Genomic DNA, 230,686 nt, shown 5'->3' with positions numbered 1-230,686 from the left:
TGAGGCGGCTGACCAGTTTAGCCTGAACAACCTTGGGCGCTTTGCCAATAAGCTGCCGTCCGAGCCACGTGAAAATATTGTCTACCAGTGTTGGGAGCGATTCTGCCAGGAGCTGGGTAAAACCGTTCTGGTGGCGATGACGCTGGAAAAAAATATGCCGATTGGCTCCGGGTTAGGCTCCAGCGCCTGTTCCGTCGTGGCGGCGTTAGTCGCTATGAACGAACATTGCGGTAAGCCGCTCAACGATACGCGCCTGTTAGCGATAATGGGCGAACTTGAAGGACGTATCTCCGGCAGTATTCATTACGATAACGTCGCCCCGTGCTTTTTGGGCGGTATGCAGTTAATGATTGAAGAAAACGGCATTATTAGCCAGCAGGTGCCAGGCTTTGATGAGTGGCTGTGGGTACTGGCGTATCCAGGGATTAAAGTGTCGACGGCTGAAGCGCGGGCGATTCTCCCAGCGCAGTATCGCCGTCAGGACTGTATCGCTCACGGGCGGCATCTGGCGGGATTCATCCATGCCTGCTATTCCCGTCAGCCTCTTCTGGCCGCGAAGCTGATGAAAGATGTCATTGCTGAGCCGTATCGTACCCGCTTGCTGCCAGGCTTTAGCCAGGCGCGTCAGGCGGTAGCCGAAATTGGCGCACTGGCCAGCGGTATATCTGGGTCTGGGCCGACGCTGTTCGCCTTGTGCGATAAGCCGGATACGGCACAGCGCGTAGCAGATTGGCTGGGTAAAAATTACCTGCAAAATCAGGAAGGCTTTGTTCATATTTGCCGGCTGGACACGGCGGGCGCACGGGTACTGGGATAATCAATGAAACTGTATAATCTGAAAGATCACAACGAACAGGTCAGCTTTGCACAGGCTGTTACGCAAGGACTGGGCAAGAATCAGGGATTGTTTTTTCCGCACGATCTACCGGAATTCAATCTGACAGAAGTGGATGAGATGCTGAAGCAGGACTTCGTTAGCCGCAGTGCGAAGATCCTGTCCGCATTTATTGGTGATGAGATCCCTCAGGAAATTCTGGAAGAGCGCGTGCGTGCGGCATTTGCCTTTCCGGCACCGGTTGCTCAGGTTGCCGCGGATGTCGGCTGTCTGGAACTGTTCCACGGCCCAACGCTTGCATTTAAAGACTTTGGCGGGCGCTTTATGGCGCAGATGCTGACGCACATTAGTGGCGACAAACCGGTAACGATTCTGACGGCGACCTCCGGAGATACCGGGGCGGCCGTTGCGCATGCCTTTTATGGCCTGAAAAATGTGCGCGTGGTGATCCTTTACCCGAACGGCAAGATCAGCCCATTACAGGAAAAACTGTTCTGTACGCTGGGCGGTAACATTGAAACTGTGGCTATTGATGGCGATTTTGATGCCTGCCAGGCGCTGGTGAAACAGGCGTTTGATGACGAAGAGCTGAAGGTGGCTCTGGGACTGAACTCGGCTAACTCAATTAACATTAGCCGTCTGCTGGCGCAAATCTGTTACTACTTTGAGGCTGTGGCTCAACTGCCGCAAGAGGCGCGTAATCAACTGGTGATTTCCGTTCCCAGCGGTAACTTTGGCGATCTGACTGCCGGGCTGCTGGCGAAATCACTGGGCTTGCCGGTGAAGCGTTTTATCGCGGCGACTAACGTTAATGATACGGTTCCGCGCTTCCTTGCAGAAGGTGAGTGGGCACCGAAAGCGACTCAGGCGACGTTGTCGAATGCGATGGATGTCAGCCAGCCGAACAACTGGCCGCGCGTGGAAGAACTGTTCCGCCGTAAAATCTGGCGTCTGAATGAGTTGGGTTATGCCGCCGTTGACGATGCCACGACTCAGGACACGATGCGTGAGTTACATGAGATGGGCTACACCTCAGAACCGCATGCGGCGGTGGCTTTCCGCGCGCTGCGTGACCAGCTAAACCCTGGCGAGTATGGCTTGTTCCTTGGTACTGCGCATCCGGCGAAGTTTAAAGAAAGCGTTGAAGAGATTCTTGACCTGACGCTGGCGTTGCCAAAAGAACTGGCGGAACGCGCGGATCTGCCGCTGCTTTCTCATCACCTGCCTGCTGATTTTGCTGAACTGCGTAAGCTGATGATGACCCGCGGGTAATGGTTGTGCCCGCTGGCGCTTTGCTTAGCGGGCCGACAAAATCTGTAGGCCGGATAAGGCGTTAGCCGTCATCCGGCCTTTTTACTATTGCTCGTGGCGTTTAAATACCAGTTCGCCGTTTCCTGATGCTTCTTCATCAAAGAAATAGCCTTCGCTGTTAAATGCGGTCAATTGTTCCGGCTGCGTTAAGCGGTTCTCAATAATGTAGCGACTCATCAGGCCGCGCGCTTTTTTGGCATAGAAACTGATGACTTTGAACTTGCCGTTTTTCTCGTCGAGGAAGACTGGTTTGATAAGCTCAGCGTTGAGTTTTTTCGGCTTCACGGATTTAAAATACTCATCCGAGGCGAGGTTGATCACCACGCTGTCGCCTTGCGCTTCCAGCGCTTCGTTAAGTTTATCGGTGATGGTATCTCCCCAGAACTGGTAGAGATCTTTACCCTTCGCATTGGCCAGACGAATGCCCATCTCCAGACGGTAAGGCTGCATCAAATCCAACGGACGTAAAACGCCGTATAGCCCGGACAGCATCCGTAAATGCTGTTGAGCGAAGTCGAAATCCGCCTCGCTGAAGGTTTCAGCCTGCAACCCTGTATAGACGTCGCCTTTAAACGCCAGGATGGCCTGACGTGCATTGTCCGGCGTGAAGTCAGGCTGCCAGTCATGGAAACGGGTGGCGTTCAGATCCGCCAGCTTGTCGCTAATCCCCATCAGCTTGCCAATCTGCGGTGCAGAGAGCTGGCGTGCCACGTGAATAAGCTGCTGAGAGTGATCCAGCAACTCGGGCAGCGTATGACGTGTCGTTGCCAGCGGGCTTTGGTAGTCGAGCGTTTTTGCAGGTGAAATCAGAATCAGCATATCCAGTCCTTGCAGGAAATTTACTGCGACTTTAGCAAAAAAAACGACTGAATTGATCGATGGTTGCGATTGCCGCGCTATTCGCGCGGCGTTTCATCCCAGCTATCGGGCGCAAGCTGTTGTCTGATATCAGGATAACGGCGCGGATCGAATTCTGGGCGCACCCCGAGTTTACGCTGGCGCAGATAGTCGCTGGCGATGGTATGGACAACCGGAGAAAGCAGCAGAATCGCCGTCAGGTTAGTGATGGCCATACAAGCCATAATGATGTCGGCCAACTTCCAGACGAGTGGGAAGCTGACTAACGTTCCCCCAACAACGGTACTCACGGTAGCGATACGTAATAGCCAGATGACGCGGATGTTGTCCAGCTTCAGGAAAACGAGGTTGTTTTCCGCATAAATGTAGTTGGCGACGATAGAGCTAAAGGCAAACAGAATCACAATAAAAGCCACGAATCCGGCTCCCCATTCACCCGTCAGCGAGACCATGGCTCTTTGCAGCAACTGGATGCCTTCCATTGGCACATAAGTGGTGCCATTACCCGCCAGTAAAATAATCATTGCGCTGGCCGTACAAAGAATTAGCGTATCGCCCAATACACCAATCATTTGCACAATGCCTTGTGCTGCAGGGTGTGGCGGCCAGGATGCTGCCGAGGCAGCTGCGTTCGGGGTTGAGCCCATTCCGGCTTCATTAGAGAACATACCGCGTTGAAAGCCGCTGGCAATAGCCTGGCTCAGCGTATACCCGGCGGCACCGGCCGCGGCCTCCTGCCAGCCAAAGGCGCTTTTTATGATGGTCATGATAATGCCGGGGAGCTGTCCGAAATGCCAAAGGCAGATGACGAGGCTACAACCGATCCACAGCAGCGCCATCATCGGAACAAACCATTGCATCAGGCGTGCGACGCCTTTAATGCCGCCGACGATGACCACTAATGACGCGATTGCCAGTGCGATACCGGAGAAGAGGGGAGGGATATCAAAAGCAAAATCCAGCGCACGAGAGACTGAGTTCGCCTGAACGCTGTTAAAAATCAGGCCATAGGCAATGAGTAAAAAGATGGCAAACAGCACGCCCATCCAGCGCATGCCCAGCCCACGGGCCATATACCATGCAGGACCGCCGCGAAACTGTCCCTTGCTGTCGCGCTCTTTATACAGTTGGGCAAGTGAGCACTCAGCGAATGAGGTTGCCATACCAATGACCGCCGAGACCCACATCCAGAAAATGGCTCCCGCGCCGCCGGCGGCGATCGCCAACGCCACACCTGCCAGATTTCCGCTACCGACGCGCGCGGCAAGACTGGTGCACAATGCCTGAAAGGAAGTTAAACCGCCCGGCTGCGGGCTGATGCTGTTTTTAAGACTTTTGCCAAACTGGCGAATATAGCGGAACTGCACGAACCCTGTACGCCAGGTGAACCAACATCCTGCGCCAAGCAGGAGGTAGATCATCACCGATCCCCAGAGTATTTCATTAATAAATGAGAAAAAATCAGGCATTAACATCCCTCTTGTTGATGCCGGTAAGCGCGAATAATCCCGTGTAAGCGCTACCAATTATCGACCAGTATATACCTTATAAGGTGATTGATTGCGGGAGTTTACCATAACAATGGGTATATCTTTAATTGCGCATCACGGGCTGTGAGATGCGTAATCAGGGCTGAGCAGCGGGTCGGACAATCCAGGCGGTTGCGCTGAGAGTGCGTCGTGCTATCATCAGGGAAGATCGGTTACATCCCCCTAACAAGCTGTTTAAAGAGAATCGCTATCATGACGGACAAATTGACCTCCCTTCGTCAGTTCACCACAGTAGTGGCCGACACCGGAGACATCGCGGCAATGAAGCTGTATCAGCCTCAGGATGCCACAACTAACCCTTCTCTCATTCTTAACGCAGCGCAGATCCCAGAATACCGCAAGCTGATTGATGATGCTGTAGCCTGGGCTAAGCAGCAGAGCAACGATCGCGCACAGCAGATCGTCGACGCGACCGACAAACTGGCAGTAAATATCGGTCTGGAGATCCTGAAACTGGTCCCGGGTCGTATTTCTACTGAAGTTGACGCTCGTCTGTCCTACGACACCGACGCGTCCATCGCGAAAGCAAAACGTCTGATCAAAATGTACAACGATGCTGGCATCAGCAACGATCGCATTCTGATCAAACTGGCTTCAACCTGGCAGGGCATCCGTGCCGCTGAGCAGCTGGAAAAAGAAGGTATCAACTGTAACCTGACTCTGCTGTTCTCCTTCGCGCAGGCGCGCGCATGTGCAGAAGCTGGCGTATACCTGATTTCTCCGTTTGTTGGTCGTATTCTGGACTGGTACAAAGCCAACACTGACAAGAAAGAGTATGCACCGGCAGAAGATCCGGGTGTGGTTTCCGTAACGGAAATCTACGAGTACTACAAACAGCACGGTTACGAAACCGTGGTGATGGGTGCGAGCTTCCGTAACGTCGGCGAAATCATTGAGCTGGCAGGCTGCGATCGTCTGACGATTGCTCCGGCACTGCTGAAAGAGCTGGCGGAAAGCGAAGGCACTATCGAACGTAAACTGTCCTTCTCCGGCGAAGTGAAAGCGCGCCCTGCACGTATCACTGAAGCTGAGTTCCTGTGGCAGCACAACCAGGATCCGATGGCTGTAGACAAACTGGCGGACGGTATCCGTAAGTTTGCTGTAGACCAGGGTAAACTGGAAAAAATGATCGGCGATCTGCTGTAATCATTAACGCGTGGCCCTGACAGGGGTCACGCTACCTCTTCTGAAACCTGTCTGTCCTTCCCTTCGCAGTGTATCATTCTGTTTAACGAGACTGTTTAAACGGAATAATCATGAATACTTTACGCATTGGCCTGGTTTCCATTTCTGACCGTGCTTCCAGCGGCGTTTACCAGGATAAAGGCATCCCGGCCCTTGAAGAGTGGCTGGCATCTGCCCTTACCACCCCTTTTGAGCTGCAAACGCGACTGATCCCGGATGAACAGGCGATCATCGAACAGACCTTATGTGAGCTGGTGGATGAAATGAGCTGTCATCTGGTGCTGACTACCGGCGGAACGGGTCCGGCCCGCCGCGATGTAACGCCTGATGCCACGCTGGCCGTAGCCGACCGCCAGATGCCGGGCTTTGGCGAGCAGATGCGCCAGATAAGCCTGCACTTTGTGCCAACGGCTATTCTCTCCCGCCAGGTTGGTGTGATTCGCAAACAGGCGTTGATCCTGAATCTGCCAGGGCAGCCGAAATCGATCAAAGAAACGCTGGAAGGCGTGAAAGATGCCGACGGTAAGATTATCGTGCCGGGTATATTTGCAAGTGTACCGTATTGTATACAGTTGCTGGATGGACCGTATGTGGAAACCGCACAGGCTGTTGTAGCATCTTTTCGTCCTAAAAGCGCAATCCGCGATATAAACGCCTGAAAGTAGCCCGATCGTGACATAAGTGCCAATGACAGTGGAGTATTGAATTGTTTACGATATAGTAATTTTTGCTTTACATATATCGGCTGACAGATTCAATAACTCCACTGACTCATGGTTTGCTATGTCACAACACACTCGACCGCTGAATCGCCAGGATTATAAAACTCTTACGCTTGCTGCCCTCGGCGGTGCGCTTGAGTTTTATGATTTCATTATCTTCGTCTTCTTTGCCGCTGTTGTTGGCGAACTCTTCTTCCCGGCAGACATTCCTGAATGGCTACGTCAGGTGCAAACCTTCGGCATTTTTGCCGCCGGATATCTGGCGCGTCCGCTGGGTGGCATCATCATGGCGCACTTTGGCGATCTGGTCGGGCGTAAGAAAATGTTCACCCTGAGCATTTTGCTGATGGCGATACCGACGCTGGCGATTGGTCTTTTGCCTACCTACGCCTCAATGGGGATCCTCGCGCCGCTGCTGTTACTGCTGATGCGCATTTTGCAAGGCGCAGCCATCGGCGGAGAAGTGCCGGGCGCGTGGGTGTTCGTGGCGGAACACGTACCGGAGCGCCGCATCGGCATTGCCTGTGGCACGCTGACCGCCGGGCTGACGGTGGGGATTCTGCTGGGATCGGTGGTCGCAACTCTGGTGAATACCAGCCTGACGCAGCAGGCGGTGCATGACTACGGCTGGCGTATCCCGTTCCTGCTGGGGGGCGTGTTTGGGCTGGTGGCGATGTACCTGCGTCGTTGGTTGCAGGAAACGCCCATCTTCCTCGAAATGCAGCAGCGTAAAGCGCTGGCGCAAGAGCTACCGGTGAAGTCGGTGGTGAGCAAGCATAAAAAAGCGGTGGTTATTTCCATGCTGCTGACCTGGCTGTTATCGGCCGGGATTGTGGTGGTGATCCTGATGTCGCCAGTCTGGTTGCAGAAGCAGTATGGTTTTGCACCCGCGCTAACGTTACAGGCCAACAGTGTCGCCACCATTATGCTGTGCGTCGGCTGTCTGCTGGCCGGGTATATTGTCGACCGGGTCGGCGCCAGCAAAACCTTTATTGTCGGCAGCCTGTTGCTGGCCTGTTCAAGCTGGTTTTTCTATCATCTGACCGGCAGCCATCCTCAGCACTTGTTCTTGTTATACGGGCTGGTAGGGTTGTGCGTTGGTGTGGTGGGGGCTGTGCCTTATGTGATGGTGCGGGCGTTTCCGGCGGAGGTCCGCTTTACCGGAATTTCCTTTTCTTACAACGTGTCGTACGCCATTTTTGGTGGTCTGACGCCAATCGCCGTGACGATGTTAATGAGCGTGTCGCCAATGGCTCCGGCCTGGTATGTGCTGGCGTTATCGCTGGTGGGGTTAGGTCTGGGGATTTGGCTGCGACAGGATATTTATCATCGCGATACGAGCGTACAGGGAGAGTTACAGCGCTTGTAAGGAATATCCCCCCGTTCGGGGGGATAGCGTCAGTTTAGTGCGCTTCACCGATCGGCAGGATGGTACGGCCAAACTGTTCGTTCAGCACTTCACCCATCGCCAGGTAAATGGCGCTTGCGCCACACACTAAGCCAATCCAGCCAGCAACGTGAATGATCGCTTCGTTACCTGCAATGTTGCCAACCGCCAGCAGTGCGAACAGCACTGTCAGGCTCAGGAAGACAAACTGCAACGCGCGGTTAGCTTTCAGCGTGCCGAAGAACATGAACAGTGTGAACACGCCCCACAGACCCAGGTACACGCCCAGGAACTGACCATTGGTTGCATCCGCCAGGCCCATTTTCGGCATGATCAGGATTGCAACCAGCGTCAGCCAGAACGAACCGTAGGAGGTAAAGGCGGTTAAACCGAAGGTGTTGCCTTTTTTATATTCCAGCAGACCGGCAAATATTTGCGCGATACCGCCGTAGAAAATGCCCATCGCCAGAATAATAACGTCAAAGGCGAAGAAACCCGCGTTGTGCAGGTTAAGCAGAATGGTGGTCATGCCAAAGCCCATCAGGCCCAGCGGTGCCGGATTAGCCAACTTAGTGTTGCCCATAATTCCTCAAAATCATCATTGATTGAATGGTGAAATAGTTTCCCCAAATAACGATCACTGTCTTCGGGGCGCGGCATGATAATCAGGGGAGAGGGCACTGTCTATGATCTAACGAAGGGAAAATGAATTATTTTCCCTGTGATGGGCATCACGCTTACGCATGGTTGATCATTTTGCTAAGACAGACGATTTGAAGTACCACCGGGAACTGAGGGATTTGGTGGACGATCTGGTGAGAAATACCCATAGCCAGATGGCGCTGCTTCATGCGCGCGGCAGTGGTTATTCCAGTTCAAAGGCTTTCGCATCAACCGCGTGTCTGCCCCGCATGTTTTCTATGGCTTCTGAATCAAAATGTGCGGAATTAGTCGTCGCCAATAACTTTCAGCGTTGCCATGTCAGAGGTGTTTACTGACTGGCCTGAGAAGGTGATTTTAGACACGCAACGTTTATTGTCGTTGTCGCTATTAATAGTGATCCAGTTGGTCGTTTGTCCCTCTTTAATGGATGACGGGACGTTCAGGCTTTGGCTGGAAGTGCGTACTGCTTTGAAGTAGACGGATGCGCCGTTAAGTTTAATATCGCCGCGATCGGCGGTGAGCTGAATGCGCTTCACAACCCGGCAAACGGGAATTCTCAGCGTGAGGTCGTTGGTTGCGTTGCGGGGCATCGCAACCATACCCAGAACTTTATGATCGTTAGCGTGCGCGGCGCTGCTCAGCAGCAGGCCCATAAGCAGGCTGGTGGAAAGGGTTAACACGGATTTCATGGAATTTCTCTTTGACGGCTGTAAAAGTGTGTGACATCAGACCATCTTACCGCCGACGGGAAACCGTTTCATGGTCGTAATCTTTTCTTTTTATTACAATTTTCACATGAATAACCCTGCTGGTGTTGATTTGTTTTGTGAATTGATTTTGATTGGAAACTATTCGTTTTTTTGCCTTTCTGCCTTTTTACCTTAATTTTATCGCCACTGTGCTAAAAAAAATTTTCATGCCCCCCTTGATGACGTGGGTTACGACCCCATCTTGTAGACAACCGCAGTGGTGAGTCTGAAAAAAAACGATTCAGGGTAGTTGAAACCGCACGTTTCGCCCTTATTACAGATTCACAACCACATGATGACCGAATTTTTAGTGGAGACGTTTAGATGGGTAAAATTATTGGTATCGACCTGGGTACTACCAACTCTTGTGTAGCGATTATGGATGGCACTACTGCACGTGTGCTGGAGAACGCCGAGGGCGATCGCACCACGCCTTCTATCATTGCTTATACCCAGGATGGTGAAACTCTGGTTGGTCAGCCGGCTAAACGTCAGGCAGTGACAAACCCGCAAAACACCCTGTTTGCGATTAAACGCCTGATTGGCCGCCGCTTCCAGGACGAAGAAGTACAGCGTGATGAAGCCATCATGCCGTACAAAATCATCGGTGCTGACAACGGTGATGCATGGATTGACGTAAAAGGTCAGAAAATGGCACCGCCGCAGATTTCTGCTGAAGTGCTGAAAAAAATGAAGAAAACGGCTGAAGATTACCTGGGCGAACCGGTAACTGAAGCGGTTATCACCGTACCTGCATACTTCAACGATGCTCAGCGTCAGGCAACCAAAGATGCTGGCCGTATCGCAGGTCTGGAAGTAAAACGTATCATCAACGAACCGACCGCAGCGGCACTGGCTTACGGTCTGGATAAAGAAGTCGGCAACCGTACTATCGCGGTTTATGACCTCGGTGGTGGTACTTTCGATATCTCTATTATCGAAATCGACGAAGTTGACGGCGAAAAAACCTTCGAAGTTCTGGCAACCAACGGTGATACCCACCTGGGTGGTGAAGACTTCGACAGCCGTATGATCAACTACCTGGTTGACGAATTTAAGAAAGATCAGGGTATCGATCTGCGTAATGATCCGCTGGCGATGCAGCGTCTGAAAGAAGCCGCTGAGAAAGCGAAGATCGAACTGTCTTCCGCTCAGCAGACCGACGTGAACCTGCCGTACATTACTGCAGACGCGACTGGTCCGAAACACATGAACATCAAAGTGACCCGTGCGAAACTGGAAAGCCTGGTTGAAGACCTGGTTAACCGTTCTATCGAGCCGCTGAAAGTTGCTCTGCAGGATGCTGGTCTGTCTGTTTCCGACGTTCAGGACGTTATCCTGGTCGGTGGTCAGACTCGTATGCCGATGGTACAGAAGAAAGTTGCTGAGTTCTTCGGTAAAGAGCCGCGTAAAGACGTTAACCCGGACGAAGCAGTGGCAATCGGTGCTGCCGTTCAGGGTGGTGTATTGACCGGTGATGTGAAAGACGTGCTGCTGCTGGACGTTACCCCGCTGTCTCTGGGTATCGAAACCATGGGTGGCGTGATGACTCCACTGATCGCGAAAAACACCACTATCCCGACCAAGCACAGCCAGGTGTTCTCTACCGCTGAAGACAACCAGTCTGCGGTAACCATCCACGTGCTGCAGGGTGAACGTAAACGCGCCGCTGATAACAAAGATCTGGGTCAGTTTAACCTGGATGGTATCAGCCCGGCTCCGCGCGGTATGCCGCAGATCGAAGTTACTTTTGACATCGATGCCGACGGTATCCTGCACGTTTCCGCGAAAGACAAAAACAGCGGTAAAGAGCAGAAGATCACCATCAAGGCTTCTTCTGGTCTGAACGAAGAAGAAATTCAGAAAATGGTTCGCGAAGCAGAAGCGAACGCAGAATCTGACCGTAAGTTTGAAGAGCTGGTTCAGACTCGTAACCAGGGTGACCATCTGCTGCACAGCACTCGTAAGCAGGTTGAAGAAGCAGGCGACAAACTGCCAGCTGACGACAAAACTGCCATCGAGTCTGCACTGACCGCGCTGGAAACTTCTCTGAAAGGCGAAGACAAAGCGGATATCGAAGCGAAAATGCAGGCGCTGGCACAGGTTTCCCAGAAACTGATGGAAATCGCTCAGCAGCAGCACGCACAGCAGCAGGCTGGCGCAGCAGGCGCTGATGCTTCTGCAAACAACGCGAAAGATGACGACGTTGTCGACGCCGAGTTTGAAGAAGTGAAAGACAAAAAATAATCGCCCTTTGAACGGGTAATTACTGGCACGGGCGAAGAGGTTTCCTCTCCGCCCGTGCACGCATGTTAGGGGCAGATAAAAAGAGATGGCTAAGCAAGACTATTACGAGATTTTAGGCGTTTCCAAATCAGCGGAAGAGCGTGAAATCAAAAAGGCCTACAAGCGCCTGGCCATGAAATTTCACCCGGACCGCAACCAGGGTGATAAAGAGGCCGAAGCCAAGTTTAAAGAGATCAAAGAAGCGTACGAAATCCTGACCGATGCGCAAAAACGTGCGGCTTACGATCAGTACGGTCATGCTGCGTTTGAGCAAGGCGGCATGGGCGGTGGCGGCGGTTTTGGCGGCGGGGCTGACTTCAGCGATATCTTTGGTGACGTGTTTGGCGATATTTTTGGCGGCGGTCGTGGTCGTCAGCGCGCCTCACGTGGTGCTGATTTACGTTACAACATGGATCTCACTCTGGAAGAAGCCGTGCGTGGCGTCACCAAAGAGATCCGTATTCCGACTCTGGAAGAGTGTGACGTCTGCCACGGTAGCGGTGCGAAGGCAGGTACTCAGCCGCAGACCTGTCCAACCTGTCATGGTTCTGGTCAGGTACAGATGCGTCAGGGCTTTTTTGCCGTACAGCAGACCTGTCCACACTGCCAGGGTCGCGGTACGCTGATCAAAGATCCGTGCAACAAATGCCACGGTCATGGTCGTGTTGAGAAAAGCAAAACGCTGTCCGTTAAGATCCCGGCAGGGGTTGATACCGGCGACCGTATTCGTTTAGCGGGCGAAGGTGAAGCCGGTGAACATGGTGCACCAGCAGGTGATTTGTACGTTCAGGTGCAGGTAAAACAGCACCCAATTTTCGAACGTGAAGGCAATAACCTGTACTGCGAAGTACCGATTAACTTTGCGATGGCAGCGCTGGGCGGCGAGATTGAAGTCCCAACGCTGGACGGTCGCGTGAAGTTAAAAATTCCGGGCGAAACGCAAACTGGCAAACTTTTCCGCATGCGTGGAAAGGGCGTCAAGTCTGTACGCGGTGGCGCTCAGGGCGACCTGCTGTGCCGCGTGGTGGTTGAAACCCCTGTGGGCCTGAACGACAAGCAGAAACAACTGCTCAAAGATCTGCAGGACAGCTTTGGCGGCCCGACCGGCGAACAAAACAGTCCGCGCTCCAAAAGCTTCTTCGACGGTGTGAAGAAGTTCTTTGACGATCTGACGCGCTAAGCTTACTGCCGTATATTCTAAAAAGCCTGAAATTGGAAAATCTCAGGCTTTTATTTTTGGTTCTGTTCTCACTTCCACTCCAGGCTTACCTGTTCAACAACGATATTTGTCTCTGCTTTCTCCGGCAAGGTATGTGCGACACTTGCAAATCCGGGTAATGTCTTCCATACCAATGGGTCTCCAATAACAAAAATGTGTTTTTTAGCACGGGTAATGGCCACGTTCAGAAGATTAGGTTTGCTCGAAGCCCATTCTGCGCCGCCGCGATTGTGTACATCACATCCAAGAACAAAAATAACGATGTCGTTTTCTTTCCCCTGAAAAGTATGGACTGTACCAACACAGCTTTTTTGCCACTCTTTAATTTCTTTATGTTTTAGTCGCGGTGAGTATTGTTGCCAGCTGGCCAGCTCTCTTTGTTCAATCAGTTCCAACAAAGCATATTTAACAGCCTTGAATGGAGTAATAACGTAAATAGACCCCAGATCTATATTTTCCGTGAGTAGACGGTCCAGCAGTGTAATCAGGCTTTGACCGTGACTATCTCGGTACTGCTTGTCTCCCAAACCGCCTCTTGAAACCAACCAGTGGTTTTCAAGTTCGCCATTGACAAGACGGCTACAGATTTTGTCTGTATCAAGCCCGTGAATCATCCGGTTATTGTATGCCAGTTTATTAGCAATACTGAACATGGGTTCGATACAACGGCGATGTACCCATAATGGGATCCCAATCCAGATGTTATTGTTCATCATCTCTAATTTGCAGCCCCAATGATTGACGCGATCGGCAACCTGTTGGACTGAGAGCTTTTCTGGATTCCACTTTTCAGCATGCTCGTGTAGAAGGTCCTGACAAAGGTGCCTAACCAGTGATGGAGAGGTGGTGAATACAGGCTCAATCTGTAACGGATCGCCCACAACGAGTACGCGTTTGGCGCGCCATATAGCGCCGACGGCCTGTTGAGGTGATGCCTGGCCAGCTTCATCGATCATTACCCAGCCAAGCTCGCCGCCTTTTACTCCATGCAGCATACGTCCCACTGAGGCAAAGGTTGTAGAGAGTACCGGGACAAACATGCATAACGTTTGCCACCAGGGGAGTGGCGTGGGCTCAAGATGAGGGGAATTTAAAAAATTCCTCAGGCGGAGCAGGAACATTTCTCTAAAGCGATCAACGCTCCCCATTGCCTCGTAAAGCCAGGCTTGATGAAGATCCATCGCAGCCATAAACAACAGTGAGCGTTGGCGGTTGATCTGAGCGTTTTGCCAGAATGCGGTGCGCTGTAAGCCAGCATTATCGATGGGTTTATGGCTATCAGGTAGAGCTATTCCTGAAAACTTATCCTTCAGGCCCCGCAATTTTTGTTCTATTTCCTCGCGCTGCAGGGCAATCCTGTCTATTTCTTGCTGTAAGCGGCGTTTTTGGGCGTCTGCCTCCTTCAGTTGTTTACGCTGTTCAGAAATGAGCTGTGTTTTGTGTATTAATGATGCGCTAAGCGTTAAAAGATGCTGTTGTGTGTTACGTAATGATGTCTGGTAAGTCTGTACCTTTTTACGATTGAGCAAACGAGTCAGCAGGCCAGGTGCATCGGCTTCTTCTATTTTTTGCTGTTGCTTGGCATGCTGAATCTGTTTTTCAATTACGTCCTGCTCAGCTTCAAATTCCTTAAGTGCGCTAAGCCGCTCTTGACATCGCACTACCGCTTTTGCCATGTCCGAAGACAAAACATCAGATGAACAGTAAGGTTTTTTTGCAAGCAGTTCGGCTAATTCTGCTAACTGTTTTTGCAGCTCTTCTGTTGTTTTCAGGCAGTGAATGAAATGCTGCTTTGCTGCGGTAAAAGAGAGTTTATTGTGGCAAGACTTCCAGCGCCAAAGGCTGAGAAAGTTTTCGTTGTCCGGTCTAGCCATTTCGACTGATGTGTCGCGTAAAAAATGCTCATCAAACAGTAATCTTTGGGCGAATTTTGTACGATTTGTTTTTCTTCCAAGAGCTACTGAAATTAATCCCCAACACTGTTTTTCTGTCGCAAGAGGACGAAAGAGATGGTAATTACGCTCAGTTCCTTTTCCATCTTTATCTCTTTTATGCGCAGATTTGGGCAGGGATTTTGCTGCAACTTGATTTGCGGTCGGTGACAAATAGTCAAGAGAACGAAATTCTTCGGCCAGCGATTTCTTTTGCGGTAATTCGTTAGAGATATTTTCTACGGCTGCATTATTGGATGAGGCCACAATCATTTCGAAACCGGTCAGTTCCGGGACGATAAAGCCTTCATGGGTAAGCGTATCTTCCACATTGCTGAAGCCCGCAAGGACTCTCGCTCGTTCAACGACATTATGCGCAACTAAATCACGCAGCAACGTCGTTTTCCCCGTTCCCGGAGGCCCATTTACTGATAGTAACCCACCTTCAGCAAGCTCTTCTACCGCCGTATTTATTGCAAACTGCTGCATTAATGACATCGCGTGCTCTGGCTCTGAAGGCCAACGCCCCAGAGGCATTTTAGTCGGATGCAGCTTATCGATAATGGCTGTTAGTCCTTTCTGAGAATAGAGATCCGGGTTTCTGTGAACAAGGTGAGTGAGGTAAGTATTGAGTGTTCGGCATCGAGTGTCTTCCAATGATGACATTGCATCTTCAATATCCTCAAAAAAGAAGCTATTTAAGATGGGAAGTACTAATGCCTTTTCATTGTCGCTTATGAGGTCTTCCGTTTCGCTAGCTTCTTCTTGTTCCGTGTCCTGGCTCTCATTGTTGCCGTTAAACCAGTCAATTTGTATTGCATATTGCCATTCAGGTGCAAAGTCCGCCCATGATGTTAAATGAGTGTCGAGCAGCGTGAGAATATTGCTTGCGCGCAATACTCCCGGGCCTTTTTCCCTTACGGGCTCTAACGTAACGCAGAAATCATTGAATGTATCGGCAAGATGCATACAATCGACCGCGAAGACTGATGAGTCGAGTTTGTGGAATTGACGTTTTTTAAGATGGCCCAACGCCCAGGGTAGCGAACTTACCGACAGTTTATCTCTCGTGGGTACACCTTCTCCGTTCAACTGCATCTTAGCAAAACAGGTTGTCCCTTCCTGATCCAAGCGCTGTTCGCATTCGTCGTCATTTTCCTCATTTGTTCCAAGAACCTCCTGACTAATACGGCTGACGATATTTTTCTCAAATAGCCCTAAGTGAACAATAAATGATGCCTTCGGCGGAATGTCATATTGCTGGCGTAATTTCTCTGAATGCCACGGAAGTGAAGCATCACCTAATGTAATGAGTTTTTTTAGTGGGATCAGCAGGCTTTTATCTTTTCTTTCAAGCGTATAAGGCTGAAAAAATTCTATGCGTTGCCAGGTTCTCAATATTTCTTGCGGGAGAGGTGTCGAGTCCATCTTAGCTCTTTGATTATTATCCCAATATATCAATGAATACGAGAATACTCTGATCCAAGAATTTTTGAAGATCTGAGAGGAGGAATCATTCTCTCTGGCGGTAATGGCACAGGCAGAACATCTTGATGATTGCTGAAATTTTTACTCGTAAAATCCGATCTATCCATAATGAATAATCTAATTTTAACGAGCTTTTTGAGGGTGTAAGATAGTATTTACGAAGTATTCACCCAATAGAGAGAATAAAAGTGAAACATCTGCATCGTTTTTTTAGTAGTGACGCCTCGGGGGGCATCATTCTGATCATCGCAGCCGTGGTCGCTATGCTGATGGCAAATATCGGGGTTACCAGTGGATGGTACCACGCCTTTTTGGAAACGCCCGTTCAACTGCGGGTTGGCGCGCTTGAGATCAACAAAAATATGCTGCTGTGGATCAACGACGCGTTGATGGCGGTGTTCTTCCTGTTGATTGGTCTGGAAGTAAAGCGCGAGTTAATGCAAGGTTCGCTGGCCAGTCTGCGTCAGGCGGCGTTCCCGATCATTGCTGCTATCGGGGGCATGATTGTCCCGGCGCTGCTGTACCTGGCATTTAACTATGCCGATCCCATCACCCGTGAAGGGTGGGCGATCCCGGCGGCAACGGATATCGCTTTTGCGTTAGGTGTGCTGGCGTTGTTGGGCAGTCGTGTACCACTGGCGTTGAAAATCTTCCTGATGGCGCTGGCGATTATTGATGACCTCGGCGCTATCGTCATCATCGCACTGTTCTATACCAGCGATCTCTCGCTGCTGTCGCTGGGCGTTGCCGCGTGCGCGATCCTCGTTCTGGCGGCATTGAATCTGTGCGGAGTGAGACGCACCGGTATTTATATTCTGGTCGGCGTAGTGCTGTGGACTGCCGTACTGAAGTCTGGCGTGCATGCAACACTGGCGGGCGTGATCGTGGGCTTCTTCATTCCATTGAAGGAAAAACACGGACGTTCACCGGCGAAGCGACTGGAGCATGTTCTGCATCCATGGGTGGCATACCTGATCCTGCCACTGTTTGCCTTCGCTAACGCAGGCGTTTCACTGCAGGGCGTCACTATTGATGGACTGACCTCGATATTACCGCTGGGGATCATTGCCGGCCTGTTGATCGGCAAACCGTTGGGTATCAGTCTGTTTTGCTGCCTGGCGTTACGCCTCAAGGTGGCGCAATTGCCGGAAGGAACGAATTTCCAGCAGATTATGGCGGTCGGTATTCTTTGCGGCATTGGCTTTACGATGTCGATTTTTATTGCCAGCCTGGCGTTTGGCAACGTCGATCCTGAGCTGATTAACTGGGCAAAACTGGGGATCCTGATCGGCTCCTTGTTGTCGGCAGTGATAGGTTACTGCTGGTTACGTGCCCGGTTGAACGCATCAGCCTGACGGGATAACCCTTTCGTGACAATTTTCAGGGAGAGAGTATGTCTCATATAAATTACAACCATCTGTACTACTTTTGGCATGTCTATAAAGAAGGGTCAGTGGTTGGTGCAGCAGAAGCGCTTTATCTGACACCGCAGACCATTACCGGGCAGATTAAAGCGCTTGAGGAACGCTTACAGGGAAAATTGTTTAAGCGGAAGGGGCGTGGGCTGGAGCCCAGTGAGTTAGGCGAATTGGTTTTTCGTTACGCGGATAAGATGTTCACCTTAAGCCAGGAAATGCTGGATATCGTGAACTACCGCAAAGAGTCTAATTTGCTGTTCGATGTCGGCGTGGCGGATGCGCTATCGAAGCAGTTGGTCAGTAGCGTACTGGATGCCGCTGTGGTTGAAGATGAACAAATCCATCTGCGTTGTTTTGAATCAACGCATGAGATGCTGTTGGATCAACTCAGCCAACATAAGCTGGATATGATCATCTCCGACTGCCCGATCGATTCTACGCAGCAGGAAGGGTTGTTCTCAGTGCGGATAGGCGAGTGCAGCGTGAGTTTTTGGTGCACCAAACCGCTGCCTGAAAAACCATTCCCGGCCTGCCTTGAGGAGCGTCGGTTGCTGATCCCTGGGCGCCGTTCGATGCTCGGACGTAAGCTGCTGAACTGGATCAACTCACAAGGATTGAATGTCGAAATCCTCGGTGAGTTTGATGACGCCGCGCTGATGAAAGCGTTTGGGGCAACGCATAATGCTATTTTTGTTGCACCTACGCTGTATTCGCACAATTTCTATGCCGATGATTCTATTGTTGAAATTGGACGCGTAGAAAATGTGATGGAAGAGTATCACGCCATATTTGCGGAAAGGATGATCCAGCATCCGGCGGTGCAGCGTATCTGCAATGCGGACTACTCGGCGCTCTTTACGCCAACGAACAAATGACAGACATAAAAAAACCCGCTTGTGCGGGTTTTTTCACAAAGCGACAACAAGCAGGCGATTAAGCCAGTTTGTTGATCTGTGCAGTCAGGTTTGCTTTATGACGTGCAGCTTTGTTTTTGTGGATCAGACCTTTAGCAGCCTGACGGTCCACGATTGGTTGCATTTCGTTAAATGCTTTCAGTGCAGTAGCTTTGTCGCCAGCTTCGATAGCTGCGTATACTTTCTTGATGAAAGTACGCATCATAGAGCGACGGCTAGCGTTGTGCTTGCGGGCCTTTTCAGACTGAACGGCGCGCTTCTTAGCTGATTTGATATTAGCCAAGGTCCAACTCCCAAATGTGTTCTATATGGACAATTCAAAGGCCGAGGAATATGCCCTTTTAGCCTTCTTTTGTCAATGGATTTGTGCAAATAAGCGCCGTTTAAATTGCAGCACTCGTTGCGTAGTGATGGCGCAGGATTCTACCAGCTTGCGTGGCGTGAATACAGCTTTTCCACGAGAAAAATTGCATTGGCGTGCCCGTGAAGGTCTGCAATTTGTTTCATAACAATGAAAACAATCCTCTTTCTGTTTCGTAGAAACAATCGCCGGTTAACGTTGACCGCGGTACAGGGTATACTTTCACGATTTTCACTGTTTTGAGCCAGACATGAAGCTGATACGAGGCATACATAATCTCAGTCAGGCCCCGCATGGGTGTGTGCTGACTATTGGTAATTTCGACGGCGTGCACCGTGGTCACCGTGCGTTGCTGCAGGGTTTACGGGAAGAAGGGCGCAAACGCAATTTACCGGTGATGGTGATGATTTTCGAGCCGCAGCCGCTAGAGCTGTTTGCGACCGACAAGTCACCTGCGCGCCTCACTCGCCTGCGCGAAAAACTGCGTTATCTGGCGGAATGCGGCGTGGACTACGTGCTGTGCGTGCGTTTTGACAGGCGCTTTGCGGCATTAACGGCGCAGACCTTCATCAGCGATCTGCTGGTTAAGCGCCTTGGTGTACAATTTCTTGCCGTTGGTGATGATTTCCGCTTTGGCGCTAGCCGTGCGGGCGATTTCTTGTTATTACAGGAAGCGGGCGCTGAGTATGGTTTTGATATCACCAGCACCCAAACCTTCTGCGAAGGCGGTGTGCGCATTAGCAGCACCGCGGTACGTCAGGCGCTGGCAGAAGATAACCTGCAACTGGCCGAAAGCCTGCTTGGGCATCCTTTTACTATCTCAGGACGTGTCGTTCACGGTGATGAATTAGGGCGCACCATCGGTTTTCCGACGGCAAACTTACCGCTGCGTCGCCAGGTTTCCCCGGTGAAAGGGGTTTATGCAGTTGAAGTGATGGGACTGGGTGACAAACCTTTACCCGGCGTCGCCAACATCGGCACCCGCCCGACGGTAGCAGGCGTACGCCAACAGTTGGAAGTGCATCTATTGGACGTTGTAATGGACCTGTATGGTCGCCATATAGATGTAGTACTGCGTAAAAAAATACGCAGCGAACAGCGATTTGCCTCGCTGGATGAGCTAAAAGCGCAGATTGCGCGTGATGAGTTGACTGCCCGTGAATTTTTTGGGCTAACAAAACCGGCTTAATGCCTATACGAGTTTTAAATACGGAACCGAGAATCTGATGAGTGACTATAAATCAACCCTGAATTTGCCGGAAACAGGGTTCCCGATGCGCGGCGATCTCGCCAAGCGCGAACCGGGAATGCTGGCGCGTTGGACTGATGATGACCTGTACGGCATCATTCGTGCGGCCAAAAAAGGCAAAAAAACCTTCATTCTGCATGATGGCCCTCCTTATGCGAATGGCAGCATTCATATTGGTCACTCGGTTAACAAGATTCTGAAAGACATTATCGTGAAGTCCAAAGGACTCACGGGTTATGACTCGCCTTACGTTCCGGGCTGGGACTGCCACGGTCTGCCGATCGAGCTGAAAGTAGAGCAGGAATACGGCAAACCGGGCGAGAAGTTTACCGCCGCTGAGTTCCGTGCCAAGTGCCGCGAATACGCAGCGACCCAGGTTGACGGTCAGCGTAAAGACTTTATCCGTCTTGGCGTACTGGGCGACTGGTCGCATCCGTACCTGACCATGGACTTCAAAACCGAAGCCAACATCATTCGTGCGCTGGGTAAAATCATCGGTAACGGTCACCTGCACAAAGGTGCGAAGCCGGTGCACTGGTGCGTTGACTGCCGTTCCGCGCTGGCGGAAGCGGAAGTTGAGTATTATGACAAAACCTCCCCGTCCATCGACGTAGCGTTCCACGCTGCCGATCAGGATGCGGTGAAAGCGAAATTTGGCGTTTCTGACGTCAACGGCCCGATCTCTCTGGTTATCTGGACCACTACCCCGTGGACGTTACCGGCGAACCGCGCAATCTCTCTGGCACCTGATTTTGACTATGCGCTGGTGCAGATTGACGGCCAGGCTGTGATTCTGGCGAAAGATCTGGTTGAAAGCGTTATGCAGCGTATTGGCGCGGCTGAATACACCATTCTCGGCACCGTTAAAGGCGCTGAGCTGGAACTGCTGCGCTTTACCCATCCGTTTATGGGCTTCGATGTACCGGCTATCCTTGGCGATCACGTTACGCTGGATGCGGGTACCGGTGCGGTTCATACCGCTGGCGGTCACGGTCCGGATGACTACGTCATCAGCCAGAAATACGGCCTGGAAATCGCTAACCCGGTTGGCCCGGACGGCGCATACCTGGCGGGTACCTATCCGGATCTGGACGGCGTGAACGTCTTTAAAGCCAACGACAAAATCGTTGCGCTGCTGAGCGAAAAAGGTGCGCTGCTGCACGTTGAGAAGATGCAGCACAGCTACCCATGCTGCTGGCGTCACAAGTCACCGATCATCTTCCGCGCGACCCCACAGTGGTTCGTCAGCATGGATCAAAAAGGCCTGCGCGCACAGTCGCTGAAAGAGATCAAAGGCGTGCAGTGGATCCCGGACTGGGGCCAGGCGCGTATTGAATCGATGGTTGCCAACCGTCCTGACTGGTGTATCTCCCGTCAGCGTACGTGGGGTGTGCCGATGTCTCTGTTTGTTCACAAAGACACCGAAGAGCTGCACCCGCGCGCTATCGAACTGATGGAAGAAGTGGCTAAACGCGTTGAAGTTGACGGCATCCAGGCGTGGTGGGATCTCGATCCGAAAGATATCCTCGGCGACGAAGCTGACCAGTATGTCAAAGTCCCGGATACGCTGGACGTGTGGTTCGACTCTGGTTCAACCCACTCCTCCGTCGTGGACGTGCGTCCTGAGTTTGCGGGCCATGCGGCAGATATGTATCTGGAAGGCTCTGACCAGCATCGTGGCTGGTTCATGTCATCTCTGATGATCTCCACCGCCATGAAAGGCAAAGCACCTTATCGCCAGGTACTGACCCACGGTTTTACCGTTGATGGTCAGGGCCGTAAGATGTCCAAGTCTATCGGTAACACCGTTTCTCCGCAGGATGTGATGAACAAACTGGGCGCGGATATTCTGCGTCTGTGGGTGGCTTCAACCGACTATACCGGTGAAATGGCCGTTTCTGACGAAATCCTGAAACGTGCTGCCGACAGCTATCGTCGTATCCGTAACACCGCGCGCTTCCTGCTGGCGAACCTGAATGGGTTCGATCCGGTTAAAGACATGGTGAAACCGGAAGAGATGGTGGTTCTGGACAGGTGGGCGGTAGGTTGTGCGCAAGCGGCGCAGGACGAAATCCTGAAAGCCTATGAAGCCTATGACTTCCACGAGGTGGTACAGCGCCTGATGCGCTTCTGCTCCGTCGAAATGGGTTCGTTCTACCTCGACATCATCAAAGACCGTCAGTACACCGCGAAAGCGGACAGCGTGGCGCGTCGTAGCTGCCAGACTGCGCTGTTCCATATCGCTGAAGCGCTGGTTCGTTGGATGGCACCGATCATGTCCTTCACCGCCGATGAAATCTGGGGCTACCTGCCGGGCGATCGTGAGAAGTATGTCTTTACCGGTGAATGGTACGAAGGTCTGTTTGGCTTAGGCGAAACCGAGGCGATGAACGATGCCTTCTGGGACGAGCTGCTGAAAGTGCGTGGCGAAGTGAACAAAGTCATCGAACAGGCACGTGCGGATAAGAAAGTCGGTGGTTCTCTGGAAGCGGCAGTGACCCTGTACGCTGAACCTGAGCTGGCGGCGAAACTGACCGCGCTGGGCGAAGAGTTGCGTTTTGTACTGCTGACCTCTGGTGCGACGGTTGCGGATTATGCAGCGGCTCCTGCTGATGCTCAGCAGAGCGAACTGCTCAAAGGTCTGAAAATCGTACTGAGCAAAGCCGAAGGTGAGAAATGCCCGCGCTGCTGGCATTACACTACCGACGTCGGCCAGGTGGCGGAACATGCAGATATCTGCGGACGCTGTGTCAGCAACATCGCCGGTGATGGCGAACAACGTAAGTTTGCCTGATGAGTAAGCCTCTTTGTTCAACAGGACTACGCTGGCTGTGGCTGGTGGTAGTCGTGCTGATTATCGATTTAGGCAGCAAATACCTGATCCTCCAGAACTTTGCTCTGGGGGATACGGTGTCGCTGTTTCCGTCGCTTAATCTGCACTACGCGCGTAACTACGGTGCGGCGTTTAGCTTCTTAGCTGACAGCGGCGGCTGGCAACGTTGGTTCTTTGCCGGCATCGCCATCGGTATTTGCGTCATCCTGATGGTGATGATGTATCGCTCGAAGGCGACGCAGAAGCTGAACAACATCGCGTATGCGTTAATCATTGGCGGTGCGCTGGGCAACTTGTTCGACCGCCTGTGGCACGGCTTCGTGGTTGATATGATTGACTTTTACGTCGGCGACTGGCATTTCGCGACCTTCAATCTGGCCGATACTGCTATCTGTATCGGCGCGGCATTGATTGTGCTCGAAGGCTTCCTGCCGTCGAAAGAGAAAAAAGCCGCATAAAAAAATGCCGGATGGCGCTATGCTAATCCGGCCTACAATTTACTGCGATGCTTGTTTGCCCGGTAAGCGTAGCGCCACCGGGCAAACAGGCGGCAGCAATTTTAAAGAGCAACCTGCATGTCTAAATCAGTACAGAGTAACAGTGCGGTGCTGGTGCACTTCACCCTTAAGCTCGACGATGGCTCAACCGCAGAGTCAACCCGCAATAACGGCAAGCCTGCGCTGTTTCGCCTGGGTGACGGTTCTCTGTCTGAAGGACTGGAACAACACCTGCTGGGGCTAAAAGAAGGTGATAAAACCACTTTTGCTCTGGAACCGGATGCCGCCTTTGGCGTGTCAAGCCCGGACTTAATTCAGTATTTCTCGCGTCGGGAATTTATGGACGCGGGCGAGCCAGAAATTGGCGCTATCATGCTCTTTACCGCAATGGACGGCAGTGAGATGCCTGGTGTGATCCGCGAAATCAACGGTGACTCGATCACGGTTGATTTCAACCATCCGCTGGCCGGGCATACCGTTCATTTTGATATTGAAGTGCTGGAAATCGAACCGGCACTGGAGGCGTAAAATGCAGATCCTGTTGGCCAACCCGCGCGGTTTTTGCGCTGGCGTAGACCGCGCTATCAGCATTGTGGAAAACGCGCTGGCTATTTATGGCGCGCCGATTTATGTCCGTCACGAGGTGGTGCATAACCGCTATGTGGTGGATAGCCTGCGCGAGCGCGGCGCTATTTTTATTGAGCAAATCAGCGAAGTGCCGGATGGCGCGATCCTGATTTTTTCCGCTCACGGCGTGTCTCAGGCGGTGCGTAACGAAGCCAAAGGCCGCGACCTCACGGTTTTTGATGCAACCTGTCCGTTGGTAACGAAAGTGCATATGGAAGTTGCCCGCGCCAGCCGTCGTGGCGAAGAATCCATTCTGATTGGTCACGCCGGGCACCCGGAAGTTGAAGGCACAATGGGTCAGTACAGCAACCCGCAAGGGGGAATGTATCTGGTTGAATCACCGGATGATGTGCTGAAACTCAATGTGAAAAATGAAGGAAAATTATCCTTCATGACACAGACAACGCTTTCCGTTGACGACACTTCTGACGTTATTGATGCGCTGCGTCAACGCTTCCCGAAAATTGTCGGGCCGCGCAAAGACGATATCTGTTATGCCACCACCAACCGTCAGGAAGCGGTTCGCGCGCTGGCGGAACAGGCTGATGTTGTGCTGGTGGTCGGCTCGAAGAACTCCTCTAACTCCAACCGTCTGGCTGAACTGGCCCAGCGCATGGGGAAAGCTGCGTATTTGATTGACGATGCGACCGACATCCAGGAAGCGTGGGTGAAAGAAGCGAAGTGTGTGGGCGTGACGGCCGGAGCCTCGGCGCCGGATATCCTGGTGCAAAATGTGATTGCTCGCCTGCAAGAGCTTGGCGGTGGGGAAGCGATCCCACTGGAAGGCCGCGAAGAGAACATCGTTTTCGAAGTGCCGAAAGAGCTGCGTGTGGATGTTCGTGAAGTAGAGTAAGTCTTTTCGGTTACGATTATGAGAAGATGCCAGACTTAACGTCTGGCATTTTTTTATGGAGAAACCATGCGCTTACCGATCATTCTTGATACCGATCCCGGCATTGATGATGCCGCCGCCATTGCCGCCGCGCTGTTTGCCCCTGAGCTGGATCTGCAACTGATGACCACGGTAGCAGGCAATGTTTCGGTGGAAAAAACCACCCGTAATGCGTTGCAGTTGCTGCACTTCTGGAATGCGGATGTTCCGCTGGCGCAGGGGGCATCAATGCCGCTGGTGCGGCCGCTGCGTGATGCCGCTTCCGTGCACGGCGAGTCCGGTATGGAAGGGTATGAATTTGTCGAACACGACCGCCAGGCGATGGCAAAACCCGCTTTCCAGGCGATTCGCGATGCGTTGATGCATGCCCCGCAGCCCGTGACGCTTGTAGCGATTGGCCCGCTGACCAACATTGCGCTGCTGCTGACTCATTATCCTGAATGCGTATTCAACATTCAGCGTCTGGTGATTATGGGCGGCTCTGCCGGGCGCGGGAACTTCACACCCAACGCCGAGTTTAATATTGCTATCGATCCCGAGGCCGCAGCGAAAGTCTTCCAGAGTGGGCTGGAGATTGTGATGTGTGGGCTGGATGTCACTAATCAGGCTATGCTCGCCCCGGACTATCTGGCGACACTCCCCCAACTTAACCAGACGGGAAAAATGCTGCATGCACTGTTTAGCCATTACCGTAGCGGCAGTATGAATACGGGGCTGCGAATGCACGACCTGTGCGCTATTGCCTGGCTGGTGCGCCCGGAACTGTTTACCCTGCAGCCGTGCTTCGTGGCGGTTGAAACCCAGGGCGAATATACCTCGGGTACGACGGTAGTGGACATTGAAGGACGCTTGGGGCATCCGGCAAATGCGCAGGTTGCGCTGGGCCTGAACGTTGAGGGGTTCCAGCAGTGGGTGGCAGAGGTATTTGCCCGCGCGCTGTAATCAGGTGTTGTGCAACGGCACCTTCTCGCTGAGATAATCAATCATCGCCCGCATTCTGGCGGGCATATGTTGATTGCGCGTCCATAGCAGCCACAGTTCCCCGCTGTAGTCGCTGATAAATTCCCATTCTGGCAGTACCTGGACAATCTCGCCATTGGCGAGTGCCTCGCTGGCGGTGAACAGTGGCAGGCTGCCGATTCCCAGATCCTTTTTTACCGCGTCCAGACGTACACCGGTGTGGTTGGCGGCGTAGCGGCCATGAGTCTGAATGGTCTCCATGCGCTCACCGCGTCGAAACTTCCAGCGTGAATCCGCAGGTGTCTCGCCAAGACTGATACAGCTATGCTCTCGCAGTGCCTGCGGGTGCTCGGGCGTACCGTGCTTGCGTAAGTATTCGGGGGTTGCGCATATCACATGGCTGACCGGCATCAGCGGTTTCCCGTACAGGCCCGGGGAGGGCGACTGACTGATGCGCAGTGCAAGGTCGACGCCGTCGTCGATTAAATCCATATACCGGTCTTCCAGCCGAAGGCAGACGTCCACTTGCGGGTAGCGCGTAAAGAATTCGGCCATCAGTGGATGAATGACAAATCGCCCCACCGCTTTCGGCACGCTGAGGGTCAGTTGCCCTTGCGCGATGGTTTGTCGACTGCTGCCTGAGTCGACGGCCATTTGCGCCGCATGCAGCATTTCCTGCGCGTGTGCATACACAATTGTGCCCGTTTCGCTGAGCGCCAGCTTGCGCGTCGTACGGTGCAGCAGCTTACTGCCCAACGCCTTCTCGAGGCGTGAAGCGCTGCGGCTAATAGCGGAAGGCGTAGCACCCGAGGCTTTGGCGGCAGCGGAGAAGCTCCCCTGGTCGATAATCAACACAAAGGTGGCAAGGTCGGGAAGAAGGTTAGGATTCATTTGTGCGTACCAGGCAAAGATGCATTGAACCAGCGCAGGATTATCGCCGTCAGTAAAGTGAATATACTCTTCCCATCAAGAGGAGAGCAATCATGACTGAACGTCTTTATTACACCAGCGATAACACTGAAGGCCAGGCTAACTTACTGAGTTGCTCGGCTGAACCGGATGGACGGTACTCGGTGGTACTGGATAGAACCCTTTTTCACCCGCAGGGAGGCGGGCAGCCTGCGGATGCGGGCTGGATTGATGATGAGCGGGTTGAAACAGTCCTCGCGCGCGGTGACGATGTGGTGCACATCCTGGCAAAACCGCTCCTCCCCGGCATCGTGAACCTGCGTGTGGATGCCGCGCTGCGTCAACTGCACGCCCGCCTGCACTCGGCAGGACATCTTATCGGCCTGGCGGGTACAGCGTTCGGCTGGCTCCCGGTGAAAGCACACCATTGGCCCAATGAGGGACGCATTACTTTCGCCGCCGGTGAAAACGGTACGTTACCGGATACGCTATCGCTGCAGGAGAAAATCAACGCCTGGCAGGCAGACAATCTCTCCAGACAAGTGACATTCACCGACGGGTTGCGGCAGGTTGGATTTGGTCATCTCCTCGCTTATCCCTGCGGAGGGACGCATGTTGCCCATCTCTCTGAGATTGGACCGGTGACGATTACTCAGGTGAAGATGAAAAAAGGGCAAATGATCGTCAACTACACGCTCGTGCCATAAAACCACACTCGCGAAAATATCTACGCAGACTGGCTGGTTTGTGCTCGTATTTCCGTCGTTTTCCCATCATTTTGCGCCATACTGAGTAAGTTTGACTTCTTTCCTGTACTCCAGCAATGATTCATCCTGCGGGATGAATCATGTCTTTTACTGATATTCCCCTCTGTTTATCATTAAATTCTAATTATGGGTGTTTTCAGCTAGCGGCCTCCGGGCGCGCTGGTTACTCTGAAAACGGTTTACGCAATTTTTATAAAAGAGAATAGCTATGCATGAAGCACAAATCCGTGTCGCCATTGCCGGCGCCGGTGGCCGCATGGGACGGCAGTTAATCCAGGCCGCCATGGCGATGGAAGGTGTTCAATTGGGTGCCGCGTTAGAGCGCGAAGGCTCGTCCTTACTGGGAAGCGATGCCGGAGAATTAGCGGGGGCCGGAAAAACGGGCGTTACCGTGCAAAGCAGCCTTGACGCGGTGAAAGATGATTTCGATGTTTTCATCGATTTTACCCGCCCGGAAGGCACGCTGGCGCATCTGGCGTTTTGCCGCCAGCACGGTAAAGGGATGGTGATTGGCACCACCGGCTTTGACGATGCCGGCAAACAGGCTATTCGTGATGCCGCGCAGGAGATTGCGATCGTTTTCGCCGCGAACTTTAGCGTCGGCGTGAACGTTATGCTTAAGCTGCTGGAGAAGGCGGCGAAAGTGATGGGCGATTACACCGATATTGAGATTATTGAAGCTCACCACCGCCATAAAGTTGATGCGCCGTCAGGCACTGCGCTGGCGATGGGCGAGGCGATTGCCGGGGCGCTGGATAAAGATTTAAAAGAGTGTGCCGTCTATTCGCGTGAGGGTTACACCGGCGAGCGCGTACCGGGCACGATCGGTTTTGCCACGGTGCGGGCGGGGGATATCGTCGGTGAGCACACCGCGATGTTTGCTGATATTGGCGAGCGTATTGAGATCACGCATAAAGCGTCCAGCCGCATGACTTTTGCCAATGGCGCAGTGCGTTCGGCAATTTGGCTAAAATCAAAGTCAAATGGTCTTTTTGATATGAAAGATGTGCTTGATTTACGCAGTTTATAGCTTTAATTACCCTTCGTGATGTGGTTATTGTAATCATAATTGTTTGATTACATAGGGCAATATTTTATTGCCCTTTTATTTTTAGCTTCTGAATGTGTTTTTTCTTTTTATTGGTTATTTTTCCGTATTTTGTTGGGTGATCCTGTTATCTCAATGTAAATTTTGACCAAATGGTCCACTTTTTTCTCTCCCGCATTCTGTTTTTACACTCTTTGCCTGCCGCAAGCGTTTTCCACCCCGAGTTAGCTGATCTTTTTGCCTGTTAAATCGTGTGATTTATCCCAGTGGCGCAAAATAATAATAAAAATTGCCCTTTTGGGTAGACTTTTACGTGGGCTATCTCTAGAATGCCGCCGTTTGCCAGAAATCCATAGGTAAGCAAATTTGCATTGATTCATGAGGTGTTAATGAATTAATATGCAAATAAAGTGAGTGAATATTCTCTGGAGGGTGTTTTGATTAAGTCAGCGCTATTGGTTCTGGAAGACGGAACCCAGTTTCACGGTCGGGCCATAGGGGCAACAGGTTCGGCGGTTGGGGAAGTCGTTTTCAATACTTCAATGACCGGTTATCAAGAAATCCTCACTGATCCTTCCTATTCCCGCCAAATCGTCACTCTTACTTATCCTCATATCGGTAATGTCGGCACCAATGAAGCCGATGCAGAATCTTCTCAGGTACATGCGCAAGGCCTGGTCATCCGCGACCTGCCGCTGATTGCCAGCAACTTCCGCGATACTGAAGACCTCTCTTCTTACCTCAAGCGCCATAACATTGTGGCGATTGCTGATATCGATACCCGTAAGCTGACGCGTTTGCTGCGTGAAAAGGGCGCACAGAACGGCTGCATCATCGCGGGAGATAACCCGGATGCGGCGCTGGCACTGGAAAAAGCAAAAGCTTTCCCTGGCCTGAACGGTATGGATCTGGCGAAAGAGGTAACCACCGCGGAGCCTTATAGCTGGACGCAGGGGAGCTGGACGCTGGCCGGTGACCTGCCGGAAGCGAAATCTGCCGATGAACTGCCTTTCCACGTTGTGGCTTACGATTTCGGCGCCAAACGTAACATTCTGCGTATGTTAGCGGACCGCGGCTGCCGCCTGACGGTTGTACCGGCGAAAACCTCAGCAGAAGACGTTCTGAAGATGAATCCGGACGGTATCTTCCTGTCCAACGGCCCTGGCGACCCGGCGCCGTGCGACTACGCGATTACCGCGATTCAGAAATTCCTCGAAACCGATATTCCGGTATTTGGCATCTGCCTCGGCCATCAGCTGCTGGCGCTGGCGAGCGGCGCGAAGACCATTAAGATGAAGTTTGGCCACCACGGCGGCAACCATCCGGTAAAAGATATTGATAACAATACCGTGATGATCACCGCACAGAACCACGGTTTTGCTGTAGATGAAGCCTCCATGCCTGCCAACCTGCGCGTGACCCACAAGTCACTGTTCGACGGCACCTTGCAGGGGATTCATCGTACCGATAAACCGGCGTTTAGCTTCCAGGGGCACCCTGAAGCGAGTCCGGGTCCGCACGACGCTGCACCGTTGTTCGACCACTTTATCGAGTTAATTGAGCAATACCGTCAGTCCGCGAAATAATCAGGAGTAAAAGAGCCATGCCAAAACGTACAGACATAAAAAGTATCCTGATTCTGGGCGCGGGTCCGATTGTTATCGGTCAGGCGTGTGAGTTTGACTATTCCGGCGCGCAGGCGTGTAAAGCCCTGCGTGAAGAGGGTTACCGCGTTATTCTGGTGAACTCCAACCCGGCAACCATCATGACCGACCCGGAAATGGCCGATGCCACTTACATCGAGCCGATTCACTGGGAAGTGGTGCGCAAAATTATTGAGAAAGAACGCCCGGATGCGGTGCTGCCAACCATGGGCGGTCAGACAGCGCTGAACTGTGCGCTGGAACTGGAACGCCAGGGCGTACTGGCTGAGTTCGGCGTGACCATGATTGGCGCAACGGCGGATGCCATTGATAAAGCGGAAGACCGTCGTCGCTTCGATATCGCGATGAAGAAGATTGGTCTCGACACCGCACGTTCAGGCATCGCTCACACCATGGAAGAAGCGCTGGCGGTTGCCGCTGACGTTGGCTTCCCGTGCATTATCCGCCCTAGCTTCACCATGGGCGGCACCGGTGGCGGTATCGCCTACAACCGCGAAGAGTTCGAAGAAATCTGCGAACGCGGTCTGGATCTTTCCCCAACCAACGAGCTGCTGATTGATGAATCACTGATTGGCTGGAAAGAGTACGAGATGGAAGTGGTGCGTGATAAAAACGACAACTGCATCATCGTCTGCTCCATCGAAAACTTCGATGCGATGGGCATCCATACCGGTGACTCCATCACCGTAGCACCTGCCCAGACGCTGACCGACAAAGAATATCAAATCATGCGTAACGCCTCGATGGCGGTACTGCGTGAAATCGGCGTAGAAACCGGCGGCTCTAACGTCCAGTTTGCGGTAAACCCGAAAAACGGTCGCCTGATTGTCATCGAGATGAACCCGCGCGTATCCCGCTCCTCGGCGCTGGCGTCCAAAGCTACCGGCTTCCCGATTGCGAAAGTCGCCGCCAAGCTGGCCGTAGGTTACACCCTCGACGAACTGATGAACGACATCACCGGTGGCCGTACTCCGGCCTCGTTTGAACCGTCCATCGACTACGTTGTGACGAAAATACCACGCTTCAACTTCGAGAAATTCGTTGGTGCTAACGACCGCCTGACCACGCAGATGAAATCTGTCGGTGAAGTGATGGCGATTGGCCGTACCCAGCAGGAATCGCTGCAGAAAGCGCTGCGCGGTCTGGAAGTGGGCGCGACCGGCTTCGACCCGAAAGTAAGCCTGGACGACCCGGAAGCACTGACTAAAATCCGTCGTGAGCTGAAAGACGCTGGCGCTGAGCGTATCTGGTACATCGCCGATGCCTTCCGTGCTGGCCTGTCCGTCGATGGCGTGTTCAACCTGACCAACATCGACCGCTGGTTCCTGGTGCAGATTGAAGAGCTGGTACGTCTGGAAGAAAAAGTCACCGACCTTGGCATCAACGGCCTCGACGCTGACTTCCTGCGCGTACTGAAGCGTAAAGGCTTCGCCGATGCGCGTCTGGCGAAACTGGCCGGCGTTCGCGAAGCGGAAATCCGCAAACTGCGCGACCAGTACAATCTGCACCCGGTCTACAAACGCGTGGATACCTGTGCGGCAGAATTTGCCACCGACACCGCTTACATGTACTCCACATATGAAGATGAGTGCGAAGCGAACCCGTCCGTTGACCGCGATAAAATCATGGTGCTGGGCGGTGGTCCAAACCGTATCGGTCAGGGTATTGAGTTTGACTACTGCTGCGTACACGCCTCGCTGGCGCTGCGCGAAGACGGTTACGAGACCATCATGGTCAACTGTAACCCGGAAACCGTTTCAACTGATTACGACACCTCTGACCGCCTGTACTTCGAACCGGTCACGCTGGAAGACGTACTGGAAATCGTGCGTATCGAGAAGCCGAAAGGCGTCATCGTACAGTACGGCGGACAGACCCCGCTGAAGCTGGCGCGTGCGCTGGAAGCGGCAGGTGTACCGGTTATCGGTACCAGCCCGGATGCCATCGACCGCGCGGAAGACCGCGAGCGTTTCCAGCAGGCGGTTGACCGTCTGAAGCTGAAACAACCGGCGAACGCTACCGTAACGGCTATCGAACAGGCTGTTGAGAAGGCGAAAGAGATTGGCTACCCGCTGGTAGTGCGTCCGTCGTATGTTCTCGGTGGTCGCGCGATGGAAATCGTCTACGACGAAGCCGACCTGCGTCGCTACTTCCAGACCGCAGTCAGCGTTTCTAACGATGCGCCGGTACTGCTGGACCGTTTCCTTGATGACGCGGTTGAAGTGGACGTGGACGCTATCTGCGACGGTGAAATGGTGCTGATTGGCGGCATCATGGAGCATATCGAACAGGCGGGCGTACACTCCGGTGACTCCGCATGTTCTCTGCCTGCTTACACCCTGAGCCAGGAAATTCAGGATGTGATGCGCCAACAGGTGCAGAAACTGGCCTTCGAACTGCAGGTTCGCGGTCTGATGAACGTCCAGTTTGCGGTGAAGAATAACGAAGTTTACCTGATTGAAGTGAACCCGCGTGCGGCACGTACCGTTCCGTTCGTCTCCAAGGCAACTGGTGTACCGCTGGCGAAAGTCGCGGCGCGCGTGATGGCCGGGAAAACGCTGGCACAGCAGGGCGTAACCAAAGAAGTAATCCCTCCGTACTACTCGGTAAAAGAAGTGGTGCTGCCGTTCAACAAATTCCCGGGCGTTGACCCGCTGTTAGGGCCAGAAATGCGCTCTACCGGGGAAGTGATGGGCGTGGGCCGTACCTTCGCGGAAGCGTTCGCCAAGGCACAGCTGGGCAGCAGCTCCACCATGAAAAAACAGGGTCGTGCACTGCTCTCCGTTCGCGAAGGCGATAAAGAGCGCGTGGTTGACCTGGCAGCGAAACTGCTGAAGTTTGGCTTCGAGCTGGATGCGACGCACGGGACCGCGATTGTGCTGGGTGAAGCGGGTATCAATCCACGTCTGGTGAACAAGGTGCATGAAGGTCGTCCGCACATTCAGGACCGTATCAAGAATGGCGAGTACACCTATATCATCAACACCACCGAAGGTCGTCAGGCGATTGAAGACTCCAAGCTGATTCGCCGCAGCGCGCTGCAGTACAAAGTGCATTATGACACTACGCTGAACGGCGGTTTCGCCACAGCGATGGCGTTGAATGCCGATGCCACCGAGAAGGTAATCTCGGTGCAGGAAATGCACGCGCAGATCAAAAAGTAATAAACAAAAGGTCCGGTGAATATTGCTCTAAACGGATCTGTAATATAATTTTGAAAGGGTTTCTGTAAAGAAACCCTTTTTTTGTCTTGCGTAAGGTCATTCCTGGACAAGTCCGTTTCCGTAACCACATTTTCAATGTAATAAGCACGATATTGCTCACACTAATCAACATTCAAGTCGCATACTATTCTTTATATCCACAATTTTAATATGGCTTAGTTTTTATTAATTTGGACAGGCCGTAGCCAGATTTTTAATTTGTGAAAATGGTGTGCTTATGTGTGAAAAATATGTTGAAAGACCGCTTTATTTGTTAATTGCTGACTGGATGATGGCCGAGGATCGTTGGATCACCGCAAAGGAAATTTCCCGCCATTTTGATATCGAGCACTGCAAAGCAATTAATACGCTCTCTTATATTCTGTCGGAAGTGGGCGAAATTGTTTGTGAAGTTAAGATGATCCCTAATCAGATTGCCGGTCGGGGTTGTCAGTGCCAGCGTCTGGTGAAAGTCGTGAGTATTGACTCTCATCTCTACAGCCGACTGAATCACAATTTGCAGGAGAAAAAGGTGAGCATGGCGAAAACGCCACGCCTGTCTGCCGTTCCTCCAACAGAGCTCAACCGTGAGCAGAAATGGCAGATGATGCTCTCCAAGAGTATGCGTCGCTAATAATCAGTTTGCCTGATGGCGGCATAAACGGTGATTGACGCGTAGGCCGGATAAGCGTGAGCGCATCCGGCATCAATTACTGTGCTGATTTGGGTTTTACGTCCGTTGTGCCTTTCAGGCGTGGCCGGTTTTCTTCGACCCGCGTTAAGGGCAGTGTTTCGTGTAGACCTGTGTGGCAGCGGATTGCAAGATCCTGATACTCTTTGGTGTTTAGCCGTTTCCAGTGCAGTTCCTGGTCCGTGACTTCACGCAATACGCGAGCGGGTGAGCCAACCAGCATCTGCCTTGCCTCTCCCTGAAATCCGGCTTTGACAAAGCTCATGGCGGCGACAATGCTCTCTTCGCCAATCACTGCGCCGTCCATAATGACGCTGTTCATGCCGATCAGCGCATCTCTGCCCACCACGCAACCGTGCAGGATTGCGCCATGGCCGATGTGTCCGTTCTCATGCACAATGGTATCGGTGTCACAGTAGCCGTGCATGATGCAGCCATCCTGCAAATTAGAACCAGCCTCCAGGATCAAGCGACCATAGTCACCGCGCAATGACGCGTGGGGGCCAATATAAACTCCGGCACTCACTATGACATCGCCAATCAGCACGGCGCTGGGATGGACAAAGGCATCCGGATGTACCACCGGAATCAGGCCCTCAAAGGCGTAGTAGCTCATCGTTTTATCTCGGTTTTATTGCCGGATCAGCGAATCGCTATCCGGCATCGGCTCATTAACGACCTTTCCACACCGGGTCGCGTTTTTCGGCAAACGCCTGCGGACCTTCAAGCGCATCTTCCGAATGCAGTACAGATGGATAGTGCTTCAGCACGCCGCTGCGGATGTAGCGGTAGCCTTCTTCCACCGGCATTTCGCTGGTGGTGCGGTAAATCTCTTTCAGTGCGGAGATCGCGAGCGGGGCGCTATTCACCAACTGCTGCGCCAGTTCACGCGCGCTATCCATCAGTTCGCTCTGGCTGACAACGCGGTTGACGATGCCCCAGCGCAGCGCTTCTTCGGCGCTCATTCGTCTGCCGGTCATCACCATTTCGTTGACGATTGCCGGTGGCAGCAGCTTAGGCAGACGCAGTACGCCACCGCTGTCTGGCACGATCCCGAGCTTGGCTTCCGGTAGTGCGAAGCTGGCGTTATCCGCGCAGACGATAAAATCCGCTGCCAGCGCCAATTCAAAACCACCGCCAAACGCATAGCCGTTTACCGCAGCGATGACCGGTTTATCGAGGTCGAAAATTTCGGTTAAACCGGCAAAGCCACCTGGGCCAAAATCGGCATCCGGCGCTTCACCTTCAGCCGCCGCTTTTAAGTCCCAGCCCGCAGAAAAGAATTTCTCACCGCCGCCGGTGATAATCGCTACGCGTAATTCCGGGTCGTCACGAAAATTAAGAAACGCTTCACCCATGGCAAAGCTGGTTTTGGCGTCAATGGCATTGGCTTTAGGTCGGTCGAGGGTAATTTCCAGGATCGGGCCGTTACGGGTCAGATGTAATGATTCACTCATAGTTCATCTCCAGATAAATAGATTTCCCGGCAGGAGGAGTTCCTGTCGGAAGGGTTATTTCAGATTTTTTTTGATTATTTTTCCTGAACAATTGCGCGGCAGGTCGGCTCTTATCTCCATAAAAGAGGGAACCTTGAATTTCGCCATATTGTTTTCGCAGAAGCTGAAGAACTCGGCTTCGCTTAATGTTTCACCTTCATTAAGGACGATAAACGCTTTAATGGCTTCATCACGGATTGAATCTTTAATACCGACAACCACAATGTCCTGAATTTTCGGATGCGCAGAAATAATATTTTCCAACTCGACGCAGGAGACATTTTCCCCGCCGCGTTTAATCATGTTGCAGCGTCTGTCGACGAAATAAAAATAGCCATCCTCATCCTGATAGCCCGAATCACCGGTATGTAACCAGCCCCCGGGCTCCAGCGCTTTGGCGGTAGCCTCCGGCTGCGCGTAGTACTCTTTGAAGATGGTTTTGCCCGGCACGCCTTTAATACAGATTTCGCCAATTTCTCCGGCGGGCAGGGGACGGTTGTGATCGTCACGGATTTCGGCTTCATAGCTAAATCCCACGCGGCCAATGGAGGGCCAGCGTCGTTTGTCTCCGGGACGGTCGCCGATAATACCGACGATGGTTTCAGTCATACCGTAGGAGGTCAGCAGCCTGACGCCAAAGCGTTCGGTAAAATCGTCTTTTTCCTGCTCGGATAAATTGAGATAGAACATCACTTCGCGCAGGTGATGCTGTTTGTCGGTTGGTGCAGCGGGCTGCACCATTAGCGTTCTGATCATCATCGGAATGCATTCGGTAACCGTCGCCTTATATCTATGCACCTGATTCCAGAACGCCCTGGCACTGTATTTCTCTAGCAGCACAAAGGTGCTGCCAGCGGAGAATGCGGGCATTGCGGCGGTACACTGACAATCGATATGAAACGCGGGCATCACCGTCATGTAGACGTCATCATTACGCAGAGCAATTTGCCAGGCAGAGTAATAGCCCGCAAAACGCAGGTTGTAGTGGGTAATTACCACCCCTTTAGGTCGAGAGGTGGTGCCTGAGGTAAACAGAATTTCCGCCGTATCGTCAGTGGATAACGCAGGTGTATAGCACAGCGTGGCGGACTGGCGGGATTGCAGTTGGGTAAAGTGACTCACGCCGTCGTCAGCCGGAAGCTGTTCGCCAATCAGACAGATATGATTAAGCGGGGTGCTATTTTCCAGCCGTATCTGGCGGTACATAGGATAAAACTGGGCGCTGGTGACCAGCAGGCTTACCTGGCTGTTTTGCAGGATCCAGGCACTTTCTTCACCCAGCAAGCGGGCATTAATCGGTACCATGATGGCGCCAATTTTTGCCAGCCCAAACCAGCAAAAAATGAATTCCGGACAGTTATCCAGATGCAATGCGACCTTATCGCTCTTGCGGATCCCTAAGGAATGGAACAGGTTTGCGGTGCGGTTAATCTCTTCATTGAGCGAGGCATAGCTAAACTGCCGAACGACTCCTTCGCAGGATTCGAAAATTAACGCCGTTTTATCTCCGTACACCCCGGCCAGGTCGTCCCACATCTGACGTAAGTTTTGTCCGCCAACGATATCCATATTGCTTTATCCACTGAAATCAGGCGTGAGCGCTAACCATCGAGGGGTCAGCGCGTCGCGTTTATTCCTCAACTCTGGCCAGGCCTTTGCCGACCAGCTCATTTATGTCTGCTTCGCTATAACCAATATTTTTCAGAATGGCGGCAGTATCCATGCCATGAGACGGCATGCCGCGCCAGATTTTCCCCGGGTTGTTTTTAAATTTCGGCATGATGTTTGGCCCTTTGCAGGTGCGGCCATCCATTGTTTGCCACTGAGTAATAGATTCACGGGCAACGTACTGCGGGTTGCCTTCCAGTTCAGGAATAGTCAGCACCTTCGCGCAGGCGATGTTCAGCTCAGCAAAGCGCGTCTGGACTTCGGCGATGGTGTGCGTTGCCAGCCAGGCGTCCAGTTTCTCTTCCACAAGCGGGCCGTAAGGGCATTCCACACGATGGATAAGCTGGGTGCCTTCCGGGACTTCCGGTGTGCCAAGAATGTGGGCGAGGCCAATATCCTTGAAGCATTCGTTGATTTGCGTGATGCCGACCAGCTCCATGACGATATAGCCATCGGCGCATTTATACAGGCCGCAGCCAGCGTAATATGGGTCTTTGCCTTTGGACATGCGTGGGCAAATTTCGCCGCCGTTGAAGTAATCCATCATGAAATACTGACCCATGCGCAGCATCACTTCGTACATAGCGATATCGATGCTTTCACCTTTACCCGTTTCGCGCACTTTGTGCAGGGCTGCCAGCGCTGCTGTCGTTGCGGTCATCCCGGAGAAGTAATCGGCGGTGTACGGGAAGGCGGGCATTGGCTGATCCACGTCGCCGTTTTGGATCAGATAGCCGCTGAACGCCTGTGCGATGGTGTTATACGCCGGAAGATTGGTGTACTCCTCGGTTCCAAACTGGCCGAAGCCGGAAAGGTGGGCGATAACCAGTTTCGGGTTATGTTCCCACAGCACTTCATCGGTAATACCGCGGCGGGCAAAGGCTGGGCCTTTACTGGCTTCAATGAAAATATCGGTGGTTTCCATCAGCTTCAGAAACGCTTCCCGGCCTTCATCTTTGAAAATATTCAGCGACAGGGCGTGCAGGTTACGGCGTGAGAGCTGCGGGTAGTTAGGCTGCACGCGGATGGTATCGGCCCATGCGACGTTTTCAATCCAGATAACCTCGGCGCCCCATTCGGCGAACATCTGTCCGGCGAAAGGACCGGCAATTTCGATCCCTGAAAAGACAACGCGTACCCCGGAAAGCGGGCCGAAGGCTGGCATTGGTAAATGATTCATCATTTTTCTCCTGGCATTTATGGGTGTCCATGTAGGCCGGATAAGGCGCTCGCGCCGCCATCCGGCATTGAGTGCCTGATGGCGACGCTATGGCGTCTTATCAGGCCTACAGGTTGCGTCGTTCTATCGGTATTGCTTGAGTACCGCACGACCCAACGTCAGGATCTGCATTTCGTCAGAACCACCAGAAACACGGTCAACGCGCAGGTCACGCCAGAAACGCGTGATGCGGTGGTTGCCCGCGATACCAACACCTCCCAGTACCTGCATGGCGGTGTCTACCACCTCGAACGCGGCATTGGCGCAGAAGTATTTACACATTGCCGCGTCACCCGAAGTAATGGTGCCGTTATCCGCTTTCCATGCGGCTTCCAGCAGCATGTTTTTCATGGAATTCAGTTTGATCGCCATGTGTGCAAACTTCTCCTGGATCAGCTGGAAACGGCCGATCGTTTCGCCAAACTGTACGCGTTGGTTGGCGTAACGCGCGGCGTCTTCAAAAGCGCACATTGCCGTACCGTAGTTGGTCAGCGCGACGAGGAAGCGTTCATGGTCAAACTCTTCTTTCACACGGTTGAAACCATTCCCTTCCCGACCGAACATGTCTTTCTCGTCCAGTTCAACGTCGTCAAAGGTGATTTCACAGCAGCTATCCATGCGCAGACCGAGTTTCTCCAGTTTGTTGACCTTGATACCCGCCTTGCTCATGTCAACAAACCACTCGGTATAAACAGGTTTATCCGGCGATGCACCATCTCTCGCCATCACCACGATGTACGGGGTATAGGCGCTACTGGTGATAAAGCACTTACTGCCATTAAGATAAACCTTACCATCTTTGCGTGTATAAGTGGTTTTCAGACTGCCAACATCCGATCCCGCTCCCGGTTCGGTGATAGCAGAGTTCCACATCTGCTTACCGGTCCCCTGGAACGCCATGATTTTATCAATTTGCTCTTGGGTACCTTCACGCAGAAAAGTGTTAAAACCGCCTGGTAATTGGTACAACACGTAAGTCGGTGCACCAAGACGTCCGAGTTCCATCCAAACAGCGGCAACGGTGACAAAACCGGCTTCAAGTCCGCCATGTTCTTCCGGGATCAACAGGCTATCGATGCCCATATCCGCCAGCGCTTTTACAAAACGCTCAGGGTAGACGCTGTCGCGATCGCACTCGGCAAAATAAGCTTCCCAGTTCTCACTGGCCATCAGTTCACGAATACCGGCGACAAACAGTTCCTGCTCGTCATTTAAGTTGAAATCCATCTTTCAGCCTCTTGATCAATTGGGTTAATAAGAATTACTTGTCTTTCCAGTGCACTTTGGCGTCTTTAATAAAGGACAGCGTCACCATGATGTTGACGAAGAACAGCGGACATCCCCCGGCGATAATTGCGGTCTGAATGGGCTTCAGCCCACCCAGCGCCAGCAGAACGATGCCGATGACGCCGACCAGAACGGACCAACCGATACGCACCAACAGCGGCGGTTCTTCACCATCACGAACTTCGCGACAGGTGGACATCGCCAGGGTGTAGGAGCAGGCGTTAATCAGCGTGACGGTGGCAATAAAGCAGAGGATAAAGAATCCCCACATGGTGGCGGTGCTGAGCGGTAAAGCAGCCCAGGTTTCGATAATGGCGCGCGCCACGCCGTGTTGTTCAATTAGCTGCGGGATGTTGAGAATGTTTTTATCCATCAGCAGCAGCGTGTTGCTGCCAAGGACGGTCCACAGGATCCAGGTGGAAGCGGTCAGGCCCAGTACCATCCCGAAACACAGTTCACGTACGGTACGACCGCGAGAAATACGTGCCAGGAAGATACTCATCTGGATAGCGTAAATAACCCACCACGCCCAGTAGAAAACAGTCCAGCCCTGCGGGAAGCCGCCTTTGCCGATGGCATCGGTATAGAACAGCATGCGCGGCAGATGCATCAGCAGCATGCCGACCGAGTCGGTGAAGTAGTTCATGATGAAGCTGGCGCCACTGACGATAAACACCCAGCCGAGCATCAGGAAGCTTAGATAACTACGTACGTCGCTGGCGATCTTGACCCCTTTTTGCAGGCCGCAGGCCACGCAAATGGCATTCAATATGATCCAGCAGGTAATGATGATGGCGTCGAGTTGCAGCGTATGCGGAATACCGAACAGCCATTGCATACACTCGGTTACCAGCGGGGTAGCGAGACCGAGGCTGGTGCCCATCGCGAAGATCAGCGCCACCAGATAGAAGTTATCGACGATGGTGCCGAACAAGCCCTTAGCATGCTTCTCGCCAACTAACGGCACCAGTGTGGAACTGGGGCGGATAACGTCCATTTTGCGTACAAAGAAGAAGTAGGCGAACGCGACTGAAAGGAAGCTGTAGGTTGCCCACGGCAGCGGTCCCCAGTGGAACAAGCTGTACGCCAGAGCTATCTCTTTTGCGCCAACGGAGTTGGGGGCGAGAGCAAAAGGCGGGGTAGAGATATAATAGTAGATCTCGATGGAACCCCAGAACAGCACCGCGGCGGATGTACAGGAAGCGAACATCATAAAAATCCAGCTGGCGGTACTAAACTCGGGTTTTTCGTCGCCTAATTTCTTTTTCGAATATGGGCCAAAGACCAACCAGAACCAACCGAAGAGCATGACGACCATATACCATTCGAATGCCCAACCCCAGACGTTGGTGACATAACTGAATACCGCATTAATAACGACGTTAGCGGCATCAAGATCTCTTACTGTTAGCCAACAAAGTATCCCAACAATTATTAATGGCGGAAAAAAAACCTTCGGTTCAATTCCCGACTTTCTCTTTTCATTTTTCATAAGTGAATTCCAGTGTGAAAACGAAATTTATTTAGCGTGCCCGTATGTGATTGTTTGTTTATTTGTTATTAATGATTTGTTGATAACTTTTTAACCTCTGGGGCGCCTCAGTGAGTAACTCATAATGGGTATTCACTTCCGGCTATTCTGTTATCTGTGTCACACTTTTTTATGCTGGTTATTTTGTCTGAAAATCCAAATAATTCCTTTATTAATCATAATATTAATGTTGATTTTTTAACTTTTTTAAGTGACTGGCGTTCAATATTGTTGAACCAGCAAACAATATTGAAAATTTTCGTAATTGACATGTTTCTTTCAATATTGGTGAGGTGCATAACACTATTGAAAGTTACGAATATCAATGTGTGACATTTTCAATATTGGTGATTAATGTTTTATTTCCGAATTAAAGAGCGTGATATCTGTATTTAACACCGCCGATATAAATACGTTTCCTTCATGATTTCTGGAGATGCAATGAAGATAATTACTTGCTACAAATGCGTACCTGATGAGCAGGATATTGCGATTAATAATGCTGATGGAACACTCGATTTCAGCAAAGCGGATGGCAAAATCAGCCAATATGATCTGAATGCGATCGAAGCGGCTTGCCAGTTAAAACAGCAGGTGGGAGAGGCTCAGGTTGTGGCCATGAGCGTCGGCGGCAAAGCGCTGACCAATGCAAAAGGGCGCAAAGATGTGCTCTCCCGTGGCCCTGATGAACTGATTGTTGTCATTGACGATCAATTTGAACAGGCGCTGCCGCAACAAACCGCCACTGCGCTGGCTGCCGCCGCACAAAAATCAGGTTTTGATCTGCTTATTTGCGGCGACGGTTCTTCCGATCTTTATGCTCAGCAGGTTGGTCTGCTGGTGGGCGAAATGCTGAACGTGCCGGCGATTAACGGCGTGAGTAAAATCCTCTCTCTTACCGACAGCACGCTGACGGTAGAGCGTGAACTGGAAGATGAAGTTGAAACCCTGAGTATCCCGCTTCCTGCGGTGATCGCGGTCTCTACCGACATCAACACCCCTCAAATCCCTTCCATGAAAGCCATTCTTGGCGCGGCGAAAAAACCGGTTCAGGTCTGGTCGTCTGCGGACATTGGGATGAACGGCGCGCAAGCGTATTCCGAACAACAGGTGGCCGCACCGAAGCAGCGCGAGCGTCAGCGCGTTGTGATTGAAGGTGACGGTGAAGAACAGATTGCTGCGTTTGTCGAGAATCTTCGCAAAATCATTTAATTATCAGGGGATGTTATGAACAAATTTTCCAGTGTCTGGGTATTCAGCGATACCCCTTCTCGTCTGCCGGAACTGATGAATAGTGCGCAGGCTTTAGGTGAAAACGTTAACACGTTTGTGCTCAGTGATGAGGACAGCGCGGCGGCATGCCATTTAGGGGCGGATCATGTCTGGCTGCTCAGCGGCAAACCAGAAGACCGTATGGTTGAAGACTACGCCGATGCGATGGCCGAAACTATTCGTCAGCACAGCGAGGGCGGAGCGGTGCTGCTGCCGAATACGCGTCGGGGCAAGCTGTTAGCGGCGAAGCTGGGCTTTCGCTTGTCGGCTGCGGTTTCAAACGACGCCAGCGCAGTCGAAGTACAGGACGGAAAAGCAGCGGTCAAACATATGGTCTACGGCGGCCTGGCGATGGGAGCAGAAACAATCGCTTCACCGTTTGCTGTGATCACACTCAGCAGTGGAACGTTTGACGCGCAGCAACCGGATACCGCTCGCAGCGGCGAGGTGCACACCGTCCAGTGGCAGGCTCCGGCTATCGCCGTGACCCGTACGGCCACTCAGGCGCGTCAGAGCAATAGCATTGATCTCGACAAAGCCCGTCTGGTGGTCAGCGTGGGGCGCGGTATCGGTAGCAAAGAAAATATCTCGCTGGCCGAAGCGCTGTGCCAGGCGATTGGCGCTGAGCTGGCCTGTTCCCGTCCAGTGGCGGAAAACGAGAAGTGGATGGAGCACGAACGCTACGTCGGCATTTCCAACCTGATGCTCAAACCAGAACTGTACCTGGCCGTGGGGATCTCCGGACAGATCCAACATATGGTCGGCGCCAACGGCGCGCAGACGATTTTCGCCATCAACAAAGATAAAAATGCGCCGATCTTCCAGTACGCAGATTTTGGCATCGTTGGCGATGCGCTGAAGATCCTGCCTGCGCTGACGGCGGCTCTGGCGCGTTAAACCATTCGGGCAGGATGCGAAAGTATCCTGCCACTGACAGGAGTACGTATGTCCGAAGATATCTTTGATGCCATCATCGTGGGTGCAGGTCTGGCCGGTTCGGTTGCGGCGCTGGCGCTGGCTCGGGAAGGTGCACAGGTGCTGGTCATCGAGCGCGGCAATTCTGCTGGCGCGAAGAATGTCACCGGTGGGCGCATGTATGCCCATAGCCTGGAACGCATCATTCCCGGCTTTGCTGAGCAGGCCCCCATTGAACGCATCATCACCCACGAAAAACTCGCCTTTATGACCGACAAAGGGGCGATGACCATCGACTATTGCAATGGTGAAGAGGCCGCATCGTCGCAGGTTTCTTATTCCGTCTTACGCAGCAAATTTGACGCCTGGCTGATGGAGCAGGCCGAGGAGGCGGGAGCCCAGCTTATCACCGGTATTCGCGTGGATAACGTTGTGCAGCGAGAAGGCAAAGTCGTGGGCGTGGAAGCCGACGGCGATTTTCTGGAAGCCAAAGTGGTGATCCTCGCTGACGGGGTGAATTCTTTGTTGGCAGAAAAACTGGGCATGGCCAGGCGCGTTGAGGCATCACATGTTGCCGTTGGCGTAAAAGAGCTGATCGAATTGCCGAAATCGGTAATTGAAGATCGTTTCCAGTTACAGGGGAACGAAGGCGCAGCCTGCCTGTTTGCCGGTTCACCGACCGATGGTCTGATGGGCGGGGGCTTCCTCTATACGAATGAAACGACCCTTTCTCTGGGGCTGGTCTGCGGGCTTCATCATCTGAAAGATGCTAAAAAATCGGTCCCGCAAATGCTGGAAGATTTCAAACAGCATCCGGCGGTTGCCCCACTTATCGCCGGTGGCAAGCTGGTGGAATATGCCGCGCACGTCGTACCGGAGGCCGGTATGAATATGCAGCCTGAACTGGTGGGTGACGGAGTACTGATTGCCGGTGATGCTGCCGGAATGTGTATGAACCTCGGCTTTACTATCCGCGGTATGGATCTCGCCATATCCGCAGGCGAAGCGGCGGCGAAAACGGTGCTTTCCGCGATGAAGCGCGACGACTTCAGCAAGCAGTCGCTGGGCGAATACCGTCAGCATCTCGATGATGGTCCAATGCGCGATATGCGCATGTATCAGAAGCTTCCTGCTTTCCTTGATAACCCACGCATGTTTACCGCCTATCCCGAAATGGCGGTCGGTATCGCGCGCGACCTGTTCACCGTGGATGGTTCCGCTCCGGTGCCAATGCGCAAAAAAATCCTGCGCCATGCGAAGAAAGTGGGCTTCATCAACCTGATGAAAGATGGCCTGAAAGGAGTGACCGTATTATGACATCTCCCGTCAATGTGGACGTCAAACTGGGCGTCAATAAGTTCAATGTGGATGAAGACAGCCCGCATATCATTCTCAAAACCGATCCTGATAAACAGACGCTGGAAGTGCTGATTAAGGCTTGTCCAGCCGGACTGTATAAAAAGCAGGACGATGGCAGCGTCCGTTTTGATTATGCCGGATGCCTGGAGTGCGGAACGTGCCGCATTCTCGGACTTGATACAGCGCTGGAAAAGTGGGAATACCCGCGCGGGACATTTGGCGTTGAGTTTCGCTACGGCTAATAAGTACGAGGTTGTGCACCCGTAGGCCGGATAAGGCGTTTACGCCGCCATCCGGCAATCATGTGGCGCCAATGCCGGATGGCGGCGTAAACGCCTTATCCGGCTTACAGATGACGCTTTGCCCGTGTTGAAACAGGAAGTCGCTATGCAGCAGCCCAGGAACTTTGATGACATCAAATTTACCTCTATTCACCGCCGGATAATGCTGTGGGGAAGCGGTGGGCCATTTCTGGATGGTTATGTGCTGGTGATGATTGGCGTGGCGCTGGAACAGCTCACGCCAGCATTGAAACTGGACGCTCAGTGGATTGGTCTGCTGGGGGCCGGCACGCTCGCCGGTCTGTTTGTGGGGACGTCGCTGTTTGGCTACATTTCCGATAAGGTCGGGCGGCGAAAAATGTTTATCATCGATATTATTGCCATTGGCGTGATATCGGCGGCAACCATGTTTGTTTCCTCACCCATTGAGCTGTTGGTAATGCGTGTGCTGATCGGCATTGTGATTGGTGCCGATTATCCGATTGCTACATCGATGATTACCGAGTTCTCCAATACCCGCCAGCGCGCTTTCTCCATCGGTTTTATCGCCGCGATGTGGTATGTCGGCGCCACCTGTGCCGATCTGGTCGGTTACTGGCTGTATGATGTTGAGGGCGGATGGCGCTGGATGCTGGGCAGCGCGGTGATCCCCTGTATTTTGATCCTGATTGGGCGCTTCGATCTTCCTGAATCGCCGCGCTGGCTGCTGCGTAAAGGTCGGGTGAAAGAGTGTGAAGCGATGATGATCAAACTGTTCGGCGAACCGGTGGTGTTCGACGAAGAGGCGCCGCAGGAGACGCGCTTCCTGCAGCTGTTTAACCGCCGTCATTTCCCGTTTGTCCTGTTTGTTGCCGCTATCTGGACCTGTCAGGTGATCCCGATGTTCGCCATTTATACCTTTGGTCCGCAGATTGTTGGACTGTTGGGGCTTGGTGCCGGGAAAAGCGCGGCGTTGGGCAATGTGGTGATAAGCCTGTGCTTTATGCTGGGGTGCATTCCGCCCATGTTCTGGCTCAATAGCGCGGGCCGTCGGCCATTGTTAATTGGCAGCTTTATTATGATGACGCTGGCGCTGGCCGTGCTGGGGTTAATTCCTGATATGGGAGCGTGGCTGGTGGTGCTGGCGTTTGCCGTGTACGCCTTTTTCTCGGGGGGACCGGGAAATCTTCAGTGGCTGTACCCAAATGAACTGTTCCCTACCGACATTCGCGCATCTGCCGTCGGGGTGATTATGTCCTTAAGCCGCATTGGCACCATTGTTTCAACTTGGGCGCTGCCGGTGTTCATTACCAAATACGGGATCAGCAATGTCATGCTGATGGGCGCAGGAATTTCGCTGATTGGCCTGCTGGTGTCCATCGCTTTCGCCCCGGAAACGCGAGGTCTGACGCTGGCGCAAACCAGTCAAATGACGATTCGCAGTAAGCCCGTGACCAGGACGAGTTATTAGGAGTGTTCTGTATTTTCCCTGCAACTCAGTCAGTTAGCCTACAGTTAACTGGGTATATCACTGAAAACAACTGAAAAGCAGGGAGAACACCATGCAAAAACATATCCTGATCACCTCAATTTTTACCGCAGCAGCACTATTTACCGTAGCCGGTTGTTCCTCAAACCAGGCGGTTAAAACTACCGATGGCAAAACAATCGTCACTGACGGCAAACCGCAAGTCGATGATGATACTGGCCTGGTGTCGTATAAAAATGCGCAAACGGGTAAGACGGAACAGATTAACCGCGATCAGGTTAAGGATATGAGTGAGCTGGACAACTAATATACACTTCATCCTTCAAGTTGCCTCAGTGTTGGCTGCGCTCATTCACCCCAGTCACTTACTTTAGTAAGCTTCTGGGGATTCATTCCCTTGCCGCCTTGATGCAACATGAATGATTTTGTGTATAGGCCTCAATAATATTGGCTGTTAGCCTGTGGATTAACTGACTAAACTCACTGTTATTACAATAATGCAGTGAAACAGGCTAATCATGATCCTCATCATTTATGCGCATCCCTATCCGCAGCACTCGCATGCGAATAAGCGGATGCTTGAACAGGCAAGGACGCTGGAGGGCGTGGAGATCCGCTCGCTCTACCAGCTCTACCCCGACTTCAATATCGATATTGCCGCTGAACAGGATGCGCTGGCACGCGCTGATTTGATCATCTGGCAGCATCCGATGCAGTGGTACAGCACACCTCCATTACTCAAGCTGTGGATGGATAAAGTCCTTTCGCACGGCTGGGCGTATGGCCATGGCGGTACTGCGCTGCACGGTAAACATCTGCTGTGGGCGGTGACGACCGGCGGCGGTGAAAACCACTTCGATATTGGCTCCCATCCCGGATTTGATGTGCTTTCTCAACCCTTACAGGCGACGGCACTTTATTGTGGCCTCAAATGGCTACCGCCGTTTGCGATGCACTGTACGTTTATCTGTGATGATGAAACCCTGCAAGCGCAGGCGCGTCACTTCAAACAGCGTCTGATGGAATGGCAGGAGGCACACCATGGATAGCCATACGCTGATACAGGCGCTGATTTATCTTGGATCGGCGGCACTAATTGTCCCCATCGCCGTACGGCTGGGACTCGGGTCTGTACTGGGGTATCTTATCGCCGGGTGCATTATCGGCCCATGGGGCCTGAGGCTGGTAACGGACGCCGAATCCATCCTGCATTTTGCGGAGATCGGTGTGGTGCTGATGCTGTTTGTTATCGGCCTTGAACTGGATCCGCAACGTTTGTGGAAACTGCGAGCCTCGGTGTTCGGCGGCGGCGCATTGCAAATGGTGGTTTGCGGAGGCCTGATTGGTGTGTTCTGTATGTTCCTCGGTCTGCGCTGGCAGGTAGCGGAGCTGATCGGCATGACACTGGCGCTTTCCTCTACGGCTATCGCTATGCAGGCAATGAATGAACGCAACCTGATGGTTTCGCAAATGGGTCGCAGCGCCTTTGCCGTGCTGCTGTTCCAGGATATCGCTGCTATTCCACTGGTGGCGATGATCCCATTACTGGCAGCGAGTGGCGCATCAACAACGCTTGGGGCGTTTGCATTGTCTGCTCTTAAGGTAGCGGGCGCACTGGTGCTGGTGGTGCTGTTAGGTCGTTATGTCACACGTCCTGCCTTGCGTTTTGTCGCCCGTTCGGGCCTGCGGGAAGTGTTCAGTGCCGTTGCGCTGTTCCTCGTGTTTGGCTTCGGTCTGCTGTTGGAAGAGGTTGGATTGTCGATGGCGATGGGGGCATTCCTGGCTGGGGTGCTGCTGGCAAGCTCTGAGTATCGCCACGCGTTGGAAAGCGACATTGAACCATTTAAAGGACTGCTGCTGGGGCTGTTTTTCATCGGTGTAGGGATGTCTATCGACTTTGGTACGCTGATTGATAATCCCTTGCGCATTATCATTCTACTGTTCGGTTTCCTGGTTATCAAAACCGTCATGCTGTGGTTGATAGCGAAACCGTTGCAGGTGCCGAACAAGCAGCGTCGCTGGTTTGCCGTATTATTAGGGCAGGGCAGTGAGTTTGCCTTTGTGGTGTTTGGCGCGGCGCAAATGGCAAATGTGCTCGATCCTGACTGGGCGAAATCGCTGACGCTGGCGGTGGCGTTGTCGATGGCGGCTACGCCGATTTTGCTGGTGATTTTGACGCGTCTGGAAAAATCGGTGACTGAGGAAGAGCGGGAAGCCGATGAAATCGATGAGGAACAACCTAGGGTGATCATCGCCGGGTTTGGGCGATTTGGCCAGATAACCGGTCGTTTGCTGTTGTCGAGCGGGGTCAAAATGGTGGTTCTTGATCATGACCCGGACCATATCGAAACGCTGCGTAAATTCGGGATGAAGGTTTTCTATGGCGACGCGACCCGGATGGATCTGCTGGAGTCTGCCGGGGCGGCGAAAGCTGAAGTCATTATTAATGCCATTGACGATCCGCAAACCAGTCTGCAATTAACCGAAATGGTTAAAGAGCATTTCCCGCATCTGCAAATTATTGCTCGTGCGCGCGACGTGGATCATTACATCCGCCTGCGCCAGGCGGGCGTGGATATGCCGGAACGTGAAACCTTTGAAGGTGCATTGAAGACCGGACGTCTGGCGCTGGAAGGTCTCGGGCTTGGGCGCTATGAGGCACGTGAGCGGGCTGACGTATTCCGCCGATTCAATACCATGATGGTAGAGGAGATGGTGAAAGGGGAAAATGACGCGACTTCCCGCGCGGCCGTTTATAAACGCACCAGCGCAATGCTGAGTGAAATTATTGCGGAAGATCGTCAGCACTTATCGTTAATTCAACGCCATGGCTGGCAAGGCACGGATGAAGGTAAGCATACGGGCGACGTCGCCGATGAGCCGGAAGTGAAACCGTCAGCATAGGGTAAAAAATGTGATGTTCTGCAAACTTTACTGCTAATTGACTGTTTTTGAACTACTGTAATGCTGGCGTACCACCTTAAATAGGTCGGTTCGCCAGCAGAACGGAAAATTTTCCTGTTCATCCTCTTTCCGCCAGTCGACGAAAGATTGCGCTTTCCGTATAGTGGCGACAATTTTTTTGTATCCGGGAAATATTCAATGATCAGTCTGATTGCGGCGTTAGCGGTAGATCGCGTCATCGGTATGGAGAACGCCATGCCGTGGAACCTCCCTGCCGATCTCGCCTGGTTTAAACGTAATACCTTAAACAAGCCGGTTGTCATGGGACGCCACACCTGGGAATCCATCGGGCGACCGTTACCTGGGCGTAAAAATATCGTCATCAGCAGTAAGCCAGGCACCGACGATCGCGTGCAGTGGGTGAAGTCTGTGGATGAAGCAATTGCGGCCTGCGGCGATGAACCTGAAATTATGGTAATTGGCGGTGGGCGTGTGTATGAGCAGTTCCTGCCAAAAGCACAGAAACTGTATCTGACGCACATTGATGCGGAAGTGGAAGGGGATACGCATTTCCCGGACTACGAACCGGATGACTGGGAGTCGGTGTTCAGTGAATTCCACGATGCTGACGCGCAAAACTCTCACAGCTACTGCTTCGAGATTCTGGAACGTCGTTAATACTGTAAGTGCCGGATGGCGGCGAAACGCCTTATCCGGCCTACTTTTGTGCCAGATGTAGGCCTGATAAGCGTAGCGCCATCAGGCATAAACCTATCAGGCGTTGACCGCTTCGCCAGGATCCAGGTTCAGATGGCGATTTGACGGCTGCACGAAGTACTGTTTGTCTTCCCAGCGCAGACAGGTGAGATCGCCTCCCCAGCAACACCCCGTATCCAGCGCGTAAATGCCTTCTGGCGTGCCTTTACCCTCCAGCGATGCCCAGTGCCCGAATGCAATGCTGTACGCTTCACTGACAGGTCCAGGAATGGCAAACCACGGCTTCAGCGGGGCAGGTGCGTCTTCTGGTGACTCTTTGCTGTACATATCCAACTGACCGTTAGGGAAGCAGTAACGCATGCGGGTAAAGGCGTTGGTAATAAAACGCAGGCGCGCCAGCCCGGTCAGTTCCGGGGTCCAGTTATTGGGCATGTCGCCGTACATCGCATCAAGGAAGAAGGGATACGAGTCGCTCGACAGCACGGCTTCAACATCGCGAGCACAGTCTTTTGCCGTCTGCAGGTCCCACTGTGGGGTGATACCGGCATGCGCCATTACCAGCTTCTTCTCTTCGTCTACCTGCAACAGCGGTTGACGGCGGAGCCAGTTAAGTAATTCGTCGGCATCCGGTGCTTCGAGCAGCGATGTGACCCTGTCTTTAGGTTTATTACGACTGATACCGGCGAATACGGCCAGCAGGTGTAAATCGTGATTACCCAATACTAACCGCACGCTGTCGCCCAGTGATTTCACGTAGCGCAAAACGTCCAGCGAGCCCGGTCCACGAGCGACCAGATCGCCGGTGAGCCATAGGGTGTCTTTTTCGGAATTAAAGTCTACCTGATGCAGCAAGGCTACCAGTTCATCGTAACAACCGTGAACGTCGCCAATAAGGTATGTCGCCATAGTTATTGTTTTAATGAATGAGTGTTGGAACGGCGAGTCGGAATACGGGAATATCGATGGTAAAGGCGATGCCTTGTTCATCGATCATTTCGTAATGACCCTGCATGGTGCCCAGCGGTGTTTCAATCACCGCACCGCTGGTGTACTGGTACTCTTCGCCGGGTTCGATGTGGGGCTGGACGCCAACCACGCCTTCACCCTGAACTTCGGTTTCGCGGCCATGACCATTAGTGATCAACCAATAACGCCCCAACAGCTGCACAGGCGCTCGCCCCAAATTGCGGATAGTTACGGTGTAAGCAAAAACGTAACGTTCATCATCAGGTGAGGATTGCGCCTCAATGTAGACGCTTTGTACCTGAATGCACACTCGGGGCGAATTGATCATGTTTAACTCTCCTTCGATGGCGCGTTTTCTGACAGATAGTTAGCCATCCGGCAGTATTGCGCGACAGAGATATTTTCCGCTCGCATCGCCGGATCAATGCCCAGCTCTGTCAGTACTTCAACGCTAAATAGGTTGCCGAGACTGTTACGTACCGTTTTACGGCGCTGATTAAACGCTTCGGTGGTAATACGGCTCAGCACACGAACATCTTTAACCGGGTACGGCATCGTCGTATGAGGCACCAGACGCACAACGGCTGAATCAACTTTAGGCGCTGGCGTAAATGCGGAAGGCGGTACTTCAAGTACCGGGATCACATTGCAGTAATACTGCGCCATGACGCTTAATCGACCATACGCTTTACTGTTTGGCCCTGCAACCAGACGATTCACCACCTCTTTTTGCAACATGAAATGCATGTCGGCAATGGCATCAGTATAGGAAAAAAGATGGAACATGAGCGGAGTGGAGATGTTGTACGGCAGGTTGCCGAATACGCGCAGCGGCTGTCCCATCGTTTGTGCCAGTTCGCCGAAGTTCATGGTCATGGCATCTTGCTGATAAATCGTCAGCTTAGGCCCTAAAAACGGGTGTGTCTGTAGGCGTGCTGCCAGATCGCGGTCGAGTTCAATGACCGTGAGCTTGTCCAGACGTTCGCCTACTGGTTCGGTCAATGCCGCCAGGCCCGGGCCGATTTCGACCATAGCCTGACCTTTCTGCGGGTTGATAGCAGAGACAATACTTTCGATCACAAACTGATCGTTGAGGAAGTTCTGCCCGAAACGTTTACGGGCTAAATGGCCCTGATGGACTCGATTATTCATTGGTATTAACAATCATTTTGATGGCGAGATTAAGCGCCGTAATAAAACTGCCGACATCTGCTTGTCCACGGCCCGCGAGTTCAAGTGCGGTGCCGTGATCGACGGATGAGCGAATAAAGGGCAGGCCCAGCGTGATATTCACACCGCGACCAAATCCCTGGTATTTTAGCACGGGGAGACCCTGATCGTGGTACATTGCCAGCACGGCATCCGCGTGGTCGAGATATTTGGGCTGAAACAGCGTATCTGCGGGCAGCGGACCGTTTAATTTCATTCCCTGCGCACGCAGTTCATCGAGTACCGGAATGATGGTATCTATCTCTTCCGTTCCCATATGACCGCCTTCACCAGCATGCGGGTTAAGACCGCACACCAGAATATGCGGATCGGCAATGCCGAACTTGGTGCGTAAATCATGATGCAAAATGCCGATCACTTCCTGAAGCAGGGCGGGCGTAATGGCGTCGGCAACGGCTCTGAGCGGCAAATGCGTGGTTGCCAGGGCAACGCGCAGCTCTTCGGTCGCCAGCATCATAACAACTTTCTTTGCCTGTGAGCGCTCTTCAAAAAACTCGGTATGTCCGGTAAACGGGACGCCAGCGTCATTGATAACGCCCTTGTGAACCGGGCCGGTGATCAGCGCCGCAAACTCACCTTGCAGACAACCATCGCAGGCGCGAGCCAGCGTATCCACCACATATTGCCCGTTTTCTACCGCCAACTGACCCGCGACAACAGGTGCCCGCAGCGCAATCGGTAACAGCGTCAATGTGCCTGCTGATTGCGGTTTGGCTGGGGTATCTGGAGAGTATGGGAGGAGTGAAAGCGGTAAACCGAGCATCGCTGCCCGGTCATTGAGGAGTGCTGCATCCGCACAGACAACAAGTTCTACAGGCCACTCGCGCTGGGCGAGTTGAACCACCAGGTCCGGGCCAATCCCGGCGGGTTCGCCGGGAGTGATAACAACGCGTTGAGCACGAGTCATTAGTTGCTCAGAACTTTAACGTAAGCGCTGGCGCGCTGTTCCTGCATCCAGGTTGCTGCTTCCTCCGAGAATTTACGGTTCATCAGCATACGGTAAGCTCTGTCTTTCTGCGCCGCGTCAGTTTTATCAACGTTACGCGTGTCCAGCAGTTCGATCAGATGCCAACCGAAAGAGGAGTGCACCGGGGCGCTCATCTGGCCTTTATGAAGTTTGGTCAGCGCATCGCGGAAAGCTGGGTCGAAAATATCCGCTGCAGCCCAGCCCAGATCGCCGCCCTGGTTGGCAGAGCCTGGATCCTGAGAAAACTCTTTAGCGGCTGCCGCGAAGGTAGTTTTACCGCTCTTAATATCTGCCGCGATTTGTTCCAGCTTCAGACGCGCCTGCTGATCGGTCATGATCGGCGACGGCTTAAGCAGAATGTGGCGAGCATGAACTTCAGTCACGGAGATGCTCTGGCTTTGGCCACGCATATCGTTGACTTTCAGGATGTGGAAGCCGACACCGGAACGAATTGGGCCAATGATATCGCCTTTTTTCGCAGTGCTTAACGCCTGGGCAAAGATACCCGGCAGCTCCTGAATACGTCCCCAACCCATCTGACCGCCTTTCAGCGCCTGCTGGTCAGCGGAATAAGTAATAGCCAGTTTTCCGAAATCACTACCGTTACGCGCTTCATCAACAACAGAGCGCGCCTGGCTTTCAGCTGCGTTAACCTGGTCGGACGTTGGGTTTTCTGGTAATGGGATCAGAATGTGGCTCAGGTTCAGCTCGGTGCTGGCATCGTTTTGGTTGCCTACCTGCTGCGCCAGGGCATCCACTTCCTGAGGCAGGATAGTGACGCGACGGCGAACTTCGTTGTTACGCACTTCAGAGATGGTCATCTCTTTGCGGATCTGGCTACGATAGGTTGAATAGCTTAAGCCATCCTGTGCCAGACGGCTGCGCATCTGATCCAGCGTCATGTTGTTCTGCTTGGCGATGTTGGCAATAGCCTGATCCAACTGCTCGTCAGAGATTTTCACCCCCATCTTCTGACCCATTTGCAGGAGGATTTGATCCATGATCAAACGTTCCAGGATCTGATGACGCAGCGTGGCGTCATCCGGTAATTGCTGACCTGCCTGACCTGCATTCAGTTTTACTGACTGCATTAAGCCATCGACGTCGCTTTCCAGAACGACGCCGTTATTGACGACGGCTGCGACTTTATCGACTACCTGTGGGGCAGCGAAACTGGTATTCGCGATCATGGCGATACCGAGAAGCAGCGTTTTCCAGTTCTTCATACTTTTTCCATTTCAATTAACCGCAATGCGGATTACGTTGTAAATCAATCAGATCATAAAGCGCTTTGATACGGCAAAATGTTCGAACGTAACATTTGAGTCGTGCCGAGACCGTAGTTTGAGCTCAGGCCGCGGAGTTCGATATTAAAGCCGATCGTGTTGTCATAAATCGCGTGCTGCATTTTGTCATCCCAACCGTTCAGCTTACGCTCGTAGCCAAAGCGAATGGCGTAACAGCAGGAGTTGTACTGTAAGCCCAACATTGAATCTGCTTCTTTGTTCACGTTGGTATCGAAGTAGTAAGCACCAACAATCGACCAACGATCGGCGATCGGGAAGCTTGCCACTGCGCCCACCTGCGAAATCCCGTTTTCATACTGGGCGTTAGTTACATCACGTGAAGGTACAGCGGCCTTAATATACTCTGGGCTGGCATAACGGTAGTTCAACTGCAGCATACGGTTTTCGTCGCGTCGGTATTCGATACTGCTATTGCTGGTTGCGATGCTATCCAGACGCGTGTCGTACTGGATTCCACTGCGTAAACCCCAACGATCGGAGATACGCCAGTAGGTATCGCCCGCCCATACCAGTGAACCTGTTTTGTCGTCATTCTCCCATTCTGTATGGTCATCGCCAGTGCGTGACTCGGTGAAATAGTAGATTTGACCCACAGAAATATTAAAACGTTCAACGGCCGCGTCATCATAAACGCGAGATGTGACCCCGGTCGTTACCTGGTTGGCAGAAGCGATACGGTCCAGACCACTATAGGTGCGGTCACGGAACAGGCCGCTGTAGTCAGATTGCAGCAGGGAGGAGTCATAGTTATTGATATGACTTTGGTTGCGATACGGGACGTACAGGTACTGCGCGCGCGGCTCCAGCGTCTGGGTATAACCCGGCGCCAGCATTTGCATGTCACGCTCGAATACCATCTTGCCGTCGACTTTAAACTGCGGCATGACGCGGTTGGCGGAATCATCAAGCTTAGTGGCATTATTGGTGTTATACCAATCCAGGTTGGTCTGCTGGTAGTGCGTTGCCAGCAGCTTCGCTTCGGTATTGACACTGCCCCAGTTATTCGACAACGGCAGATTGATCGTCGGTTCCAGGTGAACACGCGTTGCTTCCGGCATGTAATCCTTGGTATTAACGAAATGCACCGCTTGCCCATAAATCCGGGTATCGAACGGACCGACGTCATTCTGATAGAAATTAACGTCTAGCTGTGGCTGAGCGGAGTAGCTACTGTTGTTCTGATCAGCAAAGACCTGGAACTGCTTGGTCGATACCGTGGCGTCAAAGTTCTGCACCGCGTATCCGACGCTGAATTTTTGCGTGGCGTAGCCATCGGTACTGGAACCGTACTTGTTGTCAAAGTCGTTAAAGTAGCTGGAGTCGCTGACCTTGGTGTAGTCGACGTTGAAACGCCACACCTGGTCCATCACCCCAGAGTGCTGCCAGTAGAACAGCCAGCGACGTGAATTGTCATCATTCGGATGTTCGTCCTCGTACACTTTATCGGAATTCAGATAGTCGAACTCCATCAAGCCCGCACCCGCCTGGGTGAGGTAGCGGAATTCGTTCTCCCACATGATCCCGCCGCGACGGTGCATATAGTGCGGCGTGATGGTGGCGTCCATATTGGGCGCAATGTTCCAGTAATACGGGAGGTAGAACTCAAAATAGTTATTGGTGGAATATTTTGCGTTCGGGATCAGGAAACCGGAACGGCGCTTATCGCCGACGGGTAACTGTAAATAAGGACTATAAAAGACTGGAACCGGACCCAGTTTAAAACGGGCGTTCCAGATCTCTGCGACCTGTTCTTCACGGTCGTGGATAACTTCGCTACCGACGACGCTCCAGGTATCGGAACCTGGCAGACAGGAGGTAAAGCTACCGTTTTCCAGAATGGTATAACGGTTTTCCCCACGTTGTTTCATCAGGTCAGCTTTCCCGCGCCCCTGACGGCCGACCATCTGGTAATCACCTTCCCAGATGTTGGTATCTTTGGTATTCAGATTGGACCAGCCCTTCGGCCCCTTCAGAATAACCTGATTGTCGTCATAATGGACATTGCCCAGCGCATCGACGGTACGAATTGGCTCCGGCTGGCCTTCAGCCTGCTTCTGATGAAGCTGCACTTCGTCGGCCTGCAGGCGGCTGTTACCCTGTGCGATATCCACGTTGCCGGTAAACACCGCGTCATCGGGATAATTCCCTTTTGCGTTGTCGGCATTGATGGTGACGGGTAACTCATTAGTCTCGCCCTGTACCAGAGGACGGTCATAGCTCGGCACGCCCAGCATACACTGTGAGGCGAGATCGGCTGCCAGGCCCTGATGGCTATAGAGGGCGCTGGCAATCATGGTGGCCAGAAGAGTGGGAATACGTTTTTTCATACGTTGTATTTATTGTTCCATCATCAGTAGCGTCGCGCGTGACAAACGGTCACAGCCTAACTTATCTCATCTTCACTTCGCTAGTATTAATCCTGCCCATTTTATACCTGCCACCTTTCAAGCTGCATCTTCGTTGTCTTCCTCGTTCACCCCAGTCACTTACATGGGTAAGCTCCAGGGGACTCACTACGTTGCGGCCTTGCTGCAACTCGAAATCCAACGGGTATAGCGTTTGTGGTGTTAGGCACGGCATTGAATGACAGGTATGATAATGCAAATTATAGGCGATGTCCCACAATTGACCGCAGCCGTAAATCGGTAAAAGCACCTTATATTGTGGGACATAGCCTGGCTGAGAGCGGAAAGATTTGGGGAGTCTATGCAGTATTGGGGAAAGATAATTGGTGTAGCCGTGGCCTTAATGATGGGCGGCGGCTTCTGGGGTGTGGTTCTGGGGCTGTTAGTTGGCCACATGTTCGACAAAGCCCGCATGCGCAAAATGGCGTGGTTTGCCAACCAACGTGAACGCCAGGCGCTGTTTTTTGCCACCACTTTTGAGGTGATGGGACATCTGACCAAATCCAAAGGTCGCGTCACGGAAGCCGATATTCATATCGCCAGCCAGTTGATGGATCGGATGAATTTGCACGGTGACTCGCGAACGGCAGCACAACATGCCTTCCGGGTAGGAAAATCGGATAATTACCCATTACGTGAAAAGATGCGTCAGTTTCGCAGCGTCTGTTTTGGTCGATTCGATCTGATCCGCATGTTTCTGGAGATTCAGATCCAGGCGGCATTTGCCGATGGGTCGTTGCATCCTAACGAACGTGAAGTGCTGTATGTGATTGCTGAAGAGTTGGGGATCTCACGCACCCAATTTGATCAGTTCCTGCGCATGATGCAGGGCGGCGCACAGTTTGGCGGCGGATATCAGCAGCAGTCTGGCGGCGGTGGCTGGCAGCAGGCGCAACGTGGCCCGACGCTGGAAGACGCCTGTAATGTACTGGGTGTGAAAACGACCGACGATGCGACTACCATAAAACGGGCTTACCGTAAGCTGATGAGCGAGCACCATCCGGACAAACTGGTTGCGAAAGGTCTGCCGCCAGAGATGATGGAAATGGCGAAGCAAAAAGCGCAGGAAATCCAAAAAGCTTACGAGCTGATTAAGGATCAAAAAGGATTCAAGTGATTGAATTGCCGGATGCGGCTAGTGCCTTATCCGGCCTACGTTAATGAATGTAGGCCGGGCAAGCGAAGCGCCCCCGGCATAAATTGGCTCAGAATTTAAAAATCCGCCGGGACTTTAAACGTCATACTGTTGCCGTATTCGGGATGCGTGATGGTTAACATCTCTGCATGCAGCAACAGGCGCGGCGCTAACGCCAGAGCTTCCGGCGGAGCATAGAAGCGGTCGCCCAGGATCGGATGCCCTAAAGCCAGCATATGCACACGCAGTTGGTGGGAGCGTCCGGTAATGGGTTTGAGCACCACCCGGGCGGTGTTATCCGCTGCGAACTCCACGACTTCATACTCTGTCTGCGCCGATTTCCCGGTCTCATAACACACTTTTTGCTTTGGCCTGTTTGGCCAGTCGCAAATCAGCGGCAAATCAACCAGACCCTCGGCCGGAGCGGGATGCCCCCAGACGCGTGCAACATACTGCTTTTTCGGTTCGCGCTCGCGAAACTGGCGTTTTAGCTCGCGCTCTGCCGCTTTGGTTAGCGCGACTACAATCACGCCGCTGGTGGCCATATCCAGACGATGCACGGATTCAGCCTGCGGATAATCGCGCTGAATACGCGTCATCACGCTGTCTTTGTGCTCATCCAGACGACCTGGCACAGACAACAAGCCGCTCGGCTTGTTGACCACCATAATGTGTTCATCCTGATACAGGATGACCAGCCAGGGTTCCTGCGGCGGATTGTAGTTTTCCATCCCCATGTATGGCTCCGTTACTGATGCGTCACGACGATCAAGCGCAGGGCATCGAGACGCCAGCCCGCCTGATCCAGGCTTTCCATCACCTGCTGACGGTTGCTTTCGATTGCGCTAAGTTCGTCATCACGGATGTTAGGGTTAACGGAACGCAGCGCTTCGAGACGGGAAAGTTCTGCCGTCAGCTTCTCGTCAGCTTCTTTACGCGCTGCGTCGATCAGCGCGCGGGCTGATTTTTCCACCTGCGCTTCACCGAGTTGCAGAATGGCATGAACATCCTGCTGCACGGCGTTGACCAGTTTGCTGCCGGTGTGGCGGTTAACGGCGCTGAGCTGACGGTTAAAGGTTTCGAACTCCACCTGTGCAGCAAGGTTATTGCCGTTTTTATCCAGCAGCATGCGTACCGGCGTTGGTGGCAGGAAGCGGTTTAGCTGCAGTTGTTTCGGTGCTTGCGCTTCAACAACATAGACCAGCTCAACCAGCAGTGTACCAACAGGTAATGCTTTGTTTTTCAACAACGAAATAGTGCTGCTTCCGGTGTCGCCGGAGAGGATCAGATCCAGACCATTGCGGATCAGCGGATGCTCCCAGGTAATAAATTGTGCATCTTCACGCGACAGGGCGACATCGCGCTCGAACGTAATGGTGCAGCCATCTTCCGGCAGCCCAGGGAAATCCGGCACCAGCATATGATCGGACGGCGTCAGCACGATCAAATTGTCGCCACGGTCATCCTGATTAATACCGACGATATCAAACAGGTTCATGGCGAAGGCGATCAGGCTGGTATCGTCGTCCTGTTCTTCAATACTCTCAGCCAGTGCCAGCGCTTTTTCGCCGCCGTTAGAGTGGATCTCCAGCAGGCGATCGCGACCTTGCTCCAGCTGTGCTTTCAGCGCGTCATGCTGTTCGCGGCAGGTTTTGATCAGATCGTCAAAGCCCGCGGTATTTTCTGGTTCAGCCAGGTAGCCGATCAGATTGTTATAGACCGTGTCATAGATGGTACGGCCGGTCGGGCAGGTGTGTTCGAACGCATCCAGACCTTCGTGGTACCAGCGCACCAGCACAGATTGCGCGGTTTTTTCCAGGTACGGAACGTGAATCTGAATATCATGCGCCTGACCAATACGGTCCAGACGGCCAATACGCTGTTCCAGCAGATCCGGGTTGAACGGCAGGTCAAACATCACCAGATTGCTGGCGAACTGGAAGTTACGCCCTTCGGAGCCGATTTCAGAGCACAGCATTACCTGGGCGCCGCTATCTTCTTCGCTAAACCATGCTGCGGCGCGGTCACGCTCAATGATCGACATCCCTTCATGGAATACGGCGGCGCGGATACCTTCGCGCTCGCGCAGAACCTGCTCCAGCTGAAGCGCGGTAGTGGCTTTCGCGCAGATAACCAGCACTTTTTGCGAGCGGTGGCTGGTCAGGTAGCCCATCAGCCATTCCACGCGCGGGTCAAAGTTCCACCAGGTGCCGGTGTCGCCTTCGAATTCCTGATAAATCTGTTCCGGGTAGAGCATGTCGCGCGCCCGGTCTTCTGCACTTTTACGCGCGCCCATAATGCCGGAGACTTTAATCGCCGTCTGGTATTGGGTCGGCAGCGGCAGCTTGATGGTATGCAGTTCGCGTTTCGGGAAGCCTTTCACGCCGTTACGGGTGTTACGGAACAGGACGCGGCTGGTGCCGTGGCGGTCCATCAGCATCGAAACCAGCTCCTGACGCGCGCTCTGTGCGTCTTCGCTGTCGCTGTTTGCCGCCTGCAATAGCGGCTCAATGTCCTGCTCGCCAATCATGTCGCCTAACATGTTCAGCTCATTGTTACTCAGCTTGTTGCCTGCCAGTAGCATCGCGACGGCGTCGGCGACCGGACGATAATTTTTTTGCTCTTCAACAAACTGGGCGAAATCGTGGAAACGGCTCGGGTCCAGCAGGCGCAGGCGCGCGAAGTGACTTTCCATGCCCAGCTGTTCCGGTGTAGCGGTTAGCAGCAGGATGCCCGGCACACGTTCTGCCAGTTGTTCAATGGCCATATATTCGCGGCTGGGCGCGTCTTCGCTCCATACCAGGTGATGGGCTTCATCGACAATCAGCAGATCCCACTCGGCGTCACACAGGTGCTCCAGACGCTGTTTATTACGACGGGCAAAGTCCAGCGAGCAGATGACCAGTTGTTCGGTTTCAAACGGGTTGTAGGCGTCGTGCTGCGCTTCTGCATAACGCTCATCATCAAACAGTGCAAAACGCAGGTTGAAGCGGCGCAGCATTTCGACCAGCCACTGGTGCTGTAATGTCTCTGGGACGATGATCAGCACGCGCTCTGCGGCGCCGGACAGCAGTTGTTGATGCAGGATCATCCCGGCTTCAATGGTTTTACCTAAACCCACTTCATCTGCCAGTAAAACGCGAGGGGCATGACGACGGCCAACATCATGGGCAATGTTCAGCTGGTGAGGAATCAGGCTGGTACGTTGACCACGCAAACCACTCCACGGCATACGGTATTGTTCGCTCTGAAATTTACGTGCGCGATAGCGCAGAGCAAAGCGATCCATACGGTCAATCTGGCCGGCAAACAGGCGATCTTGTGGTTTACTGAATACCAGTTTGCTGTCGAGCAGTACTTCACGCAGCGTGACACCGGTTTCTTCGGTATCCAGGCGGGTTCCGATATAGGCAAGCAGGCCGTTTTCTTCTTTTACTTCATCGACATGCAGTTGCCAGCCTTCATGGCTTGTTATCGTATCGCCAGGATTGAACATCACGCGGGTCACGGGGGAATCACTGCGCGCATACAGACGGTTTTCGCCCGTCGATGAGAAAAGTAAAGTGACGGTTCGCGCATCCATGGCGACAACAGTACCAAGTCCCAATTCGCTTTCTGTATCGCTGATCCAGCGTTGACCAAGTGTAAAAGGCATATATGTTCGGCTCTATATCTTTAATTGCAGGCAATACTCGTCATTTTCCGGGCTAGTCCCCGTTATTGAGAGCATACGACCCCGCTACCAGGCTAATAAATCAGTGGTAGTGGTGTTAAATGGGTCCAGGAATGGAAAGGGCGCTATGGTACTGGATGGCGGCGGTTTCGTCACGCGTCAAAATAACCCCAGTTGTCCTGTGAGTAGTGTAGCAAAATTATCGTCAATAAAGGGAAGAATTCCCTCGGCAACGGGTTGGATCTGGCGGGTCAGATAATGCTCGTAATCGAGCACAGATAGCTGATAATCAACAGGTTCTGGGCCATTGACCGTCCAGACATATTTTATGGTTCCGCGATTCTGATACTGTGGCGGACGCCCCAGCTTTACATTCTGCTCATCGGCTAACCGCGCAGCGCGAACGTGTGGTGGAACATTTCGCTGGTATTCACTTAACGGGCGACGCAGGCGCTTGCGGTACACCAGTTGTTCATCCATTTCACCGGCCATCAGACGGTCAATAGTCTCGCAAACAAACTCCTGATAAGGTTCGTTACGAAAAATTCGCAGGTATAGCTCCTGCTGAAACAGTTGGGCCAGCGGCGTCCAGTCGGTTCGTACCGTTTCCAGTCCCTTAAACACCATACGTTGCTCAGCACCGTCCTGAATCATCCCCGCATAGCGTTTTTTACTGCCGGTATCTGCACCGCGAATGGTCGGCATCAGAAAGCGACAAAAATGGGTTTCAAATTCCAGTTCCAGCGCGCTGGTCAGATTTTGTTGCTTCAGCGATTGCGCCCACCAGGTGTTGACATAGCTCACCAGTTCCCGACCAATTCGGGCTGCATCGTCTTCTAAGTGCGCCTTTTTCAGCCAGACAAAGGTCGAGTCGGTATCGCCATAAATGACATCGTAACCCTGAGCCTCAATTAACGCTTTGGTCTGGCGCATGATCGCATGGCCGCGCATGGTAATGGACGAGGCCAGTCTCGGGTCGAAAAAGCGACAGGCGGTGGTGCCCAGCACACCGTAAAATGCGTTCATGATGATTTTCAACGCCTGCGAGAGTGGCTTATTGCCACGGCGTTTTGCTTCTTCGCGCCCGTGCCAGATCTGAGTAACGATTTCAGGCAGGCAGTGCTTTTCGCGTGAAAACCAGGCGTCAAGGAAACCTTCGGTGCTGTGTTCCGGATCCGGCTGCGCCATCCCTTCGATAAGCCCCACCGGATCGATTAAAAAAGTACGAATTATTGAGGGATACAGGCTTTTGTAATCCAGCACCAGTACCGAGTCGTATAAGCCTGGGCGTGAGTCCATCACGTAGCCGCCGGGACTGGCGTGCGCGGGGACTTCACCCAGATTTGGCGCCACATAACCCGCCCGGTGCATTCGTGGCAGGTAGAGATGTCCGAAGGCGGCAACTGAACCACCGTGCCGGTCGACCGGCAGACCGTTGACCGTCGATCGTTCCAGCAGAAATGGCATGATCTCGGTTTTGTGAAAAATGCGCGTGACCAGTTCACAGTCTTTGAGATTGTAGGTGGCAAGCGCGGGCTTATCCTGGGCAAATCGACGGTCGATTTCGTCCATTCTGTCCCACGGATTATCAATCGACTTCCCTTCGCCCAGCAGCTCCTGTGACACCGTTTCCAGTGAAAATGACGAGAAATTCCAGAACGCGGATTTTAGCGCCTCAATACCGTCGATAATCAGGCGCCCCTTAGCCTGAGCGAAGAATATGCCGTTTTTGAAGCCATGCTCGCGCCACTCAAGCTCGCTGCTATCACGGCCAAAACGCAGGGGAATGCGGTAACGTTCGGCGTGCTGTTGCAGGACGCGTAAATCGAATTGCACGACGTTCCAGCCGATTATCACATCAGGATCGTGACGGGCAATCCAGTCATTGAGTTTTTCCAGCAACTGCGGGCGGCTTGCAACGTACTCAAGTTCAAAATCCAGCGTAGAGGCGTCGCCGTTTGCCGGGCCGAGCATGTAGACAATACGCTGCCCGCAGCCTTCCAGACCGATGCAATAGAGTTCGCCGTGGCGCGTGGTTTCGATATCCAGCGATACCCATTTTAGCGGTGGTCGATAGTCAGGGTTCGGCTTCAGGCGGGCATTGACCAGCATGTCATTATGTCTGTCGCCTTCGACCCAAACAGGGGAGGTGATAAAGCGCTCCATGAGATACCGCTCAGGTGGGCGTACGTCGCCCTCATAGACGGTGACTGCGTTTTCGCGCAGCAATTTTTCCAACCGCATGAGCTGGCGATGTGAGCGGCAATACAGTCCGGAAACGGGTTGGCGGTGGAAGTCTTGCAATTGCAGCGGCGTCAGGCGATAGCCGTTTTCAGTGCGTAATAATGACGTCACGCGAGGAACCTGACTGGTGGGAATAAACGCGACCGACTCCTGAGGCGCGAGCGTGACCTGCAGCGGCCCATTGTCTGTAGCCAGCCAGAATGAGACCTCAGTTCCCTGTGGGGTGTCCCGCCAGTGCCGGGTTAAAATAAAACCTGCTTGCGCCACGCTGCGTATCCATCAAAAAACCAGGCATTATTATAGCCTGGTTCTGATAGATTAGCTGTGATTTTATACAGTTGTCATGCTCAGAAGAGGTTACTGCCCGTAATACGCTTTAGCACCGTGTTTACGCAGATAATGTTTATCTAACAGGGTTTGCTGCATATTCGGCAATTGCGGCGCGAGCTGGCGACAGAAGATCCCCATATAGGCGACTTCTTCCAGCACGATGGCGTTATGCACCGCGTCTTCGGCATTTTTTCCCCAGGCAAACGGACCGTGAGAGTGCACCAGCACGCCAGGCATCTGCGCGGCGTCAATACCTTGTTTCTCAAAGGTTTCAACGATCACGTTGCCGGTTTCCCATTCATATTCGCCGTTGATTTCTTCGTCGATCATTTTCCGTGTGCAGGGAATCGAACCGTAGAAATAGTCCGCATGGGTGGTCCCCGTTGCCGGAATCGACTGACCCGCCTGCGCCCAGATGGTTGCATGACGCGAATGGGTGTGAACAATACCGCCAATGGTCGGGAATGCCTGATACAGCAAACGGTGTGTTGGGGTATCTGAGGAAGGTTTCTTCGTACCTTCTACAACTTCACCCGTGGCGATACTGACTACCACCATATCGTCGGCGGTCATTACGCTGTAATCGACTCCCGAAGGTTTAATCACAAACACGCCGCGCTCGCGATCGACGGCGCTGACATTCCCCCAGGTCAGGGTGACCAGATTGTGCTTAGGCAACGCCAGATTGGCTTCCAGTACCTGACGTTTGAGATCTTCTAACATGATGCTCTCCGATGAATCTTGCCGGATGGCGCTACGCTTATCCGGCCTACAAATCGCACATTCTTGTAGGCCGGATAAGGTGTTTACGCCGTCATCCGGCAGTTGTTAACGTTTGAAGCCGTAATACACTTCGTTCCAGCGCAGCGCGTCCTTAAAGGCCGGCAGGCGGGTATCGTTATCGATCACCGCGATCTCGATATCGTGCATTTCAGCAAACTGGCGCATATCGTTCAGATCCAGCGCGTGGCTGAACACGGTGTGGTGCGCGCCACCGGCCAGGATCCAAGCTTCAGAAGCGGTTGGCAGATCCGGTTGAGCTTTCCACAGCGCGTTAGCGACAGGCAGTTTTGGCAGGGAGTGCGGCGTTTGTACCGTGTCGATGCAGTTAACCAGCAGGCGATAGCGATCGCCGAGATCGATCAGGCTGGCAACCACTGCCGGGCCGGTTTTGGTGTTGAAGATCAGACGGGCAGGATCGTCTTTACCACCAATGCCGAGGTGCTGTACGTCGAGGATCGGTTTCTCTTCCACCGCGATGGACGGGCACACTTCCAGCATGTGCGAGCCGAGCACCAGATCGTTGCCTTTCTCGAAGTGGTAGGTGTAATCCTCCATAAATGAGGTGCCGCCCTGCAGACCGGTTGACATCACCTTCATGATGCGAAGCAGAGCGGCGGTTTTCCAGTCGCCTTCGCCCGCAAAGCCGTAGCCTTGCTGCATCAGACGCTGTACGGCCAGACCAGGGAGCTGTTTCAGGCCGTGTAAATCTTCAAATGTGGTAGTGAAGGCGTGGAATCCGCCCTGTTCCAGGAAGCGCTTCATCCCCAGTTCAATACGGGCCGCTTCCAGGACGTTCTGACGTTTTTCACCGTGGACTTGCGTCGCCGCAGTCATGGTGTAGGTGCTTTCGTACTCATCGATCAGCGCGTTGATTTCGCCGTCGCTAATTGCGTTCACTACCTGCACCAGATCGCCCACGGCCCAGGTGTTTACCGAGAAGCCGAACTTGATCTGCGCAGCGACTTTATCGCCATCGGTGACCGCAACTTCACGCATGTTGTCGCCAAAACGGCAGACTTTAAGGTGGCGGGTATCCTGTTTGGACACGGCCTGGCGCATCCAGGAGCCAATGCGTTCGTGCGCTTGTTTATCCTGCCAGTGACCGGTGACCACGGCATGCTGCTGACGCATACGCGCGCCGATGAAGCCGAACTCACGACCGCCGTGCGCAGTCTGGTTCAGGTTCATAAAGTCCATATCAATGCTGTCCCACGGCAGGGCGGCGTTGAACTGGGTGTGGAACTGCATCAGCGGCTTGTTGAGAATAGTCAGGCCGTTAATCCACATTTTTGCCGGGGAGAAGGTATGCAGCCAGACCACCATCCCTGCACAGCGATCGTCGTAATTCGCGTCACGACAGATAGCGGTAATCTCATCAGGGGAAGTGCCTAGCGGTTTTAATACCAGCTTGCAGGGCAGTTTGGCTTCAGTATTCAGTGCGTTAACGACGTGCTCGGCATGTTGGGTTACCTGACGCAGGGTTTCAGGGCCATACAGATGCTGGCTACCAATCACAAACCACACTTCATAGTTATCAAAAATCGTCATTGTCGTGTCCTTAATGTGTCAGGGTTGCCAGGTCTACCGGGGCTTGTTGCGCCGGAGCGGCAGTCGGAAGGTATTGCTGTTCAGCGCTTACTGCCCACTGCTGATAGCGGCGGTAAAGCTGTTCAAAACGTTGAGCCTGCTCTGGGCGAGGTTGCAGCGTATTTTCCACGGCGCTTGCCATCTGCTGTTGAGCGGCAGGGATATCGGCGTGTACTTTCGCGGCAACGGCGGCGAAGATAGCCGCACCGAGAGCGCAGCACTGGTCTGAAGCGACAATCTGTAGCGGGCGGTTCAGCACGTCACAGCAGGCCTGCATGATGACCGGGTTCTTGCGCGCGATACCGCCAAGCGCCATCACGTTGTTAACCGCAATACCTTGTTCGGTGAAGCATTCCATAATGGCGCGAGCGCCAAAGGCGGTGGCGGCAATCAGACCACCGAACAGCGCTGGCGCGTCGGTTGCCAGGTTCAGATCGGTAATCACCCCTTTCAAACGCTGGTTGGCATTGGGCGTACGGCGACCGTTGAACCAGTCGAGCACGACCGGCAGATGCTCCAGTGATGGATTTTTCGCCCATGCTTCGGTGAGTGCAGGCAGCAGCTGTTTTTGACTGGCTTTAATCTGGGTCTGCAGTTCCGGATGCTGTACGGCAAGCTGTTCCAGCGGCCAGCTCAGCACGCGGCTAAACCAGGCATAGATATCACCGAATGCAGACTGACCAGCTTCGAGGCCAATAAAATTCGGCACCACGCTGCCATCAACCTGGCCGCAAATGCCTTTCACCGCACGCTCGCCAACGCTTTGCTTATCGGCAATCAGAATGTCGCAGGTTGACGTGCCGATGACTTTCACCAGCGTGTTAGGCTGTGCACCTGCGCCGACCGCGCCCATATGGCAGTCAAAAGCACCGCCTGCAATCACCACACTTTCCGGTAGTCCAAGACGCTGTGCCCACTCGGCGCACAGGGTGCCAACCGGCAGATCCGCGGTGAAGGTATCGGTAAACATTGGGTATTGCAGATGGCGGTTGAGGATGGGGTCGAGTTCGTCAAAGAAACTGGCTGGCGGCAGACCACCCCAGCTTTCATGCCACAGAGATTTATGCCCGGCGCTGCAGCGACCGCGACGAATATCCTGTGGGCGTACGGTGTTGGAGAGCAGGGCCGGAACCCAGTCGCATAGCTCAATCCACGAAACCGCAGCTTCGGCAACTGCGTGGTCCTGACGAGTTACATGCAGGATTTTGGCCCAGAACCATTCGCTGGAATAAATGCCGCCGATATAGCGGGAGTAATCGATCTTGCCCGGTGTATGGCACAGGCGGGTGATTTCTTCGGCTTCTTCTACTGAGGTGTGATCTTTCCACAGGACAAACATCGCATTCGGGTTTTCCGCGAACTCCGGACGCAGCGCCAGTACATTACCGTCTGCATCGATGGGGGCCGGGGTTGAGCCGGTACTGTCAACGCCAATACCGACCACTTCCGTGCGCTGCTCAGCGCTCAGTTCGGCCAGTACGGTTTTCAGCGCCGCTTCCATGGATTCAATGTAGTCGCGCGGATGATGGCGAAACTGGTTGTTTGGGCCATCGCAATACTGCCCTTCCTGCCAACGTGGGTACCACTCAACGCTGGTGGCGATCTCTTCGCCGGTGGCACATTCCACCGCCAAAGCGCGTACTGAATCACTACCAAAATCGAGGCCAATTGCAATCGCCATCGTCTTACTCCATCCAAAAATACGGGTATGGATAAACAGTAGTGAGTAGCGATAAAAACCGTCAGGCAGGATCCGCTAATCTTATGGACTAAAATGCTGTGGCATCACAAAGTGTGACGCTGTGCAAATAATCAATGTGGACATTTCTGCCGTAGTTATAGACACTTTTGTTAGCCGATTTTGACGTTGGCGTAGTACATGTTTTTTACAAAGAGCTTTTCACAAGCGGGGTTGGTGGTCCATTGCCGCAAATACAGCGGCCCGCAGGGGCGACAGCGATGATGTCTGGCGTAATATGGACAAATTGTTTCTTGGCAGGACGTAGGGAGTATTGAAATTATGGCTGAAACGCAAAACGATCCCCTGTTGCCAGGTTATTCGTTTAACGCGCATTTGGTGGCCGGATTAACCCCCATCGAGGCGAACGGATACCTGGATTTTTTTATCGACAGGCCGCTGGGTATGAAGGGTTATATCCTCAATCTCACCATCCGTGGCGAAGGGGTTATCAATAATCAGGGCAAGCAGTTTGTCTGCCGGCCTGGCGATATTCTGTTGTTTCCACCTGGAGAAATTCACCACTACGGGCGCCATCCTGATGCCAGCGAGTGGTATCACCAGTGGGTTTACTTTCGCCCGCGCGCCTACTGGCAGGAGTGGCTGACCTGGCCGGCCATTTTTGGCCAGACCGGTTTTTTCCGCCCGGATGAAGCACATCAGCCGCATTTTAACGAGCTGTTTGGGCAAATAATTAACGCCGGGCAGGGAGAAGGCCGCTATTCCGAACTGCTGGCGATTAATTTACTGGAACAGTTGTTGCTCCGACGTATGGAAGCCATCAATGAATCGCTACACCCTCCCATGGACAACCGCGTCCGTGATGCCTGCCAGTACATCAGCGATCACCTGGCGGACAGCAATTTTGATATCGCCAGCGTCGCGCAGCACGTCTGCCTGTCGCCTTCCCGTTTGTCGCATCTGTTCCGTCAGCAGCTGGGCATCAGCGTATTAAGCTGGCGCGAGGACCAGCGCATCAGCCAGGCGAAGCTACTGCTGAGTACCACACGTATGCCTATCGCCACCGTAGGTCGCAATGTTGGCTTTGACGATCAGCTCTATTTCTCTCGTGTTTTCAAAAAATGTACCGGTGCCAGTCCGAGCGAGTTTCGTGCAGGATGTGAATAAAAAGTGAATGATGTATCCTGAAAGTTGTCATAACTCGCAATCTATTCAGACAATTGATGGCTTGACGAAGTTGAGAGGGGTTATCAAAATCCCTGCTTCGTAAATTTGACGGACACATTATGCAAGCATTGCTGGAACACTTTATTCTCCAGTCCGCCCTGTACTCTCTGATCGCCGTACTTCTGGTGGCTTTTTTGGAGTCGCTGGCGCTGGTTGGTCTGATTCTGCCCGGGACCGTGATGATGGCGGGGTTGGGCGCGCTGATTGGCAGCGGCGAACTGAACTTCTGGCATGCCTGGCTTGCGGGCATCGTCGGCTGTCTGTTGGGGGACTGGATCTCCTTCTGGTTGGGCTGGCGCTTTAAAAAGCCATTGCACCGTTGGTCGTTCATGAAAAAGAACAAGGCGTTGCTGGATAAAACCGAGCACGCCCTGCATCAACACAGCATGTTTACTATTCTGGTGGGGCGTTTTGTCGGACCGACGCGCCCGCTGGTGCCGATGGTAGCAGGCATGCTGGATCTGCCTGTCGCTAAATTTATCGTCCCGAATATTATTGGCTGCGTGCTGTGGCCACCGTTCTACTTCCTGCCGGGGATCCTGGCGGGAGCGGCAATTGATATCCCTTCTGATATGCAGAGCGGGGATTTTAAATGGTTGCTGCTGGCGACGGCGGTGTTGCTCTGGGTGGGCGGGTGGTTTTGCTGGCGGCTGTGGCGCAGTGGCAAAGCGGCTGTTGATCGCTTAACGGCGTATTTCCCCCGCAGCCGTTTGCTGTATCTGGCGCCGTTAACGCTCGGGATCGGCGTGGTCGCGCTGGTGGCGTTACTGCGCCATCCGCTGATGCCGGTGTATATCGATATTCTGCGCAAAGTGGTGGGTTACTGACGATACCTTTGCTTGCCTTATCCGGCCTACAAAATGTGCGACCTGCAGGCCGGATAAGGCGTTCACGCCGTCATCCGGCAACGCATTATGCTTTAATGCCCAATAGCGCCGAGGCGCTGGCGTTGCCGCTTAACAGATCGTCCGTTTTGCCCTGCCACGCGATGCGCCCATCGGCGACCACAATCGAGCGGGACGCAATTCGCGCCGCATCTTCTACGCTGTGAGAAACCATCAGTAACGTCAACTGCTTCTCACGACAGACCTCGGCGACCAGCGTTAGCATCTCCTGGCGCAGCGCAGGATCGAGCGCAGAGAATGGTTCATCAAGCAGTAAAATAGGTTGTTCCCGCACCAGGCAACGCGCCAGCGCCACGCGCTGTCTCTGCCCGCCGGAAAGCTCGCCGGGGAGTCGCTCCAGCAGTGAGTCGATCCCCATTTGTTGGGCGATGTGGTGCATTTTCTCCCGCTGCGATGCGTTCAGCTTCAATCCCGGATTCAGGCCCAGGCCAATATTTTGCTGTACGCTCAGGTGGCTGAACAGGTTATTTTCCTGAAACAACATGGAAACGGGACGGCGTGAGGGCGGCGTGGTGGTGTGATCTTCACCGTCAATCATCATGGTACCGCTGGCAGGCGTGAGGAAGCCGGCAATCAGATTCAAAAGCGTACTTTTCCCGGCGCCGCTGGGGCCGAGCACTGCAATCTGCTCGCCGCGCGCGACCGACAGCGTAAAGCGCATGGGCAGATGGTGATAAAGCCATGTGATATCAATCAGTTTTAACATTTCGACCCGGCAATTTCTCAATAACGGTAAACAGCGTAAAGCACAGGATCAGCAGTAATAACGCCGTAACCGCGCCATCCTGACTGCGATAAGAGCCAATCTGCTGATATAAATAAAATGGCAGGGTACGGAAATCCTCATTACCAAATAACGCCACTACGCCAAAATCGCCAATCGACAGGACGCAGGCAAACGCCATCGCCTGCGCCAGCGGGCGCTTCAGGGCGCGCAGTTCAACCACTTTCAGGCGCGACCATCCCTCAATGCCCAACGACTGGCACAACATACTATAGCGCGCAGTGACGTCACGCATTGGGTTTTCCAGCACTTTCAGCGCGTAAGGGATCGCCATCAACGCATTGGTAAAAATAACAATACCGTCGGCAGATTCGGGAAGCCCAATGGTGTTATTGAGCAGCAGAAAGAAGCCGGTAGCTAACACGATGCCCGGCATGGCGAGGATCATCATGCCGCTCAACTCCAGCATCTGACCTGCCAGCAGTTGCTGTCGGGCACGAAGTTCACGACTGCTCCATAACAGCATCATGGTGAGTACGACGCATAACGCTCCTGCTGCTAATGCGATGCGCAGCGAGGTTCCCAGCGCCTGCCACAGCACTGGCTGCATCAGTACATCCAGAACATGGCGGTTTAAGCCATCGATAATCACCGCCAGCAACGGCGGCAGTAACAGCAACAGGGCAAGAATAATCAGGATTGCGTCAGCCAGTCGGCTGTGCAGGCGATCGTCGGGATCGCGCCAGCCTTGTACCAGGGTAGCACCGGGAGCAATTGCCCGGCTCAGACGTTGACTGAGGAGCACCAGCGCCAAACAACAAACCATCTGGATCAACGCCAGCATGGCTGCGCGGGCAGGATCGTAATCAAAATTCAGCGCCTGGTAGATAGCCAGCTCGATGGTGGTGGCCTGTGGCCCGCCGCCAAGCGACAGAACGGTGGCGAAGCTGGCGAAGCACAGCATAAAGATGAGTGCCGCGACGGGCAGGATCTGACGACGCAGCCACGGCCATTCAACAAAACGGAAAAAATGCCAGCCACGCATACCCAACTGAGCGGCTAACTGCCGCTGTTCGCCGGGAATATTCTCCAGCGACTGTAACAGCAGGCGGCTGGCCATCGGTAGATTGAAAAAGACATGCGCCAGCAGAATGCCCTGCAAACCGTATGGCGAAAACGTCCACTCCAGCCCGAATGTATGCCAGAGCGAAGCCAGCCAACCCTGGCGGCCGTAGACGCTAAGAATACCGAATACCGCGACCAGCACCGGCAGGATTAACGTCATCGCGCACAGACGCAGTAGCGCCAGACGTCCTGGAAAACGACGACGATAGAGCGCTCTGGCGAGGAAAATCGCCGGGACAACCGACAGCACAGCGGATAAAAAAGCCTGCCAGAAAGAAAAGCGCACCACGTGCCACAGGTAGTCGTCTTGCCACAGCAAGAGCCACTCTCCCTGCGGGGCGTTAAACCACAGTGCCAGAAATGCGGCCAGGGCAACGGCCACCATCAGCGTGGCGGCGGTAAGCCCTGGAACCAACCAGCCGGGGATTAACGGCTGACGGCGCGTTGCCATTCGCTAATCCATGCCTGACGTTGAGTCGCAACCTGCTGCGGCGTAAATTCCAGCGCGGTGGCCGGTTTATTCAGTTGCTCGAATCCTGGCGGCAGGGCGACTTGCGTCACGGGATACATCCAGTTGCCGGTCGGAATCGCATTCTGGAATGCCGGGGACACCATAAACTTCAGGAATTTCTCGGCCAGTTCCGGCTGCTTGCTGGCCGCAGTACGGGCGGCGACTTCCACCTGCAAATAGTGGCCTTCGCTAAAGTCGGCTGCGGCGTAGTTGTCTTTTTTATCGGCGATGATGTGATAGGCCGGAGAGGTGGTGTAGCTGAGCACCAGATCGCTTTCACCTTTCAGGAACAGGCCGTAGGCTTCGCTCCAGCCCTTGGTGACGGTGACGGTTTTGGCTGCCAGTTTCTGCCACGCCTCTGGCGCTTTATCGCCATAGACTTTCTGCATCCATAGCAGCAGACCCAATCCAGGCGTGCTGGTGCGCGGATCCTGATAAATGACGCGCCATTTTTGGTCGCTCTCTACCAGTTCTTTCAGGCTTTTGGGCGGATTCTTCAGCTTGTTCTTATCATAAACGAAGGCGAAATAGCCGTAGTCAAACGGAACGAAGGTATCGTTTTTCCAGCCGCCGGGTACGTTAACAGCGTCGTTTGCAACACCACTTTTGGCAAACAGTTTGGTTTGTGTGGCGGCTTCCAGAAGGTTGTTATCCAGACCCAGCACGACGTCGGCTTTGCTGTTTTTTCCTTCCATGCGCAAGCGGTTAAGCAGCGAGACGCCATCTTCCAACGCGACCAGTTTTAGCTCGCAGTTGCAGTCAGCTTCAAAGGCTTTTTTGATTGTCGGGCCCGGGCCCCAGTCAGCTGCGAACGAGTCGTAGGTATAGACGGTCAGTACAGGTTTAGCGAAGGCAGGCGCTGCGCATAGCAGTAAAAGCGGAAGACATTTTTTAAACACTTTGCACCTCAAGAGTTGGGTGGCAAAGGACTTGAGATAAGCCTCAAATCCCTTCGCCGGCATTATCCGGATCAGGTTCGACGGGTATCTCTCAGCCAGCATATTGCATAGCACCCCGTTGAGAACGGCGTTAGTGTAGTGATTTTGTTGCCGGGCAGCAATTAAGAGCTGGCTCTTATGGATCCGGCGGCGCAAACCACGCCGATTTAAAATCAAACCAGCCGAGGGTATTCATGCGCAGCCCGCGCATACTGCGCTGTCCCTGAATGATCAGCCAGTGGTGGATTAATGGCACAATGGCCTTTGTGGCGAGCAGCTGTTGGCACCATGCTGCCAGGCTCATTTCGCCCGTTCGCCAGCGAGCCGCATCGTTTTCCCAGTCCCGCGAGATACAGTTTTGCAGCAAAGGGACTTCGCACAAATGGGCGAACAGTGAGAAGTCCAGCGGGAGGGTAAAGTTGGCGCTGTTGAGCCAGATATCGCTGACGATTTCACCTGCATGCCATTGATCGTAGTCGATCTCCTGAATATTCAACTGTACCTGATGCTGCGCCAGCAACGTTTTCATGATCTGCGCGATAATCCGGTGTTCGATATGATCGCGATAGTAGGTGATCGTCAGCGTTTCCAGCCCGGCGGGTTTTTCACCATGGCCAGGTTTGGCGTGGTGCCAGCGGGGAAGCAAACCGTAGGCGGGAAACCACAACCGCTGGTACTGTTCATCGGCGTGGCAGATTAAATTCGTTGGCGAGAGAACGCGGCTTGCCCACTCGCGAACCTCCTGATTAGCGCCACGGTGGCTACGCGCATCAAACAGCAGGTAGTAGCAGCCTTCTTCGAGGCGGCTTTCGATCGCCTTTTCATCCTCTGTGGGACCTTTTAGCGTCAACCCGCCGCCAGGCTCTTCTCCGATATCGGGTAATACCCAAACATTAACTTCGTCGATTAGCGCCCGGTAGCCAAAGTAATCATCAAATGCATGAATTTTCAGTTGGTTATTGGTGTTGCGCATTACCGCATACGGACCGGTACCAATCGGGTGGCTGGAAAAGTTGTTTAGCGTTTCCCATTCTCGCGGCAGGATCATGGCCGGGACCTGCCCCAATAGCCAGGGAAGCCAGCGGTCTGGCTGGGCCAGATGGATATCCAGCGTCCAGGCCGTGGGAGAAACTATTTGCGTGATGTGTGAGTACAGTGGCAGGGTGTTAATGCGCCTCAGCGAGGCGATAACATCTTCCATTTCCAGCTCGCGGCCATGATGAAAATGGATCCCCGGGCGCAGGAAGAATCGCCAATGCAAAGGTGAAATTTGCTGCCAGTGATGGGCAATGTCCGCTTCCAGTTCCCCATTTTCCTCATTTACCCGAATTAAGGCACTGAAGATTTGGCGGGCGATATGGGTTTCGGAGCGGCGTAATGCCGTACCGGGGAGCAGGTTGTGCATCGGGCGATAATAGAGAACGCGCATGATATGCCGACCCTGGCGAAAGCTGCGGCCAAGGTGGGAGACCAGCATTTGCCGGACGGCCGTTTTGTCACCGACAAGCTGCACCAGTTGATCGATACGATCCTGTTCCAGTAGGTCTTCCGCGCGCTGCTGCTGGAGCGCCAGCCCGGTATAGAGGAATGTCAGTCGCGAGCGTTTACCTCGTCCAACTTCAGCTTCCCACGTCAACCAGCCACGATCCTGCATGGTATTAAGCAGCGTACGCATATGGCGACGCGAGCAGCTCAGTAGATCCGCCAGCTCGTTGAGCGTCGTGTCTTGCGTCTTACCGTCACAGCATTGCCACAGACGGATGAACTGTTGTTGCAAACGACCAGAAGACATAAAAGGGGAACTCCTGCGGAAAACTCAGCAATTTTATAATCCCTATATTAAGCCAATAATAGATTCCGATGAAGCGATGAGACAACGAAGGGGTCATCTATGCGTCAGTTCTGGTTGAAGTACTTTACCGCGACAGAAAAATCGTCCTGGTTGGCTTGCCCGAGTGCCCCGCAGCGCTTAAAGATGCTCGAAGAGCTGATGCAGTGGGAGATGACATCTGACTCCTGAATTGGAAATTGCAGACATCATGTGTGACTGAGTATTGGTGTTAATCGCCGCGCCAGCAGGTATTATCTGCTGGCTTTTTTCGTTTCAGCTGCGCTTAAAAGGAAAGATATGCTCTGGATTATGACCATGGGACGGCGCCTCAACGGCGTTTACGCGGCATTTATGCTGGTCGCTTTTATGATGGGCGTGGCGGGGGCATTGCAGGCACCCACGCTGAGTCTGTTCCTGAGCCGTGAAGTCGGGGCGCAGCCATTTTGGGTCGGGCTGTTTTACACCGTCAATGCGATTGTCGGGATCGTCGTCAGCCTTGGCCTTGCGAAACGATCTGACAGCCAGGGCGATCGACGTAAGTTGATCATGTTCTGCTGCCTGATGGCAATTGGCAATGCGTTGCTGTTTGCCTTTAATCGTCACTATCTTACGCTGATCACCTGCGGTGTGCTGCTGGCCTCGCTGGCGAACACCGCCATGCCGCAGCTGTTTGCGCTGGCGCGGGAATATGCTGATAACTCCGCGCGTGAAGTGGTGATGTTTAGCTCGGTGATGCGTGCGCAGCTTTCACTGGCCTGGGTAATTGGCCCACCGCTGGCTTTTATGCTGGCGCTGAATTACGGCTTTACGGCGATGTTTTCCATTGCCGCAGGGATTTTTGCCATTAGCCTGGTGCTGATTGCGCTGATATTGCCGTCAGTCGCCCGGGTGGAGCAGCCTGTAGACGTGCCGCTGGAACAGACCGGCGGTTGGCAGGACAAAAATGTGCGCATGTTGTTTATTGCCTCCACGCTGATGTGGACCTGCAACACCATGTACATCATCGATATGCCGCTGTGGATAAGCCTTGAGCTGGGCTTGCCAGACAAGCTGGCCGGGATCCTGATGGGGACGGCAGCTGGACTGGAAATTCCGGCGATGATTCTTGCGGGCTATTACGTGAAGCGCTTTGGCAAACGGCGAATGATGATCGCGGCCGTAGCGGCAGGTGTGCTGTTTTATCTTGGTTTGATCTTCTTTCACAGCCGTACGGCGCTGCTGGTGCTGCAACTGTTTAACGCGGTATTTATCGGTATTATCGCCGGGATAGGCATGCTGTGGTTTCAGGATCTGATGCCCGGACGTGCGGGATCAGCGACCACATTATTTACCAACAGTATTTCAACGGGAGTCATTCTGGCAGGGGTGATTCAGGGGGCTGTTGCGCAAAGCTACGGTCACTATGCCGTCTATTGGGTAATTGCGGTGATTTCGGTGGTGACGCTGTGGATGACCGGGCGGGTGAAGGATGTTTAGTCCGGTGCAATCCCGGCGTCGCTGTGCTCGACCGGACGACATTTCGTATTCGCTTTTGTCGTTTTTGTAGGCCGGATAAGGCGTTTACGCCGCCATCCGGTAACCTCTCCTTACGGCCTGATCGCGTTACGCTTATCAGGTCTATCCCTCTTTTTTTCATCTTGCACGTAAATGTAATGTTGATCACATAACGATCATTTTCCTCTTCCTGGATCTTCTTTTTACTACTGTTACGCGTATACAGTTACGCGTAACAGTTATTAAAAAAGGAGTTTTTTATGAAAAACCTATTCGACCTGACCGGTAAACGCGCGCTGATTACCGGTTCCGCGCAGGGCATTGGTAACCTGCTGGCCAACGGTCTGGCGGCGCACGGTGCTGAGATTGTGATTAACGATATTACCCAGCAGCGTGCTCAGGCGGCGGCGGACAAACTGGTGGCCGAAGGCTATCGCGCCGTTGGCTATGGATTTGATGTCACCAACGGGGAAGAGGTGGCGCGCGCCATCGCGCAAATCGAAAAGGAAGTTGGGGCCATTGATATTTTAATTAACAACGCCGGAATTCAGCGTCGTTATCCCTTCACCGAATTCCCGGAGGCTGAATGGGACAAAGTGATTGATGTAAACCAGAAATCGGTCTTTCTGGTGTCGCAGCAGGTTTCCCGCTACATGGTGCAACGCCGCCGCGGGAAGATTATTAATATCTGCTCAATGCAAAGCGAATTAGGTCGTAAAACCATTACCCCATACGCGGCGTCAAAAGGCGCGGTCAAAATGTTAACCCGTGGCATGTGCGTGGAACTGGCGGAATACAATATTCAGGTCAACGGCATTGCTCCCGGCTATTTCGCAACCGACATGACCACCGCGCTGGTCAACGATGAAGCATTCTCCGCCTGGCTGTTCCAGCGCACGCCCGCCGCTCGCTGGGGTAACCCGGAGGAGCTGGTCGGCGCGGCGGTTTATCTTGCCGCGCCCGCTTCTGACTTTGTGAATGGGCATCTTCTGTTTGTGGACGGCGGCATGCTCGCCGCGGTCTGATAAATAATGGGCCGCAGTCGTGGCTTGCCAGCGAAAACAATAATCCAAGGAGTGAGTATGAATATGCTCGCAAAACTGCCAGCACGTCGCTGGTGGTATTTAATGCCGATTATTTTTATTACCTACAGCTTAGCTTATCTTGACCGCGCCAATTACGGCTTTGCCGCTGCCGCGGGTATTGAACATGACTTGGGGATTACTCAGGGAACTGCATCGTTAATTGGCGCGTTATTCTTCCTGGGCTACTTCTTTTTCCAGGTGCCGGGCGCGATGTACGCCGTTAAGCATAGCGTGCGCAAAATGATTTTTTACAGCCTGATCCTTTGGGGGCTTTGTGCCGCGGCGACCGGCTTTGTCAGCAATATCCCAACGCTGATGGCGATCCGCTTTATTCTCGGCATCGTCGAAGCGGCAGTGATGCCCGCGATGCTGATTTATATCAGCAACTGGTTTACCAAAACTGAACGCTCGCGCGCCAACACCTTTTTAATTCTCGGCAACCCGGTCACAGTGCTGTGGATGTCGATAGTCTCCGGCTACCTGATTGAAGCCTGGGGCTGGCGCGAAATGTTTATTATCGAAGGTATCCCGGCGGTGATCTGGGCGTTCTGCTGGGTGATTCTGGTACGCGACAAACCGGCGGATGCGGGCTGGTTGAGCGAGCAGGAGAAACAGGCATTACAGCAGGCGATGGATCGCGAGCAGCGCGACATCAAACCGATGCGTAACTACGGTGAAGCGATGCGTTCACGCAGCGTCATTATGCTTTGCGCGGTGCATGCGCTGTGGAGCATCGGGGTGTATGGCTTCATGATGTGGATGCCGTCAATCCTCAAAAATGCAGCTCAGATGGACATCGTGGCGGTGGGCTGGCTGGCAGCGGTGCCGTATCTGGCGGCGATTTGCCTGATGCTGACTGTCTCCTGGCTGTCCGATAAGTTCCAGAACCGTAAACTGTTTATCTGGCCGCTGCTGTTGATTGCCGCTATCGCGTTCTTTGCCTCGTGGCTGTTGGGCAACCAGTCCTTCTGGCTCTCCTACGCGCTGCTGGTTGTGGCCGCCGCCTGTATGTATGCGCCTTACGGGCCGTTCTTTGCGCTGATCCCCGAACTGCTGCCACGCAACGTCTCCGGCGTGTCGATGGGGATGATCAACAGTTTTGGCGCGTTAGGGGCATTCCTCGGCGCGTGGCTGGTGGGTTACCTCAACGGCGTGACCGGCGGGCCGGGCGTCTCCTACACCTTCATGGCGATTGCTCTGCTGGCGTCGGTGGTGCTGATGTACTGCGTTCGTGCGCAAAATGAAACCACGTCGCCGTCGGCTGAGATGGCTACGCGTTAAGGTTGAGCGAGGAGTGCAGTCGCTAACCGGCTGTGATAAGGTTCTCTGCGAGCATAATGGGCTGTTGGTCGTAGAGAACCTCATGAAAAACAATCGGATGACATTACAGGATATCGCTAATCTGGCCGGGCTGAATAAGATGACGGTCAGCCGTTATCTGCGTGACCCGAATCAGGTGTCGCAACGCAGCCGCGAATTGATTTCGAAAGTGATGGAAGAGAACAACTACATCCCCAACCGCGCCCCGGAAATTCTGCTCAACGCACGCAGCAAAACCATTGGTGTGCTGATCCCCTCGTTTCGTAATCAGATCTTTGCCGACGTGCTGGCGGGGATTGAATCCGTCACCTCGGCCTGCCAGTACCAGACGCTGATCGCCAACTACGAATATGATGCCGAGCGTGAAGAACGTGAGGTGCTGAACTTGCTCTCTTACAATATCGACGGCCTGATCCTCACGGGAAAGCTGCATACCGAGCGGATGATCCAGTACGTGCGCGCCAGCGGCGTACCGGTGGCGGAACTGATGGATATTAGCGGCCAGTATCTTGATATACAGGTTGGGTTTGATAACGAAAAAGCCGCGTTTGAAATGACGCAGGCTTTTATTGACAGCGGTAAACGCAGCATTGCTTTCTTTGGCTCGATGGATGACCCCCGAGACCTCAGCCGTTTTCGCGGCACCGAGAAAGCGCTGGCGGCGCAGGGACTGGAAGCGTACCACCTGGCGCCAAAAACTATTTCGTCGGTGGCGCTGGGACGCAAGATGTTCCAGCAGGCGATGGGGGAAAAGCCGGATATTGACGCTATTTTCTGTACCAACGATGACCTGGCGGTTGGCGCGCTGCTGGAGTGTCAGGCACAGCAGTACGATGTGCCGGGAAAAATGGCGATTGCCGGTTTCCACGGGCTGGAAATTGGCCGTGCGCGGCTGCAAAAAATCGCCAGCGTGATTACGCCACGCTTTGAGATTGGCAAAACGGCGGCGGATATTCTGATTAAGCGTTTGAACGGGAAAGATGCGCCGGGCAGCGTCAATCTTGGCTACCAAATCTATTACGGCGATACGCTTTAGGCGAAGAGAAAGGGCTGGCCACAGTGCGGTGACCAGCGGAAGAGATTACTGCATAAACGCTGGCTGCTTGTCTTCGTACTCGGTGATGGCCGCTTCATGCTGCAGCGTCAGCCCGATGCTGTCCAGACCGTTCAGCATGCAGTGGCGGCGGAAGTCGTCAATTTTAAAGCTGTAGGACTTATCGCCTGCTTTCACCACCTGCGCTTCCAGATCCACTTCAAATTTAATGCCCGGATTGGCTTTCACCAGCGCGAACATTTCATCTACCTGCGCGTCGCTCAGGGTCACCGGCAACAGTTGGTTATTGAAACTGTTGCCGTAGAAGATGTCGGCGAAGCTTGGTGCGATAACAACTTTAAAGCCGTAATCGGTCAGTGCCCACGGCGCATGTTCGCGTGAAGAGCCGCAGCCAAAGTTTTCCCGTGCGAGCAGAATTGATGCCCCTTTATATTCCGGGAAGTTTAAAACGAACTCAGGATTCGGCTGTTGGCCCTTTTCGTCCAGGAAACGCCAGTCGTTAAACAGATGGGCGCCAAAACCGGTGCGCGTAACCTTCTGCAAAAACTGTTTAGGGATAATTGCGTCGGTATCAACGTTAGCGGCATCCAGTGGGACAACCAGGCCGGTATGCTGGGTAAATTTCTCTGCCATGGTAGTTTCCTTATTTGATGCTGCGAATGTCGGCAAAATGACCGGTTACGGCGGCAGCGGCGGCCATGGCCGGGCTGACTAAATGCGTGCGACCACCGCGGCCCTGACGACCTTCAAAATTACGGTTGCTGGTGGATGCGCAGCGTTCGCCTGGGTTCAGGCGGTCATTGTTCATCGCCAGGCACATGGAACAGCCCGGTAAACGCCATTCAAAACCGGCTTCGATAAAGATCTTATCCAGACCTTCTGCTTCCGCCTGCGCTTTCACTGGACCAGAGCCCGGCACCACCAGTGCCTGCACACCCGGCGCAACTTTGCGCCCTTTGGCGATTTCTGCCGCGGCGCGTAAATCTTCAATACGCGAGTTGGTGCAGGAACCGATGAACACTTTATCGATAGTCACTTCCGTTAACGGAATACCCGGTATCAGCCCCATATACGCCAGCGCTTTTTCAGCTGATGCACGCTCAACGGGATCGGCAAATGACGCCGGGTCGGGAATATTATCGTTCACCGAGATGACCTGACCCGGGTTTGTTCCCCAGGTGACCTGCGGAGCGATCTCTTCTGCCTGCAGGGTAACGACGGTATCAAACGTCGCGTTGTCGTCGGTTTTCAGGGTTTTCCAGTATGTAACCGCGTGGTCAAAATCCTCGCCCTTCGGTGCGTGTAAACGACCCTGAACATAGTTAAATGTCGTTTCATCCGGTGCGACCAGACCCGCTTTGGCGCCCATTTCAATGGCCATATTGCACAGGGTCATCCGGCCTTCCATGCTCAATGCACGGATGGCTTCGCCACAAAACTCAACCACGTGTCCGGTACCGCCTGCGCTACCGGTTTTACCGATAATAGCCAGCACAATATCTTTGGCGGTAATGCCAGGGGCTGCTTTACCGTTGACTTCAATCTTCATGGTTTTGGCGCGCCCCTGTTTCAGGGTCTGCGTCGCCAGAACGTGTTCAACTTCAGAGGTGCCAATGCCAAACGCCAGTGCGCCGAACGCGCCGTGTGTAGCGGTGTGGGAATCGCCGCAGACGATGGTCATACCCGGCAACGTCACGCCTTGTTCTGGCCCCATCACGTGAACGATACCCTGATACGGATGGTTCAGGTCGTACAGCTCGACGCCAAATTCGTTACAGTTCTTAATCAGCTCCTGCATCTGGATGCGCGCCATCTCACCCGACGCGTTGATGTCTTTGGTCTGGGTAGAGACGTTGTGATCCATGGTGGCAAAGGTTTTACCTGGCTGGCGTACCTGACGGCCATGCGCGCGCAGTCCATCAAACGCCTGCGGAGAGGTCACTTCATGCACCAGATGCCTGTCGATGTACAACAGTGGGGTTTCGTTTTGCGCCTCAAAGACGACGTGCGCATCAAACAATTTTTCGTACAACGTTTTGGCCATGATTACACCCCTTCTGCGACGTAACGGGCAATGATGTCGCCCATTTCATCGGTACTGACTGCGGCAGCGCCGCGGGCTAAGTCACCGGTGCGAATGCCTTCTTCTAATGCGCGGTTGATGGCGCTCTCAATTGCGGTTGCCGCATCATTGGCATCCAGGCTGTAGCGCAGCAGCAGCGCCAGCGACAGGATCTGGGCGATAGGGTTGGCAATGTTTTTCCCGGCGATGTCCGGAGCTGAACCGCCAGCAGGCTCGTACAAACCAAAACCCTGCTCATTCAGGCTGGCGGACGGTAACATGCCCATCGAACCGGTGATCATGGCGCACTCATCGGACAGAATGTCACCAAACAGGTTAGAGCACAGCAACACGTCGAATTGGGATGGATCTTTAATCAACTGCATTGTCGCGTTGTCGATGTACATATGCGCCAGTTCAACGTCTGGGTATTCATTAGCAATTTCATTGACGATTTCGCGCCACAGAATAGACGTTTGCAGTACGTTAGCTTTATCAATCGACGTAACTTTACGGCGACGTTTGCGAGCGGATTCAAACGCGATACGTGCAATACGTTCGATCTCGAAACGGTGATAAACCTCGGTATCAAAGGCTTTTTCATGTTGTCCGCTGCCTTCGCGGCCTTTTGGTTGACCGAAGTAAATCCCGCCAGTCAGTTCGCGTACGCACAGGATGTCGAAACCGTTCGCGGCAATATCTGCGCGCAGAGGGCAAAACGCTTCCAGCCCCTGGTAGAGCTTAGCTGGGCGCAGATTGCTGAATAATTTGAAGTGCTTACGCAATGGCAGCAGCGCGCCACGCTCTGGCTGCTGGTTTGGCGGCAGGTTTTCCCATTTCGGGCCGCCAACGGAGCCAAACAGAATGGCGTCAGCTTGTTCACAGCCTTCAACCGTTGCAGGTGGCAGCGGCTGACCGTGGTTATCGATCGCGGCACCACCCACGTCGTAGTGGCTGGTGGTAATGCGCATGTTAAAACGGTTGCGGATTGCGTCCAGTACCTTCAGGGCTTGCGCCATCACTTCCGGGCCAATACCGTCACCCGGCAAAACAGCAATATGATAATTCTTCGACATCACACGGTTTCCTTGTTGTTCTCGTTGTTCTGAGCTTTGCGTTGCAATTCTTTTTCGACTTCTTCGGCGCGCCAGATGTTGTTCAGCACATGCACCATCGCTTTAGCAGAAGATTCGACGATATCTGTCGCCAGACCGACGCCGTGGAAACGACGACCGTTATAGTTGGCAACGATATCCACCTGACCCAGAGCATCTTTACCGTGCCCTTTGGCGGTCAGGCTGTATTTCACCAGTTCGATGTTGTACTCAGTTACACGGTTGATAGCCTGATAAATAGCATCGACTGGACCGTTACCGTTCGCCGCTTCGGCTTTAACTTCTTCACCGCAGGCCAGCTTGACGGAGGCGGTGGCGATGTCGTTTGAGCCGGACTGCACGCTGAAGTAATCCAGACGGAAATGCTCTGGCTCTTCCTGCTGTTTATTAATGAAGGCCAGCGCTTCCAGGTCGTAATCAAATACCTGACCTTTTTTATCCGCCAGTTTCAGGAATGCGTCATACAGGTTGTCCAGGCTGTATTCATTTTCTTTATATCCCATCTCGTCCATACGGTGTTTCACCGCGGCGCGTCCGGAACGGGAGGTCAGGTTCAGCTGTACCTGGTTCAGGCCGATGGATTCTGGCGTCATGATTTCGTAGTTTTCACGATTTTTCAGTACGCCGTCCTGATGGATGCCGGAAGAGTGGGCAAAGGCGCCGCTTCCGACAATGGCTTTGTTTGCCGGAATTGGCATGTTGCAGATTTGGCTGACTAACTGACTGGTGCGCCAGATCTCCTGGTGATTGATGCGGGTCTGTACATTCAGGATATCTTTACGCACCTTGATCGCCATGATCACTTCTTCCAGTGAGCAGTTACCGGCGCGTTCGCCGATACCGTTCATCGCGCCTTCCACCTGACGCGCTCCGGCGTGAACGGCTGCCAGCGCGTTGCCGACGCCCAAACCTAAATCATCATGGGTGTGTACGGAGATGATGGCTTTATCGATATTTGGTACGCGTTCATACAGGCCAGAAATGATTGCCCCAAATTCGAAAGGCATGGTGTAACCGACGGTATCGGGGATGTTAATGGTTTTGGCACCCGCGTTAATAGCAGCTTCAACAACGCGAGCCAGATCGGCGATAGGGGTACGGCCTGCATCTTCGCAGGAGAACTCCACGTCATCGGTATAATTACGCGCACGCTTAACCATGTAGACCGCGCGCTCAATGACCTCATCCAGCGTACTGCGTAATTTCGTCGCGATGTGCATCGGCGAGGTGGCGATAAAGGTATGAATACGGAAAGCTTCAGCAACTTTCAGCGATTCTGCGGCAACATCGATATCTTTTTCTACGCAGCGTGCTAAGGCGCAAACGCGGCTGTTTTTAACCTGACGAGCGATGGTCTGAACTGACTCAAAGTCGCCCGGTGAAGAAACGGGGAAACCCACTTCCATCACGTCAACGCCCATACGCTCAAGGGCCAGCGCAATCTGCAGTTTTTCTTTCACACTCAGGCTTGCCTGTAACGCTTGTTCACCATCGCGTAAGGTGGTATCGAAAATAATGACTTGCTGGCTCATGGTTTAGGTCCTTGGTTTCTTAGGGCGCCTTGCTTCGAGCATAAAAAAACCCGCGCAACGGCGCGGGTTTTTGTCTTAACTGGAGCTGACTTAATGCTGAATGTCGTCCACCAGTCTACCGCGCAATGAAGATGCGTTTAGTAGTAGTAGACCGTTGAAACGAGCAATGTAAGTCATCAATTAAGCTCCAGGCGAATGCGATATGCTTTTAGTGGTACTGGATATGAAGACTGATGTCAACCCTCACCCTAGCAAATGCCTCACTTGAGGGGGGAAGTTTCGGCAAAACTTAAGCGAATTGTGCTGAATTTTTTGGGGTACATAAAATTAATCAGTTGATGGTTGTACATGTTTTTCATGGTTTGACATATTTGAGCATAATTATTTGCATTTATTGTAACGGCGAACTGGAGAAAACTCCGCCTCTGGGATTTTTTATCCTCATGATTTATTTGTTTTTATAGTGACTATGAATGGGTTGGAACGGTGTGATACCACATAATTGATAAATTAATGTTAACTTTTAATGTATTAATAATATAAACATTTAATTAAAACTTAAATATACATTCACTGTATGTATGATTGTGTATTCGCCGCGCTTATGGTTATATTGTTTTTGAAATTTAAACATATGAATCACCGTGCAGTGACACCTGCCACACTGCGCTCGCATTGGTCTTTTGTTCATTTAGGTTTGTGCCTTTATGTTTTCCTAATTTTAATGTTTTTTCTTTTTCTCATCTTATATGTATGGTAAATCATATTAACGGAGATTATTTCTTCACTCCGTCTGGGAAAAGGGAGTTTAGAGTGACAGTGGAGTTAAATATGCCAGAAGTAAAAATAATAGATAAAACAAATATTATAGATATGGGGAAGCCACAGCTTCGCATGGTTGATCTTAATTTATTAACCGTCTTTGATGCGGTGATGCAAGAACAAAACATTACCCGTGCCGCGCATACTTTGGGGATGTCGCAACCCGCTGTCAGTAATGCGGTCGCGCGCCTGAAAGTGATGTTTAATGATGAGCTTTTTGTTCGTTATGGACGCGGTATCCAGCCGACAGCAAGAGCCTTCCAGCTATTTGGTTCTGTTCGCCAGGCATTGCAATTAGTGCAAAATGAACTGCCTGGATCGGGCTTTGAACCAGCCAGCAGCGAACGCGTATTCAATCTTTGCGTGTGCAGCCCATTGGATAATATCCTGACGTCATTGATTTATAATCGGGTTGAGCAAGTTGCACCAAACATTCATGTCGTATTTAAATCTTCACTCAATCAAAATACAGAGCATCAATTACGTTACCAGGAAACTGAATTCGTTATTAGCTATGAAGAGTTCCGACGTCCTGAATTTACTAGTATTCCGTTATTCAATGACGAAATGGTGTTAGTGGCAAGTAAAAAGCATCCGCGCATTAGCGGCCCTTTACTGGAAAGTGATGTCTATAATGAACAGCATGCGGTGGTGTCACTTGATCGCTTCGCATCATTCAGCCAACCGTGGTATGACACACCGGATAAACAATCCTGCGTGGCTTATCAGGGCATGGCATTAATTAGCGTTCTTAATATTGTGTCGCAAACGCATTTGGTCTCTATTGCGCCACGTTGGTTAGCAGAAGAATTTGCCGATTCTTTAGAACTACAGATCTTGCCTTTACCGTTAAAATTGAACAGCCGCACATGCTATCTTTCATGGCATGAAGCCGCAGGCCGGGATAAAGGGCATCAATGGATGGAAGAGCTGTTAGTCTCCGTTTGTAAGCAGTAGCATTTGGCAGAGTAAACCGGGCGGTACATCCTGTTTATTCTGCTTTTAAGTTTATAACTGAAATTTTATGCTGAACTCTATTTTTTACGTCTGTCCAAAAGTGTCAAAAAATAGAGTAATTGCTGTAAGCTCCCATTTTTAAGCGATTTTTTATCATACTGATTGCTTATGCTGGTTTAATTCTCCGTTTATTCGCGTCTTTCCTCCTTTTTATTCTTATTTACTCCAGTGCCACCCCTTCGGAGTCAATTGCCATGCGTCATCGTCAGCGGTTAATGTGTTGTTAAACCGTAATTCATTATAAGAGTGAGGCAAGCCATGGAGATGTTGTCTGGAGCCGAGATGGTCGTCCGATCGCTCATCGATCAGGGTGTGAAGCAGGTATTCGGTTATCCCGGGGGGGCCGTTCTCGATATTTATGATGCGCTGCATACGGTCGGCGGTATTGATCATGTGCTGGTTCGCCATGAACAAGCTGCGGTACATATGGCTGATGGCCTTGCGCGCGCCACGGGAGAAGTGGGTGTTGTATTAGTTACCTCCGGACCGGGGGCGACCAACGCGATTACCGGAATCGCAACGGCTTACATGGATTCCATTCCGCTGGTGATCCTCTCCGGACAGGTCGCAACGTCGCTGATTGGCTACGATGCCTTCCAGGAGTGCGACATGGTAGGTATATCCCGCCCGGTGGTAAAACACAGCTTCCTGGTCAAACAAACGGAAGATATCCCACAGGTGCTGAAAAAAGCCTTCTGGCTGGCAGCAAGCGGTCGCCCAGGACCGGTGGTGGTGGATTTGCCGAAGGATATTCTGAATCCGGCGAAGAAACTGCCTTATAGCTGGCCGGACTCTGTAAGTATGCGCTCGTATAATCCGACGACGACGGGACATAAGGGACAGATCAAACGGGCGCTACAGACGCTGGTCGCGGCGAAGAAACCGGTTGTCTATGTGGGCGGTGGAGCGGTCAATGCTGCTTGCCATGAGCAGTTAGCTCAGATTGCTGAAGCGCTGAATCTGCCGGTTGTCTCCTCGCTAATGGGGTTGGGCGCGTTTCCGGCCACGCATCGTCAGGCGCTGGGTATGTTAGGGATGCACGGTACCTACGAAGCGAATATGACCATGCATCATTCCGATGTGATCTTTGCTGTCGGCGTTCGCTTTGACGATCGAACGACGAATAACCTGGCAAAATATTGTCCGAATGCGACCGTGCTGCATATCGACATCGATCCGACCTCTATTTCTAAAACCGTTACTGCGGATATTCCGATTGTGGGTGATGCCCGTCTGGTGCTGGATCAAATGCTCGAACTGCTGGAGCAGGAGAAATCACAGCAGCCACTGGATGATAACCGTGACTGGTGGCAACAGATTGAGCACTGGCGCGCCCGTCAGTGTCTGAAATATGACACGCAAAGCGAAAGCATTAAGCCGCAGGCGGTGATTGAAGCCATCTGGCGTCTGACGAAAGGGGAGGCGTATGTGACCTCTGACGTTGGCCAGCATCAGATGTTTGCCGCACTTTATTATCCGTTCGATAAACCGCGTCGCTGGATTAACTCAGGCGGCCTCGGCACGATGGGATTCGGTTTACCCGCGGCGTTAGGGGTGAAAATGGCGTTGCCGGATGAAACGGTAGTGTGCGTCACCGGGGATGGCAGCATTCAGATGAATATCCAGGAGCTGTCGACGGCGCTGCAGTATGAACTGCCGGTGCTGGTGCTCAACCTTAACAACCGTTATCTCGGCATGGTCAAACAATGGCAGGACATGATCTACTCCGGGCGTCACTCCCAGTCTTACATGCAGTCGCTGCCCGATTTTGTGCGCCTTGCTGAGGCTTATGGGCATATCGGTATCCAGATTAATCATCCAGATGAACTGGAGAGCAAGCTGGGTGAAGCGCTGGAGCATGTGCGTAACCATCGCCTGGTGTTTGTCGACGTCACCGTCGACGGCAGTGAGCATGTCTACCCGATGCAGATTCGTGGGGGTGGGATGGATGAAATGTGGCTAAGCAAAACGGAGAGGACCTGATTATGCGCCGGATATTATCAGTATTGCTGGAAAACGAGTCGGGTGCATTATCGCGGGTGATTGGCCTCTTCGCCCAGCGTGGTTACAACATTGAAAGCCTGACCGTCGCGCCGACCGATGACCCGACCTTATCGCGGATGACGATTCAGACGGTAGGGGACGAGAAAGTCCTTGAGCAGATCGAAAAGCAGCTCCACAAACTGGTGGATGTTCTGCGCGTTAGCGAGCTGGGGCAGGGTGCCCACGTTGAACGAGAAATCATGCTGGTGAAAATCCAGGCCAGCGGTTATGGCCGGGAGGAGGTGAAACGCAACACGGAGATTTTCCGCGGGCAAATCATCGACGTGACGCCGTCTATCTACACAGTACAACTGGCGGGCACCAGCGACAAGCTGGATGCGTTTTTGGCAACCCTACGTGAAGTCGCCAAAATTGTGGAAGTTGCTCGTTCCGGTGTGGTGGGACTCTCCCGTGGCGATAAAATTATGCGCTAATCGTCAACCGTAGGCCTGGTAAGCACAGCGATATCAGACCTCATCGTGGAGGTCATGCCGGATAGCGGCATAAACGTCTTATCCGGCCTACATGTAACGTACCCGTTTGCGCTGATGCTACCTGCTGCGCTTTTTTTTGCGAAATCAGCAGTAACCAGAGACAAAAGCGGTTGCCGCAGTCATTATTCTGCGCTTAGATGTTAAGAAGTTTAACCCATGCCATCTAAAAGGTTATGGTTTGTACATTTTACGCAAGGGGCAATTGTGAAACTGGATGAAATCGCTCGGTTGGCCGGCGTTTCGCGAACGACTGCAAGCTACGTTATTAATGGCAAAGCAAAGCAATATCGCGTAAGCGACAAAACGGTTGAAAAAGTCATGGCGGTGGTGCGTGAGCATAATTACCACCCGAATGCCGTGGCGGCCGGGCTGCGTGCTGGACGCACACGTTCTATCGGGCTGGTGATCCCGGATCTTGAGAACACAAGCTATACCCGGATCGCAAACTATCTGGAACGCCAGGCGCGTCAGCGTGGGTATCAGCTATTGATTGCCTGCTCTGAAGATCAGCCGGATAACGAAATGCGCTGTATTGAGCATCTTTTACAGCGCCAGGTCGATGCCATTATTGTGTCGACTTCTTTGCCGCCTGAGCATCCGTTCTACCAACGCTGGGCAAACAGTTCATTCCCGATTGTGGCGCTGGACCGTGCACTGGACCGCGAACATTTTACCAGCGTTGTGGGTGCGGATCAGGATGATGCGGAAATGCTGGCAGAGGAGTTACGCAAATTCCCTGCTGAAACCGTCCTCTATCTGGGCGCGCTTCCTGAATTATCCGTCAGTTTCCTGCGCGAGCAGGGTTTTCGTACCGCGTGGAAGGACGATCCGCGTGAAGTCCATTTCCTGTACGCCAACAGCTATGAGCGGGAAGCAGCTGCGCAGTTGTTTGATAAATGGCTGGAAACGCACCCAATGCCTCAGGCGTTGTTTACCACGTCGTTTGCCCTGTTGCAGGGCGTGATGGATGTGACCCTGCGTCGTGATGGGCAACTGCCGTCTGATTTAGCGATTGCGACTTTTGGCGATCACGAACTGCTCGACTTCCTACAGTGCCCGGTACTGGCAGTGGCACAGCGCCATCGCGATGTCGCAGAACGCGTGCTGGAGATTGTACTGGCAAGTCTGGACGAACCGCGTAAACCAAAACCAGGTTTAACGCGTATACGGCGTAATCTGTACCGTCGTGGTATTCTCAGCCGTAACTAAGTTTCCTCAATTGATGACGTCGGCGGGATAAGCCTCTGACGTCTTCAATTTTTCTATTCTCAGAAATAACCGCATTATATTTAAGAATATTCTTTAGAATTATCTGAAATTCATTCTTGAAATACCCCGAATTAAAAATGCAACTATCCATTTTTGGGTTATTGATACGTAACGACGCGTTACGCTTGTATTATTTTGTTACATGCTTGTATGGATTTGCCGAATTAACAAACACTTTGCTCTCGTATTGCGGCCATCTGGTGCTTACCTCGACTCTGCGCGGCGTACAGACCGATTAACTGGTACTGTTAACTCGCTGCATATTGTCCTAAAATGCCGCTCGCGTCGCAAACTGACACTTTATATTTTCTTTGGATGATATTCAGTTGTTTTAAACAATGATGAGTTGTTGGATTTTTTTCTTACAAATATTCATGACGTTAATTTGCTTCGTTTGCTGTACGGAATTTGTTCAACGCTGATATTAGCCGTAAACAATGGGTTTTTTGCTCCGCTAAGCGCCGTGACTTGCTTGACAAGGTTTTCCTCCGCTCCGTAAACTCCTTTAAGTGGGAATTTGTGGGATAAAGTGGTAATTGGGGGTGAGACTGGCATGTTCCGGGGAGCAACGTTAGTTAATCTCGACAGTAAAGGGCGCTTATCCGTGCCTACCCGTTATCGGGATCAACTGCTTGAGAGCGCTACCGGTCAAATGGTTTGCACCATTGACATCCATCACCCGTGCCTGCTGCTGTACCCCCTGCCTGAATGGGAAATAATCGAGCAGAAGCTATCGCGTCTGTCGAGCATGAATCCAGTTGAGCGTCGCGTACAGCGCTTATTGTTGGGTCATGCCAGCGAATGTCAGATGGATAACGCTGGTCGATTACTGATAGCACCCATTCTGCGGCAACACGCAGGGCTAACGAAAGAAGTGATGCTGGTTGGGCAGTTCAATAAGTTTGAGCTGTGGGATGAAACGACCTGGTATCAACAGGTCAAGGAAGATATCGACGCTGAGCAGTCTGTTACTGGCGCGTTGTCGGAACGATTGCAGGATTTGTCTCTATAAAATGACGGAAAATTATAAACATACAACGGTGTTGCTGGATGAAGCCGTAAACGGCCTGAATATTCGTCCAGACGGCATCTACATTGACGGGACATTTGGTCGCGGTGGTCACTCACGTCTGATCCTCTCCCAGCTTGGCGAAGAGGGACGTTTACTGGCAATCGATCGCGATCCGCAGGCTATTGCCGTTGCAAAAACGATTACCGATCCCCGTTTCTCCATCGTACATGGACCTTTCTCTGCGCTGGCTGACTATGTCGCCGAGCGTGGACTGACCGGTAAGATCGACGGGATTCTACTCGATCTGGGCGTTTCTTCACCGCAGCTCGATGACGCAGAGCGCGGTTTCTCGTTTATGCGTGACGGTCCGTTAGACATGCGTATGGACCCAACACGCGGTCAGTCAGCGGCCGAATGGCTGCAAACCGCCGATGAAGCAGACATTGCCTGGGTGATTAAAACCTTTGGCGAAGAGCGCTTCGGCAAACGCATTGCGCGCGCCATCGTCGAGCGCAACCGCATCGAACCGATGACCCGCACCAAAGAACTGGCGGAAGTCATTGCGGCGGCAATGCCGGTGAAGGACAAATTCAAACATCCCGCGACCCGTACCTTCCAGGCGGTGCGCATTTGGGTGAACAGTGAACTGGAGGAGATAGAGCAGGCGCTAAAAAGCTCGCTCAGCGTGCTGGCTCCAGGTGGTCGCCTTTCGATCATCAGTTTCCATTCGCTTGAAGACCGCATTGTGAAACGCTTTATGCGTGAACAAAGCCGTGGTCCTCAGGTACCGGCTGGAATACCGATGACCGAAGCGCAGATCAAAAAGCTGGGCGGCCGTGAGTTAAGAGCACTAGGCAAGATGATGCCGGGTGAAGAAGAGGTAGCTGAGAATCCTCGTGCCCGTAGTTCAGTTCTGCGTATTGCAGAGAGGACGAACGCATGATCAGCAGAGTGACAGAAGCCCTAAGCAAAGTTAAAGGATCGATAGGAAGCAACGAGCGCCATGCCTTGCCTGGCGTGATCGGTGACGATCTTTTGCGGTTTGGGAAGCTGCCACTCTGCCTGTTCATTTGCATTATTTTGACGGCGGTTACCGTCGTGACAACAGCCCACCATACGCGGTTACTGACCGCGCAGCGTGAGCAGCTGGTTCTGGAGCGAGATGCGCTGGATATCGAATGGCGTAACTTGATCCTTGAGGAGAACGCGCTCGGCGACCATAGCCGTGTTGAACGGATCGCAACGGAAAAGCTGCAAATGCAGCATGTCGATCCCTCACAAGAAAATATCGTAGTACAAAAATAAGGATAAACGCGACGCATGAAAGCAGCGGCAAAAACGCACAAACCAAAACGCCAGGAAGAACAAGCCAACTTTATCAGTTGGCGTTTTGCGTTACTGTGCGGCTGTATTTTGCTGGCACTGGGTTTTCTGCTGGGTCGCGTTGCCTGGCTGCAAATCATCGCGCCAGACATGCTGGTGCGTCAGGGTGATATGCGCTCTCTACGCGTCCAGGAAGTGTCTACATCACGCGGAATGATTACCGACCGCTCTGGTCGCCCGCTGGCGGTGAGCGTTCCGGTTAAAGCTATATGGGCCGACCCGAAAGAAGTACATGATGCAGGCGGCGTGAGCGTTGGCGAACGCTGGAGAGCGCTGTCAACCGCGCTGAATCTCCCGCTCGATCAACTGGCTTCCCGCATTAACGCTAACCCGAAAGGGCGCTTTATCTATCTGGCGCGTCAGGTAAACCCTGACATGGCCGACTACATCAAGAAACTGAAGCTGCCGGGTATCCACCTGCGCGAAGAATCCCGCCGTTACTATCCTTCCGGAGAAGTGACTGCTCACCTCATAGGCTTTACTAACGTTGACAGCCAGGGGATTGAAGGCGTTGAGAAGAGCTTCGATAAGTGGCTCACCGGACAACCGGGTGAACGTATTGTACGTAAAGACCGTTATGGCCGCGTCATTGAAGATATCTCCTCTACCGACAGCCAGGCGGCGCATAACCTCGCGTTGAGCATTGATGAGCGTTTACAGGCACTGGTTTACCGCGAACTGAATAACGCCGTGGCGTTCAACAAGGCGGAGTCAGGCAGTGCGGTACTGGTGGATGTAAACACCGGTGAAGTGCTGGCCATGGCCAACAGTCCGTCCTACAACCCGAACAATCTCACCGGTACGCCAAAAGATGCGATGCGTAACCGTACCATCACCGACGTGTTTGAACCGGGTTCTACCGTTAAACCGATGGTGGTGATGACCGCGCTGCAGCGTGGCGTGGTACGCGAAAATACCGTCCTCAACACTATCCCATACCGAATTAATGGTCACGAAATCAAAGACGTGGCGCGTTATAGCGAATTAACCCTCACCGGGGTTTTGCAGAAGTCGAGTAACGTCGGTGTTTCCAAGCTGGCGTTAGCGATGCCGTCCTCAGCGTTAGTAGATACTTACTCACGTTTTGGGCTGGGAAAAGCGACCAATTTGGGGTTGGTCGGAGAACGCAGTGGCTTATATCCTCAAAAACAACGGTGGTCTGACATAGAGAGGGCCACCTTCTCTTTCGGCTACGGGCTAATGGTAACACCGTTACAGTTAGCGCGAGTCTATGCAACGATCGGCAGCTACGGCGTTTATCGTCCACTGTCGATTACCAAAGTTGACCCTCCTGTTCCGGGCGAGCGTATCTTCCCGGAAGATACCGTGCGTACCGTCGTGCATATGATGGAAAGCGTGGCGCTGCCCGGCGGCGGCGGCGTGAAGGCGGCGATTAAAGGCTATCGTATCGCCATTAAAACCGGTACAGCGAAAAAAGTAGGGCCAGATGGCCGCTACATCAACAAATACATTGCTTATACCGCAGGTGTTGCGCCTGCGAGTCAGCCGCGCTTCGCGCTGGTTGTTGTTATCAACGATCCGCAGGCGGGTAAATACTACGGTGGCGCCGTTTCCGCGCCGGTCTTTGGTGCCATCATGGGCGGCGTACTGCGTACCATGAACATCGAGCCGGATGCGCTGACAACGGGCGATAAAAATGAATTTGTGAATAATCAAGGCGAGGCAACAGGTGGCAGATCGTAATTTGCGCGACCTTCTTGCTCCATGGGTGCCGGGTGCACCGGAGCGAGCACTGCGGGAGATGACGCTTGACAGCCGTGTGGCTGCATCGGGCGATCTCTTTGTCGCAGTATTGGGTCATCAGGCGGACGGGCGTCGGTATATCCCGCAGGCGATAGCGCAAGGTGTGGCTGCCATTATTGCAGAAGCAAAAGATGAAGCTACTGATGGTGAAATCCGTGAAATGCACGGCGTTCCGGTCATCTATCTCAGTCAGCTTAACGAACGTTTATCTGCACTGGCAGGCCGTTTTTACCACGAGCCTTCTGAGAAAATGCGTCTGGTCGGTGTGACCGGGACCAACGGTAAAACTACCACCACCCAATTGCTGGCACAGTGGAGCCAACTGCTTGGCGAAACCAGCGCGGTAATGGGAACAGTAGGCAATGGCCTGCTGGGCAAAGTGATCCCGACGGAAAATACCACCGGTTCAGCAGTTGATGTCCAGCATGTGCTGGCGGGGCTGGCAGCGCAGGGCGCAACGGTTGGCGCGATGGAAGTCTCTTCACACGGTCTGGTTCAGCATCGCGTGGCGGCGCTGAAGTTTGCCGCATCAGTATTTACTAACTTAAGCCGTGACCATCTCGACTACCACGGCGACATGGAACATTATGAAGCCGCGAAATGGCTGCTGTATTCCACGCACCATTGCGGTCAGGCCATCGTCAATGCGGATGATGACGTCGGTCGTCGCTGGCTGGCGAAACTCCCGGATGCGGTTGCCGTTTCGATGGAAGACCACATCAACCCGAACTGTCATGGTCGTTGGTTAAAAGCGGTTGACGTGAAGTATCACGACAGCGGGGCAACGATTCGTTTTACCTCCTCATGGGGCGACGGCGAAATTGAAAGCCGCCTGATGGGGGCGTTTAACGTCAGCAATCTTCTGCTGGCGCTGGCAACGCTGTTGGCACTGGGCTATCCGTTAGCTGATTTACTGAAAACGGCGACACAATTGCAGCCGGTTTGCGGACGTATGGAAGTGTTCAGCGCGCCGGGTAAAACCACCGTGGTGGTTGATTACGCCCATACGCCAGATGCGCTGGAAAAAGCGCTGCAGGCGGCACGTTTGCACTGTACAGGCAAACTGTGGTGCGTCTTTGGCTGCGGCGGCGATCGCGACAAAGGCAAACGTCCGTTGATGGGCGCAATCGCCGAGCAGTTTGCAGATGTTGTCGTGGTGACTGATGACAACCCACGTACCGAAGAGCCGCGCGCCATTATTAACGACATTCTGGCGGGTATGCTGGATGCCGGACAGGCGAAGGTGATGGAAGGGCGCGCAGAAGCCGTGACAAACGCCATTATGCAGGCGAAAGAAAACGACGTGGTGCTGGTGGCCGGGAAAGGTCACGAAGATTACCAGATCGTTGGCTCGCAGCGTCTCGACTATTCTGACCGCGTGACCGCAGCGCGTCTGCTGGGGGTTATCGCATGATTAGCGTAACGCTCAGCCAACTGGCGGAGATCCTCCGTGGCGAACTGAAAGGGGCCGATCTGACCCTTGATGCCGTAACAACCGATACGCGTAAAGTGACGCCGGGCTGCCTGTTTGTGGCGCTGAAAGGCGAACGCTTTGATGCCCATGATTTTGCAGACAAAGCGCAAGAGAGCGGGGCGGGTGCGCTGCTGGTCAGCCGCCCGTTGGACACCAACCTGCCGCAGCTGATTGTTAAAGATACGCGTCTGGCGTTTGGTGAACTGGCGGCGTGGGTTCGCGCTCAGGTTCCGGCGCGCGTTGTCGCGCTGACCGGCTCATCCGGTAAAACGTCCGTCAAAGAGATGACGGCTGCCATTCTTAGCCAGTGTGGTAACACCCTATATACCGCGGGCAATCTGAATAACGACATCGGCGTACCGATGACGCTGCTGCGCTTAAACAACGATTACGACTATGCCGTGATTGAGCTCGGCGCCAACCATCAGGGCGAAATCGCCTGGACCGTCGGCCTGACGCGTCCGGAAGCGGCGCTGGTGAACAACCTGGCCGCCGCGCACCTGGAAGGCTTCGGCTCTCTGGCGGGCGTTGCGAAGGCAAAAGGTGAGATTTTTACCGGCCTGTCTGCGAACGGTATCGCCATTATGAATGCCGACAACAACGACTGGTTGAACTGGCAAAGCATCATCGGCGATCGCAAAGTCTGGCGCTTCTCCCCGAATGCGGCCAACAGCGACTTTTCTGCGACCAACGTTCATGTGACCTCGCATGGCACGGAATTTTCTCTGCAAACGCCGACCGGAAGCATTGATGTCCTGCTGCCGTTGCCGGGTCGCCACAATATCGCTAACGCCCTTGCGGCGGCGGCGCTTTCTATGGCGGTAGGCGCGACGCACGAGGCGATCAAAGCGGGTTTGAAAGATCTGCAGGCGGTACCAGGACGTCTGTTCCCGATTCAACTCGCAGAAAATCAGCTGCTGCTGGACGACTCCTATAACGCGAACGTCGGTTCGATGACCGCAGCGGTGCAGGTGCTGTCTGAAATGCCGGGCTATCGCGTACTGGTCGTTGGCGATATGGCAGAGCTTGGCGCAGAAAGTGAAGCATGCCATGTACAGGTAGGTGTTGCTGCGAAAGCAGCAGGTATCGACCGTGTACTGAGTACAGGAAAACTGAGTCAGGCAATTAGCGACGCCAGTGGCGTTGGCGAACATTTTGCGGATAAAAGCGCGCTGGCCGCGCATCTTAAAGCATTGATTGCAGAACATCAGGTCATGACGATTTTAGTGAAGGGTTCACGTAGTGCCGCCATGGAAGAGGTAGTACGCGCATTACAGGAGATTGGGACATGTTAGTTTGGCTGGCCGAACATTTGGTCAAATATTATTCAGGCTTTAACGTCTTTTCCTATCTGACGTTTCGCGCCATCGTCAGCCTGCTGACCGCGCTGTTCATCTCTTTGTGGATGGGCCCGCGCATGATTGCCCGCTTGCAAAAAATGTCCTTTGGACAGGTTGTACGTAACGACGGTCCTGAATCGCACTTTAGTAAACGTGGTACGCCAACCATGGGCGGGATCATGATCCTCACCGCGATTGTTATCTCCGTTCTGTTGTGGGCATATCCGTCGAACCCGTACGTATGGTGCGTGCTGGTGGTATTGATTGGCTACGGCATTATCGGTTTTGTCGATGACTACCGCAAAGTGGTGCGAAAAGATACCAAGGGCCTGATTGCCCGCTGGAAGTACTTCTGGATGTCGGTGATTGCGCTGGGTGTAGCCTTTGCGCTGTACCTCGCCGGTAAAGATACCCCGGCTACCGAGCTGGTGGTGCCGTTCTTTAAAGATGTCATGCCGCAGTTGGGGCTGTTCTACGTGCTGCTGGCGTACTTCGTGATTGTGGGTACTGGCAACGCGGTAAACCTCACCGATGGCCTGGATGGTCTGGCGATTATGCCGACCGTGTTCGTGGCAGCGGGTTTTGCGCTGGTGGCATGGGCGACCGGTAACATGAACTTTGCCAACTATCTGCACATTCCCTATTTACGCCATGCCGGTGAGTTGGTGATCGTCTGTACGGCGATTGTCGGCGCGGGGTTAGGCTTCCTGTGGTTTAACACCTATCCGGCGCAGGTCTTTATGGGAGACGTCGGTTCGCTGGCGCTGGGCGGCGCGCTGGGCATTATTGCCGTGCTGCTGCGTCAGGAGTTCCTGCTGGTAATCATGGGCGGCGTATTTGTTGTGGAAACGCTGTCGGTCATTTTGCAGGTTGGCTCCTTTAAGCTGCGCGGACAGCGCATCTTCCGTATGGCGCCGATTCACCATCACTATGAACTGAAAGGCTGGCCGGAACCGCGCGTAATTGTGCGCTTCTGGATTATTTCGCTGATGCTGGTGCTGATTGGCCTGGCAACGCTGAAGGTACGTTAATCATGGCTGATTACCAGGGTAAAAAAGTCGTCATTATCGGTCTGGGATTGACCGGGCTGTCATGCGTGGATTTCTTTCTGGCGCGTGGTGTGACGCCGCGTGTGATGGATACCCGCGCAACGCCACCTGGCCTGGATAAATTGCCGGAAGCGGTTGAGCGTCATGTTGGCAGCCTGAATGATGATTGGCTGCTGGCCGCCGATCTCATCGTCGCCAGCCCTGGTATTGCCCTGGCGCATCCTTCGCTGAGCGCCGCTGCTGATGCAGGGATCGAAATTGTCGGTGACATCGAGCTGTTCTGTCGTGAAGCGCAGGCGCCGATCGTCGCGATCACCGGTTCCAACGGGAAAAGCACCGTCACCACGTTGGTGGGAGAAATGGCGAAAGCGGCTGGTGTGAACGTGGGTGTTGGCGGAAATATCGGCCTGCCCGCGCTGATGCTGCTGGATGACGAACGTGAGCTGTATGTACTGGAGCTGTCGAGCTTCCAGCTGGAGACAACCTCCAGCTTACAGGCTGTAGCCGCCACCATTTTGAACGTCACCGAAGATCATATGGACAGGTATCCGTTTGGCTTGCAGCAGTACCGTGCGGCCAAACTGCGCGTCTATGAGAATGCGAAAGTGTGTGTGGTTAATGCCGATGATGCGCTGACCATGCCGATTCGCGGGGCGGATGAGCGCTGCGTGAGCTTTGGCATCAACATGGGTGACTATCATCTCAATCGTCAGCAGGGTGAAACCTGGCTGCGGGTGAAGGGCGAAAAAGTCCTGAACGTGAAAGAGATGACGCTTACCGGCCAGCATAACTATACCAACGCACTGGCTGCGCTGGCGCTGGCGGATGCTGCGGGTCTGCCGCGGGCATCCAGCCTGAAAGCGCTGACTACCTTTACCGGTCTGGCTCATCGTTTCCAGTTGGTACTGAATCATAACGGTGTGCGTTGGATTAACGATTCAAAAGCCACCAACGTTGGCAGCACAGAAGCGGCACTGAATGGTCTGCACGTTGACGGTACGTTGCACCTGCTGCTGGGCGGCGATGGGAAATCCGCCGACTTTACGCCGCTGCAACGCTACCTGACTGGCAACAACATTCGTCTGTACTGCTTTGGTCGCGATGGCGCGCAGCTTGCCGCTCTGCGTCCTGAGGTTGCGGAACACACTGAAACCATGGAGCAGGCAATGCGTCTGCTCGCACCGCGTGTGAAGTCGGGTGATATGGTGCTGCTGTCGCCAGCCTGCGCCAGCCTTGACCAGTTCAAGAACTTTGAGCAACGCGGTGACGTCTTTACCCGTTTAGCGAAGGAGTTGGGTTGATGCGATTCTCTCTCCCTCGTCTGAAAATGCCGCGCGTACCGGGACTGGGTGTCCTGGCGTGGATCTTCGCGGCACTTAAAGGCTGGGTGATGGCTTCGCGTGATAAAGACGCGGACAGCCTGATCATGTATGACCGCATGCTGCTGTGGCTGACTTTTGGTCTGGCAGCGATCGGTTTTGTGATGGTGACATCGGCATCAATGCCCGTAGGGCAACGTCTAGCAGGCGATCCCTTCCTGTTTGCTAAGCGTGACGCGCTGTATATCTTCCTCGCGTTCTGTCTGGCGATGGTGACGCTGCGTCTGCCGATGGAGTTCTGGCAGAAGTACAGCACGACGATGCTGATCGCCTCGATCATCATGTTGTTGATCGTTCTGGTGGTGGGGAGCTCCGTTAACGGGGCATCGCGTTGGATCGCGCTGGGGCCGCTGCGTATTCAGCCTGCGGAATTCACCAAGCTGTCGCTGTTCTGTTATCTCGCTAACTACCTGGTGCGTAAAGTCGATGAAGTGCGTAACAACCTGCGCGGCTTCTTAAAACCGATGGGTGTGATTCTGGTGCTGGCAGTCTTACTGCTGGCGCAGCCTGACCTTGGTACGGTAGTGGTGCTGTTTGTCACGACGCTGGCGATGCTGTTTCTCGCTGGTGCGAAACTGTGGCAGTTCATTGCCATTATCGGCATGGGGATTTCGGCGGTGGTGCTGCTGATCCTTGCCGAACCGTATCGTATTCGCCGCGTAACCTCCTTCTGGAACCCATGGGAAGATCCGTTTGGCAGCGGCTACCAGTTAACGCAATCGCTGATGGCTTTTGGTCGCGGTGAGGTTTGGGGTCAGGGGTTAGGTAATTCAGTGCAAAAACTGGAGTATTTACCGGAAGCGCACACCGACTTCATCTTCGCCATCATTGGGGAAGAGTTGGGTTATATCGGTGTGGTATTGGCACTTTTAATGGTATTCTTCGTCGCTTTTCGCGCGATGTCGATCGGTCGCAAAGCACTGGAAATTGACCACCGTTTTTCAGGCTTTTTAGCCTGCTCCATCGGGATTTGGTTCAGCTTCCAGGCCCTGGTAAACGTCGGCGCGGCAGCAGGTATGCTGCCAACAAAAGGTCTGACGTTACCGCTGATCAGTTATGGTGGTTCCAGTTTGTTGATTATGTCGACGGCCATCATGTTTTTGTTACGTATTGATTATGAAACGCGTCTGGAAAAAGCCCAGGCGTTTACACGAGGTGCACGATGAGTGGTCAACCGAAGCGGTTAATGGTGATGGCAGGCGGTACCGGTGGGCATGTGTTCCCGGGGCTGGCGGTCGCGCACCATTTAATGGCCCAGGGCTGGCAGGTTCGTTGGCTGGGCACCGCCGATCGTATGGAAGCGGACTTAGTGCCGAAGCATGGCATTGAAATTGACTTTATTCGCATCTCCGGTTTGCGTGGTAAAGGTGTCAACGCGCTGCTTGCCGCCCCCGTGCGTATTTTTAATGCCTGGCGTCAGGCGCGCGCCATTATGAAGCAGTTTAAGCCTGATGTGGTGCTGGGGATGGGCGGCTATGTGTCCGGCCCTGGCGGTCTGGCTGCCTGGTCATTAGGCATCCCGGTTGTCCTGCATGAGCAGAACGGCATTGCGGGATTAACCAACAAGTGGCTGGCGAAGATTGCAACGAAGGTGATGCAGGCTTTTCCTGGCGCTTTCCCGAATGCGGAAGTGGTGGGTAACCCGGTACGCACCGACGTTCTGGCGCTGCCGTTGCCCGAAGCGCGTCTGGCGGGGCGTGAAGGCCCGGTTCGCGTGCTGGTCGTCGGGGGATCTCAGGGCGCACGCGTATTGAACCAGACGATGCCGCAGGTTGCCGCAAAGCTTGGTGACGCGGTGACTATCTGGCATCAGAGTGGCAAAGGCGCGCAGCAAACCGTTGAACAGGCGTATGCCGACGCGGGACAACCGCAGCACAAGGTCACTGAGTTTATTGATGATATGGCAGCCGCCTACGCGTGGGCGGATGTCGTAGTTTGTCGCTCCGGCGCGCTGACGGTAAGCGAAATTGCCGCTGCGGGTTTGCCTGCGCTGTTTGTGCCTTTCCAGCACAAAGACCGACAGCAGTACTGGAATGCGCTGCCGCTTGAGAAAGCGGGCGCCGCTAAAATTCTTGAGCAGCCGCAGTTTACTGTGGATGCCGTCGCGAACACCCTTTCCGGGTGGTCGCGAGAAACCTTATTAACCATGGCAGAACGTGCGCGCGCCGCATCCATACCGGATGCCACAGAGCGTGTTGCTAATGAAGTGAGCCGGGCTGCCCGGGCGTAATTGTGGTGATGCCTTTTGCATCGCATGAACTAAGAAGTTAATGGCTAAAGAATGAATACACAACAACTGGCAAAACTGCGTTCCATCGTGCCCGAAATGCGTCGCGTTCGGCACATTCACTTTGTCGGCATCGGTGGTGCTGGTATGGGCGGTATTGCCGAAGTTTTGGCCAACGAAGGTTATCAGATCAGTGGTTCTGACCTGGCGCCGAACCCGGTGACGCAGCAGTTGACGAATCTGGGCGCCACGATTTTCTTCAACCATCGCCCTGAAAATGTGCGTGATGCGAGCGTGGTGGTGGTATCCAGCGCGATTTCTGCGGATAACCCGGAAATTGTTGCGGCGCATGAAGCGCGTATTCCGGTGATCCGTCGTGCTGAAATGCTGGCGGAGTTAATGCGTTTTCGTCACGGTATCGCCATTGCCGGGACGCACGGTAAAACCACGACAACAGCGATGGTCTCCAGTATCTACGCAGAAGCGGGGCTGGATCCGACGTTTGTCAACGGCGGTCTGGTGAAGGCCGCAGGCGTCCATGCGCGTCTGGGTCATAGCCGTTATTTAATTGCGGAGGCGGATGAGAGCGATGCGTCGTTCCTGCATTTGCAGCCGATGGTAGCGATTGTTACCAATATCGAAGCCGATCATATGGATACCTACCATGGTGACTTCGAAAATTTAAAGCAGACGTTTATTAATTTCCTGCATAACTTGCCGTTTTATGGTCGTGCGGTTATGTGCGTTGACGACCCGGTGATCCGCGAGTTGTTGCCGCGAGTTGGTCGTCAAACCACAACCTATGGTTTCAGCGATGATGCTGATGTGCGCGTCGAAGATTACCAGCAGATTGGTCCACAAGGACACTTCACGCTGCTGCGTCAGGGGATGGCCGATTTACGCGTGACGTTGAACGCACCGGGCCGTCACAATGCGCTGAACGCGGCGGCGGCGGTGGCAGTGGCAACAGAAGAAGGCATTGAAGACGACGCAATTCTGCGCGCGCTGGAAAGTTTCCAGGGCACCGGACGCCGTTTTGACTTCCTCGGCGAATTCCCGCTGGAGCCGGTAAACGGTAAAGCCGGGACGGCGATGCTGGTGGATGATTATGGTCATCACCCAACGGAAGTGGATGCCACGATTAAAGCTGCTCGCGCGGGCTGGCCGGACAAAAATCTGGTAATGCTGTTCCAGCCGCACCGCTTTACGCGTACACGCGATTTGTATGACGACTTTGCCAACGTGCTGACTCAGGTCGATGCGCTGTTGATGCTGGATGTATACGCCGCGGGTGAAGCTGCGATTCCGGGGGCTGACAGCCGCTCGCTGTGCCGTACGATCCGTGGTCGCGGTAAGATCGACCCGATTCTGGTATCAGATCCGGCTCAGGTGGCAGACATGTTGGCGCCGGTATTAACCGGCAACGATCTGATTTTGGTGCAGGGCGCTGGAAATATCGGCAAAATCGCGCGTTCCTTAGCTGAAATCAAACTGAAGCCGCAAAACCCGGAGGAAGAACAACATGGCTGATAAAATCGCGGTCCTGTTAGGGGGAACTTCCGCAGAGCGTGACGTTTCGCTGAATTCCGGCGCGGCCGTACTGGCAGGGTTACGCGAAGGTGGTGTGGATGCTCATCCAATTGACCCAAAAGAGGTTGATGTCACTCTTTTGAAATCGATGGGTTTTCAAAAGGTGTTTATTGCGCTGCACGGTCGTGGTGGTGAAGATGGCACGTTGCAGGGCATGCTGGAGCTGATTGGTCTGCCGTATACCGGTAGTGGCGTCATGGCTTCTGCCATTTCGATGGACAAACTGCGCAGCAAACTGTTGTGGCAGGGGGCTGGTTTACCGGTCGCGCCTTGGGTCGCATTGACTCGCGCTGAATTCGAAAAAGGTCTTAGCGATGAGGTGGTTACGGAGATTTCTGCGTTAGGTTTGCCGCTGATTGTGAAGCCAAGCCGTGAAGGCTCAAGCGTAGGGATGTCAAAAGTTGAAGAAGAAAATGCTTTGCATGGTGCATTAGCATTGGCTTTTCAGCATGATGAAGAAGTACTGATCGAAAAATGGCTCAGTGGCCCGGAATTTACAGTTGCGATGCTTGGTGAAGAAATTTTACCGTCAATACGTATCCAACCCGCGGGAACCTTCTATGATTATGAGGCGAAGTATCTCTCTGATGAGACACAATATTTCTGCCCTGCCGGTCTGGAAGTCGAACAAGAGGCACGTTTACAGGAATTAGTCCTGAAAGCGTGGACCACATTGGGCTGTAAAGGTTGGGGTCGCATTGACGTCATGCTGGACAGCGATGGCCAGTTTTATCTGCTGGAAGCGAATACCTCTCCGGGTATGACCAGCCACAGTCTGGTGCCGATGGCGGCGCGTCAGGCGGGGCTGAGCTTCTCGCAGTTGGTGGTAAGAATTCTGGAGTTGGCGGACTGATATGTCGCAGGCTGCGCTGAACACGCGAAACGGTGATGAAGAAGAAGTAAACTCCTCACGCCGCAATAATGGAACGCGTCTTGCAGGAATATTATTCCTGCTGACAGTGCTGTGCACCGTGTTTGTCAGCGGCTGGGTAGTGTTGGGATGGATGGAAGATGCGCAACGTTTGCCTTTATCGAAACTGGTGTTAACCGGCGAACGGCATTACACGCGCAATGACGATATTCGTCAGTCCATTCTGGCGCTGGGCGCTCCGGGAACCTTTATGACTCAGGATGTGAACATCATTCAGAGTCAAATTGAACGCCTCCCCTGGATTAAACAGGCGAGCGTCAGAAAGCAATGGCCCGATGAATTGAAGATTCATCTGGTTGAATATGTGCCCATTGCGCGTTGGAATGACCAACATATGGTGGATGCTGAAGGAAATACGTTCAGTGTTCCAACCGGTCGGGCCAATAAGCAGGTATTACCCATGTTGTATGGACCGGAAGGCAGCGCAAGTGAAGTGTTGCAAGGGTTCCGCGATATGGGGCAGGTGCTGGCTAAGGATAGATTCACCCTGAAGGAAGCGGCGATGACCGCTCGTCGTTCCTGGCAGTTGACGCTGAATAACGATATTAAGCTGAATCTGGGCAGGGGCGATACGATAAAACGTTTGGCTCGCTTTGTGGAACTCTACCCGGTTTTACAGCAGCAGGCGCAAACCGATGGCAAACGGATTAGCTACGTTGATTTGCGTTATGACTCAGGAGCGGCAGTAGGCTGGGTTCCCTTGCCGCCTGAGGAATCTAATCAGCAACAGAATCAGGCACAGGCAGAACAACAATGATCAAGGCGACGGACAGAAAACTGGTAGTTGGACTGGAGATTGGCACCGCGAAGGTAGCCGCTTTAGTAGGGGAAGTTCTGCCCGACGGTATGGTCAATATCATTGGCGTGGGCAGTTGCCCATCGCGAGGTATGGATAAAGGCGGGGTGAATGACCTTGAGTCAGTGGTGAAGTGCGTACAGCGCGCCATTGACCAGGCTGAACTGATGGCAGATTGCCAGATTTCCTCGGTGTATCTGGCACTTTCCGGTAAACATATTAGCTGTCAAAATGAAATTGGTATGGTGCCCATTTCCGAAGAGGAAGTGACGCAGGAAGATGTGGAAAACGTAGTACATACGGCAAAATCCGTACGCGTTCGCGATGAACATCGTGTTCTGCACGTTATTCCGCAGGAATACGCCATCGACTACCAGGAAGGCATTAAAAATCCGGTCGGTCTTTCCGGCGTGCGTATGCAGGCAAAAGTCCATCTTATTACCTGCCACAACGACATGGCGAAGAACATTGTCAAAGCCGTTGAACGTTGTGGTCTGAAAGTTGACCAACTGATTTTTGCCGGGTTGGCAGCCAGTTATTCCGTGTTGACGGAAGATGAACGTGAGCTGGGTGTCTGCGTGGTGGATATTGGTGGTGGTACAATGGACATCGCCGTTTATACTGGCGGGGCGTTGCGCCACACTAAAGTGATCCCTTATGCAGGGAATGTAGTGACCAGCGATATCGCGTATGCCTTTGGTACGCCGCCGAGCGATGCTGAAGCCATCAAAGTGCGTCATGGATGCGCGCTGGGCTCCATCGTGGGTAAAGACGAAAGCGTTGAAGTGCCAAGCGTAGGTGGTCGTCCACCGCGTAGCCTGCAACGTCAGACCCTGGCAGAGGTCATTGAGCCGCGTTATACCGAGCTGCTCAACCTGGTCAACGAAGAAATTTTGCAATTACAAGAACAGCTTCGCCAGCAGGGTGTGAAACATCATCTGGCGGCGGGGATTGTGTTAACCGGCGGTGCTGCGCAAATTGAAGGTCTTGCGGCCTGCGCACAGCGCGTGTTCCATACGCAAGTACGTATTGGCGCACCGCTGAATATCACTGGTCTGACGGATTATGCCCAGGAGCCTTATTATTCAACGGCAGTGGGGCTGCTTCACTACGGGAAAGAATCCCATTTGAGTGGTGAGGCTGAAGTTGAAAAACGCGTTACGGCATCAGTTGGCTCGTGGATCAAACGACTCAATAGCTGGCTGCGAAAAGAGTTTTAATTTTTAAAGAGACCAACGCACATTAACGGTCTCAGGCGACAGGCACAACGGAGAGAGAAACTATGTTTGAACCTATGGAACTAACCAATGACGCGGTGATTAAAGTCATCGGCGTCGGCGGCGGCGGCGGTAATGCCGTTGAACACATGGTGCGCGAGCGCATCGAAGGTGTTGAATTCTTCGCGGTGAATACCGACGCTCAGGCGTTGCGTAAAACGGCGGTTGGACAGACCATTCAGATTGGTAGCGGCATCACCAAAGGTCTGGGCGCGGGTGCAAACCCGGAAGTAGGCCGTAATGCGGCAGATGAAGACCGTGAAGCTCTGCGTGCAGCGCTTGACGGCGCAGACATGGTGTTTATCGCAGCAGGCATGGGCGGTGGTACCGGTACCGGTGCAGCGCCAGTGGTTGCTGAAGTAGCAAAAGATTTAGGTATTCTGACCGTTGCTGTCGTGACTAAGCCTTTCAATTTTGAAGGTAAGAAGCGTATGGCATTCGCGGAACAGGGTATCACCGAGCTGTCCAAACATGTGGACTCTTTGATCACTATTCCGAATGACAAGCTGCTGAAAGTGCTGGGTCGCGGAATCTCCCTGCTGGATGCGTTTGGCGCAGCGAACGACGTGCTGAAAGGCGCAGTCCAGGGTATCGCTGAACTGATTACTCGTCCGGGCCTGATGAACGTCGACTTTGCAGACGTGCGCACCGTGATGTCCGAAATGGGCTACGCGATGATGGGTTCAGGCGTGGCAAGCGGTGAAGACCGTGCAGAAGAAGCGGCTGAAATGGCTATCTCTTCTCCGCTGCTGGAAGACATCGATCTGTCTGGCGCGCGCGGCGTGCTGGTCAACATTACTGCGGGCTTCGACCTGCGTCTGGATGAGTTCGAAACCGTCGGTAACACGATTCGTGCCTTTGCATCGGATAATGCGACCGTGGTTATCGGTACCTCCCTGGACCCGGATATGAACGACGAACTGCGCGTCACCGTTGTTGCGACTGGAATTGGTATGGACAAACGTCCTGAAATCACTCTGGTGACCAACAAGCAGGTACAGCAGCCGGTAATGGATCGTTACCAGCAGCACGGCATGGCGCCGTTGACGCAAGAGCAGAAACCGGTAGCGAAAGTGGTTAACGACAATACGCCGCAAACCACCAAAGAGCCGGATTATCTGGATATCCCAGCATTCCTGCGTAAGCAAGCTGATTAAGAATTAGCTGGAATTTGGGAATTGTGGCTCTTTGTGCTAAACTGGCCCACCGAATGTATAGTACACTTCGGTTGGATAGGTAATTTGGCGAGATTATACGATGATCAAACAAAGGACTCTTAAACGTATCGTTCAGGCGACTGGCGTCGGTTTGCATACCGGCAAAAAAGTCACCCTGACATTACGCCCTGCGCCGGCCAACACCGGGGTCATCTATCGTCGCACCGACTTGAATCCTCCGGTAGATTTCCCGGCCGATGCCAAATCTGTGCGTGATACCATGCTCTGTACGTGTCTGGTCAATGAGCATGATGTACGGATTTCAACCGTAGAGCACCTTAATGCTGCTCTGGCGGGTTTAGGTATCGATAACATCGTTATTGAAGTTAACGCACCGGAAATCCCGATCATGGATGGCAGTGCCGCTCCGTTCGTTTATCTGCTGCTTGATGCAGGTATTGAAGAACTGAGCAGCGCCAAAAAATTTGTTCGCATCAAAGAGACCGTTCGTGTCGAAGATGGCGATAAGTGGGCTGAGTTTAAGCCGTATAATGGTTTTACGTTGGATTTCACCATCGACTTTAACCATCCGGCGATCGACTCCAGCACGCAGCGCTACGCGATGAACTTCTCTGCGGATGCGTTCATGCGTCAGATCAGCCGTGCGCGTACTTTCGGCTTCATGCGTGATATCGAATATCTGCAGTCCCGCGGCCTGTGCCTGGGCGGCAGCTTCGATTGTGCCATCGTTGTTGACGATTATCGCGTATTGAACGAAGACGGCCTGCGTTTTGAAGATGAATTCGTTCGTCACAAAATGCTCGACGCGATCGGTGACTTGTTCATGTGTGGTCACAACATTATTGGTGCATTTACCGCGTATAAATCCGGTCATGCATTGAATAACAAACTGCTGCAGGCGGTCCTGGCAAAACAGGAAGCCTGGGAATATGTGACCTTCCAGGACGATGCAGAACTGCCGTTGGCGTTCAAAGCACCATCGACCGTACTGGCATAACGACATACGCTGTCGCATAAATTCGACTGGTAAATCTGGCACTCTCTCCGGCCAGGTGAGCCAGTCGTTTTTTTATCTTCCGAGTGCAAACCACCTTATTTGAAGCGACTTTTTCCCCACAGGTAGATTAAAATACCGTTCGATCGCTGCTTTCTTAAGCATATTTACCCGCGACTTGCTGTCATTACTGCTGTGGTGCGAACGCATTAATGGTAAGATTTGTGCGCAAAAAATGGTTTTGCATTTGTAACCCCAAACGCAGGGTATATCAGGTGGCAATAACGTGAGTGGAATACTGACGCGCTGGCGACAGTTAGGCAGACGGTACTTCTGGCCGCATCTCCTGTTGGGGATGGTCGCGGCTAGTTTTGGCCTGCCCGCGCTCGGTAATGCTGCTGAACCTAATACTCCCGCGAAGGCGACCGCCAGCAATCACGATCAAGGTGCTAAAGTTAACTTTAGCCAGCTTGCTTTGCTGGAAGCGACCAATCGGCGCCCAAATTTTACCGTCGATTACTGGCATCAACATGCCATTCGTACGGTTATCCGCCATCTTTCTTTTGCCATGGCACCTCAGGCGTTGCCCGTTGCCGAAGAGCCATTGCCAATCCAGGCGCACCATCTTGCGTTACTGAATACGCTCAGCGCGATGCTGACGCAAGAAGGCACTCCGCCCGCGACAGTAAGTCGCGTGACATACGCACACTTTACCTCTCAGGCCGCGTTTAGCGTTCCGGTCTGGATTAGCCAGCAGCAGGGTATCCGCGCTGGTCCTCAACGCCTCAGCTAAAAAAGAACCTTCCAACTTATAATTTTTGACTCCGCACCGCGGGGCGTTTGAGATTTTATTATGCTAATCAAATTATTAACGAAAGTATTCGGTAGCCGTAACGAGCGTACGCTGCGTCGTATGCGTAAAGTGGTCAATGTCATCAATGCGATGGAACCGGAGATGGAAAAACTCTCCGATGATGAACTGAAAGCGAAGACCGCTGAATTCCGCGCCCGTCTGGAAAAAGGTGCCAGCGTTGAGAGCCTGATCCCGGAAGCGTTCGCAGTAGTGCGTGAAGCGAGTAAGCGCGTGTTCGGTATGCGTCACTTCGACGTTCAGCTGCTGGGCGGTATGGTGCTTAACGATCGCTGCATCGCGGAAATGCGTACTGGTGAAGGTAAAACCCTGACCGCGACGCTGCCAGCCTACCTGAACGCATTAAGCGGGAAGGGCGTACACGTGGTTACCGTGAACGACTATCTGGCTCAGCGTGATGCCGAAAATAACCGCCCGCTGTTTGAATTCCTCGGCATGACCGTTGGTATCAACATGTCTGGCCTGCCTGCGCCAGCCAAGCGTGAAGCCTATAACGCCGATATTACTTACGGTACCAATAACGAATACGGCTTTGACTACCTGCGTGACAACATGGCGTTTAGTCCGGAAGAGCGTGTTCAACGTAAACTGCACTATGCGCTGGTCGATGAAGTCGACTCCATCCTGATCGATGAAGCGCGTACGCCGCTGATCATTTCCGGCCCGGCTGAAGACAGCTCGGAAATGTACAAAAAAGTTAATAAAATCATCCCGCACCTGATCCGTCAGGAGAAGGAAGATTCCGACACGTTCCAGGGCGAAGGCCACTTCTCTGTTGATGAGAAAGCGCGCCAGGTTAACCTGACCGAGCGTGGTCTGGTACTGATTGAAGAGCTGCTGGTTAACGAAGGCATTATGGACGAGGGCGAGTCACTGTACTCTCCTGGTAACATTATGCTGATGCACCACGTGACTGCCGCACTGCGTGCGCACGTGCTGTTTACCCGCGACGTAGATTACATCGTGAAAGACGGCGAAGTTATCATCGTCGATGAACACACCGGTCGTACCATGCAGGGGCGTCGCTGGTCCGATGGTCTGCACCAGGCTGTTGAAGCTAAAGAAGGCGTAGAGATCCAGAACGAGAACCAGACGCTGGCATCTATTACCTTCCAGAACTACTTCCGTTTGTACGAAAAACTGGCCGGTATGACCGGTACAGCCGACACTGAAGCGTTTGAATTTAGCTCCATCTACAAACTGGATACCGTGGTTGTGCCGACTAACCGTCCGATGATCCGTAAGGATTTACCGGATCTGGTGTACATGACCGAAGCGGAAAAAATTCAGGCGATCATTGAAGATATTAAAGAGCGTACTGCAAATGGCCAGCCGGTACTGGTAGGTACTATCTCCATTGAAAAATCGGAAGTAGTGTCTAACGAGCTGAGCAAAGCGGGTATCAAACACAACGTTCTGAACGCCAAGTTCCACGCCAACGAAGCTGCAATCGTCGCCCAGGCGGGTTATCCGTCAGCCGTGACTATCGCGACGAACATGGCCGGTCGTGGTACCGATATCGTGCTGGGCGGTAGCTGGCAGGCGGAAGTTGCCGAGCTGGAAAACCCAACTCCGGAACAAATCGCGCAGATTAAAGCCGAGTGGCAGGTTCGCCATGACGCGGTATTAGCAGCCGGTGGCTTGCATATTATCGGTACCGAGCGTCACGAATCTCGCCGTATCGATAACCAGCTGCGTGGTCGTTCGGGCCGTCAGGGTGATGCGGGCTCTTCCCGTTTCTATCTGTCGATGGAAGATGCGCTGATGCGTATTTTTGCCTCTGACCGCGTGTCAGGCATGATGCGTAAACTGGGTATGAAGCCTGGCGAAGCCATTGAACACCCATGGGTGACCAAAGCAATTGCTAACGCGCAGCGTAAAGTGGAAAGCCGCAACTTCGATATTCGTAAGCAGTTGCTGGAATATGATGACGTCGCCAACGACCAGCGTCGTGCTATCTACACCCAGCGTAACGAACTGCTGGACGTAACTGATGTTAGCGAAACCATCAACAGCATCCGCGAAGATGTCTTCAAAGCAACTATTGATGCCTATATTCCGCCGCAGTCTCTGGAGGAAATGTGGGATATCCCGGGTCTGCAGGAACGTCTGAAAAACGACTTCGATCTTGAGATGCCGATTTCAGAGTGGCTGGATAAAGAGCCTGAGCTGCACGAAGAAACGCTGCGTGAACGTATCCTGGCAAACGCCATCGAAGTTTATCAGCGTAAAGAGGAAGTTGTGGGCGCGGAGATGATGCGTCACTTCGAAAAAGGCGTGATGCTGCAAACTCTCGACTCCCTGTGGAAAGAGCACCTTGCTGCGATGGACTATCTGCGCCAGGGTATCCACCTGCGTGGTTATGCGCAAAAAGATCCGAAGCAGGAATACAAGCGTGAATCTTTCTCTATGTTTGCGTCAATGCTGGAATCACTGAAATACGAAGTGATCAGCACCCTGAGCAAAGTTCAGGTGCGTATGCCTGAAGAAGTCGAAGCTATGGAGCAGCAGCGTCGTGAAGAAGCTGAGCGCTTAGCGCAGATGCAGCAATTGAGCCATAAAGGCGACGATTCTGCCGCGGCAGAAGAGCTGGCAGCACAAACTGGCGATCGTAAAGTGGGTCGTAACGATCCGTGTCCTTGCGGCTCTGGCAAAAAATACAAACAGTGCCACGGCCGTCTGAGCTAAGAAAATAACTTACTGAAAAGGCGCAGAATTCTGCGCCTTTTTTATGGACGATAAAGATGAAAATACTGCAAATCGCCGTCGGGATTATTCGTAATCATCAACATGAAATTTTTATCACCCAGCGTGCGGCTGATGCCCACATGGCCAATAAGCTGGAGTTCCCCGGCGGGAAAATTGAAGCGGGCGAAATACCGGAGCAGGCGCTGATTCGCGAGCTACAGGAAGAAGTGGGGATCACGCCGACTCAAAGCTCATTGTTCGAAAAGCTGGAGTATCAGTTTCCGGACAGGCATATCACTCTGTGGTTCTGGCTGGTTGAAAGCTGGGAAGGCGAGCCGTGGGGAAAAGAGGGGCAACCGGCGCAGTGGATTGCGCAAGATGCTCTGAATGCGCAGGATTTCCCGCCCGCGAATGCACCGGTCATTGAAAAGCTGATAGCTGGCTAATGGTGCTGGAGGCCGGATAAGGCAACGCCGCATCCGGCAAATTATGGCGGGGGCGCTACGCATGCCCGCCCAACGTTTTAGTTCGTAGGCCTGATAAGCGCAGCGCCATCAGGCAAAACAACATAAAATGCCGGATGCGGCGTTGCCTAATCTGACCCACCGTTTTAGCAGAATTACTTCTGTTCTTCACTCCAGTCGTCGCTTTCTGACAGATCGCCAGAGCTTGGGATGCGTTTCTCTTCTGCGGCCCACTCTCCCAGATCGATTAACTGGCAGCGCTTGCTGCAGAATGGGCGAAACGGACTGACCTCAGCCCATACTACAGGCTTGCCGCAGGTTGGGCAGTTGACGATGGTTTGTTCAGACATGTTGACTCCTTAACAGCACGCCAGTTCAAAATCGAGGCGCTCAGGCACCTGACCATTCTCGCTATCCAGCGGCATAAAACGGATGGCAAAACGGCTCTTATGACCAGAAATTTGCGGATAAAGCAGCGAATCAAGCGGCAGCTGCAAGCGTAGCAGATCTGCATCTTCGCCGTTGTCCTGATAAAAACCATTCAGGCTGGTTTGCTTACGAAACGGCGCTGAGTTGCGAATTAAATCCAGTACCAGCGACAGCGCCTGATTGAGCGGATTCAGGCTGGCAAGCCAGGTTTCAACCTGCGCGTCACGATGCGACTGTGCCAGGTGTAACCAGATATGCAGGGTCGGCAGATCGAAACTGCAGCACCCGCCAGGAATACTTAAACGCTGACGGACGAGACCAATCAGACGATCTTCGCGCAGCGTCTGTCCAATACGCGGGGCAGAAATCAGAATGCTGCCTGCACTTTTTAACTGCTGACGCAAAGAGTCGATTCTGCTTTGATCGACGCCGGGAACTTCGACCCAGGCCTGGAGTTTACGCTGCTGTCGTTCCAGTTCCTTGAGGAGTTCGGTGCGGACTTCGCCGCGTTCAAATACATCCAGTAAATCTCCGATATTGCGGAAAAAATGCAGAGCGCCGGCATGGTCAGCAATGGGCAAATTAACGGAGAGCTGTTGGATTAAAAACTCAATGCGCAGCCATGTGCGCATCTTCTCATTGAGAGGGTGTTCAAAAAGGACCTGGGTGTGCATTACGGTTTTTCCTGTGAGACAAACTGCGACGCGCATTGCAAATAGAGCGCGTGCAGGCGGGCGACATCCGAGGCGATGGCTTCCGGTGCGCCATTATTATCAATAACATCGTCTGCCACGGCCAGCCGCGCTTCACGCGTTGCCTGGGCAGCAAGAATTTGTTCAACATGCTCACGCGTGACGTCATCACGCTGCATGGTGCGTCTGAGCTGGGTTTCGGGGGTGACATCCACCACGAGTACGCGGTCGGCTTTTTTATACAGCGAATTTTCCACCAGCAAAGGGACAACCCATAGCAGATAAGGAGAGGTTGCTTGCTGAAACTGACGCTGCGTTTCCTGCTGAATAAGCGGATGGAGCAGGGCATTCAGCCAGCTTTTCTCCTCAGGATTGGAAAAAATGCGTTCGCGTAAAATGCGTCGCTGCAACGATCCGTCTGCGGCTATAACGTCGGAACCAAAATGTTCTTCGATCGCCTTAAGAGCAGGTGTGCCGGGTTCAACCACCTGGCGCGCAATAATATCTGCATCAATGACGTTTATTCCGAGGTCAGCGAACGCATTTGCAACGGTGCTTTTACCACTGCCAATGCCGCCGGTTAAGGCTACCGTATACCTCATAGATGCCGATCCTGGAGTTTAAGTTTGATTATCAAACAGTTAAAAGTTATGCGTGCGAAGGCGAGGCTGCTGCAGGATTAACCTACTATTCGCCAGGTAAATTTATGGGATTGTAGCGTAAAAAAAGAGAATTTCGCAGTCTTGCGCGGCATTGATTAGTGCGTATGATAGCGTCACTGGAGTTGTGAGTTTCGATTTTTCGCCATTAACCCCAGGAATCCGCACATGCGTATCGAAGAAGATCTGAAGTTAGGTTTCAAAGACGTTCTTATCCGCCCTAAGCGTTCTACTCTCAAAAGCCGTTCCGATGTTGAGCTGGAACGTCAATTTACCTTTAAGCATTCAGGTCAGACCTGGTCCGGCGTACCTATTATTGCCGCGAACATGGACACTGTCGGGACGTTTGCCATGGCAACGGCACTGGCATCCTTCGACATCCTGACCGCTGTGCACAAACACTATTCTGTTGAAGACTGGGCCGCCTTCATCGCAGAGAGCTCTGCCGATGTGCTCAAACACGTAATGGTTTCAACCGGTACGTCTGATGCAGATTTCGAAAAAACTAAACAGATTCTGGCGCTCAACCCCGCGCTGAACTTTATCTGCATTGATGTGGCCAATGGCTACTCAGAGCATTTTGTTCAGTTCGTGTCGAAAGCGCGTGAAGCATGGCCGACAAAAACGATCTGTGCGGGCAATGTGGTCACCGGTGAAATGTGTGAAGAGCTGGTGCTCTCCGGTGCTGATATTGTCAAAGTCGGCATTGGCCCTGGTTCAGTATGTACCACACGTGTAAAAACCGGCGTTGGCTATCCACAGCTTTCTGCGGTTATTGAATGCGCCGATGCAGCCCACGGTCTGGGTGGCATGATTGTCAGCGACGGCGGCTGCACGATGCCGGGTGACGTGGCAAAAGCGTTCGGTGGCGGCGCAGACTTCGTGATGCTTGGCGGCATGCTGGCTGGTCATGAAGAAAGTGGCGGCAAAATTGTTGAGGAGAACGGTGAGAAATTCATGCTGTTCTACGGTATGAGTTCTGAATCTGCCATGACGCGTCACGTAGGTGGTGTTGCACAGTACCGCGCCGCAGAAGGTAAAACCGTCAAGTTGCCACTGCGCGGCCCGGTTGATAATACCGCTCGCGATATCCTCGGCGGCCTGCGTTCTGCCTGTACCTATGTCGGCGCATCCCGTCTGAAAGAGCTGACCAAACGTACAACGTTTATTCGTGTACAGGAACAAGAAAACCGTGTTTTCAATAGTCTGTAAGAACAGCTAGTTCTGTGAAATGCCTGATGGCGTTACGCCGCCATCCGGCATTTGAATTTATCCTACTCCGCTCATCGCATCTCCCAAATGGAAAATCGGTAAATACATCGCGACGACTAGGGTACCGATGATAAGCCCCGTAATGATCAGCAACGCAGGCTCAAGTAATGCAGCCAAATTCTCAGCCTGAGCCAGGGTTTTCTCGCCATGGTGATGCGCAAGATTGCGCAGCATTGCATCCAGCGAGCCCGAAGCTTCACCAGTTCTGACCAGCTGTATACACAATGGGCTGAATTCACCACTATTTTTAAGCGCTAACCAGATCGGTTTTCCAGCGCTGATATCCTGCTGAACCAGTGCTAAACGTTGCGACCAGAAAGGGTTAGCCAGCGTTTCGGTAACGCTCTCAAGACCCTGCAAAAAGGGAATGCCCGCATTTTGCGTTAACGCCAGAACAGTGAATATCTGCGTGAGTTTTTGCCCTCTCACCATCGGCCCTATGACCGGGAGGCTGAGCAGCAATTTCTGGCGCAGAATGAGCCAGTACGGTTTCTGCTTTATCAAATGATGTGTGGCAACTGCTACCAGGACAAGTGTTACCGTCAGCCATCCCCATTGGCTGCTACAGTGTGCGATGGTAATAATCCACTGAGTGAGCGCCGGTAGCGGGGTGTTGAACGTCTGGTAGATAGCGGCAAACTCAGGGAGTACAAACTGCAGCATCGCAAATACGACCATCACTGCCATTGTTATGATGATGATCGGATAGCGCAGGGCTTTTCTAACTTTATCAGCAAGTTGCTGTTGTTTCTTTTGCTGGTGGGCGAGTTCAAAACAGCAGTCGTCCAGCTTACCCGTAAGTTCTCCGGTACGGATCATTGCCTGGTAAAGGGGCGGAAAAACGTGTTGCCATTGTGATAACGAGGTGGAGAGGGTAATGCCCTGTTCCATATCGTAAGCCAGCGTACGCAGTAGCGCCTGCCATTGACTGCTGGGATGCTGTTCAGCAAGCAGAGCTAGCCCTGTTGAGAGCGTTAACCCTGCCTTTAGTAATGTCGCCAACTGGTGTATGGTTTCGGCACTTCTTGTACGGCTCCAGTGCGAGGTTTTGACACGCATACGTTTAATGCGCAGCGGCGTAATTTGTTGTTTCTCAAGAGCCAGCATCAATGACGGTCGGGTATCGGCCCATAGTGTGCCTTCCAGCGATTTACCTTCGTTGTTAATACCTTGCCAGCGCCAAAGCTGTTTAGTGGACATGAGGTATGCCAAGTACACGAATCAGCTCTTCAAATGTCGTTAACCCTTGCTCGACGGCCTGACAGCCATTCTCGAAAAGCGTTCTCATTCCTGATTGCTGAGCATCAGATTCCACTTCGTCTACGGATGTGCCACTGGCAATACTCTGACGTAATGCCGGAGTAACAGGGAGCACTTCAAACAATGCCGCACGACCATAAAATCCGTAATAACAATGTTTGCAGCCAGGAGCCTGCCAATTCGGTAGTGGTGTAGGCCAGACAGCTTTTGGGAGCGTGATAGGCGTACTCTGACGTTGTCGGCAATGGGGGCACAACTTTCTGACCAACCGCTGTGCAATAACGAGCGTCAGCGCGGAGGCGATCATCCAGCGTGCGACACCCATTTGTTGCAGGCGCACCAGCGTTTCACTGGTGGAATTGGTATGCAGCGTAGAAAGAACCAGATGGCCGGTTTGCGCGGCTTTAAGGGCTATTTCGGCCGTTTCGCCATCGCGGATTTCACCCACCATGATAATGTCGGGATCCTGGCGCAGCAGAGCACGTAAGACTCCCTGAAAAGTCAGGCCGGCACGTGGGTGAATTTGCGTCTGGTTGAGACCTGCGATCGGGATCTCTACCGGATCTTCCACGCTACAAAGATTCACATCCGGGGTGTTTCGGGTTTGCAGCGCACTGTACAGCGTGACCGTTTTGCCGCTTCCGGTAGGCCCGGTAACCAGAATCAGCCCCTGAGGCTGCTGTAAGGCTTGCGAAAATGCGGTCAGCTGCGCGTCTTGCATTCCCAGCGCGGCGATCTCTAGTGACTGATCGACCTGATGAAGTAGCCGCAACACGACCTTTTCGCCGTAGCGACAGGGCAGGGTGGCGATGCGAAACGAGACCGGCTCTCCTGAAATCTCAACGGTAAATTGTCCGTCTTGTGGAAGCCGATGCTCGGCGATATCCAGGCTGCCTAATACTTTTAACCTTGCGGTAATGGCAATGCCCATCTCGGTCGTCACTTCCGGTAAAGCGTGAAGCACGCCATCTACGCGTAATCTGATTCGATAGTGATTTTCCTCGGGTTCAAAATGAATATCAGAAGCCCGTTGCGTCAGAGCGGAATGAAACGTCTGATTCAGCAAGTCTGCTGCGCTGGCGCTGCTTTTCGTGACCACTGCCGGGAGCATTGTCTGCGGTGTATGTGTGTGGCCTTCCATTTGCTGACGTGTCCAGCAGACAATGTCGATGCGCCGGGTGGTGGCAAAATGCAGCGCATCCAGCAGCTCGTGTGATGGGGCGTCTACGACGGCGATATGCACCACTTCATTGTCTGCATCCAGTAATATTGCCTGATAACGTTGGCATAGCGCCGTAAGTTGGGTGGTGTTCATCTCTGTTCCTTAGTGGGTATCAAAGCGGAAAACGTCTTCACAGGCCTGCTGCAATGCGCTGTCGTTCTGGATGACGCAGTTTCGGTTCCAACCGGTAATACCGTTGGCATTGTCCCAACCTGGCGTCATGGTGATGCTTAGCCCGTTCAGGCTTTCCTGCCCACTAAGACTGACAACTCCCTTTTCAACGCTCATGGCTGAGACGTAACGGGTAGTTGTTGGAGAGGGAATACCATTCGTTCCGGCATCGCAGGTATCTGTTCCGCCATGCTCCAGTGCACAGAGCTCAACCGCCGTGCGATAGGGGACAAAGGTTTGCAGCATGTCTGTCAGCGCGGCTTTGCGCAGATAGTTTTGATATGCCGGAATGCCGATGGCGCTAAGGATGGCAATAATGCCAATTACCACCATGAGTTCGATAAGTGTAAAGCCTCGTTGCTTGTTCATCGTTCGCTCCTTGAGTTTGCTGGCGCTACTTTGGCAAACCGACGGGAGGACGACGAGAGACAAAAAACAAAACGGGAAAGTGGGTTCAGAGGATTTTTACGAAATTACAGAGTCAGACAATGTATTTGCGAAGAGACTCGAAGAAACTGCCGGATGGAGGTGTAAATGCCGTATCCGGCTTACAGAATAAACTTGTGTAGTAGGCCCGATAAGCTAAGCGTCATCGGGCAATACAATCAGCAATTAGCGAAATCGCATGGAGAGATCGAGTGCGCGAACATGTTTGGTCAGTGCGCCAACGGAGATAAAGTCGACACCGGTTTCGGCAAATTCGCGCAGCGTTTCATGGGTGACGTTGCCCGACACTTCCAGACGCGCCTGGCCGTTGGTGCGTTTTACCGCTTCGCGCATTTGGTCAGTTTCGAAGTTATCGAGCATGATGATGTCGGCCCCGGCTTTCAGCGCGTCGTCCAGCTCATCCAGGCTTTCTACTTCGACTTCAACCGGCACATCCGGGTGCAACCAGAAGGCTTTTTCGACGGCCTGACGTACCGAGCCGGAAGCAATAATGTGGTTTTCTTTTATCAGGAAGGCGTCGGAGAGCCCCAAACGATGATTCGCACCGCCGCCGCACAATACGGCGTATTTTAGCGCGGTACGCAGTCCCGGCAGTGTTTTACGCGTATCCAGCAGTTGGGTCTTGGTTCCCACTAACAGGTCGACGTATTTACGCACTTCGCTCGCTACACCTGAAAGCGTCTGCACAAAATTCAGCGCAGTACGTTCACCGGTCAGTAAAACGCGGGAAGGGCCGTCCAGTTCAAACAGCGGCTGATTGGCCTTTATGCTGTCGCCATCTTCGACATGCCAGGTGATGTTGACATCATCGCCAGCCAGCTGAATAAAGACCTCTTCCACCCAACGTTTTCCACAAAAAACGCCATCTTCGCGGGTGATTACGGTGGCATGGGAGCGCATGTCTTCGGGTAAAAGCTGTGCGGTGATATCGTTATTGGCATCAACTTCTCCGCCTAAATCTTCACGCAGCGCCTGAGCTACAGCGGCAGGGATATCCAGATTTATGCGTTCCAACAGCGCGTCACGTCGGTAGTCAGGGTTATAGCGGCGAGGCGGCATGATAAAACTCCAAATAGCTAACGAATCATAAGGTGGAAACATGCTACCCTGAACCAGATATGAGCACCACCAATAAGGAGATTCTGCATGTTGTTAGACGAGGGCTGGCTGGCAGAGGCGCGACGCGTTCCCTCTCCGCATTACGATTGCCGCCCGGATGACGAAAACCCTTCTCTGCTGGTGGTGCATAATATCAGCTTGCCGCCCGGCGAGTTTGGCGGCCCGTGGATAGACGCGCTGTTTACGGGCACGATTGATCCCAACGCCCATCCTTATTTTGCCGGGATCGCCCATCTGCGTGTTTCGGCCCATTGTTTGATTCGCCGTGACGGTGAAATCGTGCAATATGTGCCTTTTGATAAACGCGCCTGGCATGCGGGTGTGTCGAGCTATCAAGGGCGAGAACGCTGTAATGATTTTTCAATTGGTATTGAGTTGGAAGGGACGGATACGCTGGCCTATACCGATGCGCAGTATCAGCAACTGGCTGCCGTGACGAATACTCTGGTTACGCGTTATCCGGCCATTGCTAACAACATGACAGGACATTGCAATATTGCGCCCGAGCGTAAGACCGATCCCGGGCCGTCCTTTGACTGGGCAAGGTTCCGCGCCCTGGTCACCCCCTCGTCGCACAAGGAGATGACATGACGCTGTTTACAACATTATTGGTGTTGATTGTTGAACGCCTGTTTAAGCTGGGTGAGCACTGGCAGCTTGATCACCGGATTGAAGCTTTTTTCCGCCGGATTAAGCATTTCTCGATGATGCGTACGGTAGGCATGACTCTTATTGCGATGGGAGTGACATTTCTGCTACTGCGCGCACTTCATGGGCTGTTGTTTAATGTTCCGTTGCTGGTGGCGTGGATCATAATTGGCTTGCTGTGCATCGGTGCTGGCAAGGCGCGCCTTCACTATCACGCTTATCTGAACGCGGCTGCTCGTGATGATGCTCACGCCCGTGATGCGATGGCCAGCGAGCTGACGCTTATCCATGGGGTTCCGCCGGACTGCGATGAGCGTGAATTCTTGCGCGAACTGCAGAACGCGCTGTTATGGAACAACTTCCGCTTTTATCTGGCACCGTTATTTTGGTTGATTGTCGGTGGTCCGTGGGGACCTGTGACGCTGGTTGGTTATGCTTTTTTACGTGCCTGGCAGTCCTGGCTGGCGCGCTATCAGACACCGCACCAGCGTCTGCAATCAGGTATTGATGCGATCCTGCATGTGCTGGATTGGATCCCGGTGCGTCTTGCGGGTGTGGTCTATGCGTTGCTGGGACACGGTGAGAAAGCGCTGCCGGCCTGGTTTGCCTCGCTTGCGGATCTGCACACGTCGCAATATCAGGTGCTTACGCGTCTGGCGCAGTTCTCGCTGGCGCGTGAACCGCACACCGATAAAATCGAAACGCCAAAAGCCGCCGTTTCGCTGGCGAAGAAAACCTCGTTTGTGGTGGTGGTTATTGCGGTGCTCACCATTTATGGGGCATTAGTATAGCGTTGTGCCGGATGGCGCTAACGCTTATCCGGCTTAAAATGAAAAAACGTGTAGGCCCGGTAAGCGTTAGCGCCACCGGGCAGTGCAACGGTTTAGTTCGTATCAGCAGGCGGCACGCCAAAATCTGGCATGCCGTTTTCGTCCCAACGCACGAGCTTCAGACGAGTGTGGCGGTTTGGGTCGTACAGCGGATCGCCCTCGATTTCGGTGTAGTTTCTCGCGTGATACACCAGCACATCTTCACCTTCCGGCGTTTGTGTAAAGCTGTTGTGTCCTGGCCCAAACTGGCGGTTTTCATAACTGGTGGTAAAGACCGGGCGCGGTGATTTGTGCCAGTTCTGTGGGTTGAGCGGATCGGCGTTGAGGTCAATCCACAATAATCCCATACAGTAGTTCTCATCGGTGGCGCTGGCGGAATAGCTGATAAACAGCTTATCGCCATGAACCATGACGGCAGGACCTTCGTTGACCCAAAAACCCCGGCATTCCCAGTCATACTCAGGGTGGCTTAGCATGATCGGCTCGCCTTTAATCGTCCATGGATTTTCCAGCTCTGCGAGATAGATATTTGAGTTTCCGGCGATATCGGGAGACTTCTGCGCCCAGAGGTACCACTGTTTTCCCTGATGGTTAAAGGTGGTGGCATCAAGCGCAAAGGTATCAAACTGCGTTTTAATCTGACCTTTCTCAGTCCACTGGCCGGTCAGCGGATCGGCGTCGGCACATTCGAGCGCAAACATGCGATGCTGGAACATCCCCAGCTTGTCGAGCGACTGTGTATGGGTGGCAGCAAAATAGATGTACCACTTGCCTGCCAGATGATGGATTTCGGGTGCCCAGATGAGTTGGCTCATGGGGCCGCTTTCTGGTTTGCGCCAGACGACAACCTGGGCGGCGGTGCGCAACCCTTCCAGCGAGTCGGCCCGGCGTATCTCCAGGCGGTCATATTCGGGTACTGAAGCAATGAAATAATAGTGGCTACCGTCACGTAAGATAAACGGATCGGCACGCTGTTCAATAAAGGGATTTGGCCACTGATTCATTAGGCTTTCCTTACGGTTTCAGTCGTTTTTATATCGTGGTATTCATTCAGTTCACGGTAGTTGGCGCGGCGCTTTTCTAAATCTGTCTGGATTTGCTGCATAAACTCGCGGTCAACTTTCAGCAGACGAACCACGCCTGCGGTAATCAGGTAGCCTACGCCCGGTATGATGGTAAACAGCAGCATAATACCGTTAATGGCAGAGTCGCTTTGCGCTTTCGCCCCAGCGTCGTAGCCGTACCAGGAGAGCAGGAACCCGACCATCGCTCCGGCAATCGCCAGGCCCAGTTTCAGGAAGAACAGGTTACCGGAGAAGCTGATTCCGGTGATGCGTTTACCGGTTTTCCACTCGCCATAGTCATCGACATCCGCCATCAGCGACCAGTGCAGCGGAGAAGGAATTTGGTGCAGGATGTTGAGCAGGAAGTAGAGCACCATAATCATCATGGTTGCTTTCGGATCGAAGAAGTAAAACGCGGCAGAGAAAATCGCCAGGATAATATTGGTCCAGAAGAAGACTTTCAGTTTGCACCAGCGATCGGTTAATACCTTCGCCAGCATACTGCCGATCATCATGCCGACCACACCAAGACTGATAAACAGCGTTGCGAACTGCGTGCTTTGCTGCATAACCCAGGTCACGTAGTACATGGTGGCAGCCATGCGAATAAAGCCCGGACAGACGTTGCACAGTGTTAACAGCAGAATTTTTACCCACTGATCGTTCTTCCACACGTCTTTCAGATCGGCTTTTAAATCATCATTGGTCTGGACAGCAGGGCGTACGCGTTCACGGACCGTAGCGAAGCAAAACAGGAACATACACATGCCGATGAAAGCCAGAACCGCCATCGCCATCTGATATCCTTTGGCTTTGTCTTCCCCGCCGAACCAGTCGGCCATTGGCAGCAAGGTGAGAGACAGAAGCAGGGTTGCAATGCCTACCAACACAAAGCGATATGACTGGCAGGCGACGCGTTCCTTCGGATCGTTGGTGATGACGCTACCGAGCGAGCAGTAGGGAATGTTGATCGCTGTATAAGTAATAGATAGCAGGAAGTAGGTAACGAACGCATAGATAACTTTGCTGTTATAGGTCCACTCAGGGGTGGTAAACATTAGTACGCTGAATAATGCGTACGGGAAAGCCATCCATAAAAGCCATGGACGAAATCGACCATATTTACTACGGGTGCGGTCGGCCATCGCGCCCATTATTGGGTCGGTAACGGCGTCGATAACGCGTACTGAGAGCAGTAATACGCCGACCAGTGCAGGTGCCAGACCAAAAATGTCTGTGTAAAAATAGTTAACAAACAACATGATGGCGCCAAAGATGATGTTGCATCCGGCGTCGCCCATTCCATAGCCGATCTTTTCTTTCACCGTGAGCTTACTGGTTTCCATCAACTGCTCTCCATTAATGAGATATGGAGAGAATTATTGTCCGGCACTGGTGTTTTTGCGTTGCAGGATAACGCCGCTGATATGGACTAAACAGTCGTGAGTGGGAAAGTGTGAGACAGGTAACAACCCCCACCTGACGCAGGTGGGGGGAGGGGGGATTAATGCGCTTTAACCGCACCGGCCGTTTTCTGTTTACACAGGTAGCCGATGCCAAGAATGGCAATCCATACAGGGATTAAGTATACCGAGATCGCCATGCCCGGCGTCATCAGCATAATCACCAGTACTGCAGCCATGAAAATCAGGCACACCCAGTTACCCAGCGGATAGAGCAGCGCCGGGAAGCGGGTGGTAACACCCTGCTGCTGTTTGGCTTTGCGGAACTTCATGTGCGCCAGGCTAATCATTGCCCAGTTGATCACCAGTGCGGAAACCACCAGCGCCATCAGCAAGCCAAAGGCGGATTCCGGTGCCAGGTAGTTGATCAGCACACAAAGAGCCGTCACCAGTGCGGAAACCAGAATGGTGTTCACCGGTACACCGCGTTTATCTACGTTCATCAGCGCTTTCGGCGCATTGCCCTGCTGTGCCAGACCGAACAGCATACGGCTGTTGCAGTATACGCAGCTGTTATAGACAGAAAGGGCGGCAGTCAGCACTACGATGTTCAGGGCATTAGCAACAAAGGTGTCGCCCAGCTCGTGGAAAATAAGGACAAACGGGCTGGTATCGGCCGTGACACGCGTCCACGGCATCAGGGAAAGCAGAACCGCCAGCGAACCCACATAGAAAATCAGGATACGGTAGATAACCTGGTTGGTCGCTTTGGGAATGCTTTGCTCCGGGTTATCCGCTTCTGCTGCGGTGATCCCGACCAGCTCCAGCCCACCGAAAGAGAACATAATAATAGCCATCATCATCACCAGACCGGTGAAGCCATGCGGCAGGAAGCCTCCCTGGTCCCACAGGTTGCTGACGCTGGCCTGCGGGCCGCCGTTACCGCTAAACAGTAACCAGCCGCCGAACAGGATCATCGCTACGACGGCAATGACTTTAATAATGGCGAACCAGAACTCCATCTCACCAAACACTTTCACGTTGGTCAGGTTGATGGCGTTGATCAACACAAAGAAGGCAGCCGCAGACACCCATGTTGGGATCTCCGGGTACCAGAACTGGATGTATTTACCCACGGCAGTTAGCTCAGCCATAGCAACCAGCACGTACAGCACCCAATAGTTCCAGCCGGAAGAGAACCCCGCGAAACCGCCCCAGTATTTATAAGCAAAGTGACTAAATGAGCCTGCAACGGGCTCTTCAACCACCATTTCACCTAACTGACGCATAATCAAAAAGGCGATAAAGCCGGCAATAGCGTAACCCAGAATAATACCCGGTCCTGCAGACTGGATAACGGATGCGCTACCAAGGAATAACCCGGTACCAATCGCGCCACCCAGCGCGATTAGCTGTATATGGCGGTTCTTAAGGCCGCGCTTGAGCTGATCGCCATGCTGTTGACTTTCCATCATGAAACCTCGTGTGTGGTTTTACTCTTCATATTTCGAGTGCTTATTTTTTGAACTACGCAGCAATGCGTGTGTAAGTTTGCAATTCCGTTTGTTGTATTAATTTGTTTACAGATGCTTTTGATGAAATGTTGCCTTAATACTTTTGTCTTGATCAGAATAATGATATGCGAGCGCGAATGCACCTGCTTTATGCGGGGAAGATGACGAGTTGAATAAAAAGAAACCATTTGTAAATGCGAGTTTATCTACCACAAAATTTCCATTTTGAATTTCTATTCAATAATAGTGGTTGATATATCGATAAATAAGCAGGTGAATCGGTTCAGATGAGATAATTTTTCGTTTCAATTCCGTTAAAACTACCCCGGGGTGGGTAAATTTAACATTTGTGCATAGTTACATGTTTGAAACGTTATTTCTGTAATGTTGTTAAAATATGCCTCCTTTACTGATTTCAATCAAAACCTGTATGGACAGAAGGTGAATACTTTGTTACTTTAGCGTCAAGAACATGAAATTGGTAAGACCAATTGACTCCGGGCAAATGGCTTAAGACAGGAAATCATGGCCTACAGCAAAATCCGCCAACCAAAACTCTCCGATGTGATTGAGCAGCAGCTGGAGTTTTTAATTCTTGAGGGGACACTTCGCCCCGGAGAAAAACTCCCACCGGAACGCGAGCTGGCAAAACAGTTCGACGTCTCCCGCCCCTCCTTACGCGAGGCGATCCAACGCCTTGAAGCGAAGGGCTTACTGCTTCGTCGTCAGGGCGGTGGCACTTTTGTTCAGAGCAGCCTGTGGCAGAGCTTTAGCGACCCACTGGTAGAGCTGCTCTCCGACCATCCTGAATCCCAGTTTGACCTGCTTGAGACGCGCCATGCGCTGGAAGGTATTGCGGCTTATTACGCTGCACTGCGCAGCACGGATGAAGACAAAACGCGTATCCGTGAACTCCACCATGCGATCGAGCTTGCTCAACAGTCCGGCGATCTTGACGGCGAATCTGATGCGGTACTCCAGTATCAAATTGCTGTCACCGAAGCGGCACACAATGTGGTGCTGCTCCATTTGCTAAGGTGTATGGAGCCGATGCTGGCCCAGAACGTTCGGCAAAACTTCGAATTGCTGTATGCGCGTCGTGAAATGCTGCCACTGGTTAGCAGTCACCGTACCCGTATTTTTGAAGCAATTATTGCCGGGAAGCCGGAAGAGGCGCGTGAAGCGTCCCACCGTCACCTGGCGTTTATCGAAGAGATCCTGCTGGACAGAAGCCGTGAGGAAAGCCGTCGTGAACGCGCCTTACGCCGTCTGGAGCAACGAAAGAATTAGTGATTTTTCTGGCAGAACGTTAACCAGAAGATGTTGTAAATCAAGCGCCATATAAAGTGCGCGGCAACTAAACGCAGAACCTGTCTTATTGCGTTCTCTGGCGAGAACGCAATGGGACAGGTTCCAGATAACTCAACGTATTAGATAGATAAGGAATACCCCCATGTCAGAACGTTTCCCAAATGACGTGGATCCGATCGAAACTCGCGACTGGCTACAGGCGATCGAATCGGTCATCCGTGAAGAAGGTGTTGAGCGTGCTCAGTATCTGATCGACCAACTGCTTTCAGAAGCCCGCAAAGGCGGCGTGAAAGTAGCGGCAGGTGCAGGGGCCAGCAATTATGTAAACACTATTGCCGTTGAAGATGAACCGGAATACCCGGGCAATCTGGAGCTGGAACGTCGTATTCGTTCTGCTATCCGTTGGAACGCCATCATGACCGTACTGCGCGCGTCTAAAAAGGACCTCGAGCTGGGTGGCCACATGGCATCCTTCCAGTCCTCCGCAACGGTATATGATGTTTGCTTCAACCACTTCTTCCGTGCACGCAACGAGCAAGATGGCGGCGATCTGGTGTACTTCCAGGGCCACATTTCTCCGGGCATCTACGCACGCGCATTCCTGGAAGGTCGTCTGACTGAAGAGCAGATGAACAACTTCCGTCAGGAAGTACATGGCAAAGGCCTGTCTTCCTACCCGCACCCGAAACTGATGCCAGAATTCTGGCAGTTCCCGACCGTATCTATGGGTCTGGGCCCAATCGGTGCTATCTACCAGGCTAAATTCCTGAAATATCTGGAACACCGTGGCCTGAAAGATACCTCTAAACAGACCGTTTACGCCTTCCTGGGCGACGGCGAGATGGATGAGCCAGAATCTAAAGGTGCGATCACCATCGCGACCCGTGAAAAACTGGACAACCTGGTCTTTGTTATCAACTGTAACCTGCAGCGTCTTGACGGCCCGGTAACCGGTAACGGCAAGATTGTTAACGAACTGGAAGGCATCTTTGCGGGCGCTGGCTGGAACGTTATCAAAGTCATGTGGGGCGGTCGTTGGGATGAGCTGCTGCGTAAAGACACCAGCGGTAAACTGATCCAGCTGATGAACGAAACCGTTGACGGCGACTACCAGACCTTCAAATCCAAAGATGGCGCATACGTACGTGAGCACTTCTTCGGTAAATACCCGGAAACCGCAGCACTGGTTGCTGACTGGACTGACGAGCAGATTTGGGCTCTGAACCGTGGTGGTCACGATCCGAAGAAAGTCTATGCTGCACTGAAAAAAGCGCAGGAAACCAAAGGCAGAGCAACTGTAATCCTGGCCCATACCATTAAAGGTTACGGCATGGGTGACACTGCTGAAGGTAAAAACATCGCTCACCAGGTTAAGAAAATGAACATGGACGGGGTGCGTTATATCCGCGACCGTTTCAACGTTCCTGTGACCGATGAGCAGGTTGAAAACCTGTCTTACATCACCTTCCCGGAAGGTTCTGAAGAGCACACTTATCTGCACGCTCAGCGTCAGAAACTGCATGGCTACCTGCCAGCTCGTCAGCCGAACTTCACCGAGAAGCTGGAACTGCCAGCTCTGGAAGACTTCGGTGCGCTGCTGGAAGAGCAGAACAAAGAAATCTCCACCACTATCGCTTTCGTTCGTGCCCTGAACGTGATGCTGAAGAACAAGTCGATCAAAGATCGTCTGGTTCCGATCATCGCTGACGAAGCGCGTACTTTCGGTATGGAAGGTCTGTTCCGTCAGATCGGTATCTACAGCCCGAACGGTCAGCAGTACACCCCGCAGGACCGTGAGCAGGTTGCTTACTATAAAGAAGACGAGAAAGGTCAGATCCTGCAGGAAGGTATCAACGAACTGGGTGCAGGCGCATCCTGGCTGGCTGCTGCGACTTCTTACAGCACCAACGATTTGCCGATGATCCCGTTCTACATCTACTACTCCATGTTCGGGTTCCAGCGTATTGGTGACCTGTGCTGGCAGGCAGGCGACCAACAGGCTCGTGGCTTCCTGATTGGTGGTACTTCTGGTCGTACTACGCTGAACGGTGAAGGTCTGCAGCACGAAGATGGTCACAGCCATATTCAGTCTCTGACTATCCCGAACTGTATCTCTTACGATCCGTCTTATGCGTACGAAGTTGCGGTCATCATGCACGATGGTCTGGAGCGTATGTACGGTGAGAAACAAGAGAACGTTTACTACTACATCACCACGCTGAACGAAAACTACCACATGCCGGCAATGCCAGCAGGTGCCGAGGAAGGTATCCGTAAAGGTATCTACAAACTCGAAACCCTCGAAGGTAAGAAAGGTAAAGTTCAGCTGCTGGGCTCCGGTTCTATCCTGCGTCACGTGCGTGAAGCAGCACAGATCCTGGCGAACGACTACGGTGTAGGTTCTGACGTTTACAGCGTAACCTCCTTCACTGAACTGGCGCGTGATGGCCAGGATTGTGAGCGCTGGAACATGCTGCACCCGATGGAAACTCCGCGCGTTCCGTACATCGCTCAGGTGATGAACGACGCTCCGGCAGTAGCATCTACTGACTATATGAAACTGTTTGCCGAACAGGTTCGTACTTATGTACCGGCTGATGATTATCGCGTACTGGGTACTGACGGTTTCGGTCGCTCTGACAGCCGTGAAAACCTGCGTCACCACTTCGAAGTTGATGCTTCCTACGTGGTTGTAGCGGCCCTGGGCGAACTGGCTAAACGTGGCGAAATCGATAAGAAAGTGGTTGCAGATGCAATCATCAAATTCAACATCGATGCAGATAAAGTTAACCCGCGTCTGGCGTAAGAGGTAAAAGAATAATGGCTATCGAAATCAATGTACCGGACATCGGGGCTGATGAAGTTGAAATCACCGAGATCCTGGTCAAAGTAGGCGACAAAGTTGAAGCTGAACAGTCGCTGATCACCGTAGAAGGCGACAAAGCCTCTATGGAAGTTCCGTCCCCTCAGGCGGGTATCGTTAAAGAGATCAAAGTCTCTGTTGGCGACAAAACTGAGACCGGCAAACTGATCATGATTTTCGATTCCGCCGACGGTGCAGCAGCAGCTGCACCTGCTCAGGCAGAAGAGAAGAAAGAAGCAGCTCCGGCAGCAGCACCTGCTGCCTCTGCGGCGAAAGACGTACACGTACCTGACATCGGCGGTGACGAAGTAGAAGTTACCGAGATCATGGTTAAAGTGGGCGATACCGTTGCGGCTGAACAGTCTCTGATCACCGTTGAAGGTGACAAAGCCTCTATGGAAGTTCCGGCGCCGTTCGCAGGTACCGTTAAAGAGATCAAAATCAACACGGGTGACAAAGTGTCTACCGGTTCCCTGATTATGGTCTTCGAAGTGGCGGGCGCAGCGCCTGCTGCTGCACCGGCTCAAGCGGCTGCTCCAGCAGCAGCGGCGGCTCCAGCTGCTTCCGGCTCGAAAGAAGTTAACGTACCGGATATCGGTGGTGACGAAGTTGAAGTCACTGAAGTGATGGTTAAAGTGGGCGATAAAATTGCCGCTGAGCAGTCACTGATCACCGTTGAAGGCGATAAAGCGTCGATGGAAGTTCCGGCACCGTTCGCAGGTACCGTGAAAGAAATCAAAATCAGCACCGGCGACAAAGTTAAAACCGGTTCTCTGATTATGGTCTTCGAAGTCGAAGGCGCAGCACCTGCAGCCGCTCCTGCACAAGCAGTTGCTCCGGCTCCGGCCGCTGCACCAGCGCCTGCGCAAGCCGCAGCTCCGGCCGCAAAAGCGGAAGGCAAATCTGAGTTTGCTGAAAACGACGCTTATGTTCATGCAACGCCGCTGATTCGTCGCCTGGCGCGCGAATTCGGTGTGAACCTGGCGAAAGTGAAAGGTTCTGGCCGTAAAGGTCGTATCCTGCGTGAAGACGTTCAGGCTTACGTGAAAGACGCTATCAAGCGTGCTGAAGCGGCTCCGGCTGCAGCAGCAGGTGGCGGTATCCCGGGTATGCTGCCTTGGCCGAAAGTGGACTTCAGCAAGTTTGGTGAAATCGAAGAAGTGGAACTGGGCCGTATCCAGAAAATCTCTGGTGCTAACCTGAGCCGTAACTGGGTGATGATCCCGCACGTTACTCACTTCGATAAGACCGATATCACCGATCTGGAAGCGTTCCGTAAACAGCAGAACGCCGAAGCTGAAAAACGTAAACTGGACGTGAAATTCACCCCAGTAGTCTTCATCATGAAAGCGGTTGCTGCAGCTCTGGAACAGATGCCGCGCTTCAACAGCTCCCTGTCTGAAGACGGTCAGCGCCTGACCCTGAAGAAATACATCAACATCGGTGTAGCGGTTGATACTCCTAATGGTCTGGTTGTTCCGGTCTTCAAAGACGTGAACAAGAAGAGCATTACCGAGCTGTCTCGTGAACTGACCGTGATCTCCAAGAAAGCGCGTGATGGCAAGCTGACCGCTGGCGAAATGCAGGGCGGTTGCTTCACCATCTCCAGCATCGGTGGCCTGGGTACTACCCACTTCGCGCCGATTGTGAACGCGCCGGAAGTGGCTATCCTCGGTGTCTCCAAGTCCTCTATGGAGCCAGTGTGGAACGGTAAAGAGTTTATGCCGCGTCTGATGATGCCGATTTCGCTCTCCTTCGACCACCGTGTAATTGACGGTGCGGATGGTGCGCGCTTTATCACCATCATCAACAACATGCTGTCTGACATTCGCCGCCTGGTGATGTAAGCGAAAAAGCCGGCCCGACGGCCGGCTTTTTTCTGGTAATCTCATGAAGTCAGTGAGGTTATTGTGCGAAAGACAAATCGGTTGCCGTTTGTTGTTTCAAAATTGTTAACAATTTTGTAAAATACGGGCGGATAGAACGACCCGCTGGACGACGGGTATAAATTAAGAGGTCATGATGAGCACTGAAATCAAAACTCAGGTCGTGGTACTTGGGGCAGGCCCTGCAGGTTACTCTGCTGCCTTCCGTTGCGCAGATTTAGGTCTGGAGACCGTCATCGTAGAACGTTACAGCACCCTTGGCGGTGTTTGTCTGAACGTCGGCTGTATCCCTTCTAAAGCGCTGCTGCACGTAGCAAAAGTTATCGAAGAAGCCAAAGCACTGGCTGAACACGGTATCGTTTTTGGCGAGCCGAAAACCGATATCGACAAGATTCGTACCTGGAAAGAAAAAGTTATCACTCAGCTGACCGGCGGTCTGGCGGGTATGGCCAAAGGCCGTAAAGTGAAAGTGGTTAACGGTCTGGGTAAATTTACCGGGGCAAACACCCTGGAAGTTGAAGGCGAAAACGGCAAAACCGTGATCAACTTCGACAACGCAATCATCGCGGCGGGTTCCCGTCCGATCGAACTGCCGTTTATTCCGCATGAAGATCCGCGCGTGTGGGATTCCACCGATGCACTGGAACTGAAAACTGTTCCTAAGCGCCTGCTGGTAATGGGCGGCGGTATCATCGGTCTGGAAATGGGTACCGTGTACCATGCGCTGGGTTCAGAGATCGACGTGGTTGAAATGTTCGACCAGGTTATCCCGGCTGCCGACAAAGACGTGGTTAAAGTCTTCACCAAGCGCATCAGCAAGAAATTCAACCTGATGCTGGAAACCAAAGTGACCGCCGTTGAAGCGAAAGAAGACGGTATCTACGTTTCGATGGAAGGCAAAAAAGCCCCTGCTGAAGCTCAGCGTTACGATGCTGTGTTGGTCGCTATCGGTCGTGTACCGAACGGTAAAAACCTCGACGCGGGCAAAGCTGGCGTGGAAGTTGACGACCGTGGCTTCATCCGCGTTGACAAACAGCTGCGCACCAACGTGCCGCACATCTTTGCTATCGGCGATATCGTCGGTCAGCCGATGCTGGCACACAAAGGTGTTCATGAAGGTCATGTTGCCGCTGAAGTTATCGCCGGCAAGAAACACTACTTCGATCCGAAAGTTATCCCATCCATTGCATACACTGAACCAGAAGTTGCATGGGTTGGTCTGACCGAGAAAGAAGCGAAAGAAAAAGGCATTAGCTACGAAACCGCCACCTTCCCGTGGGCTGCTTCTGGCCGTGCTATCGCTTCCGACTGTGCAGACGGTATGACCAAACTGATTTTCGACAAAGAATCTCACCGTGTTATCGGTGGTGCGATTGTCGGTACCAACGGCGGCGAGCTGCTGGGCGAAATCGGTCTGGCGATCGAAATGGGTTGTGACGCTGAAGATATCGCGCTGACCATCCACGCGCACCCGACTCTGCACGAGTCAGTGGGTCTGGCGGCAGAAATCTTTGAAGGCAGCATTACCGACCTGCCAAACCCGAAAGCGAAGAAGAAGTAATCTTCTCCCTTTTGTGAAAACGCCTCTTCGGAGGCGTTTTTTTTGCCTGAAGCTACCCGTTATTTCGGGCAACATGCCGGGTGGCGCTAGTGCTAACCCGGCCTACGGCTTAACCTCGCTTTACGGTGCTACGGGTTGCCAGTTTTTATCCGGATGGAATGTGGTTAACGCTTGTGCTTTCTGCTGTGATTCAACACCGAGATCGGCCTGGTAGACTTTGTCTTCACCGTTAATCATAAAACTCATCACGCCGGTGTGATCGTAGCTAACGGGCCAGGCTACCATGGCAAAACCGCTGGTTTTATCGGGAAGGATTCGGAAGCGATAGCCGTGATAGCCCATGCCCGGCTCCTGTGGACTGAAGGCTGGGCCAAGCGGGCTTGGCGCTTCGCCGGGCGAAACAGGCCAGTACAGACCATCCTTTTTCCCTTCAGAACTGACAATCTTTTGCGCGTATTTCTGGTTCATCGCAAAATAGCTCTGCTGAGCATCCACATAGGCGTGCAACGCCTCGATGGCAGCAAGTTCGTTGCGTCCAATCTCACGAGTCAGGATCTCTTCGGCCGCTTCCTTGATATCAAATTGCCAGCCTGAAGCGTTTTTGACGACCGGGATTGGCAGTTGCCAGTCGCTGTCCCCAACCACAAGATGCGCCGTATTGCCGTCGATAACGGTGCTATGGCGAACCTTCCAGTCGCGCAGGAAGCGGTCAACCGCATCAGGATCGACGCCTTCTGGCGGCAGAAAATCACGCCAGTTTTCCCCGAGCAGGTTGCTCATTGCACTTTCATTTTGCTCACTGATCGCGTTTGCCAGCGCATCGGTCGCCTGGTCTGGTGTGCTGAAGGATTGTTGTGCCATCGCGGTAGCCGAAACCATGAACAACACCATTCCACTGAGTAGTTTATTTTTCATGTCGGTTCCCTTAACGATGACGGAATTCACGGTGCTCAGCACGCCCGCCAGAAGGCTGGCGCGATGGCTGATTACGGGCGACCTGCCGGCTCTGGGCACCTCGCTGTTGCTGTGCCTGCCAGTTGGCGGAGCGACTGTCGTTACCGCTCAGCGCATTGGCGCGCGGCTGACTGGTTCGCTGTTGAAGATTGCGCTGTTGCACATTGCGTTGCTGCGCCGGTTGCGTGATCCTTTTCTCCTGTCGCTGGGCGACTGCCTGACGATTCTCACGTTGCTGTATGCTTGTCCGTTTCGCGGTTTGCGGCTTGGTATCGTAACCGCGGTAGTTATTACGCTGTGAAATTTGCTTCAGCTGTTGGCTGGACGCCTGACGCTGAGCGTCTTTCGTGCCCGAGCGCGCTGTCTGTGGGAATGTTTTCCCCGTTGATTTTTCCATTTGGCTCATCGCAGCCTGGCGCTGGCTATCACGATTGACCGGTCTTTGCTGGGTCGAACTTAAGCCCGTAGCTGTGTTAGTGGAGTGGAAGCGGTTATTGAGTTGGTTATTTGGGTATGGCACACCCTCACGATAGGCCGGGTTATGCTGCCAGGTACGGTTGGCATCTGTCAGCCGTTGACCACTGATTTTATTGAAGTTATCAACGTTAATGTTGATGTTGTTATCACCATTACGGTTATAGCCGCCATGGTTATCCCAGTCATCATTATGATGGTGATCATCGTCGTCATCCCAGTCGATGTTGCTGAAGATGGCATAGGTTGTGGCAACACCGAGGCTGAAGCCTAAACCGTTAACGAAGCTGTTGCCAAACTGCTCGCCGGGCGTTGGTGGCAGATAGGTTGGCGGATAGGCGGTATTCGGCCAGGTACCGTAAACCGTGTTCGGGTTATAGGTTGGAACGTACACCACCTGCGGATCGGCGGATTCAATCTTGATAACCGTTGGGCTTGTTGAGGTGGTCGTGGCTGTTGTGGTCGCTGAACTGGTCGTCGACTCGCTGGTGACGGTTTTAGCTGGCGCCGCTTTAGTCACGGTAGTGACGGTCTGTTGCGGTGTTGATTGCAACGCACCGGTCTGTTGCGCCAGCGCGCGCAGACGTTGAACGGAATCCATGACGTCTTTCGGCTGTGCGAGGAAAGCATCGCCCAGACTTTGTACCCACGGCGGATTTTCACCCATCAGCGACATCAACTGAGGAAAGGCAACCAGCGATTTCACGCTGGGATCCCAGGGTTGGCTGGCAACGGCCTGAATGGCGGCATCGCCCTGCATTTTGGGATTGTCTTTTGACCACTGTGCGGCCTGGATAACGTTAGCCGGATAGGTTGAGGCCATCAAAATTTGCGACAGCAGCGAGTCTGGATAGAGCGCGATAGGCGCAACCCACTGATCGATTTGTGCTGCCGAGTAGGTTGGTGCCGCGGCGGGTGCTGTTTGGTCGGCCGGGGCAGGGGCCGCTACGGGAGCTGGAGCCAATGCTGACGGTTGCTGTGCAACGGGAGCCGGAGCTGCAGGTTCCGTTGTGCGACTTTTAACGAACATCACGCCAGAGGCGGCAAACAGCCCGGCACTGCACAAAAGGACAAGCAGATGTGGCTTAAGGGGCAACTTCATAAAATGACTCCAACGAGACAAGCGCTGTGCCGTGAGGCGTTCCTGTTGCCGCGAGTATTATTCACCCGTGTTAGACAGTTTTGACTTTTATTGGGGATTCGCCCGGTAAGTCCGGAAAAAGAGTGTGAAGATTTATTACACAATTATATCTGATGGCGGGAAAATCGCTGGAATATTCAACCGATCGCGCTTAAAAATCAACCGTTTCAGGGAGGTTTCAGGCAGCCTAAATTGCGTTGCGCCTTGTCGCTATACCATTCTTAACGATTCAGCCAATTTTTTATGTTGCTTTTTTGTAAACGGATTAACACTTAGTGAAAATCCTGTTATTGTGCCTTATGCGGTACCGGGCATTTACCCTACTAACTACTGTCTCACAGGAGCGTGAAGAGAATCGCCCATCTACAAAAGCGCCGCATTATGACAATGAGAGCGAGGAGATATCGTCGTGCTAGAAGAATACCGTAAGCACGTAGCTGAGCGTGCTGCCCAGGGGATTGTGCCAAAACCTTTAGACGCAACCCAAATGGCTGCACTTGTCGAGCTGCTGAAGACCCCGCCTGTGGGCGAAGAAGAATTCCTGTTAGACCTGTTGATCAACCGCGTTCCTCCTGGCGTAGATGAAGCCGCTTATGTTAAAGCTGGTTTTCTCGCCGCTGTCGCGAAAGGCGACACCACCTCCCCGCTGGTTACCCCAGAAAAAGCCATTGAACTGCTGGGCACTATGCAGGGTGGTTACAACATTCATCCGCTGATCGACGCGCTGGACGACGCAAAACTGGCACCAATTGCCGCTAAAGCGCTCTCTTCAACACTGCTGATGTTCGATAACTTCTACGACGTAGAAGAAAAAGCCAAAGCGGGCAACGAATATGCGAAGCAGGTAATGCAATCCTGGGCTGATGCCGAATGGTTCCTGAACCGTCCGGCTCTGGCTGAAAAAATCACCGTTACCGTCTTCAAAGTGACGGGTGAAACCAACACCGATGACCTTTCTCCGGCACCGGATGCATGGTCTCGTCCGGATATCCCTCTGCACGCGCTGGCGATGCTGAAAAACGCCCGTGAAGGTATCGAACCGGATCAGCCGGGCGTGGTTGGCCCGATCAAACAGATCGAAGAATTGCAGAAAAAAGGTTACCCGCTGGCTTATGTGGGTGATGTTGTCGGTACCGGTTCTTCGCGTAAATCCGCAACCAACTCCGTGCTGTGGTTCATGGGTGACGACATTCCTCATGTGCCGAACAAGCGCGGCGGCGGCCTGTGCCTCGGCGGCAAAATTGCACCTATCTTCTTCAACACCATGGAAGATGCGGGCGCACTGCCGATTGAAGTGGACGTGTCGAACATGAATATGGGCGACGTGATTGACGTTTACCCGTTCAAAGGCGAAGTACGCAACCACGAAACCGGCGAACTGCTGGCAAGCTTTGAGCTGAAAACTGAAGTCCTGATCGACGAAGTTCGCGCCGGTGGCCGTATTCCGCTGATCATTGGTCGCGGCCTGACTACCAAGGCGCGCGAAGCGCTGGGTCTGCCGCACTCAGACGTATTCCGTCAGGCGAAAGACGTGGCGGAAAGCAGCCGTGGCTTCTCCCTGGCACAGAAAATGGTTGGCCGCGCCTGTGGCGTGAAAGGTATCCGTCCGGGCGCGTACTGCGAACCGAAGATGACCTCCGTCGGTTCTCAGGATACCACTGGCCCAATGACCCGTGACGAACTGAAAGACCTGGCGTGCCTGGGCTTCTCTGCTGATCTGGTGATGCAGTCCTTCTGCCACACCGCGGCCTATCCGAAGCCGGTGGACGTCAATACGCACCATACGCTGCCAGACTTCATCATGAACCGTGGTGGTGTCTCCCTGCGTCCGGGCGATGGCGTTATCCACTCCTGGCTGAACCGTATGCTGCTGCCGGATACCGTAGGTACCGGTGGTGACTCCCATACCCGTTTCCCTATCGGGATCTCCTTCCCGGCAGGTTCTGGTCTGGTGGCGTTTGCTGCGGCGACCGGCGTGATGCCGCTGGATATGCCGGAATCCGTTCTGGTGCGTTTCAAAGGCAAAATGCAGCCGGGCATCACCCTGCGCGATCTGGTTCACGCCATTCCGCTGTACGCGATCAAACAGGGTCTGCTGACCGTTGAGAAGAAAGGTAAGAAAAACATCTTCTCTGGCCGCATCCTTGAAATCGAAGGTCTGCCGGATCTCAAAGTGGAGCAGGCGTTCGAACTGACCGATGCCTCCGCTGAGCGTTCCGCTGCCGGTTGTACCATCAAGCTGAACAAAGAGCCGATCGTTGAGTATCTGAACTCTAACATTGTTCTACTGAAGTGGATGATCGCAGAAGGTTATGGCGATCGTCGTACGCTGGAACGTCGTGTGCAGGGCATGGGAAAATGGCTGGCGGATCCGCAGTTGCTGGAAGCCGACGCTGACGCAGAATACGCGGCGGTGATCGACATCGATCTGGCGGATATCAAAGAGCCAATCCTGTGTGCACCGAACGATCCGGACGATGCGCGTCTGCTGTCTGACGTACAGGGCGAGAAGATTGACGAAGTGTTCATCGGCTCCTGCATGACTAACATCGGGCACTTCCGTGCCGCTGGTAAGCTTCTGGATGCGCACAAAGGCCAGCTGCCGACGCGCCTGTGGGTGGCTCCGCCAACCCGTATGGACGCCGCTCAGCTGACTGAAGAAGGCTACTACAGCGTATTCGGTAAGAGCGGTGCGCGTATCGAAATTCCAGGCTGCTCTCTGTGCATGGGTAACCAGGCGCGTGTAGCCGACGGCGCAACGGTGGTGTCGACCTCTACCCGTAACTTCCCGAACCGTTTAGGTACCGGGGCAAACGTCTACCTGGCTTCTGCGGAGCTGGCGGCGGTTGCGGCGCTGATTGGCAAACTGCCGACGGCGGAAGAGTACCAGACCTATGTGGCGCAGGTAGATAAAACGGCCGTAGATACTTACCGTTATCTGAACTTCGACCAGCTGTCTCAGTACACCGAGAAAGCCGATGGTGTGATTTTCCAGACCGCGGTGTAATGCGCTAACGCGTTTTGTGTAAAAACACATCAATGCCCGGAGAAGTCTGCTTCTCCGGGCATTTTTATTTCTATTCCTTATACCCGCTACGCTTTTTTTCTGCCGCGCTGCTGCGATAATTACAGCAAGGCGCAATGCGGTATTGGCGCATTGCCGGGAGCAGAGGAAGACATTATGGATTACGAATTTCTGCGCGATATTACCGGAGTGGTAAAAGTGCGTATGTCCATGGGCCACGAGGTGGTGGGGCACTGGTTTAATGAGGAAGTGAAAGAAAACCTGGCCTTACTTGATGAAGTGGAACAGGCAGCGCGGGCGGTTAAGGGCAGTGAGCGCTCCTGGCAGCGAGCAGGGCATGAATACACGCTCTGGCTGGATGGCGAAGAAGTGATGGTCCGCGCTAATCAGCTGGAGTTCTCTGGCGATGAGATGGAAGAGGGGATGAGCTACTACGACGAAGAAAGTTTTTCTCTCTGTGGTGTAGAGGACTTTCTTCAGGTTGTGGCGGCATACCGCGAATTTGTGCAACAGCGTTAATTCATGCGGAGCCTGAGGGCTCCGCAAAACTATCTATTTAACGTAGGCCAGCAGGCTCAGAGAGTCACGTGCCAGCGCTTTGCATTTCTTTGCCGTCGGGATGCCGATACCGCTGAGATCGCGGTAGCTGTCTTCACCCAGCGCTTTCATATTGAAGGTGTCGTAATTACTCAGGTCCCACTGGTTTTGCTGGGCAAAAAAGACCAGTGCGCGACGAATCTGCCCATTAGGCAAATTCTGGTATCCACAGTCATTTTTCAGAAAAACAAAAACTGCCGTTAAATCGGCCATATCTTCGGCTTCGGACTCGCTGAGCGCGTAGCTATTTGCGCATACGGCCATCAGGCTGCCGAACAAAACTGTTCTGAAAAACGTCTTCATTGCTTCTACCACTGCATCACGGAATTTAAACGTTAGCATACTGCGAGCGAAGCGACGACCTTTATTATTAGCCGTTCACTTGACCTTCCCGTAAGGGGAAGGCTTATGCTTAAAAGATAGCCTGCTTAAGCTGCTGAATATAAGGAAGTGATTATGCAACGTCGTGACTTTTTAAAGTACTCCGTGGCGCTGGGCGTCGCGTCAGCGTTACCTCTGTGGAGCCGGAGCGTATTTGCCGCAGACCGCCCTGCATTGCCCATTCCTGACCTGCTAACCGCGGATGCCTCAAACCGTATGCAATTGGTGGTGCAAGCCGGAAAATCGAGCTTTGCTGGTAAAACAGCGACGACCTGGGGATATAACGGCAATTTACTCGGACCTGCGGTCAAGCTGAACAAAGGGCAATCGGTGACCGTGGATATCCATAACCAGCTTGCCGAAGAGACGACGTTGCACTGGCACGGTCTGGAAATCCCCGGTGAAGTCGACGGTGGGCCGCAAGGCATTATCCCGGCGGGCGGGAAACGTTCAGTGACCTTCACGCCGGATCAGCGCGCGGCAACCTGCTGGTTCCACCCGCATCAGCATGGAAAGACCGGCCGTCAGGTAGCGATGGGACTGGCCGGACTGGTGCTGATTGAAGATGAAGAGATTCGCAAGCTGATGCTGCCTAAGCAGTGGGGCATTGATGATGTACCGGTGATTATTCAGGACAAACAGTTCTCTGCTGATGGGCAGGTTGATTATCAACTGGACATCATGACCGCCGCCGTCGGCTGGTTTGGCGATACGCTGCTGACCAATGGGGCGATTTATCCTCAGCATGCCGCACCGCGTGGCTGGTTGCGTCTACGCCTGCTGAATGGTTGTAACGCACGCTCACTGAACATTGCGGCCAGCGACAATCGTCCTTTGTACGTCATTGCCAGCGACGGTGGACTGTTGGCGGAACCGGTAAAAGTGACCGAGCTTCCTATGCTGATGGGTGAGCGCTTTGAAGTGCTGGTGGATGTCAGTGACGGCAAAGCTTTTGATCTGGTCACTCTGCCAGTCAGCCAGATGGGGATGGCGATCGCGCCATTTGATAAGCCGCACCCGGTGATGCGCGTTCAACCGTTGCTGATTACCGCTTCCGGCACGCTGCCAGATTCGCTGACATCCATGCCATCGCTGCCGTCACTGGAAGGTCTGACGGTGCGCAAGCTGCAGCTGTCGATGGATCCGATGCTCGATATGATGGGCATGCAAATGCTGATGAAGAAATACGGTGCTCAGGCCATGGCGGGTATGGATCATGGGAAGATGATGGGCCATATGAATAATGACAATATGGGCCACGGCAATATGAATCATGGCAATATGAACCACGGTGAGATGGGGAATATGCAGCATGGTGATATGGGCAACATGAAGCATGGCGGATCGTTTGATTTCCATAACGCCAACCGGATTAATGGTCAGGCGTTTGATATGAATAAACCGATGTTTGCCGCGGCGAAAGGGCAGCACGAACGCTGGGTAATTTCCGGTCAGGGCGACATGATGCTGCATCCGTTCCACATTCACGGCACGCAGTTCCGCATTTTGTCTGAGAATGGCAAAGCGCCAGCCGCACACCGCGCGGGATGGAAGGACACGGTGCGGGTAGAAGGCGGCGTGAGCGAGGTATTGGTGAAGTTTGACCACGATGCGCCAAAAGAGCATGCCTATATGGCGCACTGCCATCTGTTAGAGCATGAAGATACCGGAATGATGCTCGGCTTCACCGTCTAAATAAATCGCGCTGTGCTTATCCGGCCTGCAGAAATCTCTCGTAGGCCGGATAAAACACTGTCTCTTTACAGCGTTTCATCGCACGACTCCCTCCTCCTGCAAATTCTGCTATTGCACATAAAGTAATCGCCTTTGGAGCCGATAATCATTGGGTACCCAATGTGAGTTCAATGGATGAAATACTATGATTAAAAATGTGCGCGTTATTACCGGCATTCTTCTGGTTCTCGCCATTTTCTGTTTGCTACAGGTCGTGACAGGAAGCTTTTTTTATTCTGCGGTAAACAATGATCGCCATAATTTCCAGAACTCAGGCACCCTGAACGCCCAACAGGAAAATCTGAGTGATAGCGTCAATACGCTGATTAAAACCCGGGTAACGGTAACCCGTGTAGCAATTCGTTTCTTAAAGAACCAACGCGATCCGGCCTCACTGGCGGCAATTGATACTTTGCTAAAAACGGCGAGTGAGTCGATGAAGAAGGCTGAGGGATACTTTGCGCATTATCAGTCATTGCCGCAGGTGTCGGGGCAGAATCCGCAAATTGCATCTGAAATGGAAAAACAGTATCGGCAGATGCACGACGTGATGGCGTTATCGATAGAGTATCTGCGCGCGAATAACTATCAAGCCTATGGCGATCTTGATGCTCAGAAGGCGCAGGATGAAATGGCAGCCAGCTATGACCAGTGGCGTAACGAAAATAACGCGCTGCTTCAGCACGCGGCGGCGGAGAATCAGCACAGCTTTACCCGCATGCAATGGACATTAGGGGCAATTGTCGTCGCTGTGCTCATCGTTCTGGGCATGATCTGGAGCGGGTTGCAGCATATGCTGCTTAAACCCCTGGCGCAGATTATGGAGCATATTCGCATTATTACCCGTGGTGATTTGACCCATCAACTCGACGTCCAGGGACGTAATGAAATGGGGCGTTTGGCGACGGGCTTAGATGAAATGCGACAGTCGCTGATTTCGACAGTCACGTCGGTGCGTAACAGCTCAGAAACGATTCATAGCGGTGCAGCGGAAATCTCATCAGGTAACAACGATCTGTCTTCGCGTACCGAGCAGCAGGCTGCTTCACTTGAAGAGACAGCCGCCAGCATGGAACAGCTTACCGCGACCGTGAAGCAAAATACGGACAATGCGAAACAGGCAACTCAACTGGCTAAGAATGCGTCTGATACTGCCGCACGTGGTGGACGGGTTGTTGATACTGTCGTGCATACAATGAGTGAAATTGCCGGTAGTTCACAGCAAATTGCGCAGATCACCAGCGTCATCGACAGTATTGCTTTCCAGACCAATATCCTGGCGCTCAATGCGGCGGTTGAGGCTGCCAGAGCAGGAGAGCAGGGCCGCGGATTTGCTGTTGTGGCGGGCGAAGTCCGTACCCTGGCAAGCCGTAGCGCTCAGGCAGCCAAAGAGATCAAGGCGTTGATTGATAACTCAACCCACAGCGTGGGGATGGGATCTCAGCAGGTGTCGGACGCGGGTAAAACGATGAAAGAGATTGTCGCTGCGGTTACCCGCGTGACGGACATCATGGGGGAAATCGCCTCCGCCTCGGAGGAGCAGAGTCGGGGAATTGAGCAGGTGAGTCTCGCGGTCTCGCAGATGGACAGTGTCACACAACAAAACGCCGCGCTGGTAGAGGAGTCTGCCGCCGCCGCCGCTTCGTTGGAACAACAAGCTGAACAGTTACGCCTGGCCGTGGCGGCATTTCGCATCACTCGCGATGCCTCCAACAGTGAGCATCGAAAACCACCTAAGGATACTCCACGAGCGACCTCCGCGGGGAGTTCGCCACAAGACCCACACTGGGAAACGTTTTAGCCACAGGCTGCCGTGCGCTCCTGGTGTTGATTAATAAGCGTACAAAAAACGACGCAAACAGGTTCTCCTGTGAACTATCAGAGGAACCCGCTCTCTTTACTGGTATACTTCATCAACTGAATTGTTTGTATGCTGTCGCAAGTTTTGTGGTTAGAGCGGGTCGCCGTCTGTCAGTCGGTGTATCAACGTAAGCGCTTTCTTTCGATCTGCATGATGTGTCAACTGATAAAAATCAGTGAGTTATAGGGTTTATGAAACATACTGTTGAAGTGATGATCCCGGAAGCGGAGATCAAAGCGCGTATTGCTGAACTGGGGCGCCAGATTAACGAACGTTACAAGGACAGCGGCAGCGATATGGTGCTGGTTGGTCTGTTACGTGGCTCATTTATGTTTATGGCGGATCTGTGCCGCGAAGTGCATGTCTCTCACGAAGTCGATTTCATGACGGCATCCAGCTACGGTAGCGGAATGTCTACCACGCGTGATGTTAAAATCCTGAAAGACCTGGATGAAGACATTCGTGGCAAGGACGTGCTGATTGTCGAAGACATCATCGACTCCGGCAATACGTTGTCCAAAGTGCGTGAAATTCTGAGCCTGCGCGAGCCGAAATCCCTGGCTATTTGTACGCTGCTGGACAAACCTTCTCGTCGTGAAGTGAATGTTCCTGTCGAGTTTATCGGCTTCTCAATTCCTGATGAGTTTGTGGTCGGTTACGGCATCGACTATGCCCAGCGTTATCGCCATCTGCCGTACGTTGGCAAAGTGGTGCTGCTGGACGAGTAATTGGCTGGAGCGCCTGATGGCGCTTCGCTTATCAGACCTACGGTGTAGGTTTGTAGGCCGGGTAAGGCGTCGCCGCCTCCCGGCAATGTCACATTATTTATGGTTGCTGTGTTTCTGACTCAGGTTAGATAAGCCCTGGCGATAGCGCTGCTCCAGCGTTTCGCGGCTGGTGGCGGTGACGTCCAGATCGCGCAGCAGACCGTCATGAATGCCGTATGCCCAGCCGTGAATGGTCACTTTCTGACCGCGCTTCCAGGCTGAACGCATAATGGTTGAGTGGCCCAGGTTATAGACCTGTTCCATGACATTCAGTTCGCACAGGGTGTCCATGCGACGTTCCTGCGGCATTTCGCCCAGCAGTGAGCTGTGTTTGAACCAGATATCGCGGATGTGCAGTAACCAGTTATCAATCAGCCCCTGTTCTTTATTTTCAATTGCCGCCTGGACGCCGCCGCATCCATAGTGGCCGCATATAATAATATGTTCCACTTCCAGCACATCCACCGCATACTGAACCACTGAGAGACAGTTCAGATCGGTGTGAATAACCAGATTAGCAACATTACGGTGAACAAACAGTTCACCCGGTTCAAGACCGGTTAAACGTTCAGCGGGAACGCGGCTATCGGAACATCCAATCCATAGAAAACGCGGATTCTGGGCATGCGTCAGCGTTTCAAAAAATCCGGGATCCTCTTCTACCAGCATCTTTGACCATAGTGCATTGTTGCTGATGAGTGTATCTATGTCTTTCATGGAGTTGTACGACCCGAAGCCAGATAAATTCGATGGGCTAATATAGGGTAACTCCAGCATTAATTAAACTATATATAAAATGTCAGAACGTAAGGTAAGTATAAAAACATGACCATTGCTCTGGAACTTCAACAACTTAAAAAAACCTATCCCGGTGGCGTTCAAGCGTTACGCGGCATAGATTTGCAAGTCGAAGCGGGTGATTTCTATGCGCTTTTGGGACCGAATGGCGCAGGAAAGTCCACCACCATTGGGATAATCAGCTCGTTGGTGAATAAAACCTCCGGGCGGGTGAGCGTTTTCGGGTACGATCTCGAAAAAGATACGGTTAACGCTAAACGCCAGCTTGGTCTGGTACCGCAGGAGTTTAACTTTAACCCGTTTGAAACCGTGCAGCAGATCGTGGTGAATCAGGCGGGTTACTACGGTGTTGAGCATAAAGAGGCGGTCAAACGCAGCGAATTATATTTAAAGCAGCTCGATTTATGGGAAAAACGTAACGAGCGTGCGCGCATGCTTTCCGGCGGGATGAAACGCCGTCTGATGATTGCCCGTGCGCTGATGCACGAGCCAAAATTACTCATCCTGGATGAACCAACGGCGGGCGTCGACATTGAGTTACGTCGTTCAATGTGGGGCTTTTTAAAGGATTTAAACGACAAAGGCACCACCATTATTCTGACCACCCACTATCTCGAAGAAGCGGAAATGCTGTGTCGCAATATCGGCATTATTCAGCATGGTGAGTTGGTGGAAAATACTTCGATGAAGAGCCTGCTCTCCAAACTGAAATCCGAGACTTTTATCCTCGATCTGGCGCCGAAAAGCCCGCTGCCGAAACTGGAAGGTTATCAGTACCGGCTGGTCGACACTTCCACGCTGGAAGTGGAGGTTCTGCGTGAACAAGGGGTCAACAGCGTCTTTTCTCAGCTGAGTGCGCAGGGCATTCAGGTATTGAGTATGCGTAACAAAGCGAACCGACTGGAAGAACTGTTTGTTTCTCTGGTTCATGAAAAACAAGGAGATCGCGCATGATGCAGCTTTACTGGGTTGCGCTGAAAAGCATCTGGGCGAAAGAGATCCACCGCTTTATGCGTATCTGGGTCCAGACTTTGGTGCCTCCCGTCATCACCATGACGCTCTATTTTATTATCTTTGGTAACCTGATCGGCTCGCGTATCGGCGAAATGCATGGCTTTAGCTACATGCAGTTTATTGTGCCGGGGCTGATTATGATGGCAGTGATCACCAACTCGTACGCCAACGTGGCCTCGTCGTTCTTTAGCGCCAAGTTTCAACGCAATATTGAAGAGCTGCTGGTCGCCCCGGTGCCGACGCACGTGATTATTGCCGGTTTCGTCGGCGGCGGCGTGGCGCGTGGCCTGTGCGTAGGCATTCTGGTGACGGCTATTTCACTGTTCTTCGTGCCGTTCCAGGTGCATTCCTGGGTCTTTGTGGCGCTCACGCTGGTGCTAACGGCAGTACTGTTCTCGCTGGCCGGATTGTTGAACGCAGTCTTTGCAAAAACCTTTGATGATATCAGCCTGATCCCCACCTTCGTGCTGACGCCGCTGACCTATCTGGGTGGCGTGTTCTATTCGTTAACGCTGCTGCCGCCGTTCTGGCAGGGACTGTCGCATCTGAACCCAATTGTCTACATGATTAGCGGCTTCCGCTACGGCTTCCTGGGTATTCATGATGTTCCGCTGGTCACCACGTTTGGCGTGCTGGTGGTGTTCATTGCGGCGTTTTACTTGCTGTGCTGGTACCTGATTCAGCGCGGACGCGGCCTGCGTAGCTAATTCTTTCTTCCTCTTCCTGGCCGGGAGAGGAAGACTTTTGATGCTTATCACCATTACCGATTTATCACCCTGATAAACTACTTGCCTGCTAAGGAGGTAGGCAATGTTAGGTTGGGTAATTACCTGTCATGACGATAAGGCACAGGATATGCTGCATCGTCTGGAGAAAAAGTACGGTCCGTTGGAGCAATGTCAGGCGGTAAGTTTCTGGCGTGGGCTCAGCTCGAATATGTTAAGCCGCATGATGTGCCATGCCCTGCATGCCACCGACTCAGGCGAGGGCGTGATCTTCCTGACGGATATGGCCGGGGCCGCGCCGTACCGCGTGGCCTCGTTAATGAGCCACAAACACCCCCAGTGTGAAGTGATTTCAGGTATCAGCTACCCATTACTTGAACGAATGGTTTCGTCGCGGGAATCGCTGAGCAGTTCTGCGTTTCGCGATTGCATCGTCGCGCTTGGCGGCCCCGAAGTCACCAGCCTCTGGCATCAACAACAAAAAAATCCCCCCTTCGTGTTGAAGCATGATTTGTATGAGTATTAATCATTGGTATTGATGGCGCTTTTGCTACAATAACCGAGGTTTCTCGCCTCGGTTATCTCAGATGGTTATGCGCGTTCTGTTTTTTCTGTTGCTCCTGTTCTCTGGCAGCGTCGCCGCGGCTTTGCCTGCTCGCTATATGCAAACCACCGAAGCGGCCGCCGTATGGGCGCAGATTGGCAATAAGATGGTGACGGTCGGGAATATTCGCGCCGGGCAGATCCTTGCCGTTGAGCCCATCGCGGCAGACTATTACGAATTTACCTTTGGCTTTGGCACCGGATTTATTGATAAGGGACATCTGGAGCCGGTTCAGGGGAGGCAGAAAGTTGACGATGGTCTGGGCGATCTCAATAAACCGCTTAGCAATCAAAGCCTGGTAACCTGGAAAGATACGCCGGTGTATAACGCTCCAGATATCGGTAGCGCCCCGTTTGGCGTGCTGGCAGATAATCTGCGCTATCCCATTATCAGTAAGCTTAAAGATCGACTCAACCAGACGTGGTTCCAGATCCGCATTGGCGGCAGGCTGGCTTATATCAGTGCTCTGGATGCGCAGGAAGACAACGGCATCCCGGTGTTAACGTATCATCATATTCTGCGCGATGAAGAGAATACCCGCTTTCGCCATACCTCCACGACGACCTCTGTACGCGCGTTTAGCAACCAGATGGCCTGGCTCCAGGACCGCGGCTACACCACGTTGACGATGTATCAACTGGAAGGCTATGTACGCAACAATATGAACCTCCCGGCGCGGGCGGTGGTGCTGACGTTCGACGATGGCCTGAAGTCGGTGAGTCGTTATGCTTACCCGATTCTGAAGCAGTATGGCTTTAAAGCCACGGCGTTTATCATTAGTTCACGTATCAAGCGTCACCCGCAGAAGTGGGATCCGAAATCGCTGCAGTTTATGAGCCTTTCTGAACTGAACGAGATCCGCGACGTGTTCGACTTCCAGTCGCATACTCATTTCCTGCACCGTGTGGATGCCAATCACCGGCCAATCCTGCTGAGTCGAAGCTATCACAACATTCTGTTTGATTTTGCCCGTTCTCGCCGGGCGCTGTCCCAGTTCAATCCTCACGTCCTGTATCTTTCGTATCCGTTTGGCGGCTATAACACTACGGCGGTACAGGCGGCGAGCGAGGCTGGTTTTCATCTGGCGGTGACGACGGTGAAAGGGAAGGTGAAGCCGGGGGATAATCCGTTCTTACTGAAGCGCTTGTATATTCTAAGAACGGATTCGCTGGAGACGATGGCGCGGCTGATCAGCAATCAGCCGCAGGGGTGACGCTTATTCGTAGGTGATAGTAAACGTGGCCGAATTTTCGAAAATACCGGCCTTAACAGTACCCAGTTTCTTTAACTGTCCGGTGAACGGGATGGAGTAACTTTCATGAAACCAATCGCCATCGCCTGAAAAATCTACACCAAATGCTTCGGTCCCATCAAATTTGACTGAATGCCAGTTGCCGTTGACCTGTGCGGCAAGTGCGATACCAATGCCTTCAGCGGTGCCACTCGCTCCATTGGTCAAATAATTGCCTGAAGCATCGCTTGGGCCATTTACTGTGATGGAGAATTTGTTCATCGAGCACTGGAATAAATCGAGTGTAAAGGTTCTCTTCTCCGTAGTGTCACCGCTGCTAAAATCGGACGTGTAGAAATCACCAAAGTTAACGGTGCGATCATAAGCATCACCATTGACGCCGTAGGTTCGGCAAGTGGGTTCGGCTAATGTGAATAACACCGAACCACTGCTGATATTCATCGTGACTTTATTTGCGTGCAGCGTTCCCATCTGCATAGAGCCGATGGTGCCGCCTATGGCCCTTACCTGCGTCTGCCCTGGATGAGGACGGTATTCCGGGGTCTGGTACAGCGTGAAAAAGACATCCCAGTTTTTTTCACTCCCTTGATAACCTGCACTGGAAGCACTACTTTTTCTTGTTGTTCCCAGAGGGGGCAGGTCTAAATACAGTTGCTGACCGCCAAGGCAGTTACTCGCACATCTGACCCCATAGGTATAAACAATACCAGGGACGTTGGTTTTTAGTAGCCCAACCGTCTCACCGCTAGTGTATGTTGTCGTGTAGGTGGAATCCATCATACTGGCATCGGGTGGGAATAATTCAACGACGTTATTGGAACCTTCAACAGGGCACGTTATTACGCCACTCATACCGGAAAACAGTAGAGAACTTTCTGGGTTGACATCAGTGAAGGGTTCCGGCAGCGTCAGGCCGCCTATTGCCCCAATCGCCTGGTTACTTGTCCAGACATCAGGAAGTGTAATCGTATAATTATTCTTGAACCAACAGTTATACGCCAGTGCCTGTCCTGCAAATGTAGAGAGCACACAGAAGAGTAACGGCAGTAAATAACGCAATTTCATCATAAATCCCTTTATTGATAGGTAACGTCGACCACCACATTACTGGTGATGACTCCGTTGCCTACGTCGCCGGTGTTCTGATAACGGGCGTAAAACGCGTAATCCGCAGGAAAGCGCGGTTCGGCTTTCCCGGAAAGGTCATACACCACATCGGAAGTGCCATCATCGTTCAATACGTTGGTATGGAACGCTTCAGAAAAAACCACTACCCCAACGTTACTGGCCTGGCCGCTGGTGGCATTATTGGCAAACACGCGTTTGTTAAGCGGGTCAATACCAAATTGCGGCGTAAACTGAAAATGAACCTGCTGGCTGTTGTTGCTTTCCGTACCGGAAATATCGCAGCTGACCACCTGGATGACAAACGGCGTACCGCCTGCGTCGGTCTCTGGTTGCAGGCGGTTGCTGTTATCTGCGTTGTAAAACCAGTCTTGAGACACTGTGGGCAACGTCACATCACTACCGTCTTTTAAATTTATCTGGCAGGTATTCGCAAGGATCCTGGCCGTAAAATTCACGTTCACTCCGCTGTCCTCCGCCGGACTGGCAGCAGACCATAGCCCTGCTGTCAGCGCAGCCAGTAAAACGAAGGCTGATTGTGTAGAAAGGAGTTTCTGTTGCATTGTTGCCCATCCATGGCTTATTCGTAACTTATTGAAAAGGTAACGGGTGCAGTAGCTGTGCCGACGCCAATGTCTGATGCCGTTTTACCGTTTGCCAGTACCAGTGTGGCGTACATATCAAAGGTGACGCTAGTGCTTAATCTGCTGGCACCAAAGCTATGGTGGATCGTGTCATCACCTCCCGTGGGGGTCATAGCACAGTTAAGCGGATGCGGTGTTTTCTGTGAGCTGTGCTCTTCCTGATGTATTTGTATGGAGGTGTTGGTATTTGTCGCGTCGTTAGTGGGGTAATTGGTGCTGTCGCAGGTGCCGCCGGTTGCCTGCGCGGTAATATAAATATCGGACACCCCCGCACACTCTTTGAATGCGATGTAAAACGGTTTTTTGGCCGCATCTGTCCCAACATCATTTTTATAGATATTGCCAATATCCACGGCACTTGTCGCAGCGCCTGTTCCGTCCTGAACCTCAAAATTACATGTGCCAGAAATAAGTTCAGATGAAAACGTAATGGCTAATGAGTCTGTACCTGTCGTTGCGGCATAGCTCACCGTGCTGAATAACCCACCAGCCATCACCAGGGCGAGAAAAAGAGAATTAGATTTCATTGTAGCGCTCCGTAATATCATCGCTGGAATTATTCATAGTTAAAGTTAAACGTTGCGATCGCGTTAAACTTACCCGTGGTCAGACCGACTGTGGTGGTCGAGGTTGGAACTAAATGGGCAATCAAGTCCAGTTGCTTTCCATCACCCACTTCACTGGCTGTGTCCCAGAGAATCACTTCTGAACCGTCCGTGCTCGCGGTCGTACTCGTGAAGATGGTGAACGGTTGATCTGGTGCGCTGGCACGAGCAATCTTCACACCGACGCCTTTTGCGTCGCCATCGCTTGTGCTGCTGGGAACTAATACCTTGTTGCCGTTTTGGGTGCCTGTAATGGTCGTTTTAATGCTTTGCAGCGATGTTGGACAATCACTGGCCTTGATATTAAAGGCGGCGATAGTCGGGCCCGAGGTCGCGGTACTGTTTTGCTCATTGATGAGGTCACCCAACGTGACTTTGTGATCGGCGTCGCCAATGTAAACAGTGGCTGCGCCGCCCGCGGCACCATCATTAACCGCCATGTTGCAGGTCGTTGCCAGTATTCTGGCGGTAAACGTGACATCAAATTGACTTGGTGTCGCATGGGTTGTGAGAGGAATGGCAGAACCAATGGCCAACGCCAACATGGCGATCGGCAGACCACGGCAATATTTAACGTTTTGATGTGTCATTAAGGAAGCTCCCTGTAAAATAATGACTTATTGCATATGGCAGCGCTGACCATTCAGGACGGTGGTTAAACCCGCCTTGAGTGCGCTATCCGTAATTTTATAATGGACGGTACAGTCGCTATCTGCTTCGTTACCCCAGACCACCCGCAGATTGCCTTCTTCTTCCACGCCGCGCACATAGGCTTGTCCCGCCTGACCCACAACGCCAACCCGTTCGCCTTTCTCGCTCAGAACATCGGCACCCAGCGGGATAAAGCCCTTATCATCGCGCAATAATTCAAGGATGACCGAACGGCCTTCGTCAGTGGCAAACTCGACTTTTACCACTGCGCCATCGCGCGGTACGACGTTTTCACTGGTATTTTTCACTTCCACATCACGCTCCAGCGTGCTGATATTTAATCCCACGCGGTTTTCACGGTAGGCGGAGGCGTAAGGCATAAGCGCGTAACCGGAGCTATTCAACTCACCCTGTCCGTAGCCCAGTTTTGCGCCTTCGGCACCGCTGGCGTGAACGAGAATAATGGGGGAGTTGTTGTCTAATGAACCGGGTGACAGAGTTACGCCGCCTGAGTGCAGCACCATCCCGCCGTTATAGCTCGCGGAATACTGCCTGCTGCCATCGTCAGAGAACGAGGACGAAACAGAGAGCGGCCCGTATGGGCTTCGCCATGAACCATAGCCACTCACCTGATTCAGGTTACTATCATCATTGTTGATATTGTTGGCCGTGCTGATGGAGTAGTTAAACAACCCGTTCCGGGCGCTGCCGCTCGCGGAGTTATTGATATTGGCGCTGCCTTTTGTATCGCTATTTACGCTCATATTCAGCGTGTTGAAACCGGCAACACCTTTACCATCGCTGGAGAACACATCCAATGGGACGCTGATGCTAAAGTAGATACTATCGTCGCGCTCCCCTTCTTCGTCGTAGGAGCGTTGCACGGAGAGGCTATAACTGCCGTAGCGGAAGCTGTTGCTGTAGCCGATGTTATAGCTGGAGGTGTTACCACTGTTGTTCCAGTAATCTTCCCAGGAACCAGAGGCATAGAAAGAGCCGTAATTTTCCCCGTAAAAGTCCAGCGGTTGGCTAATGCTTACCTGATACTGGTTTTTTGTACGCTGATAGTTGCTGTAGAGCGCTTCGCTAGAGTCGTAGATGCTGCGATCGTCGCGACCATGTTTAATGTCGTCGTTAAGCTGCGCCGCATCGCTCAGGCTGAGATAATCTTTCGTTGAGAAGCGATATGCCGCGATGTTGAATGACGTGTCGGTCGCTTCGATCATTTTACTGTAGGTCAAACGGTAGCTCTGACCTGAGAGCGAGCCCAGATTCTCAATATCCGCCTGTGAGTGCGTGACGTCCAATGCAAAAGCACCGATACGCGTATTCATCGCGACACCCAACAATCCGGCGTAAAAATCCATATCGGTAAACTGCACACCAGCATAACCGGTAAAGGTGTTATTGATGCCGTAATAACCGGTGGCATAGCCGACCTGGGGGGCATCATACAGTGAGTCATTGTTCAGCTCACCCGCGCCAAACTCCCAGCGTGTAGCTCCAGGACGCACCATTTGCGTCACAGAAGAGTAAGGCACCACAAAGGTATGCTTGCTGCCGTCAGACTCTTCAACGGTCACTTCGAGATCGTTACCAAAACCGGTGGTACTCAAATCATTTAATTCGAATGGCCCTGGCGGGACGGTCGTTTCATATATTTTTCGGCCGCTTTGCTCGACGCTGACTTTGGCGTTGCTGTTGGCGACGCCACGGATCACCGGCGAATAGGAGGTAGTCCCTTCCGGGCGCATGCGGTCATCGCTGTACAAACGCATCCCGCGAATACTGACGGAATCAAAGGTATCTCCATCGGTGTAGGTTTCACCCGCCACAAGTTGAGCGGATAGCACGGGAATATCGCGTTGGAGATAAATATCCTGGCTGGTGTACGATGTGCCATTGTCGCTATCCCAGTCCAGAGTGCCGCGAGAACGCAGATGCCATGCCCCCAAATTGAGGCCATATTGCAGGCCCGCATAGGCGGTATCCGTTGTATAACCATCGGTTTCCCGGTGCCAGCTGTTAATATTGTATGATAATAACGCTGCGGGAATACCCGCATCCCATAAAGACGGATCGACATAACCCGGTGGACGCTTTAACACGTAAAGTTGTGGCACGGTCAATTCCAGAACCAGTTTTGAACTGTCGAAATTCACCGATGAACTGGGATAGATTGTTTTAACATCGACGCAGGTCGACTCGCCCATGCTATCATCTGGCACGGCTTTGATATCAATACCGGCTTGTTTAAGCAGTTGAGCCGTAATACAAGGCGTGGCGCGGGATGTGCCGTTGTCTTTAAACTCCACCTCTTGCGTAACGGTATTTATTCCGTTTAGGCTGATTTTGACCCGATAAATACCCGGCGGAACAGGGTTGCCCTGAGCATATCTGTTAACATCAACAGTGCTGCCCATATTCAATAAAAATTGCTCGTTAAATTCTACCTGTTCTTCAGTTTCAGGCTTAGTTGATTGCGTAGATGTATTTTCAGCTGCCTGAGTCGAAAGCGGGAATGTCGCGCTGATAGCGAGGCATAATAAAGAGCGTCGAAAAAACATAGCAACCCCAGAAAATAAATGAAGATGGTTCTTATATATGATGTTGTGTATTAACTCGTTTATTTTGTTACTTTAGATACTATTTTCTCGGTGCCGCCATAATCATTAATGGCGATATATTCCACTTCACCACTGGTCGTACTGCTAAGACCTTTTACTGGCATCGTTTCACTAGAGAAGGGTTTAATTGACTGTGTATTAATTTCATATTTTTTGTCGCCAATTTTAAATACTGCACCAGAGATGGAAACGTTGTACGGGGAGTCATTGCGGCCAACAACAGACAGCTTGCCACCTTGCAGCGTTTGTGACCATTTCACTTGTTTCATCGCTTCTTTGGCGGTGCCTTTCAGCCCATCAGGACGGAAAAACATCTTAATACGGGTGCGAAAAGCGAGCTGCAATTGGTTCTGGCTTTCACCGTCTTTTTGGGCCGATTTTTTGGGGATTTCCAGAACGTTAAACCAGAATAACGACTCCCGATCCTGTGCTAACGGTTGATTCAGATAGGTCACACGGACAGACTGGCCTTTGCCAGGATCCATTCGCGTAATCGGCGGTGTTATGACAAACGGCAATTTTAATTCTTGTGGGCTGACATTTGCGCGTCCGTCGTCTATCCAGATTTGCAACAGCAGTGGATTTTGACCCCGGTTGGTCATATTCACAATCACATCTTTCATGGATTGTTGGTAAACAATTCGCGTGCCGGAGATCACAACATCGGCGCTACTCTGAAAAGAGGCGAAACCAATAACTGCGGCTATAAGCGTTTTTAACCCTGTTTTCGTGTGTGAGCTGAACATCATGGGATCCACTTCCTTTTGGATTAGAAAGAAACATCCCCTGGAGTCGCCAAGGGATGTAGAAAGGCAACGGCCTTATTACTTATTCATAGCTAATGGTGTAAGTGGTATAAGCGGTAACGGTACCATCAGTCACAGCAGTATCTGTCTTGGTGTAGGCAACTTTATAAGTCAGTGAAGCATGACCGTTTGCATCTAACGGTTGTTTCTGGTCATTGTTTGCCTGACCCATTTTGACCTGGCTGTTGTCAGCGTTTTTCAGCACCAGTGCAACGTTATCGGCTGCGCCTTCAATATTTTCTTGCGGGAACAACAGGCCGCTAGAGTCGGTAGTTGTGCCGTTAAACGTATTGAACTGTACGCTGATATTTTTGTTTTCGTCTGGAGTGACTGTACCTGGGCAAGTTACATCCATAGTGAAGTTAGTTTCACCGAGAACACTGGCTACGTCGTTATTAGAAGCACCAGTGAAGTCAGTAATGTCTACAGTTTTCAATGCAACTTTGAAATCTTCTTGATTCTGAGTCACTGAATCGGCCAGCATTTTAACAGTACAGGTATTCGGGTTTACCAGACCGTTAAACTGGATGTGACCAGCGTTGAGATTCTCTGCCATTGCAGAACCAGACATGATAGCCATTACTGCTACAGCCAGTGTGTATTTTTTAAATGCCATGATAATAAATATCCATATTGATTGATAGGGACTAAAGATATAATTTATATCTTTAGCTTCTTGCCGTTAAATATAACATCTAATTGAGTTATATATTAATTTTCGAGGAGTGTATTAGATGTGGGTTGTCAGCATCAAATTAGTTTATGTGTAATGATTTTTAAATTTTTCTAAAATAAATTCAATGTATATTTGTGTTTTATTTTATTTGTTTTTTGGATAATAAGGGGAGGGGTGATGTTTTTATATCATATAATTTATTTCTCTCAAGTGTATTTGATATTTTTTATTTGAATATTATTTATTTGAGCATTATTTATGATGATTAACGTCTGTTGTTATGTTGATTTTTTGGGGGAGAGACTTAAAAGGAGTCATGATTAATTGACTCCTTGTATATAAATTTTGAATACCTGTTTTAGGCAACCTGTACCGGAATCGCTTTTGCTGTGCGCTTCATTTCGTTGTCACCTTCGAAGTAAGCCACTTTCGGACGCCATGTACGGGCTTCTTCGTCAGACATGGTGACGAAGCTTGCGATAATCACAATGTCGCCAACTTCAGCGCAGTGTGCCGCTGCACCGTTCACCGAGATGATTCTGGAGCCGCGTTCAGCCGCAATGGCATAGGTTGAGAAACGTTTACCATTGGTCACGTTCCAGATATCAATAGCTTCGTTTTCCAGAATACCTGAGGCATCAAGGAAATCCTGGTCGATGGCGCAGGAGCCTTCGTAATGCAGGTCCGCCTGCGTGACTTTTACGCGGTGGAGCTTGCCTTGCAGCATGGTGCGAATCATAACTTCTATACCCTGTCGTTTACCTTGGCTAAGCAGGCGCGACTGGCCTGCTTTGAGAAATCTTCAGGCAGTATTGCCCGATTTTTAACCCCTGTCTACTGGGCTAATGTAACGCTTTGATTATCGATCAGACGTGCCTGACCCAGCCATGCAGCGGCCAGAATCACCGCGCGTTTACTGGTTTCAGTCAACTCCAGCAGCGTGTCGGCATCACGAATCTGAATATCGTCGGCGCGGAAGCCTTTTTCATTCAGTTCTTGTTCGGCAATGGTAATAATTTCTTGCAGCTCACGATTACCCGCAATCAGCTTTTCAGCGATACCGTTCATCACGTTGTGCAGGCTTGGCGCAATTTTACGCTGTTCTGCCGTCAGATAACCGTTACGTGAGCTGAGGGCCAGACCGTCTTTGGCGCGAATAATCGGTACGCCAACGATCTCAATGTCATAACCCATGTCCGCTACCATTTTGCGGATCAGCGCCAGCTGTTGGAAATCTTTTTCACCAAAGCAGGCGATATCGGGTTGGATCAGGTTAAACAACTTGCTGACGATAGTGGAAACACCACGGAAGTGGCCTGGACGGCTGGCACCTTCCAGCATGGTAGAGAGACCGGGAACATCAACGAAAGTCTGGCCTTCCAGACCATGCGGGTAGATCTCTTCAACGGCCGGAGCAAAGACATAATCGACTTTACGCTTGTTCAGCTTTTCGCAATCTTCCTGCAGGGTACGCGGATAGCGCACCAGATCGTCCGGTCGGTCAAACTGCATCGGGTTAACGAAAATGCTGACGAACACCACATCAGCCCGCGCTTTTGCTTCATCGACCAGTTTCATATGGCCGTCGTGCAGGTTGCCCATGGTGGGAACCAGAGCGACGCGTTTACCTTCCTGACGCAGACGACGAATATGCTGGCGCAGCAGCGGCAGGGTTTCAATGATTAACACAACAAGACTCCTTAATGGAAACTGTGCTCTTCGCCCGGATAAACGCCGGACTCCACTTCAGCCATATACTGCCGCACTGCGGCGCGCATGTCGCCTGCTTCATTGAGGAAATTCTTCGCAAATTTCGGGATGTGGCCGCCGGTAATGCCAAACGCATCATGCATAACGAGAATTTGTCCGTCGGTGACGTTACCGGCGCCAATACCAATCACCGGAATCGACAGCGCTTCCGTGACGCGCTTCGCCAGCTCAACCGGCACGCACTCCAGCACCAGCAGCTGAGCGCCAGCGGCTTCTAAGGCCAGCGCATCATCCAGCAGTACCTGCCCGGCGTCGCCGCGGCCCTGAATTTTATAACCGCCGAAGATATTCACCGACTGGGGCGTTAATCCCAGATGGCCGCAAACCGGCACCGCGCGTTCGGTGAGCATTTTCACCGTATCTACCAGCCAGGCGCCGCCTTCGATTTTGACCATATTAGCGCCCGCGCGCATAACCACCGCAGCGTTTTCAAACGCCTGCTCCGGAGTGGCATAAGCCATAAACGGCAGGTCGGAGAGCAGTAGACAGTTAGGCGCGCCACGACGCACGGCACGAGTGTGGTAAGCGATATCTTCAACGGTCACGGGCAGAGTGGAGTCATGCCCCTGAATCGTCATGCCCAGCGAGTCGCCAACCAGCATCACATTGATACCTTCGTCGGCAAATAACTTAGCGAAGCTGTAGTCGTAGGCGGTAATTGTCGCGAAGCGTTTTTTCTCTTGCTTGCATTTCTGCAGCAGTGAAATGGTGGTGGGTTTCATAACATTTCCTGATGATGAAAGTCATATTTATCGGCATTCTAACAGTCACATTCAGGGGGGCAATTGTTTTAAGCAATCGTTTGGCGCTAAAGCAGTAAACGCTAAAGGGGAGAAGATACTTTACCAGTGTGCAGGTTTTGCAGCACCAAGATGGGTGAGGTGCTGATGCAGGCTGATACCATCCGGAAAGATAAGCTCAGGGGCAATTTCGAATAACGGCCACAGCATAAAACCACGGTTTTTCATGTCGTAGTGCGGTACCGTCAGACGTTCGGTGTTAATCACTTCATCGCCAAACAGCATAATGTCGAGGTCCAGCGTTCGTGGCCCCCAGCGTTCGGCTTTGCGCACCCGGCCCTGCTGTAACTCAATACGTTGGGTATGATTGAGCAATTCTTCCGGCGCGAGGGTGGTTTCCAGCGCGACGGCGGCGTTCAGGTAATCGGGTTGATCCTGTGGGCCTAATGGCGGTGTACGGTAGAACGAGGAGACAGCCACGATTCGGCTGTCAGGGATTTCACCGATCGCTTTAACGGCAGCATTAACCTGCTCCAGAGGGGAGGCTAAATTACTGCCGAGGGCGATATATACCCGTCGTTTTTCAAGCTGCATCTGTGTCACCACCTTGATGCGACTCGAAATTTGTTGGGTATACGTGATGGGTCATGCGGAACCTTCACGGCGTGGCGCGCGTTTACGCGGGCGACGATGGCGCCGACGTGCGTCTGGCTCTTCATCCAGCTCGTTCAGCATACCTTTTTGTTCCGGCGGCGCAGAAACCTGGAATTCACCCCACCATTTCGCCAGTCGCTGCAATTCCGCATTGTGTTCGACTTCGGCACGCAGCGCTAACAGGTCGTAAGCTGCGCGGAACTTTGGATGTTCCATCAGCTTCCAGGCGCGTTTACCCTGGCGACGGGACATCCGTAGCTGCAACTGCCAGATATCGCGGGTCAGCGAGGTCAGACGTTTCGGGATCGCCAGCGAGCGGCAGGCTTCGTCCAGCACGTCGTTCATTGCCAGCGCGAAAGCGTCGTAGTAGGCCAGACCGCTTTCTTGCGCAATTTTCTGTGCGGCTTCCAGTAGCGGATACCAGAACATTGCCGCGAACAAGAAGGCCGGGTTAACGCGCATATCATTGTGAATGCGGTTGTCGGTATTCTTCAATACCTGGGCAATGATGCGTTCCATTGGGCTGTCACCGTCTTCGGTGAAGTAGCGCGTAATGGTGGGGAACAGCGGCTGGAACAGGCTGTACTCACGCAGCTTTTTATAGGTTTCGTATCCATAGCCCGCCTGTAATAGTTTGAGTGCTTCTTCAAACAGGCGTGCGGGAGGAATATCGTTAAGCAGCGTTGCCAGACGCGGGATCGGCTCTGCGGTTTCCGGGCTGATACGCATGTCGAGCTTGGCGGCAAAGCGTACGGCGCGCAGCATGCGCACAGGATCTTCGCGATAGCGTGTTTCCGGATTACCGATCAGGCGAATGATACCCTCTTCGAGATCCTGCATTCCCCCGACGTAATCACGTACGGTGAAATCGGCCACGCTGTAATACAGGCTGTTAATCGTGAAGTCGCGACGCTGGGCATCTTCTTCAATGGAGCCGAAGATGTTGTCGCGCAGCAGCATTCCGTTTTGTCCGCGCTGGGATGTTGTGCGATCGGACTCGCTGCCTTCATGATGACCGCGGAACGTCGCCACTTCGATAATTTCAGGGCCGAACATGACATGGGCCAGACGGAAACGGCGACCGACCAGGCGACAGTTACGAAACAGTTTGCGCACCTGATCCGGCGTTGCGTTAGTGGTGACATCAAAATCTTTCGGCTTTTTGCCCAGCAAAAGATCGCGTACACCACCGCCAACCAGCCATGCCTCGTATCCGGCCTTATTGAGCCTGTACATTACCTTCAGGGCATTTTCACTGATATCTTTGCGGGAGATAGAGTGCTGCTCACGCGGAATTACCGTCATATGTGGACGGGCGACGGCGAGCTCAGCCTCGCGCTCCTCGCGGCTTAGCACCTTGCGGCAAAAATTAGCGACTCGGGTAAAAATAGTGCACCTCGGTAGTGTCAAACTTCAATCAGAACAAGTGTTGCTGTGTAAAAATAGCGGCTAATCATAGCTCAGCATGATGCATTTGAGAATGCCGGATTTAAGATCGCCGATTCAGGCACTGCTGTCAGACGCCAGTTCTCAACGGCAAACGCCAGGATCTGGTCGACACGCATCTCCTGCCACGGGATATCGGCACGTTGGCCGAGAAAGCGTAGCGCGGCAATAATCACCGGACGCGGATCGCCTTGCGGCAGCGCAGGTGCATGATTTTGTTTTGAAAGTTTAGCGCCTTGTTCGTTGAGCGCCAGCGGAAGATGAATATAGTCAGGCGCTTGCCAGCCAAACTGCTGATACAAAGAGATTTGCCGCACCGTGGGTTCGATAAGATCGGCGCCGCGTACAATCTCCGTTACGCCCTGAAAGTGGTCATCAACCACCACGGCGAGGTTATAGGCAAACAGCCCGTCGCGTCGGTGGATAATAAAATCTTCGCCTGCAAGCTGAGGGTCAGCCTGAATCACCCCGCGCAACTGGTCCGTAAACTGCATTACCGGATGGCGTTGCTTAATGCGAACTGCGGCCTGTTCAGGTCCGCAGCGCAGCTCACGGCAGTGACCATCGTAAATACCGCCGACGCTTTGAATACGCGCCCGCGTACAGGTGCAGTAATAGCTCAGATCCTGATGGTGTAGCCAGGCAAGCGCCTCGCGGTAGGCGTCATGACGCTGAGATTGCCATAAAATATCGCCATCCCAGTGCAGTCCGTAATGTTCCAGCTGACGCAGAATCGTATTTGCAGCACCGGGAACTTCACGAGGGGGGTCAATATCTTCAATGCGTACTCGCCAGATTCCGCGCCGGGCACGAGCCTGCAGGTAACTGCCGAGGGCGGCAATCAGTGAACCGAAATGCAGTTCGCCGGAGGGGGAAGGGGCGAAGCGGCCAATATAATGTGAATCGCTCATTTTGCGGACTAACAAATAATAAGGCGGGAGATGCTCCCGCCTGTAGTAAACGTGGTAAAAATGACCGGAATTAACCTGCCATTTGTTTTTCGCGGATTTCTGCCAGCGTTTTACAGTCGATGCACAGATCGGCTGTCGGACGCGCTTCCAGACGGCGAATACCAATTTCTACGCCGCATGATTCGCAGTAGCCGAAATCTTCGTCTTCTACTTTCTTCAGCGTCTTCTCGATCTTTTTGATCAGTTTGCGCTCACGGTCACGGTTACGCAGCTCAAGGCTGAATTCTTCTTCCTGTGCGGCGCGGTCCACCGGATCAGGGAAGTTAGCCGCTTCGTCTTGCATATGAGTTACGGTGCGATCGACTTCATCCCTAAGTTGATTGCGCCATGCCTCAAGAATACGCCTGAAGTGCGACAGCTGGGCTTCGTTCATATACTCTTCGCCCGGTTTCTCCTGGTACGGCTCCACCCCAGCGATGGCGAGAATACTCAGGGACGATGTTTTACGGTTTTGCCCTTCTTGCATGTTGCTTCTCCTTAACACGCACTATCGATCCCCATGTTCGGGGGAAAAATCAGGTCGCTATAAATAGCAGATGCTTTTCCGGATAGCAATTATCTAAACGTAACACTTGACAACCCTGTGAGGAAAAGCGTATTTGCCCACGCGCCCGGAATACTAATTGACCAGATATTTACACCATTACAAGGTAATGGGCAACGGCTCTTTAAGAGTCATACCGTGGGCAGAAAGTTCCGCTTTATAAACCAGAATTTCTACCCCCTTAAGCTGTGCTTCAACTAATAATTGCGCATATTTCGCATCGATATGGCGCGCGGGTGAAAACCGTGTAATGGCTGAATGTAGCACGGCGAAAAATATCACTGCCCGCTTGCCTTCAGCCGCTACGCTCATCAATTCCCGAAGATGCTTCTGACCTCGTTCAGTGATGGCATCGGGAAAATAACCCTGTTCTTTTTCCGCCAACGTGACTGATTTCACTTCAATATAGCAGTCAGGTCGGGAATCTGCCTGTAACAAAAAGTCGATGCGGCTCCCTTCGGCACCGTATTTTACTTCACTTTTCAAAGTGCTGTAGCCTGAAACTTCCGAAATTAACGCCTGCTGAATCGCCTCTTTCGTTAATCTGTTGGCCCACAGCGTGTTAACACAAATAAATTCACCGGATTGAGTTTGCGTTAATTCCCAGGTATGTGGATATTTGCGTTTAGTATTTTCTGATGTCGAATACCAAACGGTGTCACCTGGCATTGCGCATCCGGTCATCGCACCGGTATTTGGGCAGTGTAGCGTTAACTCTGTGCCAGCTGGTGTGATCACATCCGCTAAAAAGCGCTTATAGCGCTGAATGAGCGTTGCAGGTTGTAAAGGTGGAGAAAATTGCATAAACAGTCCTTTGATTATTCAGTCAGCGTCCAGCGTTGCAACTGCGTGTAACGCGTGCGTCCTCGTGCAAATGAGGAGGAATAAAGCGCAAATTCCGTGACTGGAAACGACCAGCCAAAGCCCGGAGGCGGGATTGGCACCGCGTGGCCGGCATCGCGCAGCAGCGTGATATGTGGATGAAACGGCTGCGGGCTCTGGTAGCAACCGCTGCGTGCGGCCTGTGCCCGCAGCATATTCGCCAGTTGCAGCAGTCCGCGCGGCGGCTGACGCATTCCCAGCCACACAACCCGGGATCGCAACCATTGCCCGGCATCATCGAATTTGAGCGTAAAACCCGGCTGGCGAATACGTCCCGCGAGTTGCGACAGCGCCTGCTGCTTCTCGTCGCTGACGTCGCCTAGAAAGGCCAGTGTCAGATGCAAATTATCAGACGCGACGGGACGACCCGCTTCCGGGGGGAACTGTGCGGCTCGCCAGTGGATTAGCTGCTCCCGAACCTCGCCTGGCAATTCAATCGCAAAGAACAGCCTTTTTGGCTCAGACATGATGGATACTCGGTTATGAATTAACGCGATGCTACAATGCAGCGCGAAGAATGTTAACCCTCTGGAGTCATTTGTGACGTCGTTGCCCGTTGCCGCCGTAGTGCCTGAACTGCTTACCGCTCTTGATACCTCGTCGCAGGTTTTGCTGACGGCGCCGACCGGTGCCGGGAAATCGACCTGGCTGCCGTTACGACTTCTTGAGCATCGCAGTATCAAGGGACGGATTATTTTGCTGGAGCCGCGGCGCCTGGCAGCGCGTAACGTAGCGCAGCGGTTAGCGGAATTGCTGAATGAAAAGCCTGGCGAGACCGTGGGTTATCGCATGCGCGCGCAAAGCTGCGTAGGGCCGCAGACCCGGCTGGAGGTGGTAACAGAGGGCGTCCTGACGCGGATGATCCAACGCGATCCCGAGCTGACGGGCGTCGGGCTGGTGATCCTCGACGAATTTCACGAACGGAGTTTACAGGCTGATCTGGCGCTGGCGCTATTGCTGGATGTGCAGCAAGGGCTGCGGGACGATCTGAAACTGTTGATCATGTCCGCCACTCTGGATAACGGGCGTTTGCAGCAGATGTTGCCCGATGCGCCGACGATCGTTTCTGAAGGTCGCGCATTTCCCGTTGAGCGGCGGTATCAGCCGTTGGCGGCGCATTTGCGTTTTGATGAAGCGGTGGCGATAGCGACGGCGGAGCTATTGCGCCATGAAAGCGGGTCACTGCTGCTGTTTTTACCGGGTGTGGGCGAAATCCTGCGCGTACAGGAACAATTGGCTACGCGTGTGGGCAGCGATGTTGTGCTGTGTCCACTGTATGGCGCGTTAACGCTTTCCGAGCAGCGTCAGGCGATTGTGCCGGCGCCACAAGGCAAACGCAAAGTGGTGCTGGCCACCAATATTGCTGAAACCAGCTTGACGATCGAAGGCATCCGACTGGTGGTGGACTGCGCTCAGGAACGCGTGACGCGCTATGACGTGCGTACCGGTCTGACGCGACTGATTACCCAGCGCATCAGCCAGGCTTCGATGACTCAGCGCGCGGGACGTGCAGGTCGTCTGGAGCCCGGTATTTGCCTGCATCTGCTTGCCAAAGAGCAGGCAGAAAGAGCGGCAGCGCAGGGTGAAGCGGAAATATTGCAGAGCGATCTGTCCGGGCTACTGATGGAGTTGCTGCAATGGGGATGTACCGACCCTGAGCAACTGAACTGGCTGGATACGCCGCCCGCCATCAACCTGCAGGCGGCAAAACGGCTGTTGCAGATGCTGGGCGCGCTTGAGGGCGACAGGCTTAGCGCCACGGGGCAGAAAATGGCGGCGTTGGGTAACGATCCTCGTTTAGCGGCGATGCTGGTCGGTGCCAAAAATAATACCGAAGCGGCTACGGCGGCAAAACTGGCTGCGATTCTGGAAGAGCCGCCGCGCGGTGGCAGTACCGATCTAACCGTGGCATTTTCGCGAAACCAGCCTGCCTGGCAGCAGCGCAGTCAACAGTTGCTGAAACGGCTTAATGTTAGCAGCGGACAGCCGGACAGCACGCTGCTCTCCCCGTTGCTGGCGCGGGCGTTTGCCGATCGGATCGCGCGTCGACGTGGGCAGGAAGGACGCTATCAACTGGCGAATGGCATGGGCGCAATGCTGGATGCCGATGATGCCTCAGGACGCCATGAATGGTTGATAGCGCCACTTTTGTTGCAGGGCAGCGCTTCGCCAGACGCGCGTATCTTGCTGGCTCTGCCGCTGGATATCGAGTCGCTGATGCAGGCATGTCCTGAGCTGCTACAACAGTCCGACACCATCGAATGGGATGAAACCCAGGGAACGTTAAAGGCATTGCGTCGGTCGCGCATTGGTCAGCTCACGGTAAAAGTACAGCCATTGGCCAAACCTTCGGAAGAGGAGTTGCACCAGGCGATGTTGAACGGCATTCGCGATAAAGGGCTAAGTGTGCTCAACTGGACGCCGGAAGCTGAGCAGTTTCGCCTGCGTCTGCAATGTGCGGCAAACTGGTTGCCAGAATACGACTGGCCCGCGGTAGATGAGGAGTCTCTGCTGGCGACGCTGGAGAGCTGGCTGCTGCCGCACATGAGCGGTGTACACTCGTTACGTGCATTAAAAGCACTCAATATGGGGCTGGCGTTGCGCGGTTTGCTGGATTGGTCAATGCTGCAACGTCTGGATAGTGAACTGCCAGCGCATTACACTGTGCCGACGGGAAGCCGGATTGCCATTCGCTATCATGAGGATAATCCTCCGGTATTGGCAGTTCGGATGCAGGAAATGTTTGGTGAAGCAAAGACCCCAACCATTGCCCAGGGGCGCGTGCCGCTGGTGCTGGAGCTGCTGTCGCCGGCCCAAAGACCGTTACAGGTGACGAGCGATCTGAGCGCGTTCTGGCAGGGATCGTACCGTGAGGTGCAAAAAGAGATGAAAGGGCGTTATCCCAAACATGTCTGGCCGGACGATCCGGCGAATACCGCGCCAACGCGGCGCACCAAAAAGTATTCGTAATGAAACGGTAGGCTGGATAAGGCGTTATGCCGCATCCGGCGAAAGAGCGGTAATAATTGAGAGATTTCTTCTTCTGTCGCAGGACGGAAGAACAGAGAATCGGGCCCTTGCGCCTGAATGTTGCGGAGAAAAAGCATGGCGGGGAATGACCGCGAGCCAATTGGACGTAAAGGGAAACCCTCGCGTCCGGTGAAACAAAAGGTGAGCCGTCGTCAACTCAGAGATGAAGAGTATGACGACGATTATGATGATGATGACTATGAGGATGAAGAACCGATGCCGCGTAAGGGTAAAGGCAAAGGGCGTAAGCCTCGTGGTAAGCGCGGCTGGTTCTGGCTGCTGGTAAAACTGTCGATTGTCTTTTTGGTGCTGATCGCCATTTATGGCGTTTATCTGGATCAAAAAATTCGTAGCCGTATTGATGGCAAAGTCTGGCAGCTTCCTGCGGCAGTATATGGCCGTATGGTTAACCTTGAGCCAGAAATGCCTATCGGCAAGAACGAGATGGTGAAGCTGCTGGAGGCCACGCAGTACCGTCAGGTGACGAAGATGACGCGTCCGGGCGAATTTACCGTACAGGCGAAGAGCATCGAGATGATTCGTCGTCCGTTTGATTTCCCGGACAGTAAGGAAGGGCAGGTGCGCGCGCGTCTGACCTTTGACGGCGATCATCTGGAGACCATCGAGAATATGGATAACAACCGCCAGTTCGGTTTCTTCCGTCTCGATCCGCGTTTGATCACCATGCTCTCTTCACCTAACGGCGAGCAGCGCCTGTTTGTCCCGCGTAGCGGCTTCCCGGATCTGCTGGTGGATACGCTGCTGGCGACCGAAGACCGTCACTTCTATGAACATGACGGTATCAGCCTCTATTCCATTGGTCGTGCGGTGCTGGCGAACCTGACGGCGGGTCGTACGGTACAGGGTGCCAGTACGCTGACTCAGCAGCTGGTGAAAAACCTGTTCCTCTCCAGCGAACGCTCTTACTGGCGTAAAGCTAACGAAGCCTATATGGCGCTAATCATGGATGCGCGTTACAGCAAAGACCGCATTCTTGAGCTGTACATGAACGAAGTCTATCTCGGTCAAAGCGGTGATAACGAGATTCGCGGCTTCCCGCTGGCAAGCCTCTATTATTTCGGCCGTCCGGTAGAAGAGCTGAGCCTCGACCAGCAGGCGCTGCTGGTGGGGATGGTTAAAGGGGCGTCGATCTACAACCCGTGGCGTAACCCGAAACTGGCGCTCGAGCGTCGTAACCTGGTTCTGCGTTTGCTGCAACAGCAGCAGATTATCGACCAGGATCTGTATGACATGCTGAGCGCGCGTCCGTTAGGCGTACAGCCGCGTGGTGGGGTGATCTCCCCGCAGCCAGCCTTTATGCAGATGGTGCGTCAGGAGCTTCAGGCGAAGCTGGGCGATAAAGTTAAAGATCTCTCCGGCGTGAAGATTTTCACCACCTTTGATTCCGTGGCGCAGGACGCTGCAGAAAAAGCGGCGGTGGAAGGCATACCGGTGCTGAAGAAACAGCGTAAGCTGAGCGATCTGGAAACGGCGATTGTGGTGGTTGACCGCTTTAGCGGTGAAGTCCGCGCTATGGTCGGTGGAGCCGAACCGCAGTTTGCGGGCTATAACCGTGCGATGCAGGCGCGTCGTTCGATTGGTTCTCTGGCCAAGCCTGCGACCTATCTGACCGCGCTCAGCCAGCCGAAGCTGTACCGCCTGAATACCTGGATTGCCGACGCCCCGATTGCGTTGCGTCAGCCGAACGGCCAGGTGTGGTCGCCGCAGAACGATGACCGTCGCTATAGCGAAAGCGGGAAAGTGATGCTGGTGGATGCGTTAACGCGTTCAATGAACGTGCCAACGGTAAATCTGGGGATGGCGCTGGGTCTGCCTGCGGTAACCGATACCTGGTTGAAACTGGGCGCGCCGAAAGATCAGCTTAATCCGGTTCCGGCCATGCTGCTGGGGGCGTTGAACCTGACGCCAATCGAAGTTGCACAGGCGTTCCAGACTATCGCCAGCGGCGGGAACCGTGCGCCGCTGTCGGCGCTGCGTTCGGTGATTGCCGAAGATGGAACCGTACTGTACCAGAGTTTCCCACAGGCCGAGCGTGCCGTTCCGGCGCAAGCAGCGTATATGACGCTGTGGACTATGCAGCAGGTGGTTCAGCGTGGTACAGGTCGCCAGCTTGGCGCGAAGTATCCGGGTCTGCATCTGGCAGGGAAAACCGGGACCACCAACAACAACGTGGATACTTGGTTTGCTGGGATCGACGGCAGCCAGGTGACCATCACCTGGGTAGGCCGTGATAACAACCAGCCAACCAAGCTGTACGGTGCCAGCGGCGCGATGTCGATTTATCAGCGTTATCTGGCGAACCAGACGCCGACCCCGCTGGTGCTGACGCCGCCTGAAGATGTGGTAGATATGGGCGTGGACTACGACGGTAACTTCGTATGTAGCGGCGGGATGCGTACGCTCCCGGTGTGGACCACCGATCCGGATTCGCTGTGTCAGCAGGGTGAAATGCTGCAGCAGTCGGGTAATCCGTTCGATCAGTCAACGCCGTCGCAGCAGCCACAACAGCAGCAACAGCAACAACCGCCGCAGCAGGAGAAGAAAGATAGCGACGGTGTCGCTGGCTGGATTAAGGACATGTTCGGCAGTAACTGATTTTGGTTTTAACTGTTCTTCCCCCGCATCGGCACAGGCCGGTGTGGGGGACTTCTTCTTCGCGCTGTTATCGCCTTTCTATTCATTTCCTCTCTGGGAACTGGATGTCTTTGCTGGTCTTCACGTCAGGCTGTAATTTGTTGTGGATCACATTTTAATATTTGTTGCATGTTCCTCATCTATGATCTGTAATGGCAATTTCCGCAGGACATTTCCCGATTAACCATAAACGCAACATATTATTTTTTTTATATATTTGGTTTTGACTAATTTTTTGTGGATTTTTTTGTTGATTTTCCACCTTTTTTATTTTTTTACAGTATGAAAAAAAGTAATTAATAATTCCATGTGATAATTTAAAGTTAACTAAATTTAATTTTAAGTAAATCTTTAATGAATTATTTTTTTATTAAAATCAGTGTGTTGTTTTTATTTTGACCTTGCTGGTGTGAATGGGTTGGTTAGCGTTTATTTATTGTAAATCGTAGAATAACTCATGCAAAGGAATGTTTGGGATTGAACAAGTTGATAAAGATATATTATATCATCCAGGGATGCTGTTGCATCTGTATCTCCAGCCAGTCTCTATTTCCTTTCGTTAAAATTGACTTCTCCTCTGTTGGTTTTTGTGAGCATATGTAAGGAATACGTTATGTGCAAAAAAATTCTCACCTCATTGTTTGTAAGCAGCGTGCTGGCGGGGGCCGCGATGCCTGCGTTGGCCGTTGATACCGGAACAGTCACCTTTAACGGCAAGATTATTCCTGATAGCTGTGCCGTGGATGTCAACGGTACGTCGACAAACGGTACAGTGACCTTTAATAATCTGTCGCAAACCGCGTTTGGCGCTGATAAAAAAGTAGGTGACTCGCAATCTTTTGCCATCATCCTGACGGAATGTGATGCCGCGATTGCCAACCTCAATATCAAATTTGATGGCACGCGTGTTGCCGGTTATGGCGAGGAAGTGCTGCAACCGACGGGGACGGCGACAAATCTCGGCGTACGTATGTTGCCAGAAGGCAGCAGTGATTACGTAAAATTTGATGGCTCGGAGCCAGATGATTCGCTGAATAAGGCCAATGGCGAGAGCGTGGTTTTCAATTATAAAGCTGAAGTTATTCAGGTTGGCAGTACAGTACCGACCACCGGTGATTATACCGCGCAAGCAACCTATACCCTGATTTATCGTTAATCGTTGTACGCACTGGCCCAGGCTGGGCCAGTATTTCAATGGAATGGAAAATGAAACGACTTATTACAATATTAGCTTTGGTACTCACTACCGGCATAAATATTGCTCATGCGGGGGTGGTGATTGGCGGAACGCGAATTATTTATCCTGCCAGCCAGTCTGAAGTACAGGTAACCCTAAAAAATAAAGATAATGATAAACGTTATCTGGTGCAAAGTTGGGTGAGTAATATTGATGACAGTAAAGCGCCATTTGTTATTACACCGCCAATTTATAAGTTGGACGAAAATCGCCAGACGCTGCTGCACGTAGTTTATACCGGTAATAAAACGGCCCTGCCGCAGGATCGCGAATCGTTGTTTATGGCGAATGTTAAATCGGTTTCTGCGATCCCGGAAGAGTTACGTGATAACAACACGCTACAATTTGCAATTAAGACCAAGTTAAAGCTGTTCTATCGCCCGGCTTCGCTGAAAGAAAGTGAGGCGAAAACGGCCTGGCAGTCATTGCAGTTTAGCCGCAGCCAAAATCAACTGGTAGTGAAAAATCCCACGCCATTTTATGTCACCTTCGGCCAGCTTACGGTTGCGGGAAAAGCTATTAAATCCGCAGTGGATCAGCATTCACCCTCGGCATTAACCATGATGGTCGCCCCGTTTGCTGAGCAGCGTTTCCCGTTATCTTCCGGAGCAAAAGGCGACGTAGCCTGGACCGCGATTAATGATTTCGGATCAGAAACCGGACAGCGTAAACAGCCGCTGTAAATGAGCTATCGATTTCTTACGGGTGGCGTTTATGTCTTCTCATCGTACTGTCCGGCTTTTTGCGCTCAATACGCTGACATTCGCGATATTAACGGCGAGTGGTTCCGTTTGCGCTGACGATTATTTCAATCTCAGTGCGCTGGAAACGGGGACGCCGCTGGAGAATACCGGCGCGCTGGAAGCTTATTTACGCAATAATGGTCTATCGCCAGGGCGGTATTTAACGTCCATTGTCTGGGATCGGGATCGCATCGATAAACGAAATTTAAATTACGTCCTTTCAAAAGATAACAGCAAACTGGTTCCGCAGTTTACTAAAGCAGAACTGCGTGAACTGGGCGTCAAAGTTGATTCCATCCCGGCGTTAAAGAATATTAATGATAATGCCGCATTGGGCGATATTAGTGAATATATTGCTGATGCGCGCTATGACTTCAGCCCGGAAACTCAGGTATTGCAATTACGTATTCCGCAAATCTACCGCGACAAACAAATTTCGGGCGAAAGCAATCCCGCTTCCTGGGACGATGGCATTCCGGCTCTGTGGACCAGCTACTATGTTTCGGGCTCGCATCAGCAGTCGAATAGGGACAACAATGCCTCTAACTGGGCCAGTCTCAATTCGGGTATGAACATTGGCCCATGGCGAGTGCGCAATTCCAGTAGCTGGGGGAATGACAGCGGCTGGCAATCTATAAGCACAACGCTGGAGCGTGATATCAAACGCCTGCGCAGCCAGCTTCAGCTTGGGCAAACCTACACCAACGGCGAACTGTTTGACAGCGTACAAATGACCGGGGTGAAGCTGGAGACCGATACCAGCATGCTGCCCAGCGGATTACAGGGATTCGCCCCGGTGGTGCGCGGCATCGCCAACAGCGATGCCAAAGTGGCCATCAAACAAAACGGTTACACCATCTACCAGACCAACGTCTCGCCCGGCCCGTTTGAAATCCGTGATTTAACCCAGGTCACGGCAGGAGCGGATCTGGAAGTCACCGTGACGGAGGCCGACGGTACGGAGCGCAGCTTTATTCAGGCCAGCTCCTCGGTGCCGATTATGCAGCGCGAAGGCGCGCTGAAGTACAGCCTGGCGGCAGGTAAATATCGCGATGTGGATAACGGCGAAGAACCGGAATTTGGCCAGGCGACGGCAATTTACGGCTTACCTTTCGGAATTACCGCCTACGGCGGTCTGCAGGGCGCGTCGATGTATCATGCCGGGCTGGTCGGCATCGGGGCCGATTTACGCGATTTTGGTTCAGTGTCGATGGATTTGACGGCCGCCAGAACCGCATTTGACGACGGTCGCGCAGATGCGAACGGCCAGTCGTGGCGCGCGCAGTACGCAAAAGATTTTCCGCTGACCAATACCACGATCACGCTGGCCAGCTATCGTTATTCCACCTCTGGATTTTATACCTTTCAGGAGGCTCTCGATCAGCGCAATAACGCCTATGACGACGACAGCATTTACAGCTATCGCAATGCTTTTAACCGCCGGAGCCGCTTACAGCTAAACCTTTCACAGTCGTTACATAGCTGGGGGTCGGTATATGCCAACGCCTATCAGCAGGACTACTGGGGAATGGAAGGCCATGAGCGCAGCGTCAGCTTGGGTTACAGCAGCAGCTGGCAGGGCGTTAACTGGTCGCTGAACTATAGCCTGACGAAAACGCCATCGACCGATAACGACCAGCAGGTTTCGATTTCGATTAACATTCCGCTCTCGCGCTGGCTGGCGAACTCCTGGGGCACCTATAACCTGACCAGTTCGAAAAAAGGTAACACCTCGCACCAGGCGGGCGTTAGCGGCTCGTTGCTGGAAAACAACAACTTAAATTACAACCTTCAGCAAACCTACACCGATAACAACGTGGGCTACGGCGCTTATCTCTCCTCGCGCTATCGGGCTTCGGTGGGGGAGTTCAGCGCTAATTACAGCTATCAGCAAGACAGCAAGCAGTGGGGCTATAGTGCACAGGGCTCCGTTGTCGCGCACTCGCAAGGAATAACTCTGGGACAGTCGATCCAGGATGCTTTTGCGGTGGTGCATATTGTCGATGGCGATAACGTCAAAATCCAAAATTCACAAGGGGTGTATACCGACCGTTGGGGCAATGCCATTGTGCCGACCTTAACCAACTATCGGCGTAATACCATCACCGTGAATACCATGGGGCGCGATGATTTAGATATTAAGGATGCGTCTTTGGACGTGAATCCGACCAAGGGGGCGGTAGTGGCGGCGGACTTTACCGCGCGTGCGGGTAAGCGTGCCTTGCTGACGTTGCGATATGGTCAGGGTATGGTGCCTTTTGGGGCGATGCTGAGTATGGACGGCGCAACCTCTATCGTGGGCGATGCCGGTGAAGTGTTTATCACTGGGTTAAAAGGGACGCAGCGTGTGACCGCGCAATGGGGTGATACGGCGCAGCAGCGCTGCTCGGCGGAGGTGACGGTTCCGGCACAACCTGAACCGGGAATTTTCACCGCAACGCTCAACTGCCGTTGATAAATGGAGGAGATATGCAAAAGCGGACAAGCAGCAGGTGCTGGATAGTGGTATGCGATGGCTATGTTTGCCGTACTACCACTGGTAGTGGCAACGGTGGATGTTGTTGTTTAGCTAACAGGGAAATGACCAGATGCAAAAAGGAATAAAGCCTGTTGTCAGGCTCTTCATCACGCTGATGTTAGCTATAATTAGCGTCTGTTTTCAGCAGGCCAGGGCTGAATGCTCGTTTACCAATCCGGATGCGAATCCAACGATTATGTTTACCATGCCCGCGCAGATTGTGATTGAGTCTGATGCAGCTGTAGGAACTGTAGTCTATTCCGGAGAAACAGTTGGAGAATCACACGGCTTAAGCTGTGACGGCAATGAGCGGGTGTATGACGGCTATTTGGTATTGACTGATGCTGATTATTCAGGAGTATTGCCGGGAGTTTATAAAACAACAGTACCTGGTATTGGTTTTCGCGCTGCTCGCGCAGAGAATAAGACAGCGACATTCACTGGCGATAATCTCATTACTCCCCGGCACTATATTGGTAGATTAGGGAGTTGGGCTTCTTTTGACTCAACCTATCATGTGGGGGTTGAGTTGGTCGTTATTGACACCGTTCAGTCTGGTACGCTGGATACCAGCTTATTTAATGCCGATTATCAAATGGGGAACCTGATAGCGGCAAAACTGCGTTTTGGCCCAACGGTGGTCGATGTGCTAACCAATACTTGTAATTTGGTCAGTAAAGATATTGCCGTTCTGATGGACTCGGTAACCTCAGGCAGTTTATCTCAGGGATATTCTTCCGTACTCACCGATGACAGCTTTAAAATTGAAGTCGCCGATTGTACTACCGGAACGCACATTGATTATAAGTTTACCAGCGCCGGTTCAACCGGTGTTACCGACGGCAATATTCTGAACATTGCCAGTGGGGAAGGGGCTGCCAGCGGTGTGGGGATCCAGATCCTCGACAAAGACAATCATGTGCTGAGTTTTGATCAGGAATATACGGGGATCGAAAGCGCAACCGGGCGGGGAACAGAGGAGATCCCCCTGAAAGCGCGATACGCTAAAACCGGAACGGTGAAGGGAGGTCAGGTCGATGCGGTGGCCACCTTTGAAGTGTATTACCGTTAATTTGCAGGCGTATATACGCAGCAGTACGACAGGGCTCTTTCCGAGCCCTAACATTCCAGCCTAATTTATTAACCCTTTCTTTTCATCTGGTTATTTCTTAACCCCTCAGTTTTAGTAGGGACGCGTATTGCTTGCTATCTCGCCAGAGTTTCGAATATTATGCTGCCGTTATAATAATAATTCTCGTTTACGTTATCATTCACTTTCATCAGAGAAATACCAATGGCGCGTCTTAAAACTGCTCAGCCAAGTTCATCACTGCGTAAAATCGCAGTAGTGGTAGCCACAGCGGTTAGCGGCATGTCTGTCTATGCACAGGCGGCGGTTGACCCGAAAGAAGAAACCATCACCGTAACTGCTGCACCTGCTCCGCAGGAAAGCGCATGGGGGCCTTCGCCGACGATTGCCGCGAAACGTTCCGCCACTGCCACAAAGACTGATACGCCTATCGAAAAGACCCCACAGTCTGTTTCGGTTGTTACGCGTGAAGAGATGGATATGCATCAACCTGGGTCGGTAAAAGAGGCTTTAGCCTATACCCCTGGTGCTGCCGTTTCTACGCGTGGCGCTTCCAGCACTTATGATTTCGTTATTATTCGTGGCTTCTACACGCCAGGCCCAACACCAAACAATTACCTTGATGGCGTCAAGTTACAGGGTGATTACTACAGCTCTGCCGTTGTTGATCCTTACATGCTTGAACGCGTCGAGCTTATGCGCGGGCCAACGTCTGTACTTTACGGGAAAAGTAATCCGGGTGGCTTGATCTCCATGGTTAGCAAAAGCCCGACATCAGAGCCGTTAAAAGAAATTCAATTCAAAATGGGTTCGGATAATCTGTTCCAAACCGGTTTTGATTTCAGCGATTCCCTGGATGACGACGGCGTGTACTCATACCGCCTGACAGGGTTGGCACGTTCTAATGACGAACAACAAGATTTTGCGAAGCAGAAGCGTTATGCCATTGCTCCCGTGTTTAGCTGGAAGCCTGATGACCGAACCAACCTGACTCTGCGAGCAAACATTCAGAATGAGCCTTCAACAGGTTATTACGGCTGGCTGCCGAAAGAAGGTACGGTTGAGCCGTTACCTGATGGTTCCCGTTTGCCTGTGAGCTTTACGGATTATGCGCCGAACAATACCTATTCGCGTTATGAGCGAATGGTTGGTTACAGCTTTGAACACAGTTTTGATGACACCTTCACTGTGCGTCAAAATTTGCGTTATAGCCAAATCAAAACATCTCAACAGAGTGTGTACGGCTTCGGCGCAGTGGGGAATCAATTGACCCGTCAGATTATCGTCGCCGATGAACGCTATAATGATTTTGGCGTAGATACTCAATTGGAAAGCAAGTTCGCGACGGGAGATGTTGGACATACTCTGCTTACCGGTGTCGACTATTCGCGTCTGCGAAACGATATCGATAACGCCTACGGAAGTGCACCGCCTTTAGATATGAATAATCCGGTGTATGACGATGTTGACTTCCCTGACGCGAAACCGTTCCAGCTTAACACGCAGCACCAAACAGGTGTGTATGTACAGGACCAACTGGAATGGAATAAATGGGTTGCAACGCTGGGAGGCCGCTATGACTGGTCTCAGCAGGCAACAACTATTCGTTCCAGTAATCAGAAAGTTGAACGTAACGATGAGCAGTTCACCTGGCGCGGTGGGATAAACTATCTCTTTGACAATGGTATTACGCCATACTTTAGCTACAGCGAATCGTTCGAGCCGAATCCTTCTAAAGCATGGGCAGCAACACCTGCCGACAACGTTGCTTATGCACCGTCAAAAGGTAAGCAATATGAAGCTGGCGTAAAATATGTTCCAAAAGATCTGCCCGTTGTTGTTACTGCCGCGGTATATGAGCTGACGAAAACGAATAACCTGACTACCGATCCGCTTAATCCGTATGCGCAGGTTCCGGCGGGTGAAATTCGTTCTCGTGGCGTTGAATTAGAAGCAAAAGCCGCAGTGAATGCGAACATTAACCTGACAGCGTCTTATACGTATACCGATGCGGAATATACAGAAGACACGACGCTTAAAGGTAAAACACCTGTGCAAGTACCAAAAAACATGGCTTCTCTGTGGGGGGATTACACCTTCTACGAAGGCCCGCTGTCAGGGTTAACGTTGGGCACAGGCGGTCGTTATGTTGGCTCTAGCTATGGCGATCCGAAGAACACCTTCAAAGTGGGTAGCTCAACCGTGATGGATGCAGTCGTTAAATACGATCTCGCGCGCCTGGGTATGGCAGGTTCTAGTGTTGCCGTTAACGTTACAAACCTGTTTGACCGTGAATATGTTGCCAGCTGCTTCGATACCTATGGCTGCTTCTGGGGCGCAGAACGTCAGGTCGTTGCGACTGCAACCTTCCGTTTCTAATTTCTCTTTGGGCACGCTTTGCGTGCCCGTTTTACAAGTTGGCTGCTATGCAGGAAAACAGATCCCATCCCGACACCACTTTTGCGTTGCGTAATGTCTCCTTTCGTGTGCCTGGCCGCACGCTATTGCATCCTCTCTCATTAACTTTTCCTGTGGGAAAAGTGACTGGTCTTATCGGCCACAACGGTTCCGGTAAATCGACGTTATTGAAAATGCTGGGACGTCATCAGCCGCCGTCAGAAGGTGAAATCCTGCTCGATGAACAGCCGCTGGAGAGCTGGAGCAGCAAAGCGTTTGCCCGCAAGGTCGCCTATCTGCCGCAGCAGTTACCGCAGGCGGAAGGGATGACAGTGCGTGAACTGGTGGCGATTGGTCGTTATCCATGGCACGGGGCGCTGGGGCGTTTTGGCGTTGCCGACAGAGAGAAAGTAGAAGAAGCGATTTCGCTGGTCGGTTTAAAACCGCTGGCGCACCGTCTGGTCGATAGCCTGTCGGGCGGAGAACGCCAACGTGCGTGGATTGCCATGCTGGTAGCGCAGGACAGCCGCTGCCTGCTACTTGATGAACCGACTTCCGCGCTGGATATCGCCCATCAGGTTGACGTGCTGGCGCTGGTGCACCGCTTAAGCCAGCAGCGCGGGCTGACGGTGGTTGCGGTGCTGCATGATATCAATATGGCGGCCCGCTACTGCGATTACCTCGTTGCGCTGCGCGGCGGTGAGATGATTTCTCAAGGAACGCCAGCTGAACTGATGCGCAGTGAAACTCTGGAACAAATTTACGGTATCCCGATGGGCATTTTGCCGCATCCGGCCGGTGCCGCACCCGTGAGTTTTGTCTATTAATGATCGGATTACATCATATTACCCGTCGGCGATTGCTTACGGCGATGGCGCTGTCGCCTCTGCTGTGGCGGATGAATACGGCACACGCCGCGGCGGTTGATCCACAGCGCATTGTAGCGCTGGAATGGCTGCCGGTAGAGCTGCTGCTGGCGCTGGGGATTACGCCGTACGGCATCGCAGATATCCCTAACTACAAGCTGTGGGTCAGTGAACCTCCTCTGCCTGATTCGGTGATTGACGTCGGACTACGTACGGAGCCCAATCTCGAACTGCTGACCGAAATGAAGCCCTCATTTCTGCTCTGGTCGGCAGGCTATGGTCCTTCCCCTGAAAAGCTGGCGCGAATTGCACCTGGCCGGGGATTTAACTTCAGCGATGGCAAAAAGCCGCTGGCCGTTGCGCGACAATCGCTGCAGGAAATGGCGCAATTGTTCAATCTGCAAGCCTCTGCTGAACGCCATTTGACTGAGTACGATCGTTTTATCGCCAGCCTGAAACCGCGCTTCATTCAACGTGGCGCGCGCCCCGTATTGCTTACGTCCTTGCTTGATTCGCGACATATGCTGGTGTTTGGCTCAAACAGCCTGTTCCAGGACGTACTGGACGAATATGGGATCCCAAATGCCTGGCAGGGAGAAACAAACTTCTGGGGTAGCACTGCCGTGAGTATTGACCGTCTGGCTGCTTATAAGGATGTCGATGTGCTGTGCTTTGATCACGGCAACGATAAAGAGATGGCTGCGCTGATGTCTACGCCATTATGGCAGGCGATGCCGTTTGTCCGTAGCGGACGTTTTCAACGTGTGCCTGCCGTTTGGTTTTATGGCGCAACGCTATCGGCCATGCATTTTGCCCGTATTCTGGATAATGCGTTGGGAGGCAAAACGTGAGTAAACGTATTGCGTTGTTCCCAACTTTCCTGCTGGCTGTTCTGTTTGTTGCTGCCTGCTGGCTGACATGGGTTAACTTCTCCGTTGCGCTACCGCGCAGTCAGTGGCAACAGGCTATCTGGTCACCGGATATCGACATCATTGAGCAGATGGTTTTTCACTATAGCCTGCTGCCGAGGCTGGCGATTTCTCTGCTGGTCGGCGCCGGGCTGGGGCTGGTCGGCGTATTGTTTCAGCAGGTGTTGCGTAACCCTCTGGCGGAGCCAACCACACTGGGCGTTGCGACCGGGGCGCAGTTGGGCATTACGGTTACCACGCTGTGGGCTATTCCAGGTGCGCTGACCACGCAATTTGCGGCGCTGGCGGGAGCATGTGTCGTTGGGGCGCTGGTGTTTGGCGTTGCCTGGGGCAAGCGCCTTTCTCCGGTGACGTTAATCCTTGCCGGGCTGGTGGTCAGCCTGTACTGCGGGGCGATTAACCAGTTGATGGTTATCTTCCATCACGATCAACTGCAAAGCATGTTTTTATGGAGCAGCGGCACGCTAACGCAAACCGACTGGAGCGGCGTACAACGTCTGTGGCCGCAGCTGCTGGGCGGCGTGATGCTGACTCTGTTGTTATTACGCCCAATGACGCTGATGGGACTGGATGACGGCGTGGCGCGTAACCTCGGTCTGGCATTGTCGCTGGCGCGTCTGGCGGCGTTATCGCTGGCCATTGTTATCAGCGCCTTACTGGTTAACGCGGTTGGGATTATCGGCTTTATTGGCCTGTTTGCACCGCTGCTGGCGAAAATGCTCGGTGCGCGTCGTTTGCTGGCTCGTCTGGTGCTGGCCCCGCTGATTGGTGCGTTGATCCTCTGGCTCTCCGACCAAATCATTCTGTGGTTGACCCGCGTATGGATGGAAGTCTCCACCGGTTCAGTGACGGCGCTGATTGGCGCACCGTTGCTGCTGTGGTTGTTGCCGCGCTTAAGGAGTATGAGCGCCCCGGATATGAACGCCAGTAATCGCATCGCCGCTGAACGTCAGAATGTGCTGATGTTTGCGCTGGCAGGTGGCGTAATTTTACTGCTAACCCTTGTGGTGGCGCTGTCATTTGGCCGCGACGCACATGGCTGGACTTGGGCCAGCGGTGCGATGCTGGATGAGCTGATGCCCTGGCGCTGGCCTCGCATTCTGGCGGCCCTGATTGCCGGGGTGATGCTGGCGGTAGCGGGCTGTATTATTCAGCGTCTGACTGGCAATCCGATGGCCAGTCCGGAAGTGCTGGGCATTAGCTCCGGTGCGGCATTTGGCGTGGTGCTCATGCTGTTTTTGGTCCCTGGAAATGCTTTTGGCTGGCTGCTGCCTGCCGGAAGCCTCGGGGCCGCGGCTACTCTGCTTATCATTATGATTGCCGCCGGGCGCGGTGGTTTTTCACCGCACCGTATGCTGCTGGCCGGCATGGCGCTCAGTACGGCGTTTACTATGCTGCTGATGATGCTGCAGGCCAGCGGCGATCCGCGCATGGCGGGCGTGCTGACCTGGATCTCCGGTTCAACCTATAACGCGAGCGGAGAGCAGGTACTGCGTACCGGGATTGTGATGGTGATTCTGCTGGCGCTGACGCCGCTGTGCCGCCGTTGGCTGACAATTTTACCGCTCGGCGGCGATACGGCTCGGGCGGTGGGTATGGCAATCACGCCGTCGCGCGTGGGGTTACTGCTGCTGGCGGCAGGGTTGACGGCGACAGCCACCATGACCATTGGACCGTTGAGCTTTGTCGGGCTGATGGCGCCGCATATTGCCCGTATGATGGGTTTTCGGCGGGCGATGCCGCATATGCTGATTTCGGCGCTGGCGGGTGGCGTGTTGCTGGTCTTTGCTGACTGGTGCGGCAGGATGGTGCTGTTTCCGTATCAGATCCCGGCGGGGTTATTGTCGACGTTTATTGGCGCGCCGTACTTTATCTATCTGCTGAGAAAGCAGAGCCGCTGAGGTTGACCCCTTTTATGTAGGCCGGATAAGACGCTTTGCGTCGACATCCAGCAATAAAAAAGCCGGGTGGCGGCTTCGCCTTACCCGGCCTACATATCTGCACGTTCTCTTTTTTACAATTTCGCAAACACCCGGCGCGCGGCGTCGATGGTGTTATTGATATCGTCTTCACTGTGCGCCACGGACATAAAGCCTGCTTCGAACGCGGACGGCGCCAGATAAATTCCTTCATCCAGCATCATGTGGAAGAAACGCTTGAAGCGTTCAACGTCACATGCCATCACATCCTGATAGCAGGTTACGGTTTCTGCATCGGTGAAGAAAATCCCGAACATCCCGCCCACATGGTTAACCACCAGCGGAATATTCGCTTCTTCGGCAGCTTCCAGCAGACCTTCCGCCAGACGCGTCGTCAGTTCGTTCAGCGTTTCATGAATACCCGGTTGGGCGACTTCGGTCAGACAGGCATAACCTGCCGCCATCGCGATTGGGTTACCGGAAAGCGTCCCCGCCTGGTAAACCGGACCGGTCGGCGCCAGCGCGTCCATCACATCGCGGCGGCCACCGAATGCGCCAACGGGCATCCCACCACCGATGATTTTACCGAGGCAGGTCAGATCCGGCACAACGCCGTAATAATCCTGCGCTCCGGCCAACGCCACGCGGAAACCGGTCATTACTTCATCAATGATCAACAGCGCGCCAAACTCATCGCACAGGGCACGCAGGCCCGGCAGGAATTCCGGCAGCGGCGGGATGCAGTTCATGTTGCCGGCGACCGGCTCAACGATGATGCACGCAATCCCCTGCGGATACTGTTCAAATGCCGCACGTACTGAAGCGAGATCGTTGTAGGTGCAGGTCAGGGTGTGTTTCGCGAAATCGGCCGGAACGCCCGGAGAGTTCGGCTGGCCCAGCGTTAATGCGCCGGAACCGGCCTTAACCAGCAGGCAGTCGGCATGGCCGTGGTAGCAGCCTTCAAATTTGATGATTTTATCGCGACCGGTGAAACCGCGCGCCAGACGGATGGCGCTCATTGTCGCTTCCGTACCGGAGTTCACCATGCGCACCATGTCCATGGTCGGCACTAATTCGGTGACCAGCTCCGCCATTTTCACTTCCATCTCGGTCGGTGCACCGAAGCTTAAACCGCGCTCCGCTGCTTCAATCACCGCATTACGGATTGCCGGGTGATTATGGCCCAGCACCATCGGTCCCCAGGAACCGACGTAGTCAACATAGGCTTTACCATCGACATCGTACAGATACGCGCCGTCGGCTTTTTCGATAAACAGCGGAGTACCACCCACGCCAGTAAAGGCGCGAACGGGGGAGTTAACGCCGCCTGGGATAAGTTCGCGTGCTGCGTTGTAGAGATTTTCAGACTTACTCATGGATGGGGTCCTGGTTCGTAGAAAAAGTAAATGCCCGCTATTCTAGTTATTCAGAGAAGGTTATGAAAGTTTTACGCATTTGAAACAATACGATTTGCAGGGGATTTTCGTGAAATGTGCGAGTAGAATGCCGATTCCGTATTTGTATTACCAATTAATGATCATCTGATGAAGACAGACACTCCCTCTTTTGAAGCACAACAAATTGTGCGTTTACGCCGCAGGGATCAAATTCGTCGTCTCCTGGAACGAGACAAAACGCCGTTGGCGATCCTGTTGATGGCTGCCGTAGTGGGTACAGTGACAGGGCTTGTTGGCGTGGCATTTGAGAAAGCGGTGACCTGGGTGCAGAATCAGCGCATTGGCACGCTGGCTCAGGTTGCGGACCATGACATTCTGCTGTGGCCGCTGGCGTTTATTCTTTCCGCGTTGCTGGCGATGGTCGGCTATTTCCTGGTGCGTAAGTTTGCGCCGGAAGCCGGTGGTTCGGGGATCCCAGAGATTGAAGGCGCGCTGGAAGAGCTGCGACCGGTGCGCTGGTGGCGCGTTCTGCCGGTGAAATTTATTGGCGGCATGGGCACGCTGGGAGCCGGCATGGTGCTTGGGCGAGAAGGACCGACCGTGCAGATTGGTGGTAACCTCGGGCGCATGGTGCTGGATATTTTCCGTATGCGTAGCGCAGAAGCGCGACATACCTTATTGGCTACCGGTGCGGCAGCGGGTCTTTCGGCGGCGTTTAACGCTCCGCTGGCGGGGATCCTGTTCATTATTGAAGAGATGCGCCCGCAGTTTCGCTATAACCTCGTGTCGATCAAAGCCGTGTTTACCGGCGTTATAATGTCGAGCATTGTGTTTCGTATTTTCAACGGCGAAGCCCCGATTATTGAAGTCGGAAAGTTGTCTAATGCGCCAGTAAATACACTGTGGCTGTATCTGGTGCTCGGACTTATTTTTGGCTGTGTCGGGCCGTTGTTCAACACTATGGTGTTGCGTACCCAGGATATGTTCCAGCGTTTTCACGGCGGTGAAATTAAAAAATGGGTGCTGATGGGCGGCGCGATCGGTGGCCTGTGCGGGATCCTCGGATTAATTCAACCTGAAGCGGCAGGCGGTGGCTTTAATCTGATCCCGATTGCCGCAGCAGGCAATTTTAGCGTCGGTCTACTGCTGTTTATATTTATCACCCGGGTGATCACCACGCTGCTGTGCTTCTCATCCGGCGCGCCCGGTGGGATCTTTGCCCCGATGCTGGCGTTGGGCACGTTGCTTGGTACGGCGTTCGGTATGGCTGCGGCAGCCTCTTTTCCGCAGTATCACCTGGAGGCCGGAACCTTTGCCATTGCCGGAATGGGGGCTTTGTTGGCTGCTTCGGTGCGTGCGCCGCTAACGGGTATTGTGCTGGTGCTGGAGATGACTGATAACTATCAGCTCATTTTGCCAATGATTATTACCTGTCTTGGCGCAACACTATTAGCCCAATTTATGGGCGGAAAGCCGCTATACTCGACTATCCTGGCTCGTACGCTGGCAAAACAGGAAGCGGAGCAGGCGGCGAAAAGCCAGGGGACTGCCGCTGGCGAGAATACTTGAACGAAATACCAGGGTATTAGATAATGGCCCAAAATATTGGGTTGAAATTTACCCAATTGCCGATGTCGTTTGGAGCAAAATATGAGTGATGACGTAGCGCTGCCACTGCAATTTACTGAAGCAGCAGCCAATAAAGTAAAAAGCTTGATCGCTGACGAAGAAAACCCGAATCTGAAATTACGCGTGTATATCACTGGCGGTGGTTGCAGCGGTTTCCAGTACGGTTTCACCTTTGATGACCAGGTGAATGAAGGTGATATGACCATTGAAAAACAAGGTGTTGGTCTGGTCGTTGATCCGATGAGTCTGCAATATTTGGTGGGCGGTGCGGTTGACTATACCGAAGGTCTGGAAGGTTCCCGCTTCGTTGTGACTAACCCGAATGCGAAAAGCACCTGCGGGTGTGGTTCTTCTTTCAGCATCTGATTGCTGTCTGTAATACCGATGGTCTGATGGTGTAGGCCCGGTAAGCGTAGCGCCACCGGGCAATGTGCCGGATGGCGGCGTAAACGCCTTATCCGGCCTACATGTTCTGTATCGTCACATCAACGCCCGTTATCATCCAGCGCAAACGTCGGCAATTTCAGATGCCAGCGAATGGCGGCAAGCCGAATCAGCAGGGTGACAATCATCCCCATCATACTGGCGTTTTCCAGTGAAACATCAAAGGTATAAAACGCCGTTGCATGCACGATCCCGCCGATAATACAGGCTGTGGCGTAGATCTCGGTGCGCAAAATCATCGGGACTTCACGAGCTAACACATCGCGAATGATCCCACCACCAACGCCGGTAATCACCCCCATACAAATCGCCACCAGCGGCCCTGTTCCTGCGAGAAATGCCTTGTTGACGCCAATACCCACGAACACCGCCAGGCCAACGGCATCCAGCACCGGAAGGATCCATTTCGGTATGCGTCTTGGTTGACGTACCAACAGGATCGTCAGCATGCTGGTGATCATCGCCACCACCAGATCGGTCGGATCCTTAACCCAAAAAACCGGTCCATTATCCAGCGCCATATCGCGGATCGTACCACCACCAACGGCGGTAACCACGCCGAGTACCAGGACGCCAAACGGATCCATACGTAATTTTCCGGCCAGTAATACGCCAGAGATTGCAAATACCGCGGTGCCGACAATATCAAGCCAATAGACGAGCATTTTTAAATCCTCACAACAGACCTGGTGGGGCAGGCGCTAATTTATCTGTGAAAGCGCATTACAGAGTTGTTTTGCGGCGAGGATAATACGCGGGCTCGCGCGTTCGAACCAGTCACTATTAAGTGTAATAATGGGTATTTTTAGCTGGTTTCCCCAGTATTGCTCAATTTTCAGAGTTTCACTCGGACCGCCTGTGGCAACAATAGCCTGGGGGGCTCGTGCCAGGACCTGCTCACGGCTAACCTGCGGCCAGGGAACCCGACTACCGGCAAAGATGTTTTCTCCGCCGCAGACCTCAAGAACTTCGTGCTGAATAGAACCTTTTCCACTGGTAAACAGAGGATTGGCACCAAACTGGAGAAACACGCGTTTTTTCGGTTTGTTGGCATACTGAGATTTAAGTAAAGCATAGTCATCAAGCATGGTTTGCGCCGCCTGTTTAGCTTGTTCAGGCTTGGGGCTCCATGCTGCTAATTGGCGTAGCGCATCGGCAACCTGCTCAATGGTAACGGCATCCACCCAGATGACCTTAATTCCCAGAGAGGTCAGTTGATTCACCTGCCGCTCAGCATTTCCCCCGCGCCAGGCGACAACCAAATCAGGTTTCAGCGCCACAATACGTTCAAGATTCATCCCTTGCCAGGTTGAGACTTCCTCAATACTTTTGGCTTCTGGCGGGTAGTTTGAATAGCTGCTGACGCCAACGGGGGTAATGCCAGCGGCAAAAGCGAGTTCAGTATTGGCAGGAGAAAGCGTCACAACACGCGGCGCGGCGTAAAGGAACGCCGGGAGAGTGAAAAGCAGGGCGACCAGCGCCCTGGAGAGTAATTTAGCCATGCGCCAGTTTCTGTACCAGCGTTTCAACCATCAGACTTGACTGCTTCGCGGCAACCACCAGGAATTCGTCAAAGCTGAGATGGGACTGCTGATCGGCAACGTCAGAGATAGCGCGAACCACGACAAATGGCACGTTAAAGTTGTGGCAAACGTGCGCAATTGCGGTCGCTTCCATCTCAACGGCAATCGCCTGCGGGAAGTTATGCTTAATTTTAGCCAGTCCCACGGAACCATTAATGAAGGCATCGCCACTGACGATAAGTCCGCGAACGGCGTTCAGATTGAGTTCGGCGATGCAAGACTCTGCGGCAGCAATCAACGCAGGATCGGCTTTAAAACCAGCCGGGCAGCCCGGTAGCTGACCAAATTCATAGCCAAAGGCAGTGACGTCGGCGTCGTGATAGCGCGCTTCGTCAGAAACTACGATATCCCCGACTTTCAGCGTAGAGGCCAGGCCACCCGCAGAACCGGTATTAATGATGGCGTCCGGCTTGCAGCGTTCAAGTAGCAGCGTAGCGCCCAGTGCAGCAGCCACTTTACCGATACCCGATTTCAGCAGCGCAACCTCTGTACCGTTCAGTTGGCCGGTGTAAATTTCACAACCGCCGAGCGCGATGGTCTGACGGTTTTCGATTTTGTCACGCAGCAGCGTAACTTCTTCTTCCATTGCACCAATGATGCCGATTTTCATAGATTTACTCGCGATAAGCCAGATTTGAGGGCATAGTCTATCATGCGCTTAAGGGGTAGCGCATTTCTCAGGCGGGAGAGGACATGGCACAGATCGATTTCCGAAAAAAAATAAACTGGCATCGTCGTTACCGTTCGCCGCAGGGCGTGAAGACTGAGCATGAGATCCTGCGTATTTTCGAAAGCGATCGCGGACGTATTATCAATTCACCGGCCATTCGCCGACTGCAACAAAAAACGCAGGTCTTTCCGCTGGAGCGTAATGCGGCAGTACGCACGCGCTTGACGCACTCGATGGAAGTTCAGCAGGTTGGGCGCTATATCGCGAAAGAGATCCTCAGCCGACTGAAAGAACTAAAGCTGCTGGAGCAGTATGGCCTGGATGAACTGACAGGGCCATTTGAGAGTATTGTCGAAATGTCCTGCCTGATGCATGACATTGGTAATCCGCCGTTTGGCCATTTTGGGGAGGCGGCAATTAATGACTGGTTTCGCCAGCGACTGTATCCCGCAGACGCAGAAAGCCAGCCCCTAAGTGATGACCGTTGCCAGGTGACGGCATTACGATTGCGTGAAGGCGAGGAGTCGCTGAATGATATTCGCCGCAAGGTGCGCCAGGACCTGTGCCATTTTGAAGGCAATGCACAGGGTATTCGCCTTGTGCATACGTTGATGCGTATGAACCTTACCTGGGCGCAGGTCGGCGGTATTTTAAAATATACCCGTCCGGCGTGGTGGCGCGGCAGTGCACCCGAGACGCACAACTATTTAATGAAGAAACCGGGTTATTACCTTTCTGAAGAACCGTATATTGAGCGGTTGCGTAAAGAATTATCATTAGCGCCTTACAGTCGCTTTCCATTAACCTGGATTATGGAAGCTGCCGATGATATCTCTTATTGCGTGGCGGATCTGGAAGATGCCGTTGAGAAAAGAATCTTTAGCGTCGAGCAACTTTATCACCACCTGCATGAGGCGTGGGGGCAGCATGAAAAAGGTTCTCTGTTTAGCCAGGTTGTTGAGAACGCCTGGGAGAAGTCACGTTCAAATACATTAAGCCGGAGTACCGAAGATCAGTTCTTTATGTATTTACGCGTCAATACGCTGAATAAACTGGTGCCATATGCGGCCCAGCGGTTTATTGATAATTTGCCGCAGATTTATGAAGGCAGCTTTAATCATGCGCTGCTAGAAGATGCCAGTAGCTTCAGCCAGTTACTGGGTGTTTATAAAAATGTGGCGGTAAAACATGTGTTTAGCCATCCGGATGTTGAACAACTGGAACTACAGGGCTATCGGGTGATCAGCGGGTTGCTGGAGATCTATCAGCCGTTATTAAAAATGTCTCAGTCAGATTTTTCTGAACTGGTCGACAATGAAAGAGTAAAACGTTTTCCTATCGAGTCCCGTTTATTTCAGAAATTGTCTACCCGCCATCGTCTTGCGTATGTTGAGGCAGTTAGTAAAATATCGACGGGGTGCGCCGAGTATTCGGTTCTGGAATATTATTATCGCTGCCGACTGATCCAGGATTATATCAGCGGAATGACAGATTTGTATGCCTGGGATGAATATCGTCGCTTGATGGCCGTAGAACAATAAATACTCATTTGTAAAGACGGACAATAAAATTTTACTTTTTCCTTAAACTTAATTCTGGAACTTAGCGCTATAAAACGACTCTGACGTATACAGCAATTTTGCGTTACCTGTTAATCGAGAACGAAACACATGAAAAAAACCACATTAGCAATGAGTGCACTGGCTCTGAGTTTAGGTTTGGCGTTGTCCCCCCTGTCTGCTACAGCGGCTGAGACGTCGTCTTCAGCAATGACCGCCCAACAGATGCCAAGCCTGGCCCCGATGCTCGAAAAAGTGATGCCATCGGTGGTAAGTATTAACGTCGAGGGGAGCACGACGGTAAATACGCCGCGCATGCCGCGTAATTTCCAGCAGTTCTTCGGTGATAATTCACCGTTCTGCCAGGACGGTTCTCCGTTCCAGAGTTCGCCGTTCTGCCAGGGCGGCGCACCGGGCGCTGACAATGGCGGCGGCCAGCAGCAGAAATTTATGGCACTCGGTTCCGGCGTAATTATTGATGCCGCGAAAGGGTATGTCGTGACCAATAACCACGTGGTAGATAATGCCACGGTGATTAAAGTTCAGTTAAGCGATGGTCGTAAATTTGACGCGAAGATCGTGGGTAAAGATCCGCGCTCCGATATCGCGCTGATCCAAATTCAGGATCCGAAAAACCTGACGGCGATTAAGCTGGCAGATTCCGATGCGCTGCGCGTGGGTGATTACACCGTGGCAATTGGTAACCCGTTTGGCCTCGGTGAAACGGTGACTTCCGGTATTGTTTCTGCGCTGGGACGTAGTGGCCTGAATGCGGAGAACTATGAAAACTTTATTCAGACGGATGCTGCGATCAACCGGGGTAACTCCGGTGGTGCGCTGGTCAACCTGAACGGTGAGCTGATCGGTATTAACACCGCGATCCTCGCGCCGGACGGCGGTAACATCGGTATCGGTTTTGCGATCCCAAGCAACATGGTGAAAAACCTGACCTCGCAGATGGTTGAGTTTGGCCAGGTTAAACGCGGTGAGCTGGGCATTATGGGTACCGAGCTGAGCTCTGAGCTGGCGAAAGCGATGAAAGTTGACGCCCAGCGTGGCGCATTCGTCAGCCAGGTGATGCCGAACTCTTCCGCAGCGAAAGCGGGGATTAAAGCTGGGGATGTGATTACCTCCCTGAATGGCAAACCGATCAGCAGCTTCGCCGCCCTGCGTGCGCAGGTCGGTACGATGCCGGTTGGCAGCAAAATCACCCTGGGTCTGCTGCGTGACGGTAAGCCGGTCACCGTGAACCTGGAATTGCAGCAGAGCAGCCAGACTCAGGTTGACTCCAGCTCTATCTTTAAAGGCATTGAAGGTGCCGATATGAGCAACAAAGGCCAGGACAAAGGTGTCGTGGTAAGCGACGTGAAACCGAATTCTCCGGCTGCACAGATTGGCCTGAAGAAAGGGGATGTGATTATCGGCGCGAACCAGCAACCGGTGAAAAACATCGCTGAACTGCGCAAAATCCTCGACAGCAAACCGGCTGTGCTGGCGCTGAACATTCAGCGCGGTGACAGCTCCATCTATCTGTTGATGCAGTAATCTCCCTGAACCCCTTCCTGCACAGGAAGGGGTTTCTTTTTGTGATACTTCCCACAACTCCATACTTCTCCCTTTCGCTTTGTGCATTTGCACAATGTCGCCGCTTATTATCTTCCCTATGCTTGAGCTCTGCTCACAGGAGGGTTTTATGGCTGGTTGGCATCTTGATACCAAAATGGCGCAGGATATCGTGGCGCGTACCATGCGCATCATTGATACCAATATCAACGTAATGGATGCCCGTGGGCGGATAATCGGCAGCGGCGATCGCGAACGTATTGGTGAATTGCACGAAGGCGCACTGCTGGTGCTTTCGCAAGGGCGGGTGGTCGATATCGACGATGCGGTTGCACGTCACTTGCACGGTGTACGACAGGGGATAAACCTGCCGCTGCGTCTGGAAGGCGAAATCGTTGGCGTTATCGGCCTTACCGGCGAGCCGGAACATCTGCGCAAATACGGCGAGTTAGTGTGTATGACCGCCGAGATGATGCTGGAACAGTCGCGCTTGATGCATCTGTTAGCGCAGGATAGCCGTCTGCGTGAAGAGCTGGTGATGAACCTGATTCAGGCGGAAGAGAATACGCCAGCGCTGATGGAATGGGCTCAGCGTTTAGGCATTGATTTGAACCAGCCGCGCGTGGTGGCGGTATTGGAGGTCGATAGTGGCCAGCTTGGCGTCGACAGTGCAATGGCGGAGCTACAGCAATTGCAGAATGCGTTGACTACGCCCGAACGTAATAATCTGATTGCGATTGTTTCTCTGACTGAGATGGTGGTGCTGAAACCGGCGCTCAATCAGTTTGGCCGCTGGGACGCTGAAGATCATCGTAAGCGCGTTGAGCAGCTTATTGCCCGTATGAAAGAAAACGGACAGCTGCGGTTTCGCGTATCGCTGGGCAACTATTTTACCGGGCCCGGTAGCATTGCCCGTTCGTATCGTACGGCGCGCACTACCATGATGGTCGGTAAACAGCGGATGCCGGAAAGCCGTAGCTATTTCTATCAGGATTTGATGCTGCCAGTGCTGCTGGACAGCCTGCGCGGTGGCTGGCAGGCCAATGAGCTGGCGCGTCCTTTGGTGAGGCTGAAGGCGATGGATAACAACGGGTTGCTGCGTCGGACATTGGCGGCATGGTTTCGTCATAACGTCCAGCCGCTGGCCACCTCAAAGGCACTGTTTATTCACCGCAATACGCTGGAATATCGCCTGAATCGTATTTCAGAACTGACCGGGCTGGATCTGGGAAACTTTGACGACCGACTGCTGCTGTATGTGGCGTTACAACTGGATGAACAGCATTGATTAATTGCCTGATGGCGCTAGCTTATCAGGCCTACGAGGATATACCTGTAGGCCGGATAAGGCGTAAGACGCCGCCATCCGGCAACAAACGGCTTATTTACGCGTCAGTTTTTCGAGATCGGCTTCAATTTCGCTGATCTTGTTGGTCACAACGCTTTCAAGATGACGTAAATCATCAAGGATCTTGCGTTTAAGATCGACTTCGCTGCGATCGCGCTGGCAGATCTGATCCAGTTCGTCGATCACATAGCGCAGGTTGGGACTGATCTCCTGCACTTCTTTGTAACCCTGGCCGACGCCATCGGCAACCACCGTTTTGCGCTGACGGGGATATTTGAACTTCACGCTCTTGGCAAAAAACTCGCCTTTATCCTTCTGGAAATAGATTTTCAGGATATCGTTGTTGGCTTCTTGCCGCAGGCTGTAACGATCGATCTCTTCAGGATTAGTAATGCCCAGACTTTTCAGATTGTCATACATAGCGGTACCCTTAAGCTCACTATAACCATTGAATAATTAACGAAAAGCCTTGTTTATGCCACTCGCAGATGTAAAAAAAGCGGGCTAAGCCCGCTTTTTCAAATCGCTGTTAGTCGATGGTGCGTAACAGCTCGTTGATTCCCACTTTGCCACGCGTTTTGGCATCGACTTTCTTCACAATCACCGCGCAGTACAGGCTGTATTTGCCATCTTTCGACGGCAGGTTGCCGGAGACGACCACGGAGCCTGCCGGAACGCGACCATAATGCACTTCGCCAGTTTCACGATCGTAAATACGGGTGCTCTGACCGATGTACACGCCCATAGAAATAACTGAGCCTTCTTCGACGATTACGCCTTCAACCACTTCAGAACGTGCGCCGATGAAGCAGTTGTCTTCGATGATGGTCGGGTTAGCCTGTAACGGCTCCAGTACGCCGCCGATGCCAACGCCGCCGGACAGGTGTACGTTTTTACCGATTTGCGCGCAGGAACCGACTGTCGCCCAGGTATCAACCATCGTACCTTCATCAACATAAGCGCCGATGTTTACGTAAGATGGCATCAGCACGGTGTTACGGGCGATAAACGCACCCTGACGCACGGCCGCAGGCGGAACCACACGGAAACCTTCCTTCTGGAAGCGCGCTTCGTCATAGTTGGCGAATTTCATCGGTACTTTATCGAAGTAACGGCTTTCCGCACCTTCGATGACCTGATTATCGTTAATACGGAAAGAGAGCAGGACCGCCTTTTTCAGCCACTGATGCGTGACCCACTGACCCTCAATCTTCTCTGCGACGCGCAGTGCACCGGAATCCAGTAAAGAAATAACCTGATTCACCGCTTCGCGGGTTACGGTATCTACATTTGCCGGAGTAATGTCGGCACGGCGCTCGAAAGCGGACTCAATAACGTTCTGTAACTGCTGCATTGTTAAACTCTTTCCATAATAAATAAAAACATCACCCTTTATCGTTTGGATTGAGGGCCTCTGTCAACCGTTGATGCACTTCCTGCTGCAGCTCATTATTAAGGGCGCGCCGGTCGGCGGTGGCGATTATGAATAAATCTTCTACTCGCTCGCCAATGGTTGTAATTCGGGCGCCATGCAGCGAAATTCCCAGATCGGCAAAAATCTGCCCGACCCGCGCCAGCAGGCCGGGCTGGTCGAGAGCGATAAGCTCCAGGAATGATTTTCGGTCGGTATGGGTCGGCAAAAAGGTGACCTCAGTATCGACGGTAAAGTGGCGTAATTTTGCCGGCTGGCGACGCGGTTGCGGTGGCTGCCAACTGCGCTGCGTGATGGCCTGTTCCAGTCCAAAACGGATCGCTTCATGTCGGTCTGAAGACAGCGGGCTGCCGTCCGGTTCCAGTACGATGAACGTATCCATCGCCATCCCATCGCGGGTAGTGAAAATCTGCGCATCATGGACGCTAAGATTACGCCTGTCCAGTTCAGCGCAGACGGCGGCAAACAGGTAAGGACGGTCAGGGCTCCAGATGAAAATTTCTGTCCCGCCGCGCGTGGCCTGTGGGCTGAGCAGGATCAGCGGCTTGCTGAGATCGTGTTGCAGCAGATGGCGCGCATGCCAGGCCAGCTGATTTGGGCTGTGACGCACGAAGTAGTTGGCGCGACAGCGTGACCAGATGTGGTGCAACGCTTCTTCATCAATGTTGTCCATTCGCAGTAGCGCCAGCGCCTGAAGCTGATGATGGCGTACACGCTCACGCATATCCGGCGTATTTTGCATGCCACGACGCAGTTGTTTTTCCGTTGCGAAGTACAGCTCGCGTAGCAGGCTTTGCTTCCAGCTATTCCACAGCGTTTCGTTGGTGGCGCAAATATCCGCGACGGTCAGACACACCAAAAAGCGCAGACGGTGTTCCGTTTGTACCTCTTCGGCGAATTGCTTGATCACTTCGGGATCCTGAATATCGCGGCGCTGAGCGGTCACCGACATCAGCAAATGCTGGCGCACCAGCCACACGATCAGCTGCGTTTCGCGGGAATTCAGGCCGTGCAGTTCGGCGAACTTGAGCACGTCCTGAGCGCCGAGCACCGAGTGATCGCCGCCGCGGCCTTTGGCGATATCGTGGAACAGCGCGGCAATCAGAATCAACTCCGGCTGTCGCAGACGCGGCCATAGATCCACACACAGCGGATGGCGCTGACGGGTCTCTTCGTTGGCAAAACTTTCCAGCTTGAGCATTACGCGGATGGTGTGTTCATCCACCGTATAGGCATGAAACAGGTCAAACTGCATTTGGCCGACAATATGCGACCATTGCGGCATATAGGCCCACAACACGCTGTGGCGATGCATCGGCAGCAGACCGCGGCTCACCGCGCCCGGATGGCGTAACATACTGAGAAACAGCGATCGCGCTTCCGGGATGTAGCACAGCGGTTGGGTTAAATGACGGCGGGCATGACGCAGATGGCGCAACGTGGTGGAGTAAATCCCGCTGATCGCGCTGTTACGCACCATGATGTAAAACATCCGCAGTATCGCTTCGGGTTTGCGGATAAACAGATCGTCGTTGCGCAGATCGATCAACGTGCCGCGCAGTTGGAAGTCGTCATCAATCGGGCGAGGTTTTTCATCGGCGGGCATGGCGAGGATCGCCTCGTCGAACAGTTGCAACAGCATGTGATTCAGTTCGCTGACCCGTCGGGTGACGCGGAAATAGTCTTTCATCATCCGCTCGATAGGTTCGTTGCCTTCGCCGCCGTAGTTTAGCCGTTGCGCCACGCTGAGCTGGCGGTCAAACAGCAGGCGGTTGTCGTAACGACTAACGACCAGATGCAGGGCGAAGCGAATCCGCCACAGGATATGCAAACATTCATTGAGCTCGGCACGTTCTGCCAGCGTCAAAAAGCCGAAACCGACCATTTCGTCCAGTGAGGTGGCGCCAAAATGGCGACGGGCCACCCACTGCAGGGTATGGATATCGCGCAGGCCGCCGGGACTGCTTTTGATATCCGGCTCCAGGTTGTAGCTAGTGCCGTGATAGCGCTGGTGGCGCTGATTCTGCTCTTCCACTTTGGCGGCGTAAAACTTGTCGGAAGGCCAGAAACCTTCGCTAAAAATATGCTTTTGCAGCTCTAGAAACAGCGCCACATCGCCGATCAGCAGGCGAGTTTCAATCAGGTTGGTGGCGACGGTTAAATCTGATAATCCTTCCAGCAGACACTCTTCCAGCGTACGCACGCTATGTCCAACCTCCAGCCTCACGTCCCATAGCAGCGTTAACAGCTCACCGACTTTCTCGGCCTGCGCATCAGGCAGCTTTTTACGACTCAGGATCAGCAGGTCAATATCGGAAAGCGGGTGCAATTCGCCTCGCCCGTAGCCGCCAACGGCAACCAGCGCCAGATCGGCTATTTGCCCGAACCCAGCTTCTATCCACAAACGCTGTAGCAGTTGGTCAATAAATTCGGTGCGGGCCTCAATGAGCTGTTCTGCGGAAATTCCACTGTCAAACGCTTCGCCTAACCAGTTCTGGAAGGTGTCAATATGCGCTTTAATGCCGGAGCAGTTGAGATCTTGCTGTGGCCATGTCCCTGGGTTTTGCGGTTGGCCAGGCAGGGTGGGGAGGGCAGTATTTGCGTGCTGTTCAGGAAGAGTATTCATTATGCGCCACCCATTAAAAAGCCGGATGATGGCGTGAACGCCTTATCCGGCCTACTAAGTAGTACAATTTGTAGGCCTGATAAGATGCGAATGCATCGCCATCAGGCAAAACATTATTCGCCGTGTGTGATGATCGCCGGGATGGTGTCATCCTTGCGTAACGTCAGAATTTCACAGCCGTTTTCCGTCACTACAATAGTATGCTCGTACTGTGCAGACAAGCTCCGGTCTTTGGTTTTCACCGTCCAGCCGTCTTTCATGGTGCGGATGCGGTAATCACCGGCATTCAGCATCGGTTCTATGGTGAACGTCATGCCCGGTTGCAGTACCACACCACCGTCGTCTGCATCGTAGTGCAGAACCTGTGGCTCTTCATGGAAGCCGCGACCGATACCGTGACCGCAGTATTCACGAACGACAGAGAAACCTTCGCCTTCCGCGTATTTCTGAATAGCAGCGCCCAGCGTGCGCAGACGAATGCCCGGTTTTACCATTCGCAGCGCCAGATACAGGCTTTCCTGTGTGACGCGGCACAGACGCTCGCCCAGAATAGTAGGTTTGCCGACGATGAACATTTTCGAGGTATCGCCGTGGTACTCGTCTTTAATCACGGTTACGTCGATGTTGACGATGTCGCCGTCTTTCAGAAGTTTGGCGTCGTCCGGGATCCCGTGGCACACCACTTCATTAATAGAGATACATACGGATTTCGGATAGCCGTGATAGCCCAGGCAGGCGGAAATGGCCTGCTGCTCATTCACGATATAGTCATTACAGAGGCGATCCAGCTCGCCGGTGCTGACGCCCGGTTTAACAAACGGCGCGATCATTTCCAGTACATCAGCGGCCAGGCGGCCAGCGACGCGCATTTTTTCGATTTCTTCAGGGGTCTTGATTGAGATAGCCATAAATTCTGTCCATCAGTGTCGATTATTTCGACAATAATTGTGTAAGTGCTGTCAATGGTATCAGTCTGGGGTGTACCCTGCCAAATTGAGAATCATTCTGAACTTCGCCTTTCGTGCCACAAATGCGTTGGCTACATTTTTTCACCCCAGTCACTTACTGGTTGTAAGCTCCCGGGGATTCAAAATTTTGCCGCCTTCCTGTAACACGAAATTCATCGTTCATTCAGCACAGACCGCCAACAATTATTGGTGTCGGTGGCGTATTTGTGGTATAAAGCGCGCCGGACTTCCGATCCATTCGAAGACTACACACGATGGACGGGAGCGACAAATCTCACTTTGTGTAACAACACACACGTATCGGCACATATTCCGGGGTGCCCTTTGGGGTCGGTAATATGGGATGCGTGGAGGCTTAACCCCAACTTTTATATATAGAGGTTTTAATCATGGCAACTGTTTCCATGCGCGACATGCTCAAGGCTGGTGTTCACTTCGGTCACCAGACCCGTTACTGGAACCCGAAAATGAAGCCGTTCATCTTCGGTGCGCGTAACAAAGTTCACATCATCAACCTTGAGAAAACTGTACCGATGTTCAACGAAGCTCTGGCTGAACTGAACAAGATCTCTGCTCGTAAAGGTAAAATCCTTTTCGTTGGTACTAAACGCGCTGCAAGCGAAGCGGTGAAAGAAGCTGCTAACAGCTGCGACCAGTTCTTCGTGAACCATCGCTGGCTGGGCGGTATGCTGACTAACTGGAAAACCGTTCGTCAGTCCATCAAACGTCTGAAAGATCTGGAAACTCAGTCTCAGGACGGTACTTTCGAAAAGCTGACCAAGAAAGAAGCGCTGATGCGTACTCGTGAGCTTGAGAAACTGGAAAACAGCCTGGGCGGTATCAAAGACATGGGCGGTCTGCCGGACGCTCTGTTCGTAATCGATGCTGACCACGAGCACATTGCTATCAAAGAAGCAAACAACCTGGGTATCCCAGTATTTGCTATCGTTGATACCAACTCTGATCCGGACGGTGTTGACTTCGTTATCCCGGGTAACGACGACGCAATCCGTGCTGTGACCCTGTACCTGGGCGCTGTAGCTACTACCGTTCGTGAAGGCCGTTCTCAGGATCTGGCTTCCCAGGCGGAAGAAAGCTTCGTAGAAGCTGAATAATAAGGCACGCTCGTTAGAGCCCTTATAGACCAGGTAGTATCACGTTTGGTTAGGGGGCCTGTATATGGCCCCCTTTTTCACTTTTAAATCTGTGCGGTTTCATGCCGGGCAGATCAAATCTTCCGAGGATTTTAGAATGGCTGAAATTACCGCATCCCTGGTAAAAGAGCTGCGTGAGCGTACTGGCGCAGGCATGATGGATTGCAAAAAAGCACTGACTGAAGCTAATGGCGACATCGAGCTGGCAATCGAAAACATGCGTAAGTCCGGTGCAATCAAAGCGGCGAAAAAAGCAGGCAACGTTGCTGCTGACGGCGTAATCAAAACCAAAATCGACGGCAACATCGCTTTCATTCTGGAAGTTAACTGCCAGACTGACTTCGTTGCTAAAGATGCTGGTTTCCAGGCATTTGCTGACAAAGTACTGGACGCTGCCGTTGCTGGCAAAATCACTGACGTTGAAGTTCTGAAAGCACAGTTCGAAGAAGAACGTGTTGCTCTGGTTGCTAAAATCGGTGAGAACATCAACATCCGTCGCGTTGCTTCCCTGGAAGGCGAAGTTCTGGGTAACTACCAGCACGGTGCTCGTATCGGTGTTCTGGTTGCTGCAACTGGCGCTGACGAAGAACTGGTTAAACAGCTGGCAATGCACGTTGCTGCAAGCAAACCAGAATTTGTTAAGCCGGAAGACGTTTCTGCTGAAGTGGTAGAAAAAGAATACCAGGTTCAGCTGGACATCGCTATGCAGTCTGGCAAGCCGAAAGAAATCGCAGAGAAAATGGTTGAAGGCCGCATGAAGAAATTCACCGGCGAAGTTTCTCTGACCGGTCAGCCTTTCGTCATGGAACCGAGCAAATCTGTTGGTCAGCTGCTGAAAGAGCATAACGCTGACGTAACTGGTTTCATCCGCTTTGAAGTGGGTGAAGGCATCGAGAAAGTTGAGACTGACTTTGCAGCAGAAGTTGCTGCGATGTCCAAGCAGTCTTAATTTTTAAAGGAGCCGCCTGTGGGCGGCTTCTTTTTGTGTCTGGCTTGTAAATTCAGCGAACCGCTATAGTGGTCATGCTGAAAAGCGACATACAATGTCGCCGGAATTAACTCATCTCATTCGTTGACAGTCTCAGGAAAGAAACATGGCTACCAATGCAAAACCCGTCTACAAACGTATTCTGCTTAAGTTAAGTGGCGAAGCTCTGCAAGGTTCAGAAGGCTTCGGTATTGATGCAAGCATCCTCGACCGCATGGCTCAGGAAATCAAAGAGCTGGTTGAGCTGGGTATTCAGGTTGGCGTAGTGATTGGTGGTGGTAACCTGTTCCGTGGCGCTGGTCTGGCGAAAGCGGGGATGAACCGCGTTGTGGGCGACCACATGGGCATGTTAGCCACCGTAATGAACGGTCTGGCGATGCGCGATGCGCTTCACCGCGCCTATGTGAACGCTCGCTTGATGTCCGCAATTCCTCTGAACGGCGTGTGTGATAACTACAGCTGGGCTGAAGCTATCAGCCTGCTGCGTAACAACCGCGTTGTTATTTTGTCTGCGGGTACCGGCAATCCGTTCTTCACCACCGATTCTGCAGCCTGCCTGCGCGGTATTGAAATTGAAGCGGATGTGGTTCTGAAAGCCACCAAAGTCGATGGCGTATTTACTGCCGACCCGGCTAAAGATCCAACGGCGACTATGTACGAACAGTTGACCTACACTGAAGTACTGGATAAAGAGCTGAAAGTAATGGATCTTGCCGCGTTCACGCTGGCTCGTGACCACAAATTACCGATTCGTGTCTTTAACATGAACAAACCAGGTGCACTGCGCCGTGTTGTTATGGGTGAAAAAGAAGGCACGTTAATCACGGAATAATTCCCGTTGCGGCTAAATGCAGGTAATATTCCGCTTTAATGTCGCGGGATACGTCCCTCAAAATTAATCAAGACTATACTTGTCACATCTTGCGTGGCGGGTATGGTCTGACTGAAACAAGCTTTCAAGGATTCGTAACGTGATCAACGATATCAGAAAAGATGCTGAAGTACGCATGGACAAATGCGTCGAAGCGTTCAAAAACCAAATCAGCAAAATTCGCACGGGTCGTGCTTCTCCTAGCCTGCTGGATGGTATTGTCGTGGAATATTACGGCACGCCGACTCCGCTGCGCCAGCTGGCAAGCGTAACGGTTGAAGATTCCCGTACCCTGAAAATCAACGTATTTGACCGTTCTATGGGTCCAGCCGTTGAGAAAGCAATCATGGCTTCCGACCTCGGTCTGAATCCAAGCTCTGCGGGCTCTGACATCCGCGTTCCGCTGCCGCCGCTGACCGAAGAACGTCGTAAAGATCTGACCAAGATCGTACGTGGTGAAGCTGAAGGCGCGCGTGTTGCGGTACGTAACGTACGCCGTGATGCAAACGACAAAGTGAAAGCGTTGTTGAAAGAAAAAGAGATCAGCGAAGATGACGATCGCCGTTCTCAGGACGACGTACAGAAACTGACTGACGCAGCAATCAAGAAAGTTGATGCGGCGCTGGCAGAGAAAGAAGCAGAACTGATGCAGTTCTGATTCGCCTGTACGCTAAAAACGCCGCTTAGAAGGCCTGAGAAGGCTGGATGGCGGCGTTTTGCTTTTTTCTGTCTACATACTCTAAATATTTCAAGTTGCAGGAAGGCGGTGACGCCAAAGGCCGAGTAAAGCCAACGTACATGCAACTTGAAGTATGACGAGTAAAATTCTTCTGGATGTCCGATGAAGCAATTAACCATCCTGGGATCAACCGGTTCCATTGGTTGCAGTACGCTGGATGTAGTACGCCATAACCCGGAAAAATTTCGTGTTGCTGCGTTGGTGGCGGGTAAAAATGTTGCCCGTATGGTAGAGCAATGCCTGGAGTTTGCGCCTCGCTATGCGGTAATGGATGATGAAAAAAGCGCGGCACAGGTAAAAGCTGCTCTTTTGGCACAGGGTAGCCGTACCGAGGTGATGAGCGGGCAGCAGGCTGCCTGTGATATGGCTGCGCTGGATGATGTTGATCAGGTCATGGCGGCGATTGTCGGCGCAGCGGGTTTGCTGCCGACGCTGGCGGCAATTCGTGCGAGTAAAAGCATTTTGCTGGCGAATAAAGAATCGCTGGTGACCTGCGGTCGTCTGTTTATGGACGACGTGAAACGCCACAAAGCGCAGCTTTTGCCGGTAGATAGCGAGCATAACGCGATTTTTCAGAGTTTACCGCAACCTATCCAACACAATCTGGGATACGCTGACCTTGAGCAAAACGGCGTCATGTCAGTTCTGCTTACCGGGTCTGGTGGCCCATTCCGTGAAACGCCATTGCGCGATCTGGTCTCTATGACCCCCGATCAGGCATGTCGTCATCCGAATTGGTCGATGGGACGAAAAATTTCTGTCGATTCCGCCACCATGATGAACAAAGGTCTGGAATACATTGAAGCGCGTTGGTTATTTAATGCCAGTGCAAGCCAGATGGAAGTGCTGATCCACCCGCAGTCGGTTATTCATTCGATGGTCCGTTATCAGGATGGTAGTGTTCTGGCGCAGTTGGGTGAACCTGATATGCGTACGCCTATTGCCCATACGATGGCATGGCCAGAACGTGTGACGTCTGGTGTTAAGCCTGTCGACTTTTGCAAACTCAGTGCGTTGACGTTTTCCGCACCTGATTACCAGCGTTATCCGTGCCTGAAACTGGCGATGGACGCGTTTGAGCAAGGTCAGGCGGCGACGACCGCACTCAATGCCGCGAATGAAATTACCGTTGCCGCATTCCTGGCGCAGCAGATCCGATTTACCGATATTGCCGATCTCAATTTATCCGTACTGGATAAGATGGATTTGCAGGAACCACAGAGCGTTGACGACGTGTTGAAGGTCGATGCCATCGCGCGGGAAGTCGCCAGAAAAGAAGTGATGCGACTCTCAAGCTGATGATAATCCCTCTACGGAGAATCGTGCTATTTGTTAGCGTTGGGCTTCAGTGATATAGTCTGCGCCACCCGATCGCGGGTATTTGCTTTTTTTCGGTCGGGTAAGCCGTGGTTTGACACGGCTTTTTTGTGGATAGGCTTCAGTATTCCTGAGTACCGTAAATCCTTTCAGGGACTAATAACGCGTTATGTTGTCTGCAACTAAACCATTAAGCGAAAATTTGCCAGCACATGGTTGTCGCCATGTCGCAATTATCATGGATGGCAATGGCCGCTGGGCGAAAAAGCAAGGGAAGATTCGCGCCTTTGGGCATAAGGCTGGAGCAAAATCCGTCCGCCGGGCTGTCTCTTTTGCTGCAAATAACGGTATTGATGCGTTAACGCTGTATGCCTTTAGCAGTGAGAACTGGAACCGACCTGCGCAGGAAGTGAGTGCGTTAATGGAACTGTTTGTGTGGGCACTTGATAGCGAAGTGAAAAACCTGCATCGCCATAACGTACGCCTGCGTATTATCGGGGATATCAGTCGATTTAACTCACGTTTGCAAGAACGGATTCGCAAATCAGAAGCGATTACCGCCCAGAATACCGGGTTGACGCTGAATATTGCAGCGAATTACGGTGGACGGTGGGATATTGTCCAGGGAGTCAGGCAACTGGCACAACAGGTGCAGGACGGTGTGCTGCATCCTGAGCAAATCGATGAAGAGATGCTTGGGCAGCAAATTTGTATGCATGAGCTGGCTCCTGTGGATTTAGTGATAAGGACTGGGGGAGAGCACCGAATTAGTAATTTTCTGTTGTGGCAAATTGCCTACGCCGAACTTTACTTTACCGATGTTCTCTGGCCCGATTTCGATGAACAAGACTTTGAAGGTGCGCTGCATGCCTTTGCTAATCGTGAGCGTCGTTTCGGCGGCACCGAACCCGGTGATGAAAAAGCCTGATGGGGGTCGCTTTTGCTGAAGTATCGCCTGATTTCTGCTTTTGTTTTAATACCCGTTGTCATCGCGGCGCTGTTTTTGCTGCCGCCGGTGGGGTTCGCCATTGTTACGTTGGTCGTCTGTATGTTGGCCGCCTGGGAATGGGGACAGTTAAGCGGTTTTACCACGCGTACGCAGCGAGTCTGGCTGGCGGTTTTGTGCGGGCTATTGCTGGCACTGATGCTATTTTTGCTGCCAGAATACCATCGCGATATCCATCAACCGCTGGTTGAAGTATCGCTGTGGGCGTCGCTGGGCTGGTGGGTCGTAGCGCTATTACTGGTATTGTTTTACCCAGGGTCTGCGTCGGTCTGGCGTAATTCCAAAACATTACGCATAATTTTCGGCGTGTTAACCATTGTCCCGTTCTTTTGGGGAATGCTGGCGCTACGTGCATGGCACTATGATGAGAATCATTATAGTGGCGCGCTATGGCTGCTATATGTCATGATCCTCGTTTGGGGAGCAGACTCTGGTGCGTATATGTTTGGTAAGCTGTTTGGCAAACATAAGCTGGCACCGAAGGTTTCTCCTGGTAAAACCTGGCAGGGTTTTATTGGCGGACTCGCCACTGCGGCCGTGATCTCATGGGGTTATGGCATGTGGGCGAATCTTGAAGTTGCGCCTGTCACCTTGCTCATTTGCTCCATCGTTGCAGCCCTGGCCTCCGTGCTGGGTGACCTGACCGAGAGTATGTTTAAGCGTGAAGCAGGTATTAAGGACAGTGGTCACTTAATTCCAGGACACGGTGGTATTCTGGATCGTATTGATAGCCTGACGGCTGCGGTACCGGTCTTTGCCTGCCTGTTGTTACTGGTGTTCAGGACGCTCTAACGGATGGTCTTATGCTGAGTATTCTCTGGAATTTGGCTGCGTTCATCATCGCACTTGGTGTGCTTATCACCGTGCATGAATTTGGTCATTTCTGGGTTGCGCGGCGCTGCGGAGTCCGCGTCGAACGCTTTTCCATTGGCTTTGGAAAAGCGCTTTGGCGGCGTACCGATAAATCAGGTACGGAATACGTCATCGCCATGATTCCCCTCGGCGGTTACGTCAAAATGCTGGATGAGCGCGCTGAACCGGTCGCACCGGAATTGCGCCATTACGCCTTCAACAATAAAACGGTTGGACAACGTGCTGCTATTATCGCCGCGGGTCCGATTGCAAACTTCCTTTTTGCTATTTTTGCTTATTGGCTGGTGTTTATCATTGGTGTCCCTGGCGTTCGTCCTGTTGTTGGTGAAATAACACCCAACTCGATTGCTGCACAGGCGCAAATTCAGCCGGGTACGGAACTAAAAGCGGTTGATGGCATCGAAACCCCTGATTGGGATGCAGTGCGATTGCAACTGGTATCCAAAATCGGCGATGAGCATACAACCCTCAGCGTGGCGCAGTTTGGCAGCAACCAGCGGCAGGACAAAACGCTGGATTTACGCCATTGGGCATTTGAGCCAGACAAAGAGGATCCTGTCTCTAGTTTGGGCATGCGTCCGCGTGGTCCGCAGATTGAACCGGTACTGTCAGAAGTGCAGGTTAATTCCGCTGCAAGTAAGGCAGGTTTGCAAGCTGGCGACAGGATCGTTAAAGTCAATGGTCAGTCACTGACGCAATGGATGACGTTCGTGACGCTGGTGCGCGATAATCCGGATACGCCGTTAGCGCTAGATATTGAAAGACAAGGAAGTTCCTTGTCTTTAACGTTAACCCCAGATTCAAAACAGGTTAACGGGAAGGCAGAAGGGTTTGCGGGCGTGGTGCCTAAAGTTATTCCTCTGCCTGATGAGTATAAGACTGTACGCCAGTATGGGCCATTCAGCGCCATCCTCGAAGCCTCGGATAAAACGTGGCAGTTGATGAAGCTGACGGTCAGTATGCTGGGAAAATTGATTACCGGTGATGTAAAACTGAACAACCTCAGTGGGCCGATTTCTATCGCCCAGGGGGCTGGGATGTCAGCGGAGTTTGGGATTATTTATTACCTGATGTTCCTTGCGCTTATCAGCGTGAACTTAGGGATAATCAACCTGTTTCCGTTGCCCGTTCTTGACGGGGGGCATCTGCTGTTCCTGGCGATTGAAAAGCTGAAGGGCGGTCCGGTATCCGAGCGGGTTCAAGACTTTAGTTATCGCATTGGCTCTATCTTGCTGGTGTTGTTAATGGGGCTTGCACTTTTCAATGATTTCTCTCGGTTGTAAGAGAGTGTTAGGAAGAACGCATAATAACGATGGCGATGAAAAAGTTGCTCATAGCGTCGCTGCTGTTTAGCAGCGCCACCGTATACGGTGCTGAAGGGTTCGTAGTGAAGGACATTCATTTCGAAGGCCTACAGCGAGTCGCCGTTGGTGCGGCTCTCCTCAGTATGCCGGTGCGCACAGGCGACACGGTTAATGATGAAGACATCAGTAATACCATTCGTGCTCTGTTCGCCACCGGTAACTTTGAGGATGTCCGCGTCCTGCGCGATGGTGATACCCTTCTGGTTCAGGTAAAAGAACGTCCGACGATTGCCAGCATCACTTTCTCCGGTAACAAATCGGTGAAAGATGACATGCTGAAGCAAAACCTCGAGGCGTCTGGCGTGCGTGTTGGCGAGTCTCTGGATCGCACAACGCTTGCCGATATCGAAAAGGGCCTGGAAGATTTCTACTATAGCGTCGGTAAGTACAGCGCCAGTGTGAAAGCGGTGGTGACGCCGTTGCCGCGTAACCGTGTTGACCTCAAGCTGGTCTTCCAGGAAGGTGTTTCGGCGAAGATCCAACAGATCAATATCGTCGGCAACCATGCCTTCTCGACTGACGAACTTATCTCTCACTTCCAGTTGCGTGACGAAGTGCCGTGGTGGAACGTGGTAGGCGATCGTAAATACCAGAAACAGAAGCTGGCGGGCGATCTTGAAACCCTGCGCAGCTACTATCTGGATCGCGGTTATGCTCGCTTCAATATTGATTCCACTCAGGTCAGCCTGACGCCGGATAAAAAAGGTATCTACATCACCGTTAACATCACTGAAGGCGAGCAGTACAAGCTTTCTGGGGTTCAGGTGAGCGGTAACCTGGCCGGGCACTCCGCCGAAATTGAGACCCTGACGAAGATCGAGCCAGGTGAACTCTATAACGGCACCAAAGTGACCAAAATGGAAGATGACATCAAGAAGCTTCTGGGTCGCTATGGCTATGCCTATCCGCGCGTTCAGTCGCAGCCTGAAATCAACGACGCTGACAAAACCGTTAAATTGCGTGTAAACGTGGATGCGGGTAACCGTTTCTATGTGCGTAAGATCCGTTTTGAAGGTAACGACACTTCTAAAGACTCCGTTCTGCGTCGCGAAATGCGTCAGATGGAAGGCGCATGGTTGGGCAGCGATCTTGTCGACCAGGGTAAAGAGCGTCTGAACCGTCTGGGTTACTTTGAAACCGTTGATACTGATACTCAGCGTGTTCCGGGCCGCCCGGATCAGGTTGATGTAGTCTACAAGGTTAAAGAGCGTAACACCGGTAGCTTTAACTTCGGCGTCGGATACGGTACCGAGAGCGGCGTGAGCTTCCAGGCTGGCGTTCAGCAGGATAACTGGTTAGGTACCGGTTATTCTGTCGGGATTAACGGCACCAAAAACGATTACCAGACCTATACTGAGTTGTCTGTCACTAACCCGTACTTCACCGTTGATGGTGTGAGCCTTGGTGGCCGCGTCTTCTATAACGACTTTGAAGCGGATGATGCAGACCTGTCCGACTATACCAACAAAAGTTATGGTACAGACGTGACGCTGGGCTTCCCGGTCAACGAATACAACACGTTGCGCGCGGGCCTGGGTTATGTACATAACAAACTGTCCAATATGCAGCCGCAGATCGCAATGGATCGTTATCTTGAGTCGATGGGACAATCCGCTGATACCAGCAGTTTTGCCGCTGATGATTTCACCTTTAACTACGGTTGGACATACAACAAGTTAGACCGTGGTTATTTCCCGACAGACGGTTCGCGTGTCAACCTGAACGGTAAAGTCACCATTCCGGGTTCTGACAACGAATACTACAAACTGTCGATGGATACCGCGACCTATATGCCGATCGATGACGACCACAAGTGGGTTGTTCTGGGTCGTACCAAGGTAGGTTATGGGGATGGCATTGGCAGCAAAGAGATGCCGTTCTACGAGAACTTCTACGCCGGTGGTTCCAGTACTGTGCGTGGCTTCCAGTCCAACACCATTGGTCCGAAAGCGGTCTATAAAAAGGGTGCTAGCACAGACTGGAATGACGGCGATAACGAAGAATGTACTCAGGATTCAGGCTGTAAATCAGATGATGCGGTAGGTGGTAACGCCATGGCTGTCGCCAGCCTGGAATTTATTACCCCGACGCCGTTTATCAGCGATAAGTATGCTAACTCGGTCCGTACTTCCTTCTTCTGGGATATGGGTACCGTTTGGGATACTAACTGGGATCCGTCATCTGCGCCGTCGGATGTGCCGGACTATAGTGATCCGAGCAATATCCGTATGTCAGCGGGTATCGCGTTACAATGGATGTCCCCATTGGGGCCGTTGGTTTTCTCCTACGCCCAGCCGTTCAAGAAGTACGATGGAGACAAAGCGGAACAGTTCCAGTTTAACATTGGTAAAACCTGGTAACTGTTCTTCGCAAAGGAATGTAGTGGTAGTGTAGCGATGACTTTAGGCGATCTTGCATGGGATCGCCTGGCCACGCAAAGAACTGCACCTTCGGGTGCAAATGGGATGGTAAGGAGTTAATTGTGAAAAAGTGGTTATTAGCTGCAGGTCTCGGTTTAGCGATGGCAACGTCCGCACAGGCTGCTGACAAAATTGCAATCGTCAATATGGGTAGCCTGTTCCAACAGGTTGCACAGAAGACGGGTGTTTCTGCTACGCTGGAAAACGAGTTCAAAGGCCGTGCCAGCGAACTGCAGCGTATGGAATCCGATCTGCAATCTAAAATGCAGCGTCTGCAATCAATGAAAGCGGGTAGCGATCGTACCAAGTTGGAAAAAGACGTTATGGCTCAGCGCCAGACTTTCTCTCAGAAAGCTCAGGCTTTCGAGCAGGATCGTGCACGTCGTTCCAACGAAGAACGTGGCAAACTGGTTACTCGTATCCAGACAGCTGTGAAATCTGTTGCCAGCAGCCAGAGCATTGATCTGGTCGTTGACGCAAACACCGTTGCATACAACAGCAGCGATGTAAAAGACATCACCGCTGACGTACTGAAACAGGTTAAATAAGTAATGCCTTCAATTCGACTGGCTGATTTAGCAGAGCAGTTGGATGCAGAATTACACGGTGATGGCGATATCGTCATCACCGGCGTAGCGTCCATGCAATCTGCGCAAACTGGCAATATCACGTTCATGGTGAATCCTAAATACCGTGAACACTTAGGCGTATGCCAGGCGTCTGCCGTTGTGATGACGCAGGACGATCTTCCTTTTGCTAAGAGTGCGGCGCTGGTAGTGAAGAATCCCTATCTGACCTATGCACGTATGGCGCAAATTTTAGATACCACGCCTCAGCCTGCACAGAACATTGCACCCAGTGCAGTGATCGATGCAACGGCGAAGCTGGGTAATAATGTCTCTGTGGGCGCAAATGCGGTCATTGAGTCTGGCGTAGAACTGGGCGATAACGTGGTTATCGGTGCAGGTTGTTTCGTCGGAAAAAATACCAAAATCGGTGCAGGTTCACGCTTGTGGGCGAATGTGACGATTTACCACGACATCCAGATCGGTGAAAATTGCCTGATCCAGTCCAGCACCGTCGTTGGATCTGATGGATTTGGTTACGCGAACGATCGTGGTAACTGGGTGAAGATCCCCCAGCTTGGTCGCGTGATTATCGGCGATCGCGTCGAGATCGGCGCTTGTACCACCATTGACCGTGGTGCTCTGGACGATACTGTGATCGGTAATGGTGTTATCATTGATAACCAGTGCCAGATTGCGCATAACGTTGTGATTGGCGACAATACGGCGGTAGCCGGTGGCGTCATTATGGCGGGTAGCCTGAAGATTGGCCGTTATTGCATGATTGGCGGTGCTAGCGTGATCAATGGGCATATGGAAATATGCGACAAAGTTACGGTAACTGGCATGGGTATGGTGATGCGTCCTATCACTGAACCTGGCGTCTATTCCTCAGGCATTCCGCTACAACCCAACAAGGTATGGCGTAAAACAGCTGCACTGGTGATGAATATTGATGATATGAGCAAGCGCCTCAAAGCGATTGAGCGCAAGGTTAATCAACAAGACTAAAGCACCGTTTTTGCATGTCTGACTTTTCGGCCTGTCCCATTCATACGATTGCGACAGGCCGTGTTATTATTGCCTTTTAGTATATTTTGACAGGAAGAGTATTTTGACTACTAACACTCATACTCTGCATATTGAAGAGATTTTAGAACTTCTGCCGCACCGTTTTCCGTTTCTGCTGGTTGACCGCGTGCTGGATTTTGAAGAAGGTCGTTTTCTGCGCGCAGTGAAAAATGTATCCGTTAACGAGCCTTTCTTTCAGGGCCACTTCCCGGGTAAACCTATTTTCCCTGGCGTATTGATTCTGGAAGCGATGGCACAGGCTACCGGTATCCTCGCGTTTAAAAGCGTAGGAAAACTGGAACCAGGCGAACTGTATTATTTCGCGGGTATTGATGAAGCACGCTTTAAGCGTCCTGTCGTGCCTGGCGATCAGATGATCATGGAAGTGACTTTCGAGAAAACGCGCCGTGGCCTGACCCGTTTTAAAGGGGTTGCGCTGGTCGACGGTAAAGTTGTGTGCGAAGCAACGATGATGTGTGCCCGTAGCCGGGAGGCCTGATACGTGATTGATAAATCCGCCTTTATTCACCCGACCGCCATTGTAGAAGAGGGCGCCAGCATTGGTGCCAATGCTCACATTGGCCCATTTTGTATTGTTGGACCCCATGTTGAAATTGGTGAGGGTACCGTACTGAAGTCTCACGTTGTCGTGAATGGCCATACAAAAATTGGTCGCGATAACGAGATCTATCAGTTTGCCTCCATCGGTGAAGTTAACCAGGATCTTAAATATGCTGGCGAACCGACCCGTGTGGAAATTGGCGATCGCAACCGCATCCGCGAAAGCGTCACCATTCATCGTGGCACAGTGCAGGGCGGTGGAGTGACGAAGGTGGGCAGCGATAACTTATTGATGATTAATGCGCACGTCGCGCATGATTGTACGGTAGGAAACCGCTGTATTCTGGCGAATAACGCCACGCTTGCCGGACATGTTTCGCTTGATGATTTTGTTATCATCGGCGGCATGACCGCGGTGCATCAGTTCTGCATCATCGGTGCTCATGTGATGGTTGGTGGCTGTTCTGGTGTTGCCCAGGACGTGCCTCCGTACGTTATCGCCCAGGGCAACCACGCGACGCCGTTTGGCGTCAATATCGAAGGTCTGAAGCGTCGTGGATTTACCCGCGAAGCGATTACCGCGATTCGTAACGCCTACAAAGCGTTGTACCGTAGCGGTAAAACGCTGGAAGAAGTGAAACCAGAAATCGCGGAACTGGCGAAACAGTACCCCGAAGTTCAGGCTTTCAGCGACTTCTTTGAGCGCTCAACGCGTGGCCTGATTCGTTAATGACTGAACAGCGTCCTTTAACGATTGCCCTCGTCGCCGGAGAAACCTCCGGCGATATTCTTGGTGCAGGGTTAATCCGTGCACTCAAGGCTCGCGTTCCCAATGCGCGCTTTGTTGGCGTTGCGGGGCCGCTGATGCAGGCCGAAGGTTGTGAAGCCTGGTACGAAATGGAAGAGTTGGCGGTCATGGGCATTGTTGAAGTGCTCGGACGCCTGCGCCGTTTACTGCATATTCGTGCCGACCTCACTCGCCGATTCACCGACTTAAAGCCGGATGTTTTCGTCGGCATTGATGCACCTGATTTCAATATTACCCTCGAAGGGAATTTGAAAAGACAGGGCATTAAAACCATTCATTATGTCAGTCCGTCCGTTTGGGCGTGGCGACAGAAACGCGTTTTCAAAATAGGCAGATCCACCAACATGGTGCTGGCCTTTCTGCCTTTCGAAAAGGCGTTTTATGACAAATTTAACGTCCCGTGCCGCTTTATCGGTCATACCATGGCTGATGCCATGCCGTTGGACCCGGATAAAAATGCGGCGCGTGATGTTCTGGGCATTCCTCATGACGCTCACTGCCTGGCGCTACTGCCAGGAAGCCGTGGTGCAGAAGTGGAAATGCTCAGCGCCGATTTTCTGAAAACGGCGCAGCTATTACGCCAGCATTATCCGGATCTCGAAGTGGTGGTGCCGTTGGTGAATGCCAAACGTCGCGAGCAGTTTGAACGCATTAAAGCGGAAGTTGCACCGGAGCTTTCTGTACATCTGCTCAATGGGATGGGACGTGAAGCAATGGTGGCCAGCGATGCCGCACTGCTGGCTTCTGGTACCGCCGCGCTGGAATGTATGCTGGCAAAATGCCCGATGGTGGTTGGCTACCGTATGAAACCCTTCACCTTTTGGCTGGCGAAGCGCCTGGTGAAAACGGATTATGTTTCGCTACCTAACCTGCTGGCGGGAAGAGAACTGGTTAAAGAGCTGTTGCAGGAAGAGTGTGAACCGCAGGCGCTGTCGCAAGCGCTGTTGCCGTTGCTGGCAAATGGTAAAACCAGCCATGCGATGCACGACACATTCCGCGAACTGCACCAGCAGATCCGTTGCAATGCTGATGAGCAGGCGGCGGATGCGGTCCTGGAGTTAGCGCAATGATTGAATTTGTGTATCCGCATACGCATTTAGTGGCGGGTGTGGATGAAGTCGGGCGCGGCCCTTTGGTCGGTGCGGTCGTCACTGCTGCCGTCATTCTGGATCCGGCTCGCCCTATTATCGGTCTTAACGACTCAAAAAAACTGTCAGAAAAACGTCGCCTGGCGCTGTTTGATGAAATTAAAGAAAAAGCGTTAAGCTGGAGCCTTGGTCGGGCGGAACCGCATGAAATCGACGAGCTGAACATTTTGCATGCCACCATGCTGGCCATGCAGCGTGCGGTTGCGGGATTGCATATTGCGCCCGAATACGTGCTGATTGACGGCAATCGTTGCCCGGCATTACCGGTACCGTCGATGGCGGTGGTCAAAGGCGATAGCCGCGTGGCGGAGATTAGCGCCGCATCGATTCTGGCAAAAGTGACCCGTGACGCTGAAATGGCGGCGCTGGATACGGTTTTTCCACAGTATGGTTTTGCACAGCACAAAGGCTATCCAACCGCATTTCATCTGGAAAAATTGGCACTGCATGGTGCGACTGAGCACCATCGCCGCAGCTTTGGCCCTGTCAAACGCGCACTGGGACTCTCGTCCTGATTCTTGTGTCGAAGGAATCTGAAGATGTCTGAACCACGTTTCGTCCACCTACGGGTGCACAGCGACTACTCCATGATCGATGGGCTGGCGAAAACCGGGCCGCTGGTAAAAAAGGCGGCCGCGTTAGGCATGCCAGCGCTGGCGATCACCGATTTTACCAACCTGTGTGGTCTGGTGAAGTTTTACGGAGCGGGTCACGGCGCGGGTATCAAGCCGATAGTTGGCGCAGATTTTCATGTCCGCAGTGAGCTGTTGGGCGATGAACTCACGCAGCTCACCGTGCTGGCCGCAAATAATACCGGCTATCAGAACCTGACGTTGTTGATTTCGAAAGCCTATCAGCGCGGCTATGGCGCAGAAGGACCGGTTATCGACCGGGACTGGTTGGTCGAGCTAAAAGAAGGTTTGATTTTGCTCTCCGGCGGTCGCATGGGCGATGTCGGACGCAGCCTGCTGCGCGGCAATAGCGCACTGGTTGACGAGTGCGTGGCGTTTTACGAAGAACATTTTCCCAATTGCTATTTCCTCGAATTGATTCGCACCGGCAGGCAAGATGAAGAAAATTATCTGCACGCAGCCGTAGCACTGGCCGAAACGCGTGGTCTACCGGTGGTGGCGACTAACGATGTCCGCTTCCTGGAAACCGGAGATTTCGACGCGCATGAAATCCGCGTAGCGATCCACGACGGGTTCACCCTTGATGACCCGAAACGCCCGCGTAACTATTCGCCGCAGCAATACATGCGCAGCGAAGATGAGATGTGCGAGCTGTTCTCCGATATTCCGGAAGCACTGCAAAACACTGTCGAGATAGCCAAACGCTGCAACGTGACGGTGCGTCTGGGCGAATATTTCCTGCCGCAGTTCCCGACCGGCGATATGACCACCGAAGATTTCCTCGTGGCGAAATCACGCGAAGGTCTGGAAGAACGTCTCGAATTTTTGTTCCCTGACCCTGAAGTTCGTGCGCAGAAGCGCCCGCCTTACGATGAACGTCTGGAAGTTGAACTTAAAGTTATCAACCAGATGGGATTCCCTGGCTACTTCCTGATCGTTATGGAATTTATCCAGTGGTCGAAAGATAACGGAGTACCGGTAGGCCCGGGACGTGGTTCCGGCGCTGGCTCACTTGTCGCCTATGCGCTGAAAATTACCGATCTCGATCCGCTGGAATTTGACCTGCTGTTCGAACGTTTCCTTAACCCGGAACGTGTCTCAATGCCCGACTTCGACGTTGACTTCTGTATGGAGAAACGCGACCAGGTTATCGAGCACGTGGCGGAAATGTACGGTCGTGATGCGGTTTCGCAGATTATTACCTTTGGTACGATGGCTGCAAAAGCGGTTATCCGCGACGTGGGCCGCGTGCTGGGGCATCCGTACGGTTTCGTTGACCGTATTTCGAAACTGGTGCCGCCCGATCCGGGCATGACGCTGGCAAAAGCCTTTGAAGCCGAACCGCAACTGCCGGAAATCTATGAGGCAGATGAAGAGGTTAAAGCGCTGATCGATATGGCGCGTAAGCTGGAAGGCGTCACGCGTAACGCCGGTAAGCACGCCGGTGGTGTGGTTATCGCACCGACAAAGATTACTGATTTTGCGCCGCTGTACTGCGATGAGCAGGGGCTGCACCCGGTTACTCAGTTTGATAAGAACGACGTGGAATATGCCGGTCTTGTGAAGTTCGACTTCCTCGGCCTGCGTACGCTCACCATCATCAACTGGGCGCTGGAAATGATCAACGCGCGCCGTGAAAAGAACGGTGAGCCACCGCTGGATATTGCGGCTATCCCGCTGGATGACAAGAAAAGCTTCGATATGCTGCAACGCTCGGAGACCACGGCTGTCTTCCAGCTTGAATCCCGCGGTATGAAAGACCTGATCAAACGTCTGCAGCCTGACTGCTTCGAAGACATGATCGCACTGGTGGCTCTGTTCCGCCCTGGTCCGCTACAGTCGGGGATGGTAGATAACTTTATCGACCGTAAGCATGGTCGCGAAGAGATTTCCTACCCGGACGTACAATGGCAGCATGAGTGTCTGAAACCGGTACTGGAGCCGACCTACGGCATTATCCTGTATCAGGAACAGGTTATGCAGATTGCCCAGGAGTTGTCCGGGTACACCCTTGGCGGCGCGGATATGCTGCGTCGTGCGATGGGTAAGAAAAAGCCGGAAGAGATGGCTAAGCAGCGCGGCACCTTTGAAGAAGGGGCGAAAAAGCGCGGCGTAGACGGCGAACTGGCGATGAAAATCTTTGACCTGGTGGAGAAATTCGCCGGTTACGGATTTAACAAATCGCACTCCGCAGCCTATGCGCTCGTCTCTTACCAGACGCTGTGGCTGAAGGCGCATTATCCTGCTGAGTTTATGGCGGCGGTAATGACCGCCGATATGGATAACACTGAGAAAGTGGTCGGGCTGGTAGATGAATGCTGGCGTATGGGGCTCAAAATCCTGCCGCCGGACATCAACTCCGGGCTTTACCATTTTCACGTGAATGATGATGGCGAGATTGTTTATGGCATCGGCGCGATAAAAGGCGTGGGTGAAGGACCAATTGAAGCTATTATTGAGGCGCGTAACGAAGGCGGTTACTTCCGTGAGCTGTTTGATCTCTGTGCGCGCACGGATATCAAAAAACTTAACCGCCGGGTGCTGGAAAAGTTAATTATGTCCGGGGCGTTTGATCGCCTTGGCCCGCATCGTGCGGCGTTGATGAATTCGCTCAACGATGCGCTAAAAGCCGCCGATCAGCATGCAAAAGCCGAAGCCATCGGTCAGGCCGATATGTTTGGCGTGCTGGCGGAAGAACCGGAGCAAATTGAACAATCCTATGCCAGTTGCCAACCGTGGCCGGAGCAGGTGGTATTAGATGGTGAGCGTGAAACGTTGGGGCTTTACCTGACGGGACACCCCATCAACCAGTATTTAAAAGAAATTGAGCGCTATGTCGGAGGCTACAGGCTGAAAGACATGCATCCGACAGAACGTGGTAAAGTCACCACGGCTGCGGGGCTCGTCATTGCTGCGCGGGTAATGGTCACCAAGCGCGGCAATCGTATCGGCATCTGTACACTGGATGACCGTTCCGGACGTCTGGAAGTTATGTTGTTTACCGATGCTCTGGATAAATACCAGCAATTGCTGGAAAAAGACCGCATACTTATCGTCAGCGGACAGGTCAGCTTTGATGACTTCAGCGGCGGGCTTAAAATGATGGCCCGTGAAGTCATGGATATTGACGAAGCCCGGGAAAAATATGCTCGCGGGCTTGCTATCTCGCTGACGGACAGGCAAATTGATGACCAGCTTTTAAACCGACTCCGTCAGTCTCTGGAACCCCACCGCTCGGGGACAATTCCAGTACATCTCTACTATCAGAGGGCGGATGCACGTGCGCGGTTGCGTTTTGGCGCGACGTGGCGTGTCTCTCCGAGCGATCGTTTGCTAAACGATCTCCGTGGCCTTATTGGTTCGGAGCAGGTGGAACTGGAGTTTGACTAATACAGGAATACTATGAGTCTGAATTTCCTTGATTTTGAACAGCCGATTGCAGAGCTGGAAGCAAAAATCGATTCTTTGACTGCGGTTAGCCGTCAGGATGAGAAACTGGATATTAACATCGATGAAGAAGTGCATCGCCTGCGTGAAAAAAGCGTAGAACTGACGCGTAAAATCTTCGCCGATCTTGGCGCATGGCAGGTAGCCCAACTGGCGCGCCATCCACAGCGTCCGTACACCCTGGATTATGTCCGCCTGGCGTTTGATGAATTTGATGAGCTGGCGGGCGATCGTGCCTATGCGGATGATAAAGCTATTGTCGGCGGTATCGCGCGTCTGGATGGTCGTCCGGTGATGATCATTGGTCATCAGAAAGGCCGTGAGACCAAAGAAAAGATTCGCCGTAATTTCGGCATGCCAGCGCCGGAAGGCTATCGCAAAGCGCTGCGTCTGATGGAAATGGCCGAGCGTTTCAACATGCCGATCATTACCTTCATCGACACCCCAGGGGCTTACCCGGGCGTGGGCGCGGAAGAGCGTGGTCAGTCAGAAGCGATCGCGCGCAACCTGCGTGAAATGTCGCGTCTGAGCGTACCGGTAATCTGTACCGTTATCGGTGAAGGTGGTTCCGGTGGCGCGCTGGCGATCGGTGTAGGCGATAAAGTGAATATGCTGCAATACAGCACCTATTCCGTTATCTCCCCGGAAGGTTGTGCTTCCATTCTGTGGAAAAGCGCCGACAAAGCGCCGCTGGCCGCAGAAGCGATGGGAATTGTTGCCCCGCGTCTGAAAGAGCTGAAGCTTATCGACTCTATCATTCCGGAACCGTTAGGCGGCGCACACCGCAATCCGGAAGTGATGGCTGCGTCCCTGAAAGCGCAGCTGCTGGCTGATCTCGCCGATCTCGACGTGTTAAGCAAAGACGATCTGAAAAACCGTCGTTACCAGCGCCTGATGAGCTACGGTTACGCGTAAACTGCATTAATTCCGAAAAGGGCCGCAACGTTGTGGCCCTTTTTTTTACCTGCGGTTTGACCAGGCTATGATTAACTAAGGTTTTTCCAGGAGGAACGCATGAATATCATTGCCATCATGGGACCGCATGGCGTCTTTTATAAAGATGAGCCCATCAAGGAACTTGAGCGTGCGCTGCAACAGCAGGGATTTCAGATTATCTGGCCGCAGAATAGCGTTGACCTGCTGAAGTTTATCGAACATAACCCGCGAATTTGCGGCGTCATTTTTGACTGGGATGAATATAGCCTGGAGCTGTGCAGTGACATCAACCAGCTCAACGAGTATCTCCCGCTCTACGCCTTTATTAATACCCATTCGACGATGGATGTCAGTGCGCACGACCTGCGCATGGCGCTGTGGTTTTTTGAGTATGCGCTGGGTCAGTCTGAAGATATTGCCACCCGCATCCGTCAGTACACCAGCGAATACCTCGATAACATCACGCCTCCGTTCACCAAGGCGCTGTTTACCTATGTGAAGGAAGGAAAGTATACCTTCTGTACGCCCGGGCACATGGCGGGGACGGCGTACCAGAAAAGCCCGGTCGGCTGCCTGTTCTATGATTTCTTTGGCGGCAATACGCTGAAAGCCGACGTGTCCATTTCCGTAACCGAACTGGGTTCATTGCTTGATCATACCGGACCACACCTCGAGGCGGAGGAGTACATCGCTCGCACCTTTGGTGCTGAGCAGAGCTATATGGTGACCAACGGCACCTCGACATCGAACAAGATTGTCGGCATGTATGCTGCGCCTGCAGGCAGTACGCTACTGATTGATCGCAACTGCCATAAGTCGCTGGCGCATTTGCTGATGATGAGCGATGTGGTGCCAATCTGGCTGAAGCCTACGCGTAACGCGTTGGGGATCCTCGGCGGTATACCCCGTCGGGAATTTACCCGCGCAAGTATTGAACGCAAGGTAGAAGAGACGACTCAGGCGCAATGGCCGATACACGCGGTGATCACCAACTCCACCTATGACGGGCTGCTTTATAACACCAACTGGATCAAGCAAACCCTGGATGTGCCCTCCATCCATTTTGATTCAGCCTGGGTGCCGTATACCCATTTTCATCCGATCTATCAGGGGAAAAGCGGGATGAGCGGCGAACGGGTACCGGGAAAGCTGATTTTTGAAACCCAGTCCACCCACAAGATGCTGGCGGCGTTGTCACAGGCTTCGCTGATCCACATTAAGGGTGACTATGATGAAGACACGTTCAACGAAGCCTTTATGATGCATACCTCCACGTCTCCGAGCTATCCGATTGTGGCGTCGATAGAAACGGCGGCGGCAATGCTGCGTGGCAATTCCGGCAAGCGGTTAATCAATCGTTCGGTGGAACGGGCGTTGCATTTCCGTAAAGAAGTGCAGCGTCTGCGCGAAGAGTCGGATGGCTGGTTCTTTGATATCTGGCAGCCGGAAAAGGTCGATGAAGCAGAATGTTGGCCGGTAGCGCCAGGTGAAGACTGGCACGGATTTATTGATGCTGATGCCGACCACATGTTCCTCGACCCGGTGAAGGTCACGATTCTGACGCCGGGAATGGATGAACAGGGAAATATGAGCGAAGAGGGGATCCCCGCGGCGCTGGTGGCGAAATTCCTTGATGAACGCGGCGTCGTCGTCGAAAAAACGGGACCGTATAACCTGTTGTTCCTGTTCAGTATTGGCATTGATAAAACCCGGGCGATGGGGCTGCTACGTGGCCTGACGGAATTTAAGCGCTCGTACGATCTGAATTTACGCGTGAAAAATATGCTGCCGGATCTGTATGCTGAAGATCCCGATTTCTATCGCAATATGCGTATTCAGGATCTGGCACAGGGGATCCATAAGCTGATCCGCCAGCACGATCTCTCCGGACTGATGCTGCGGGCATTTGATACCTTGCCGGAAATGAAAATGACACCGCACCAGGCCTGGCAGCGGCAGATCAAAGGTGAGGTGGAAACCGTGGCGCTTGATCAACTGGTAGGACGCGTGTCCGCCAATATGATCCTGCCTTATCCTCCCGGTGTGCCGCTCTTGATGCCCGGGGAAATGATCACTGCCAAAAGCCGGGCTGTCCTCGATTTTCTGCTGATGCTGTGTTCAGTGGGGCAGCGCTACCCGGGATTTGAAACCGATATCCATGGCGCTAAACTGGGCGAGGATGGTGTGTATCGCGTGAGAGTCTTAAAAATGGCATAACGACTTGCCTGACCCTAAGACGTACGAGTAACGTGCTGACAGAAAAATGAAAGAGGCGATGACGCTATGCTGGGATTAAAACAGGTTCACCATATTGCCATTATTGCGACGGACTACGCGGCGAGTAAGGCATTTTACTGCGATGTGCTTGGCTTTACACTGATGAGCGAAGCCTATCGGGAAGAGAGAGACTCGTGGAAAGGCGATCTGGCATTGAACGGCCAGTATGTGATTGAGCTTTTTTCTTTCCCGTTTCCACCTTGCCGTCCGAGCCGACCGGAAGCCTGCGGTTTGCGTCATCTGGCGTTCAGTGTGGAGGATGTGGAAAAGTCGATCGCGCATCTGGAAGCACACCACGTGAAGTGTGAATCCATACGTATCGATCCATTTACCGGTAAACGCTTTACGTTTTTCAACGATCCGGACGGATTGCCCCTCGAACTGTACGAGATGTAAGGCTTGTCATTGTGGTGTTAGCCCGGTAACGTGCCGGGCAATGCCATTGTAAGTAACCATCATGACGACACTCACGCTGAACACTTCACTGCTGAATTTTCAATCGATTTTGGTCGCCTTTAGCGGCGGGCTGGACTCAACCGTACTCCTGCATCAGCTGGTGCAGTGGCGAGCGCAGCATCCTGAGGTCGCTTTACGCGCAATCCACATTCATCACGGATTAAGCCCACATGCAGACAGTTGGGTGCAGCACTGTGAGTCGGTATGCATGCAGTGGCAGGTGCCGCTGGTGGTTGAGCGGGTACACCTTGAGGATGATGGTCTGGGCATCGAAGCTCAGGCACGACGCGCGCGCTATCAGGCATTTGCGCAGACCTTACTACCGGGCGAGGTGCTGATGACCGCCCAGCATCTCGATGACCAGTGTGAAACCTTTTTGCTGGCGCTTAAGCGCGGTAGTGGTCCTGCCGGACTTTCCGCCATGGGCGAAAACTCACCGTTCGCCGGAACCCAGCTGATTCGACCGCTGCTGGCGCAAACGCGAGAGGCGCTAGAAGCATGGGCGCGGCAGCATGAATTATGCTGGATTGAAGATGAAAGCAATCAGGATGATACCTACGATCGCAATTTCCTCAGATTGCGCGTTACCCCATTGCTGCAACAGCGCTGGCCGCACTTCGCGCAAGCCGTAGCCCGCAGCGCCGCGCTGTGTGCTGAGCAGGAGAGTTTACTGGATGAACTGCTGGCCAGCGATTTAGCCGATTGCATCACAGCCCACGGCACATTGTTACTGGTACCGTTAATGATGGTGAGCGACGTGCGTCGTGCCGCGCTGCTTCGTCGCTGGCTGGCGGGGTTAAATGCGCCGATGCCTTCTCGTGATGGACTGGAACGTATCTGGCAGGAAGTGGCGCTGGCGCGGGAAGATGCCTCACCCTGTTTTCACCTTGGGGAGTATGAGGTCCGTCGTTATCAGTCACAGCTGTGGTGGGTGAAGTCAGTCGATGGGCAAAGCGAAACCGTTATCCCATGGTTAGAGTGGAAAACACCGTTGGCGCTGCCTGCCGGATTGGGTTCGGTTCAGTTAATCTCTGCGGGTGAATTGCGCATGCCGCAAGAGGATGAAGCCGTCAGCATTCGTTTCAAAGCACCAGGCTTATTGCATATTGTCGGGCGTAACGGTGGACGGAAATTAAAGAAAATCTGGCAGGAGCAGGGGATCCCGCCCTGGCGACGAGATACCACACCGCTGCTGTTTTACGGCGAAACGTTGATTGCGGCTGCGGGTGTTTTCGTGACGCGTGAGGGAGCGGCGGAAGATGAAGAAGGCGTGAGTCTGGTGTGGCGTGGAAAGTAGGCCGGATAAGATGCTTTGCACCGTCATCCGGCACCAAAATAATCAGGATTCGCTGACCACCACAGTACCGATCTGCGGGTGGCTGAAGCTGGCAATTTTGTCGAGGCGAAGCTCCCGGGTTTCACCTGCGACATCTGCGACCAGATACTCCACGTTTTTGCGTGAAACCAGGTCGTTCGCTTTCGCCTGCAAAACTTCGCCATCTTTTAACGCCAGCGTCAGTAACAAATGGTGCTGGCAGGCGAGTTCAAGATTGTCGTAATCATCGCAGTTGATGGGTTGATACGTTTCATTCATTGACATAATCGCTCACCAGTAAGTTCGCGGCAGCATAGGCCGCTTTTTCCCTGACCGACTCTGGAAGGGCGCTGTCTGCCGCCACTTCATTAAGCACCTTCAATACGCAACCCAGCGCATCCGGGATATACCCTAAGTCTCCGCTGGCGATTTCCGCGTACCGCTTGCGTATTAACTCACAATATTTTTCCACATGCCCTCCTGTCAGCACTCTGACTTAACCGTGGATGCAAGTCTAAGCCTACGAAGATAAACTCTGTTTAGCAAGGTGACTATACCATACTCATTCAAGCAATATCAGCGTCTTGATAGATGAGCAGTTAGCAGCCTTTTGCCGCAGTTTTCGCTACAATGTGCGCCTGATTCGAAAGGAGTTCTCCCATGGCGCTTAAAGCGACAATTTATAAAGCCGTCGTCAACGTAGCGGATCTTGACCGCAACCAGTTTCTTGACGCGGCCTTGACGCTGGCGCGTCACCCCTCTGAAACCCAGGAGCGCATGATGCTGCGCCTGCTTGCCTGGATTAAATATGCCGATGAGCGGCTGCAGTTCACGCGTGGCCTGAGTGCGGAAGACGAGCCTGAAGCATGGCTGCGTAACGACCATCTGGGCATCGATCTTTGGATTGAGTTGGGTCTGCCGGATGAGCGCCGTATCAAGAAAGCCTGTACTCAGTCTGGTGAGGTTGCTCTGTTTGCCTACAACAGCCGTGCGGCTCAGATCTGGTGGCAGCAAAACCAGAACAAATGTGCGCAGTTTAAAAATCTCACCGTGTGGTATCTGGATGATGAACAGCTGGCGCAACTGAGTGATTTTGCTGGTCGTACAATGGCGCTGCAGGCGACTATTCAGGACGGCGCTATTTGGCTGTCCGACTCTCAGAACAATCTGGAAATTCATCTGACCGCGTGGCAGCCGCGTTCATGATTGTTCTCTCCCGAAACGTCTCTATCCCTGATAATGAGCTGGAAATCACGGCGATTCGGGCACAAGGCGCGGGTGGTCAGCACGTTAACAAGACCTCGACGGCTATCCATTTGCGCTTTGACATTCGGGCCTCGAGCCTGCCAGAGTATTACAAGGAACGCCTGCTGGCTGCCAGCCATCATCTGATTAGCGGCGATGGCATTATTATCATTAAGGCGCAGGAATACCGTAGCCAGGAGCTCAATCGGGAAGCGGCAATCTCCCGACTGGTGGCGGTGATAAAAGAATTAACCGCGGTGCAAAAAAGCCGACAGGCAACTCGCCCTACGCGCGCCTCGAAAGAGCGCAGGTTGTCATCGAAGGCGCAAAAATCCACAGTGAAAGCACTGCGCGGGAGAGTTCGTCGAACACAAGACTGACGAGCGGGAATAAAAATAAATAAGGAATTGATAGTGAAAACAGCAATATTGTCCGTGGTCGCTGCATGCACGCTTTTTTCCTTGATTGGCTGTAATAACCGTACTGAAGTTGAAGTACTACAGCCGACGCGGGCGGCAGAATTAAAACCGATGCAGCAAAGCTGGCGTGGCATCTTACCTTGTGCGGACTGCGAAGGGATTGAAACCTCTCTGTTTCTGGAAAAAGACGGCACATGGGTGATGAACGAACGCTATCAGGGCGTGCGGGATGAACCGTCTTCATTTGCCTCTTATGGCACATGGGCGCGTACAGCCGACAAACTGGTGCTGACCGACAGCAAAGGTGAAAAGTCGTACTACCGGGCTAAAGGCGAGGCGCTGGAAATGCTCGATCGTGAAGGTAACCCGATTGAGTCACAGTTTAATTACACGCTCCAGCCGGTTTCCGCCAGCTTACCGGTGACGCCAATGCCGATGCGAGGCATGTATTTCTATATGGCTGACGCGGCAATCTTTACCGACTGCGCAACGGGTAAACGGATGCCGGTGGCGAATAACGCTCAGCTTGAACGCGACTATTTAGCCGCTCGTGCGGAAAACGGACAGTCCGTACTGCTGACGCTTGAGGCGCATTTCACGTTGGAGTCAAACCCGGATACGGGTGAGAAAGTGAAAACGTTGATGGCGGATAAAGACGCGAAATTTATCCCTGGTAAAGCGTGTAATTAATCGATAGAAAAAAGGCCCTGATAATCAGGGCCTTTTTGTTGGTATTAGCCTTTAATGGCTTTGACCAGGAAGTCGACGATGTCGCCGGTTTTAATCAGCTCTTTCTCGCCGTTACGACGGTATTTGTATTCGATATCGTCGTTATCGAGGTTACGGTCGCCCAGCACGATGGTGTGTGGGATACCGATCAGTTCCATATCGGCAAACATCACGCCCGGACGCTCTTTACGATCGTCCATCAGCACTTCGATACCCTGCGCGCGCAGCTCAGCGTACAGCTTTTCAGCCAGCTCCTGCACACGGTAGGATTTGTGCATGTTCATCGGCAGAATAGCGACCTGGAACGGGGCAATGGCATCTGGCCATACGATGCCACGATCGTCAAAGTTCTGTTCAATAGCCGCGGCAACCACGCGAGTGACCCCGATACCGTAACAGCCCATAGTCAGCGTCTGGTTACGGCCATCTTCGCCCTGAACAGCGGCTTTCATCGCTTCAGAGTACTTGGTACCCAACTGGAAGATGTGGCCGACTTCGATACCGCGTTTGATCATCAGCGTACCTTTGCCGTCCGGGCTAGGGTCGCCGGCGACCACGTTACGGATGTCAGCAACTTCCGGGGTGGCCACATCGCGATCCCAGTTGATACCGAAATAGTGTTTACCGTCGATGTTGGCACCGGCAGCGAAATCGCTCATTACTGCAACGGTACGGTCGATAACCACCGGAATTGGCATATTCACCGGACCGAGCGAGCCAGGACCTGCTTTTACCAGCGCACGAATTTCTTCTTCGGTGGCAAAGGTCAGTGGGCTGGCAACCTGCGGCAGTTTTTCTGCTTTGACTTCGTTCAGCTCGTGATCGCCACGAACCAGCAGGGCGACCAGCGGGTAGCTGCTGCCTTCAACCGCTTTCACCAGCAGGGTTTTCACGGTTTTTTCGATAGGCAGGTTGAACTGCTCAACCAGTTCGGCGATGGTTTTAGCGTTCGGCGTATCTACCAGCGTCATTTCCTGGGTTGCTGCCGCGCGCGGCTCTTTCGGCGCAACGGCTTCGGCAAATTCGATGTTCGCCGCATAGTCAGAGGAATCGGAGAAGATCACATCGTCTTCGCCGCTCTGCGCCAGCACCTGGAATTCGTGAGAGGCGCTGCCGCCAATAGAACCTGTATCCGCTTGTACTGCACGGAAATCCAGCCCCATACGGCTGAAGATTTTGCTATACGCAGCGTACATCGCGTCGTAGGTTTCCTGCAGGGATTCCTGAGAGGTGTGGAAAGAGTATGCATCTTTCATCAGGAATTCGCGGGAGCGCATCACGCCGAAGCGCGGACGGACTTCGTCACGGAATTTGGTCTGGATCTGATAGAAGTTCAGCGGCAGCTGTTTGTAAGAGCTCAGCTCGTTACGGATCAGGTCGGTGATCACTTCTTCATGCGTTGGGCCGAGGACGAACGAACGATCGCCACGGTCAGCAATACGCAGCAGTTCCGGGCCGTATTGTTCCCAACGGCCGCTCTCTTCCCACAGTTCAGAAGGCTGAACGACCGGCATCAACACCTCGATCGCACCGGCGTTGTTCATCTCTTCACGCACGATGTTTTCGACTTTTTTCAGGACGCGCACGCCGGTCGGCAGCCAGGTATATAACCCGGAGGCCAGCTTGCGGATCATCCCGGCGCGCAGCATCAGCTGGTGGCTGATGACTTCGGCGTCGGCAGGTGTCTCCTTCAGAGTGGAGAGCAGATATTGGCTAGTACGCATGTTGTTACGGTTCCAGTTGAACGATCGAACAGACTCAAAACGAGCCTGGCACAAAACAAAAGTGGTTTAGTTTACCAGCGAGAAAGGGATGTCAAAAGAGTACGCGACGCAAATTAGCGGGCTTCCAGAGCAAAGACCTCAAATCCTGACGGCGTGACGCGCCAGCGGACGTTAAAGTCCAGCAGCCAGACGGCGTAGGTTTTGCCTTCTTCCTCGTTTTTACGGTAGGCAGGACGCGGATCCTGCGCCAGCACTTCGGCAATAAACTGACGAAGATGCGGGTAACGTTGTTCGAGCTTCGGTAGCTGCTCCGCGAGATCTTCACTGAACATCACGTCTACGCTGGCCTGGGGGGCATCCTGAGCATAGCTGGCACGAGCATCGGGTAACGATTCGGCAAACGGCAGATACGGTTTTATATCTACGACTGGCGTGCCATCAACGAGATCCAGCCCACCGAGTTCGAGGATCACGTGCTCTTTATGGCAGCGGATGCCCCGTAGCTCAACCAACGACATGCCAACAGGGTTAGGACGAAACGTTGAACGCGTGGCAAAGACACCCATTCTGGCGTTGCCGCCAAGGCGGGGAGGGCGCACGGTCGGACGCCATCCACCTTCCATTGTCTGGTGAAAAACAAAAATCACCCACAAATGACTGAAGGCTTCCAGGCCGCGAACGGCATCGGCCTGGTTATAAGGTGCGAGCAAATGCAGTTCACCGCTGGCGCTTTTCACCAGACCGGGCTGGCGTGGAACGGCGAACTTTTCTTTATAAGGTGAGCGGATAACGCCTATTTGCTCGAACTGAAAATGGCTCATTTCGCCGAAATGTTCAGTGCAGAACCGATGCAAACCGCCTGACGATAGCAACCCGGCGTTCCGCTGGTCACTTCGCAACTGTGCAGCAATACCGCATTAGCTTTCATTTTTGATGCGTTAATCTGCATGCGTTTGCGTGCGGTTGGAATGCTCGGAGGGGAATCCTGGTTTGAAGCCTGGCAGGATTCACCGCTAACTTCGCCAAGATCGCGGAACGGTTTGCCTACTAAATCTTCAGCGTTAGTAATGATTCTTACCGGCGTAGCGCGCGGTGCTTTCGGTTTTTCCGGCTCCGCTTTCGGCGGGGTTGCGGTGCTTTGAACGGGTTCAACAGGGGATCTGCTTAACATAGAACAGCCGCTCAGCAAGAGTGCTACTAAACAGATCGGTAAAGCACGCATAATATTTCCTCAATGAATGATCTAAACGTCAGATATTGAATCAGGTGCTTGCATAAATGACAAGACGGGCAAGCGCCCGTCCTGATGATATTACAGATTCTGTAAACAGCCTAAAATTACCAGCCCTTAACAGCACCGCCGTTGAAGACTTTGTTTGCTGCTTCGTACACTTCGTCAGACTGGTATGCTTCAACGAATTTCTTCACGTTCTCAGCATCTTTATTGTCTTCACGAGTCACAATCAGGTTTACGTACGGGGAATCTTTATCTTCAACAAAGATCCCGTCTTTTGCCGGAGTCAGGCCGATCTGGCTGGCGTAGGTGGTGTTGATGACCGCCAGTGCGATTTGTGCATCGTCCAGGGAACGTGGCAGTTGCGGTGCTTCAAGTTCAACCAGCTTCAGGTTTTTCGGGTTTTCAATCACGTCAAGCGCGGTCGGCAGCAGGCCAACACCGTCTTTCAGTTTGATTAAGCCCACTTTTTGCAGCAGCAGCAAGGAACGACCAAGGTTAGTCGGGTCGTTTGGAATCGCGACCTGGGAACCGTCCTGCAGCTCATCCAGTGATTTGATTTTTTTGGAGTAGCCCGCAATCGGGTAAACAAAAGTATTGCCTACAGCAACCAGCTTGTAACCGCGATCTTTGATCTGCTGGTCCAGGTATGGTTTGTGCTGGAAGGCGTTAGCATCGATATCGCCTTTGCTCAGCGCTTCGTTAGGCAGAACGTAATCGTTAAACGTGACCAGCTCAACGTCCAGACCGTATTTTTCTTTTGCTACTTTCTGCGCGACTTCTGCAACCTGCTGCTCTGCGCCAACAATAACGCCCACTTTGATGTGATTAGGATCTTTTTCATCCTGACCACAACCCACAAGTGCCAGAGAACCGATCAGGGCTCCAACTGCCGCAAAGGTTTTGAATTTGAACGCCATGCTTATTTCCTTTTCTTAATGAGTTTTTAGTGTTGTGTGCAACGTTATTTGTGCGTGACAGCCCGGACGATGCGATCGCCGGATAACTGAATTAAATAAACCAGAACGACGAGCAATACCAGTACTGTATTCATTACGGTAGCGTTGTAACCAATATAGCCGTACTGATAGCCAATCTGTCCAAGACCACCGGCACCGACGGCACCGCCCATCGCGGAGTAACCAACCAGCGTGATAAGGGTGATGGTGGCCGCATTGACCAGTCCTGGCAGCGCTTCTGGCAGTAATACCTTACGTACAATTTGCAGCGGCGTGGCGCCCATCGCACGAGAGGCTTCTATCAGCCCGGTCGGGATTTCGAGCAGCGCGTTTTCCACCATACGGGCGATAAACGGCGCGGCACCGACGGTCAGCGGAACGATAGCGGCCTGCAGTCCGATAGAGGTGCCTACGATCATGCGGGTGAACGGAATCATCCACACCAGTAAGATGATGAACGGGATGGAACGGAAAATGTTCACCAGCGCAGAGAGCGTACGGTAGAGCTTCGCGTTCTCAATAATTTGCCCCGGACGCGTTACGTACAGCAACACGCCGACCGGCAGACCAATCACAAAGCCAAAAAAACCGGACACAAAGGTCATTGCCAGCGTTTCCCATACGCCGCGAACCAGCAGCCACATCATCGGCTCAGACATAACCCAGTACCTCTACTTTTACATGGTGTTCCTGCAACCAACTGATGGCTGCTTGTGTATCTTCCTGTGTGCCGTGCATTTCAGTCAGCATGATGCCGAACTTCACGCCGCCGGCGTAATCCATCTGCGCGCTAATAATATTGTTATTCACATTAAAGCGACGGGCCGTCTCAGAAAGTAGCGGTGCATCGACCGAATGGCCGGTGAATTCCATACGCAGCATCGGCACGCTGTCGGCTTCCGGCTCCGCTTTTAAACGTTCCAGATAATCTTCCGGAATATCCAGGTGCAGCGTGGACTGGATAAATTTCTGTGCCAGCGGCGTTTTCGGATGAGAGAAAACTTCGCTGACGGTGTCCTGCTCAATCAGTTCACCATTACTGATGACCGCCACGCAGTCACAAATACGTTTTACAACGTCCATTTCGTGGGTAATCAGCAGAATGGTGAGTCCCAGACGACGGTTAATATCTTTCAATAATTCCAGAATTGAGCGGGTCGTTGCCGGATCGAGTGCGCTGGTAGCTTCATCGCACAGCAACACTTTGGGATTACTTGCCAGCGCACGGGCGATCGCCACACGCTGTTTTTGTCCACCGGAAAGGTTGGCCGGGTAGCTATCGTGCTTGTCTCCAAGACCAACCAAATCCAACAGTTCTGTTACGCGGCGTTTGATCTCTTCTTTTGGCGTGTTATCCAGTTCCAGCGGTAGTGCGACGTTACCGAACACCGTACGGGAAGAGAGCAGGTTAAAGTGCTGAAAAATCATGCCGATTTGGCGGCGAGCTTTAGTCAACTCCGACTCAGAAAGCGTGGTCAGCTCCTGACCGCCAACCTGAACGCTGCCTTCAGTAGGGCGTTCGAGTAGGTTAACGCAGCGGATGAGCGTACTTTTACCAGCACCGGAGGCGCCAATAACGCCATAAATCTGCCCGGCAGGAACATGCAGGCTGACATTATTTAGCGCCTGAATGGTGCGAGTCCCCTGCTGGAACACTTTGGTGATATTCGAAAGTTTAATCATTGGTTATTTATTATCGTAATTAAGTTAGCCGTGGCATTTTCGTCTGTCAGGTACGGTCGAAGCCGTCAACAAGATGGATGTTAAGGCATCCAGACGTCTAAATCAATCGGGCTTTGCACGATGAGCACTTTCTTGCCCGCTGAAACATGCGATACTAGAGTCACATGCCTTATTCAGGAGCTATAAAAGGTGGCAAAGTCTGTACCCGCAATTTTTCTCGACCGTGACGGTACCATTAATGTGGACCACGGTTATGTACATGAGATCGACGAGTTTGAGTTTATCGACGGCGTTATTGATGCCATGCGTGAACTTAAAAAGATGGGTTACGCGCTTATTATCGTGACGAACCAGTCTGGTATCGCGCGTGGTAAATTTACTGAGGCGCAGTTTGAAACGTTGACCGAATGGATGGACTGGTCGCTGGCCGATCGCGACGTTGAGCTGGATGGCATCTACTACTGCCCGCATCACCCGCAGGGTACTGTAGAAGAGTATCGTCAGGTCTGCGACTGTCGTAAACCACATCCTGGCATGTTTATCTCCGCCCGAGACTTCTTGCACATCGATATGGCCGCTTCTTATATGGTAGGCGACAAAATTGAAGATATGCAGGCGGCGGCAGCTGCGAATGTTGGCACGAAGGTATTGGTGCGCACAGGAAAACCCGTCACGCCGGAAGCAGAAAATGCGGCAGATTTGGTCATAAATAGTCTGGCAGACCTGCCAATGGCGATAAAAAAGCAGCAAAAGTAAGCGTTGTGGATAAAAGGTGAGCGGTTGAAACAAAAATGCATTTTTCCGCTTGTCTTCCTGAGTCGACTCCCTATAATGCGCCTCCATCGACACGGCGGATGTGAATCACTTCACACAAACAGCCGGTTCGGTTGAAGAGAAAAACCTGAAAATGAGGGTTGACTCTGAAAGAGGAAAGCGTAATATACGCCACCTCGCGACAGAGCGCTAAAGCGCGTCGCAACTGCTCTTTAACAATTTATCAGACAATCTGTGTGGGCACTCGAAGATACGGATTCTTAACGTCGCAAGACGAAAAATGAATACCAAGTCTCAACGAGTGAACACGTAATTCATTACGAAGTTTAATTCATTGAGCATCAAACTTTTAAATTGAAGAGTTTGATCATGGCTCAGATTGAACGCTGGCGGCAGGCCTAACACATGCAAGTCGAACGGTAGCACAGAGGAGCTTGCTCCTTGGGTGACGAGTGGCGGACGGGTGAGTAATGTCTGGGAAACTGCCCGATGGAGGGGGATAACTACTGGAAACGGTAGCTAATACCGCATAACGTCGCAAGACCAAAGAGGGGGACCTTCGGGCCTCTTGCCATCGGATGTGCCCAGATGGGATTAGCTAGTAGGTGGGGTAACGGCTCACCTAGGCGACGATCCCTAGCTGGTCTGAGAGGATGACCAGCCACACTGGAACTGAGACACGGTCCAGACTCCTACGGGAGGCAGCAGTGGGGAATATTGCACAATGGGCGCAAGCCTGATGCAGCCATGCCGCGTGTATGAAGAAGGCCTTCGGGTTGTAAAGTACTTTCAGCGAGGAGGAAGGTGTTGTGGTTAATAACCGCAGCAATTGACGTTACTCGCAGAAGAAGCACCGGCTAACTCCGTGCCAGCAGCCGCGGTAATACGGAGGGTGCAAGCGTTAATCGGAATTACTGGGCGTAAAGCGCACGCAGGCGGTCTGTCAAGTCGGATGTGAAATCCCCGGGCTCAACCTGGGAACTGCATCCGAAACTGGCAGGCTAGAGTCTTGTAGAGGGGGGTAGAATTCCAGGTGTAGCGGTGAAATGCGTAGAGATCTGGAGGAATACCGGTGGCGAAGGCGGCCCCCTGGACAAAGACTGACGCTCAGGTGCGAAAGCGTGGGGAGCAAACAGGATTAGATACCCTGGTAGTCCACGCCGTAAACGATGTCGACTTGGAGGTTGTGCCCTTGAGGCGTGGCTTCCGGAGCTAACGCGTTAAGTCGACCGCCTGGGGAGTACGGCCGCAAGGTTAAAACTCAAATGAATTGACGGGGGCCCGCACAAGCGGTGGAGCATGTGGTTTAATTCGATGCAACGCGAAGAACCTTACCTACTCTTGACATCCAGAGAACTTAGCAGAGATGCTTTGGTGCCTTCGGGAACTCTGAGACAGGTGCTGCATGGCTGTCGTCAGCTCGTGTTGTGAAATGTTGGGTTAAGTCCCGCAACGAGCGCAACCCTTATCCTTTGTTGCCAGCGGTTAGGCCGGGAACTCAAAGGAGACTGCCAGTGATAAACTGGAGGAAGGTGGGGATGACGTCAAGTCATCATGGCCCTTACGAGTAGGGCTACACACGTGCTACAATGGCATATACAAAGAGAAGCGACCTCGCGAGAGCAAGCGGACCTCATAAAGTATGTCGTAGTCCGGATTGGAGTCTGCAACTCGACTCCATGAAGTCGGAATCGCTAGTAATCGTGGATCAGAATGCCACGGTGAATACGTTCCCGGGCCTTGTACACACCGCCCGTCACACCATGGGAGTGGGTTGCAAAAGAAGTAGGTAGCTTAACCTTCGGGAGGGCGCTTACCACTTTGTGATTCATGACTGGGGTGAAGTCGTAACAAGGTAACCGTAGGGGAACCTGCGGTTGGATCACCTCCTTACCTTAAAGAA

General features: G+C 52.7%; 196 protein-coding genes, 1 rRNA gene, 1 pseudogene and 1 riboswitch (1 of these 199 cut by a window edge). Of the genes and pseudogenes, 118 read left to right on the top strand and 80 right to left on the bottom strand.

Going from position 1 to position 230,686, the window contains the following annotated elements; genetic code table 11:
• Both thrB and thrC read left to right on the top strand, forming a co-directional pair.
• Positions 1-817: the 3' portion of a homoserine kinase gene (gene thrB, locus OGX94_RS16750; protein ID WP_257662280.1), read on the top strand. It extends 113 nt beyond the left edge of the window; only the last 817 of its 930 coding nucleotides appear in the window; its start codon lies beyond the left edge, outside the window; it ends in the stop codon at positions 815-817.
• A 3-nt stretch (positions 818-820) separates the two neighbouring features.
• The gene (thrC, locus tag OGX94_RS16745; RefSeq protein WP_063941079.1) at positions 821-2,107 is read left to right on the top strand and encodes a threonine synthase; all 1,287 of its coding nucleotides are present in this window, start codon (positions 821-823) and stop codon (positions 2,105-2,107) included.
• Between the two features lie 84 nt (positions 2,108-2,191).
• On the opposite strand, the gene yaaA is transcribed toward thrC, so the two are convergent.
• A complete protein-coding gene (yaaA, locus tag OGX94_RS16740; RefSeq protein ID WP_032942329.1) occupies positions 2,192-2,965 on the bottom strand; it encodes a peroxide stress protein YaaA in 774 nt (257 codons plus the stop codon).
• Positions 2,966-3,042: 77 nt separating this feature from the next.
• Positions 3,043-4,473: an alanine/glycine:cation symporter family protein gene (locus OGX94_RS16735; RefSeq protein WP_257662281.1), complete on the bottom strand. Its 1,431-nt coding sequence runs from the start codon at positions 4,471-4,473 to the stop codon at positions 3,043-3,045.
• A 273-nt stretch (positions 4,474-4,746) separates the two neighbouring features.
• Here OGX94_RS16735 and tal point away from each other — a divergent pair, with 273 nt between their 5' ends.
• The 3 genes from tal to OGX94_RS16720 all read left to right on the top strand — a co-directional run bounded on the left by tal (position 4,747) and on the right by OGX94_RS16720 (position 7,830).
• Complete coding sequence (gene tal, locus OGX94_RS16730; RefSeq protein ID WP_003829752.1) at positions 4,747-5,700, top strand: transaldolase; 954 nt, start codon at positions 4,747-4,749, stop codon at positions 5,698-5,700.
• A 110-nt stretch (positions 5,701-5,810) separates the two neighbouring features.
• Positions 5,811-6,398, top strand: a complete 588-nt coding sequence (gene mog / locus OGX94_RS16725) for a molybdopterin adenylyltransferase (RefSeq protein WP_257662282.1) — start codon at positions 5,811-5,813, stop codon at positions 6,396-6,398.
• 124 nt (positions 6,399-6,522) lie between these two features.
• Positions 6,523-7,830: an MFS transporter gene (locus OGX94_RS16720; protein ID WP_164563146.1), complete on the top strand. Its 1,308-nt coding sequence runs from the start codon at positions 6,523-6,525 to the stop codon at positions 7,828-7,830.
• Positions 7,831-7,864: 34 nt separating this feature from the next.
• Here OGX94_RS16720 and satP read toward each other — a convergent pair whose 3' ends face one another.
• Both satP and OGX94_RS16710 read right to left on the bottom strand, forming a co-directional pair.
• Positions 7,865-8,431 carry an acetate uptake transporter gene (satP, locus tag OGX94_RS16715; RefSeq protein ID WP_003829744.1) on the bottom strand — a complete coding sequence of 189 codons (567 nt, stop codon included), beginning with the start codon at positions 8,429-8,431 and terminating at the stop codon, positions 7,865-7,867.
• Between the two features lie 364 nt (positions 8,432-8,795).
• On the bottom strand, positions 8,796-9,200 hold the full coding sequence (locus tag OGX94_RS16710) for a DUF2541 family protein (protein WP_257662283.1): 405 nt from the start codon (positions 9,198-9,200) through the stop codon (positions 8,796-8,798).
• 384 nt (positions 9,201-9,584) lie between these two features.
• Between OGX94_RS16710 and dnaK the strand changes: the two genes are divergently transcribed.
• The gene (gene dnaK, locus OGX94_RS16705) at positions 9,585-11,507 is read left to right on the top strand and encodes a molecular chaperone DnaK (RefSeq protein WP_003829739.1); all 1,923 of its coding nucleotides are present in this window, start codon (positions 9,585-9,587) and stop codon (positions 11,505-11,507) included.
• Between the two features lie 85 nt (positions 11,508-11,592).
• The gene (dnaJ, locus tag OGX94_RS16700; protein WP_003829737.1) at positions 11,593-12,726 is read left to right on the top strand and encodes a molecular chaperone DnaJ; all 1,134 of its coding nucleotides are present in this window, start codon (positions 11,593-11,595) and stop codon (positions 12,724-12,726) included.
• A 68-nt stretch (positions 12,727-12,794) separates the two neighbouring features.
• On the opposite strand, the gene OGX94_RS16695 is transcribed toward dnaJ, so the two are convergent.
• Positions 12,795-16,124 carry a DEAD/DEAH box helicase gene (locus tag OGX94_RS16695; protein ID WP_257662284.1) on the bottom strand — a complete coding sequence of 1,110 codons (3,330 nt, stop codon included), beginning with the start codon at positions 16,122-16,124 and terminating at the stop codon, positions 12,795-12,797.
• A gap of 248 nt (positions 16,125-16,372) precedes the next feature.
• On the opposite strand from OGX94_RS16695, the gene nhaA reads away from it, so the two are divergent.
• Positions 16,373-17,539, top strand: coding sequence for a Na+/H+ antiporter NhaA (nhaA, locus tag OGX94_RS16690; protein ID WP_286569608.1), 1,167 nt, complete (start codon positions 16,373-16,375; stop codon positions 17,537-17,539).
• A 38-nt stretch (positions 17,540-17,577) separates the two neighbouring features.
• Positions 17,578-18,477 (top strand): transcriptional activator NhaR, encoded by a 900-nt coding sequence (gene nhaR, locus OGX94_RS16685; protein WP_003829732.1) that lies wholly within the window; start codon positions 17,578-17,580, stop codon positions 18,475-18,477.
• 58 nt (positions 18,478-18,535) lie between these two features.
• Here nhaR and rpsT read toward each other — a convergent pair whose 3' ends face one another.
• Complete coding sequence (gene rpsT, locus OGX94_RS16680; protein ID WP_003018940.1) at positions 18,536-18,799, bottom strand: 30S ribosomal protein S20; 264 nt, start codon at positions 18,797-18,799, stop codon at positions 18,536-18,538.
• Positions 18,800-18,904: 105 nt separating this feature from the next.
• On the opposite strand from rpsT, the pseudogene OGX94_RS16675 reads away from it, so the two are divergent.
• The 7 genes and pseudogenes from OGX94_RS16675 to rihC all read left to right on the top strand — a co-directional run bounded on the left by OGX94_RS16675 (position 18,905) and on the right by rihC (position 25,917).
• A pseudogene (locus tag OGX94_RS16675) lies at positions 18,905-19,120 on the top strand (DUF2575 domain-containing protein).
• 7 nt (positions 19,121-19,127) lie between these two features.
• The gene (gene ribF / locus OGX94_RS16670) at positions 19,128-20,066 is read left to right on the top strand and encodes a bifunctional riboflavin kinase/FAD synthetase (protein WP_003829725.1); all 939 of its coding nucleotides are present in this window, start codon (positions 19,128-19,130) and stop codon (positions 20,064-20,066) included.
• A 37-nt stretch (positions 20,067-20,103) separates the two neighbouring features.
• On the top strand, positions 20,104-22,920 hold the full coding sequence (gene ileS, locus OGX94_RS16665) for an isoleucine--tRNA ligase (protein ID WP_003829724.1): 2,817 nt from the start codon (positions 20,104-20,106) through the stop codon (positions 22,918-22,920).
• Positions 22,920-23,417 carry a signal peptidase II gene (lspA, locus tag OGX94_RS16660; RefSeq protein ID WP_003018932.1) on the top strand — a complete coding sequence of 166 codons (498 nt, stop codon included), beginning with the start codon at positions 22,920-22,922 and terminating at the stop codon, positions 23,415-23,417. The genes ileS and lspA overlap by 1 nt, the downstream gene beginning before the upstream one ends.
• 117 nt (positions 23,418-23,534) lie before the next feature.
• Complete coding sequence (fkpB, locus tag OGX94_RS16655) at positions 23,535-23,984, top strand: FKBP-type peptidyl-prolyl cis-trans isomerase (RefSeq protein ID WP_003829721.1); 450 nt, start codon at positions 23,535-23,537, stop codon at positions 23,982-23,984.
• Between the two features lies 1 nt (position 23,985).
• The gene (ispH, locus tag OGX94_RS16650) at positions 23,986-24,936 is read left to right on the top strand and encodes a 4-hydroxy-3-methylbut-2-enyl diphosphate reductase (protein WP_003018925.1); all 951 of its coding nucleotides are present in this window, start codon (positions 23,986-23,988) and stop codon (positions 24,934-24,936) included.
• A gap of 66 nt (positions 24,937-25,002) precedes the next feature.
• Positions 25,003-25,917, top strand: coding sequence for a ribonucleoside hydrolase RihC (gene rihC, locus OGX94_RS16645; protein ID WP_003829716.1), 915 nt, complete (start codon positions 25,003-25,005; stop codon positions 25,915-25,917).
• Here rihC and OGX94_RS16640 read toward each other — a convergent pair whose 3' ends face one another.
• On the bottom strand, positions 25,918-26,826 hold the full coding sequence (locus tag OGX94_RS16640) for a LysR family transcriptional regulator (RefSeq protein ID WP_063941084.1): 909 nt from the start codon (positions 26,824-26,826) through the stop codon (positions 25,918-25,920).
• A gap of 92 nt (positions 26,827-26,918) precedes the next feature.
• On the opposite strand from OGX94_RS16640, the gene OGX94_RS16635 reads away from it, so the two are divergent.
• The 5 genes from OGX94_RS16635 (at position 26,919) to caiF (ending at position 34,160) form a co-directional block, all read left to right on the top strand.
• The gene (locus OGX94_RS16635; protein ID WP_063941085.1) at positions 26,919-27,551 is read left to right on the top strand and encodes an alanyl-tRNA editing protein; all 633 of its coding nucleotides are present in this window, start codon (positions 26,919-26,921) and stop codon (positions 27,549-27,551) included.
• A gap of 268 nt (positions 27,552-27,819) precedes the next feature.
• Complete coding sequence (dapB, locus tag OGX94_RS16630; RefSeq protein WP_008786159.1) at positions 27,820-28,641, top strand: 4-hydroxy-tetrahydrodipicolinate reductase; 822 nt, start codon at positions 27,820-27,822, stop codon at positions 28,639-28,641.
• 455 nt (positions 28,642-29,096) lie between these two features.
• Complete coding sequence (gene carA, locus OGX94_RS16625) at positions 29,097-30,245, top strand: glutamine-hydrolyzing carbamoyl-phosphate synthase small subunit (protein WP_003018918.1); 1,149 nt, start codon at positions 29,097-29,099, stop codon at positions 30,243-30,245.
• 17 nt (positions 30,246-30,262) lie between these two features.
• Positions 30,263-33,487, top strand: coding sequence for a carbamoyl-phosphate synthase large subunit (gene carB / locus OGX94_RS16620; protein ID WP_197385299.1), 3,225 nt, complete (start codon positions 30,263-30,265; stop codon positions 33,485-33,487).
• 277 nt (positions 33,488-33,764) lie between these two features.
• The gene (caiF, locus tag OGX94_RS16615; RefSeq protein ID WP_003829705.1) at positions 33,765-34,160 is read left to right on the top strand and encodes a carnitine metabolism transcriptional regulator CaiF; all 396 of its coding nucleotides are present in this window, start codon (positions 33,765-33,767) and stop codon (positions 34,158-34,160) included.
• A 76-nt stretch (positions 34,161-34,236) separates the two neighbouring features.
• On the opposite strand, the gene caiE is transcribed toward caiF, so the two are convergent.
• The 6 genes from caiE to caiT form a co-directional block, all read right to left on the bottom strand.
• Positions 34,237-34,833, bottom strand: a complete 597-nt coding sequence (gene caiE, locus OGX94_RS16610) for a carnitine operon protein CaiE (RefSeq protein WP_126956916.1) — start codon at positions 34,831-34,833, stop codon at positions 34,237-34,239.
• Positions 34,834-34,888: 55 nt separating this feature from the next.
• Positions 34,889-35,674 (bottom strand): crotonobetainyl-CoA hydratase, encoded by a 786-nt coding sequence (caiD, locus tag OGX94_RS16605; protein ID WP_257662285.1) that lies wholly within the window; start codon positions 35,672-35,674, stop codon positions 34,889-34,891.
• A gap of 54 nt (positions 35,675-35,728) precedes the next feature.
• Positions 35,729-37,282 carry a crotonobetaine/carnitine-CoA ligase gene (gene caiC, locus OGX94_RS16600; protein WP_063941088.1) on the bottom strand — a complete coding sequence of 518 codons (1,554 nt, stop codon included), beginning with the start codon at positions 37,280-37,282 and terminating at the stop codon, positions 35,729-35,731.
• A 61-nt stretch (positions 37,283-37,343) separates the two neighbouring features.
• Entirely contained in the window at positions 37,344-38,561 is a 1,218-nt protein-coding gene (gene caiB / locus OGX94_RS16595; protein ID WP_257662318.1) for an L-carnitine CoA-transferase, read from the bottom strand.
• A 123-nt stretch (positions 38,562-38,684) separates the two neighbouring features.
• Entirely contained in the window at positions 38,685-39,827 is a 1,143-nt protein-coding gene (gene caiA / locus OGX94_RS16590) for a crotonobetainyl-CoA dehydrogenase (protein ID WP_063941089.1), read from the bottom strand.
• A gap of 34 nt (positions 39,828-39,861) precedes the next feature.
• Complete coding sequence (caiT, locus tag OGX94_RS16585) at positions 39,862-41,379, bottom strand: L-carnitine/gamma-butyrobetaine antiporter (RefSeq protein ID WP_003829695.1); 1,518 nt, start codon at positions 41,377-41,379, stop codon at positions 39,862-39,864.
• Between the two features lie 480 nt (positions 41,380-41,859).
• Between caiT and OGX94_RS16580 the strand changes: the two genes are divergently transcribed.
• The 9 genes from OGX94_RS16580 (at position 41,860) to folA (ending at position 50,295) form a co-directional block, all read left to right on the top strand.
• Positions 41,860-42,630, top strand: coding sequence for an electron transfer flavoprotein FixA (locus OGX94_RS16580; protein WP_003829693.1), 771 nt, complete (start codon positions 41,860-41,862; stop codon positions 42,628-42,630).
• Positions 42,631-42,645: 15 nt separating this feature from the next.
• Complete coding sequence (locus OGX94_RS16575) at positions 42,646-43,587, top strand: electron transfer flavoprotein subunit alpha/FixB family protein (RefSeq protein WP_257662286.1); 942 nt, start codon at positions 42,646-42,648, stop codon at positions 43,585-43,587.
• A gap of 48 nt (positions 43,588-43,635) precedes the next feature.
• Positions 43,636-44,922, top strand: coding sequence for an FAD-dependent oxidoreductase (locus tag OGX94_RS16570; RefSeq protein ID WP_257662287.1), 1,287 nt, complete (start codon positions 43,636-43,638; stop codon positions 44,920-44,922).
• Positions 44,919-45,206 carry a ferredoxin-like protein FixX gene (fixX, locus tag OGX94_RS16565; protein WP_048219741.1) on the top strand — a complete coding sequence of 96 codons (288 nt, stop codon included), beginning with the start codon at positions 44,919-44,921 and terminating at the stop codon, positions 45,204-45,206. The genes OGX94_RS16570 and fixX overlap by 4 nt, the downstream gene beginning before the upstream one ends.
• Before the next feature lie 145 nt (positions 45,207-45,351).
• The gene (locus OGX94_RS16560; RefSeq protein WP_257662288.1) at positions 45,352-46,695 is read left to right on the top strand and encodes an MFS transporter; all 1,344 of its coding nucleotides are present in this window, start codon (positions 45,352-45,354) and stop codon (positions 46,693-46,695) included.
• Between the two features lie 91 nt (positions 46,696-46,786).
• Positions 46,787-47,020, top strand: a complete 234-nt coding sequence (locus tag OGX94_RS16555) for a YgdI/YgdR family lipoprotein (protein WP_003018880.1) — start codon at positions 46,787-46,789, stop codon at positions 47,018-47,020.
• 211 nt (positions 47,021-47,231) lie between these two features.
• Positions 47,232-47,762 carry a glutathione-regulated potassium-efflux system oxidoreductase KefF gene (kefF, locus tag OGX94_RS16550; RefSeq protein WP_257662289.1) on the top strand — a complete coding sequence of 177 codons (531 nt, stop codon included), beginning with the start codon at positions 47,232-47,234 and terminating at the stop codon, positions 47,760-47,762.
• A complete protein-coding gene (kefC, locus tag OGX94_RS16545; protein WP_257662290.1) occupies positions 47,755-49,617 on the top strand; it encodes a glutathione-regulated potassium-efflux system protein KefC in 1,863 nt (620 codons plus the stop codon). Before kefF ends, kefC begins: the two co-directional genes overlap by 8 nt.
• A 198-nt stretch (positions 49,618-49,815) precedes the next feature.
• Entirely contained in the window at positions 49,816-50,295 is a 480-nt protein-coding gene (gene folA / locus OGX94_RS16540) for a type 3 dihydrofolate reductase (protein WP_003018873.1), read from the top strand.
• 96 nt (positions 50,296-50,391) lie between these two features.
• On the opposite strand, the gene apaH is transcribed toward folA, so the two are convergent.
• The 6 genes from apaH to lptD are packed head-to-tail and all read right to left on the bottom strand — an operon-like array spanning position 50,392 to position 57,131.
• Complete coding sequence (apaH, locus tag OGX94_RS16535; protein ID WP_003829612.1) at positions 50,392-51,240, bottom strand: bis(5'-nucleosyl)-tetraphosphatase (symmetrical) ApaH; 849 nt, start codon at positions 51,238-51,240, stop codon at positions 50,392-50,394.
• Between the two features lie 10 nt (positions 51,241-51,250).
• Positions 51,251-51,628, bottom strand: coding sequence for a Co2+/Mg2+ efflux facilitator ApaG/CorD (gene apaG, locus OGX94_RS16530; RefSeq protein WP_003018867.1), 378 nt, complete (start codon positions 51,626-51,628; stop codon positions 51,251-51,253).
• 2 nt (positions 51,629-51,630) lie between these two features.
• Positions 51,631-52,452, bottom strand: coding sequence for a 16S rRNA (adenine(1518)-N(6)/adenine(1519)-N(6))-dimethyltransferase RsmA (gene rsmA, locus OGX94_RS16525; RefSeq protein ID WP_003829609.1), 822 nt, complete (start codon positions 52,450-52,452; stop codon positions 51,631-51,633).
• Positions 52,445-53,437 (bottom strand): 4-hydroxythreonine-4-phosphate dehydrogenase PdxA, encoded by a 993-nt coding sequence (gene pdxA, locus OGX94_RS16520; RefSeq protein WP_257662291.1) that lies wholly within the window; start codon positions 53,435-53,437, stop codon positions 52,445-52,447. The genes rsmA and pdxA overlap by 8 nt, the downstream gene beginning before the upstream one ends.
• A complete protein-coding gene (surA, locus tag OGX94_RS16515) occupies positions 53,437-54,723 on the bottom strand; it encodes a peptidylprolyl isomerase SurA (protein ID WP_003018860.1) in 1,287 nt (428 codons plus the stop codon). Before surA ends, pdxA begins: the two co-directional genes overlap by 1 nt.
• Positions 54,724-54,776: 53 nt before the next feature.
• Positions 54,777-57,131 carry an LPS assembly protein LptD gene (lptD, locus tag OGX94_RS16510; RefSeq protein WP_126319275.1) on the bottom strand — a complete coding sequence of 785 codons (2,355 nt, stop codon included), beginning with the start codon at positions 57,129-57,131 and terminating at the stop codon, positions 54,777-54,779.
• Positions 57,132-57,510: 379 nt separating this feature from the next.
• Between lptD and djlA the strand changes: the two genes are divergently transcribed.
• On the top strand, positions 57,511-58,326 hold the full coding sequence (gene djlA / locus OGX94_RS16505) for a co-chaperone DjlA (RefSeq protein ID WP_008786173.1): 816 nt from the start codon (positions 57,511-57,513) through the stop codon (positions 58,324-58,326).
• Positions 58,327-58,421: 95 nt separating this feature from the next.
• Here djlA and rluA read toward each other — a convergent pair whose 3' ends face one another.
• The 6 genes from rluA to araB form a co-directional block, all read right to left on the bottom strand.
• Complete coding sequence (rluA, locus tag OGX94_RS16500; RefSeq protein WP_003018849.1) at positions 58,422-59,081, bottom strand: bifunctional tRNA pseudouridine(32) synthase/23S rRNA pseudouridine(746) synthase RluA; 660 nt, start codon at positions 59,079-59,081, stop codon at positions 58,422-58,424.
• Positions 59,082-59,092: 11 nt separating this feature from the next.
• Entirely contained in the window at positions 59,093-61,999 is a 2,907-nt protein-coding gene (gene rapA / locus OGX94_RS16495) for an RNA polymerase-associated protein RapA (RefSeq protein WP_193135007.1), read from the bottom strand.
• A gap of 177 nt (positions 62,000-62,176) precedes the next feature.
• Entirely contained in the window at positions 62,177-64,528 is a 2,352-nt protein-coding gene (gene polB / locus OGX94_RS16490; protein ID WP_286569598.1) for a DNA polymerase II, read from the bottom strand.
• 90 nt (positions 64,529-64,618) lie between these two features.
• Positions 64,619-65,314, bottom strand: a complete 696-nt coding sequence (gene araD / locus OGX94_RS16485; protein WP_003829593.1) for an L-ribulose-5-phosphate 4-epimerase — start codon at positions 65,312-65,314, stop codon at positions 64,619-64,621.
• 105 nt (positions 65,315-65,419) lie between these two features.
• Positions 65,420-66,922 carry an L-arabinose isomerase gene (araA, locus tag OGX94_RS16480; protein ID WP_003829590.1) on the bottom strand — a complete coding sequence of 501 codons (1,503 nt, stop codon included), beginning with the start codon at positions 66,920-66,922 and terminating at the stop codon, positions 65,420-65,422.
• A 10-nt stretch (positions 66,923-66,932) separates the two neighbouring features.
• Complete coding sequence (gene araB, locus OGX94_RS16475) at positions 66,933-68,642, bottom strand: ribulokinase (RefSeq protein WP_257662293.1); 1,710 nt, start codon at positions 68,640-68,642, stop codon at positions 66,933-66,935.
• 339 nt (positions 68,643-68,981) lie between these two features.
• On the opposite strand from araB, the gene araC reads away from it, so the two are divergent.
• Both araC and OGX94_RS16465 read left to right on the top strand, forming a co-directional pair.
• A complete protein-coding gene (gene araC / locus OGX94_RS16470) occupies positions 68,982-69,827 on the top strand; it encodes an arabinose operon transcriptional regulator AraC (RefSeq protein WP_003829586.1) in 846 nt (281 codons plus the stop codon).
• Between the two features lie 119 nt (positions 69,828-69,946).
• Positions 69,947-70,714: a DedA family protein gene (locus tag OGX94_RS16465; RefSeq protein ID WP_003829584.1), complete on the top strand. Its 768-nt coding sequence runs from the start codon at positions 69,947-69,949 to the stop codon at positions 70,712-70,714.
• A gap of 85 nt (positions 70,715-70,799) precedes the next feature.
• Here OGX94_RS16465 and thiQ read toward each other — a convergent pair whose 3' ends face one another.
• From thiQ to sgrR, 4 genes are all read right to left on the bottom strand, one after another.
• Entirely contained in the window at positions 70,800-71,498 is a 699-nt protein-coding gene (gene thiQ, locus OGX94_RS16460) for a thiamine ABC transporter ATP-binding protein ThiQ (RefSeq protein ID WP_003829583.1), read from the bottom strand.
• The gene (gene thiP, locus OGX94_RS16455; RefSeq protein WP_003829581.1) at positions 71,482-73,092 is read right to left on the bottom strand and encodes a thiamine/thiamine pyrophosphate ABC transporter permease ThiP; all 1,611 of its coding nucleotides are present in this window, start codon (positions 73,090-73,092) and stop codon (positions 71,482-71,484) included. The genes thiQ and thiP overlap by 17 nt, the downstream gene beginning before the upstream one ends.
• The gene (gene thiB, locus OGX94_RS16450) at positions 73,068-74,051 is read right to left on the bottom strand and encodes a thiamine ABC transporter substrate binding subunit (protein WP_063941099.1); all 984 of its coding nucleotides are present in this window, start codon (positions 74,049-74,051) and stop codon (positions 73,068-73,070) included. Before thiB ends, thiP begins: the two co-directional genes overlap by 25 nt.
• 30 nt (positions 74,052-74,081) lie before the next feature.
• Positions 74,082-74,179: riboswitch (TPP riboswitch) on the bottom strand.
• 47 nt (positions 74,180-74,226) lie between these two features.
• Positions 74,227-75,882 (bottom strand): HTH-type transcriptional regulator SgrR, encoded by a 1,656-nt coding sequence (sgrR, locus tag OGX94_RS16445; protein ID WP_148362453.1) that lies wholly within the window; start codon positions 75,880-75,882, stop codon positions 74,227-74,229.
• A gap of 99 nt (positions 75,883-75,981) precedes the next feature.
• On the opposite strand from sgrR, the gene sgrT reads away from it, so the two are divergent.
• The 5 genes from sgrT to idnR all read left to right on the top strand — a co-directional run bounded on the left by sgrT (position 75,982) and on the right by idnR (position 80,856).
• On the top strand, positions 75,982-76,110 hold the full coding sequence (gene sgrT / locus OGX94_RS16440) for a glucose uptake inhibitor SgrT (protein WP_003829577.1): 129 nt from the start codon (positions 75,982-75,984) through the stop codon (positions 76,108-76,110).
• A gap of 108 nt (positions 76,111-76,218) precedes the next feature.
• Positions 76,219-77,397, top strand: a complete 1,179-nt coding sequence (locus tag OGX94_RS16435; RefSeq protein ID WP_003829576.1) for a sugar efflux transporter — start codon at positions 76,219-76,221, stop codon at positions 77,395-77,397.
• A 278-nt stretch (positions 77,398-77,675) separates the two neighbouring features.
• Complete coding sequence (gene idnO, locus OGX94_RS16430; RefSeq protein ID WP_257662294.1) at positions 77,676-78,440, top strand: gluconate 5-dehydrogenase; 765 nt, start codon at positions 77,676-77,678, stop codon at positions 78,438-78,440.
• Between the two features lie 57 nt (positions 78,441-78,497).
• Positions 78,498-79,781, top strand: coding sequence for an MFS transporter (locus OGX94_RS16425; RefSeq protein WP_003829574.1), 1,284 nt, complete (start codon positions 78,498-78,500; stop codon positions 79,779-79,781).
• An 82-nt stretch (positions 79,782-79,863) separates the two neighbouring features.
• Entirely contained in the window at positions 79,864-80,856 is a 993-nt protein-coding gene (idnR, locus tag OGX94_RS16420) for a DNA-binding transcriptional regulator IdnR (RefSeq protein WP_032934258.1), read from the top strand.
• Between the two features lie 45 nt (positions 80,857-80,901).
• On the opposite strand, the gene leuD is transcribed toward idnR, so the two are convergent.
• The 5 genes from leuD to leuL all read right to left on the bottom strand — a co-directional run bounded on the left by leuD (position 80,902) and on the right by leuL (position 85,760).
• Complete coding sequence (gene leuD / locus OGX94_RS16415) at positions 80,902-81,507, bottom strand: 3-isopropylmalate dehydratase small subunit (RefSeq protein WP_003829572.1); 606 nt, start codon at positions 81,505-81,507, stop codon at positions 80,902-80,904.
• Positions 81,508-81,517: 10 nt separating this feature from the next.
• The gene (gene leuC, locus OGX94_RS16410; RefSeq protein ID WP_257662295.1) at positions 81,518-82,918 is read right to left on the bottom strand and encodes a 3-isopropylmalate dehydratase large subunit; all 1,401 of its coding nucleotides are present in this window, start codon (positions 82,916-82,918) and stop codon (positions 81,518-81,520) included.
• Positions 82,919-82,920: 2 nt separating this feature from the next.
• Positions 82,921-84,012 carry a 3-isopropylmalate dehydrogenase gene (gene leuB, locus OGX94_RS16405; protein ID WP_003829570.1) on the bottom strand — a complete coding sequence of 364 codons (1,092 nt, stop codon included), beginning with the start codon at positions 84,010-84,012 and terminating at the stop codon, positions 82,921-82,923.
• Positions 84,012-85,583, bottom strand: a complete 1,572-nt coding sequence (gene leuA / locus OGX94_RS16400) for a 2-isopropylmalate synthase (RefSeq protein ID WP_003829569.1) — start codon at positions 85,581-85,583, stop codon at positions 84,012-84,014. Before leuA ends, leuB begins: the two co-directional genes overlap by 1 nt.
• Before the next feature lie 90 nt (positions 85,584-85,673).
• Positions 85,674-85,760 (bottom strand): leu operon leader peptide, encoded by an 87-nt coding sequence (gene leuL, locus OGX94_RS16395; protein ID WP_048998978.1) that lies wholly within the window; start codon positions 85,758-85,760, stop codon positions 85,674-85,676.
• A gap of 654 nt (positions 85,761-86,414) precedes the next feature.
• On the opposite strand from leuL, the gene leuO reads away from it, so the two are divergent.
• From leuO to mutT, 23 genes are all read left to right on the top strand, one after another.
• On the top strand, positions 86,415-87,362 hold the full coding sequence (gene leuO, locus OGX94_RS16390; protein WP_020996231.1) for a transcriptional regulator LeuO: 948 nt from the start codon (positions 86,415-86,417) through the stop codon (positions 87,360-87,362).
• 318 nt (positions 87,363-87,680) lie between these two features.
• Positions 87,681-89,405, top strand: coding sequence for an acetolactate synthase 3 large subunit (ilvI, locus tag OGX94_RS16385; RefSeq protein WP_003829567.1), 1,725 nt, complete (start codon positions 87,681-87,683; stop codon positions 89,403-89,405).
• A 2-nt stretch (positions 89,406-89,407) separates the two neighbouring features.
• A complete protein-coding gene (gene ilvN, locus OGX94_RS16380; protein ID WP_003829566.1) occupies positions 89,408-89,899 on the top strand; it encodes an acetolactate synthase small subunit in 492 nt (163 codons plus the stop codon).
• A 264-nt stretch (positions 89,900-90,163) separates the two neighbouring features.
• Positions 90,164-91,168 carry a catabolite repressor/activator gene (gene cra / locus OGX94_RS16375; RefSeq protein ID WP_003018794.1) on the top strand — a complete coding sequence of 335 codons (1,005 nt, stop codon included), beginning with the start codon at positions 90,164-90,166 and terminating at the stop codon, positions 91,166-91,168.
• A gap of 613 nt (positions 91,169-91,781) precedes the next feature.
• Positions 91,782-92,240, top strand: a complete 459-nt coding sequence (mraZ, locus tag OGX94_RS16370) for a division/cell wall cluster transcriptional repressor MraZ (RefSeq protein WP_003018792.1) — start codon at positions 91,782-91,784, stop codon at positions 92,238-92,240.
• A gap of 1 nt (position 92,241) precedes the next feature.
• Complete coding sequence (rsmH, locus tag OGX94_RS16365; protein ID WP_003018789.1) at positions 92,242-93,183, top strand: 16S rRNA (cytosine(1402)-N(4))-methyltransferase RsmH; 942 nt, start codon at positions 92,242-92,244, stop codon at positions 93,181-93,183.
• The gene (gene ftsL / locus OGX94_RS16360) at positions 93,180-93,545 is read left to right on the top strand and encodes a cell division protein FtsL (RefSeq protein ID WP_000625651.1); all 366 of its coding nucleotides are present in this window, start codon (positions 93,180-93,182) and stop codon (positions 93,543-93,545) included. Before rsmH ends, ftsL begins: the two co-directional genes overlap by 4 nt.
• Before the next feature lie 15 nt (positions 93,546-93,560).
• Positions 93,561-95,327 (top strand): peptidoglycan glycosyltransferase FtsI, encoded by a 1,767-nt coding sequence (gene ftsI, locus OGX94_RS16355; protein ID WP_003829538.1) that lies wholly within the window; start codon positions 93,561-93,563, stop codon positions 95,325-95,327.
• On the top strand, positions 95,314-96,801 hold the full coding sequence (gene murE, locus OGX94_RS16350; protein ID WP_003829536.1) for a UDP-N-acetylmuramoyl-L-alanyl-D-glutamate--2,6-diaminopimelate ligase: 1,488 nt from the start codon (positions 95,314-95,316) through the stop codon (positions 96,799-96,801). Before ftsI ends, murE begins: the two co-directional genes overlap by 14 nt.
• Entirely contained in the window at positions 96,798-98,156 is a 1,359-nt protein-coding gene (murF, locus tag OGX94_RS16345) for a UDP-N-acetylmuramoyl-tripeptide--D-alanyl-D-alanine ligase (protein ID WP_191219574.1), read from the top strand. Before murE ends, murF begins: the two co-directional genes overlap by 4 nt.
• Positions 98,150-99,232, top strand: coding sequence for a phospho-N-acetylmuramoyl-pentapeptide-transferase (mraY, locus tag OGX94_RS16340; RefSeq protein ID WP_003018774.1), 1,083 nt, complete (start codon positions 98,150-98,152; stop codon positions 99,230-99,232). The genes murF and mraY overlap by 7 nt, the downstream gene beginning before the upstream one ends.
• 2 nt (positions 99,233-99,234) lie before the next feature.
• Entirely contained in the window at positions 99,235-100,551 is a 1,317-nt protein-coding gene (gene murD, locus OGX94_RS16335) for a UDP-N-acetylmuramoyl-L-alanine--D-glutamate ligase (RefSeq protein ID WP_003829532.1), read from the top strand.
• A complete protein-coding gene (gene ftsW, locus OGX94_RS16330; RefSeq protein WP_003829529.1) occupies positions 100,551-101,795 on the top strand; it encodes a cell division protein FtsW in 1,245 nt (414 codons plus the stop codon). The genes murD and ftsW overlap by 1 nt, the downstream gene beginning before the upstream one ends.
• On the top strand, positions 101,792-102,859 hold the full coding sequence (gene murG, locus OGX94_RS16325; protein ID WP_003829528.1) for an undecaprenyldiphospho-muramoylpentapeptide beta-N-acetylglucosaminyltransferase: 1,068 nt from the start codon (positions 101,792-101,794) through the stop codon (positions 102,857-102,859). The genes ftsW and murG overlap by 4 nt, the downstream gene beginning before the upstream one ends.
• Positions 102,860-102,910: 51 nt before the next feature.
• Positions 102,911-104,386 carry a UDP-N-acetylmuramate--L-alanine ligase gene (murC, locus tag OGX94_RS16320; RefSeq protein ID WP_003018763.1) on the top strand — a complete coding sequence of 492 codons (1,476 nt, stop codon included), beginning with the start codon at positions 102,911-102,913 and terminating at the stop codon, positions 104,384-104,386.
• Positions 104,379-105,299, top strand: coding sequence for a D-alanine--D-alanine ligase (locus tag OGX94_RS16315; protein ID WP_003829526.1), 921 nt, complete (start codon positions 104,379-104,381; stop codon positions 105,297-105,299). Before murC ends, OGX94_RS16315 begins: the two co-directional genes overlap by 8 nt.
• Before the next feature lies 1 nt (position 105,300).
• Positions 105,301-106,134 carry a cell division protein FtsQ gene (gene ftsQ / locus OGX94_RS16310; RefSeq protein WP_003018758.1) on the top strand — a complete coding sequence of 278 codons (834 nt, stop codon included), beginning with the start codon at positions 105,301-105,303 and terminating at the stop codon, positions 106,132-106,134.
• Positions 106,131-107,393, top strand: a complete 1,263-nt coding sequence (gene ftsA, locus OGX94_RS16305; RefSeq protein ID WP_003018755.1) for a cell division protein FtsA — start codon at positions 106,131-106,133, stop codon at positions 107,391-107,393. Before ftsQ ends, ftsA begins: the two co-directional genes overlap by 4 nt.
• Before the next feature lie 62 nt (positions 107,394-107,455).
• Positions 107,456-108,607: a cell division protein FtsZ gene (gene ftsZ, locus OGX94_RS16300; protein WP_003018753.1), complete on the top strand. Its 1,152-nt coding sequence runs from the start codon at positions 107,456-107,458 to the stop codon at positions 108,605-108,607.
• A 100-nt stretch (positions 108,608-108,707) separates the two neighbouring features.
• Entirely contained in the window at positions 108,708-109,625 is a 918-nt protein-coding gene (gene lpxC / locus OGX94_RS16295) for a UDP-3-O-acyl-N-acetylglucosamine deacetylase (protein WP_006686706.1), read from the top strand.
• A gap of 283 nt (positions 109,626-109,908) precedes the next feature.
• Positions 109,909-110,415, top strand: coding sequence for a secA translation cis-regulator SecM (gene secM, locus OGX94_RS16290; RefSeq protein WP_126956890.1), 507 nt, complete (start codon positions 109,909-109,911; stop codon positions 110,413-110,415).
• Between the two features lie 60 nt (positions 110,416-110,475).
• On the top strand, positions 110,476-113,181 hold the full coding sequence (gene secA / locus OGX94_RS16285) for a preprotein translocase subunit SecA (protein ID WP_003829517.1): 2,706 nt from the start codon (positions 110,476-110,478) through the stop codon (positions 113,179-113,181).
• A 56-nt stretch (positions 113,182-113,237) separates the two neighbouring features.
• Positions 113,238-113,627: an 8-oxo-dGTP diphosphatase MutT gene (mutT, locus tag OGX94_RS16280; RefSeq protein ID WP_257662296.1), complete on the top strand. Its 390-nt coding sequence runs from the start codon at positions 113,238-113,240 to the stop codon at positions 113,625-113,627.
• A gap of 173 nt (positions 113,628-113,800) precedes the next feature.
• Here mutT and yacG read toward each other — a convergent pair whose 3' ends face one another.
• From yacG to coaE, 3 genes are read right to left on the bottom strand one after another with little or no spacing between them, the layout of a single operon-like run.
• Entirely contained in the window at positions 113,801-113,995 is a 195-nt protein-coding gene (gene yacG / locus OGX94_RS16275; protein WP_003018740.1) for a DNA gyrase inhibitor YacG, read from the bottom strand.
• Between the two features lie 9 nt (positions 113,996-114,004).
• Positions 114,005-114,748 (bottom strand): cell division protein ZapD, encoded by a 744-nt coding sequence (zapD, locus tag OGX94_RS16270; RefSeq protein ID WP_003829513.1) that lies wholly within the window; start codon positions 114,746-114,748, stop codon positions 114,005-114,007.
• Entirely contained in the window at positions 114,748-115,368 is a 621-nt protein-coding gene (gene coaE, locus OGX94_RS16265) for a dephospho-CoA kinase (protein WP_003829511.1), read from the bottom strand. Before coaE ends, zapD begins: the two co-directional genes overlap by 1 nt.
• Before the next feature lie 225 nt (positions 115,369-115,593).
• Between coaE and OGX94_RS16260 the strand changes: the two genes are divergently transcribed.
• Complete coding sequence (locus tag OGX94_RS16260) at positions 115,594-116,637, top strand: GMP reductase (RefSeq protein ID WP_003829510.1); 1,044 nt, start codon at positions 115,594-115,596, stop codon at positions 116,635-116,637.
• 57 nt (positions 116,638-116,694) lie between these two features.
• Here the strand turns inward: OGX94_RS16260 and hofC are convergent, their stop codons facing one another.
• From hofC to nadC, 4 genes are all read right to left on the bottom strand, one after another.
• Positions 116,695-117,897 carry a protein transport protein HofC gene (hofC, locus tag OGX94_RS16255; protein WP_257662297.1) on the bottom strand — a complete coding sequence of 401 codons (1,203 nt, stop codon included), beginning with the start codon at positions 117,895-117,897 and terminating at the stop codon, positions 116,695-116,697.
• On the bottom strand, positions 117,887-119,272 hold the full coding sequence (gene gspE / locus OGX94_RS16250) for a type II secretion system protein GspE (RefSeq protein WP_257662298.1): 1,386 nt from the start codon (positions 119,270-119,272) through the stop codon (positions 117,887-117,889). The genes hofC and gspE overlap by 11 nt, the downstream gene beginning before the upstream one ends.
• A gap of 9 nt (positions 119,273-119,281) precedes the next feature.
• A complete protein-coding gene (gene ppdD / locus OGX94_RS16245; RefSeq protein ID WP_003829506.1) occupies positions 119,282-119,719 on the bottom strand; it encodes a prepilin peptidase-dependent pilin in 438 nt (145 codons plus the stop codon).
• A 243-nt stretch (positions 119,720-119,962) separates the two neighbouring features.
• Complete coding sequence (gene nadC / locus OGX94_RS16240) at positions 119,963-120,856, bottom strand: carboxylating nicotinate-nucleotide diphosphorylase (RefSeq protein ID WP_003829503.1); 894 nt, start codon at positions 120,854-120,856, stop codon at positions 119,963-119,965.
• 87 nt (positions 120,857-120,943) lie between these two features.
• Here nadC and ampD point away from each other — a divergent pair, with 87 nt between their 5' ends.
• Both ampD and ampE read left to right on the top strand, forming a co-directional pair.
• Complete coding sequence (gene ampD / locus OGX94_RS16235; protein ID WP_126956884.1) at positions 120,944-121,507, top strand: 1,6-anhydro-N-acetylmuramyl-L-alanine amidase AmpD; 564 nt, start codon at positions 120,944-120,946, stop codon at positions 121,505-121,507.
• Positions 121,504-122,355, top strand: coding sequence for a beta-lactamase regulator AmpE (gene ampE / locus OGX94_RS16230; RefSeq protein WP_286569592.1), 852 nt, complete (start codon positions 121,504-121,506; stop codon positions 122,353-122,355). The genes ampD and ampE overlap by 4 nt, the downstream gene beginning before the upstream one ends.
• A gap of 92 nt (positions 122,356-122,447) precedes the next feature.
• Here ampE and OGX94_RS16225 read toward each other — a convergent pair whose 3' ends face one another.
• The 3 genes from OGX94_RS16225 to aroP form a co-directional block, all read right to left on the bottom strand.
• Positions 122,448-123,398: a glycoside hydrolase family 43 protein gene (locus tag OGX94_RS16225; protein ID WP_126319236.1), complete on the bottom strand. Its 951-nt coding sequence runs from the start codon at positions 123,396-123,398 to the stop codon at positions 122,448-122,450.
• Complete coding sequence (locus OGX94_RS16220) at positions 123,398-124,804, bottom strand: glycoside-pentoside-hexuronide (GPH):cation symporter (RefSeq protein ID WP_003829494.1); 1,407 nt, start codon at positions 124,802-124,804, stop codon at positions 123,398-123,400. The genes OGX94_RS16225 and OGX94_RS16220 overlap by 1 nt, the downstream gene beginning before the upstream one ends.
• Before the next feature lie 158 nt (positions 124,805-124,962).
• Positions 124,963-126,336 carry an aromatic amino acid transporter AroP gene (gene aroP, locus OGX94_RS16215; RefSeq protein ID WP_008786209.1) on the bottom strand — a complete coding sequence of 458 codons (1,374 nt, stop codon included), beginning with the start codon at positions 126,334-126,336 and terminating at the stop codon, positions 124,963-124,965.
• A 564-nt stretch (positions 126,337-126,900) separates the two neighbouring features.
• On the opposite strand from aroP, the gene pdhR reads away from it, so the two are divergent.
• From pdhR to lpdA, 4 genes are all read left to right on the top strand, one after another.
• Positions 126,901-127,665, top strand: coding sequence for a pyruvate dehydrogenase complex transcriptional repressor PdhR (gene pdhR, locus OGX94_RS16210; protein ID WP_003018699.1), 765 nt, complete (start codon positions 126,901-126,903; stop codon positions 127,663-127,665).
• 163 nt (positions 127,666-127,828) lie between these two features.
• Complete coding sequence (aceE, locus tag OGX94_RS16205; protein WP_048214932.1) at positions 127,829-130,492, top strand: pyruvate dehydrogenase (acetyl-transferring), homodimeric type; 2,664 nt, start codon at positions 127,829-127,831, stop codon at positions 130,490-130,492.
• A gap of 14 nt (positions 130,493-130,506) precedes the next feature.
• Positions 130,507-132,396, top strand: coding sequence for a pyruvate dehydrogenase complex dihydrolipoyllysine-residue acetyltransferase (gene aceF, locus OGX94_RS16200; protein ID WP_063941114.1), 1,890 nt, complete (start codon positions 130,507-130,509; stop codon positions 132,394-132,396).
• A 175-nt stretch (positions 132,397-132,571) separates the two neighbouring features.
• Positions 132,572-133,996 carry a dihydrolipoyl dehydrogenase gene (lpdA, locus tag OGX94_RS16195; RefSeq protein WP_003829486.1) on the top strand — a complete coding sequence of 475 codons (1,425 nt, stop codon included), beginning with the start codon at positions 132,572-132,574 and terminating at the stop codon, positions 133,994-133,996.
• 120 nt (positions 133,997-134,116) lie between these two features.
• Here lpdA and OGX94_RS16190 read toward each other — a convergent pair whose 3' ends face one another.
• Both OGX94_RS16190 and OGX94_RS16185 read right to left on the bottom strand, forming a co-directional pair.
• Positions 134,117-134,911 carry a DUF2950 family protein gene (locus tag OGX94_RS16190; protein ID WP_008786213.1) on the bottom strand — a complete coding sequence of 265 codons (795 nt, stop codon included), beginning with the start codon at positions 134,909-134,911 and terminating at the stop codon, positions 134,117-134,119.
• A gap of 10 nt (positions 134,912-134,921) precedes the next feature.
• Positions 134,922-136,526 carry a DUF3300 domain-containing protein gene (locus OGX94_RS16185; protein WP_257662300.1) on the bottom strand — a complete coding sequence of 535 codons (1,605 nt, stop codon included), beginning with the start codon at positions 136,524-136,526 and terminating at the stop codon, positions 134,922-134,924.
• A 448-nt stretch (positions 136,527-136,974) separates the two neighbouring features.
• Between OGX94_RS16185 and acnB the strand changes: the two genes are divergently transcribed.
• Positions 136,975-139,572: a bifunctional aconitate hydratase 2/2-methylisocitrate dehydratase gene (acnB, locus tag OGX94_RS16180; protein ID WP_286569589.1), complete on the top strand. Its 2,598-nt coding sequence runs from the start codon at positions 136,975-136,977 to the stop codon at positions 139,570-139,572.
• Positions 139,573-139,746: 174 nt separating this feature from the next.
• On the top strand, positions 139,747-140,109 hold the full coding sequence (yacL, locus tag OGX94_RS16175; protein ID WP_003018670.1) for a protein YacL: 363 nt from the start codon (positions 139,747-139,749) through the stop codon (positions 140,107-140,109).
• 33 nt (positions 140,110-140,142) lie between these two features.
• On the opposite strand, the gene OGX94_RS16170 is transcribed toward yacL, so the two are convergent.
• Positions 140,143-140,490: a YacC family pilotin-like protein gene (locus tag OGX94_RS16170; protein WP_003018667.1), complete on the bottom strand. Its 348-nt coding sequence runs from the start codon at positions 140,488-140,490 to the stop codon at positions 140,143-140,145.
• 153 nt (positions 140,491-140,643) lie between these two features.
• On the opposite strand from OGX94_RS16170, the gene cueO reads away from it, so the two are divergent.
• The 3 genes from cueO (at position 140,644) to hpt (ending at position 144,891) form a co-directional block, all read left to right on the top strand.
• On the top strand, positions 140,644-142,263 hold the full coding sequence (cueO, locus tag OGX94_RS16165; RefSeq protein WP_063941118.1) for a multicopper oxidase CueO: 1,620 nt from the start codon (positions 140,644-140,646) through the stop codon (positions 142,261-142,263).
• Positions 142,264-142,447: 184 nt separating this feature from the next.
• Entirely contained in the window at positions 142,448-144,103 is a 1,656-nt protein-coding gene (gene tcp, locus OGX94_RS16160; protein WP_286569587.1) for a methyl-accepting chemotaxis citrate transducer, read from the top strand.
• A 251-nt stretch (positions 144,104-144,354) separates the two neighbouring features.
• On the top strand, positions 144,355-144,891 hold the full coding sequence (gene hpt, locus OGX94_RS16155) for a hypoxanthine phosphoribosyltransferase (RefSeq protein WP_003018658.1): 537 nt from the start codon (positions 144,355-144,357) through the stop codon (positions 144,889-144,891).
• Positions 144,892-144,984: 93 nt separating this feature from the next.
• Here hpt and can read toward each other — a convergent pair whose 3' ends face one another.
• The gene (can, locus tag OGX94_RS16150; RefSeq protein WP_003018654.1) at positions 144,985-145,647 is read right to left on the bottom strand and encodes a carbonate dehydratase; all 663 of its coding nucleotides are present in this window, start codon (positions 145,645-145,647) and stop codon (positions 144,985-144,987) included.
• Between the two features lie 108 nt (positions 145,648-145,755).
• Here can and OGX94_RS16145 point away from each other — a divergent pair, with 108 nt between their 5' ends.
• The 4 genes from OGX94_RS16145 to OGX94_RS16130 all read left to right on the top strand — a co-directional run bounded on the left by OGX94_RS16145 (position 145,756) and on the right by OGX94_RS16130 (position 149,284).
• Positions 145,756-146,682 carry an ABC transporter ATP-binding protein gene (locus tag OGX94_RS16145; RefSeq protein ID WP_003829469.1) on the top strand — a complete coding sequence of 309 codons (927 nt, stop codon included), beginning with the start codon at positions 145,756-145,758 and terminating at the stop codon, positions 146,680-146,682.
• Positions 146,679-147,449, top strand: coding sequence for an ABC transporter permease (locus OGX94_RS16140; RefSeq protein WP_003829467.1), 771 nt, complete (start codon positions 146,679-146,681; stop codon positions 147,447-147,449). Before OGX94_RS16145 ends, OGX94_RS16140 begins: the two co-directional genes overlap by 4 nt.
• Positions 147,450-147,552: 103 nt before the next feature.
• On the top strand, positions 147,553-147,993 hold the full coding sequence (locus tag OGX94_RS16135) for a PTS sugar transporter subunit IIA (protein ID WP_003829464.1): 441 nt from the start codon (positions 147,553-147,555) through the stop codon (positions 147,991-147,993).
• 61 nt (positions 147,994-148,054) lie between these two features.
• Positions 148,055-149,284: a polysaccharide deacetylase family protein gene (locus tag OGX94_RS16130; protein ID WP_257662301.1), complete on the top strand. Its 1,230-nt coding sequence runs from the start codon at positions 148,055-148,057 to the stop codon at positions 149,282-149,284.
• Between the two features lie 3 nt (positions 149,285-149,287).
• Here OGX94_RS16130 and OGX94_RS16125 read toward each other — a convergent pair whose 3' ends face one another.
• From OGX94_RS16125 to thpR, 16 genes are all read right to left on the bottom strand, one after another.
• The gene (locus OGX94_RS16125; RefSeq protein WP_257662302.1) at positions 149,288-150,391 is read right to left on the bottom strand and encodes a fimbrial protein; all 1,104 of its coding nucleotides are present in this window, start codon (positions 150,389-150,391) and stop codon (positions 149,288-149,290) included.
• An 8-nt stretch (positions 150,392-150,399) separates the two neighbouring features.
• Positions 150,400-151,011 (bottom strand): fimbrial-like protein, encoded by a 612-nt coding sequence (locus tag OGX94_RS16120; protein ID WP_257662303.1) that lies wholly within the window; start codon positions 151,009-151,011, stop codon positions 150,400-150,402.
• 17 nt (positions 151,012-151,028) lie between these two features.
• Entirely contained in the window at positions 151,029-151,619 is a 591-nt protein-coding gene (locus OGX94_RS16115; protein ID WP_063941124.1) for a fimbrial protein, read from the bottom strand.
• Between the two features lie 29 nt (positions 151,620-151,648).
• Positions 151,649-152,287: a fimbrial protein gene (locus OGX94_RS16110; RefSeq protein WP_149335391.1), complete on the bottom strand. Its 639-nt coding sequence runs from the start codon at positions 152,285-152,287 to the stop codon at positions 151,649-151,651.
• Positions 152,288-152,314: 27 nt separating this feature from the next.
• On the bottom strand, positions 152,315-154,915 hold the full coding sequence (locus OGX94_RS16105) for an outer membrane usher protein (protein ID WP_257662304.1): 2,601 nt from the start codon (positions 154,913-154,915) through the stop codon (positions 152,315-152,317).
• A gap of 59 nt (positions 154,916-154,974) precedes the next feature.
• Positions 154,975-155,721, bottom strand: coding sequence for a fimbrial chaperone (locus tag OGX94_RS16100; protein WP_032934256.1), 747 nt, complete (start codon positions 155,719-155,721; stop codon positions 154,975-154,977).
• 82 nt (positions 155,722-155,803) lie between these two features.
• Positions 155,804-156,397 (bottom strand): fimbrial protein, encoded by a 594-nt coding sequence (locus OGX94_RS16095; RefSeq protein WP_003829452.1) that lies wholly within the window; start codon positions 156,395-156,397, stop codon positions 155,804-155,806.
• A gap of 418 nt (positions 156,398-156,815) precedes the next feature.
• On the bottom strand, positions 156,816-157,196 hold the full coding sequence (panD, locus tag OGX94_RS16090) for an aspartate 1-decarboxylase (protein WP_000621526.1): 381 nt from the start codon (positions 157,194-157,196) through the stop codon (positions 156,816-156,818).
• A 95-nt stretch (positions 157,197-157,291) separates the two neighbouring features.
• Positions 157,292-158,146 (bottom strand): pantoate--beta-alanine ligase, encoded by an 855-nt coding sequence (gene panC, locus OGX94_RS16085; RefSeq protein ID WP_257662305.1) that lies wholly within the window; start codon positions 158,144-158,146, stop codon positions 157,292-157,294.
• 11 nt (positions 158,147-158,157) lie between these two features.
• Positions 158,158-158,949, bottom strand: a complete 792-nt coding sequence (gene panB / locus OGX94_RS16080) for a 3-methyl-2-oxobutanoate hydroxymethyltransferase (protein WP_003829230.1) — start codon at positions 158,947-158,949, stop codon at positions 158,158-158,160.
• Between the two features lie 120 nt (positions 158,950-159,069).
• Positions 159,070-159,561 (bottom strand): 2-amino-4-hydroxy-6-hydroxymethyldihydropteridine diphosphokinase, encoded by a 492-nt coding sequence (gene folK, locus OGX94_RS16075; protein WP_003829228.1) that lies wholly within the window; start codon positions 159,559-159,561, stop codon positions 159,070-159,072.
• 51 nt (positions 159,562-159,612) lie between these two features.
• Positions 159,613-161,010, bottom strand: a complete 1,398-nt coding sequence (gene pcnB, locus OGX94_RS16070; RefSeq protein WP_204192014.1) for a polynucleotide adenylyltransferase PcnB — start codon at positions 161,008-161,010, stop codon at positions 159,613-159,615.
• Between the two features lie 71 nt (positions 161,011-161,081).
• Positions 161,082-161,978: a tRNA glutamyl-Q(34) synthetase GluQRS gene (gene gluQRS / locus OGX94_RS16065; protein WP_257662306.1), complete on the bottom strand. Its 897-nt coding sequence runs from the start codon at positions 161,976-161,978 to the stop codon at positions 161,082-161,084.
• A 70-nt stretch (positions 161,979-162,048) separates the two neighbouring features.
• Entirely contained in the window at positions 162,049-162,504 is a 456-nt protein-coding gene (gene dksA, locus OGX94_RS16060; protein ID WP_003829221.1) for an RNA polymerase-binding protein DksA, read from the bottom strand.
• Positions 162,505-162,681: 177 nt separating this feature from the next.
• Complete coding sequence (gene sfsA / locus OGX94_RS16055; protein WP_003829219.1) at positions 162,682-163,386, bottom strand: DNA/RNA nuclease SfsA; 705 nt, start codon at positions 163,384-163,386, stop codon at positions 162,682-162,684.
• Positions 163,387-163,400: 14 nt separating this feature from the next.
• Entirely contained in the window at positions 163,401-163,931 is a 531-nt protein-coding gene (gene thpR / locus OGX94_RS16050) for an RNA 2',3'-cyclic phosphodiesterase (RefSeq protein ID WP_003829217.1), read from the bottom strand.
• A 73-nt stretch (positions 163,932-164,004) separates the two neighbouring features.
• On the opposite strand from thpR, the gene hrpB reads away from it, so the two are divergent.
• The 10 genes from hrpB to fhuB all read left to right on the top strand — a co-directional run bounded on the left by hrpB (position 164,005) and on the right by fhuB (position 180,830).
• Positions 164,005-166,434: an ATP-dependent helicase HrpB gene (hrpB, locus tag OGX94_RS16045; RefSeq protein WP_063941128.1), complete on the top strand. Its 2,430-nt coding sequence runs from the start codon at positions 164,005-164,007 to the stop codon at positions 166,432-166,434.
• 135 nt (positions 166,435-166,569) lie between these two features.
• Complete coding sequence (gene mrcB, locus OGX94_RS16040; protein ID WP_063941129.1) at positions 166,570-169,110, top strand: bifunctional glycosyl transferase/transpeptidase; 2,541 nt, start codon at positions 166,570-166,572, stop codon at positions 169,108-169,110.
• A gap of 652 nt (positions 169,111-169,762) precedes the next feature.
• The gene (locus OGX94_RS16035; RefSeq protein WP_003829212.1) at positions 169,763-170,305 is read left to right on the top strand and encodes a fimbrial protein; all 543 of its coding nucleotides are present in this window, start codon (positions 169,763-169,765) and stop codon (positions 170,303-170,305) included.
• Between the two features lie 50 nt (positions 170,306-170,355).
• Positions 170,356-171,069 (top strand): fimbrial biogenesis chaperone, encoded by a 714-nt coding sequence (locus tag OGX94_RS16030; protein ID WP_003829210.1) that lies wholly within the window; start codon positions 170,356-170,358, stop codon positions 171,067-171,069.
• A gap of 31 nt (positions 171,070-171,100) precedes the next feature.
• Complete coding sequence (locus tag OGX94_RS16025) at positions 171,101-173,584, top strand: fimbria/pilus outer membrane usher protein (protein WP_003829209.1); 2,484 nt, start codon at positions 171,101-171,103, stop codon at positions 173,582-173,584.
• A gap of 178 nt (positions 173,585-173,762) precedes the next feature.
• Entirely contained in the window at positions 173,763-174,719 is a 957-nt protein-coding gene (locus OGX94_RS16020; RefSeq protein ID WP_063941147.1) for a fimbrial protein, read from the top strand.
• A 222-nt stretch (positions 174,720-174,941) separates the two neighbouring features.
• Positions 174,942-177,116 (top strand): ferrichrome porin FhuA, encoded by a 2,175-nt coding sequence (fhuA, locus tag OGX94_RS16015; protein WP_126956860.1) that lies wholly within the window; start codon positions 174,942-174,944, stop codon positions 177,114-177,116.
• Between the two features lie 47 nt (positions 177,117-177,163).
• Positions 177,164-177,961, top strand: a complete 798-nt coding sequence (fhuC, locus tag OGX94_RS16010) for a Fe3+-hydroxamate ABC transporter ATP-binding protein FhuC (RefSeq protein WP_003829206.1) — start codon at positions 177,164-177,166, stop codon at positions 177,959-177,961.
• Positions 177,961-178,851 carry a Fe(3+)-hydroxamate ABC transporter substrate-binding protein FhuD gene (fhuD, locus tag OGX94_RS16005; RefSeq protein ID WP_257662308.1) on the top strand — a complete coding sequence of 297 codons (891 nt, stop codon included), beginning with the start codon at positions 177,961-177,963 and terminating at the stop codon, positions 178,849-178,851. The genes fhuC and fhuD overlap by 1 nt, the downstream gene beginning before the upstream one ends.
• Positions 178,848-180,830 carry a Fe(3+)-hydroxamate ABC transporter permease FhuB gene (gene fhuB, locus OGX94_RS16000; RefSeq protein ID WP_063941133.1) on the top strand — a complete coding sequence of 661 codons (1,983 nt, stop codon included), beginning with the start codon at positions 178,848-178,850 and terminating at the stop codon, positions 180,828-180,830. Before fhuD ends, fhuB begins: the two co-directional genes overlap by 4 nt.
• Before the next feature lie 113 nt (positions 180,831-180,943).
• Here the strand turns inward: fhuB and hemL are convergent, their stop codons facing one another.
• Positions 180,944-182,224, bottom strand: a complete 1,281-nt coding sequence (hemL, locus tag OGX94_RS15995) for a glutamate-1-semialdehyde 2,1-aminomutase (protein WP_257662309.1) — start codon at positions 182,222-182,224, stop codon at positions 180,944-180,946.
• A gap of 168 nt (positions 182,225-182,392) precedes the next feature.
• Between hemL and clcA the strand changes: the two genes are divergently transcribed.
• The 3 genes from clcA to erpA are packed head-to-tail and all read left to right on the top strand — an operon-like array spanning position 182,393 to position 184,240.
• A complete protein-coding gene (gene clcA, locus OGX94_RS15990; RefSeq protein ID WP_063941135.1) occupies positions 182,393-183,814 on the top strand; it encodes a H(+)/Cl(-) exchange transporter ClcA in 1,422 nt (473 codons plus the stop codon).
• A gap of 23 nt (positions 183,815-183,837) precedes the next feature.
• Positions 183,838-183,903 (top strand): small protein YadW, encoded by a 66-nt coding sequence (yadW, locus tag OGX94_RS15985; protein ID WP_122973801.1) that lies wholly within the window; start codon positions 183,838-183,840, stop codon positions 183,901-183,903.
• On the top strand, positions 183,896-184,240 hold the full coding sequence (gene erpA / locus OGX94_RS15980) for an iron-sulfur cluster insertion protein ErpA (RefSeq protein WP_003829201.1): 345 nt from the start codon (positions 183,896-183,898) through the stop codon (positions 184,238-184,240). Before yadW ends, erpA begins: the two co-directional genes overlap by 8 nt.
• A 119-nt stretch (positions 184,241-184,359) precedes the next feature.
• Here the strand turns inward: erpA and OGX94_RS15975 are convergent, their stop codons facing one another.
• From OGX94_RS15975 to mtnN, 3 genes are read right to left on the bottom strand one after another with little or no spacing between them, the layout of a single operon-like run.
• Positions 184,360-184,983, bottom strand: coding sequence for a TRIC cation channel family protein (locus OGX94_RS15975; RefSeq protein WP_003829199.1), 624 nt, complete (start codon positions 184,981-184,983; stop codon positions 184,360-184,362).
• A gap of 36 nt (positions 184,984-185,019) precedes the next feature.
• A complete protein-coding gene (btuF, locus tag OGX94_RS15970; protein WP_257662310.1) occupies positions 185,020-185,820 on the bottom strand; it encodes a vitamin B12 ABC transporter substrate-binding protein BtuF in 801 nt (266 codons plus the stop codon).
• Entirely contained in the window at positions 185,813-186,511 is a 699-nt protein-coding gene (gene mtnN / locus OGX94_RS15965; protein WP_003829195.1) for a 5'-methylthioadenosine/S-adenosylhomocysteine nucleosidase, read from the bottom strand. Before mtnN ends, btuF begins: the two co-directional genes overlap by 8 nt.
• Before the next feature lie 83 nt (positions 186,512-186,594).
• Here mtnN and dgt point away from each other — a divergent pair, with 83 nt between their 5' ends.
• The 3 genes from dgt to cdaR all read left to right on the top strand — a co-directional run bounded on the left by dgt (position 186,595) and on the right by cdaR (position 190,981).
• The gene (gene dgt / locus OGX94_RS15960) at positions 186,595-188,112 is read left to right on the top strand and encodes a dGTPase (RefSeq protein ID WP_126956855.1); all 1,518 of its coding nucleotides are present in this window, start codon (positions 186,595-186,597) and stop codon (positions 188,110-188,112) included.
• Between the two features lie 129 nt (positions 188,113-188,241).
• The gene (degP, locus tag OGX94_RS15955; RefSeq protein WP_003829191.1) at positions 188,242-189,675 is read left to right on the top strand and encodes a serine endoprotease DegP; all 1,434 of its coding nucleotides are present in this window, start codon (positions 188,242-188,244) and stop codon (positions 189,673-189,675) included.
• A gap of 148 nt (positions 189,676-189,823) precedes the next feature.
• Positions 189,824-190,981, top strand: a complete 1,158-nt coding sequence (gene cdaR / locus OGX94_RS15950; protein ID WP_003829189.1) for a DNA-binding transcriptional regulator CdaR — start codon at positions 189,824-189,826, stop codon at positions 190,979-190,981.
• 93 nt (positions 190,982-191,074) lie between these two features.
• Here the strand turns inward: cdaR and OGX94_RS15945 are convergent, their stop codons facing one another.
• From OGX94_RS15945 to map, 4 genes are all read right to left on the bottom strand, one after another.
• Positions 191,075-191,461, bottom strand: coding sequence for a DUF3461 family protein (locus OGX94_RS15945; protein WP_003018562.1), 387 nt, complete (start codon positions 191,459-191,461; stop codon positions 191,075-191,077).
• Positions 191,462-191,570: 109 nt separating this feature from the next.
• Positions 191,571-192,395 (bottom strand): 2,3,4,5-tetrahydropyridine-2,6-dicarboxylate N-succinyltransferase, encoded by an 825-nt coding sequence (gene dapD, locus OGX94_RS15940; protein WP_003829186.1) that lies wholly within the window; start codon positions 192,393-192,395, stop codon positions 191,571-191,573.
• Positions 192,396-192,426: 31 nt separating this feature from the next.
• A complete protein-coding gene (glnD, locus tag OGX94_RS15935; RefSeq protein WP_003829184.1) occupies positions 192,427-195,099 on the bottom strand; it encodes a bifunctional uridylyltransferase/uridylyl-removing protein GlnD in 2,673 nt (890 codons plus the stop codon).
• A 113-nt stretch (positions 195,100-195,212) separates the two neighbouring features.
• Positions 195,213-196,007 (bottom strand): type I methionyl aminopeptidase, encoded by a 795-nt coding sequence (gene map / locus OGX94_RS15930; protein WP_003829182.1) that lies wholly within the window; start codon positions 196,005-196,007, stop codon positions 195,213-195,215.
• 449 nt (positions 196,008-196,456) lie between these two features.
• Here map and rpsB point away from each other — a divergent pair, with 449 nt between their 5' ends.
• From rpsB to tilS, 20 genes are all read left to right on the top strand, one after another.
• Positions 196,457-197,182 (top strand): 30S ribosomal protein S2, encoded by a 726-nt coding sequence (rpsB, locus tag OGX94_RS15925; protein ID WP_003018553.1) that lies wholly within the window; start codon positions 196,457-196,459, stop codon positions 197,180-197,182.
• 136 nt (positions 197,183-197,318) lie between these two features.
• A complete protein-coding gene (tsf, locus tag OGX94_RS15920; protein ID WP_003018551.1) occupies positions 197,319-198,170 on the top strand; it encodes a translation elongation factor Ts in 852 nt (283 codons plus the stop codon).
• 145 nt (positions 198,171-198,315) lie between these two features.
• Positions 198,316-199,041: a UMP kinase gene (gene pyrH / locus OGX94_RS15915; RefSeq protein WP_003018549.1), complete on the top strand. Its 726-nt coding sequence runs from the start codon at positions 198,316-198,318 to the stop codon at positions 199,039-199,041.
• Between the two features lie 139 nt (positions 199,042-199,180).
• Positions 199,181-199,738: a ribosome recycling factor gene (frr, locus tag OGX94_RS15910; RefSeq protein ID WP_003018547.1), complete on the top strand. Its 558-nt coding sequence runs from the start codon at positions 199,181-199,183 to the stop codon at positions 199,736-199,738.
• A 183-nt stretch (positions 199,739-199,921) separates the two neighbouring features.
• Positions 199,922-201,118: a 1-deoxy-D-xylulose-5-phosphate reductoisomerase gene (gene ispC, locus OGX94_RS15905; protein ID WP_003829176.1), complete on the top strand. Its 1,197-nt coding sequence runs from the start codon at positions 199,922-199,924 to the stop codon at positions 201,116-201,118.
• Between the two features lie 187 nt (positions 201,119-201,305).
• The gene (ispU, locus tag OGX94_RS15900; RefSeq protein WP_008786266.1) at positions 201,306-202,064 is read left to right on the top strand and encodes a (2E,6E)-farnesyl-diphosphate-specific ditrans,polycis-undecaprenyl-diphosphate synthase; all 759 of its coding nucleotides are present in this window, start codon (positions 201,306-201,308) and stop codon (positions 202,062-202,064) included.
• Positions 202,065-202,076: 12 nt separating this feature from the next.
• A complete protein-coding gene (cdsA, locus tag OGX94_RS15895) occupies positions 202,077-202,934 on the top strand; it encodes a phosphatidate cytidylyltransferase (RefSeq protein ID WP_003829174.1) in 858 nt (285 codons plus the stop codon).
• 11 nt (positions 202,935-202,945) lie between these two features.
• Complete coding sequence (rseP, locus tag OGX94_RS15890; protein ID WP_003829173.1) at positions 202,946-204,298, top strand: sigma E protease regulator RseP; 1,353 nt, start codon at positions 202,946-202,948, stop codon at positions 204,296-204,298.
• 29 nt (positions 204,299-204,327) lie between these two features.
• Positions 204,328-206,739 carry an outer membrane protein assembly factor BamA gene (bamA, locus tag OGX94_RS15885; RefSeq protein ID WP_003829172.1) on the top strand — a complete coding sequence of 804 codons (2,412 nt, stop codon included), beginning with the start codon at positions 204,328-204,330 and terminating at the stop codon, positions 206,737-206,739.
• Between the two features lie 122 nt (positions 206,740-206,861).
• The gene (skp, locus tag OGX94_RS15880) at positions 206,862-207,347 is read left to right on the top strand and encodes a molecular chaperone Skp (RefSeq protein ID WP_003018533.1); all 486 of its coding nucleotides are present in this window, start codon (positions 206,862-206,864) and stop codon (positions 207,345-207,347) included.
• Positions 207,348-207,350: 3 nt separating this feature from the next.
• Positions 207,351-208,376, top strand: a complete 1,026-nt coding sequence (gene lpxD / locus OGX94_RS15875; RefSeq protein ID WP_003018531.1) for a UDP-3-O-(3-hydroxymyristoyl)glucosamine N-acyltransferase — start codon at positions 207,351-207,353, stop codon at positions 208,374-208,376.
• Positions 208,377-208,479: 103 nt separating this feature from the next.
• Entirely contained in the window at positions 208,480-208,935 is a 456-nt protein-coding gene (gene fabZ, locus OGX94_RS15870) for a 3-hydroxyacyl-ACP dehydratase FabZ (RefSeq protein WP_003018528.1), read from the top strand.
• 3 nt (positions 208,936-208,938) lie between these two features.
• On the top strand, positions 208,939-209,727 hold the full coding sequence (lpxA, locus tag OGX94_RS15865; protein ID WP_003018525.1) for an acyl-ACP--UDP-N-acetylglucosamine O-acyltransferase: 789 nt from the start codon (positions 208,939-208,941) through the stop codon (positions 209,725-209,727).
• Positions 209,727-210,875, top strand: coding sequence for a lipid-A-disaccharide synthase (gene lpxB / locus OGX94_RS15860; RefSeq protein ID WP_063941139.1), 1,149 nt, complete (start codon positions 209,727-209,729; stop codon positions 210,873-210,875). Before lpxA ends, lpxB begins: the two co-directional genes overlap by 1 nt.
• A complete protein-coding gene (rnhB, locus tag OGX94_RS15855) occupies positions 210,872-211,468 on the top strand; it encodes a ribonuclease HII (RefSeq protein WP_003018518.1) in 597 nt (198 codons plus the stop codon). Before lpxB ends, rnhB begins: the two co-directional genes overlap by 4 nt.
• Positions 211,469-211,492: 24 nt before the next feature.
• Positions 211,493-214,975 (top strand): DNA polymerase III subunit alpha, encoded by a 3,483-nt coding sequence (gene dnaE / locus OGX94_RS15850; protein WP_008786271.1) that lies wholly within the window; start codon positions 211,493-211,495, stop codon positions 214,973-214,975.
• Between the two features lie 12 nt (positions 214,976-214,987).
• Positions 214,988-215,947: an acetyl-CoA carboxylase carboxyl transferase subunit alpha gene (gene accA, locus OGX94_RS15845; RefSeq protein WP_003829164.1), complete on the top strand. Its 960-nt coding sequence runs from the start codon at positions 214,988-214,990 to the stop codon at positions 215,945-215,947.
• Positions 215,948-216,046: 99 nt separating this feature from the next.
• The gene (ldcC, locus tag OGX94_RS15840; protein ID WP_191235746.1) at positions 216,047-218,185 is read left to right on the top strand and encodes a lysine decarboxylase LdcC; all 2,139 of its coding nucleotides are present in this window, start codon (positions 216,047-216,049) and stop codon (positions 218,183-218,185) included.
• 66 nt (positions 218,186-218,251) lie between these two features.
• The gene (locus OGX94_RS15835) at positions 218,252-218,641 is read left to right on the top strand and encodes a VOC family protein (protein ID WP_008786273.1); all 390 of its coding nucleotides are present in this window, start codon (positions 218,252-218,254) and stop codon (positions 218,639-218,641) included.
• A gap of 61 nt (positions 218,642-218,702) precedes the next feature.
• Positions 218,703-219,998 carry a tRNA lysidine(34) synthetase TilS gene (gene tilS / locus OGX94_RS15830; protein ID WP_257662312.1) on the top strand — a complete coding sequence of 432 codons (1,296 nt, stop codon included), beginning with the start codon at positions 218,703-218,705 and terminating at the stop codon, positions 219,996-219,998.
• Positions 219,999-220,040: 42 nt separating this feature from the next.
• Here the strand turns inward: tilS and rof are convergent, their stop codons facing one another.
• Both rof and OGX94_RS15820 read right to left on the bottom strand, forming a co-directional pair.
• Positions 220,041-220,301, bottom strand: coding sequence for a Rho-binding antiterminator (gene rof, locus OGX94_RS15825; RefSeq protein WP_003018503.1), 261 nt, complete (start codon positions 220,299-220,301; stop codon positions 220,041-220,043).
• The gene (locus tag OGX94_RS15820; protein WP_003018499.1) at positions 220,288-220,488 is read right to left on the bottom strand and encodes a YaeP family protein; all 201 of its coding nucleotides are present in this window, start codon (positions 220,486-220,488) and stop codon (positions 220,288-220,290) included. Before OGX94_RS15820 ends, rof begins: the two co-directional genes overlap by 14 nt.
• Positions 220,489-220,676: 188 nt before the next feature.
• Between OGX94_RS15820 and OGX94_RS15815 the strand changes: the two genes are divergently transcribed.
• The 3 genes from OGX94_RS15815 to nlpE are packed head-to-tail and all read left to right on the top strand — an operon-like array spanning position 220,677 to position 222,370.
• Entirely contained in the window at positions 220,677-221,222 is a 546-nt protein-coding gene (locus OGX94_RS15815) for a YaeQ family protein (protein ID WP_003018497.1), read from the top strand.
• Positions 221,219-221,641, top strand: a complete 423-nt coding sequence (gene arfB / locus OGX94_RS15810; protein ID WP_032942412.1) for an alternative ribosome rescue aminoacyl-tRNA hydrolase ArfB — start codon at positions 221,219-221,221, stop codon at positions 221,639-221,641. The genes OGX94_RS15815 and arfB overlap by 4 nt, the downstream gene beginning before the upstream one ends.
• A gap of 30 nt (positions 221,642-221,671) precedes the next feature.
• Positions 221,672-222,370 (top strand): envelope stress response activation lipoprotein NlpE, encoded by a 699-nt coding sequence (gene nlpE / locus OGX94_RS15805; protein ID WP_085951559.1) that lies wholly within the window; start codon positions 221,672-221,674, stop codon positions 222,368-222,370.
• 44 nt (positions 222,371-222,414) lie between these two features.
• On the opposite strand, the gene proS is transcribed toward nlpE, so the two are convergent.
• The 6 genes from proS to metN form a co-directional block, all read right to left on the bottom strand.
• A complete protein-coding gene (gene proS, locus OGX94_RS15800; RefSeq protein ID WP_003829149.1) occupies positions 222,415-224,133 on the bottom strand; it encodes a proline--tRNA ligase in 1,719 nt (572 codons plus the stop codon).
• A 113-nt stretch (positions 224,134-224,246) separates the two neighbouring features.
• Positions 224,247-224,954, bottom strand: a complete 708-nt coding sequence (gene tsaA, locus OGX94_RS15795) for a tRNA (N6-threonylcarbamoyladenosine(37)-N6)-methyltransferase TrmO (RefSeq protein ID WP_257662313.1) — start codon at positions 224,952-224,954, stop codon at positions 224,247-224,249.
• The gene (rcsF, locus tag OGX94_RS15790) at positions 224,951-225,355 is read right to left on the bottom strand and encodes an envelope stress sensor lipoprotein RcsF (RefSeq protein WP_003018477.1); all 405 of its coding nucleotides are present in this window, start codon (positions 225,353-225,355) and stop codon (positions 224,951-224,953) included. Before rcsF ends, tsaA begins: the two co-directional genes overlap by 4 nt.
• 116 nt (positions 225,356-225,471) lie before the next feature.
• Positions 225,472-226,287, bottom strand: coding sequence for a methionine ABC transporter substrate-binding lipoprotein MetQ (metQ, locus tag OGX94_RS15785; protein WP_003829145.1), 816 nt, complete (start codon positions 226,285-226,287; stop codon positions 225,472-225,474).
• A gap of 44 nt (positions 226,288-226,331) precedes the next feature.
• Positions 226,332-226,985: a methionine ABC transporter permease MetI gene (locus OGX94_RS15780; protein WP_003018471.1), complete on the bottom strand. Its 654-nt coding sequence runs from the start codon at positions 226,983-226,985 to the stop codon at positions 226,332-226,334.
• Complete coding sequence (metN, locus tag OGX94_RS15775; RefSeq protein WP_003829140.1) at positions 226,978-228,009, bottom strand: methionine ABC transporter ATP-binding protein MetN; 1,032 nt, start codon at positions 228,007-228,009, stop codon at positions 226,978-226,980. Before metN ends, OGX94_RS15780 begins: the two co-directional genes overlap by 8 nt.
• Positions 228,010-228,198: 189 nt before the next feature.
• On the opposite strand from metN, the gene gmhB reads away from it, so the two are divergent.
• Together gmhB and OGX94_RS15765 are read left to right on the top strand one after the other, a co-directional pair.
• Positions 228,199-228,765: a D-glycero-beta-D-manno-heptose 1,7-bisphosphate 7-phosphatase gene (gene gmhB / locus OGX94_RS15770; protein ID WP_003829138.1), complete on the top strand. Its 567-nt coding sequence runs from the start codon at positions 228,199-228,201 to the stop codon at positions 228,763-228,765.
• Positions 228,766-229,134: 369 nt separating this feature from the next.
• A 16S ribosomal RNA gene (locus OGX94_RS15765) occupies positions 229,135-230,676 on the top strand.
• The last annotated feature ends 10 nt before the right edge of the window (positions 230,677-230,686 follow it).

The sequence above is a fragment of the Citrobacter sp. Cpo037 genome, assembly GCF_030332945.1.
Lineage (GTDB): Bacteria > Pseudomonadota > Gammaproteobacteria > Enterobacterales > Enterobacteriaceae > Citrobacter > Citrobacter portucalensis.
This window is presented reverse-complemented; position numbering and strand designations above follow the sequence as displayed.

Coding starts and splice junctions, on each gene's coding strand:
- thrC (WP_063941079.1), top strand. CDS start 821: ATGAAACTGTATAATCTGAAAGATCACAACGAACAGGTCAGCTTTGCA.
- yaaA (WP_032942329.1), bottom strand. CDS start 2,965: ATGCTGATTCTGATTTCACCTGCAAAAACGCTCGACTACCAAAGCCCG.
- OGX94_RS16735 (WP_257662281.1), bottom strand. CDS start 4,473: ATGCCTGATTTTTTCTCATTTATTAATGAAATACTCTGGGGATCGGTG.
- tal (WP_003829752.1), top strand. CDS start 4,747: ATGACGGACAAATTGACCTCCCTTCGTCAGTTCACCACAGTAGTGGCC.
- mog (WP_257662282.1), top strand. CDS start 5,811: ATGAATACTTTACGCATTGGCCTGGTTTCCATTTCTGACCGTGCTTCC.
- OGX94_RS16720 (WP_164563146.1), top strand. CDS start 6,523: ATGTCACAACACACTCGACCGCTGAATCGCCAGGATTATAAAACTCTT.
- satP (WP_003829744.1), bottom strand. CDS start 8,431: ATGGGCAACACTAAGTTGGCTAATCCGGCACCGCTGGGCCTGATGGGC.
- OGX94_RS16710 (WP_257662283.1), bottom strand. CDS start 9,200: ATGAAATCCGTGTTAACCCTTTCCACCAGCCTGCTTATGGGCCTGCTG.
- dnaK (WP_003829739.1), top strand. CDS start 9,585: ATGGGTAAAATTATTGGTATCGACCTGGGTACTACCAACTCTTGTGTA.
- dnaJ (WP_003829737.1), top strand. CDS start 11,593: ATGGCTAAGCAAGACTATTACGAGATTTTAGGCGTTTCCAAATCAGCG.
- OGX94_RS16695 (WP_257662284.1), bottom strand. CDS start 16,124: ATGGACTCGACACCTCTCCCGCAAGAAATATTGAGAACCTGGCAACGC.
- nhaR (WP_003829732.1), top strand. CDS start 17,578: ATGTCTCATATAAATTACAACCATCTGTACTACTTTTGGCATGTCTAT.
- ribF (WP_003829725.1), top strand. CDS start 19,128: ATGAAGCTGATACGAGGCATACATAATCTCAGTCAGGCCCCGCATGGG.
- ileS (WP_003829724.1), top strand. CDS start 20,104: ATGAGTGACTATAAATCAACCCTGAATTTGCCGGAAACAGGGTTCCCG.
- lspA (WP_003018932.1), top strand. CDS start 22,920: ATGAGTAAGCCTCTTTGTTCAACAGGACTACGCTGGCTGTGGCTGGTG.
- fkpB (WP_003829721.1), top strand. CDS start 23,535: ATGTCTAAATCAGTACAGAGTAACAGTGCGGTGCTGGTGCACTTCACC.
- ispH (WP_003018925.1), top strand. CDS start 23,986: ATGCAGATCCTGTTGGCCAACCCGCGCGGTTTTTGCGCTGGCGTAGAC.
- rihC (WP_003829716.1), top strand. CDS start 25,003: ATGCGCTTACCGATCATTCTTGATACCGATCCCGGCATTGATGATGCC.
- OGX94_RS16640 (WP_063941084.1), bottom strand. CDS start 26,826: ATGAATCCTAACCTTCTTCCCGACCTTGCCACCTTTGTGTTGATTATC.
- OGX94_RS16635 (WP_063941085.1), top strand. CDS start 26,919: ATGACTGAACGTCTTTATTACACCAGCGATAACACTGAAGGCCAGGCT.
- dapB (WP_008786159.1), top strand. CDS start 27,820: ATGCATGAAGCACAAATCCGTGTCGCCATTGCCGGCGCCGGTGGCCGC.
- carB (WP_197385299.1), top strand. CDS start 30,263: ATGCCAAAACGTACAGACATAAAAAGTATCCTGATTCTGGGCGCGGGT.
- caiF (WP_003829705.1), top strand. CDS start 33,765: ATGTGTGAAAAATATGTTGAAAGACCGCTTTATTTGTTAATTGCTGAC.
- caiE (WP_126956916.1), bottom strand. CDS start 34,833: ATGAGCTACTACGCCTTTGAGGGCCTGATTCCGGTGGTACATCCGGAT.
- caiD (WP_257662285.1), bottom strand. CDS start 35,674: ATGAGTGAATCATTACATCTGACCCGTAACGGCCCGATCCTGGAAATT.
- caiC (WP_063941088.1), bottom strand. CDS start 37,282: ATGGATATCGTTGGCGGACAAAACTTACGTCAGATGTGGGACGACCTG.
- caiB (WP_257662318.1), bottom strand. CDS start 38,561: ATGAATCATTTACCAATGCCAGCCTTCGGCCCGCTTTCCGGGGTACGC.
- caiA (WP_063941089.1), bottom strand. CDS start 39,827: ATGGATTTCAACTTAAATGACGAGCAGGAACTGTTTGTCGCCGGTATT.
- caiT (WP_003829695.1), bottom strand. CDS start 41,379: ATGAAAAATGAAAAGAGAAAGTCGGGAATTGAACCGAAGGTTTTTTTT.
- OGX94_RS16580 (WP_003829693.1), top strand. CDS start 41,860: ATGAAGATAATTACTTGCTACAAATGCGTACCTGATGAGCAGGATATT.
- OGX94_RS16575 (WP_257662286.1), top strand. CDS start 42,646: ATGAACAAATTTTCCAGTGTCTGGGTATTCAGCGATACCCCTTCTCGT.
- OGX94_RS16570 (WP_257662287.1), top strand. CDS start 43,636: ATGTCCGAAGATATCTTTGATGCCATCATCGTGGGTGCAGGTCTGGCC.
- fixX (WP_048219741.1), top strand. CDS start 44,919: ATGACATCTCCCGTCAATGTGGACGTCAAACTGGGCGTCAATAAGTTC.
- OGX94_RS16560 (WP_257662288.1), top strand. CDS start 45,352: ATGCAGCAGCCCAGGAACTTTGATGACATCAAATTTACCTCTATTCAC.
- OGX94_RS16555 (WP_003018880.1), top strand. CDS start 46,787: ATGCAAAAACATATCCTGATCACCTCAATTTTTACCGCAGCAGCACTA.
- kefF (WP_257662289.1), top strand. CDS start 47,232: ATGATCCTCATCATTTATGCGCATCCCTATCCGCAGCACTCGCATGCG.
- kefC (WP_257662290.1), top strand. CDS start 47,755: ATGGATAGCCATACGCTGATACAGGCGCTGATTTATCTTGGATCGGCG.
- folA (WP_003018873.1), top strand. CDS start 49,816: ATGATCAGTCTGATTGCGGCGTTAGCGGTAGATCGCGTCATCGGTATG.
- apaH (WP_003829612.1), bottom strand. CDS start 51,240: ATGGCGACATACCTTATTGGCGACGTTCACGGTTGTTACGATGAACTG.
- apaG (WP_003018867.1), bottom strand. CDS start 51,628: ATGATCAATTCGCCCCGAGTGTGCATTCAGGTACAAAGCGTCTACATT.
- rsmA (WP_003829609.1), bottom strand. CDS start 52,452: ATGAATAATCGAGTCCATCAGGGCCATTTAGCCCGTAAACGTTTCGGG.
- pdxA (WP_257662291.1), bottom strand. CDS start 53,437: ATGACTCGTGCTCAACGCGTTGTTATCACTCCCGGCGAACCCGCCGGG.
- surA (WP_003018860.1), bottom strand. CDS start 54,723: ATGAAGAACTGGAAAACGCTGCTTCTCGGTATCGCCATGATCGCGAAT.
- lptD (WP_126319275.1), bottom strand. CDS start 57,131: ATGAAAAAACGTATTCCCACTCTTCTGGCCACCATGATTGCCAGCGCC.
- djlA (WP_008786173.1), top strand. CDS start 57,511: ATGCAGTATTGGGGAAAGATAATTGGTGTAGCCGTGGCCTTAATGATG.
- rluA (WP_003018849.1), bottom strand. CDS start 59,081: ATGGGGATGGAAAACTACAATCCGCCGCAGGAACCCTGGCTGGTCATC.
- rapA (WP_193135007.1), bottom strand. CDS start 61,999: ATGCCTTTTACACTTGGTCAACGCTGGATCAGCGATACAGAAAGCGAA.
- araD (WP_003829593.1), bottom strand. CDS start 65,314: ATGTTAGAAGATCTCAAACGTCAGGTACTGGAAGCCAATCTGGCGTTG.
- araA (WP_003829590.1), bottom strand. CDS start 66,922: ATGACGATTTTTGATAACTATGAAGTGTGGTTTGTGATTGGTAGCCAG.
- araB (WP_257662293.1), bottom strand. CDS start 68,642: ATGGCGATTGCAATTGGCCTCGATTTTGGTAGTGATTCAGTACGCGCT.
- araC (WP_003829586.1), top strand. CDS start 68,982: ATGGCTGAAACGCAAAACGATCCCCTGTTGCCAGGTTATTCGTTTAAC.
- OGX94_RS16465 (WP_003829584.1), top strand. CDS start 69,947: ATGCAAGCATTGCTGGAACACTTTATTCTCCAGTCCGCCCTGTACTCT.
- thiQ (WP_003829583.1), bottom strand. CDS start 71,498: ATGTTAAAACTGATTGATATCACATGGCTTTATCACCATCTGCCCATG.
- thiP (WP_003829581.1), bottom strand. CDS start 73,092: ATGGCAACGCGCCGTCAGCCGTTAATCCCCGGCTGGTTGGTTCCAGGG.
- sgrR (WP_148362453.1), bottom strand. CDS start 75,882: ATGTCTTCTGGTCGTTTGCAACAACAGTTCATCCGTCTGTGGCAATGC.
- sgrT (WP_003829577.1), top strand. CDS start 75,982: ATGCGTCAGTTCTGGTTGAAGTACTTTACCGCGACAGAAAAATCGTCC.
- OGX94_RS16435 (WP_003829576.1), top strand. CDS start 76,219: ATGCTCTGGATTATGACCATGGGACGGCGCCTCAACGGCGTTTACGCG.
- idnO (WP_257662294.1), top strand. CDS start 77,676: ATGAAAAACCTATTCGACCTGACCGGTAAACGCGCGCTGATTACCGGT.
- OGX94_RS16425 (WP_003829574.1), top strand. CDS start 78,498: ATGAATATGCTCGCAAAACTGCCAGCACGTCGCTGGTGGTATTTAATG.
- idnR (WP_032934258.1), top strand. CDS start 79,864: ATGAAAAACAATCGGATGACATTACAGGATATCGCTAATCTGGCCGGG.
- leuD (WP_003829572.1), bottom strand. CDS start 81,507: ATGGCAGAGAAATTTACCCAGCATACCGGCCTGGTTGTCCCACTGGAT.
- leuC (WP_257662295.1), bottom strand. CDS start 82,918: ATGGCCAAAACGTTGTACGAAAAATTGTTTGATGCGCACGTCGTCTTT.
- leuB (WP_003829570.1), bottom strand. CDS start 84,012: ATGTCGAAGAATTATCATATTGCTGTTTTGCCGGGTGACGGTATTGGC.
- leuA (WP_003829569.1), bottom strand. CDS start 85,583: ATGAGCCAGCAAGTCATTATTTTCGATACCACCTTACGCGATGGTGAA.
- leuL (WP_048998978.1), bottom strand. CDS start 85,760: ATGACTTACATTGCTCGTTTCAACGGTCTACTACTACTAAACGCATCT.
- leuO (WP_020996231.1), top strand. CDS start 86,415: ATGCCAGAAGTAAAAATAATAGATAAAACAAATATTATAGATATGGGG.
- ilvI (WP_003829567.1), top strand. CDS start 87,681: ATGGAGATGTTGTCTGGAGCCGAGATGGTCGTCCGATCGCTCATCGAT.
- ilvN (WP_003829566.1), top strand. CDS start 89,408: ATGCGCCGGATATTATCAGTATTGCTGGAAAACGAGTCGGGTGCATTA.
- mraZ (WP_003018792.1), top strand. CDS start 91,782: ATGTTCCGGGGAGCAACGTTAGTTAATCTCGACAGTAAAGGGCGCTTA.
- rsmH (WP_003018789.1), top strand. CDS start 92,242: ATGACGGAAAATTATAAACATACAACGGTGTTGCTGGATGAAGCCGTA.
- ftsL (WP_000625651.1), top strand. CDS start 93,180: ATGATCAGCAGAGTGACAGAAGCCCTAAGCAAAGTTAAAGGATCGATA.
- ftsI (WP_003829538.1), top strand. CDS start 93,561: ATGAAAGCAGCGGCAAAAACGCACAAACCAAAACGCCAGGAAGAACAA.
- murF (WP_191219574.1), top strand. CDS start 96,798: ATGATTAGCGTAACGCTCAGCCAACTGGCGGAGATCCTCCGTGGCGAA.
- mraY (WP_003018774.1), top strand. CDS start 98,150: ATGTTAGTTTGGCTGGCCGAACATTTGGTCAAATATTATTCAGGCTTT.
- murD (WP_003829532.1), top strand. CDS start 99,235: ATGGCTGATTACCAGGGTAAAAAAGTCGTCATTATCGGTCTGGGATTG.
- ftsW (WP_003829529.1), top strand. CDS start 100,551: ATGCGATTCTCTCTCCCTCGTCTGAAAATGCCGCGCGTACCGGGACTG.
- murG (WP_003829528.1), top strand. CDS start 101,792: ATGAGTGGTCAACCGAAGCGGTTAATGGTGATGGCAGGCGGTACCGGT.
- murC (WP_003018763.1), top strand. CDS start 102,911: ATGAATACACAACAACTGGCAAAACTGCGTTCCATCGTGCCCGAAATG.
- OGX94_RS16315 (WP_003829526.1), top strand. CDS start 104,379: ATGGCTGATAAAATCGCGGTCCTGTTAGGGGGAACTTCCGCAGAGCGT.
- ftsQ (WP_003018758.1), top strand. CDS start 105,301: ATGTCGCAGGCTGCGCTGAACACGCGAAACGGTGATGAAGAAGAAGTA.
- ftsA (WP_003018755.1), top strand. CDS start 106,131: ATGATCAAGGCGACGGACAGAAAACTGGTAGTTGGACTGGAGATTGGC.
- ftsZ (WP_003018753.1), top strand. CDS start 107,456: ATGTTTGAACCTATGGAACTAACCAATGACGCGGTGATTAAAGTCATC.
- lpxC (WP_006686706.1), top strand. CDS start 108,708: ATGATCAAACAAAGGACTCTTAAACGTATCGTTCAGGCGACTGGCGTC.
- secA (WP_003829517.1), top strand. CDS start 110,476: ATGCTAATCAAATTATTAACGAAAGTATTCGGTAGCCGTAACGAGCGT.
- mutT (WP_257662296.1), top strand. CDS start 113,238: ATGAAAATACTGCAAATCGCCGTCGGGATTATTCGTAATCATCAACAT.
- yacG (WP_003018740.1), bottom strand. CDS start 113,995: ATGTCTGAACAAACCATCGTCAACTGCCCAACCTGCGGCAAGCCTGTA.
- zapD (WP_003829513.1), bottom strand. CDS start 114,748: ATGCACACCCAGGTCCTTTTTGAACACCCTCTCAATGAGAAGATGCGC.
- coaE (WP_003829511.1), bottom strand. CDS start 115,368: ATGAGGTATACGGTAGCCTTAACCGGCGGCATTGGCAGTGGTAAAAGC.
- OGX94_RS16260 (WP_003829510.1), top strand. CDS start 115,594: ATGCGTATCGAAGAAGATCTGAAGTTAGGTTTCAAAGACGTTCTTATC.
- hofC (WP_257662297.1), bottom strand. CDS start 117,897: ATGTCCACTAAACAGCTTTGGCGCTGGCAAGGTATTAACAACGAAGGT.
- gspE (WP_257662298.1), bottom strand. CDS start 119,272: ATGAACACCACCCAACTTACGGCGCTATGCCAACGTTATCAGGCAATA.
- ppdD (WP_003829506.1), bottom strand. CDS start 119,719: ATGAACAAGCAACGAGGCTTTACACTTATCGAACTCATGGTGGTAATT.
- nadC (WP_003829503.1), bottom strand. CDS start 120,856: ATGCCGCCTCGCCGCTATAACCCTGACTACCGACGTGACGCGCTGTTG.
- ampD (WP_126956884.1), top strand. CDS start 120,944: ATGTTGTTAGACGAGGGCTGGCTGGCAGAGGCGCGACGCGTTCCCTCT.
- ampE (WP_286569592.1), top strand. CDS start 121,504: ATGACGCTGTTTACAACATTATTGGTGTTGATTGTTGAACGCCTGTTT.
- OGX94_RS16225 (WP_126319236.1), bottom strand. CDS start 123,398: ATGAATCAGTGGCCAAATCCCTTTATTGAACAGCGTGCCGATCCGTTT.
- OGX94_RS16220 (WP_003829494.1), bottom strand. CDS start 124,804: ATGGAAACCAGTAAGCTCACGGTGAAAGAAAAGATCGGCTATGGAATG.
- aroP (WP_008786209.1), bottom strand. CDS start 126,336: ATGATGGAAAGTCAACAGCATGGCGATCAGCTCAAGCGCGGCCTTAAG.
- pdhR (WP_003018699.1), top strand. CDS start 126,901: ATGGCCTACAGCAAAATCCGCCAACCAAAACTCTCCGATGTGATTGAG.
- aceE (WP_048214932.1), top strand. CDS start 127,829: ATGTCAGAACGTTTCCCAAATGACGTGGATCCGATCGAAACTCGCGAC.
- aceF (WP_063941114.1), top strand. CDS start 130,507: ATGGCTATCGAAATCAATGTACCGGACATCGGGGCTGATGAAGTTGAA.
- lpdA (WP_003829486.1), top strand. CDS start 132,572: ATGAGCACTGAAATCAAAACTCAGGTCGTGGTACTTGGGGCAGGCCCT.
- OGX94_RS16190 (WP_008786213.1), bottom strand. CDS start 134,911: ATGAAAAATAAACTACTCAGTGGAATGGTGTTGTTCATGGTTTCGGCT.
- OGX94_RS16185 (WP_257662300.1), bottom strand. CDS start 136,526: ATGAAGTTGCCCCTTAAGCCACATCTGCTTGTCCTTTTGTGCAGTGCC.
- yacL (WP_003018670.1), top strand. CDS start 139,747: ATGGATTACGAATTTCTGCGCGATATTACCGGAGTGGTAAAAGTGCGT.
- OGX94_RS16170 (WP_003018667.1), bottom strand. CDS start 140,490: ATGAAGACGTTTTTCAGAACAGTTTTGTTCGGCAGCCTGATGGCCGTA.
- cueO (WP_063941118.1), top strand. CDS start 140,644: ATGCAACGTCGTGACTTTTTAAAGTACTCCGTGGCGCTGGGCGTCGCG.
- tcp (WP_286569587.1), top strand. CDS start 142,448: ATGATTAAAAATGTGCGCGTTATTACCGGCATTCTTCTGGTTCTCGCC.
- hpt (WP_003018658.1), top strand. CDS start 144,355: ATGAAACATACTGTTGAAGTGATGATCCCGGAAGCGGAGATCAAAGCG.
- can (WP_003018654.1), bottom strand. CDS start 145,647: ATGAAAGACATAGATACACTCATCAGCAACAATGCACTATGGTCAAAG.
- OGX94_RS16145 (WP_003829469.1), top strand. CDS start 145,756: ATGACCATTGCTCTGGAACTTCAACAACTTAAAAAAACCTATCCCGGT.
- OGX94_RS16140 (WP_003829467.1), top strand. CDS start 146,679: ATGATGCAGCTTTACTGGGTTGCGCTGAAAAGCATCTGGGCGAAAGAG.
- OGX94_RS16135 (WP_003829464.1), top strand. CDS start 147,553: ATGTTAGGTTGGGTAATTACCTGTCATGACGATAAGGCACAGGATATG.
- OGX94_RS16130 (WP_257662301.1), top strand. CDS start 148,055: ATGGTTATGCGCGTTCTGTTTTTTCTGTTGCTCCTGTTCTCTGGCAGC.
- OGX94_RS16125 (WP_257662302.1), bottom strand. CDS start 150,391: ATGATGAAATTGCGTTATTTACTGCCGTTACTCTTCTGTGTGCTCTCT.
- OGX94_RS16120 (WP_257662303.1), bottom strand. CDS start 151,011: ATGCAACAGAAACTCCTTTCTACACAATCAGCCTTCGTTTTACTGGCT.
- OGX94_RS16115 (WP_063941124.1), bottom strand. CDS start 151,619: ATGAAATCTAATTCTCTTTTTCTCGCCCTGGTGATGGCTGGTGGGTTA.
- OGX94_RS16110 (WP_149335391.1), bottom strand. CDS start 152,287: ATGACACATCAAAACGTTAAATATTGCCGTGGTCTGCCGATCGCCATG.
- OGX94_RS16105 (WP_257662304.1), bottom strand. CDS start 154,915: ATGTTTTTTCGACGCTCTTTATTATGCCTCGCTATCAGCGCGACATTC.
- OGX94_RS16100 (WP_032934256.1), bottom strand. CDS start 155,721: ATGTTCAGCTCACACACGAAAACAGGGTTAAAAACGCTTATAGCCGCA.
- OGX94_RS16095 (WP_003829452.1), bottom strand. CDS start 156,397: ATGGCATTTAAAAAATACACACTGGCTGTAGCAGTAATGGCTATCATG.
- panD (WP_000621526.1), bottom strand. CDS start 157,196: ATGATTCGCACCATGCTGCAAGGCAAGCTCCACCGCGTAAAAGTCACG.
- panB (WP_003829230.1), bottom strand. CDS start 158,949: ATGAAACCCACCACCATTTCACTGCTGCAGAAATGCAAGCAAGAGAAA.
- folK (WP_003829228.1), bottom strand. CDS start 159,561: ATGCAGCTTGAAAAACGACGGGTATATATCGCCCTCGGCAGTAATTTA.
- gluQRS (WP_257662306.1), bottom strand. CDS start 161,978: ATGAGCGATTCACATTATATTGGCCGCTTCGCCCCTTCCCCCTCCGGC.
- dksA (WP_003829221.1), bottom strand. CDS start 162,504: ATGCAAGAAGGGCAAAACCGTAAAACATCGTCCCTGAGTATTCTCGCC.
- sfsA (WP_003829219.1), bottom strand. CDS start 163,386: ATGCAATTTTCTCCACCTTTACAACCTGCAACGCTCATTCAGCGCTAT.
- thpR (WP_003829217.1), bottom strand. CDS start 163,931: ATGTCTGAGCCAAAAAGGCTGTTCTTTGCGATTGAATTGCCAGGCGAG.
- mrcB (WP_063941129.1), top strand. CDS start 166,570: ATGGCGGGGAATGACCGCGAGCCAATTGGACGTAAAGGGAAACCCTCG.
- OGX94_RS16035 (WP_003829212.1), top strand. CDS start 169,763: ATGTGCAAAAAAATTCTCACCTCATTGTTTGTAAGCAGCGTGCTGGCG.
- OGX94_RS16030 (WP_003829210.1), top strand. CDS start 170,356: ATGAAACGACTTATTACAATATTAGCTTTGGTACTCACTACCGGCATA.
- OGX94_RS16025 (WP_003829209.1), top strand. CDS start 171,101: ATGTCTTCTCATCGTACTGTCCGGCTTTTTGCGCTCAATACGCTGACA.
- OGX94_RS16020 (WP_063941147.1), top strand. CDS start 173,763: ATGTTAGCTATAATTAGCGTCTGTTTTCAGCAGGCCAGGGCTGAATGC.
- fhuA (WP_126956860.1), top strand. CDS start 174,942: ATGGCGCGTCTTAAAACTGCTCAGCCAAGTTCATCACTGCGTAAAATC.
- fhuC (WP_003829206.1), top strand. CDS start 177,164: ATGCAGGAAAACAGATCCCATCCCGACACCACTTTTGCGTTGCGTAAT.
- fhuD (WP_257662308.1), top strand. CDS start 177,961: ATGATCGGATTACATCATATTACCCGTCGGCGATTGCTTACGGCGATG.
- hemL (WP_257662309.1), bottom strand. CDS start 182,224: ATGAGTAAGTCTGAAAATCTCTACAACGCAGCACGCGAACTTATCCCA.
- clcA (WP_063941135.1), top strand. CDS start 182,393: ATGAAGACAGACACTCCCTCTTTTGAAGCACAACAAATTGTGCGTTTA.
- erpA (WP_003829201.1), top strand. CDS start 183,896: ATGAGTGATGACGTAGCGCTGCCACTGCAATTTACTGAAGCAGCAGCC.
- OGX94_RS15975 (WP_003829199.1), bottom strand. CDS start 184,983: ATGCTCGTCTATTGGCTTGATATTGTCGGCACCGCGGTATTTGCAATC.
- btuF (WP_257662310.1), bottom strand. CDS start 185,820: ATGGCTAAATTACTCTCCAGGGCGCTGGTCGCCCTGCTTTTCACTCTC.
- mtnN (WP_003829195.1), bottom strand. CDS start 186,511: ATGAAAATCGGCATCATTGGTGCAATGGAAGAAGAAGTTACGCTGCTG.
- dgt (WP_126956855.1), top strand. CDS start 186,595: ATGGCACAGATCGATTTCCGAAAAAAAATAAACTGGCATCGTCGTTAC.
- degP (WP_003829191.1), top strand. CDS start 188,242: ATGAAAAAAACCACATTAGCAATGAGTGCACTGGCTCTGAGTTTAGGT.
- cdaR (WP_003829189.1), top strand. CDS start 189,824: ATGGCTGGTTGGCATCTTGATACCAAAATGGCGCAGGATATCGTGGCG.
- OGX94_RS15945 (WP_003018562.1), bottom strand. CDS start 191,461: ATGTATGACAATCTGAAAAGTCTGGGCATTACTAATCCTGAAGAGATC.
- dapD (WP_003829186.1), bottom strand. CDS start 192,395: ATGCAGCAGTTACAGAACGTTATTGAGTCCGCTTTCGAGCGCCGTGCC.
- glnD (WP_003829184.1), bottom strand. CDS start 195,099: ATGAATACTCTTCCTGAACAGCACGCAAATACTGCCCTCCCCACCCTG.
- map (WP_003829182.1), bottom strand. CDS start 196,007: ATGGCTATCTCAATCAAGACCCCTGAAGAAATCGAAAAAATGCGCGTC.
- rpsB (WP_003018553.1), top strand. CDS start 196,457: ATGGCAACTGTTTCCATGCGCGACATGCTCAAGGCTGGTGTTCACTTC.
- tsf (WP_003018551.1), top strand. CDS start 197,319: ATGGCTGAAATTACCGCATCCCTGGTAAAAGAGCTGCGTGAGCGTACT.
- pyrH (WP_003018549.1), top strand. CDS start 198,316: ATGGCTACCAATGCAAAACCCGTCTACAAACGTATTCTGCTTAAGTTA.
- ispC (WP_003829176.1), top strand. CDS start 199,922: ATGAAGCAATTAACCATCCTGGGATCAACCGGTTCCATTGGTTGCAGT.
- ispU (WP_008786266.1), top strand. CDS start 201,306: ATGTTGTCTGCAACTAAACCATTAAGCGAAAATTTGCCAGCACATGGT.
- rseP (WP_003829173.1), top strand. CDS start 202,946: ATGCTGAGTATTCTCTGGAATTTGGCTGCGTTCATCATCGCACTTGGT.
- bamA (WP_003829172.1), top strand. CDS start 204,328: ATGGCGATGAAAAAGTTGCTCATAGCGTCGCTGCTGTTTAGCAGCGCC.
- lpxD (WP_003018531.1), top strand. CDS start 207,351: ATGCCTTCAATTCGACTGGCTGATTTAGCAGAGCAGTTGGATGCAGAA.
- lpxB (WP_063941139.1), top strand. CDS start 209,727: ATGACTGAACAGCGTCCTTTAACGATTGCCCTCGTCGCCGGAGAAACC.
- rnhB (WP_003018518.1), top strand. CDS start 210,872: ATGATTGAATTTGTGTATCCGCATACGCATTTAGTGGCGGGTGTGGAT.
- dnaE (WP_008786271.1), top strand. CDS start 211,493: ATGTCTGAACCACGTTTCGTCCACCTACGGGTGCACAGCGACTACTCC.
- accA (WP_003829164.1), top strand. CDS start 214,988: ATGAGTCTGAATTTCCTTGATTTTGAACAGCCGATTGCAGAGCTGGAA.
- ldcC (WP_191235746.1), top strand. CDS start 216,047: ATGAATATCATTGCCATCATGGGACCGCATGGCGTCTTTTATAAAGAT.
- OGX94_RS15835 (WP_008786273.1), top strand. CDS start 218,252: ATGCTGGGATTAAAACAGGTTCACCATATTGCCATTATTGCGACGGAC.
- tilS (WP_257662312.1), top strand. CDS start 218,703: ATGACGACACTCACGCTGAACACTTCACTGCTGAATTTTCAATCGATT.
- rof (WP_003018503.1), bottom strand. CDS start 220,301: ATGTCAATGAATGAAACGTATCAACCCATCAACTGCGATGATTACGAC.
- OGX94_RS15815 (WP_003018497.1), top strand. CDS start 220,677: ATGGCGCTTAAAGCGACAATTTATAAAGCCGTCGTCAACGTAGCGGAT.
- arfB (WP_032942412.1), top strand. CDS start 221,219: ATGATTGTTCTCTCCCGAAACGTCTCTATCCCTGATAATGAGCTGGAA.
- proS (WP_003829149.1), bottom strand. CDS start 224,133: ATGCGTACTAGCCAATATCTGCTCTCCACTCTGAAGGAGACACCTGCC.
- tsaA (WP_257662313.1), bottom strand. CDS start 224,954: ATGAGCCATTTTCAGTTCGAGCAAATAGGCGTTATCCGCTCACCTTAT.
- rcsF (WP_003018477.1), bottom strand. CDS start 225,355: ATGCGTGCTTTACCGATCTGTTTAGTAGCACTCTTGCTGAGCGGCTGT.
- metQ (WP_003829145.1), bottom strand. CDS start 226,287: ATGGCGTTCAAATTCAAAACCTTTGCGGCAGTTGGAGCCCTGATCGGT.
- OGX94_RS15780 (WP_003018471.1), bottom strand. CDS start 226,985: ATGTCTGAGCCGATGATGTGGCTGCTGGTTCGCGGCGTATGGGAAACG.
- metN (WP_003829140.1), bottom strand. CDS start 228,009: ATGATTAAACTTTCGAATATCACCAAAGTGTTCCAGCAGGGGACTCGC.